The organism is Pedobacter sp. CFBP9032, assembly GCF_034045265.1.
Taxonomy (GTDB): Bacteria; Bacteroidota; Bacteroidia; order Sphingobacteriales; family Sphingobacteriaceae; genus Pedobacter.
Map to the genome: position 1 here is coordinate 1 of NZ_JAXCWE010000007.1, position 230,686 is coordinate 230,686.

The 230,686-nt window shown below is 38.0% G+C and carries 169 protein-coding genes (1 of these 169 cut by a window edge); 93 read left to right on the forward strand and 76 right to left on the reverse strand.

Features of this window, described 5'->3' with window-relative positions; translation table 11 throughout:
* The first annotated feature begins 1,372 nt into the window (after window positions 1–1,372).
* The 13 genes from SOM16_RS14160 (at window position 1,373) to SOM16_RS14220 (ending at window position 28,864) form a co-directional block, all read left to right on the forward strand.
* Entirely contained in the window at window positions 1,373–2,341 is a 969-nt protein-coding gene (locus SOM16_RS14160; RefSeq protein WP_320464647.1) for a hypothetical protein, read from the forward strand.
* Window positions 2,342–2,895: 554 nt separating this feature from the next.
* The gene (locus tag SOM16_RS14165) at window positions 2,896–6,099 is read left to right on the forward strand and encodes a TonB-dependent receptor (protein WP_320464648.1); all 3,204 of its coding nucleotides are present in this window, start codon (window positions 2,896–2,898) and stop codon (window positions 6,097–6,099) included.
* Window positions 6,100–6,109: 10 nt separating this feature from the next.
* Window positions 6,110–8,104, forward strand: coding sequence for a RagB/SusD family nutrient uptake outer membrane protein (locus SOM16_RS14170; RefSeq protein ID WP_320464649.1), 1,995 nt, complete (start codon window positions 6,110–6,112; stop codon window positions 8,102–8,104).
* Between the two features lie 64 nt (window positions 8,105–8,168).
* Window positions 8,169–11,315: a glycoside hydrolase family 2 TIM barrel-domain containing protein gene (locus tag SOM16_RS14175; RefSeq protein ID WP_320464650.1), complete on the forward strand. Its 3,147-nt coding sequence runs from the start codon at window positions 8,169–8,171 to the stop codon at window positions 11,313–11,315.
* Between the two features lies 1 nt (window position 11,316).
* Complete coding sequence (locus tag SOM16_RS14180) at window positions 11,317–12,165, forward strand: glycoside hydrolase family 16 protein (RefSeq protein ID WP_320464651.1); 849 nt, start codon at window positions 11,317–11,319, stop codon at window positions 12,163–12,165.
* A 421-nt stretch (window positions 12,166–12,586) separates the two neighbouring features.
* Complete coding sequence (locus tag SOM16_RS14185; RefSeq protein ID WP_320464652.1) at window positions 12,587–14,932, forward strand: glycoside hydrolase family 127 protein; 2,346 nt, start codon at window positions 12,587–12,589, stop codon at window positions 14,930–14,932.
* A gap of 71 nt (window positions 14,933–15,003) precedes the next feature.
* Entirely contained in the window at window positions 15,004–16,281 is a 1,278-nt protein-coding gene (locus tag SOM16_RS14190; protein WP_320464653.1) for a DUF4861 family protein, read from the forward strand.
* Window positions 16,282–16,435: 154 nt separating this feature from the next.
* Window positions 16,436–16,933, forward strand: coding sequence for a phosphoheptose isomerase (locus SOM16_RS14195; RefSeq protein ID WP_320464654.1), 498 nt, complete (start codon window positions 16,436–16,438; stop codon window positions 16,931–16,933).
* 159 nt (window positions 16,934–17,092) lie between these two features.
* On the forward strand, window positions 17,093–17,821 hold the full coding sequence (locus SOM16_RS14200) for an acyl-CoA desaturase (protein WP_320464655.1): 729 nt from the start codon (window positions 17,093–17,095) through the stop codon (window positions 17,819–17,821).
* Window positions 17,822–19,380: 1,559 nt separating this feature from the next.
* Window positions 19,381–21,837, forward strand: a complete 2,457-nt coding sequence (locus SOM16_RS14205; protein WP_320464656.1) for a TonB-dependent receptor domain-containing protein — start codon at window positions 19,381–19,383, stop codon at window positions 21,835–21,837.
* A gap of 268 nt (window positions 21,838–22,105) precedes the next feature.
* A complete protein-coding gene (locus SOM16_RS14210; RefSeq protein WP_320464657.1) occupies window positions 22,106–25,240 on the forward strand; it encodes a SusC/RagA family TonB-linked outer membrane protein in 3,135 nt (1,044 codons plus the stop codon).
* A gap of 12 nt (window positions 25,241–25,252) precedes the next feature.
* Window positions 25,253–26,686: a SusD/RagB family nutrient-binding outer membrane lipoprotein gene (locus SOM16_RS14215; RefSeq protein WP_320464658.1), complete on the forward strand. Its 1,434-nt coding sequence runs from the start codon at window positions 25,253–25,255 to the stop codon at window positions 26,684–26,686.
* Window positions 26,687–26,785: 99 nt separating this feature from the next.
* The gene (locus SOM16_RS14220) at window positions 26,786–28,864 is read left to right on the forward strand and encodes a S9 family peptidase (RefSeq protein ID WP_320464659.1); all 2,079 of its coding nucleotides are present in this window, start codon (window positions 26,786–26,788) and stop codon (window positions 28,862–28,864) included.
* Here SOM16_RS14220 and SOM16_RS14225 read toward each other — a convergent pair.
* Complete coding sequence (locus SOM16_RS14225) at window positions 28,861–30,522, reverse strand: ABC transporter substrate-binding protein (RefSeq protein WP_320464660.1); 1,662 nt, start codon at window positions 30,520–30,522, stop codon at window positions 28,861–28,863. The genes SOM16_RS14220 and SOM16_RS14225 overlap by 4 nt on opposite strands.
* Before the next feature lie 19 nt (window positions 30,523–30,541).
* On the opposite strand from SOM16_RS14225, the gene SOM16_RS14230 reads away from it, so the two are divergent.
* Both SOM16_RS14230 and SOM16_RS14235 read left to right on the forward strand, forming a co-directional pair.
* The gene (locus tag SOM16_RS14230) at window positions 30,542–30,994 is read left to right on the forward strand and encodes a hypothetical protein (RefSeq protein ID WP_320464661.1); all 453 of its coding nucleotides are present in this window, start codon (window positions 30,542–30,544) and stop codon (window positions 30,992–30,994) included.
* Between the two features lie 119 nt (window positions 30,995–31,113).
* Window positions 31,114–32,187 carry a DUF2891 domain-containing protein gene (locus SOM16_RS14235; protein WP_320464662.1) on the forward strand — a complete coding sequence of 358 codons (1,074 nt, stop codon included), beginning with the start codon at window positions 31,114–31,116 and terminating at the stop codon, window positions 32,185–32,187.
* Window positions 32,188–32,342: 155 nt separating this feature from the next.
* Here the strand turns inward: SOM16_RS14235 and SOM16_RS14240 are convergent, their stop codons facing one another.
* Entirely contained in the window at window positions 32,343–32,930 is a 588-nt protein-coding gene (locus tag SOM16_RS14240) for a hypothetical protein (RefSeq protein ID WP_320464663.1), read from the reverse strand.
* A 200-nt stretch (window positions 32,931–33,130) separates the two neighbouring features.
* Window positions 33,131–33,652: an NAD(P)H-dependent oxidoreductase gene (locus SOM16_RS14245; protein WP_320464664.1), complete on the reverse strand. Its 522-nt coding sequence runs from the start codon at window positions 33,650–33,652 to the stop codon at window positions 33,131–33,133.
* Between the two features lie 183 nt (window positions 33,653–33,835).
* On the opposite strand from SOM16_RS14245, the gene SOM16_RS14250 reads away from it, so the two are divergent.
* The 12 genes from SOM16_RS14250 (at window position 33,836) to SOM16_RS14305 (ending at window position 53,298) form a co-directional block, all read left to right on the forward strand.
* Entirely contained in the window at window positions 33,836–34,639 is an 804-nt protein-coding gene (locus SOM16_RS14250) for an AAA family ATPase (protein ID WP_320464665.1), read from the forward strand.
* Between the two features lie 7 nt (window positions 34,640–34,646).
* Window positions 34,647–35,555 (forward strand): ParB/RepB/Spo0J family partition protein, encoded by a 909-nt coding sequence (locus SOM16_RS14255; RefSeq protein ID WP_320464666.1) that lies wholly within the window; start codon window positions 34,647–34,649, stop codon window positions 35,553–35,555.
* Window positions 35,555–36,289, forward strand: coding sequence for a DUF5683 domain-containing protein (locus tag SOM16_RS14260; RefSeq protein WP_320464667.1), 735 nt, complete (start codon window positions 35,555–35,557; stop codon window positions 36,287–36,289). Before SOM16_RS14255 ends, SOM16_RS14260 begins: the two co-directional genes overlap by 1 nt.
* Window positions 36,290–36,381: 92 nt before the next feature.
* Window positions 36,382–37,116 (forward strand): 4-hydroxy-tetrahydrodipicolinate reductase, encoded by a 735-nt coding sequence (dapB, locus tag SOM16_RS14265; protein ID WP_320464668.1) that lies wholly within the window; start codon window positions 36,382–36,384, stop codon window positions 37,114–37,116.
* A gap of 71 nt (window positions 37,117–37,187) precedes the next feature.
* The gene (gene lepB, locus SOM16_RS14270) at window positions 37,188–38,381 is read left to right on the forward strand and encodes a signal peptidase I (protein WP_320464669.1); all 1,194 of its coding nucleotides are present in this window, start codon (window positions 37,188–37,190) and stop codon (window positions 38,379–38,381) included.
* 469 nt (window positions 38,382–38,850) lie between these two features.
* Complete coding sequence (locus tag SOM16_RS14275; RefSeq protein ID WP_320464670.1) at window positions 38,851–39,090, forward strand: hypothetical protein; 240 nt, start codon at window positions 38,851–38,853, stop codon at window positions 39,088–39,090.
* Between the two features lie 2,060 nt (window positions 39,091–41,150).
* A complete protein-coding gene (gene lepB / locus SOM16_RS14280) occupies window positions 41,151–42,338 on the forward strand; it encodes a signal peptidase I (protein WP_320464671.1) in 1,188 nt (395 codons plus the stop codon).
* A 611-nt stretch (window positions 42,339–42,949) separates the two neighbouring features.
* Window positions 42,950–44,140 carry an ROK family protein gene (locus SOM16_RS14285; protein ID WP_320464672.1) on the forward strand — a complete coding sequence of 397 codons (1,191 nt, stop codon included), beginning with the start codon at window positions 42,950–42,952 and terminating at the stop codon, window positions 44,138–44,140.
* A gap of 77 nt (window positions 44,141–44,217) precedes the next feature.
* A complete protein-coding gene (locus SOM16_RS14290) occupies window positions 44,218–47,484 on the forward strand; it encodes a SusC/RagA family TonB-linked outer membrane protein (protein ID WP_320464673.1) in 3,267 nt (1,088 codons plus the stop codon).
* A gap of 18 nt (window positions 47,485–47,502) precedes the next feature.
* Window positions 47,503–49,098, forward strand: a complete 1,596-nt coding sequence (locus tag SOM16_RS14295) for a SusD/RagB family nutrient-binding outer membrane lipoprotein (RefSeq protein WP_320464674.1) — start codon at window positions 47,503–47,505, stop codon at window positions 49,096–49,098.
* A 56-nt stretch (window positions 49,099–49,154) separates the two neighbouring features.
* Window positions 49,155–50,585: an alpha-L-fucosidase gene (locus SOM16_RS14300; RefSeq protein WP_320464675.1), complete on the forward strand. Its 1,431-nt coding sequence runs from the start codon at window positions 49,155–49,157 to the stop codon at window positions 50,583–50,585.
* 10 nt (window positions 50,586–50,595) lie between these two features.
* On the forward strand, window positions 50,596–53,298 hold the full coding sequence (locus SOM16_RS14305; RefSeq protein WP_320464676.1) for a glycoside hydrolase family 3 protein: 2,703 nt from the start codon (window positions 50,596–50,598) through the stop codon (window positions 53,296–53,298).
* 84 nt (window positions 53,299–53,382) lie between these two features.
* Here SOM16_RS14305 and SOM16_RS14310 read toward each other — a convergent pair whose 3' ends face one another.
* The 7 genes from SOM16_RS14310 to SOM16_RS14340 all read right to left on the reverse strand — a co-directional run bounded on the left by SOM16_RS14310 (window position 53,383) and on the right by SOM16_RS14340 (window position 61,025).
* Window positions 53,383–54,468 carry an Ldh family oxidoreductase gene (locus tag SOM16_RS14310; protein ID WP_320464677.1) on the reverse strand — a complete coding sequence of 362 codons (1,086 nt, stop codon included), beginning with the start codon at window positions 54,466–54,468 and terminating at the stop codon, window positions 53,383–53,385.
* A gap of 87 nt (window positions 54,469–54,555) precedes the next feature.
* Window positions 54,556–56,142, reverse strand: a complete 1,587-nt coding sequence (bshC, locus tag SOM16_RS14315; RefSeq protein ID WP_320464678.1) for a bacillithiol biosynthesis cysteine-adding enzyme BshC — start codon at window positions 56,140–56,142, stop codon at window positions 54,556–54,558.
* A gap of 169 nt (window positions 56,143–56,311) precedes the next feature.
* Window positions 56,312–56,653 (reverse strand): zinc-ribbon domain-containing protein, encoded by a 342-nt coding sequence (locus tag SOM16_RS14320; protein ID WP_320464679.1) that lies wholly within the window; start codon window positions 56,651–56,653, stop codon window positions 56,312–56,314.
* Window positions 56,654–56,808: 155 nt separating this feature from the next.
* Window positions 56,809–58,719, reverse strand: a complete 1,911-nt coding sequence (locus SOM16_RS14325; RefSeq protein ID WP_320464680.1) for a DEAD/DEAH box helicase — start codon at window positions 58,717–58,719, stop codon at window positions 56,809–56,811.
* Between the two features lie 147 nt (window positions 58,720–58,866).
* A complete protein-coding gene (locus SOM16_RS14330; protein WP_320464681.1) occupies window positions 58,867–59,655 on the reverse strand; it encodes a hypothetical protein in 789 nt (262 codons plus the stop codon).
* A 25-nt stretch (window positions 59,656–59,680) separates the two neighbouring features.
* The gene (locus tag SOM16_RS14335; RefSeq protein WP_320464682.1) at window positions 59,681–60,499 is read right to left on the reverse strand and encodes an alpha/beta hydrolase-fold protein; all 819 of its coding nucleotides are present in this window, start codon (window positions 60,497–60,499) and stop codon (window positions 59,681–59,683) included.
* A 58-nt stretch (window positions 60,500–60,557) separates the two neighbouring features.
* Window positions 60,558–61,025 (reverse strand): DUF4293 domain-containing protein, encoded by a 468-nt coding sequence (locus SOM16_RS14340; protein WP_320464683.1) that lies wholly within the window; start codon window positions 61,023–61,025, stop codon window positions 60,558–60,560.
* Window positions 61,026–61,247: 222 nt separating this feature from the next.
* Between SOM16_RS14340 and SOM16_RS14345 the strand changes: the two genes are divergently transcribed.
* The 7 genes from SOM16_RS14345 (at window position 61,248) to rlmF (ending at window position 71,496) form a co-directional block, all read left to right on the forward strand.
* Window positions 61,248–63,737 carry a prolyl oligopeptidase family serine peptidase gene (locus SOM16_RS14345; protein ID WP_320464684.1) on the forward strand — a complete coding sequence of 830 codons (2,490 nt, stop codon included), beginning with the start codon at window positions 61,248–61,250 and terminating at the stop codon, window positions 63,735–63,737.
* A gap of 72 nt (window positions 63,738–63,809) precedes the next feature.
* Window positions 63,810–64,580 (forward strand): tRNA pseudouridine(38-40) synthase TruA, encoded by a 771-nt coding sequence (gene truA, locus SOM16_RS14350; protein WP_320464685.1) that lies wholly within the window; start codon window positions 63,810–63,812, stop codon window positions 64,578–64,580.
* A 574-nt stretch (window positions 64,581–65,154) separates the two neighbouring features.
* Window positions 65,155–66,924, forward strand: a complete 1,770-nt coding sequence (locus SOM16_RS14355) for an ABC transporter ATP-binding protein (RefSeq protein ID WP_320464686.1) — start codon at window positions 65,155–65,157, stop codon at window positions 66,922–66,924.
* Window positions 66,925–66,976: 52 nt separating this feature from the next.
* Window positions 66,977–68,002, forward strand: coding sequence for an isoaspartyl peptidase/L-asparaginase (locus SOM16_RS14360; RefSeq protein WP_320464687.1), 1,026 nt, complete (start codon window positions 66,977–66,979; stop codon window positions 68,000–68,002).
* Complete coding sequence (locus tag SOM16_RS14365) at window positions 67,999–68,835, forward strand: cyanophycinase (RefSeq protein WP_320464688.1); 837 nt, start codon at window positions 67,999–68,001, stop codon at window positions 68,833–68,835. Before SOM16_RS14360 ends, SOM16_RS14365 begins: the two co-directional genes overlap by 4 nt.
* A 21-nt stretch (window positions 68,836–68,856) precedes the next feature.
* The gene (gene dctA / locus SOM16_RS14370; protein ID WP_320464689.1) at window positions 68,857–70,101 is read left to right on the forward strand and encodes a C4-dicarboxylate transporter DctA; all 1,245 of its coding nucleotides are present in this window, start codon (window positions 68,857–68,859) and stop codon (window positions 70,099–70,101) included.
* 399 nt (window positions 70,102–70,500) lie between these two features.
* Window positions 70,501–71,496, forward strand: a complete 996-nt coding sequence (gene rlmF / locus SOM16_RS14375) for a 23S rRNA (adenine(1618)-N(6))-methyltransferase RlmF (protein WP_320464690.1) — start codon at window positions 70,501–70,503, stop codon at window positions 71,494–71,496.
* Between the two features lie 127 nt (window positions 71,497–71,623).
* Here rlmF and SOM16_RS14380 read toward each other — a convergent pair whose 3' ends face one another.
* Entirely contained in the window at window positions 71,624–72,046 is a 423-nt protein-coding gene (locus SOM16_RS14380) for a cupin domain-containing protein (RefSeq protein WP_320464691.1), read from the reverse strand.
* Between the two features lie 254 nt (window positions 72,047–72,300).
* On the opposite strand from SOM16_RS14380, the gene sucD reads away from it, so the two are divergent.
* The 10 genes from sucD to fabG all read left to right on the forward strand — a co-directional run bounded on the left by sucD (window position 72,301) and on the right by fabG (window position 84,389).
* Window positions 72,301–73,173, forward strand: a complete 873-nt coding sequence (sucD, locus tag SOM16_RS14385; RefSeq protein ID WP_320464692.1) for a succinate--CoA ligase subunit alpha — start codon at window positions 72,301–72,303, stop codon at window positions 73,171–73,173.
* Window positions 73,174–73,928: 755 nt separating this feature from the next.
* The gene (locus tag SOM16_RS14390) at window positions 73,929–74,321 is read left to right on the forward strand and encodes a GxxExxY protein (RefSeq protein ID WP_320464693.1); all 393 of its coding nucleotides are present in this window, start codon (window positions 73,929–73,931) and stop codon (window positions 74,319–74,321) included.
* Between the two features lie 1,298 nt (window positions 74,322–75,619).
* Window positions 75,620–76,123 (forward strand): methionine-R-sulfoxide reductase, encoded by a 504-nt coding sequence (locus SOM16_RS14395; RefSeq protein WP_320464694.1) that lies wholly within the window; start codon window positions 75,620–75,622, stop codon window positions 76,121–76,123.
* A gap of 233 nt (window positions 76,124–76,356) precedes the next feature.
* Window positions 76,357–76,737, forward strand: coding sequence for a septal ring lytic transglycosylase RlpA family protein (locus tag SOM16_RS14400; protein WP_320464695.1), 381 nt, complete (start codon window positions 76,357–76,359; stop codon window positions 76,735–76,737).
* A gap of 445 nt (window positions 76,738–77,182) precedes the next feature.
* Window positions 77,183–78,154: a ribonucleoside-diphosphate reductase small subunit gene (locus SOM16_RS14405; protein ID WP_320464696.1), complete on the forward strand. Its 972-nt coding sequence runs from the start codon at window positions 77,183–77,185 to the stop codon at window positions 78,152–78,154.
* A gap of 137 nt (window positions 78,155–78,291) precedes the next feature.
* Entirely contained in the window at window positions 78,292–80,676 is a 2,385-nt protein-coding gene (locus tag SOM16_RS14410) for a ribonucleoside-diphosphate reductase subunit alpha (protein WP_320464697.1), read from the forward strand.
* Window positions 80,677–80,865: 189 nt separating this feature from the next.
* Window positions 80,866–81,087, forward strand: a complete 222-nt coding sequence (locus tag SOM16_RS14415) for a cysteine-rich CWC family protein (RefSeq protein WP_320464836.1) — start codon at window positions 80,866–80,868, stop codon at window positions 81,085–81,087.
* A 370-nt stretch (window positions 81,088–81,457) separates the two neighbouring features.
* Window positions 81,458–82,333: a carbon-nitrogen hydrolase gene (locus tag SOM16_RS14420; RefSeq protein WP_320464698.1), complete on the forward strand. Its 876-nt coding sequence runs from the start codon at window positions 81,458–81,460 to the stop codon at window positions 82,331–82,333.
* A gap of 123 nt (window positions 82,334–82,456) precedes the next feature.
* Window positions 82,457–83,533: an agmatine deiminase family protein gene (locus SOM16_RS14425; RefSeq protein WP_320464699.1), complete on the forward strand. Its 1,077-nt coding sequence runs from the start codon at window positions 82,457–82,459 to the stop codon at window positions 83,531–83,533.
* A gap of 112 nt (window positions 83,534–83,645) precedes the next feature.
* Window positions 83,646–84,389, forward strand: a complete 744-nt coding sequence (gene fabG, locus SOM16_RS14430) for a 3-oxoacyl-[acyl-carrier-protein] reductase (protein WP_320464700.1) — start codon at window positions 83,646–83,648, stop codon at window positions 84,387–84,389.
* 114 nt (window positions 84,390–84,503) lie between these two features.
* Here the strand turns inward: fabG and SOM16_RS14435 are convergent, their stop codons facing one another.
* Window positions 84,504–85,160 (reverse strand): L,D-transpeptidase family protein, encoded by a 657-nt coding sequence (locus tag SOM16_RS14435; protein WP_320464701.1) that lies wholly within the window; start codon window positions 85,158–85,160, stop codon window positions 84,504–84,506.
* 1,066 nt (window positions 85,161–86,226) lie between these two features.
* Between SOM16_RS14435 and SOM16_RS14440 the strand changes: the two genes are divergently transcribed.
* Together SOM16_RS14440 and SOM16_RS14445 are read left to right on the forward strand one after the other, a co-directional pair.
* Window positions 86,227–88,311: a hypothetical protein gene (locus SOM16_RS14440; RefSeq protein ID WP_320464702.1), complete on the forward strand. Its 2,085-nt coding sequence runs from the start codon at window positions 86,227–86,229 to the stop codon at window positions 88,309–88,311.
* Window positions 88,298–88,918: a trimeric intracellular cation channel family protein gene (locus tag SOM16_RS14445; protein ID WP_320464703.1), complete on the forward strand. Its 621-nt coding sequence runs from the start codon at window positions 88,298–88,300 to the stop codon at window positions 88,916–88,918. The genes SOM16_RS14440 and SOM16_RS14445 overlap by 14 nt, the downstream gene beginning before the upstream one ends.
* Before the next feature lie 67 nt (window positions 88,919–88,985).
* Here the strand turns inward: SOM16_RS14445 and SOM16_RS14450 are convergent, their stop codons facing one another.
* The 8 genes from SOM16_RS14450 to SOM16_RS14485 all read right to left on the reverse strand — a co-directional run bounded on the left by SOM16_RS14450 (window position 88,986) and on the right by SOM16_RS14485 (window position 96,781).
* Window positions 88,986–89,285 carry an FtsB family cell division protein gene (locus tag SOM16_RS14450; protein ID WP_320464704.1) on the reverse strand — a complete coding sequence of 100 codons (300 nt, stop codon included), beginning with the start codon at window positions 89,283–89,285 and terminating at the stop codon, window positions 88,986–88,988.
* 166 nt (window positions 89,286–89,451) lie between these two features.
* Complete coding sequence (eno, locus tag SOM16_RS14455) at window positions 89,452–90,747, reverse strand: phosphopyruvate hydratase (RefSeq protein WP_154278738.1); 1,296 nt, start codon at window positions 90,745–90,747, stop codon at window positions 89,452–89,454.
* 400 nt (window positions 90,748–91,147) lie between these two features.
* Window positions 91,148–91,954, reverse strand: coding sequence for an alpha/beta hydrolase (locus SOM16_RS14460; protein WP_320464705.1), 807 nt, complete (start codon window positions 91,952–91,954; stop codon window positions 91,148–91,150).
* Between the two features lie 121 nt (window positions 91,955–92,075).
* Window positions 92,076–92,435, reverse strand: a complete 360-nt coding sequence (locus SOM16_RS14465; protein WP_320464706.1) for a hypothetical protein — start codon at window positions 92,433–92,435, stop codon at window positions 92,076–92,078.
* A 20-nt stretch (window positions 92,436–92,455) separates the two neighbouring features.
* Window positions 92,456–93,862 carry a D-alanyl-D-alanine carboxypeptidase/D-alanyl-D-alanine endopeptidase gene (gene dacB / locus SOM16_RS14470; RefSeq protein WP_320464707.1) on the reverse strand — a complete coding sequence of 469 codons (1,407 nt, stop codon included), beginning with the start codon at window positions 93,860–93,862 and terminating at the stop codon, window positions 92,456–92,458.
* Between the two features lie 7 nt (window positions 93,863–93,869).
* Window positions 93,870–95,003: an ATP-binding protein gene (locus SOM16_RS14475; RefSeq protein WP_320464708.1), complete on the reverse strand. Its 1,134-nt coding sequence runs from the start codon at window positions 95,001–95,003 to the stop codon at window positions 93,870–93,872.
* A 128-nt stretch (window positions 95,004–95,131) separates the two neighbouring features.
* The gene (locus SOM16_RS14480) at window positions 95,132–95,734 is read right to left on the reverse strand and encodes a CDP-alcohol phosphatidyltransferase family protein (protein WP_320464709.1); all 603 of its coding nucleotides are present in this window, start codon (window positions 95,732–95,734) and stop codon (window positions 95,132–95,134) included.
* 54 nt (window positions 95,735–95,788) lie between these two features.
* Window positions 95,789–96,781 (reverse strand): aspartate-semialdehyde dehydrogenase, encoded by a 993-nt coding sequence (locus SOM16_RS14485; RefSeq protein WP_320464710.1) that lies wholly within the window; start codon window positions 96,779–96,781, stop codon window positions 95,789–95,791.
* A gap of 48 nt (window positions 96,782–96,829) precedes the next feature.
* Between SOM16_RS14485 and SOM16_RS14490 the strand changes: the two genes are divergently transcribed.
* Window positions 96,830–99,436: a lamin tail domain-containing protein gene (locus SOM16_RS14490; RefSeq protein ID WP_320464711.1), complete on the forward strand. Its 2,607-nt coding sequence runs from the start codon at window positions 96,830–96,832 to the stop codon at window positions 99,434–99,436.
* Window positions 99,437–99,546: 110 nt separating this feature from the next.
* On the opposite strand, the gene SOM16_RS14495 is transcribed toward SOM16_RS14490, so the two are convergent.
* The 10 genes from SOM16_RS14495 to SOM16_RS14540 all read right to left on the reverse strand — a co-directional run bounded on the left by SOM16_RS14495 (window position 99,547) and on the right by SOM16_RS14540 (window position 110,057).
* Window positions 99,547–100,422 carry a sugar phosphate isomerase/epimerase gene (locus SOM16_RS14495; protein WP_320464712.1) on the reverse strand — a complete coding sequence of 292 codons (876 nt, stop codon included), beginning with the start codon at window positions 100,420–100,422 and terminating at the stop codon, window positions 99,547–99,549.
* A gap of 10 nt (window positions 100,423–100,432) precedes the next feature.
* Window positions 100,433–101,317 (reverse strand): hydroxypyruvate isomerase family protein, encoded by an 885-nt coding sequence (locus SOM16_RS14500; protein WP_320464713.1) that lies wholly within the window; start codon window positions 101,315–101,317, stop codon window positions 100,433–100,435.
* Window positions 101,318–101,320: 3 nt separating this feature from the next.
* Entirely contained in the window at window positions 101,321–102,562 is a 1,242-nt protein-coding gene (locus tag SOM16_RS14505; protein WP_320464714.1) for a nucleoside permease, read from the reverse strand.
* A gap of 180 nt (window positions 102,563–102,742) precedes the next feature.
* Entirely contained in the window at window positions 102,743–103,423 is a 681-nt protein-coding gene (locus SOM16_RS14510; RefSeq protein WP_320464715.1) for a DUF1080 domain-containing protein, read from the reverse strand.
* A 57-nt stretch (window positions 103,424–103,480) separates the two neighbouring features.
* Window positions 103,481–104,938 (reverse strand): Gfo/Idh/MocA family protein, encoded by a 1,458-nt coding sequence (locus SOM16_RS14515; protein ID WP_320464716.1) that lies wholly within the window; start codon window positions 104,936–104,938, stop codon window positions 103,481–103,483.
* A gap of 32 nt (window positions 104,939–104,970) precedes the next feature.
* Window positions 104,971–105,354, reverse strand: coding sequence for a c-type cytochrome (locus SOM16_RS14520; protein WP_320464717.1), 384 nt, complete (start codon window positions 105,352–105,354; stop codon window positions 104,971–104,973).
* An 87-nt stretch (window positions 105,355–105,441) separates the two neighbouring features.
* A complete protein-coding gene (locus SOM16_RS14525; RefSeq protein ID WP_320464718.1) occupies window positions 105,442–106,494 on the reverse strand; it encodes a sugar phosphate isomerase/epimerase family protein in 1,053 nt (350 codons plus the stop codon).
* Between the two features lie 8 nt (window positions 106,495–106,502).
* Window positions 106,503–107,660, reverse strand: coding sequence for a Gfo/Idh/MocA family oxidoreductase (locus SOM16_RS14530; RefSeq protein WP_320464719.1), 1,158 nt, complete (start codon window positions 107,658–107,660; stop codon window positions 106,503–106,505).
* An 85-nt stretch (window positions 107,661–107,745) separates the two neighbouring features.
* Window positions 107,746–109,446, reverse strand: coding sequence for a GMC family oxidoreductase (locus tag SOM16_RS14535; RefSeq protein ID WP_320464720.1), 1,701 nt, complete (start codon window positions 109,444–109,446; stop codon window positions 107,746–107,748).
* Window positions 109,447–109,472: 26 nt separating this feature from the next.
* Entirely contained in the window at window positions 109,473–110,057 is a 585-nt protein-coding gene (locus SOM16_RS14540) for a gluconate 2-dehydrogenase subunit 3 family protein (protein WP_320464721.1), read from the reverse strand.
* Window positions 110,058–110,584: 527 nt separating this feature from the next.
* Here SOM16_RS14540 and SOM16_RS14545 point away from each other — a divergent pair.
* Together SOM16_RS14545 and SOM16_RS14550 are read left to right on the forward strand one after the other, a co-directional pair.
* Window positions 110,585–111,532, forward strand: coding sequence for an NAD-dependent epimerase/dehydratase family protein (locus SOM16_RS14545; RefSeq protein ID WP_320464722.1), 948 nt, complete (start codon window positions 110,585–110,587; stop codon window positions 111,530–111,532).
* A gap of 244 nt (window positions 111,533–111,776) precedes the next feature.
* Window positions 111,777–112,505, forward strand: a complete 729-nt coding sequence (locus SOM16_RS14550) for a YebC/PmpR family DNA-binding transcriptional regulator (RefSeq protein ID WP_154278758.1) — start codon at window positions 111,777–111,779, stop codon at window positions 112,503–112,505.
* 237 nt (window positions 112,506–112,742) lie between these two features.
* Here the strand turns inward: SOM16_RS14550 and SOM16_RS14555 are convergent, their stop codons facing one another.
* The 12 genes from SOM16_RS14555 to SOM16_RS14610 form a co-directional block, all read right to left on the reverse strand.
* Window positions 112,743–113,525, reverse strand: a complete 783-nt coding sequence (locus SOM16_RS14555; RefSeq protein WP_320464723.1) for a prolyl oligopeptidase family serine peptidase — start codon at window positions 113,523–113,525, stop codon at window positions 112,743–112,745.
* A gap of 68 nt (window positions 113,526–113,593) precedes the next feature.
* Window positions 113,594–115,891 carry a beta-glucosidase BglX gene (bglX, locus tag SOM16_RS14560; RefSeq protein WP_320464724.1) on the reverse strand — a complete coding sequence of 766 codons (2,298 nt, stop codon included), beginning with the start codon at window positions 115,889–115,891 and terminating at the stop codon, window positions 113,594–113,596.
* Window positions 115,892–116,221: 330 nt separating this feature from the next.
* Window positions 116,222–117,967, reverse strand: coding sequence for a discoidin domain-containing protein (locus tag SOM16_RS14565; protein WP_320464725.1), 1,746 nt, complete (start codon window positions 117,965–117,967; stop codon window positions 116,222–116,224).
* Window positions 117,968–118,041: 74 nt separating this feature from the next.
* The gene (locus SOM16_RS14570) at window positions 118,042–119,409 is read right to left on the reverse strand and encodes a glucoamylase family protein (protein WP_320464726.1); all 1,368 of its coding nucleotides are present in this window, start codon (window positions 119,407–119,409) and stop codon (window positions 118,042–118,044) included.
* A 60-nt stretch (window positions 119,410–119,469) separates the two neighbouring features.
* Window positions 119,470–120,942, reverse strand: a complete 1,473-nt coding sequence (locus SOM16_RS14575; RefSeq protein WP_320464727.1) for a RagB/SusD family nutrient uptake outer membrane protein — start codon at window positions 120,940–120,942, stop codon at window positions 119,470–119,472.
* 11 nt (window positions 120,943–120,953) lie between these two features.
* Window positions 120,954–123,965: a TonB-dependent receptor gene (locus tag SOM16_RS14580; protein WP_320464728.1), complete on the reverse strand. Its 3,012-nt coding sequence runs from the start codon at window positions 123,963–123,965 to the stop codon at window positions 120,954–120,956.
* A gap of 334 nt (window positions 123,966–124,299) precedes the next feature.
* Window positions 124,300–127,167: a ligand-binding sensor domain-containing protein gene (locus SOM16_RS14585; RefSeq protein WP_320464729.1), complete on the reverse strand. Its 2,868-nt coding sequence runs from the start codon at window positions 127,165–127,167 to the stop codon at window positions 124,300–124,302.
* 168 nt (window positions 127,168–127,335) lie between these two features.
* Window positions 127,336–128,283, reverse strand: coding sequence for a rhodanese-related sulfurtransferase (locus SOM16_RS14590; RefSeq protein WP_320464730.1), 948 nt, complete (start codon window positions 128,281–128,283; stop codon window positions 127,336–127,338).
* A gap of 360 nt (window positions 128,284–128,643) precedes the next feature.
* On the reverse strand, window positions 128,644–130,230 hold the full coding sequence (locus SOM16_RS14595; protein ID WP_320464731.1) for a hypothetical protein: 1,587 nt from the start codon (window positions 130,228–130,230) through the stop codon (window positions 128,644–128,646).
* A gap of 505 nt (window positions 130,231–130,735) precedes the next feature.
* A complete protein-coding gene (locus SOM16_RS14600; protein WP_320464732.1) occupies window positions 130,736–133,195 on the reverse strand; it encodes a DUF5686 and carboxypeptidase regulatory-like domain-containing protein in 2,460 nt (819 codons plus the stop codon).
* Window positions 133,196–133,336: 141 nt separating this feature from the next.
* Window positions 133,337–135,784, reverse strand: a complete 2,448-nt coding sequence (locus SOM16_RS14605) for a DUF5686 and carboxypeptidase regulatory-like domain-containing protein (RefSeq protein WP_320464733.1) — start codon at window positions 135,782–135,784, stop codon at window positions 133,337–133,339.
* A gap of 316 nt (window positions 135,785–136,100) precedes the next feature.
* Window positions 136,101–136,490, reverse strand: a complete 390-nt coding sequence (locus SOM16_RS14610; protein WP_320464734.1) for a hypothetical protein — start codon at window positions 136,488–136,490, stop codon at window positions 136,101–136,103.
* Window positions 136,491–136,765: 275 nt separating this feature from the next.
* On the opposite strand from SOM16_RS14610, the gene kbl reads away from it, so the two are divergent.
* From kbl to SOM16_RS14630, 4 genes are all read left to right on the forward strand, one after another.
* A complete protein-coding gene (gene kbl, locus SOM16_RS14615) occupies window positions 136,766–137,953 on the forward strand; it encodes a glycine C-acetyltransferase (protein WP_320464735.1) in 1,188 nt (395 codons plus the stop codon).
* 321 nt (window positions 137,954–138,274) lie between these two features.
* Entirely contained in the window at window positions 138,275–139,315 is a 1,041-nt protein-coding gene (gene pheS / locus SOM16_RS14620; protein ID WP_320464736.1) for a phenylalanine--tRNA ligase subunit alpha, read from the forward strand.
* The gene (locus tag SOM16_RS14625; protein ID WP_320464737.1) at window positions 139,315–139,725 is read left to right on the forward strand and encodes a hypothetical protein; all 411 of its coding nucleotides are present in this window, start codon (window positions 139,315–139,317) and stop codon (window positions 139,723–139,725) included. Before pheS ends, SOM16_RS14625 begins: the two co-directional genes overlap by 1 nt.
* The gene (locus tag SOM16_RS14630; protein ID WP_154278774.1) at window positions 139,725–140,300 is read left to right on the forward strand and encodes a TetR/AcrR family transcriptional regulator; all 576 of its coding nucleotides are present in this window, start codon (window positions 139,725–139,727) and stop codon (window positions 140,298–140,300) included. Before SOM16_RS14625 ends, SOM16_RS14630 begins: the two co-directional genes overlap by 1 nt.
* 4 nt (window positions 140,301–140,304) lie before the next feature.
* Here SOM16_RS14630 and SOM16_RS14635 read toward each other — a convergent pair whose 3' ends face one another.
* From SOM16_RS14635 to carA, 4 genes are all read right to left on the reverse strand, one after another.
* Window positions 140,305–140,991, reverse strand: coding sequence for an XAC2610-related protein (locus SOM16_RS14635; RefSeq protein ID WP_320464738.1), 687 nt, complete (start codon window positions 140,989–140,991; stop codon window positions 140,305–140,307).
* 126 nt (window positions 140,992–141,117) lie between these two features.
* Window positions 141,118–142,242, reverse strand: coding sequence for an ABC transporter permease (locus tag SOM16_RS14640; RefSeq protein WP_320464739.1), 1,125 nt, complete (start codon window positions 142,240–142,242; stop codon window positions 141,118–141,120).
* 157 nt (window positions 142,243–142,399) lie between these two features.
* Window positions 142,400–143,164 (reverse strand): ABC transporter ATP-binding protein, encoded by a 765-nt coding sequence (locus SOM16_RS14645; protein WP_320464740.1) that lies wholly within the window; start codon window positions 143,162–143,164, stop codon window positions 142,400–142,402.
* Window positions 143,165–143,383: 219 nt separating this feature from the next.
* Window positions 143,384–144,496 (reverse strand): glutamine-hydrolyzing carbamoyl-phosphate synthase small subunit, encoded by a 1,113-nt coding sequence (carA, locus tag SOM16_RS14650; RefSeq protein WP_320464741.1) that lies wholly within the window; start codon window positions 144,494–144,496, stop codon window positions 143,384–143,386.
* A 318-nt stretch (window positions 144,497–144,814) separates the two neighbouring features.
* On the opposite strand from carA, the gene panB reads away from it, so the two are divergent.
* Complete coding sequence (gene panB / locus SOM16_RS14655; RefSeq protein ID WP_320464742.1) at window positions 144,815–145,630, forward strand: 3-methyl-2-oxobutanoate hydroxymethyltransferase; 816 nt, start codon at window positions 144,815–144,817, stop codon at window positions 145,628–145,630.
* 94 nt (window positions 145,631–145,724) lie between these two features.
* Window positions 145,725–146,411: an RluA family pseudouridine synthase gene (locus SOM16_RS14660; RefSeq protein ID WP_320464743.1), complete on the forward strand. Its 687-nt coding sequence runs from the start codon at window positions 145,725–145,727 to the stop codon at window positions 146,409–146,411.
* 27 nt (window positions 146,412–146,438) lie between these two features.
* Here the strand turns inward: SOM16_RS14660 and SOM16_RS14665 are convergent, their stop codons facing one another.
* The 9 genes from SOM16_RS14665 to SOM16_RS14705 form a co-directional block, all read right to left on the reverse strand.
* On the reverse strand, window positions 146,439–146,897 hold the full coding sequence (locus SOM16_RS14665; RefSeq protein WP_320464744.1) for a hypothetical protein: 459 nt from the start codon (window positions 146,895–146,897) through the stop codon (window positions 146,439–146,441).
* 134 nt (window positions 146,898–147,031) lie between these two features.
* A complete protein-coding gene (locus SOM16_RS14670; protein WP_320464745.1) occupies window positions 147,032–148,474 on the reverse strand; it encodes a glycoside hydrolase family 30 protein in 1,443 nt (480 codons plus the stop codon).
* A gap of 170 nt (window positions 148,475–148,644) precedes the next feature.
* Window positions 148,645–150,069 (reverse strand): RagB/SusD family nutrient uptake outer membrane protein, encoded by a 1,425-nt coding sequence (locus tag SOM16_RS14675; RefSeq protein ID WP_320464746.1) that lies wholly within the window; start codon window positions 150,067–150,069, stop codon window positions 148,645–148,647.
* Between the two features lie 11 nt (window positions 150,070–150,080).
* Window positions 150,081–152,993 carry a TonB-dependent receptor gene (locus SOM16_RS14680; RefSeq protein WP_320464747.1) on the reverse strand — a complete coding sequence of 971 codons (2,913 nt, stop codon included), beginning with the start codon at window positions 152,991–152,993 and terminating at the stop codon, window positions 150,081–150,083.
* Between the two features lie 289 nt (window positions 152,994–153,282).
* On the reverse strand, window positions 153,283–155,181 hold the full coding sequence (locus SOM16_RS14685; protein WP_320464748.1) for a 7TM diverse intracellular signaling domain-containing protein: 1,899 nt from the start codon (window positions 155,179–155,181) through the stop codon (window positions 153,283–153,285).
* A 69-nt stretch (window positions 155,182–155,250) separates the two neighbouring features.
* Window positions 155,251–156,555, reverse strand: a complete 1,305-nt coding sequence (locus SOM16_RS14690; protein WP_320464749.1) for a HAMP domain-containing sensor histidine kinase — start codon at window positions 156,553–156,555, stop codon at window positions 155,251–155,253.
* 409 nt (window positions 156,556–156,964) lie between these two features.
* On the reverse strand, window positions 156,965–157,642 hold the full coding sequence (locus SOM16_RS14695; RefSeq protein WP_320464750.1) for a response regulator transcription factor: 678 nt from the start codon (window positions 157,640–157,642) through the stop codon (window positions 156,965–156,967).
* Window positions 157,643–157,872: 230 nt separating this feature from the next.
* Window positions 157,873–159,084, reverse strand: a complete 1,212-nt coding sequence (locus SOM16_RS14700) for an aspartate aminotransferase family protein (protein ID WP_320464751.1) — start codon at window positions 159,082–159,084, stop codon at window positions 157,873–157,875.
* 30 nt (window positions 159,085–159,114) lie between these two features.
* Window positions 159,115–159,822: a LytTR family DNA-binding domain-containing protein gene (locus SOM16_RS14705; protein WP_320464752.1), complete on the reverse strand. Its 708-nt coding sequence runs from the start codon at window positions 159,820–159,822 to the stop codon at window positions 159,115–159,117.
* 241 nt (window positions 159,823–160,063) lie between these two features.
* On the opposite strand from SOM16_RS14705, the gene SOM16_RS14710 reads away from it, so the two are divergent.
* From SOM16_RS14710 to SOM16_RS14725, 4 genes are all read left to right on the forward strand, one after another.
* The gene (locus SOM16_RS14710) at window positions 160,064–160,354 is read left to right on the forward strand and encodes a hypothetical protein (protein WP_320464753.1); all 291 of its coding nucleotides are present in this window, start codon (window positions 160,064–160,066) and stop codon (window positions 160,352–160,354) included.
* A 58-nt stretch (window positions 160,355–160,412) separates the two neighbouring features.
* A complete protein-coding gene (locus tag SOM16_RS14715) occupies window positions 160,413–161,219 on the forward strand; it encodes a GLPGLI family protein (RefSeq protein WP_320464754.1) in 807 nt (268 codons plus the stop codon).
* A 3-nt stretch (window positions 161,220–161,222) separates the two neighbouring features.
* On the forward strand, window positions 161,223–163,889 hold the full coding sequence (locus SOM16_RS14720; RefSeq protein ID WP_320464755.1) for a carboxypeptidase-like regulatory domain-containing protein: 2,667 nt from the start codon (window positions 161,223–161,225) through the stop codon (window positions 163,887–163,889).
* Window positions 163,890–164,165: 276 nt separating this feature from the next.
* A complete protein-coding gene (locus SOM16_RS14725; protein WP_320464756.1) occupies window positions 164,166–164,888 on the forward strand; it encodes a GLPGLI family protein in 723 nt (240 codons plus the stop codon).
* 444 nt (window positions 164,889–165,332) lie between these two features.
* Here the strand turns inward: SOM16_RS14725 and SOM16_RS14730 are convergent, their stop codons facing one another.
* The 9 genes from SOM16_RS14730 to SOM16_RS14770 all read right to left on the reverse strand — a co-directional run bounded on the left by SOM16_RS14730 (window position 165,333) and on the right by SOM16_RS14770 (window position 172,732).
* Entirely contained in the window at window positions 165,333–165,773 is a 441-nt protein-coding gene (locus SOM16_RS14730) for a hypothetical protein (RefSeq protein ID WP_320464757.1), read from the reverse strand.
* A 62-nt stretch (window positions 165,774–165,835) separates the two neighbouring features.
* A complete protein-coding gene (locus tag SOM16_RS14735) occupies window positions 165,836–166,492 on the reverse strand; it encodes a hypothetical protein (RefSeq protein WP_320464758.1) in 657 nt (218 codons plus the stop codon).
* Between the two features lie 33 nt (window positions 166,493–166,525).
* A complete protein-coding gene (locus SOM16_RS14740; protein WP_320464759.1) occupies window positions 166,526–167,086 on the reverse strand; it encodes an RNA polymerase sigma factor in 561 nt (186 codons plus the stop codon).
* A gap of 171 nt (window positions 167,087–167,257) precedes the next feature.
* A complete protein-coding gene (locus SOM16_RS14745) occupies window positions 167,258–168,217 on the reverse strand; it encodes a transketolase family protein (protein WP_320464760.1) in 960 nt (319 codons plus the stop codon).
* Between the two features lie 87 nt (window positions 168,218–168,304).
* Window positions 168,305–169,150, reverse strand: a complete 846-nt coding sequence (locus SOM16_RS14750) for a transketolase (protein ID WP_320464761.1) — start codon at window positions 169,148–169,150, stop codon at window positions 168,305–168,307.
* A 56-nt stretch (window positions 169,151–169,206) separates the two neighbouring features.
* Complete coding sequence (bcp, locus tag SOM16_RS14755; protein ID WP_320464762.1) at window positions 169,207–169,671, reverse strand: thioredoxin-dependent thiol peroxidase; 465 nt, start codon at window positions 169,669–169,671, stop codon at window positions 169,207–169,209.
* A gap of 128 nt (window positions 169,672–169,799) precedes the next feature.
* Window positions 169,800–171,533 carry a M23 family metallopeptidase gene (locus SOM16_RS14760; protein ID WP_320464763.1) on the reverse strand — a complete coding sequence of 578 codons (1,734 nt, stop codon included), beginning with the start codon at window positions 171,531–171,533 and terminating at the stop codon, window positions 169,800–169,802.
* 3 nt (window positions 171,534–171,536) lie between these two features.
* Complete coding sequence (locus tag SOM16_RS14765; protein ID WP_320464764.1) at window positions 171,537–172,148, reverse strand: fumarylacetoacetate hydrolase family protein; 612 nt, start codon at window positions 172,146–172,148, stop codon at window positions 171,537–171,539.
* A 71-nt stretch (window positions 172,149–172,219) separates the two neighbouring features.
* Window positions 172,220–172,732, reverse strand: a complete 513-nt coding sequence (locus SOM16_RS14770; protein ID WP_320464765.1) for a T9SS type A sorting domain-containing protein — start codon at window positions 172,730–172,732, stop codon at window positions 172,220–172,222.
* 199 nt (window positions 172,733–172,931) lie between these two features.
* Here SOM16_RS14770 and SOM16_RS14775 point away from each other — a divergent pair, with 199 nt between their 5' ends.
* Entirely contained in the window at window positions 172,932–174,911 is a 1,980-nt protein-coding gene (locus SOM16_RS14775; protein ID WP_320464766.1) for a KUP/HAK/KT family potassium transporter, read from the forward strand.
* A gap of 661 nt (window positions 174,912–175,572) precedes the next feature.
* Here SOM16_RS14775 and SOM16_RS14780 read toward each other — a convergent pair.
* The gene (locus tag SOM16_RS14780; RefSeq protein ID WP_320464767.1) at window positions 175,573–177,522 is read right to left on the reverse strand and encodes an amino acid permease; all 1,950 of its coding nucleotides are present in this window, start codon (window positions 177,520–177,522) and stop codon (window positions 175,573–175,575) included.
* 264 nt (window positions 177,523–177,786) lie between these two features.
* Between SOM16_RS14780 and SOM16_RS14785 the strand changes: the two genes are divergently transcribed.
* Window positions 177,787–179,007 (forward strand): MFS transporter, encoded by a 1,221-nt coding sequence (locus SOM16_RS14785; RefSeq protein ID WP_320464768.1) that lies wholly within the window; start codon window positions 177,787–177,789, stop codon window positions 179,005–179,007.
* Between the two features lie 33 nt (window positions 179,008–179,040).
* On the opposite strand, the gene SOM16_RS14790 is transcribed toward SOM16_RS14785, so the two are convergent.
* From SOM16_RS14790 to yihA, 5 genes are all read right to left on the reverse strand, one after another.
* Window positions 179,041–181,467, reverse strand: coding sequence for a TonB-dependent receptor (locus tag SOM16_RS14790; protein WP_320464769.1), 2,427 nt, complete (start codon window positions 181,465–181,467; stop codon window positions 179,041–179,043).
* Between the two features lie 220 nt (window positions 181,468–181,687).
* A complete protein-coding gene (locus SOM16_RS14795; RefSeq protein ID WP_320464770.1) occupies window positions 181,688–182,395 on the reverse strand; it encodes a hypothetical protein in 708 nt (235 codons plus the stop codon).
* Between the two features lie 169 nt (window positions 182,396–182,564).
* Entirely contained in the window at window positions 182,565–184,271 is a 1,707-nt protein-coding gene (locus SOM16_RS14800; protein WP_320464771.1) for a M3 family oligoendopeptidase, read from the reverse strand.
* A 98-nt stretch (window positions 184,272–184,369) separates the two neighbouring features.
* Entirely contained in the window at window positions 184,370–185,227 is an 858-nt protein-coding gene (locus SOM16_RS14805; protein WP_320464772.1) for a UbiA-like polyprenyltransferase, read from the reverse strand.
* Between the two features lie 243 nt (window positions 185,228–185,470).
* Window positions 185,471–186,094: a ribosome biogenesis GTP-binding protein YihA/YsxC gene (gene yihA / locus SOM16_RS14810; RefSeq protein WP_320464773.1), complete on the reverse strand. Its 624-nt coding sequence runs from the start codon at window positions 186,092–186,094 to the stop codon at window positions 185,471–185,473.
* Between the two features lie 390 nt (window positions 186,095–186,484).
* Between yihA and ubiE the strand changes: the two genes are divergently transcribed.
* The 13 genes from ubiE (at window position 186,485) to murI (ending at window position 198,900) form a co-directional block, all read left to right on the forward strand.
* Complete coding sequence (gene ubiE, locus SOM16_RS14815) at window positions 186,485–187,216, forward strand: bifunctional demethylmenaquinone methyltransferase/2-methoxy-6-polyprenyl-1,4-benzoquinol methylase UbiE (protein WP_320464774.1); 732 nt, start codon at window positions 186,485–186,487, stop codon at window positions 187,214–187,216.
* Window positions 187,213–188,013 (forward strand): outer membrane beta-barrel protein, encoded by an 801-nt coding sequence (locus tag SOM16_RS14820; RefSeq protein ID WP_320464775.1) that lies wholly within the window; start codon window positions 187,213–187,215, stop codon window positions 188,011–188,013. Before ubiE ends, SOM16_RS14820 begins: the two co-directional genes overlap by 4 nt.
* 96 nt (window positions 188,014–188,109) lie before the next feature.
* Window positions 188,110–188,868 carry an SDR family oxidoreductase gene (locus SOM16_RS14825; RefSeq protein ID WP_320464776.1) on the forward strand — a complete coding sequence of 253 codons (759 nt, stop codon included), beginning with the start codon at window positions 188,110–188,112 and terminating at the stop codon, window positions 188,866–188,868.
* Between the two features lie 77 nt (window positions 188,869–188,945).
* Complete coding sequence (locus SOM16_RS14830) at window positions 188,946–189,392, forward strand: GatB/YqeY domain-containing protein (protein WP_320464777.1); 447 nt, start codon at window positions 188,946–188,948, stop codon at window positions 189,390–189,392.
* Window positions 189,393–189,669: 277 nt separating this feature from the next.
* Entirely contained in the window at window positions 189,670–190,434 is a 765-nt protein-coding gene (locus SOM16_RS14835; protein WP_320464778.1) for an alpha/beta hydrolase, read from the forward strand.
* Complete coding sequence (locus SOM16_RS14840) at window positions 190,434–191,099, forward strand: CBS domain-containing protein (protein WP_320464779.1); 666 nt, start codon at window positions 190,434–190,436, stop codon at window positions 191,097–191,099. Before SOM16_RS14835 ends, SOM16_RS14840 begins: the two co-directional genes overlap by 1 nt.
* Window positions 191,100–191,107: 8 nt before the next feature.
* Window positions 191,108–191,989 carry an NAD kinase gene (locus SOM16_RS14845; protein WP_320464780.1) on the forward strand — a complete coding sequence of 294 codons (882 nt, stop codon included), beginning with the start codon at window positions 191,108–191,110 and terminating at the stop codon, window positions 191,987–191,989.
* A 2-nt stretch (window positions 191,990–191,991) separates the two neighbouring features.
* Entirely contained in the window at window positions 191,992–192,813 is an 822-nt protein-coding gene (locus SOM16_RS14850) for a DUF6089 family protein (protein ID WP_320464781.1), read from the forward strand.
* A 19-nt stretch (window positions 192,814–192,832) separates the two neighbouring features.
* Window positions 192,833–193,573: an isoprenyl transferase gene (locus tag SOM16_RS14855; protein WP_320464782.1), complete on the forward strand. Its 741-nt coding sequence runs from the start codon at window positions 192,833–192,835 to the stop codon at window positions 193,571–193,573.
* A 147-nt stretch (window positions 193,574–193,720) separates the two neighbouring features.
* Window positions 193,721–196,264, forward strand: a complete 2,544-nt coding sequence (bamA, locus tag SOM16_RS14860; RefSeq protein ID WP_320464783.1) for an outer membrane protein assembly factor BamA — start codon at window positions 193,721–193,723, stop codon at window positions 196,262–196,264.
* A 279-nt stretch (window positions 196,265–196,543) separates the two neighbouring features.
* Window positions 196,544–197,074: an OmpH family outer membrane protein gene (locus SOM16_RS14865; protein WP_320464784.1), complete on the forward strand. Its 531-nt coding sequence runs from the start codon at window positions 196,544–196,546 to the stop codon at window positions 197,072–197,074.
* Window positions 197,075–197,136: 62 nt separating this feature from the next.
* A complete protein-coding gene (locus tag SOM16_RS14870) occupies window positions 197,137–197,715 on the forward strand; it encodes an OmpH family outer membrane protein (protein WP_320464785.1) in 579 nt (192 codons plus the stop codon).
* A 366-nt stretch (window positions 197,716–198,081) separates the two neighbouring features.
* Window positions 198,082–198,900 (forward strand): glutamate racemase, encoded by an 819-nt coding sequence (gene murI / locus SOM16_RS14875; protein ID WP_320464786.1) that lies wholly within the window; start codon window positions 198,082–198,084, stop codon window positions 198,898–198,900.
* A 31-nt stretch (window positions 198,901–198,931) separates the two neighbouring features.
* Here the strand turns inward: murI and SOM16_RS14880 are convergent, their stop codons facing one another.
* Complete coding sequence (locus tag SOM16_RS14880; protein ID WP_320464787.1) at window positions 198,932–199,237, reverse strand: hypothetical protein; 306 nt, start codon at window positions 199,235–199,237, stop codon at window positions 198,932–198,934.
* Between the two features lie 424 nt (window positions 199,238–199,661).
* Here SOM16_RS14880 and SOM16_RS14885 point away from each other — a divergent pair, with 424 nt between their 5' ends.
* Entirely contained in the window at window positions 199,662–201,563 is a 1,902-nt protein-coding gene (locus SOM16_RS14885) for an amidophosphoribosyltransferase (RefSeq protein ID WP_320464788.1), read from the forward strand.
* A gap of 2,235 nt (window positions 201,564–203,798) precedes the next feature.
* Here the strand turns inward: SOM16_RS14885 and SOM16_RS14890 are convergent.
* Window positions 203,799–204,425, reverse strand: coding sequence for a LysE family translocator (locus tag SOM16_RS14890; RefSeq protein WP_320464789.1), 627 nt, complete (start codon window positions 204,423–204,425; stop codon window positions 203,799–203,801).
* A gap of 152 nt (window positions 204,426–204,577) precedes the next feature.
* On the opposite strand from SOM16_RS14890, the gene SOM16_RS14895 reads away from it, so the two are divergent.
* From SOM16_RS14895 to SOM16_RS14915, 5 genes are all read left to right on the forward strand, one after another.
* On the forward strand, window positions 204,578–206,185 hold the full coding sequence (locus SOM16_RS14895; RefSeq protein ID WP_320464790.1) for an MFS transporter: 1,608 nt from the start codon (window positions 204,578–204,580) through the stop codon (window positions 206,183–206,185).
* Between the two features lie 63 nt (window positions 206,186–206,248).
* Complete coding sequence (locus tag SOM16_RS14900; RefSeq protein WP_320464791.1) at window positions 206,249–206,710, forward strand: dCMP deaminase family protein; 462 nt, start codon at window positions 206,249–206,251, stop codon at window positions 206,708–206,710.
* Window positions 206,711–206,905: 195 nt separating this feature from the next.
* Window positions 206,906–208,435 (forward strand): glutamine-hydrolyzing GMP synthase, encoded by a 1,530-nt coding sequence (guaA, locus tag SOM16_RS14905; RefSeq protein WP_320464792.1) that lies wholly within the window; start codon window positions 206,906–206,908, stop codon window positions 208,433–208,435.
* A gap of 105 nt (window positions 208,436–208,540) precedes the next feature.
* Complete coding sequence (locus SOM16_RS14910; protein WP_320464793.1) at window positions 208,541–209,752, forward strand: ABC transporter substrate-binding protein; 1,212 nt, start codon at window positions 208,541–208,543, stop codon at window positions 209,750–209,752.
* Window positions 209,753–209,766: 14 nt separating this feature from the next.
* Window positions 209,767–210,930: an RsmB/NOP family class I SAM-dependent RNA methyltransferase gene (locus SOM16_RS14915; RefSeq protein WP_320464794.1), complete on the forward strand. Its 1,164-nt coding sequence runs from the start codon at window positions 209,767–209,769 to the stop codon at window positions 210,928–210,930.
* A 457-nt stretch (window positions 210,931–211,387) separates the two neighbouring features.
* Here SOM16_RS14915 and SOM16_RS14920 read toward each other — a convergent pair whose 3' ends face one another.
* The 4 genes from SOM16_RS14920 to SOM16_RS14935 form a co-directional block, all read right to left on the reverse strand.
* Entirely contained in the window at window positions 211,388–211,969 is a 582-nt protein-coding gene (locus SOM16_RS14920) for a MarC family protein (RefSeq protein WP_320464795.1), read from the reverse strand.
* A gap of 63 nt (window positions 211,970–212,032) precedes the next feature.
* The gene (locus tag SOM16_RS14925; RefSeq protein ID WP_320464796.1) at window positions 212,033–213,364 is read right to left on the reverse strand and encodes a porin; all 1,332 of its coding nucleotides are present in this window, start codon (window positions 213,362–213,364) and stop codon (window positions 212,033–212,035) included.
* Window positions 213,365–213,460: 96 nt separating this feature from the next.
* Window positions 213,461–214,918: an amino acid permease gene (locus SOM16_RS14930; protein WP_320464797.1), complete on the reverse strand. Its 1,458-nt coding sequence runs from the start codon at window positions 214,916–214,918 to the stop codon at window positions 213,461–213,463.
* 136 nt (window positions 214,919–215,054) lie between these two features.
* Window positions 215,055–217,292 (reverse strand): sodium-translocating pyrophosphatase, encoded by a 2,238-nt coding sequence (locus SOM16_RS14935; protein ID WP_320464798.1) that lies wholly within the window; start codon window positions 217,290–217,292, stop codon window positions 215,055–215,057.
* A 245-nt stretch (window positions 217,293–217,537) separates the two neighbouring features.
* On the opposite strand from SOM16_RS14935, the gene SOM16_RS14940 reads away from it, so the two are divergent.
* The 13 genes from SOM16_RS14940 to SOM16_RS15000 form a co-directional block, all read left to right on the forward strand.
* A complete protein-coding gene (locus tag SOM16_RS14940) occupies window positions 217,538–218,974 on the forward strand; it encodes an APC family permease (protein ID WP_320464799.1) in 1,437 nt (478 codons plus the stop codon).
* Between the two features lie 684 nt (window positions 218,975–219,658).
* Window positions 219,659–220,231 carry a hypothetical protein gene (locus tag SOM16_RS14945; protein WP_320464800.1) on the forward strand — a complete coding sequence of 191 codons (573 nt, stop codon included), beginning with the start codon at window positions 219,659–219,661 and terminating at the stop codon, window positions 220,229–220,231.
* 9 nt (window positions 220,232–220,240) lie between these two features.
* Window positions 220,241–220,957 (forward strand): hypothetical protein, encoded by a 717-nt coding sequence (locus SOM16_RS14950; protein ID WP_320464801.1) that lies wholly within the window; start codon window positions 220,241–220,243, stop codon window positions 220,955–220,957.
* Window positions 220,958–220,990: 33 nt separating this feature from the next.
* A complete protein-coding gene (locus tag SOM16_RS14955; RefSeq protein WP_320464802.1) occupies window positions 220,991–222,796 on the forward strand; it encodes a type VI secretion system Vgr family protein in 1,806 nt (601 codons plus the stop codon).
* Between the two features lie 2 nt (window positions 222,797–222,798).
* Entirely contained in the window at window positions 222,799–223,734 is a 936-nt protein-coding gene (locus tag SOM16_RS14960) for a hypothetical protein (RefSeq protein WP_320464803.1), read from the forward strand.
* 135 nt (window positions 223,735–223,869) lie between these two features.
* Window positions 223,870–224,298: a hypothetical protein gene (locus SOM16_RS14965; protein WP_320464804.1), complete on the forward strand. Its 429-nt coding sequence runs from the start codon at window positions 223,870–223,872 to the stop codon at window positions 224,296–224,298.
* 209 nt (window positions 224,299–224,507) lie between these two features.
* Window positions 224,508–224,852, forward strand: a complete 345-nt coding sequence (locus tag SOM16_RS14970; RefSeq protein ID WP_320464805.1) for a hypothetical protein — start codon at window positions 224,508–224,510, stop codon at window positions 224,850–224,852.
* Between the two features lie 36 nt (window positions 224,853–224,888).
* Window positions 224,889–225,437 carry a hypothetical protein gene (locus tag SOM16_RS14975; RefSeq protein WP_320464806.1) on the forward strand — a complete coding sequence of 183 codons (549 nt, stop codon included), beginning with the start codon at window positions 224,889–224,891 and terminating at the stop codon, window positions 225,435–225,437.
* Window positions 225,434–226,723, forward strand: a complete 1,290-nt coding sequence (locus SOM16_RS14980; protein ID WP_320464807.1) for a hypothetical protein — start codon at window positions 225,434–225,436, stop codon at window positions 226,721–226,723. Before SOM16_RS14975 ends, SOM16_RS14980 begins: the two co-directional genes overlap by 4 nt.
* Window positions 226,724–227,072: 349 nt before the next feature.
* The gene (locus SOM16_RS14985; RefSeq protein WP_320464808.1) at window positions 227,073–227,702 is read left to right on the forward strand and encodes a hypothetical protein; all 630 of its coding nucleotides are present in this window, start codon (window positions 227,073–227,075) and stop codon (window positions 227,700–227,702) included.
* Window positions 227,699–228,328 carry a hypothetical protein gene (locus SOM16_RS14990; protein WP_320464809.1) on the forward strand — a complete coding sequence of 210 codons (630 nt, stop codon included), beginning with the start codon at window positions 227,699–227,701 and terminating at the stop codon, window positions 228,326–228,328. Before SOM16_RS14985 ends, SOM16_RS14990 begins: the two co-directional genes overlap by 4 nt.
* 385 nt (window positions 228,329–228,713) lie before the next feature.
* A complete protein-coding gene (locus SOM16_RS14995; RefSeq protein ID WP_320464810.1) occupies window positions 228,714–229,661 on the forward strand; it encodes a TIGR01212 family radical SAM protein in 948 nt (315 codons plus the stop codon).
* A 345-nt stretch (window positions 229,662–230,006) separates the two neighbouring features.
* Window positions 230,007–230,686, forward strand: partial view of an ammonium transporter gene (locus tag SOM16_RS15000; protein ID WP_320464811.1) — the start only. Its footprint extends 727 nt past the window's final position; only the first 680 of its 1,407 coding nucleotides appear in the window; the start codon lies at window positions 230,007–230,009; its stop codon lies off the right edge, out of view.

The window sequence follows — 230,686 nt, forward strand, 5'->3', positions numbered from 1 at the left end:
GGTGTTACCTGGAGGCAGTAGGTTAAAACGCAGGGATTCTTCGTACCTCCGGATGACAATATCGCTATGGCCACCATGCGCTCCGGCCTAGGAAATGATGGAAGGAGAAAACGTTTAAAGCTTCGACCACATTCTTTCAAATTACCACTACCTACGGCAGCGCGTTTTGCCCGATCTTTCATCGGGTGCTTGTGCTGCCGAAATAAAGCTTTAACGATTTTATCCGACATCAGATCCAAGCCTTGAGGTATTTATAAGTTTTATGTTTTTATAGGCATTCATGAGCTCACAGAAAAGCTCGGTTTTGGCTCTTTTTATCAAGAATAAAGCCTTTCGGCGCAGCCGAAACAGCCACTATCCGCCTATTGGCCCCTTTCCCCGGATGGGAAAGGGGTTATAATAAGGACTTTTCACAGCTAGCGATTCAAAAAAATCAATAAAACATAGGTTCTGAATCGAGTTCAGAATGACGACCGCTTTAACCCAGCGTTCATGGAATGACGTAATAAAAAAGGTTCGGTGTTACCTTGAGGCAGTAGGTTAAAACGCAGGGATTCTTCGTACCTCCGGATGACAATATCGCTATGGCCACCATGCGCTCCGGCCTAGGAAATGATGGAAGGAGAAAACGTTTAAGCTTCGACCACAATCTTTCAAATTACCACTACCTAAGGCAGCGCGTTTTGCCCGATCCTTCATCGGGTGCTTGTGCTGCCGAAAAAAGCTTTAACGAATTTATCCGACATCAGATCCAAGCCTTGATTTTTGTTAAACTTTTTATCAAGAAAAAGTTTAGAGCCCTTCGGCGGCCAGCCGAGGCAAGCTAAGCGTGAAAGGTTTCTTCGATAGAAATTGCTTCAGCAGATGAAAAATCAGCTTCGCACTGACGGGTGTTTCGTGGGCATAAATAACAGAATCGTCATGCTGAATTTAATTCAGCAACTTTTTGTGATAAGATCCTGAAACAAGTTCAAGAGAAGGGCACTTTGCGCTCCGGCCTAGGAAATGACAAATATGGGATGTAAAATTTATCAGCGTCTTATGTAATAAAAATATGTTCTTTATGACGTAAAAAACATATCGAATGATAGATAATGTCAAAAAACCTCCCCTTTTGATATAAAAGTAACGATTTAACCCCTAATTAATACGGTATTACCCCTCACGCTAATATCAGTTTTAGCAGTAATTTGTACAAATCAATAATTTATAAATAGACATATATTAATGGTCTTTATTTACGAGTCCGTAGCTTTTAAACTTCATGACGGTGAAATACACTTACCTGTTTACAATGAGAAGAAAATGAGGCTAACTACATGTTAATTTTTTACGCTTAATAAATATATGCTAACCTTTAATCTACCTAAAAATGAAAAAACAATTTAAAATTTACTTCGTATTAAGTTATGCGATTATTGCGATGTTTACCGCATGCAAGAAAAGCGGGAATGCAGAAATGGAGCATCCGGCGAAAACCGAATTGGCGGATAAGCTCGCTACCATCAGCGCAACATCAAGTACTGACAGCATCACATTCAATTTTCCTCCCATGCATATTGTGGGTTCAACAGTGGCAGCGGCAGATATAGAGGTGCTTACTGATGGTGGTAACGCTGTAACCGAAAGAGGGATTGTTTGGGGCCTGGCACCAAATCCTTCGATAACGGATAATAAAGTTAAGCATGGCAATGCTGGTCTGGGCAAATTTAGAGTGATGCTTAAGGGCCTTACGCCAAAAACATCCTATTATGCCAGGGCTTATGCGATTAACGGCAATGGGGTGAGTTACAGCAGTGATGTTATTTTCAAAACCATAGCAAAAGGAAATATTACTTATACCTTTAACAAATCTGCAAATCCTACGGCACAAGAACTTGAAGCTTATGGTAGGTTGCAGGTAGCCATTGATAGTGCGGTTTGGTACCTGGAAAATTATACTTCAGCAACGAAACATCTTTACCTAAATTATGATAGTGGAGTGCCGACTGCAGATGCAAATAATGAGGGTTGGATGAGATTTGGAAGCAATTCTTCCTATCAAAACCTGCGGACTATGCTCCATGAATCTGATCATTCATTAGGCACAGGAACTTCATCCTGGTGGTCAAGTCATATTGTAGGCGGTAAACTTCAGGCACCTAGTGTAACATCACTATTGCAGATCATAACAAATGATAGTACTGCAAAACTTAACGGCGATTCGCAACACTGGTGGCCTTATGGTCTCAATCAAAATTCTGAAGTTTCTTCTAGTTGGGATTATGTATACAATTGCTTAATTCTGGAGGCCATGCGTAAAGATGGTTTAACTCAATTTAGCGGTGCGTATAATCCTTAAAGCGGCTAAATTAATTACTCATGTAGCCACAATCTGCGGGCACATGAGTAATTATTCACGGTAACCATATGCATCTTTTAATTTTTCTTAAAATAAAAGATGATTTATCTTATTAGAAATTTTAATTTCTTCCATCTCAGGAGGGCAGTCTTCCGCAACCTCTATAATATAAGTTCAGGGTTTAGATACCAAAGTATAATGTGATCCCCTTTCCGGTGAGTGCTTAGCTCAAATTTATCTTTTCAATAAATGTCAGTTTGACGGTTAAAAACTGAGGAAATGCCCATTTCGCTTTCATTTGCCTAAAATATCACAATTTACCACCTACATTTTACCATAATACCCCTTCTAAAAGTTTAATTTTTCATGGTTATTTGAATAATCAGATCATCAACATATGGAAACTTTAAAACCAAATATCCCGTTTGTTTCGTCTTTACACACTCAGATGAAATTTTTAAATCGCCACTAACCAGGCAAATTTAAAAACTATTAAAATGCTTTATGCTGCAAATCAGCAGTGAAAATTCATCAACAATCAAAACAAATTTAGAATGGCTAAAAAATTACTAAACATGCGAAAATGCATTTTTATGTTTCTGGCTACTGTAATTCTCGCAGGAATTTACACCGGAAACGTACGCGCTCAAACTCCTAAGGTCTCCTTAACAGGACGGATTTCAGATAACCAGGGAAATCCGATTCCCGGTGCAACCATCAAAGAAAGAGGCACCACTAATGCAACCATGAGCAATTCCGATGGTGGTTACAAAATAAGTGCAAGTAAAGGATCGGTGATCGAATTTGCCTTTATCGGCTATGCGACCAAAAGTATCACCATTGGTGATCAACCACAGGTTAACATCATCCTGGTTGATGATGCTGAACAAGCGCTAGAAGATGTGGTGGTAGTAGGTTTCGGGAAACAGAAAAAAGTAAATCTTACCGGGTCGGTAGGTGTAGTAGATGCAAAAGCGCTTGAAAACAGACCGGTTCAAAATGTGTCTCAGGCATTACAAGGCTTAGTGCCAGGCCTGAATATCTCGCAAAATAATGGCTCATTGGAAAGCAGACCATCTATTAACATCAGGGGAGTAGGCACAATTGGAAGTTCCTCTTCAGATCCACTGATCCTGATTGATGGAATGGAAGGTTCGTTAAATGCTTTGAATCCACAAGATGTAGAAAGTATTTCGGTATTAAAAGATGCCTCTGCATCGTCGATCTATGGTTCGAGAGCTGCATTCGGTGTAATTTTGGTGACTACAAAAAGAGGTAAGGCAGGTAAGGTACAGGTAAATTATAACAATAGTTTCCGTCAAACCAGTCCGGTTTTATTGCCAGAAATGATGGATTCTTATACTTTCGCGTTATACTTTAACGATGCCGGAAGAAACGGTGGCAGTGCACCTCATTTTGATGCAGCAAGTCTAAAGCGGATTAAAGATTTTCAGGACGGAACATTAAAAAGCACCATTATTCCGAGCCCTAACAATAACCTGGTTTGGGCAGATGGTTATGCATTTGGTAACGACAACAACGATTGGTACAAGGTAATGTATCGCGACCATAGCTTTTCGCAAGAGCACAATGTGAGCTTAACCGGTGGTACTGAAGCTACTTCCTATTATCTGTCAGGGAATTTCATGGATCAAACCGGGATGATGCGCTTTAATCAGGATGGATATGCGAGGTATGGTGCTACCGCGAAAATCAATACTAAGATTTCAGAAATCTTAACCGCAAATTACAGCAATCGTTTTCTAAGAGAAACTTATCATCGTCCGGCGGCATTAACTAATGGTTTTTACGAAGGCATTGGGCGCCAGGGTTGGCCAACATTACCACTTTATGACCCGAACGGTTATTTATACAGCTCACCATCTCCTGCTTTAGAAATGGCAGAAGGTGGCGATGATAATGAAGTTAAAGATTGGATGTATCAGCAAATTCAATTGGTTTTTGAGCCGATTAAAGGTTGGAAAACTTTTGGAGAAGCGAATTATCGTACGCAAACGCAATTCCGTCACTGGGATTCGCAGCAAACATTTAACCATGATGTAAATGGAGTTCCGTATCTCTACAGAAGAAGTTCGAATGTAAACGAATATGGTTATAAGGAAAACTATTTCAATACCAATATTTACTCAGAATATGCTAAAAGTTATGGTAAACATAACCTTAAAATCATGGCTGGTTTTCAGTATGAAGACACCAGGTACCGTGATTTAAGCGCCCAAAGAAATGGCATTATCGTAGCTGATATTGCTACATTGAATACCACATCAGGTTTAGATGCCGATGGTAAAGTGCTTGCGCCAACAGTTTCAGGCCAATATCAAAATTGGGCAACCCAAGGCTTATTTAGTCGTTTAAATTATGATTATGACGGGATTTATTTGTTAGAAGCCAACCTTCGGTATGATGGATCATCCCGTTTCCGTGCTGATAAACGCTGGGGCTGGTTTCCATCAGTTTCTGCGGGGTGGAACATGGCCAGAGAAGACTTTTTTAAAGACAGGTTTGCTTTTGTAAATACTTTTAAGTTTCGGGCTTCTTACGGTAGTTTAGGAAATCAAAATACCAATGTCTGGTATCCAACCTATTTAACTATGCCTGTAGGTACTGCAAATGGAGCCTGGCTGATTAACGGTGGTCGACCAAATACCGCAAGTGCACCAGGTATTGTAAGCTCAACCTTAACCTGGGAAACGGTAGAAAGTTATAATGCAGGTTTAGATTTTGGCTTCTTTAAAAACAGGTTAACCGGATCTTTCGATTGGTTTAACCGTAAAACTTTAAACATGGTTGGTCCTGCACCAGAGCTACCGGTAACTTTAGGAACAGCGGTACCACAAACCAACAATACTGATTTAAAATCTATGGGTTTTGAGCTTGAAATTGGCTGGAATGACCGTACGAAAAGCGGCCTGGGTTATGGCGTGAAGTTTTTATTATCAGACTTGAAGACAACGGTAACCCGTTATCCAAACGCAACTATGTCTTTGGATACTTATAGAGCAGGGCAGCAATTAGGCGAAATCTGGGGATATACGACCGTTGGAATTGCCAAAACACAGGAGGAGATGAATGCGCATCTGGCTACGCTAAGCAACGGCCAATCGGCATTTGGATCACAATGGTCTGCCGGAGATATCATGTATGCTGATTATAATAAAGATGGGAAACTGGATTGGGGGAGCTGGCGACAAGGAGATTCTGGCGACGCCCACCTGATTGGCAACAATACACCTCGCTACCGTGTTGGTTTGGATGTAAACCTAGATTATAAAGGCTTTGATTTCAGGGCATTTTTTCAGGGGGTATTGAAAAGAGATTACTGGCAAAGCAGTTACTTTTTCTGGGGCGCCACTTCGGATAAATGGTGGTCTACAGGTTTAGTGCAACATGCAGATTATTTTAGGAATGATCCGAACAGTCCGCTTGGTTTGAATCTCGATTCATATTATCCAAGACCAACTTTCGGAACCGGTAAAAACCAGCAAACCCAAACCGGCTACCTTCAGGATGCCTCTTACATCAGGTTAAAAAATATTCAATTGGGTTATACCATCCCTCAACGATTAACCAAGAAGCTCGGTGCGCAGAAATTAAGATTTTTTGCTTCAGGCGAGAACCTGGTTACCTGGACCAAACTAGCAGAAATGTTTGACCCGGAGACCATTGATGGTGGTTCTAATGGAAGCGTTTACCCACTTTCTAAAGTAATGTCGTTGGGTTTAAGTGTAACTTTTTAATCAAATAGAAATGAATTTTTCAAAGTATAAAAAATATAGTTGCCTGGCAACATTAGCAGTTTTCGCACTCTTATCAGGAGGCTGCCAAAAGGCTTTAGATAAAGCACCACTTTCAAATATTACCCCTGAAAGTTATTTAAAAGAAGAAGGGCAACTTGCCGCTTATGCCATTTCGAGGTATCCCGATGCATTTCCTTCCCACGGAAACTATTCTTTCGGCACTTTTGGGATCGATGGTAATACGGATAATATGATTTTACCTGTTTTGGATAATAAATTTATTCCAGGTTTATGGCGCGTAGAAGCTTCGGGTGGCGAGTGGAGTTTTGGCAACATTTATCAGGCAAATTATTTCCTGAGTACCGTAATTCCAAGATGGAAAGCAGGCGGTATTGTGGGTAATGCAGATAACATCAGGCAATATATTGGTGAAATGTATTTTATCAGGGCCGTAGAATATTTCAAGAAACTGCAATCGTTGGGCGATTTTCCGATTATCAAAACCATTTATCCTGATGAAAAAGAGATTTTAACTCAAGTAAGCAAAAGACAGCCCCGCAACGAAGTAGCCAGGTTTATTCTTTCTGATCTGGATTCTGCCGCTTTATTGTTGAAAACATCACCCGATGCCACTAAAAATAGAATTTCTAAACTTTGTGCACAGCTGATCAAATCTAGAGTGGCATTATATGAAGGAACTTGGCTGAAGTATTTTAAAGGAACCGCATTTGTGCCCAACGGACCAAACTGGCCTGGTAAATCGAAAGATTATAATGCCAGTTATCAATATCCAACGGGAAGCATTGATTCAGAAATCCAGTACTTTTTAGGCGAGGCCATGTCTGCAGCGAAAAGTGTGGCAGATGCCGTTCCACTGGTGGCCAATACCGGAATTATCGAAGCGCCTAACAATGAAAACCCTTATTTTAAAATGTTCGGCGCGGTTGACATGTCTGGCTATAGCGAGGTTCTGTTGTGGAGGCAATATGGCGCTGGTTTAGTTACACACAATATCCCGGTGTATGCCCAGGCTGGAAACTATGCCGTTGGTTTATCAAAAAGTATGGTGGAGAGTTTCTTAATGGAAAACGGACTACCAATTTATGCTGCAGGAAGTAATTATCAAGGCGATGATTATATCGCTGATGTGAGAAAAAACAGAGACGGAAGATTGAACCTGTTTTTAAAGGAGCCCGGTCAAAAAAACGTATTGGTTAACATTGGTCAGGGAACGCATGCCACACAAATAGAGCCTACCCCGAGAATCTGGGAATCTAGCTATGATCAAAAATATACCACTGGTTACGCCATCAGAAAAGGGATTAGTTATGATGGCGCTCAGGCGAATAATGGTCAGGGGTATACAGGAAGTATTACGTACAGGGCAAGTGAAGCTTACTTGAACTATATTGAAGCCAGCTATGAAAGAAACGGAACAATTGATGCGGATGCGACTAAATATTGGCAACAATTAAGGGCAAGAGCCAAAGTAAATACCGATTTTCAACAAACCATTGCGGCAACTGAAATGGCTAAAGAAACGCAGGATTGGGGAGCATATTCTGCCAATACGTTGGTTTCCCCTACACTTTATAATATTCGTCGCGAAAGAAGAAACGAATTGATGGCAGAAGGTTTAAGGTATATGGATTTGAAAAGATGGAGAGCAATGGATCAGATGATTAGTACGCCGTACCATTTTGAAGGATTTAAACTCTGGGGCCCGATGAAGAGCTGGTTCACGGCTTCGCAAATTGTTTACGGTTCTGGAAATTCTGGCGCTGTGGTTTCTGACCCCGCTTTGAGTGTTTATCTCCGTCCGCAGGAAATTCGTTCAAATGCCGATTCTTACAAAGGTGCAAGGTGGACAATGGCTCATTATTTAAGTCCGATTGCGACGCAACATTTTAACATTACTGCGGCCGATGGCAATATAGCGAGTTCACCAATTTATCAAAATCCGGGTTGGCTTACAGCCGGTGGCTCAACGCCAACCGGAATATAATAATACTTCAGTTGCAGTATCTTTGAAAGAGGAATCTGTAACTGAATACATTCAAATTTACTTTATGAGCTTTAAAACAAAAATAGCGGCAGTTGCGCTGGCGATTTTATTTTCGCACCAGGCTAACGCCCAAAACAACGATTGGGAAAATCCCCGGTTAGTAGATCAGGGTAAAGAGAAGGCCCACGTTACTTTCATGCTGTTTGATAACCAGAAAGATGTGATTCAGGATGATTATACGAAATCATCCTACTATAAATCTTTAAACGGAAGCTGGAAATTCAACTATGTAGATAAACACCAGGATCGCCGGATAGATTTTTTCAGCACCAACCTGGATGATAGTGGTTGGGCAAATATTCCCGTTCCATCTAATTGGGAACTGAATGGTTTTGGCATTCCTATTTATACGAATATCACTTATCCTCATCCAAAAAATCCACCTTTTATTGGCGAAAATAATTCGGTAGGTACTTATAGAAAAACTTTCACTGTTCCGGAGAACTGGGAAGGCAAAGAAACCATCATTCATTTTGGTTCCATTTCAGGCTGTGCTTTCATTTACCTGAACGGAAAAAAGGTGGGTATGACCAAAGCTTCTAAAACGCCTGCGGAGTTTGATATTACGCCATTTCTTAAATCAGGAACTAACGTTTTAGCGGTTCAGGTTTTTCGCTGGTCTGACGGAAGTTACCTGGAAGACCAGGATTTCTGGCGTCTGAGCGGAATAGAACGCAATGTTTACCTGTATGCAGTGCCGAAACAAACCATTTGGGATTTTTTCCTGAAAGGCGATTTGGATCAAACTTACACTGACGGATTATTTTCGGCCGATGTTGATGTTCGTAAATTCGCAAAGGAAAACCCCGCTGGCGGGTCGGTTACGGTATCACTTTTAGATAAGACCGGAAAAACCGTTTTTACTAAAAAGCAATCTTTTACTGCTAACACAGATTCTATTCAAACCATTAGTTTCAACGGAACGATTAAGAATCCGTTAAAATGGAATGCAGAGCAGCCAAATTTATACGATTGCGTGATTGAACTGGCAGATGCAAAAGGCAGGCAAACTGCCGTAACTGGTGCTAAAGTAGGTTTCAGAAAAGTAGAAATCAAAAATGCGCAGCTTCTGGTAAACGGCGTTGCTACCTATGTTCACGGGGTTAATCGCCATGAACACGATGATGTAACCGGCCATACCACTACCAAAGAACTGATGTTAAAAGATATTCGTTTGATGAAGGAATTTAACATCAACGCGGTGCGATTATCACACTATCCAAACGATCCGCTTTGGTATAAACTATGCGATGAATATGGTCTTTATCTTGTTGACGAAGCAAATATCGAAACACATGGCATGGGCGCAGAGTGGCAGAGTGCTTTCGATAAGTCAAAACACCCTGCTTATCTGCCAGAATGGGCTGCAGCACATGTAGACCGCACCGTGCGGATGGTGGAACGTGATAAAAATTATGCTTCCATTATTATCTGGTCGCTTGGTAATGAATGTGGTAACGGGCCAGTATTTCATGATAATTATAAATGGATTAAGCAACGCGATAATACCCGCCCGGTTCAATTTGAGCAAGCGGGCGAAGATTGGAATACGGATATTGTTTGTCCGATGTACCCAAGCATTGGTTCCATGAAAAAATACGCTAACGACAATACCAAAACCCGCCCATACATCATGTGCGAGTATGCACACGCCATGGGAAACAGCAACGGGAATTTCAAAGAATACTTTGATATTATCCGCGGTAGCAAACACATGCAGGGTGGTTTCATTTGGGATTGGGTAGATCAGGGATTAAAAACTAAAGATTTAAATGGCAAAACATTCTGGGCTTACGGAGGCGATTTAGGTGGCTTTTACTGGCAGAATGATGAGAACGGGGTAGCTGATGGAATGGTGAGTTCAGATCGGACGCCAGATCCCGGCGCTTACGAGATTAAGAAAATTTATCAGAATATTTTATTTACATCAGCGGATATTGCTAAAGGAAACTTAACGGTTGAGAACCTTTTCGATTTTACCAATCTGGAACAATATGATTTTAAATGGCAATTGATAAGTAATGGTAAAATGGTTAAGGAAGGCACCTTCCAGGTGAGCCTTAATCCGCATACTAAAAAAGACATCAAGCTTAACCTGCCCGTGTTTAAATCCGTTGCCGGAACAGAATATTTCTTAAACGTTTATGCCTATAGCAAAAAAGCCAGCGCTATGTTGCCTGCCGGATTTGAAGTAGCCAACGAGCAATTCTTTTATGGAGGCAATTTCTTCGAGAAGCCAATCCAGACTGCTGGCAAACTTAATGTAACTACAGAAGGCACTAAACTTTCGTTCACCGCTGGTGATGTGAGTGGCGAATTTGACACTAAATATGGCAGGTTTATACGCTACGGTAAAAAAGACGGAAAAAACTTTAATCGTTTTCCAGAGCCTTATTTCTGGAGGGCACCAACAGATAACGATTTTGGAAACAACATGCCTCAGCGTTTAGGTATCTGGCGGTCGGCCCATGAAAGTAAAAAGCTCCTTGCTGTAAACATAGCCAAACAAACAGATAGTGGCTTGCTGATTAATGTAAATTACCTATTGAATAGTATTGCCGTTTCATACGTTGTAAATTACCTGATTCAAAACGACGGATCGGTAAAAGTGACTGCTACGATGGATTTAGGCGATAGAGATTTGCCGGAATTGCCACGATTTGGGATGCGTACCGAGCTGCCGCAAGCTTATCAGAATCTAAAATATTATGGTAGGGGGCCATACGAAAACTACAGCGATCGTAATTTTGCTTCTTTGGTTGGTTTATACCACGACCAGGTAGAAAATCAATACTACAAAGGTTATATCCGTCCGCAGGAAAGCGGCAATAAAACAGATGTTCGCTGGTTAACTTTAACCGATAATGATGGTAGCGGGCTTTTAATTGAGGGTGCACAGCCCATTTCCTTTACAGCTATCAATCATTCAACAGAAGATTTAGATCCGGGTTTAACTAAAAAACAACAACATCCTACAGATTTGCCAAAACGGAACAATGTGTACTTAAATATTGATTTGAAGCAGCGTGGCGTTGGTGGTGATGATAGTTGGGGGGCTTATCCGCATGCGCAATACCGACTAACGGATAAGAAATATTCATACAGTTACACCATAAAACTTTTGGGTAACTTTATTTCTGATGCGAGATAAAATGCAATATATCTTTTGTTCACTACTGGTTTTTATCACAACATTTTGCGCCCTTAAGGAGGCGCAAAATGTTGCTCATTCAAAATATTTTGGTGATGGATATCAGTTGGTATGGGCTGATGAATTTAGTAAAGACGGGCAGCCAAATCCTAAAAACTGGACTTACGAGCAGGGGTTTGTCCGCAATGAAGAACTGCAATGGTACCAACAAGAAAATGCTTTTTGCAAAAATGGCATCTTAATTATCGAAGCCAGAAAAACTGAAAAAACCAATCCTGATTTTGTCTCTGACAGTAAAAACTGGCGTAAAAACCGAAAAACGATTCCTTATACTTCTGCTTGTTTAATTACCAAAGGTTTGAAAAGCTGGAAATATGGTCGCTTCGAAATGCGTGCTAGAATTGATATAAGCGAAGGCCTTTGGCCTGCTTTCTGGACTTTAGGTGTTGATGGCGCATGGCCAGCCAATGGCGAAATTGATATTATGGAATATTACCGTGGTAAGATATTGGCAAACATTGCCAGCACCTCAAAAGACGGCAAGACAAAATGGTTTAGCAAAACAAAGGCTGTTGCTGAACTGGGTGGTAAAGCGTGGGCGAAAAAATTTCATGTATGGCGAATGGATTGGGACGAGCAGGCAATCAGTTTGTTTGTGGATAATGTGCTATTCAATAAAACCTTACTCGCTGATCTTGATAACGATGACCGTAAAGGCCCTCATCCCTTTAAACAAAAACATTATATCTTACTGGATCTGGCTATTGGCGGAATGAATGGGGGAGATCCGAAAGACACTAAATTTCCAAATCGCTTTGAAATAGATTACGTTCGCGTTTATCAAAAATAGATTACGTAACCTGACATCAAAGGCGTCGGTGAGAATAAATAGCCTCTATCTGCCTATTGGCAACTTTCCGCTAAAAGGAGAAGGTTAGGAAAAAGGATTCTTCAAATCCTAAAGGATAAAAAACAGTTCGATGTTGAATGAAGACAGTCGATAGAAACGAAGGGCTTCTTCTCCACGTTAAGAATAACCATGAGGTAAAAAATAGCGAGGTATTTTAAGATAAAGATCCTGCATAAAGTTCAGAAAGGACGACCGATTTAACCTAACCGTTCATGCCAAATCAAAAATCTCTATCGGTATAAAAGAAATTTCATAAATCTAAAATTGCAGCCAGTTTTGTATATTTGAGATTCAACAACCAAGTATTTATCCTAATGCTAAACGCATTATTGTTCCCTTTCCGAGAAGATAACCTATCATCATGAAGCGAATCATTTTTTTCTTATCTATTTTTACATTTTCCGTTCAAGTCATTGCGCAAAATAAACTTCAGGCATTTAAACTGATGGATGTGAGGCTGCTGGAAAGCCCGTTTTTAAAAGCCGAAAAAACAGATCAGGAATACATGCTTTCATTAAATCCTGATCGATTGTTAGCACCATATCTAAAAGAAGCAGGTCTAACGCCCAAAGCAGCATCTTACGGAAACTGGGAAAATACAGGTTTGGATGGGCACATTGGCGGTCATTATGTTTCGGCGCTCTCTTTAATGTACGCTTCAACTGGAGATCAGAAGGTGAAGTCGCGACTTAATTACATGCTCGATGAACTGGAAAAGTGCCAGTTAAAAAATGGAAATGGTTATCTTTCAGGCGTACCAGGTGGTAAAGAAATCTGGGCACAAATCAAATTAGGCCATATTAAATCTTCCAGTTTTTCACTAAATGGAAAATGGGTGCCACTTTATAATATTCATAAAATTTTTGCGGGTTTACACGATGCTTATGCCGTTGCAGGTAGTGATCAGGCAAAACGGATGCTCATTAAATTAACAGACTGGTGTATAAATTTGGTTGATGGTTTATCTGATGATCAAATTCAGGAATTGTTAAAGAGTGAACATGGTGGTCTGAACGAAATTTTTGCAGATGTTTATGCCATCACCGGAGATAAAAAATACCTAAAGTTGGCCAGGCAATTTTCAGACCAATCGATTTTGAAGCCCCTGCTTGCGAAAAAGGATGCGTTGAACGGACTGCATGCCAACACACAAATTCCGAAGGTGATTGGTTTTGAACAAATATCATTAGTGGATCAGGATAAAAATTGGGGGGAAGCCGCAAATTTTTTCTGGGAAACCGTGGTAAACCACAGAACCGTTGCCATTGGTGGAAATAGTGTAAGAGAACATTTTCATCCGGCAAATGACTTTTCTTCCATGCTCGAATCGAGAGAAGGGCCTGAAACCTGTAACTCTTACAACATGCTAAAACTGACTAAACAACTGTTTCTGGATGCACCTTCCATTAAATATTTAGATTATTATGAGCGAACGTTATATAATCATATCCTAACATCCCAAAGGGAGAAAGGCGGTTTTGTGTACTTCACACCGATGCGTCCGGGGCATTACCGCACCTACTCACAACCGCAGGAAAGTTTTTGGTGCTGCGTAGGCTCTGGTCTGGAAAATCATGGCAAATATGGTGAGTTAATTTATGCGCATGATGGCCGGAATGTTTATGTGAATCTGTTTATCCCTTCCATACTGAACTGGAAAGAAAAGGGTATTAGCCTTACACAGGCAACCGACTTCCCTGAGCAAGAGTCTACACAATTAACATTAAAGGTTGCCAAGCAGCAACGTTTTGCCATTAATTTAAGGCAGCCTTCCTGGTTAACCAATGGGCAAATGACGATCTTAATCAATGGGAAAAAAGTGGTCGCAAAAGCTTTAGGAAATGGTTATGTAAGTATTGATCGGATTTGGTCATCTGGTGATGTAATTAAAGTAGCACTGCCAATGCATAACACGGCCGAATTTATGCCTGATGGATCTGATTGGGTAGCCTTTCTTCATGGCCCCATTGTGATGGCGGCAGAATTAGATACCCTGCAGCAGCCTAATTTAACTGCCGACGGAAGCCGGATGGGGCATATTGCGACTGGTGCATTATTTCCATTAAATGAGGCACCACTAATTTCTGGTAACAAAACAGATCTTGCTCAAAATCTTGTCGCTGTAAAAAATGAGTCACTCGCTTTCAGCGTTACAAATGCCATTTATCAGCCTAAATATAAAAACCTTAAACTTGTTCCATTCTATCGATTGGCAGAAAAACGTTATGTAGTGTATTTTCCTTACTCAAATCCCGAAAACCTAGAAGAACGGGCAAAAGCCATAAAACTAGCTGAAATTGAAAAAAGTAAACTTGAGCAAGAAACAGTTGATCTCATTAACACCGGAGAACAACAGCCAGAATCTGATCATGGTTTCAAAGGAGAAAAAACAGATGCTGGAATTTTTCAGGATAGACATTTTAGAAATGGAAATGGATGGTTCAGCTATCATTTAAAAAATGAGAATTTAACAGCTAAAAAAGTTCGGCTTAAACTCTACGGCAAAGAAAAGAATAAAGATTTTTCGATTTCGATTAATAATAAAATCATTGCTAAATTGAATTTAGAGGGGAGTAAAGGAGATGCTTTCTATACACAAGATTTTGAAATTCCCGAACAATTGCTGTCGAAACAAATGGAGCTTAAGCTGGAAGCAAACACAGGCTCTTCCATTGCCAATGTGTATGAAATAAGATTGGTTAAATAATTTTTGATTTACATCTGCGGCATCATTTATGTTGCCCTTTGCTTAATTTTTAACTATTTATCCCATTACTCATGAGAAAAAAAGTCGCCACAACCATTTTATCACTTTTTATAATCCTTCCTGCCTTTGCCCAAAAAGTTTTGGAGCTTTCTAATCCCACAAATCTTCAGCGAAGCGATGAACTTGTAATTATTAAGCGTTCTGATATGAAAATTGCGCTAACAGCAGCAAAGCCTTATCTATCAGTAATAGCTGGCGATAAAAAATTACCAGTACAGTATGATGATTTTAACGGAGATGGTATTTGGGATGAAGCGGTTTTACTGTATACTTTTTCACCAATGGAGAAATTAAGTTTAAAAATCTCTCCTTCGGACAAGAAGCTTCCTGCGGATAAGGTAATGGCTCATATTCGGCACATGCGCAAAAATGTAGATAATTCGTTCGGACCGAACTTAAATACCGATTCTATTCCAACCGGACAACCAAATACTGATTTTAGCAAAGAAAAACTTCCACCATTTTTAACTGAAGGGCCAGCCTGGGAAAACGATAAAGTTGGCTTTCGTTTATATTTCGATGTGCGAAATGGAAAGGATATCTGGGGAAAAACCACCTCTAAAATGATGATGGATACGGTTGGTGTAGACCCTTCGGTAATTTATCATCATCAAGCAGATTGGGGAATGGATATTTATAAAGTTGGTACCTCACTAAGTGCTGGAGCGCTGGCTATCAATATTAAGCTTAAGGATGGAAAGGATTCTTTAATTAGACTGGGTGGCAGAAATATGGGTAAGGTAATTTATCATAAAATCGCCGATGGCCCTTATCGGGCAGTATTTCGTTTAACCTATCCCGAATGGAAATTTGCATCAGGATATGAGCCCATTTCTATTACAGAAAAAATCAGTATTTGGGGTGGTCAATACTTTTACAAAAGTGATATTATGGTTGAGCATGCGCCTGATAAATCTAGCCTGGTTACAGGTTTTGCAGATTTATTTAATATCCCATCAGGAGAAATTAAAGGTAAAAATACGAATGTTGTTTACGCTTATGGCCTGCAGAGCGAAAATCACGATCAGCTTGGATTGGCCATTATGGCCACCAAATCAGATTTTATTTCCTTTGGTAAAACGGCAACCACAGACAAAGATGTAAAGAACAGTTATTTAGTTTCGTTAAAAATGCCTGAAAAGGGAAAACAAACAGGTTTCAAATTTTATTCCGCATGGGAACCTTCTAATCAGCAATTTAAATCGAGAGATTCTTTTGTGAAATACTTAAACAACCAGGTGTTGAATAATGATCAGCCAATTATTTACGAAGTGGAAATAGTGAGGTGATTTACCTTTGCATTTGTTTGCAATGATTATTTTTGGGGCTTTTTGCTTCCGCTGACAGAAGGCTACTGTGAGGATATGGCTTTTAAAAAGGGTCAAAAAAAATTAAAGCCTGAAATGGCTTTTTTAATTTCAAAGCATTATTTTTACGCCAATTATGGAAAACGACAAAAGAGAAATATTCGATAGCGTTGCGCAACGTCTAAAAATTGAAGGTTTTAATGTAGTAAACCGCGATGAAACACGTCCTTGGGGAGGTTTCTTCGTAATTGACGAAGCCCAGGCTCAACAGTTTGCCGATACTTATTTTGACGGATTAGATGTAGAGGGTTTAAAAATAGGTGGTAAATTAAGTCCAAAGATATTAATAGTAGCCCCAAATACACGCTTATCATGGCAATATCACCACCGTAGAGCAGAAATATGGCAAGTGGTAACAGGTACAGTAGGAATTAAAACCAGCGAAACAGACGAAGAAGGTGAAGTGAAAAAATATTCGCCTAAAGATCAGATCAAATTGCAACAAGGTGAGCGTCACCGCTTAATTGGGTTAGCGGATTGGGGTGTAGTAGCAGAAATCTGGCAACACACAGATGCTTCCAATCCATCAGATGAAAGCGATATTGTAAGGGTACAAGACGATTTCGGTAGATAGTAATTCATTCAATAAAATATTTCAAAAGGCACGGTGAGTGATCTATCGTGCCTTTTAAACACATTTCTATAGCTCGTTTAAACAACGAACATTTATTAACGGCGACTTAATAAAAACTAAAAGTCGATAAATACCGTTTATATAGCATACACATTATACATGATTATCCTTATATTCTTTCTTTGCCATTGGTTTCTATCACTTTTTAGCCAAACCTTTTTTCTCCATCGTTATTCATCACATAAAATGTTTAAAATGGAGCTTTTTTGGGAAAGATTTTTTTACCTCATTTTGTTGATTTCTCAAGGTTCATCATTTTTAAATCCGAGGGCTTACGCGATCTTGCACCGGATGCACCATGCTTATAGCGATACAGAGAAAGATCCGCATTCACCTCATTTCTTTAAAGATGTTTTCGGGATGATGATTGCAACGAAGAACATGTATATGGATTATCTTCATTTTAAAATACAACCAGAGCCAGCTTTTCAGGGGAACTACCCGGAATGGCCTTTGATAGATCGCATAGGCAATTCTTGGTTATGGAGAATTGGATGTGGCTTATTTTACATTGGTTTTTATATCGCTTTTGCTAATCATTGGTGGTTGTTTATTTTATTGCCAATCCACTTTTTAATGGGGCCGCTACATGGTGCTATTGTAAACTGGTGTGGGCATAAATATGGCTATTCAAACCACGATAACGATGATCATAGTAAAAATTCATTACCATGGGATTTTCTGCTAATGGGCGAATTATTTCAAAATAATCATCATAAAAAGCCAAATAGTCCAAATTTCGCGACAAAATGGTGGGAATTTGATCCAACTTACCCAGTAATGAAAGTGTTGCATTGGATGAAAATTATTAAAATTAGAAAAGTTTAGTTTACTGATAAGTAAGTTTTTTTTTTGTAGTGTTAGTTTAACCATATAGAAATTGGATCATATAGACAATCTACGTTAACTGCTCTTTATTTCAAAAATTGGAACTTATATGATCTATCTGTCTTAGGTGGTTATTCAACTTTAGTGAATCCATTAAGCAAATTAATTCAACCATATAGAAACTTCGATCATATAGACCATCTGTTAACTGCTTTTTATTTCAAAAAAATTCGAACTTATATGATCTATATGTCTAAGGTGGTTAATTAATAATCGGTCTCTGTATTGGCAAATTAATTTAACCATATAGAAATTGAGATCATATAAACTATCCATGTTAATTGATTTATAATCTAAAATTCGAACTTATATGATCTATATGTCTAAGGTGGTTAATTAATAATCGGTCTCGCTAATGGCAAATTAGTTTAACCATATAGAAATTGAGATCATATAGACTATCCGTGTTAGTTGATTTATAATCTAAAATTCGAACCTATATGATCTATCTGTCTTAGGTGGTTAATTAATAATCGGTCTCGCTATTGGCAAATTAATTTAACCATATAGAAATTGAGATCATATAGGCCATCTATGTTAATTGGTTTCACACTCTAAAATTCGAACTTATATGATCTATCTGTCTTAGGTGGTTAATTAATAATCGGTGACTCTATCAAGCAAATTAATTTAACCATATAGGAATCGAGATCATATAGACAATCTATGTTAATTGATTTTACACTCTAAAATTCGGACTTATATGATCTATTTGTCTTAGGTGGTTAATTAATAATCGGTGACTCTATCAAGCAAATTAATTTAACCATATAGAAATCGAGATCATATAGACTATCGATTTACATTCTAAAATTCGAACTTATATGATCTATATGTCTTAGGTGGTTAATTAATAATCGGTCTCTCTACTGGCAAATTAATTTAACCATATAGAAATTGAGATCATATAGACAATCTATGTTAATTGATTTCACATTCTAGATTTCGAACTTATATGATCTATCTGTCTGAGGTGGTTAATCAATAATCGGTCTCTCAATTAGCAAATTAATTCAACCATATAGAAATTGAGATGACATAGACAATCAATATTAATTTATACTCTAAAATTCGAACTTATATGATCTATCTGTCTTAGGTGGTTAATTAATAATCGGTGACTCTATCAAGCAAATTGATTTAACCATATAGAAAACGAGACCGTATAGACTATCTATGTTAATTGATTTTACTCAAAAATTTAAGCTTAATATGGTTAATCAATAATAACAAGCAGCTCATTCCCATTAAAAATGAATTGGCTCAATGTTAAGCCACCAAGGTTCCCATCAGCTATAGTTTAAGTTGTTTTGCGCTCACAACTATCCAAAAATTTCTCTTTTTAGTACTTAATATTCGTCTTTCTTCCTGCATGTCTGTTTTTTACAGATAAAAATTGCAACTTTGCCGACCAAATAACCAAGTTGCGTAAAAATAATTCTTTCCGATTGTAACAAATTACGACCTGCGCGGACTAACAAACAAATACTAACTAAAAGATGAAACGAATTTTACTCTCAATCCTTATTCTTGGAACATTTATCAGCGCACAGGCACAATTTCCTGCTGGCGGTTTTGGTGGAGGAGCAAAGAAACCTACAGTATTCGGTCGTATTACCGCCACGATTTTAGATTCTGTTACCAAACAACCGATTGATTATGCGACCGTATCATTAATCAATGCCAAAGACAACAAATCAGTAAATGGAGGTGTAACAGATCCGAAAGGTAAATTATCCTTGCAAAATGTTGCTCCTGATTCTTACAAACTGATGATTGGGTTTATGGGATATAAAACCAAGTCTATTACAGTTACAACAACCCCGGCAAAACCAGATCAGAATTTAGGAACTATTTACATCTCTTCTACAGAGAATACATTGGCTGATGTTCAAATCCAGGGGACAAAAGCGATTATTGAAAATAAAATCGATAGAATGGTTTACAATGCAGAAGCAGATGGTACAAATGCCGGAGGTGATGCAACAGACGTGATGCGTAAAGTGCCGATGCTTTCTGTTGATGTTGATGGAAATGTTCAGCTACGCGGGGGTGCAGTACGTGTTTTAATTAATGGTAAACCTTCAGGAACAATGGCCAGCAGTGTATCTGATGCCTTAAAAATGATTCCTGCAGAACAAATTAAAAGTGTAGAAGTCATTACGAGTCCTTCAGCTAAATATGATGCAGAAGGTTCTGGCGGAATTATAAACATCATTACTAAAAAATCAAATGCACAGGGCGTTAGCGGAAGTGTAAATACATCCGTAGGAACCAGACAAAACAATGGCGCTTTTAATTTAACTGCTAAAACCGGCCGTTTAAGTGTAAATACCAGTTTAGGCGCAAATCTTGCCTATGCACAAGATTCCAGGTTATTATTTGAAAACAATACACGTACAGATTCTGCCGGAACAACCAGAATTAATAGCATCATCCAAAACGGAGTTTCCAAATTCAGCCGCAACGGTTACAATGGAAGTTTCGGTGCGGACTATGATTTCAACGCTTATAACAATGTAAGTTCTACATTTAAGTATAACAACTTCTCTAACGGTGGGCCTGGTAGTGCAGACTATATTTTGAATGGCGTTCCGCTAAGGAATGTAAGCAATATGGATGTCGGTTTTAATAACTTTGATTTTAATGTTGATTATAAGCATACCACAAAAAAAGAAGGAGAAGAATTCACTATTTCAGGTCAGCTATCCTCTGGAAAAAACTCAACAGATTTTGAGAATGAAATTATAGGCAGTTCCTTTCCGCCGATAAACAATAGCAACACCGGTAAGAACAAAGAATATACAGCACAAACAGATTATACTTATCCATTTAGTAAATCAACAATATTAGAAGTTGGTGCAAAAGGAATTTTCAGAAACATTAACAGTGAATTTTCTACCAATGCTGCTCAGGATTTTGAATACAATCAGGATGTTGCATCAGCTTATGGCGTAATCAGCTTCAAATTAAGTAAGAAATTAAATTTTAAAGGAGGATTAAGGTCAGAATATACTACGATAGATTTTAATACAGCACAAGGTGGTAATCAGAAAAATGATTATTTCAATTTATTTCCAAGTGCAATCATCTCTCAAACCTTAAAAGGAAATGCAACTTTAAAACTAAGTTATAACCGTAGGGTTCAGCGACCAAGTTTAGCTTATTTAAATCCTTTCCGTAATGAGAGCGATCAGTTTAATATCCGTCAGGGTGAACCCACATTAAACCCCGAGTTAAGTGATAACCTTGAGCTTGGTTATTCCACTTTTATTAAAGGTTCTGTAATTAATGCTTCTGTATTTTATCGTCGTACAGGTGGTGTAATCGAAAGTTCAATTACGCCATTTAGAGAAGGTAATTTAGATAAAACCCTAACTACTTATATCAATGTAGGTACTGCACAAACTTATGGTGCTAATGTATTTGCTTCTTACAACCCAAAACCAAAATGGACTTTAATGACTAATCTTGGTGTTAATACTTATGAAGTAAGCAATACGCAAACCGGAATTAGTACAGGAACATTTTTAAACTATAATATTTTCGGGCGCTCTGCTTATGGTTTTGGTAAAGGCTATAACTTTGAACTATTTGGAGTGGTTAATTCGCCAAGAAGAACTTATCAGGGAAAAACAGATGCGATGATTTTTTACGGAGCATCTTTCAAGAAAGACATCTGGAATAAAAAAGGTTCAATTGGAATCAACACTTTAAATCCTTTTAACCGAGATCTACATATTAAAACAGTGAACAATTCTGTAAATACTGTGGGAAATAAAACGAGTACACTTTTCCAAAGTTCTAATATTTACTATCCACTACGTTCATTCGGAGTAAACTTCAGCTACTCTTTTGGAAAGTTGAAATTCACAGAGAAGAAAAAGATTAAAAACGATGATGTGAAGCAAGATCAACAACAAGGCGGCGGAATGGGCGGCGGCTTACAGCAATAAAAAGCTAGTTTGAATAGTATAATGAAGAGTTTTCGGGTAATCCGGAAACTCTTTTTTTTTGTGTTATGGTTTGAGGGTGTAAAAATTACACTAAGGGGTGATTTTTTTATGTAAAAGGATATCTTTTGCGTGTTTTAGCTGGGTTTTGGTATTATTTTAGCGTGATTTGCGGTATACTGCGGAATTTCATTCTGCTTTTTGCGGTGTTTTTCTACTAAAACGTTATATTGCATCTGCTAACAATCATCAAACCCTAAATTCTTAAAATATGAAAAAAGTTTTTACCTCACTTTTTTTTCTGTTTCTTTTACTCATTGGGCTATCCTCCTTTGCCCAGGTAAAAACGGTAACAGGGAAAATTACCGCCACAGATGATGGCGGGCCCTTGCCTGGGGCAAGTATTAAAATTAAAGGTAGCAACACCGGAACTTCAACAGATGGAAACGGAAACTTTACTATTCAGGTGCCTTCATCTAGCGCTGTACTGATGATCAGTTTGCTGGGCTACAAAATGCAGGAAGTTGCAGTGGGCGACAGAACAACCATTAACCTCACACTTGCCTCAGATTCACAAGAACTTCAGGAAGTAACCATATCAACAGCACTGGGAATCACCAGACAAGCAAAATCACTTGGTTATGCCGCGCAGACAGTAAACGATAAAGATTTAAATTTTAATCATCAGCCTAACCTGCTCAATGCTTTACAAGGTAAGGTTGCAGGCGCAACAATATCAAGCACTGGCGGCGGGCCTGGTCAAGGTGCGAGCATCAGAATCAGAGGTGTAAATTCAATAGACCCAAACATTTCTGGCGACCCACTTTATGTGATCGATGGCGTACAGATTGATAACTCCACTTCTACCCAGGGCGCAAATCCCGGTGGAAATGCTTATGGTTCAAGAGGGGTGACCAACAGGGCTTCCGACGTTAATCCTGATGATATCGAAACCATTAACATTTTAAAAGGTGGGGCCGCAACAGCACTTTATGGCTTAAGAGGTGCAAATGGCGTAGTCGTAATCACCACCAAAAGAGGCAAGCAGAATGGAATCCAGATCAACCTGAATAGCAGTTATGGCTTCGATCAAGTTTTGATAAGTCCGAAGGTACAAACTGAATTTACGCAAGGCGTGTTGGGGGTATATACCAATCCTCCTGGCGGAATTGGGCCAGCCTGGGGACCAACAATTGCAGAAGCTAAGCTGATTGATCCAACTCATCCCGATAAACTTTATAACAATTACGATCAGGCATTTGGTACTGGTCAACAGGTAAAAAACTCACTTTCCTTAACTGGCGGAAGTGATGTGGTTAAATTTTTCTCTTCCATTTCACAGCTTTATCAGAAAGGGATGATGCCGAATACGGATAATAAAAATTTCTCCGGAAGATTAAATACGGATTTTATTATCAGTCCGAAGTTAAAAGCCTCTGTAAATATGAACTTCACCAACTCGGGCGGTTATACCTATAGCGCAGATCGATTTGGCGAGGGTTTGGCGTATTTTTCACCGAGGTATGATGTTGCAGATTATCAGAATCCTGATGGCTCTCAAAAATACCTGGGCACCAACAACCCGATTTGGGGTACCGCGAATAATAAGCTAAAAAGCGATGTGAACCGATACATTGCAGGTGCAAGCTTAACATATGATCCCCTAAAATGGTTAAACTTCTCTTATCGTTTCGGCGTAGATACCTATAATGAAAATAGAGTAAGAACCGCCCGTGGACCAATGTATACCGGAGAAGCGATGTACGATAATGACCAGGGATATTACGGTGAATATAACACTAAATTCAGAACGCTGAACAGCACCTTTGTAGCAACTGCATCAACCAAAATAGGTGAAGATATTACGGGTACGCTGAGATTAGGGCAAGAACTTTATGATCGCAGAATTAAAGAAACAGGAACGTTGGGCAGTATTCTGGGGATTTATAATTTCTTCAATCTCGCCAACGCAGGTGTGCTTACGCCAAGCCAGGCACTTAGAGAGAAACGCCTGATTGGCTATTTTGGTGAAGCAACTTTCGATTATAAAAACTACCTGTTTTTAACTTTAACAGGAAGAAATGATATCACCTCTACGCTTCCTAAAGAAAACAGGTCTTTCTTTTATCCATCTGCCAGTCTAAGTTATGTTTTCTCCGATCAGTTCAAATTGCCGGAAGTGATCAGCCAGGCTAAACTAAGATTGTCTTATGCCCGCATTGGAAAAGATGCATCAGAATATTCCACTTTCACTGGGTACACGCCGTACACCTCTTTACCTACCGGAACAGGTGGTTTAACCATAGGCGCAAATTTGGGAAATCCGGATTTATTGCCTGAATTTACCAATACTTACGAAGCCGGTTTAGAAATGTCGTTCTTTAAAAACCGAATCGGATTTGATTTCACTTACTATTATTCTTTAAGTACAGATCAGATTATCCAAACGCAAATATCATCTGCGGTTGGTTACGTAACCAAGTCGATCAATGCTGGCGATATCCGAAACCGTGGGGTAGAGTTGGTAATTAATGGTAAACCAATTGTTGGAAAGGATTTCAACTGGAGTACCAACCTTAACCTATCAGCAAACAGAAATAAGGTGCTTTCTATGCCGAACGGAATTACCGAAATTGTTTATGGTGCTGCCAGGGGTTATGGTAATGCTGGCGTAACGATGAAACTAATCGAAGGCCAGGCTTATGGTAATATCTACGGTAGTTATTTCAACCGATATTACGGCGGACAAGCAGAAGATCCGATTAACTTAGATAAAAACCTTCCGCTGTTAATTGGCGCAAATGGTTTTCCGAGTATTTCGGGAGGGAAGCAAAAGTTGTTGGGTAACTCACAACCAGACTACATTATTGGTTTCGGGAACAACTTCAGCTATAAAAATTTCAGTCTAAATATATTATTCGATGCCCGTTTAGGTTTTGAAAAATACAACTGGCTCGAAGATTTCTATTCTGCATTCGGCTTGCCAGATTATACAGCAGATCGGAGAACCACAAGGGTTTTTGATGGTGTTTTAGCCAACGGTCAGCCCAATACAAAACCCGTTTACATGGGTCAAAGATTAGGGCCGGATCGTGTAGATTATGGTGAAGGTTACTACCGGATTTTATACCGCAATGTTTCTGAGCCGTTTGTAAGCGACGCTTCCTGGGTACGTTTACGCTCGGCCAGTTTGAGTTACCGCTTACCAGCAGAATGGTTGCCTGCGAAGGCCATTAAAAATGCGTCGTTATCCGTAACCGGAAATAATTTATGGTTATGGACTAAATATTATGGCGTAGATCCCGAATCGAGTTCGTACGATTCTGGTAGCAACAACGACGGGTCAGCAGGATTTACTTATCCTTCGGCACGTACCATTATGTTTTCCCTTAATGTTGGTTTTTAAAAAAGAATGAAGATGCAAAAGATTATAAAATATACTTTGTTTTCGGCTGTAATTGCAACATTAGGTTTGCAAAGCTGTAAGGATAGTTACTTTGATAAACTATCTGATAACCCAAACCAGGTTGCCAACCCGACACTAAATACCCTGCTGGCTACGTCCACTTATAAAGCGGGTTTCAATAATTACAGTGTGGCCAGTATCATATTGCCTTATGTGCAATATACTGCAAACCCGGCGGCAAATGGTGCCGGAGACACCTATCAGGCGATTGATTTTAGCGGCACCTGGGATTTACTTTATTTTGCCATGGCAGATGCGAATGAACTGAAGAAGCTGGCAATCGCACAAAATTCAAGCGAGTACAAAGGCGTGGCAGATGTGCTGATTGCCTATAACTTGATCATGGTGAATGACCTTTGGGGCGGTGCACCATTTTCTGAAGCCTTTAATATCAACAACCTGGTTCCAAAATATGACAAGCAGGAAGAGGTTTATGCCTCAACAATGGCATTGGTAGATGAAGCGATTGTAGAGCTTGCTAAAACAGATGCTACTGTAAAACTTGCTGCAGCCAGCGATTTAATTTACGGAACTACGGCTTCTACTGAAAGGGCAAACTGGTTAAAAATGGCCTATGGCTTAAAAGCAAGGTTGCTTAATAAAGTAAGTAAGCGCAATACTTATAATCCAACAGCGGTGTTAGATGCTCTGAGTAAATCTTTCGTCAGCAATGATGATGATGCCAGAATGCAAACTTTCAGAGAACGCAGTCCCTGGGCAACCGTGGCCTTAAATAATGAACAGCAATCACTTGGGGGCTGGCTTTCAGAGCAGTTGATAGATGCCTTGAACGGTACAAGCTATCCGGTTTTTGATCCACGTTTACCAAAAATTACCGATTTAACAGTAGATGGAAAATATATTGGTACAGTGAACGGTGCTGGAAACCGCGCTCCGGGTGCTAACACCAGAAAGGACGAAAATTATATTTCACGTAATTCTCCTTGGAGCGGCAATACCTCACCAATTTTTATCATTACCTATGCCGAGTTGAAATTTATCGAAGCCGAAGCTGCTTTTGATGTTGACAGAACAAGATCTTACAATGCCTATCTGGCCGCAATTCGAGCCAACATGGATAAGTTTCAGGTGTCTTCAGCAGATAAGGAAGCCTACCTTGCTCAGCCAACAGTTGCTGTGGGGGCTACTGCGCTCACCAAAGACCTGATTTTTAAAGAAAAGTACATTGCCACTTATTTAAATCCCGAGGCCTGGAACGATGCCCGTCGTTTTGATTACAGATATAAAGATTTTACGATGCCAGCAAATGCCGCATTACCTACCTTCATTCGCCGTTTAGATTATCCACAGGGCGAAAGAAGTAAAAATGGAGCAAATGTTCCCGTGGATGTTTTAAGAACGACCAGGCTTTGGTGGGATCAGTAAGCAGTTTAAGATTGATTTTTCTATCGGTTGGTGTCTCACCAACCGATAAATTCATGTTTGTAAATTCAATTCAAAAAGGACCATTTTCAAATCCTAGTTATGAAGCCGTCGCTATTTACTTTACTTCTATTCTGCTTATCACCCTCCATTTTTGCGCAATCGTTTTCTATCCAATCTGTACTTAGTTATCCATTTCCCAGCCAATTGATTGCTGCTCCTAACGGATCAACGATAGCCTGGGCGGCAAATGAGCAGGGGAAAAGAAATATCTACCTGGCCAAAGCACCTGCCTACGAAGCCATAAAGATGACAGCGTTTAATGAAGACGACGGTCAGGAACTAACCAGCCTTTCTATCTCTGCAGATGGAAACTGGATTGTTTTTGTTAGAGGTGGTGATCATGGTGGAAGAGATGGCGGCCCGGTAAATGCTGCTTCATCGCCGATTGCACCTAAAATGCAGGTATTAAGTTTAAACATCAAAGATAAAATGATTAAGGTGTTAGGTGAAGGGGATCACCCTTTGATTTCGCCCGACAGCAAAACGGTTATTTTTGACAATGGCGGACAAATTAAAAGTGTACCCCTTGATGGATCTGCAGCAGCAAGCACCTTATTTTACGCCAAAGGCACAAATAGCAGCTATAAATGGTCGCCAGATGGAAAAAAATTAGTTTTTGTTTGTAACCGGGCCGATCATTCCTACATCGGCATTTTTGTTGATCAAAAAATACCTGTCCAATGGTTATTGCCATCCTTTTCCAGAGATGTGACACCTGCCTGGTCAGCTGATGGAACCGAAATTGCTTTTGTTAGATTGCCCGGTTTAGGAACTGAAGCCGATTCTACTTTAGCCAGAAAACATCAGCCATGGGCGATATGGAAAGTAAATGTCAATACTGGCAAAGGAAAACAACTTTATAAAGCACCTGAAACGATCAGGGGCTCATTTCCGGCAATGGAAGGAGGAGCCAATTTGCTATGGGCTAAGGAGAGAATTGTTTTTACCTCTTATCAGGATGGATGGCCACACTTATATTCAATGAAGACCAATGGTTCTGACCAAAAGAACCTGACTCCCGGAAACTTTACTGTAGAAAATATCAAGCTTAGCAACGATAAAAAGGCACTTGTTTTTGCGGCCAACACCGGTAAAAATGATGACGATTTAGATAGAAGACATATCTATCGTGTGCCTGTTGATCAATCACGTATGGAATTAATCACCTTGGGAAAGGGTATCGAAGCATATCCGGTAATTTCTGGCGACGATAAAAGTATTTTTTGCCTGAGTGCTAATGCCCGGCAGCCGCTATTGCCAGCATTCATAGATCACGGCAAACTCAAATTAATAGGATCGGAGTTAATTCCGAAAGATTTTCCATCAAATGCCATGGTTACCCCCGAACACGTGAGCTTTAAAGCCATGGATGGGAACGATGTATACGGGCAACTTTTTTCTCCGAAGAAGGTGGTAAAAAATCATCCTGCAATTGTGTATGTGCATGGCGGTCCGCAAAGGCAGATGCTGCTCGGTTGGAATCCGATGGATTATTATTCTATAGATTATGCCTTAAACCAGTACCTGGTGAGCATAGGTTTTACAGTGCTGTCAGTAAATTATCGATTAGGTTTAGGCTATGGGTATGATTTTCATAAGCCACTGAATGCAGGTGCGCAAGGTGCTTCAGAATACCAGGATATTAAAGCAGCAGGCGAATGGTTGGCAAAGCAACCAAATATCAATCCCGATAAGATTGGTATCTATGGTGGTTCTTATGGTGGCTACTTAACCGCTTTGGCTTTAGGTAAAGACTCAAAATTATTTGCTGCAGGCGTTGATATTCATGGCGTAAATAACAGGTTTGGAAATAATTCGACAGCAGGAAAGGCGCCTGCACCGGATGCCGATTTAGCAGAAAAAATTGCGATAAAATCTTCGCCAGTAACTTATGTCAATACCTGGACTTCCCCAACATTAATTATTCATGCAGATGACGATCGGAATGTAGCATTTAGCCAAAGTGTAGATTTAGCTAAGCGTTTTGAAGATAAAAAGTTTGAGTTCGAATCGCTTGTTATTCCAGACGATACCCACCATTGGATGAAGTTTTCAAACGGAGTTAAAGTAAGTGAAGCAACGGCTGATTTCCTTAAACGGAAATTGATGAAGAATTAGTTTTTCTTAATGTTTTTCAAGATCATTAAACTTAAGGCATTGAAGGCATAGCCGCTGATGTTATTTTGAAGCATCACGACAGATTGATCGTAAAATAGTGGCACCACTGGCGCATATTCCATTACCATTTGATCCATCTTTCGGTAAAGTTCGAAACGTTTTTGATCATTGGCCTCATAATAACTTTGTTCGAATAGTTTATCGAAATCTTTATTGTAGTAAGCAAAGTAATTTGGTCCGTTAGGTACCTTGTTTTTTGAATAAAACATAGAAAGGAAGTTTTCGCCATCTGCATAATCGGCAAGCCAGGAACCGCGAAAGAAATTAACGTTGTTTTTAGACATCAACTCTCTCAGGCTCGCACTCGGACTCACATCAATTTTCACTTTCATGCCAATGTTGGTAAGCTCACCTTGAATAAACTCGATCAAATCTTTGTAAGTAGTGGTGGTGTTCAGGGTAATTTCTGGTAAACCCTTTCCGCCTGGAAAGCCAGCTTCTTTTAATAATTTGGCAGATAAGACCGGGTTATAAGTATAGCCTTTTACAGCAAGGCTATCAAATCCAGGCATTCCTTTTGGGATAAAACCTGAAGTTGCTGCAATACCAATCCCATTTCTCAGGTATCGGATTAGTTTGTCGCGATCAATCGCGTAGTTAATCGCCTGGCGTATTTTTTTTACTCTTAAAGGCGATTTTTTTACGATTGCCAGGTTCGTGTCTACCAAAATCCCAACATATTCTGTACAGATGTATGGGCTTTTCGTTAGTGTAAATTTCCCTTTGTACTTTGATACCATTTTTCCGCTCTTCGTGAGGATATCATCGCGATAGCTACCATCAACATTGTAGTAAAAATCGAGGTCTTTTTTTAAAAAACTCATAAAGCCGCTCTGTTTATCTGTAATGAAAGTAGCCTTCACAGCATCAAGATAAGGCAGTTGAACTCCGGCCTGATCTTTCTCCCAATAGTTTTCGTTTTTCAACAGTACTAAGATTTCGCCTTCTTTCCAATATTTGAATTTGAAGGGCCCTGTACCAATCGGGTGACTTCTAAAATCTTTCCCATAATGTGCCACTACCTCTTTCGGTACTACAGAACAATATTGTGTGGTCAATAAATTCATGAAAGGAGGAAAAGGCTTAACCAGCTTAATCTGAAAGGTAGAGTCGTTTAGTGCGATAAAATTACCTTGATCTTTTACCTTGTCGCTGAAGATCCATCCGCCAGAAGAGGCAACTTTTGGATCAATTAGTCTGTAAAAGCTGTAGGCAAAATCACTTGCAATAACCTTTCTGCCCTTACCACCTTTAAAAATCGGATCATCGTGAAAATAAACATCATTACGTAATTTAAAGGTATAGGTTAGGGCATCATCAGATACCTGCCAGCTTTTGGCAATGCAGGGAATCGTTTTCAAGCCCGAATCGATTTGAACCAAACCATTAAAAATCTGGTTGGTCATCCATATGGCATTCTGATTGCGGGCAAAAGCAGGATCGATAGAGGTTAATCCCTGATCCAGGTTGATATTGAAAGTCTTTTTATTGCTGTTTACGGTATCCTGATTGCAGGAAGTGAAAAGAATGGCAAAGAAAATCCAAAATATATACTTAAATGAAGCCTGCATGAAATAAGGATTGTTATTTTTGCACAAATTAATAAATTTAATGCAGATGTCTTTTTTAAACGATTTATTTATCGGCCTTGATGCCACAATTCGCGAAGATTTACAAGAGCGATTAGATATTGTGGAACATAAAATTAAATTTATGGATAAAGTTCCCGTTGCATTATTAGATGTCAGCAATACTCCGGGCTATGCACTTAGTGAAGAAATTACTTTTGCCGGCGGTATGCTGGAAACTGATATCCTGAGCGCTGTCTTTATTGTTTATTATCAACCTGGTAAAACATTAACTGATTTAATGCGCGAAGTGCCATCGGCTTTGGGTGAAGATTGGCAAGCTGTAAAAAATAACCGCGTCATCTTACTCAATGATGATACTACCCGCGAACGCTCTGCTGAAAACGCAGTAGCTTTAATTGAAGACCTCGCAGAAATGTTGCACCCGGGATCATTTATTTTTGGCCATGAAGGCGATAAATGGATTAGGTTTGGAGTTTGAGAATAGGGAAATAGACAAGAAGTGGAGATAGGAAATAGAGAGGACAGATCGGGAATGGGAAGCGGGATATGGAAAAAAGAACTGGATTGGAACAATAATTTTTTAAGTTTAATTTAATAATGAGAAAGATTTTTATCATTGGTATGCTGGCATTTTCATTTCTAGTTGCTCATGCACAGACTGTTCCGACATTGACGGCTGATGTTGCAGAAAAACTTTCCAAAATGCCTTTAGGTTGTATCAGTCAGGAGTTTCCTAATAAAACTTCACATGTAGCCAATACAGCGGTTGATGGGCGGTTATTGCCAAGTGAGCTGCATCCGGCATTTTACGGGTGTCTGGATTGGCACAGTTCTGTTCACGGGCATTGGATGTTGCTGCGGTTACTAAAAACGATACCTGATTTAAAAAATAAATCTGAAATTATTGCCCAATTAAATGCCACTTTAACGCCAGAAAAAATGAAGGCAGAGGCAGAATACTTTTCCAAATACCAGGTAGCCAATACCTACGAACGTACGTATGGTTGGGCCTGGTTATTAAAGCTCGATCAGGAATTATATACCTGGGATAATCCGGATGCGAAGAAATGGTACGCCGCATTGCAGCCCCTCACTCAACAGATTTTAAAACTTTGGAAGGCGTATCTGCCTAAACAAACGTATCCAAACCGCACAGGTGTGCACCCTAATACTGCTTTTGGATTAGTTTTTGCGTTAGATTGGGCCAGAACTTTTAAGGATGCTGATTTTGAGAAGCAAATTGATGAGAAAGCAAAAGCATTTTATTTAGATAATACCGCTACTCCTGCATACCTCGAACCTGATGGATCTGATTTCTTTTCACCAAGCCTGGAAATAGCTGATTTGATGAGGCGTGTTCTGCCAAATAAACAATTTGTGAGTTGGCTGAATAAGTTTTACGAAGAAAAAAGTATCAGGCGCATTAGTGATATGCCAGTAATTAGTGATATCAACGATTATCAGGGCGTTCATTTGGTCGGCCTATCTTTTACGCGGGCCTGGTGCATGAAAGGCATAGCAAAAGAATTACCGAAAAACCATAAATTAAAGCAACGTTTCGAAACAACAGCAGATCGTTTTCTGGCCAATGCCTTACCATTGGTGTTTGCCGGTAATTATGGTGGCGACCACTGGTTGGCATCTTTTGCCGTTTACGCTTTGCAAAAATAATTGACGCAGATTAATGCCTTTCTTTTTGACTGAAGTTAACGATTAAATCGTTAAGTGATAATAGCAATGTATTGCACCAATTAAGCGGCTTGCATTGGTTGCAAGCCGCAAACTAAGCGTAATGTTGAGGTTGCGTTTATTGAATTTTTATTTTGCTATTTTCTTCTAAACAGGCCAAAGTTATACCTGAAGCCGGCAACGTAACTGGTATAGCCATTGCCGTTAGATCCTTTGGCAAAAAATTCTATATTATCTCCTTTTTTGAGCGGAATTTGATAGCCTAGTCCGTATGCCTGATAGAAGCTGTTGGTTGCGTAAGTGCCATTATTATAACTTGATCCGGCACCTTTGTATTGGTAGTTTGTCGTTTCATACGCCTCCTGGTAACCGAAGTCGGCTGATAGATAGAAACCACCCAGATAGTATTTTGCACCAGCATAAAGGGCGTTTTGCAGGAGTTTGTAATTTTTCACCTGGGTTAAACCTGCGCTGCTTCCAAAGTCAGAAGCATTGCCGTTTTTTTGCGTATAGGCAATGTTAATGCCCGCCGTGAATCCCCAATGTTTATTTAGTCGGTATTCATAGCCAAGTTCTGCACCATAAACCGGCGCTTTCATTGTAGAATTAAATCCAACAAACGGTGATACATGAATGGAGTGTCTGATCAAAGAATCCTGGGCTTTGATGTGGCAGATGCTGATGGCGAAGAAGAGCATCGTGAGAAGTATGTTTTTAGTTTTCATATTGCTAAAATATAATGACTAAAACCACATTCAGATTTATTAACCTGGTTTAACCTAGCTTACAATTTTTAACTTAAATTATGTTAAAGTGATCGACCAAATCATTCAGTTTTCGATATCCACGAAGTTCTATGGAACCGTGCAAACAAGGCATCAGTACCAAATTTCGCAGCGTTAAGTTGGGCTTTCGATTAAAAAAACTAAAACCTGACAAACTTATCGATCTGTTCATTGGTGAATTTAATGGTATCTTCCTGAATTAGGTTTCCTGATGAATCCAACTCTTGTTTAATGTTTGGAATGTGGATGCGGAGTGGAAGTACATTGAGATGTATATAGTGGCAAACCCCTGTAAAATGATCGATACCGCGGATATTGCCATATTTTCCGGAGGAGATGCCAACTAATGCGGCTTTTTTATCATAAAAACTATTTGGAAAATCGCAGGCATCAATTAATACCTTTAGCACACCCGGGAAACTGCCGTTATATTCTGGTATAATAAAAATAAACTTACTGGTTTTTGCGATTAAATCCTGTATTTCCTGAAAGGCAGAGGAGCGCTTACCAAACATATCTGTATTCAATACATCGGCTGGAAGTTGCTCCAGGCTAAATAGTGTAGCCTCTTCACCACGGAGTTTTAACTGCGCCTGGTAATAATTGGCAATTTTTAAAGTATTGCTGTTGGGTCTGTTGGTGCCTACTATTATGGTAATCATGGATGAATTGTTAATAAGATGTTCAAAACCGGAAAGCCCTTATTGCTAAAATTGCCATATAGTTTGTATCTTAGCTGATTGAGAAAAAGGGCGTAAACAACGCAAAAATAGAACTTTTTGCCGATTAAAAGGCATAAAATATACGCAGCCCAAATAAACGTTAAGTAAATTTCGGATAGATAGATGAGCAAAATTATTGCATTAGCAAATCAAAAAGGTGGTGTTGGTAAAACAACGTCATCTATAAACCTGGCTGCCAGTTTAGCCGTACTAGAATACAAAACTTTATTGGTAGATGCTGATCCTCAGGCAAATTCAACATCAGGTATCGGTTTCGATCCCCGCAATATTAAAGATAGTATCTATGAATGTATCATCAACGATATCGATCCAAGTCAGGCCATTCAAAAGACGGATACCCCGAATTTAGATTTATTACCTGCACATATAGATTTAGTAGGTGCTGAAATTGAGATGATTAACCTGAATAACCGCGAGTATAAAATGAAAGCGGTTTTGGAGAAAATTAAAGATCAGTATGATTTTATCATCATCGATTGCTCTCCATCTTTAGGTTTAATTACCATTAACGCACTTACAGCTGCGGATTCGGTGATTATTCCGGTACAGTGTGAATATTTTGCTTTGGAGGGTTTAGGAAAATTATTAAATACAATTAAGATCGTACAAAATCGTTTAAACCCTGACCTGGAAATAGAAGGAATTTTATTAACGATGTATGATGTACGTTTAAGATTGTCTAACCAGGTAGTAGAAGAAGTAAGAACGCACTTCCATGAATTGGTTTTTGATACCATTATTCAACGGAACACGCGTTTAAGCGAGGCGCCAAGTTATGGCGTTTCGGTAATTATGCACGATGCAAATTGCAAAGGTGCCATCAATTACCTGAACCTTGCTAGGGAAATCGTGAAGAAAAACGGCTTGTTAAAAGAGGAAGAAAACATAGACTCAGCAACTTTATAAATTATAGATGACATCTTTTCAGCGAAAAACAGGTTTAGGAAGAGGGTTAAGTGCGCTTTTAGATGATAGCGAGTCTGCTCATCCGCCAAAGCAGCAGGTAAATGCTGTAAGCGAAACCGAGCAGATTGGCAATATCAGTCACGTAAGTTTAACTGAAGTTGAAACCAATCCCTATCAGCCGCGTACCGAATTTGATCAGGTAGCTTTAAACGAACTGGCAGATTCCATTAAAATACAAGGTTTAATTCAGCCCATCACCGTCAGGAAACTGGGCGCCAATAAATACCAGTTAATTTCCGGTGAACGGAGATTCAGGGCTTCGAAATTAGCAGGGTTAACACAAATTCCAGCTTATATCCGCAGTGCTAACGACCAGCAGATGCTGGAAATGGCACTTATCGAAAACATTCAACGGGAGAATTTAAATGCAATTGAGGTTGCTTTAAGTTTCCAAAGGATGATTGATGAGGTAGGTTTGAAGCAGGAACAACTGGGCGAGCGCGTAGGGAAAAACCGGACTACGGTAACTAATTATCTCCGTTTATTAAAACTTCCGCCAGTCATTCAGGCATCCATTCGCGATCAAAAAATTTCTATGGGCCATGCAAGGGCACTAATTAATGTAGATGGTGTTGATAAACAATTATTTATTCACCAGGAAATTTTAGATAAAGGTCTTTCCGTTCGGAAGGTAGAAGAATTGGTGAGAAACCTTCATCATGCACCTTCTAAAACAGAAGAAAAGCCTAAAGAAAAGGGTGTTTCTTTTCAATATCAGAAATTACAGGATGATCTGGCCTCGAAGTTTGCAACCCGCGTAAAATTAAAAGTAACGCAGAACGGCAAAGGGGCTATAGAAATTCCTTTTATGAGCGACGACGATTTAAATAGAATCTTAGAATTATTAGATTGGTAATGCGTATTCAAAAGGTTTTATTATTGTTTTCTCTGCTTATATTTTTTCTGGCTAACCTGGCATCTGCTCAGGTAGTGGATACAACGGGCAAACAAACAGATACGCTGAAGAGCCGTAACTATAAGCCAATGAAGGTGGATTCGCCCAAGGTGATGTCGAGGCGGGATTCTGCAAAAGCCAAATATGTAAATCCTGGAAAAGTGGCCGGAAGAAAAGCAGTTTTTAGATCGATGATTATTCCGGGATGGGGGCAATTGTACAACATGCAGCTACTCAATGATGGCTATGGTACGCGGGCAGGTAAAAGTCAAACACTTCAGAAAATTTATACTACAGGTAAGATTGCGGCCATTTACGGCGGATTTACAGCACTCACATTATCCTATATTGAGAGTAGAAAGAATTATAAAGTCTTTTTGAAAGAAGGGCAGTCCAGACAATTGCCCATTGCACAAAGAGTTGGTGACTTTGCACCGAATCCAACGCTAACCCGTTATTCAGATCAGGGAGTGCTTGATAATAAGAGTGTTTTTAAGCGAAACAGTCAGATTGTTATTTTTTCTTACGGTTTGCTTTATGCAGCAAATATTGTTGATGCTTATGTTGCAGCACGATTACACTTTTTCAATATAGATGATGACCTGGCTTTTCAGGTTCGACCATCAGTAATTACCACAAATACGATGTATGGATTCAATGCAACGCCATCGTTAAAATTATCGTTAACATTTTAATAAATAGGAGACCATTAGGATCTTTTAAAATTATGCAGTATAATAATTAAGATCCTGATCGCTCTAACAACTTTAACAATAAAATTATAAAGATGAAAATTGCGCTTTTAGGTTATGGCAAAATGGGTCAGATTATAGAAAAATTTGCCCTTGAACGCGGTCACGAAATCGTTTTAAAAATAGCAGTAGATAACCTGGAAGATCTAACCAGACAGCATTTAAAGGCTGCTGATGTAGCGATAGATTTTAGTACGCCAGATGCTGTATTGAGTAATATCGATGCCTGTTTTGATGCTAATGTTCCTGTCGTTGTGGGTACAACGGGTTGGTATGGTAAGCTACAGGATGTTAAAAATGACTGTGATAGCAGTAACAATACCTTGCTTTATGGTTCTAACTTCAGTATTGGGGTAAATTTGTTCTTCAAGCTCAACCAAACGCTGGCAAAGCTGATGAATAATTATCCGGCTTATGAGGTACAGGTGGAAGAAATTCACCATACTCAGAAACTGGATTCACCGAGCGGTACAGCCATCACAATTGCCGAAGGAATTGTGGATAATCTAGAGAGAAAATCAGAGTGGTTAAATGAAGTAGTTGGTAGCGATGTAGAGTTATTTCCGAAAGCAGAACAGCTGTTAATTGAATCACATCGAATTGAGAATATTCCAGGTACACATACCGTTATTTACAGTAGTGAGGTAGATGATATTGAAATTAAGCATACTGCTCACAGTCGGGCGGGCTTTGCATTAGGTGCTGTTGTAGCTGCAGAATGGTTGAAAAATAAAAAAGGATTTTTCAGTATTACTGATATATTTGAGTAAGCTGAAAGTAGAGCGGTGCAAACCGAAAGATGATCAGACCAGAATGAACAACCACAAACGAACATAAAAATATGAATTATAAATTTTGGCAGAAGAAAACTGATGCCACTAAAAAGAAAAAGACAAAAACCCGCGAATGGGTAGATGCGATTGTCTTCGCAGTAGTGGCTGCAACCATTATTCGCGTTTTCTTCATTGAAGCATACACCATTCCATCAGGGTCGATGGAGCGTTCGTTATTAATTGGCGATTTCCTATTCGTAAGTAAGGTGAATTATGGTGCCCGGATACCGATGACACCAGTTGCCTTCCCTTTTGCTCACCACACTATGCCGTTAACCACTTCTACAAAAGCATATTGGGATGGCGTACAATGGAAATATCATCGTTTACCTGGACTGTCAGATATCAAAAGAAATGATGTAGTGGTATTTAACTTTCCTGAAGGTGATACGGTTGCGGTAGAAAACCAGGCAGCAAGCTATTACGATCTGGTTAGAATGAGCGGCAGGGAGCAGGTGAGAAATACTTATACCATTATCGACAGGCCAGTTGATAAAAGAGAAAATTACATTAAAAGATGTATCGGCATTGCCGGAGATGTAGTTTCTATGTCGGCAGGCGTGGTTAGTGTAAATGGAAAACCTGAACCAATTAAAAGTACAGGTATGATGCCTTACCGCATCGAGTTTAAAACAATGGAATTCAATTATGCTGCGCTTGATGAGTATAAGCTTGATTTAGGAAATAGCCCTGCGATTGCTGCAAATACGTATATAGTAAACGCTTCACCAGAAATTGTAGAGAAACTTAAAACACTCGATTTTGTGAAATCAGTAGTAATGAATCCTGATCCCGCAGGTGAAGAACCTGGAGGTACATTTCCACATGATCCTAACCGTAAGTGGAATAGAGACAACTTCGGGCCGATTAAAATCCCTGCCAAAGGCTGGACGGTAAATATCGATAGCAATACCATGCCGCTTTATTATAGGGCCATCAGAACTTACGAAGGCAACAAGGTAGAGCAAAAAGGTGGCGTTTGGTATATCAATGATAAGGTAGCGACTAACTATACCTTCAAAATGAATTATTACTGGATGATGGGTGATAACCGCCACAATTCTGCAGATTCACGTTACTGGGGATTTGTACCGGAAGATCATGTGGTAGGTAAAGCACTATTTATCTGGATGAGTTTCGATGGAGAAGGTTCATTCTTTAGTAAAATCCGGTGGAATAGGTTATTCAGAGGGATACATTAAAAGTCACATTACAATAGGATATATGAAGCGTCTTGATTTAATCAAGGCGCTTTTTTTTGGGACAGTCTCTATCCGCCGATCAGCAGCATTTTCACCGGAGGGAAAGGGCGAGAATACAGATTTTTCGCGGCTAGCGATTTAGAAAACTTCGCGTTAATCAAACGCAGTGAAAAATTCAGGGATTGTTCGCTACACTTAAAATGAGGGGCAACACCTCGCTTATCCATCTTGCTATTATCACCCTGCTCTCAGGCCTAGGAAATGATGGAAGGAGAAGCCGTTGAAATTTTTGCACTAACGTTTCAAATACCTCAAACCCAAGGTAGCGCGAACGGCTCCTAAAATAAATCTTTATGTAAAAGCAAATCGAGCCCTTGCGCTACCGCCATTTAAATTTCGACGCGCTAATCCGACATCAGTTCCAAGCCTTGGGTTTATTCATCAGTTGTATATGTTTTTATAGGTATTCATGAGCTCGCAGAAAAGCTCTGGTTGGCTTCTTTTTGCCAAGAAAAAGAAGAGAGCCCTTCGGCGGCCAGCCGAGGCAAGCCAGTGCAGCGGGAAACAAAAAAATCTTCTTGTCCTGGCCGGACGGGCCTTTTTTCTTTTGACAGCAAAAGAAACAAAACTGCCGGCTCGCAATTTTTTATCCAAGTCAGTAGCTGGGCTAGGTCAGTGCCGTACCAAAAAAATGACCATGCCGATCTAAGAGCATAACGAAGAAACGGTGGTTTGGCCTTGTTAGGTAGTGATAGCGACTGCAATCCTTATTATAAATCTAAGTCCGCCTCCTATTTTCTCGTTTATGCTATTGCCACCCTACTATCCGGCCTAGGAAATGATGGAAGGAGAAAACGTTAAAGCTTCAACCACAATCTTTCAACCCACCACAACCCAAGGCAGCGCGTCCTCTCCCGATTCTTCATCGGGTGCTTGTGCTGCCGAAAAAAAGCTTTAACGAATTTATCCGACATCAGTTCCAAGCCTTGACTTTTGCTTCTTTTTGTTAAGAAAAAGAAGAGGGCCCTTCGGCGGCTAGCCGAGGCAAGCCAGTGCAGTGGGAAAAGTTACTGCAAGTGATGACACCAGCCGATAGATAAATGCTACAAAAAAATGTCTTTTACGCTTCGGGTTAAAAAAATTCTATTTTGTCCTGGCCGGACGGGCCTTTTTTCTTTTGACAGCAAAAGAAACAAAACTGCCGGCTCGCAATTTTTTTATCCAAGTCAGTAGATAGGCTTGGGTAGTGCCATCCCAAAAATTGACCATGCCGGTCTAAGAGCAGAATGAAGAAACGGTGGTTTGGCCTTGTTGGGTAGTGATAGCGATCACAATCCTTATTATAAATCTAAGTCCGCATCCTATTTTCTCATCCCGCTATGGCCACCCTGCTCTCCGGCCTAGGAAATGATGGGAGGAGAAAACGTTTAAAGCTTCAACCACAATCTTTCAACCCACCACAACCCAAGGTAGGGCGTTCTCTCCCGATTTTTCATCGGGTGCTTGTGCTGCCGAAATAAAGCTTCAACGATTTTATCCAACATCAGTTTCAAGCCTTGATTTTTGGCTACCTTTTTATTAAGAAAAAGGTAGAAAGCCCTTCGGCGGCTAGCCGAGGCAAGCCAGTGCAGTGGGAAAAGTTACTGCAAGTGATGACACCAGCCGATAGATAAATGCTACAAAAAAATGTCTTTTACGCTTCGGGTTAAAAAAAATCTTCTTGTCCTTGCCGGACGGGCCTTTTTTCTTTTGACAGCAAAAGAAACAAAACTGCCGGCTCGCAATTTTTTTATCCAAGTCAGTAGCTGGGCTAGTTCAGTGCCATCCCAAAAAATTGACCACGCCGGTCTAAGAGCAGAACGAAGAAACGGTGGTTCGGCCTTCCTGGGTAGTGATAGCGATTGCCATTCTTGTTATAAATCTAAGTCCGCATCTTAATTCTCATCCTGCTATTACCACCCTGCTACCCGGCCTAGGAAATGATGGAAGGAGAAAACGTTTAAAGCTTCGACCACAATCGTTCCAACCACTACCACCCAAGGCAGCGCGTTCTCTCCCGATTTTTCATCGGGTGCTTGTGCTGCCGAAATAAAGCTTTAATGATTTTATCCAACATCAGGTCCAAGCCTTGATTTTTGGCTACCTTTTTATCAAGAAAAAGGTATAAAGCCCTTCGGCGGCCAGCCGAGGCAAGGCTGCGCGGCGGGAAACAAAAAAATCTTCTTGTCCTGGCCGGACGGGCGTTTTTTCTTTTGACAGCAAAAGAAACAAAACTGCCGGCTCGCAATTTTTCTGTTAAAGTTAGTGAGTAGGCTTGGACATTGCCATCCCGAAAAATTGACCATGCCGGTATAAGAGCAGAATGAAGAAATGGTGGTTTGGCCTTGTTGGGTAGTGATAGCGATCACAATCCTTATTATAAATCTAAGTCCGCATCCTATTTTCTCATCCCGCTATGGCCACCCTGCTACCCGGCATAGGAAATGATGGAAGGAGAAAACGTTAAAGTTTCCCCACAATCTTTCAATCTACTACAACCCGAGGCAGCGCGTTCTCTCCCGATTCTTCATCGGGTGCTTGTGCTGCCGAAATAAAGCTTTAACGAATTTATCCGACATCAGGTACAAGCCTTGATTGTTTGGTTCTTTATTATCAAGAATAAAGAACAAGCCCTTCGGCGGCCAGCCGAGGCAAGCCAGCGCAGCGGAAGACCATTCTGTAACAATCAAACCGCCACTTCATCTAAACCCAACGATATCAATCTTCAATATGAACTGGAAAATCTGGCAAAAGAAAAGCGCTCCTAAAAAGAAAAAGACAAAAACCCGCGAATGGGTAGATGCAATTGTTTTCGCCGTGATAGCTGCAACCATTATCCGCGTTTTCTTTATCGAAGCTTATACCATCCCATCAGGTTCGATGGAGAAATCACTTTTAATAGGCGACTTCCTGTTCGTTAGCAAGGTGAATTATGGTGCCCGGATTCCTATGACACCCGTAGCTTTTCCTTTTGCGCACCACACTATGCCACTTACCGGAACAAAATCATATTGGGATGGTATTCAATGGAAATATCATCGTTTGCCAGGATTATCAGAAATTAAGAGAAATGACGTAGTTGTATTTAATCTGCCAATAGGCGATACCGTCGCACTCGAAAATCAAGAACCAAGCTACTATAATTTAATTCGTCAATCTGATTGGAAAACAGTGAATAGCCAATATACGGTTAGCAGCAGACCTGTTGATAAACGGGAAAACATTATTAAAAGGTGTATTGGAATTTCAGGTGATGTAGTGAGCATGCGCGGAGGAGTGGTGAGTATAAATGGGAAAGCGGAACCCTTAAAAAGTACTGGTCAGATGCCATATAAAATTCAGTTGTCCACAACAAATATCAATTTGGAGGTATTCAGTCAACTTGGATTCAAGGTTGGAGAGATGCAGCAACTCGATGCGAATAATTATGTCGGAAATGCTACACCAGAAATGATTCAGAAATTAAAGGCCTTTGATTTTATAAAATCAGTTGAATTATTTGTAAAGCCACCTGCTGTTGATGATGGAGATCTTTTCCCGCTTGATCCTAACCGTAAATGGAATGTAGATAACTTCGGACCAGTTAAGATCCCCGCAAAAGGCTGGACCGTTAAAATAGATAGCAATACGATGCCGCTATACTACCGCGCCATTAGAACATACGAAGGAAACAAAGTAGAGCAGAAAGATGGCATTTGGTATATTAATGATAAGGTGGCTACAAATTATACTTTCAAAATGAATTACTACTGGATGATGGGTGACAACCGACATAATTCTACAGATTCACGTTACTGGGGTTTTGTACCAGAAGATCATGTAGTGGGTAAAGCTTTATTTATCTGGATGAGTTTCGATAGTGAAGGGTCTTTCTTCAATAAAATAAGATGGAATAGGTTATTTAAGGGGATACACTGATGGTAAATATAAGGGTATATGAAGCGCGCTGATCTAATCAAGGCGCTTTTTTGTTGGCTGGTGTAGTGACAAGAACGATCAATCTGTAAGGCCATTGCTAAAAGGGTTAGATACTAGCGAAGTGCTAAAACAGGTGAGCAAAAAATAGCGAATTGTTTTAATATCAAAATCCTGAATCAAGTTCAGGAAGGAAAACCTTTTCAAGCCACCTTTTATGCGAATGCTAAAATCTCTTGCTCAACCTGGTTGTATAGCTAGCTACGATCTAACTAACTGCTTCTTTTTAGCTGCTCCAAACCACCGTGATGGGATAAATTGTTACATCATTTATATTCGCTTTAACGATAAACTTTCTTTTAAATCTAAAAACTGCGCTATTCCGGTTTAACTTCCTTATGAAATCCTGGCAGTTGCAGGTTAACTAGGCATTATCTCATTGTAAACTCAGTTATTTTCCGGAATTAACTCCAAAAATCCTAACAGAACCGAACAAAAAGAGGCGAGTTTATGGCCTTACCTATTTTTGTTTGGAAAAATACTTTTAAAAAAAATTAATAAGTCACTTATTGTTTTAAAAATATTTATTAAGTTTGTTTATAAACCAAATAAAAATGTCTGTAATCATTGAGAAAGGTCAGCGGCTTCGTGCTGATATTATCAAACATCTTTATTATAAAAAGGCTTTATCCCTAACGGATTTAAGCAAACTCACCAAGAAGAGCTTGCCTTTGGTTACTTCAATTGTAAATGGTTTAATTACAGAAGGATATATTATAGAACAAGGTTTAGCACCTTCAACAGGAGGACGGCGCCCATCGATATATCTTTTAAATCCAGATCATCATAAATATATTGTAGCAGTTGCGATGGATCAGCTCATTACCAGGCTCATCATTTACGATTTATCAAGAAAGGTAGTTTTGCCTGTTCAATATCTGGATTTACACATGTCTGATTCATTTGAAGATGTAGACACCCTTGCCAACTTTATTGTAAAAAGCATTACAAAATCTAAAATTAATCGAGATGATATTATAGGTGTTGGAATTGGTATGCCGGGATTTGTTAATGCCGAAATGGGAATCAATTCTTCATTTTTACCCATAAAAAACGGACAAACCTTTCAGCATTATCTTTCTGAGAAAATAAATCTACCCATATCAATAGATAACGATTCGAGTTTAATTGCACTTGCCGAACTCAATTTTGGCGAAGCAATAGATTTGAAGGATGTAATGGTGATCAACATTGGTTGGGGTACCGGATTAGGTATGATTGTAAACGGACAACTTTATCGCGGTAGTCGCGGTTATGCCGGAGAGTTTAGTCATATTCCCTTATCAGATAGTAATAACTTATGTTCTTGCGGCAAAAGAGGTTGTTTAGAAGTGGATACCTCTCTTTTGGTGATGGCCGAAAAAGCAGAACGTGCATTAGAAGAAGGTGCGGAATCCAGTATGAAGCAGCTCTTCAAAGATAAAACCAAACACCCGAGAGATCATTTTCTGGATGCTGTCGAGGCCCAGGATCCACTGGCCATTTCGATTTTATCTAAAGCAGCATTTCAGATTGGTAAGGGGATTTCTACATTAATGCACATATTGAATCCAGAATGTATAGTGTTAAGTGGCAGAGGCGCAAAAGTGGGGAAGATGTTTTTGCCATCCATTCAACAGGCTATTAATCAGTTTTGTATGCCACGTATTGCAGAATTTACAACGATAAAATTGTCAGCCTTAACCGATGAAGCCGAGCTTTTGGCAGCAGCCAGCATCATAGTAGAAAATAGTCAGTTCGAATAATTAAATAGCTAATCGTATAAATAAAACAAAAACCAAGAAGTATCAAGTCAACTATAACCTTAAAAAAAAGCAAAATTATGAAAAAAGTGTACTTAAGGTGCTTAAGTATATTGTTGTTAACCCTATTAACAATAACATCCTACGCACAAAAAAGCATCACCGGAACGGTGAAAGATGCCTCTGGACCGCTTCCAGGAGTGAGTGTTTCCATTAAAGGGACATCAAAAGTTACCCAGACAGATGGGAACGGACAGTTTTCGATTGCCGTAAACGCCAAAGAAACGTTGGTTTTTACCGCGATTGGATACGCCAGACAAGAATTGGTATATGCCGATCAAAGCACAGTAAGTGTAACGCTAAAAGAGAGTTCAAATCAATTGGATGAGGTAAGTGTAGTAACTACGGCCTTAGGGATCAAGAGACAAGAAAAATCACTGGGTTATGCGGTAAGTACGGTAACCGCAAAGCAATTAACCGAAGCAGGTAATACCAATTTTGCATCTGCATTATATGGTAAAGCTGCTGGTGTTAAGGTTACTACTGCACCAGGTGGTGCCAGTAGTGCGGTAAATGTTCAGATTCGTGGTATTAACTCTATCAACTATAATCAACAGCCTTTATACGTTGTGGATGGTGTAATGATTAGAAATGACGGACAAAATGGTGCAGCAGGAGCAAATAACAATAACTATTGGGATGATCAACGTGTTCGTGGTAATGGAATTCTTGATATTAACCCAGCTGATATTGAAAGCCTAACCGTATTAAAAGGTGCAAGTGCATCAGCTTTGTATGGATCAGATGCAGCAAGTGGTGTTGTGGTAATTACGACTAAAAAAGGTTCTAAAAATCGTGGTCTGGGAGTTGATTTCAATTACCAGGGATCGATTGATCAGGTGGCATTTTTACCGAACTTTCAAAATACTTATGGTCCGGGTTACGATAGAGAAACTAACGTAGCCAATGGTGCAAATGAAGAAGGATGGATTGCTGATCCGCTTTCACCAACGGGTTTAAGACCATACTTTAGAGCCTATGCTAACTTTGGTCCGAAAATGGAAGGCCAGCAGGTAAGATGGTGGGATGGATCAATTCGTTCTTATTCTCCACAGCCAAATAACTATAAAGATGTTTATCAGAATGGATACACTTCAAACGCAAACGTGGCTATTTCTAATCAAACAGACGCTTTAAACTATAGATTTTCAGCTTCCCGTTTAGATTATAAAGGAACACAACCTGGTAATACCGGTGCAAAAAATTCATTTAACCTAAACTCCACAATCAAATTAGCCCCTAAATTATCTGCTGATGTAATTGTAAGTTATGTAAATACGAAAACCGTTAACAGACCATATCAATTAGGACAGGTACTAGGATCTTTCAGTGGGTTCTTTAGTCGTGCAGAAGATATGGATTTGATGAAAGAAAAATATCAAACCAGCAATGGTTACAAATATTCGCAATTCAATCAATTAGATAGGCCAGAGCCATTTGTTTATAACATTAGAGCAACTAACTTGTTGGATTTCTACTGGCAACAATTAAAAAACCAATACACTGAAAATGAAAACAGGTTATTATCCAGCTTTACATTAAACTATGATTTTGCGAAGAATTTAAAGTTCAGAGGTCGTATCGGTAACGATTATACCAGTGTTAAAGCAGAGAACAGACAATTTACAGAAATTCCAAGTGCCTTAAATGGTAATACCAGTACAGGATCTTATGCCACAAACCAAGGTCAGTACGCCATTTTATATGGAGATGCATTGGTAACTTATTCTAATAAAATTGGTGAAGATTTTGGCTTATCATTAAGCGGCGGTTACCAAGGTAGAAAAGAGACCTATAAAGATTTAAGATCAAATACCAGAGATGGATTAGTAACTGAAAATTTCTTTGCATTATCTAACTCGTTTAACGTTGCTGAAACTGTTGAGGCAAGAAAAGAACAATTAAAATATGCTTATTTAGGAATTGCAAATTTCAGCTACAAAGATTTCCTTTTTGTAGAGGCTACAGGTAGAAGAGAATATGTTTCTACATTGCCTCCAGGTAATAATCAATATTCATATTTCTCAGTAAATAGTGGTTTCGTATTTAGTGATGTGGTGAAGTTACCATCATTCTGGGATTATGGTAAATTAAGAGCATCATATGGTGTAGTAGGTAATGCACCTCCAATTTATGAAGCTAATATTGCATATACACAGAACTCGCTTCAAACCATTAACGGATCTGTGCCTTCTATACTTGCACCAAGATCATATGGTAATCTTAATCTGTTACCTGAAAAGAAACATGAAGCGGAATTTGGTTTAGAAACCCGTTTCCTTAAAGGAAGATTAGGGTTAGATTTTAGTTACTATGATAACAAAATCAAAAACCAGATATTACCACTTGATATAACTTCAACAAATGGAGCGCAAAGTCAGATTATAAATGTAGGAGAAATTGGCAATAGAGGATTTGAAATCGCTTTAAATGCAACACCTGTAACGGGAAAATTTAGATGGGATACCCGTTTAAATTTCTCAACTAATAAATCTAAGGTAAACTCTTTAAAAGATGCCAACTCAGAAATTAACTTCTATAACTCAGACCAGGCAACTGCTAAAATTGTAGCGAGAGCAGGTGAGGACTTAGGAAACATTTACATCCGTCCAAGAAAAACCGATGCGAATGGAAACTACGTGATTAATGATGACGGCTTTTATGTAATGGATAACTCTGTCTATGTTAAAGTTGGAAACATTATGCCAAAAGCAGTTGGTGGTTTTTCAAACACTTTCAGTTATGGTAACTTCTCTGTAGATTTCACTATTGATTATCGTTTTGGAGGTAAAATGATTGCGCCAAACTTAAAGTTCATGCGTGGAGCAGGGATGTTGGAAAACTCTATGGAGTTTAGAGATGCTGCAAGCGGTGGTTTAGCATATACGGCCAATGGCAAAACTTACAATGATGGTGTTTTACTTCAAGGCATAAACGAAACTACCGGACAACCGAATACAAAGATTCTTTCTGCAGCTGATTATTACATCACTACTTATAACTGGGGTGAAGGATCTTTAACTGAAGCGGAAATCTTTAAAAATAATTTCATCAAAATGAGAGAGATTACTTTGGGATACAAAATTCCTTCAACGTTAACCAAAAAGATTGGTATCAGTAATATGAGATTCGCTTTAATCGGACGTAACTTATTTTACATCCACCGTACATTAAAAGACTTAGATCCTGAGGCACCACTAGGTAATAAATGGTGGTCGCAAGGTGTTGATGTAGGTTCTACAGCCGCATCAAGAAACTTTGGTTTCTCATTAAACGCAAACTTTTAATCAGCTAAGAAAAGAATTATGAAAAAGTTAATCATAAAAGCAAGCTTTCTTTTAATTGCAATCACAACTGTAGTTGGTTGTAAAAAGGAACTTGATGAAAAATTTAATAATCCGGAGAAAGTTCTGGATCCAAGTCTGACCGGACTATTTACCGGAATGCTTAATAATGACCGGGTTGCTGCTAAATACTGGAATGTACGTACATTCTTAACGCAGATGCCTGGTGTATATGCACAAACAAGCTATATTTCTAATGGTAATACCATCTATCAGCAAAATGATGGCTACTCTCAACAATATTGGGATGATTTCTATAGCACTGGTGGCAATGGAAGTGGCATCATAGCACAATACAGAACGATGGAAACCAAATATAATACACTTTCTACAGCAGATCAGGCTAGCCAAAAAGTGATTATGCAGGCAGCTAAAGTTGTATTAATAGAACAGGCTGCTAAAATGGTTGATCTTTGGGGAGACATTCCTTACTCTGCAGCCGGAAGTTTGAATACTACCAGCACCATCACTAATCCAAAATATGACGACCAAAAAGCATTGTATACCTCATTCATTGCAGATTTGGATGCTTTAGGAACGTATTTTAATACTAATGCAACAACATCTGCTTTCTCGAAATCTGATATCTTGTTAAAAGGTAGCATGAACATGTGGGCTCGTTATGCTAATTCATTACGTTTGAGGCTTTTAATGCGCATTTCCAGAACTGATGAAGCAACTGCAAGACCCGCTATTTTAGCGATGTTAGCAAATCAGACTACTTATCCATTAGTAGATGGTGGCAACAGCGGAACTTATAACCCAGGAACTTCCGATATTTTATTACAGCCCTTAACTAACAGCACCAGCGACTTACATGATGCATTTTTTGAGGGAAGCTGGTATGCTACAGATTATGCATTAAATACGGTAATGTTACCTGCTAATGATCCTCGTATTCCTGTTATTTACGATAAATTTGGTCGCACGGTAAATGGTAAATTTGTGCAGAATACTGATTATAAAGCTATGCCGATTACTTTTACAGCAGCGCAACAAGAATCTAGCTTCGCAGATTATGCAGTACTAGACTCTGCAACTTTCGTTTATAACCAAAAACTGCCAGGAATTTTAATTACAGCATCAGAAGTGAACTTTATTAAAGCTGAGGCTTTTGAAAGATGGGGAAGCTCTACAGATGCAAAAACAGCTTATGATAATGCGTTGAGACAATCGGTAACTTTCTATCATTACCTAAATAACTTAAATCAAGGTGGTGGTTTTAAAAATGTAGCCGCACCTAATGCTTCAGTTGTAGATGCTTGGGTTAACGCTTCAACAGCTACATATGCAGGCTCGTCGGCAGCAAAACTTACGCAAATTTACACGCAAAAATGGCTGCATTATGGTGTGCTGCAATCAACAGAAGCTTGGTCAGAATACAGAAGAACAGGTTTCCCGGCTTTAACTTTTTCAACTACAGGAAAGCTATCGGGCTTTGATACACCTCCAACAAGACTAATTTACCCTTCGAAAGAAAAAACACTTAACAGCGAAAATTATCAAGCCGTTGTGTCGAAAGACACCAGGAAAACGAAAATTTTCTGGATGCCATAACTTAAATAACTTACCAATCCCAGCCCCTGAAAAGGCTGGGATTTTTATATTTACATATGAATAGGAAATTACTTATAGCGCTGCTTTTCGCATCTTTCGCCAATATTGTTTATGCCCAGGAACGCAATGATATTGTAAAGGAATCGATTAAATACGAATGGCCTACTGATCCACTCGTTAAAGAAAAATTAGATACCTGGCAAGACAAAAAGTTCGGGATGATCATCCATTGGGGCTTGTATGCTGTGCCGGGAATTATCGAATCATGGTCCATCTGTTCTGAAGACTGGATCGAAAGAGATTCTACCATTTCTTATGATGATTACAAAAAATGGTATTGGGATTTCAGCAAGAAATTTAATCCCACGAAATTCAATCCGGAACAATGGTCGGCGGCAGGGAAAAATGCTGGAATGAAATACCTTGTTTTTACCACGAAACACCATGATGGTTTTGCGATGTTTGATACCAAACAGAGTGATTTTAGTATTGCTAAAGGTCCTTTTGCCAGTAATCCAAAGGCAGATGTAGCCAAGTATGTTTTTGATGCCTTTAGAAAAGATGGCTTTATGATTGGCGCCTACTTTTCTAAACCAGACTGGCACTCGCAATATTATTGGTGGCAGAAATATGCAACAGCAGATCGCAATAATAATTACGACATTAAAAAGTATCCATGGCGCTGGAACATGTTCAAAAACTTTGTGCAAAATCAAATCGGTGAATTAATGACCAACTATGGAAGTGTAGATATTTTATGGCTTGATGGTGGTTGGGTTCGTCCACTGGAAAGCGTAAATGAAGAAGTACTATCATGGGGAGCGCCAATTCCAAAATGGAGTCAGGATATCGATATGCCTAAAATTGCCGCCATGGCGAGGAAAGCACAGCCCGGCTTGTTGATGGTAGATCGTACGGTTCACGGGCCTTATGAAAACTATCAAACGCCAGAACAAAAAATTCCCGATACGCAGTTAGATCATCCCTGGGAAAGCTGTATGACTTTGGGTGGCGCCTGGGGTTTTGTTCCCGGAGATCAGTATAAACCAGCTGCAGAAGTGGTTCATAAACTGGTAGAAATTGTAGCGAAAGGCGGAAGTTTGTTGCTTGGTGTAGGGCCAAAGCCTGATGGAACATTGCCTGATGAAGTGACTCAAAAGTTAAGTGAAATTGGCCAGTGGACATCTAAAAATGGCCAGGCGATTTACAACACCCGCATTACCAAGAACTACCACGACGGTCAAACCTGGTTTACCCAGAGCAAAGATGGCAAAAAGCGATTTGCAATTTATTGCTTAACATCAGCTGAAGGCAATCTAAAAACAATTAAATGGAATAATAATGTTCCAAAAAAAGGGACTGATATCGTATTGATATCTACCGGGAAAAAGGTAAAGTGGCAGAATGTAAATAGTGAAACAACTATAATGCTGCCAGCGGGCATAGATAAAACGGCTGCATTGGCTTTCGCATTTGTCCCTCAATAAAAAAATTAGAATGAGATTTAAAACCCTTATAGTTTGCATTGGAATCAGCTTACAAACCTTTGCTTTCGAAAATACATTTGCTCAAAATAAACCTGCATTAAATTCGAAAAGAATAATTTATAAAGATGCCCGTGCAAAAATTGATGATCGGGTAAAAGATTTACTGGCTAGAATGACACCTGAAGAAAAATTCTGGCAGCTATTTATGATTCCCGGCGACTTAGACGGTGTGGATAAAAATCGCTATCAAAACGGAATCTTTGGGTTACAGGTAAGTGCGGTATCTCAAGGTGGTGGTGGCGCCAACCAGATGATGAGCTATAATACTTCTGAAAATGCGTTCACGCTGGCGAAAAAGATTAATGCCATTCAGAAATACTTTGTTACCGAAACGCGTTTAGGTATTCCAATTATTGCCTTTGATGAAGCACTTCACGGTTTGGTTAGGCAAGGTGCAACAGCTTTTCCACAAGCGATTGGATTGGCTGCAAGTTTCGATACCACCAACATGGCGAAGGTTGCGAATGCCATTGCCAGGGAAACTAAACTTCGTGGGATCAGAGATATTTTAACACCTGTAGTTAATATTGCTGCTGATGTTAGATGGGGAAGAACGGAGGAAACTTATGGAGAAGATCCTTATTTGTCCTCACAAATGGGACTTGCCTTCGTGAGTGCATTTGAACGTCAAAATATCGTAACCACGCCTAAACACTTTATTGCGAACGTTGGTGATGGTGGGCGAGACAGTTACCCTATTCATTATAACCAAAGGTTGATGGAAGAAATTTACTTCCCACCTTTCGAAACCACTATTAAACAAGGTAAAGCACGGTCTTTAATGACTGCCTATAATTCGGTTGATGGCACACCTGCAACGTCAAACTATCAATTATTAACTCAAAAATTAAAAATAGACTGGGGTTTTAAAGGTTTCGTAATCTCTGATGCAGGTGCTGTAGGCGGTGCGAGCGTATTGCATCATACGGCTAACGGTTATGCGCAATCTACAAAACAGGCCGTGGACGGCGGACTTGACGTCATTTTTCAAACGGAATTTGATCATTATAAGTTGTTTATTCCACCGTTTTTAGATGGCTCGATTGCCCAAGAACGTATAGATGATGCAGTTTCTCGAGTATTAAGGGCTAAGTTTGAACTGGGTTTATTTGAAAATCCATATGTATCCGAAAAGGATGCGCAAAAAGCTGTTAATGATAAGGGCAATAAACTGATTGCAAAGGAAGCAGCAGAAAAATCTTTCGTATTACTTAAAAATGCAAACGCTACTTTGCCATTTAATAATGTAAAAAATATTCTTGTTTTAGGAGAAGATGCTATTGATGCCCGCCTGGGTGGCTATAGCGGATCGGGGAATGGAAAGGTGAATATTTTTGATGGCATTAAAAAAAGAGCAGGTTCTGCCGTTAAGGTAACTTATGCTAAAGGTAGCAGGCGCGAATTAAATCTGGTTAAACCAATTGCTAAACAGTTTTTAAAAGCAGATACTGCAAGTGGACTTAAGGCTGAATACTTTGATAACCTGGATCTCTCAGGTGCGCCACTCTTAACAAGAGTGGATGAGCAGATTAATTTTATGTGGACGCTTTACGCGCCGGATCAAAAACTTCATAATGATAATTATTCTGCCCGGTGGACAGGTAAATTAATTGCACCCAAAACAGGAGAATTTCAAATTGGATTGGAGGGAAATGATGGTTTCCGTTTGTTTATAAACGAGAAATTAATCATCGATCAATGGGAAAAAGTTTCTTACCACCAAAGATTGGTTCCTTTCAATTTTGTAAAAGATCAGGCATATTCCATTCGGGTAGAGTTCCATGAAACAAAGGGCAACGCTTACATTAAGCTGGTTTCTAATCTCGATGTTGATGATGACAGTACGAAAGAAATAGAAAATGCAGTGGCGTTGGCAAAACAGGCGGATGTAATTGTTGTTGCTGCAGGTATTAAGGAAGGCGAATTTTTGGATCGGGCCATGTTAACGCTACCTGGTAATCAGGAAAAACTTATTACCGAAGTTTCTAAAACCGGAAAGCCTGTGGTGGTTTTATTGATAGGAGGTAGTGCCATCGTTATGAATAACTGGATTGATCAGGTTCCGGCTGTATTAAATGTTTGGTATCCTGGTGAAGAAGGTGGTAACGCAGTTGCAGAGACACTTTTCGGTGATTATAATCCTGCCGGAAGGCTTCCAATTACTTACCCGGTACACGAATCGCAATTGCCTTTAGTTTATAGCCATAAGCCAACAGGCAGAGGAGATGATTACAATAATTTAAGTGGTGAACCACTGTTTCCATTTGGTTATGGCTTAAGCTACACCAAATTTAATTACAGTAATCTGCAGTTAGGCAAAAAGCAAATTCAAGCTACTGAAAGCATAACGGCTAAGTTTAACTTGAAGAATACGGGCAAAGTTGCAGGTGAGGAAGTCGTGCAATTATACATTAGAGATATGCTGGCAACGGTTGCAAGACCTCTATTGGAATTGAAAAATTTTAAACGCGTTGCACTTAAAGCAGGTGAAACAAAAGAAATCACTTTTGAAATTACGCCTGATATGCTAAAAATGCTAAATGCAGAAATGAAATCGGTCATTGAACCTGGAGATTTCAGAATTATGATTGGCTCATCAAGCAAGGAACTGATCTTAAAAGATACGCTGGAAGTTTTGGGTGAGAAAAAATAAATTTATCCTTTTTATGGTAGGTTAACCATAAGTATTTCATTAGTTACGCCGTGAGTGCTAGTTACATTCACGGCTTTTTATTGCTTAATTTAGGGTATCAATTCCCAGTTTTTCAGCCAGTTCATTTAAGTCTTTTACCACAACATCGATTAACGGGATTCCCGAAATTTTTCTTTCCTGCTCAAATTCATGCTCCGGTTCGCCTGGAATAATTACTTTTTTATCCGGATCAATTGTTTTCGCACTTTTAAATCGCTCTACCCAGTTGTCTAAATGGTCTTTAAAATCTTTTGCCGGGCGAAAGCCATCTACCCGCATCGCACCAAAAAAATGACCCAAACCTTCACCTACAGGATTTGCAGATGGTTCCAAAAATGCAACAAAAGGTGGAACCCAAGGGCCATAATTTGCGCCAGATAACACGGCTGACAAAATATCAACTGTAGCACTTAGTCCGTAGCCTTTATGACTTCCATGATCTTTATCACTTCCTAACGGTAATAAAGAACCACCGTTTTTTAATTCATTTGGGTCGGTGGAATTATTTCCATTTTTATCCTGAACCCAGCCATCTGGAATGCTTTTATTAGCACGTTGTGCGATTTCTAACTTCCCGTTTGCTGCAGCTGCGGTAGCCATATCAATAATTACTGGTGGATATTTTCCGGCAGGGAAAGCGTAGCACATTGGATTAGTACCCAATAGTCTCTCATTAGCATAGGTTGGTGCAACCAGCGGGCTTGCATTGGTCATGCTGATGCCGATCATATCTTTTTCTACCGCCATTAACGCGTGGTAGCCTGCAATACCGAAATGATTGGAGTTTTTTACAGACACCCATCCCGTACCATACTTCTCTGCTTTTTCTATCGCAACTTTCATGGCAAAAGGTGCTACAACTAAGCCCAGCCCGGCATCGCCATCAATGGTTGCCGTAGTAGGCGTTTCATGAACGATTTTGATATTAGGTGTTGCATTAATTCTTTTCTTCTCCCACAAGCGAACATAGCCACTCAATCTTGCCACGCCGTGCGAATCGATTCCCCTCAGATCAGAACGAAGAAGGACATCGGTAGCCAGAGTCGAATGCTCATCTGAACAGCCCATTTTTTTAAAAACGTTGTAAGTAAAAGTTCTGAGTTTGGTTTCGGTAAAGGTGATGAAGTTCATTTTTAGTAGCAAGTATTAAGTAGCAAGTATCAAGATAGTTTTATTGAGTACTTTGGCTTTCGTCTTTCAGCTTTATGCTTTAATTTTTTAAGGTAGCAACAAAGTAAAATCTCCGCCGAGCGGCTCAAAGTTTTCAATGCAGGTAGAAAGGAAATCTTCACCATAATTCACATACATGGGTGCGATGTTCAACGTTCTTTCCTGCATGGTTCCGTTAGGGAAAAGTCTTTTCTTCACGTTTTCAATTTGGATCAGCGCCATTTCATGTTTGCGTTTCTCAGCTCTGAATAATTTCTTTTCGAGGTTAGCTAATAAATGATTTGTTTTTTGCTTTGCAGTGTCTGTAGAAACTGAAAGTGTCTTATCTATTTTATAGGCATTCAGTTTAATTTGATCAAATATGCTGTTTATAGCCCGGGTTTCATCAGCTAAGCTTAACTGAGCAGTTGAATTTTTCCTTACCCAAAGGTTTTTAAGTTCTTCAGTGGGGAGAAAGATATCTTCCAGCGAGAAGCCGAGTTTATAAAGATTTTCGGCACTTCTTTTATCAATCAGCAAAGCGGAGTTACGAAGTAATAATACCGGGAAATCAACTTTATAATAATCAAAGTTCGCTTTCAACTGCATCCAGTAGGCTACCTCCGCACCACCACCAATATAGGCGATGTTGGGCAAAATAACTTCTTCGTACATCGGTCGCATCACCACATTCGGACTAAACCTTTCCGGGTTGGCATTAATCTCTTCTCGAAGTGCTTCTTCTGTAAAATGGATATCCGTATTGTTAACTTTATATTCTCCATTTTCGAAAAGCAAACGTTCGCGCAAATTATCTTTTAGGTAGAAGAAGTTAATGTCGCGACCATTTACCTGCGTTTTGTAACCTAAGTCTTCTAATTCTTTAGAACTATTTTCTATGTTTTTCGCACTGTTGTGCTTGATGATGTCTTCGGTAATTATAGTTTTGAAAAGGTTCTTTAAAGAGGCATCATCCGCATTGACAATCACTAATCCATATTTTTCGAATAATTTATTCACCAAATATCGGGTGGCATCGGCAAGGTTATCATGCTCCAGATAAGCCTTCTCCACAATTTTTGCAATGTGCTTCCCGTTTCTGGAGATGCCTAAATAGCCTTTATAAGCGGTTACCGCTGCCGCAACTGTTTTGGTACTTAATCTACCTGTTGCGCCATTTGTTTTCTGAATCCAGCTGATATTTTTTTCATCGACACTTACATGGTTGATTTCTTCAAAATCATGATCCTCAGTCGCCATCCAATATACAGGAACGAAATTTTTATCCGGGTGTGCAATTTTCAACTCTATTGCAAGGTTGATGGCCGTTACAATCTTATAGATAAAGTAGAGCGGACCCGTAAATAGATTGAGCTGATGCCCGGTGGTTACGGTGAAAGTCTTTGCATCTGCCAGAAGTTCGATATTTTTGGCTACTGATTTATTGGTTTTTAAGTGCTCATATTGAGACTTTAAAACATCAACCAGAATGTTTCGGTCGCCAAGAAAATTTCTACTCTTTATGGCTTCCGATAAGCCCTCCATATCAGGACGATAACTATAAAAAGCATTTAATGCTTCCTCGTTATTGATGTAATCTAGAACCAGCTTCGAGAAAGAGCCGGTTTCCTGATAGGAGATGTATTTTGCCTGCATAATTAAGCGAAAGTAACGCAATTTAAGCAATATTATAAAGCTGTATAACTATTTTACAATTGTTAAATAATTAAAGATTGCTTCAAATAGGCCTTGTTTTTCATGCGAACAAAAAGGGTAATCATCACTTAACGGTTAAACTCCGCCAGATTGGCAAACTGCATTGCTGCTATTTTGCAAAGATGATTGCAATAATTATAAATAGAATTGGAATGGACAGTAAAATTAATCCAATAAACTGCCAGATGGGAACTTTGGCTCTTTGCGCAATTTCTGAAAGGCCATTCTGATAGGTAGCAGGCATCTGATTTCCTGTTAAAGTTTGTTTACAATGCACGCAATGCGAATAATATTTTTTACCTATTGGGAAAGCAGGAATCCAAAAAATGTGAAAATAGCTTGACGTTACTGAGAGATATACAGTATCAGGCTCGTTGCAATAGGCACAGTTGGTGTGATAAAGTTTATCGGTTAATAAAGTCGAACTTCTCGTTCCAAAGAAAAAAATCATATTTTTTAATTATGAGATGATTAGATTAATAGGGAATATGATTTGCAATACAAATGTATCATTATTTTGAAGATAGCCTAATTGTAGTGGAAATAAGGCAAAAAAAAACCGTCCCGAAAAATCGGGACGGTTTGTAAAATATTTGGTTTAGTGATTTACCATTTTTTTCTGCGTTCGCCACTTCCACCTTCACGACTTCCACCTTCTCTGCGTCCGCCAGTGCTTCCACCTTTTTCATCACGACTACGTCCTGAGAAATCTTTAAAACCACCGCCTTCACGACTTCCACCTTCACGTCTGCCGCTACCGCCAGAACTTCTACGCTCACCGCCGCCGCTACCGCCACGGTAACCACCGCCACCGCCGCTTCTGCGTTCGCCGCCACCGAAACCACCGCTACGTCTTTCACCGCCACCGCGTCTTTCGCCACCGCCTTCACGACCACCATCTCCGCTTTTTTCGATACGAACCTGGCGACCATTAAATTCAACAGATTTGAAACCTTCAAAAACAGTATCTGCAACAGCATCTTCTACTTCAAAGAAAGAGAAAACACCCTTTAAATCAATTTTACCAACGCTTTTGCCACCAATTTTACCATTGTTACAGATAAATGATAACATATCGCCACGGGTAAATTCATCTACAGAACCTAAGTTGATAAACAAACGGGTGTAACCTTCGCTACCACGTCCGCGACCAGCACGTTCGCCTCTTTCGCCACGATCATCACCAGCTGCAGCATTTAAATCCGGCGCTTTAGAATAGTAATCCAAGAAACGGTTAAATTCTAATGAAGCAAAACGTTTAATCACATCCTCTTTAGATAAATCTTTAAATTCATCCATAATGCGAGGAATATATTGATCAATTTGCTCTACATTAACTTCTACGTTATGCACTTTATGTACTAAAGAGAATAATTGTTTTTCGCAAACATCAAATCCGGTTGGTAACTCTGCTTTGGTAAATTGTTTACCAATAATGCGTTCCAACTGACGGATTTTTCCAATTTCTTTAGAGTTGATGATACAGATAGAGATACCAGTTTTACCAGCACGACCAGTACGGCCAGAACGGTGGGTATAACTTTCAATTTCATCAGGTAAAGAATAGTTAATTACGTGAGTTACATTGTTTACATCGATACCACGGGCAGCAACATCTGTAGCAATTAATAATTGCATGTTACGCTCACGGAAACGTTGCATTACTTTATCACGTTGTTGCTGCGATAAATCGCCGTGTAAAGCATCAGCATTGTAACCGTCTTTAATTAAATGCTCAGCAACATCTTGTGTATCCAGTTTGGTTTTACAAAATACTACAGCAAAAATTTCAGGGTTGAAATCTACAATACGTTTTAAGGCCGCGTATTTATCACGTGCACGAACAATGTAATATTCGTGTTCGATGTTTACGTTACCAGTGTTTTTGGTGCCCATGGTTAATTCAACAGGCTCGTTCATGTATTTTTTAGCAATACGGCGAACTTCTGCCGGCATGGTAGCCGAGAATAACCAGGTTTTTTTGTCATCAGGAGTAGTTGATAAAATGTCGTTAATGTCATCCTGGAAACCCATGTTTAACATTTCGTCAGCTTCATCAAGCACAACATATTTAACTGAAGAAAAATCAATCGCCTTACGGCCAATGATATCCAACATACGGCCGGGCGTGGCCACTACGATTTGAACGCCTTGGCGTATTTCACGTAGCTGTTGCATAATGTTCGCGCCACCGTAAACGGCAACAACGTGGGCATTAGCAACGTTTTTAGAAAAGTTTTTAAGGTCGTTAGCGATCTGCAAGCATAACTCACGGGTAGGGCATAAAATCAATGCCTGTGGTTTATTAACTTTGAAATCGATTAGTTCTAACAGCGGCAAACCAAATGCGGCTGTTTTTCCTGTTCCTGTTTGGGCCAAACCAACAAAATCATTAGTGCCTTCTAACAGTACAGGAATACTTTGCTCCTGAATAGGCGTTGGAGTTTCAAATCCAAGGTCCTTTACGGCATTAACGACGTCATCACTTATCCCCAATAATTGAAATGGGTTTGTCATTCGTCTTTTATTTTTAATTGAGCCGCAAAGGTAAGCTTAATATTTGGTATTTTAAGGGTAGAAGGTTAAATAGTTTTTAATGGTAATGAATTGAAAATAAGGCGATAAGCATTTTAGTAGGTAGTTAACTTCGATTCGAAGGTTTAATTAGTGTTTTTCGATCTCAATACCCGCTAGGGTATGCCTAAAAATAGGTTCGCATTTTTCTTTACAGCAGGCATAAAAATGACCGTGTTTCCAGAAATTTGACTTTGGTGATTGTCCCCACCAGAATTCTGCCAGTGCAATTGGCTTCATTTTGTGCTGAAAAGCATACTGTAAAAGTTTTGGCGCCGCACATTCGCCTGCGCCAGCAGGAGGTTTTTTGTAGCCAGCATTTGCGAAAATCTCTGTTAAGCTTTTTTCTTCACCCGCCAGATTTAAAAAATGATAATGTTCAAAAATCTGATCTTGCAAAGCAATGGAATGGGCTTTACGCTGTGCTTTCAATCTGTCGATTTCTGGTTTTTGTTCCGGCTGGTCTTGATCTTCCAGTGTGCTGATCAAAAGATTCATCCGGGTAAGTTTTTCCATCCCAATATTAAGAAAGCTATTCTCAGTGAGTAAATCGAAAACGGGGGGTACGAACCGCTGATGTTGGTTACTGCCTGCTAATTTTCCGGAGAAGGCCGAAAGATAGCCAACATCGCCGGTTTGATTTTGAACCACCAATACGCCAAACATTTTACCAATTACTGCACCTTCATTGTGATTGGATAAGCCAAAATTATGAACCCAATCGGTTTGATTAGCTAAATAAGCTTGCAGTTGCCTGGCTGCCAGCAAACACAGTGGATGAGGTTTCGTGACCATTAAACTGAATTTTTTCGAAACAGTTTCCCGGGCGATCACTTCATCGAAAGGTGTGAAATAAGGATCTATAGCGTTTTCAGGCATGAACTGCGGCGTTTAATCATTATTGTTATTTACGACTGTTTTTGAACAACCAGTTTGGGAGTTCTTCCCCTAAAAAAGAAGTAGAAAATACGTTGTTATGGGCCAGGTTATCTAATTCCCAGAAGCGGGTTTTATGTTGATTGCTTACTTCTTTATAAAATTGTTCATCACTGGCGAATGGATTTTCAGTATCTATATTTCCATGGATAATCCAAAGAGGAATGCTTGCTAGTGTAGCGAGCTGGTCAAATTCAGGGATTCCAGAAATACTGATGCCTGCTGCAAATAAATCAGGTTTTAATGCCATTGCATTAATTGCGGTAGAGGCGCCCATCGAAAAGCCGACCACATAAATTCTTTTCTGGTCGATATTAAGTGTTTTTTTTAAGCTGTCAATTAGCTGTAATGCGGAGTTTAGACAGGGTTGAGGCTTTGAGGTCAGCAGATTTCTTTTTTGATCTAATGAATAGTTTGATGACCGGGAGGGAAACTGTGGCGCCAATACGTAAGCCGGGTATTTCACCTGCGTTTCATCCATTGCGAAAAGCTTAGGCAAAATTCCTATCTGATTAACGTTGTCAACTCCAATTGCATTTGAACCATGAAAGAAAACAATTAGCGGAAGTTTTTGTCCACTTAGATTTAAAGGCTTAAACAGCCGGTAGGCAATTGCAGGATTAGAAGTGCCTTTGAATAAGCCTCTCTCAAACTTTTCTAACCGAACACTTTTAATTGCTGATATTCTATTATTTAGCAGAACTGAATCAGAGCGTTGCGCAATTTTGGTTTTTCCAAAATTTGAAATTCTGTTGCTGCACGCAGAGGCCAAAAGCAATACGATCATCAAAAAATGAGTATAACGGTTAGATAGAGAAAGCATCGGTTCGGGCTTAATAGATGAATTACCTCAATCTCTCAGCCGAACGAATTAAACGCTCATCTTTATTAATGCCGAAAATCGCTAAAACAATAAAGAGAATCGCAGCTGCTGGTAAATAGGCACCGACGCCAAAACTTGCACCCTCAATGCCGCCAGGAAGTTCCTTAGCGTATACACTGCACCAGAAAGCAAAACCAATAATGGCCAGGATGGTGAAAACGGCCAGGCGTTTTTGTAGCGTTCTCCTTTTGAAAAAAAAGATGTTTACAAAACACAGTATAATCAATACAATATTGGTAATAAGCAAGGGCAAAAATACTTCGGCCCTTAACCCCGTTCCACTTTTTCCTGTTAAGATATGATGTGATCCGCTGGTATAAATAATCCATTCAGAACCATCAGCCACCTTCGTTACAAGAGGTAAAAACATCATCAGAATGAGAACAAGGGTTGCCAAAAAAAGCCAGATAGATTGTATGCGTTGTATCATGGTTAAAATTAAATTATAATGGGCAATTATAGGGATTCTTATTTAACCTTTAAAAAACATTTTCTTATTTATTAATCATTTCATTCACATTCTCAAAATTAATATCTTTGGTTTTATACGCTTAAGCACACCAGCAAAATTTACCATTAATTATTATTCTTAATTGGATTTGGTTTAAAAAGCCAGAATTGTAATACCTTAATCATCTATATAAAACGTTTTATGTTTAAAACAACTCTTTTGTTATTAGCGCTTTTTATTGCAAGCACCGGATTCGCACAGGATACACTTAAATTTGAGAAAGCCCTTACTGTAGCGAGCGGTAGTCGTTATGGCCGTGAAGCAATCTATACAGACGCTCTTGCCTGGCAAATGGCTAACGGAAAGTTGAAAGTGCCTGAAGAGAATGGTGAGTTTGGATTAGGTACTAATGGTAAAATGGTTTTATGGAAACCTATTATCGCAGATAAGAATGGACGTTTCAGGGCATTTTCAGGAAGAGGTACACAAACAACTAACAATCCATTTTTAAATCCTGGAAGTGTAGATAGAGGCTCAGACTATATTTACATTACTTACACCGCTCCTGAAGCAAGAACTGCAATTTTAAATGTGGTGGGAGGAAATAGTCTTTTTTTCAATGGCATTCCCCACATGGGCGATCCGTATGCTTCGGGTTATATGAACATTCCGGTTCAATTAAAAAAAGGGATGAATCAACTTTTTATAAGGGGTGCCAACGTATTACCGGTGCTCATATTAAATGATAAAAAGGTGTTAATTCATACCGATGATGTTACTGTTCCGAATATGGTAATTAGTCAATCTGATAAAATATTAAAAGGCGCCTTAACTGTTACCAACACATCTTTAAAAGATCTGGAGAATTTAACTTTTAATACCATTCTGAATGGTGCTGTTCGTAAAGTAGCCATTCCCAGAATTCCTAAATTAAGCATGAGAAAGGTGATTTTTGAATTTGATACCCGTGGAATAATTAAACCAGGTAATTATAATTTAGCATTACAACTCCTTATTGGAAAAGATATAGCAGATCAAAAGGGAATCGTTGTTGAAGCAGTTGAGGCTTCCTCAAGCTACAAGCAAACCTTTGTCAGTCAAATTGATGGGAGTTTGCAATATTTCGCAGTAACCCCTCAACTCGGCGGTTGGAAAGCCAATTCAGCATTGTTCCTATCTGTACATGGAGCCGGAGTAGAAGCAATTGGTCAGGCAAAGGCCTATAAATCTAAAGACTGGGGTACCGTGGTTGCTGCCACTAACCGCAGGCCCCGGGGGTTTAACTGGGAAGACTGGGGCAGGCAGGATGCACTGGAAGTTTTGGCGCTGGCTAAAGACCAATTTAAACCAGCAAAACAAAAAATTTATCTTTCAGGACACTCCATGGGCGGACATGGCACGTGGTTTCTGGGAGCAACCTATCCAGATCAATGGGCCGCTATTGCGCCGGCAGCAGGATATGCATCGCTGAAAGATTATGGTTCTGCAGATGGAAAAATTCCTGACAGCAGCAAAAATGTGGTAGAAAAAATGTTGTTGAGGGCAGGTAATCAAAGTGATGTACCCAAATTGGTTAGCAATTATAAACCTTTGGGAGTGTATATCTTGCATGGCGACGCTGATCGCGTGGTTCCGGTTTCTTATGCCAGGCAGATGAGGAAGTTGCTGGGCGATTTTCATCGTGATTTTAGTTACTATGAATATCCAGGTGGTGAGCATTGGTTTGGCGATCAAAGCGTGGATTGGCCCCCGTTGTTCGATTTTTTTAAATGGCATACCATCGCCGCTGATACCGCAGTAAATCATATCGATTTTTTAACTGCCAGTCCTGGGATTTCTGCCACTTACCGTTGGGCAACAATATACCAACAAGAGCAGCCATTAAAATATAGTCGCATAATATTGAATCGGGATAAAAAACAATCATTGATTACAGGCACGACGGAAAACGTTGCCGTTTTGAAGATGGCCTTAAATGATTTTGCATCCAACCAGAAAGTAAAAATAACTTTGGATAGTTTGCCAGCAATAGATTATCTCACGAAAACAGCAATGGATACCATACTGCTTGAAAAAAGAGATCAATCCTGGAAAGTGATATCCAGCATCAGTCAGGAAGATAAAAAACCCGGTCGATCAGGTACTTTCAAAGAAGCTTTCAATCACCACATGGTTTTTGTGGTGGGCACAAAGGGTACGGATGAGGCTAATATGGAAAATTCAGATAAAGCTAAATATGATGCCGAAAGTTGGTACTACCGAGGTAATGGAGCAGTTGATATTATAACAGACAAAGCATATTCTCCAGCGAAATATAAAGGCCGCAACATCATCCTGTTTGGAAATGCAGATAATAATTCGGCCTGGCATAAATTATTAAATGATTGCCCTATCCAGGTAACCAATACACAAATAACGGCTGGCAACAATAGCTGGAAAGGTGATGATCTGGGTGCATACTTTATCTGGCCTCAAAAAAATACGCATCTTTTAATTGGTGTAGTGGCAAGTACAGGCTTGAGCGGTATGAAATCCGCCTACGCAAATCAATATTTTGCTGGTGGAAGCGGATTTTCGGATTATATGATATTTTCATCAGATCTTCCGAAAGAGGGGGCTAACGGTATTAAAATGGCTGGCTTTTACAATAATCAATGGAAGCTTAATGAAACGAATGCAGCGAAGCCCTAATCTTTTTTGTTACGAAGAAATGTACTGCGCTTTAGTCTTAAATCACAAGGAAAAAAGTATTTTTGCAGCGTTTTGATCAGAAAAAGATACTTTATCCAAATCGCTTACGATGGCAGCTTATATCATGGCTGGCAAATTCAACCTAACGCAATTACTGTACAAGAATTGTTAGATAAAGCGATGTCAACAGTTTTTAGGCAGCCAATAGAAACTTTGGGTTGCGGTAGAACCGATGCAGGCGTACATGCAAAAGACTTTTATGCACATTTTGACATTGTTGATGCTGATGAAATGAAGGTTTTGAGTTCCATTGGAGGAATCAATGCACTTTTACCTTATCAAATTGCAGCGAAACAAATTATTCCGGTTCATGAGGATGCGCACGCCCGGTTTGATGCCACCTCCCGGGCTTACGAATATTATGTTCATTATGAAAAAGATCCTTTTAAACTTAACCGATCCTGGTTAGTAAAAGATAAACTGAATGTGGAAGCAATGAATGAGGCAGCAGCTTTGTTGTTAAATTATACCGATTTCTCTTGTTTCAGTAAGTCTAACACGCAAACCTTCACCAATAACTGTAAAATTGTTAAAGCTGTTTTTGAAGAAATTGATGGAGGTTTGGTTTTTACGATCCAGGCAGACCGCTTCCTGCGGAATATGGTAAGGGCCATTATGGGTACTTTGGTTCGCATCGGCAAAAATGAAATTAGTTTAAAGGATTTTGAATCCATTATAGAAAGTAAAAATCGGAGCAACGCCGGTCAGTCAGTGCCTGCCTGTGGGTTGTATTTAGTGAAAATAGAATACGCATATGTTAAAATGAATAGAATTAGAGAATGATAGAATGTATAATAGCGATCTCCCATAACATTCACTCATTCACTCATTCAAAACTCACTCATTAAAAGAATTAGAGAATTAGAGAATGATTGAATTATAGAATGGCAACACTCACTCATTATAAAAATTAGAGAATGATAGAATGTGTAATAGCGATCGCCCATAACATTCACTCATTCAAAACTCACTCATTAAAAGAATTAGAGAATGATTGAATTATAGAATGGCAACACTCACTCATTATAAAAATAGAGAATGATAGAATGTGTAATAGCGATCGCCCATAACATTCACTCATTCAATTATTCAATCATTACAAAAATTAGAGAATGATAGAATGTGTAATAGCGATCGCCCATAACATTCACTCATTAAAAGAATTAGAGAATGATTGAATTATAGAATGGCAACACTCACTCATTATAAAAATTAGAGAATGATAGAATGTGTAATAGCGATCGCCCATAACATTCACTCATTCAATTATTCACTCATTACAAAAATTAGAGAATGATAGAATTATAGAATGGCAACACTCACTCATTCAAAACTCATTCATTCAAAATTAAAAAAAATGGCAGTAACAGGCGACGTATATAACACAGGATTACTGAAACGTATTTTTCAATATGTAAAGCCTTACCGTGCTATTTTTGTTTGGTCAGTAATTTTGACGGTTATGTTGGCGGCGATTTCCCCTGTACGTCCATTTTTAATTAAATATACGCTTGATCATTACATTCTTGAAGGAGAATACGGTGGTTTGGTAAACATGACCATGCTAATGATTTTTATGCTGGTTTTGCAGACGCTGATTCAATATAATCACACGCTTTTGACCAACACCCTCGGGCAATCTGTAATCCGCGATTTAAGAATCAATGTATTTAACCACATCACCAAACTTCGTTTAAAGTTTTTTGATCAGACACCCATCGGGCAATTAATCACCCGAACGGTATCGGATTTAGAAACCATCGCTGATATTTTTTCGGAAGGACTTATTTCCATGATTGGCGATTCCCTGCAAGTGGTGGTAATTGTAGGGGTAATGCTTTATACCGATTGGGAATTAAGCTTAGTGGTACTTTTGCCTATCCCATTATTAATTATCGCGACAAGGAAGTTCCAGAAAGCGATTAAAGTTTCTTTCCAGGAAATTAGAAATGAGGTTTCCAACCTGAACACTTTCTTACAAGAGCATATTACAGGTGTTTCTATCGTACAATATTTTGCCCGGGAAAGACAGGAGTACAAAAATTTTTATGCTATTAATAAACGCTATCGCGATGCGAACATTCGTTCGAACTGGTATTATTCTATCTTTTTTCCAGTAGTAGAATTAATTTCGGCAATGTCTTTAGGCTTGTTAATCTGGTATGGCGCAAAAAGTATTTTGGCTCATCCGCTCGATGTAACGCCAGGCACAATTACACAGTTCATTATTTATCTGGGGATGGTTTTTACACCGATCCGCCAGCTTGCAGATAAATTTAACACCCTGCAAATGGGAATGGTTGGTGCTGAACGCGTTTTTAAAGTGTTAGATACCCAAGAAACCACACCGAATGATGGACATCAAAAACCAGAAAAACTGGCAGGAAATATCGAATTTAAAAATGTTTGGTTCGCTTATAACGAAGATCATTATGTGTTAAAAGATCTCACCTTTGAAGTTAAAGCAGGCGAAACGGTAGCCCTTGTAGGTGCAACTGGTGCAGGAAAATCATCAACTATCAATATTTTAAATCGCTTTTATGAAATAGGGAAAGGGAAGGTTACGGTGGATGGAATCGAAATTCAGGATTTCGATTTAGACTATCTAAGGGGCCATATCGCTACTGTGCTGCAAGATGTCTTCCTTTTTTCAGATACTATATTAAATAACATCACGCTTAATAACCCGGAGATTAGCATAGAGGAAGTAGTTAATGCAGCGAAGAAGGTAGGCGCGCATGAATTTATCGAGCGTTTGCCCGGTGGTTATCAGTATAATGTGATGGAAAGAGGTGCAACGCTATCTGCCGGACAAGCGCAGTTAATTTCCTTTATCCGTGCATTGGTACATAATCCCGCTATCCTGGTGTTAGATGAAGCTACCTCATCAGTAGATACGGAAACGGAGCTACTGATTCAAAAAGCGATTGATAATTTAATGGAAGGCAGAACTTCCATTGTGATCGCCCACCGATTATCTACCATTCAGAAAGCCAATCTAATTATCGTGTTGGATAAAGGCGAGATCAAGGAAAGGGGAACGCATCAGCAGCTGCTAAAATTAAACGGCTACTATAAAAAGCTTTACGACCTGCAATTCTCATCTGGCGGGATTGCAAAGGTTTAATTACATACTATTACGAGGGAATTTCTTAATTTAACATCTTCAAACCTGGAAGATGAAAATACTCAGATTAACAGCCATCGTGCTGATCTCGCTCCTTACCCTAAATGTTGCTGCGCAGCAGAAGAAATACGTGATGGTTATTCACGGTGGCGCCGGAACCATTTTAAAAAAGAACATGACACCGGAGAGGGAAGCTGCATACATTGCTGTTTTAACTCAGGCCTTACAAGCAGGCTACGCAAAAATAAAAGATGGAAAAACCAGTCTGGATGCTGTGGAAGCAACTATTCATATACTGGAAAACGATCCGCATTTTAATGCAGGTAAAGGTGCCGTATTTACTCATGATGGTAAAAACGAGCTCGATGCAGCCATTATGGATGGAAAAACACTTATGGCTGGTGCTGTTGCCGGTATAACTTCCGTAAAAAATCCAATTTCTGCGGCTCGTGCCGTAATGGAAAAATCTGAACATGTGATGATGGTTGGCGCTGGTGCTGATCAGTTTGCTAAAGATGCAGGCCTGGAAATTGTAGATCCAAAGTATTTCTGGACAAAGGAGCGTTGGGATGGTTTGCAACAAGCCATTAAAGATGATTCCACGAAAGCAGTTTTAGATCATGGAAGCAAAAAGTCTGAACTCTTAGGTTCCAAAAATCATGATTATAAGTTTGGTACGGTTGGTTGCGTGGCTTTAGATCAGGCCGGAAACCTTGCTGCCGGAACCTCTACAGGTGGTATGACCAATAAAAAATATGGTCGTGTGGGCGATGCGCCGATTATTGGTTCAGGAACGTATTGCAACAATGAAACTGCTGGAATTTCCTGCACAGGTTGGGGTGAGTTTTACATCAGAAATGTAGTAGCGAAAACCATTTCCGATTTAATGGAATATAAAGGCTTATCGGTAACTGAAGCATCAAAAATTGCATTAGATAAAGTTGGCAAAATGGGTGGCGACGGTGGCCTGATCGCCTTAGATAAAAAAGGAAATATGACCATGCCATTCAACACTGAAGGAATGTACAGAGGCGCAATTACTGCAGATGGCAAGATTGAAGTGAACATTTATAAATGATGAGGAAGCTAAATCTATTCCTCATTTTTCTCTCCTTGCCTTTCTTTCTACAGGCACAAAGCAAAGGCAATCTATTCATCATTGGCGGCGGAAATCGTTCTGACGAACTGATGAAGCAGATGTTAAATACTGCTGGCTTTAATGCTAAGGACTATATTGTTGTTTTGCCAATGGCGAGTGAGATTCCTGATGTTGGATTTAAAATCTTTGCAACACAAATACAGAAGCTGGACAATCGATTAATTAGAAATTTTAATTTTAGTAAGCATGATGTCAATGATCAGGAATGGATTGACTCGCTTGCCTCGGCAAAACTCATCTACATATTGGGTGGTGACCAAAGTAGATTTATGAAATCTGTGTTAAATACTCCTGTTTATGCGGCCATCCATAAAGCTTATAAAAATGGTTCAACCATCGCCGGAACTAGTGCCGGAGCTGCGGTAATGAGTACGTTTATGATCACCGGTACGCAACTGCTCGATACGGTTTATAGAGAAACATTTAATAAGCTTTGGGATAAAAATATAGCGTTTGCCGAGGGCTTGGGTTTGCTCCAAAATACCCTTATCGATCAGCATTTTTTGAAGCGAAACCGCTATAATCGCTTGATATCAGCCTTGGCTGCACATCCGGATTTGGTAGGTGTTGGAATAGATGAAGGTACAGCAATTATTGTGCATGGTAAGAAGGCAACCGTTGCGGGGGATAGTCAGGTGATTAGAATTGCTGCACCAAAAAACCTAAAGAAAACAGACCGCAGACTAATAAAATTTACGCAGGCTGAATTTGGTATTTTTACTTCAGGTGATGTCATCGATATTAAGCCATAATTCCAAATTTAAAACATTACAATGAAATCAATTATATCCAATTTAACCTTCCAGGTGTTAGTCGCCATTACGATTGGGATTCTGGTTGGAGCGTATTTTCCCGGCTTTGCGCCATCAGCAAAGCTAATTAGTCAGGGTTTTATAAATCTGATTAGTATGTTAATTGCGCCAATCATTTTCTTTACCATCGTGTTGGGGATTGCACACATGGGCGATATGAAAAAGGTTGGCCGGGTAGGCGGCAAAGCTTTATTATATTTTGAAATTGTAAGTACAGTTGCCATTGCTGTAGGGTTACTGGTTGCCAATATCCTTAAGCCTGGTGCGGGCGTGGTAGCAAAAACCGGTGATGCTGGAAAGATTACTGGTTATGCTGAACAAGCAAAGGATATGAATTGGGCAGAGTTTTTTCTGCACATTATTCCGCATAACATCATTGCGTCTTTCGCTGAAGGCAACATATTACAGATTTTGCTGTTCGCCATATTATTTGGCTATGGATTAAACAAGCTTGGTAGTGAAGGGGCTTCAGTGTTGAATGCGTTTGATAAAATTTCAAAAGTTCTGTTTAAAATTATGAAAATAATTATGCGGCTGGCACCAATTGGCGCTTTCGGTGGTATGGCTTATAGCATTGGTACGCACGGGTTACAGAGTATTTTCGGAATGGCAAAATTAATGGGATCTGTATATTTAACTTGTATCCTCTTCATCTTTGTAATCCTGAATGGGATTTGCAGATACTATAAATTCAGCCTCTGGCAATACCTGAAATATATCCGCCAGGAAATTTTAATTGTTTTGGGAACTTCCTCTTCAGAATCGGCCTTACCAAGTATGATGCAAAAAATGGAGGCAATTGGCTGTGATAAATCTGTTGTTGGTTTGGTTATCCCTACAGGATATTCTTTTAACCTGGATGGAACGGCTATTTATCTGGCGATGTCGGTCATTTTTCTTTGTCAGGTGTTTCATGTTGATTTATCACTCGGACAGCAAATAACGGTTTTAGGTGTGCTAATGGTAACTTCCAAAGGGGCTGCTGGTGTTACCGGAAGTGGGTTTATCGTTTTGGTTTCTACATTGACAGCATTGAAGATTATGCCGATAGAACACATTTCAATCCTGATTGGCGTTGATCGTTTTATGAGTGAAGCCCGTGCAATTACTAATGTGATCGGGAACGGAATCGCAACCATCGTAATTGCTAAAAGCGAAAATCAGTTTGATGAAGCAAAGTATAAGCAAGCTGTAATGGAGCGCTAGCTTGAGTTTAGCGTTATTACTTGGGCGTTTTAAACGCAGAACCCAGTGCAATAGATTTTAAGATGGTTTTGAAGTTATCAGTTTAATGTGTTGGTGCTCCACAAACTCAACGATTAATACTTTTATTCCGACAAATCCGACAAAAAGTTTAAGATGCTTTGCAACTTCAAGCCCAAAACTTACAGCCCTAAATTCCGAAATCCAGGCATCTTCTTTTATATGCACAATGTCTAAGGCGCTTTGCAACTTTTAGCTTTTAGCTTTTAGCTTTTGACTTTCCGCTTTCTGCTTTTAGCTTTCAACTTTCAACTTTCAACTCCATACCCCAAACTCCCAACTCTTTTACCTACCTTTGCGGCAGAAACATGCACACAGCTTGTTTAATTAATTTAGATCACCTTGGCTCAAGCAGAACAAAATAATCGCAAAGAAAAAAGCGAGTTACACCCACGCAACAAACACCGTTCGCGTTACAATTTCAAACAACTTATCTCTACTTCAAAAGAATTAAAGCGTTTCGTTTTCAAAAATGAACATAACGATGATTCCATTGATTTTGCTGACCAAAATGCAGTAAAAGCGTTAAATCGGGCACTATTAAAGTATTTTTACAATATCGCTCAGTGGGATATTCCTCAGGATTTTCTTTGTCCGCCTATTCCTGGCAGGGCAGATTATATTCATTATGTTGCCGATCTTTTAGGTTCGAGCGCGAAGGGTAAAATTCCAAAAGGAAACAAATTAAATGTACTTGATATTGGAGTAGGGGCAAACTGCATCTATCCGATTATTGGTCATCAGGAATACGGCTGGAACTTTGTTGGTTCTGAAATTGATCCGCTTTCGGTAGATTCAGCGAAACGTATAATTGAAGCGAACAAGGAATTACAAGGTAAAGTAGAAATCCGTCAGCAATCTTCGAAAATGGGGATTTTCAGGGGTATTGTTGGTGCAAAAGAACGTTTTGATGCCGTAGTGTGTAATCCTCCATTTCATTCTTCATTAAAAGAAGCAGAGCAAGGCACACGTCAGAAATGGCGTAACTTGGGTGGAAATGAAAAAGAAGTAAAACACGTTTTAAACTTCGGTGGTAACAAGGCAGAACTTTGGTGTCCGGGTGGTGAGCGTGCATTTGTAGAACAGATGATTATTCAAAGTGCTCAGATTAAAGATCAGGTGCTGTGGTTTACTTCACTGGTTTCGAAAAGTGCAAATTTAAAAAGTATCTATGGTGCGCTGGTAAAAGCCGATGCGTTTGAAGTGCGTACAGTGCAGATGAGCCAGGGTCAAAAAATAAGTCGCTTTGTAGCGTGGACTTTTCAGGATGATGACGCGCAGGCTGAATGGGCAAAGGGATGGAAGAATAAGTCTGAAATAGAAAGTGTGAAGTCTTAAGACGAAAGTCTGAAGTTGACTAATATCTTATAAGTAAGCCGGATTGATTCAAATTAATCCGGCTTTTTTAGTAAAAATGTTGCAGATTGTTCTCAGCCGATCAATAACGTTTTACATCTAAGCCCACTTATTTTCTTTCATAAACAATCATGATCACCAGATCGTTATCCGGGTTTGGAGCGATTCCATGAGAACTTCCGGGCCGGGTTAAAATGGCATCGCCTGGTTTAATAGCAAAGGTTTTGCCATTCATTTGCATCTTTCCATAACCACTGAGGATGTAATAAATTTCATCTTCTTTTTGCAGGTGATAGCCGATGGAAGAGCCAGGTTTCAAAATTCTTTTCTTAAACACGGTTTTGAGGTTTTTAACCTCGCTGAAGAAATTAAAGCCAATCGTTTCGCCTCCACCATTGTGCGTTCCAGCTTCTTTTTTTGCTACATTAATATCATTCTGTAGCATGTACCTGGTGGTATCAGGAGTTTGCGCCTTAGCTCCAATACTCAGCAAGCTGAAAAAGACTATGGTAATGGATATTTTGGATTTCATAAAAATTAATTTTAACAAGGTATTTCTTCTTTGTTGCTTCAGCTTCCGTTCATGTTTTTTAAAGTTACTAAACCCTGAAAAATAAAACACTGGCAGGCTTGGTAACTTTACATAAAAAGATCGAGTAGCAAAGCAAGGTTACAGTGGGTCATAATGCAATTCCTTACATTTTCCTGAAAAAACGCCATAAATAATATGCTTTTAGGTTTGACTTTCCACTCCAAAATATTAGATTTGCACAAAAAAATTGATACATGAGCGTTTTAGTAAATAAAGATTCTAAGGTTATCGTTCAGGGTTTTACCGGAAACGAAGGAACTTACCATGCAGAGCAGATGCTGGCCTATGGTACAAACGTAGTTGGTGGTGTAACCCCTGGCAAAGGTGGGCAATTGCATTTAGAGAAGCCTGTTTTTAATACTGTTAAAGATGCTGTTGATCAAACAGGAGCGAATGTATCTATCATTTTCGTGCCACCAGCTTTTGCTGCTGATGCGATTATGGAAGCTGCCGAAGGTGGTATTAAAGTGATTGTTTGTATTACTGAAGGTATCCCGACTAAGGATATGATTCAGGTAAAAGAATATATTACCGGCCGTGATGTTACTTTGATTGGCCCTAACTGCCCGGGTATCATTACCGCAGATGAAGCTAAAATTGGTATCATGCCAGGTTTCATTTTCAAAAAAGGTAACGTAGGTGTGGTTTCTAAATCAGGAACTTTAACTTACGAAGCAGTGGATCAGGTGGTTAAAGCTGGTTTAGGTATTACAACTGCTATCGGTATCGGTGGTGACCCAATTATTGGTACGCCAACTGTTGAAGCGGTTAAATTATTAATGAACGATCCTGAAACACATGGTATCATCATGATTGGTGAAATTGGCGGTGGAATGGAAGCTGAAGCGGCACTTTGGATTAAAGAACACGGTACTAAGCCTGTTGTTGGATTCATCGCTGGTCAAACTGCACCTGCGGGACGTAGAATGGGTCATGCTGGTGCGATTGTAGGTGGTGCTGATGATACAGCTGCAGCTAAAATGAAGATTATGGCTGAGTGTGGTATTCGTGTGGTAGAAAGTCCAGCAGAAATTGGTGCTGCCATGGCAGAAGAATTAGCAAAATAAGCATTTAAAAATTTCTTTATAGAAAAGCGTTTCGATTAAGTTCGGGACGCTTTTTTTGTTATAGGCCACGGAAACACTAAAAGCACGGAATGAAAAAAGGGAAAACTAAGTTTAATTTTATGAAGTAGCTTGTAATTTATTGCCACGGAAACACTAAAAACACGGAAAGAAAAAAGGAGAACCAAGTTTGAACTTTATGAATAGTTTGTAATCATTTGCCACGGAAGCACTAAAGGCACGGAATGAAAAAAGGGAAACTAAGTTGAATTTTGGTGAAGTAGTTTGTAATTATTGCGACGGAAGCGTTAAAAGTACGGAAAGAAAACAGCTGAAATCAAGTTTGAATTTTATGAAGTAACTTGTAACTAATTGCCACGGAAACACGAAAAACACGGAATGAAAAAAGGGAAAACTAAGTTTGAATTTTATGAAGTAACTTGTAAATAATTGCCACGGAAGCACTAAAGGCACGGAAAGAAAAAAAAGGGAAAACTAAGTTTGAATTTTATGAAGTAACTCGTAAATAATTGCCACGGAAACACGGAATGAAAAAAGGGAAAAATAAGTTAGATTTTTATGAAGTAGTTTGTAGTTATTTGCCACGGAAGCACTAAAGGTACGGAAAGAAAAAAGGGAAACCAAGTTGAATTATTATGAAGTAGCTTGTAATTATTGCCACGGAAGCAATAAGAGCACGTAAAGAAAAAGGGAAAATATTTTAATTTTTTTAATTAGTTTAGGCTAAAATTATCAGTATGAATTATGAAATAAAACAAGATAATTTTCCCTATAAAAATGAAACTGATTTAATTATTAATGCTGCGATTGAAGTTCACAAAGATTTGGGTTGTGGTTTTCTTGAAATTGTTTACAAAGATGCTCTTTGTATTGAATTTGAAAGTCGAGGGCATTATTATGAGCGAGAAAAACTCTATCCTGTTTATTATAAAGATATTATATTGCCGCATAGCTTTTATGCAGATTTTATAGTTTTTGATTCAGTTATATTAGAAATCAAATCTAAAAAAGGAATTGCTGACGAAGATCTTGCTCAAACAATTAATTATTTAAAATGCTCTGACTGTAAAATAGGTTTAGTTTTAAATTTTGGCAAACCAACTTTAGAAATTAGAAGAGTTGTTTTTTAAAATAATTCTTCTCGTAAAATCATACTCCGTGCATTCTGTGTTTCCGCGGCAAACTATTTAATCGCTATTCTTACCATTTAATTATGTTTTCTTTAAATCATTCTCCGTGGATTCTGTGTTTCCGTGGCAAATTCTTTATTCGCTATTCTGCTTTTTGATTACTTTTTTTTAAATCATACTCCGTGGATTCTGTGTTTCCTTGGCAAGCTCTTTATTCGCGATTTTTTCCTTTTGATTAAGTTTTTTCTTTAATTCCTACTCCGTGGATTCTGTGTTTCCGTGGCAAACTATTGATGACTTTGCAGTGTAATTTTTCCTTCAAATCATGTTCCGTGGATTCTGTGTTTCCGTGGCAAGCACTTTAACCGCTATGCTTTCCTGTTGATTAAGTTTTTTCTTTAATTCATTCTCCGTGGCAAACTCTTTATTTGCTATTCTTTCCTTATGATTAAGTTTTCTTTAAATCATGCTCCGTGAATTCTGTGTTTCCGTGGCAAGCTCTTTATAGGCTATTCTTGCCTTACGATTAAGTTTTTCTTTAAATCATACTCCGTGAATTCTGTGTTTCCTTGGCAAACTCTTAACCGCTATTCTTGCCTTACGATTAAGTTTTCTTTAAATCATTCTCCGTGGATTCTGTGTTTCCGTGGCAAACTCTTAACCGCTATTCTTGCCTTACGATTAAGTTTTTCTTTAAATCATTCTCCGTGGATTCTGTGTTTCCGTGGCAAGCTCTTTATAGGCTATTTTTGCTTTTTGATTAGTTTTTTTCTTTAAATCATGCTCCGTGAATTCTGTGTTTCCGTGGCAAACTCTTTATTCGCTATTCTTGCTTTTTGATTAGTTTTTTCTTTAAATCATGCTCCGTGAATTCTATGTTTCCGTGGCAATCTCTTTAACCGCTATGCTTTCCTGTTGATTAGTTTTTTTCTTTAATTCATTCTCCGTGGATTCTGTGTTTCCGTGGCAAACTCTTTGTTCGCTATTCTTGCTTTTTGATTATTTTTTCTTTAAATCATATTCCGTGCATTCTGTGTTTCCGTGGCTAGCTCTTTAATCGCTATTCTTTCCTTTTGATTAAGTTTTTTCTTTAATTCGCACTCCGTGGATTCGGTGTTTCCGTGGCAAACTCTTTAATCACAATTTTTGCCTTTGTGGTTAAGTTTTTCATTGAAATCACCGGTCGTGGATTCTATATCTTCCGTGCAAAAACTTCCTTCTTTATCATTCCTTTGTAAACACTCCTTAGAAACTTCAAACCAACAAACCAAATCAAAATCTATAGCGTATATTGATATATGAAAACGATGTTAAATAAACTATTTTTGATCTCTGCTGTTGTTTTAATAACAGGACTTTCCGCTTGTGCACAGAAGCAGGAGAAGAAAGAAACAAAGCAGGCGCAGCAGTCAGAAAATATCATACCGAAAAAGAAAATGAACTGGAATCCATTAACACCCGAAGAAGAGAGAGTAATTGTAAATAAAGGAACAGAATATCCTGGTACAGGTAAGTACGAACACACCACAGATAAGGGCACATATACTTGTAAAAGATGTAATGCACCCCTTTATCGATCGGAAACTAAATTTGATGCACATTGTGGCTGGCCGGCATTTGATGATGAAATTAAAGGTGCGGTAACGCGGATTCCGGATGCAGATGGATCCCGTACGGAAATTGTTTGTACAAATTGTAAAGCACATCTAGGTCACGTTTTTATAGGCGAAGGATTTACCAATAAAGATACACGTCATTGTGTAAATTCGATCTCTATGAATTTCGTGCCAGATAAAAAATAAGGTGGGTATAGTTGGGTTAGGTAGAGGCGTACAGCGAAAGTTGTACGCCTTTTTTTATCATTTATTTTGTTGATTATTTTTATGGGTTTAAAGGTAAACGAGCGGCGAAAACGAACTTATTAACACGTTATATTTCGGTAGTTTTCACCCCGTAAATCTGTCAAGTTTTCCACAAATTGCTGATTATAAACTAAATGCTTATATTTGCTGGCTCGATAAAGAAATTTTAGCCTATGAAGTATTTTCTGATATTAAGTTTTTGTCTCGTTTTTACACAAGTTAAAGCACAGCAATCTGGCCCCTCAAATCAACCAGATAACATTGAAAAAACAGTTCTCGCTACTTATTATCACAGGAAATTCGAAGGTCGGCGCACCAGCAGCGGTGTAAAATACAGGGCCAAACAATTAACCGCCGCACACCGTACATTACCCATGGGAACCCTGATTACAGTAACCAATCCCGACAATGGGAAATCAGTCATAGTAAAGGTTAATGATCGAGGCCCATTCTCTAAAAAACTAGCTATAGATTTATCAGAAAGTGCTGCTAAACAGATTGGTATCTATCGCAGAGGCATCGCCTCCGTAAACTTAAGTTACACCCTAGAATAAAACGCCGTTTTGCCTCTTTTAGTAGTATAAATTTAAGTTATTAACACTCATTTTTGTTTACTAAACCCTTGAAATTAAACAATTAGCTTTTTTTTCGCCCGAAAATGATATTTAGCTGATACGTTTACTAACGAAAATCGAAGTGATGTTAACAACTTTGATTCACAAAACAAGCCCTCCGTATCTATATTTGTTGCTACAAAGTTCTTTAATTTCTTGCACTTGAAAACAAATATAAAAGCTTAGTTTTTAGTAATTTATAGGTATATCTCTCTGATTACAAATTTAAATTCCCCTAGCTAAAACCTCAGTTGTTTGTCAGGTAAAAGGGTTAACACTTTCACAACAGCGTTTTGATAAAAGACATTACAACCACCATATAAAATTGGCGGATGCAGGTCTCCGTCGACGATGAATAAATGAGTAAAAAAATAAAGTATCAGCTATGGAACAGGAATTATTGCTACAAGAAAATAAAGATAGGTTTGTGCTTTTGCCGATTAAATATCCGGCAATCTGGGAAATGTATAAAAAAACCGAAGCCAGTTTTTGGACTGCAGAAGAGATTGATCTTTCTGACGACCAAAAACACTGGGATAACTTAAATGATGGAGAAAGACATTTTATTTCTCACATTCTTGCTTTCTTTTCTGCTAGTGATGGTATTGTAAATGAAAACCTTGCAGTAAACTTCATGAGTGAGGTTCAATTGCCTGAGGCACGTTGTTTTTATGGTTTCCAGATTATGATGGAAAATATTCACGCTGAAACCTATGCGTTACTAATTGATACATATATTAAAGATCCTGAAGAAAAAGATCGCTTGTTCCATGCTATTGATACTGTTCCTGCAGTAAAGAGAAAAGCAGAATGGGCACTTCGCTGGATTGAAAACGGAACCTTTGCAGAGCGTTTAGTGGCCTTTGCAGCTGTTGAAGGTATTTTCTTTAGTGGAAGTTTTTGTTCTATCTTCTGGTTAAAAAAACGCGGTTTAATGCCAGGATTAACTTTCAGTAATGAGCTGATTTCAAGAGATGAAGGCTCTCACTGTGAATTTGCTTGTTTGCTTTACAGTATGTTAAGCAACAAATTAAGCGAAGAACAAGTTCACGGCATCATCAGCGATGCAGTAGAAATTGAAAAAGAATTTATTACAGAGGCTTTACCAGTTGCATTGATTGGAATGAATGCAAAATTAATGAGTCAGTATATTGAATTCGTAGCCGATAGATGGTTACAGGAATTAGGTTATGCGAAGATTTACAACGCAACAAATCCATTCGATTTTATGGAGATGATCTCCTTGCAGGGAAAAACTAACTTCTTCGAGAAACGCGTGGGCGATTATCAGAAAAGTGGCGTGTTAACTTCAGCTGATAATAATAAACAAGCGTTTTCATTAGATGAAGACTTTTAAGGTTGAAGGCTGAAAGGCTTAAGGTCTTGATACCTGATACCCATACCCGATACTATAAAATAAACAAGAATTATTAAAGCGATAAACAGGTTTTAATACTAAAACCCGCTACCAGATACTAAAAAATCTCATAAAATATGTTCGTACTAAAAAGAGATGGCCGCAAAGAGCCGGTGCAATTTGATAAAATCACAGCTCGTATCCAGAAGTTGTGCTACAGTCTGAATTCAGATCTTGTAGATCCAATTGATGTTGCAAAAAAGGTAATTGAAGGTTTGTATGATGGTGTAACCACATCAGAGTTGGATAACCTTGCTGCTGAAACAGCTGCATCGTTAACTACAAAACATCCTGATTATGCTTTGTTAGCATCCCGCATTGCGGTTTCTAACTTGCACAAAAACACGACGAAATCATTCTCGGGTACAATGAAAATGTTGTACGAGTATTTTGATCCAAAAGCACAAAAAGCAGCGCCACTAATTGCTGACGACGTTTTCGAAATTATTGAGAAAAATAAAGATATTTTAGATAGCTCTATTATTTACGATCGTGATTTTGGTTTCGACTATTTCGGTTTTAAAACTTTAGAAAAATCTTACTTGTTAAAAGTGAACGGACAGATTGTGGAGCGTCCACAGCATTTGTTTATGCGTGTATCTGTTGGTATTCACAAAGAGGATATTGAAAGTGCAATCAAAACCTATAACTTGATGAGTGAACGTTGGTTTACACATGCTACGCCAACATTATTTAATGCAGCAACACCGAAACCACAAATGTCATCATGTTTCTTGTTAAGCATGCAAGATGATAGCATTGATGGAATTTACGACACGTTAAAACAAACTGCAAAAATCTCACAAAGCGCTGGTGGAATTGGTCTAAGCATTCACAACATCCGTGCAACTGGTTCTTACATTGGTGGAACGAATGGTACTAGTAACGGAATTATCCCAATGTTGCGCGTATTTAATGATACTGCGCGTTATGTAGATCAGGGTGGGGGTAAACGTAAAGGTGCTTTCGCAATCTATTTAGAGCCTTGGCATGCAGATGTTTTCGAATTCCTAGATTTACGTAAAAATCACGGTAAAGAAGAAATGCGTGCACGTGATTTATTTTACGCGCTTTGGATAAACGATTTGTTTATGCAACGGGTTAAAGATAATGGCGAATGGACATTATTCTGTCCACATGAAGCTCCAGGTTTAGCGGATTGTTTCGGAGCAGAATTTGAAGCCTTATATGCTAAATACGAAGCCGAAGGCCGTGGTAGAAAGACCATTAAAGCACAAGAACTTTGGTTTGCAATCCTAGATTCGCAAATTGAAACGGGTACACCTTATATGTTGTTCAAAGATGCAGCGAATAGCAAATCTAACCAACAGAACTTAGGAACCATTAAAAGTTCTAACTTGTGTACTGAGATTATTGAATATACCTCTAAGGATGAGGTTGCGGTTTGTAACTTGGCATCATTGGCATTACCTCGTTTCGTAATCAATGGTCAGTTTGACCATGATAAATTATACGACGTAACCTATCAGGCTACTTTAAACCTGAATAAGATTATCGATCATAATTATTATCCAGTTATTGAAGCAGAAAATTCAAACATGCGTCACCGTCCGGTTGGATTAGGGGTGCAAGGTTTAGCTGATGCTTTTATTCTATTGCGTTTACCTTTCGAAAGTGATGAGGCAAAACGTTTAAACAAAGATATTTTCGAAACGATTTATTTCGCATCGATGACTGCTTCTCACGATTTAGCAGTGAAAAATGGTCCTTATCAAACTTTCAAAGGTTCTCCATTATCTAAAGGTCAGTTCCAGTTTGATTTATGGAATGTAACTCCTGATAGTGGAAGATGGAATTGGGACGAATTACGTGAGAAAGTGGTAAAAGATGGTGTTTATAATTCATTATTAGTTGCGCCAATGCCAACTGCATCTACCTCACAGATTTTAGGTAACAATGAATGTTTTGAGCCATACACATCAAATATTTATACCAGACGTGTGCTGAGTGGAGAATTTGTGGTGGTAAATAAACACCTATTGAAAGATTTAGTAGCGTTAGGTTTATGGAATAACGATATGAAAAATCAAATCATATTGGCTAATGGTTCTATCCAGGCCATTCCATCAATTCCAGATTACATCAAAGAATTGTATAAAACGGTTTGGGAAATTAAAATGCGTAATATCATTGATATGGCTGCCGATCGTGGTGCATATATCTGCCAGTCGCAATCTTTAAATCTTTTTGTAAATGCGCCTAACACTTCAAAATTAACTTCAATGCACTTCTATGCATGGGAGAAAGGATTGAAAACAGGTATGTACTATTTACGTACGCAGGCAGCATCGCAAGCGGTTAAATTTACAGTAGAAAACCAGGGTGGTAAAGCCATTGAAGCGGTAATTCCAGCAGAAATGAGTCAGGACCAGGTTGCAGAAGAAATCGTTGACGGACCAGTTTGTTCAATGGAAGAAGGCTGCATTAGCTGTTCAGGTTAAGGTAGAGGGCCAGAAGGCGGAAGGTTTAGGCCTCCGTCGTTTACATATTCAAAATTAAGTAAGGTTTTGGGCAAACGCTCAAAACCTTATTTTTTGTTCATATTTTTGCTTTTAGTTAATCAGTTTATTAGCCAATGGTTCATTCGTTGCCAAGGCGCCAAACAAGATGAACTAATGACCATTGAAGCAATGAACAACACCTTAAAACATAGCAAACACGAGATCATTCCCTGCGAAAGATGTGGAACGGCTATTGAATGCAAGGCGAATTCTTACACTAAGTGCCAATGTAGCGTGGTTCAGCTCAGCATTAACGAAGTTCAATATATCTCAGAATTGTATGATGGTTGCTTGTGTGCCAAGTGTTTATTCGAATTACAGCAAGAATATCGGGAAGAGATCGGGGCATAAACCAGCTTACGAAATGTAGCAGACCTCCAGGGAAGGAAAACTCCATCAATTAGAATTAAATTTTTATGCGACTCTGCAACCACAGATAGCAGCACATATCTTTCCTATCTAAACGGGATAGCAGTGGCAGCCTATTGCGCTCATCTTAGGCCTATCAAGCATAGCAATAGCTATAACGCATAGCCCGGCAAACCTCAACAAGAACCACTGCCTATGCTTTTCTGAAAAACAATTACATTATTATGCCGTTCTACTTTTAAACAAAATAGTAACTTTGACTAAAATTTTGAATGAATGAATTTTGAATGAGTGAATGAAGCATAAGCGAAACATTCTATCATTCTATCATTCACTAACTCATTTTACACACATGAAGAAAGTAAACGTTGGCTTGGTACAGATGAGTTGTACTAAAGATAAGCAGGAAAATTTAGACAAGGCTATTGCTAAAGTTAGAGAAGCAGCTGCAAAAGGTGCGCAAATTGTGTGTTTGCAGGAGCTTTTTACTTCTCTTTATTTTTGCGATGTGGAAGATTACGATAACTTTGATTTAGCAGAAGCTATTCCTGGTCCATCAACAGATGCTTTGCAGGTTGTAGCGAAGGAGCTTGGTGTGGTGATTATTGCATCTCTGTTTGAAAAACGTGCTGAAGGTTTATATCATAATACCACGGCCGTTTTAGATGCTGATGGTTCGTATTTAGGGAAATATCGCAAAATGCATATTCCTGATGATCCTGCGTATTACGAGAAATTCTATTTCACACCTGGCGATTTAGGTTATAAAGTTTTTGAAACCAAATTCGCAAAAATCGGAATTTTAATTTGCTGGGATCAATGGTATCCGGAAGCATCTCGTATCACTGCTCTGATGGGTGCTGATATCATGTTCTATCCAACTGCTATTGGCTGGGATACCACGCAAGATGAAGAAACAAATCAAGATCAATACAATGCCTGGCAAACCATCCAACGTTCTCACGCTGTAGCAAATGGAGTACCTGTAGTAAGTGTAAACAGAGTTGGTTTTGAGCAAGACGGTCGAATGAAATTCTGGGGCGGAAGTTTTGCAACAAATGCACAAGGGAAATTACTTTATTTAGCGTCTCATGATCAGGAGGAAACTCAAGTAGTGGCCTTAGACCTTGATCAAAGCGATTTCATGCGTAAACATTGGCCATTTCTAAGAGACAGAAGAATCGACTCTTATCAGCCAATTACTAAAAGATATATTGACGGGGATTAAGCAAAAAGGTTAAAGAGTAAAGCTTAAAGCGAAACCATAAATAGGTGTCATCCTGAGCCTGTCGAAGAACCTAACATTTCGACAAGATCAATGCGACATCTGTAAATTTAAAGATTACACCAAATGTCAAATTTCCCTCCAAAAAAAAAGTTAAATATCAATCAATTCGATTATTCACCGAAAAAACAAGGTTATTCATTTCCGGCTGAATGGGCAAAACATGAAGCTACCTGGTTAAGTTGGCCGCATAAGGAAGCGAGTTGGCCGGGGAAAATAGCATCAATATATGAGCCTTACTGCCGGTTTATTAAGGTTGTTGCTGAAGGTGAAAAGGTTCGCATTAATGTGAAAGATGAAGAAATGAAAGCTTTTGCTGTTGCTGAACTAACAAAGGTAGGTGCAGACTTAAATCAGATTGAATTCTATTTTAATGAAACCAATGATGCATGGTGTCGCGACCATGGACCTGCATTTTTACTGAAAGGAGCTGAAAAAGCAGTAGTAGATTGGGGTTACAATGCCTGGGGTGGAAAATACCCTCCATTTGATTTGGACGATGTGGTGCCAACAAAAATTGCCAAACATTTTAACTTACCATTATTCAATCCTGATATTGTGATGGAAGGTGGTTCGGTTGAGTTTAATGGTGCCGGAACGGTTCTAACTACAACAGCTTGTTTGCTAAATGAAAATAGAAATCCACATCTCACTAAAGAACAGATTGAAAAATACCTGCTGGAGTATTATGGGCAAGAGCAGGTGTTGTGGCTTGGTGATGGAATCGTTGGTGATGATACCGATGGTCACATTGATGATATTACCCGTTTTGTAAATGAGGATACCGTTTTAACGGTTGTGGAAAGCAATCCATTAGATGAAAACTATATTTTATTGCAGGAGAATTTAGAGGCCCTGAAAGCAATGAAATTGAAAGATGGTCGATCACTGAATATTGTAGAACTGCCAATGCCCTCGCCTGTGATTTTTGAAGATACCCGTTTGCCAGCATCTTATGCAAACTTTTACATTGCGAACGCTGCTGTAATTGTTCCGGTTTTTGATGATGTAAATGATCAGAAAGCTTTAGATATTATCCAAGGCTGTTTTAAGGATAGAAAGGTTATCGGGATCAATTCTGTTGATATTATTTGGGGATTGGGAAGTTTTCATTGTTTAAGTCAGCAGGAACCGGCTCTTTAAGTCATTAGTCTTAAGTCGAAAGTCATTAGTCAGTTTCGTTTTAAGTATTAACTTTACAACAGTTTAAATTTTTATACATTATATAAAAGTCTCCACAGGGGATTTAGGGGTTATGAAATTACTAGAAGGAAAAACAGCATTAATTACCGGTGCATCGAAAGGTATTGGGCGTAAAATAGCTGAAAAATTTGCTGAGCAAGGTGCAAATGTTGCTTTTACATACTTATCATCGGTAGAAAAAGGAGAGGCTTTAGAGCAGGAGTTACAAAGCTTCGGCACAAAGATTAAAGGTTATCGTTCTGATGCCTCGAAGTTCGATCAGGCGGAGCAATTGATCGCTGATATTGTCGCCGAATTTGGAAATATTGATATCGTTGTTAATAATGCCGGAATTACTAAAGACGGTTTATTGATGCGTATGAGTGAAGAAAATTGGGATGATGTAATCAATATTAACCTGAAATCTATCTTCAATGTAACCAAAGCGGCTTCTAAAGTAATGATGAAAGCCCGTAAAGGTGTTTTTATTAATATGAGTTCTGTTGTTGGTGTTACAGGTAATGCCGGACAGGCAAATTATGCGGCCTCTAAGGCTGGCATTATTGGCTTTACCAAATCAGTTGCTAAAGAATTAGGGTCCAGAAATATCCGCGCTAATGTAGTGGCCCCAGGTTTTATTCGTACAGAAATGACTGAAGTTTTAGATCCTGCAGTAGTTGCCGGATGGGAAAAAGATATTCCATTAAAACGTGCTGGTGAAACGGAAGATATTGCTAATGTTTGCGTGTTTTTAGCTTCAGATATGAGTGCTTATGTAACAGGCCAAACCTTGTCGGTTTGCGGCGGAATGCTGTAATTTAAGCTTAAAGAGCAAAGGATAAAGATTAAGGGGTAGGATTTACTTTCTCAAATCTTCGTATTAAAAGGTATAAGATGGGCTTTTTAGCCTAAATCTTATGCCTTTTAATTTTTACTTCAAAATATATTTCCTATTAACTTCATTCATATTCAATTGCTTTTTATTCTTCTCGAAAGCTAAGTACCCTGGTTGTAGTGTTTTCCAGAAAGTAGATTGTGCAGGAAACTGATTAACATACTTCTTCATATTTAATTCAGTCATTTTAAAAGGATAGATGTATACTGGAATTCTTTCCTGACCAGAATTTTTAGCTTCTATAGCTAAAATATATAGCTCTTTAATTTTATCGTCTGTTAATGGAATGCAACCAACGGTTACACAATTTCCATGGATGTAAATATCACTCCCAGGTTTTCGATCGCTTCCTGTTCTTGCCAAATCAACTGTGTTTGGATAGTTCAATCCAAGTGATAAATGAAAACTACTCATTGGGTTAAAAACATTAATGTAATAAAAGCCTTCAGGCGTTTGCTTGTCGCCCTCTATTACCTTTGGACCCAACACTCCCGAATGTGCACAAAAATCGTAAGTTCTAAATAGTGAATAAGCTTTTTCAGTTCTTCGTTTCAACCAAACTTCTAGTTTCCCTTCTGATTTGTAAGCATTAATCAACATTGAAAATTCGTCGCTATAGCCTTGATTCCTTAAAAATTTGTTTAGACCAGTCCACTTTTCACTATAAGCTTGTGCCACTCTTTCGAATGACATCTGAGTTGCCTTGAAATTAGTTTGCGCATTAGCCATTATATTTGACAATAGGAGAAGAGATAAACAGATTGATTTCATAGGATTTGCTTGGGTTAAAGCTAAATATTTAATAGCAGATTTTGCCACGGAAGCCCAGCTTTACACGGAATCAAATTCTTTCTTTTCTGTGTTTCCGTGGCAACCAAATTTTGGACACTGTTTATATTAAATTTGGCACGGAAGCTCGGCTTTACACGGAATCAATTCCCTTTTTTCTGTGTTTTTGGTGTTTCTGTGGCAACCAAATTTTGGACACTGTTTATATTAAATTTGCCACGGAAGCACAGCTTTACACGGAATCAAATTCTTTCTTTTCTATGTTTTTCTTGTTTCCGGCGCACCTAAGTTTTGGACACTGTTTATAGTAATTTTGCCACGGAAGCACAACTTTAAACGGAATCAAGTTCCTCTTTTTCTGTGTTTTTCGTGTTTCCGTGGCAATTAAATTTTGGATACTATTGGTAGTAATTTTGCCACGGAAGCACGGATTTACACGGAATTAAATTCTTTCTTTTCTGTGTTTTTTGTGTTTCCGTGGCAACCAAATTTTGGACATTGTTTATAGTAATTTTCCACGGAAGCACAGCTTTACACGGAATCAGTTTTTTCTATTTCGTGTTTCAGTGGCAGCTAAATTTTGGACACTGTTTATATTAAATTTGCCACGGAAGCACAGCTTTACACGGAATCAAATTCTTTCTTTTCTGTGTTTTTCGTGTTTCCGTGGTAATTAAATTTTGGATACTATTGGTAGTAATTTTGCCACGGAAGCACGGCTTTACACGGAATCAAATTCCTTCTTTTCTGTGTCTTTCGCGTTTCCGTGGCAACTCAATTTTGGATCTGATTATAGTAAATTGGTACGGAAGCACGGCTTTACACGGAATTAAATTCTTTCTTTTCTGTGTTTTTCGTATTTCTGCGGCAACCGAATTGCCTGCAATTTGCTTCCCTTAACTTTTCCTTTCTTTGCGTAAATTCTTTGTGTCCTTTGCGGTTAATAACAAAATTAGCATCTTTATAAAATATGAATGGCTTTTTTGCTGGTACTTCTATTTTATATTTCATGGGTTGCCTTGCGTTGGGTGTTTTATATGCCTGGCTGCTTTATCAAGGAAGTAGAAACCTTAATAAAAAGCTTCAATATGGTTTGACTGCGATAAGGGTAATTGCTGTTGCAGCGATTGCATGGCTATTATTTGCGCCATTAATTAAAACACTGAATTACACCTTAGATAAACCCATTGTTATTATCGGCCAGGATAATTCTCTTTCAGTAGGGCAGGTTAAAGCTGCTGGTTTCAATCAAAAGTTATATGAAGAAAACTTTAAAACTTTACAAGAAAAGTTATCAGATAAGTATGAAGTAAAAGTTTACAATTTCAGCGATTCTATAGCAGAAGGTTTCAACTTTAAAAATCAAGGAAAATTAACTGATGCTTCAAAGTTTTTTCAAAAAGTAAGGGACGAATATACCAATAGAAATGTCGGAGCAATAGTTTTTGCAACTGATGGAATTTTCAATCATGGCGGTAATCCGTTGTATAACATCAATCAAATTAATGCGCCAGTCTACACCATTGCGCTAGGAGATAGTATTCCTAAAAGGGATGTCCTGATTTCTAATGTAAATTATAACAATATCGTTTATCTTGACGACGATTTCACGATAGAATTTCAGGTTCAGGGCTTTCAAAGCGATCGGGAGAACACCACATTAACAGTAAGTCTGAATGGAGGTAAGGTTGCTCAGCAGCCAGTTGCGATTAAGGGAAATTCTTTTGTTAGAACTATTCCAGTTAAGCTGCATGCAGGTAAGATCGGGGTTCAAAAATATACCGTTCAACTTGCTGCTTTAGGGAATGAAATTACCACCCGAAACAATGTTCAGACATTTTATATCGAGGTAATCGATGGAAGGCAAAAAGTATTGTTGGCTGCTGCCTCACCACATCCGGATTTAAGTGTGCTGAAAGAAGCCATATCGGCTAATAAGCATTATGAAGCAAAGCTTGCGATAGCTGATGATTTAAATACTACTGATCCTTCAAAATATGATCTTATAATTTTGTACCAACTGCCAGATGTTCAAAACATATCAGGTACATTCTTGCAAAAATTATCCATTTTGAAGAAACCTGTCTGGTATATTTTAGGCGCACAGAGTGGGATAAATGCTTTTAATAAAATCCAAAATCAAGTAAGCCTAACTTCATCTGATGGTTCAGTTCAGGAGGTTTATCCTGAAATTGTGAGTGATTTTACGAGTTTTAACTTAACAGAAGAAGATCAAAAAATATTTTCTGCATTTGATCCTTTGCTTTCTCCGTTCGGAAGACTAACCGTAAATGCCACTGTGTCTCCTGTTTTTAATCAGCGCATCGGTAAAGTGAGTACGAAGCAACCGTTGTTGTTTTTTACAAATGAGAACGGCTTAAAGGCAGCTTACCTGATGGGTGAAGGACTTTGGCGCTGGAAACTTTCGGAAGCTAAGAATGATGTTAACCAATCCAGCATTGACGATTTGATTTCGAAGACAGTTCAATATCTTTCTGTAAAAGATGATAAACGAAGATTCAAAGTTTTTACATCAAAGTCTGCCTACGATGAAAATGAGGCCATACAATTTAATGCGACAATTTATAACGATAGTTATCAAGCTATAAATGAGCCTGAAGTTAATTTACAGATTAAAAATGAAGCAGGAAAAGTCTTCAATTATACTTTTTCGAAAATAAATAATGCTTATCAGCTTGATGCAGGAACCATGGCTGCTGGTAATTATTCTTACGTTTCCAATGCCTCACTTGGTGGGAAAACGTTTACCGCATCTGGAAGTTTCTATGTGAATAGCCTAATTGCAGAATTTCAACAAACCACTGCCAACCATCAACTGCTCAGTACAATTGCAAAACAGAGCAATGGCAAAGTCTTTATGCCAGCCGATTTACCTAAAATTGCCGACGAGATCCTGAAAAACGAGAATATTAAAACCATCAGTTATGAAGATCGAAAATATGATGAACTGATTAATATGAAGTGGTTATTTGGATTTATCCTGGTGCTATTAAGCATAGAGTGGTTTTTACGAAAACGCAATGGAGAATTATAATATTTCAACCTCAGAAATTATAGAGGTTATAGGAACTATTGCCTTTGCAATATCGGGAACATTTAATGCAATGCAGCGTAAGCTCGATCCATTTGGTGTGTTAATTATTGCATTTGTTACGGCCATTGGAGGAGGTACAGTTCGAGATTTGCTCATTGGTGATACACCAGTTGCCTGGATGAGGGATATGCAAACTTGTCTGATTATCCTATTTACGGCGCTGGCAACCATGTTTTTCAAAACACACGTCCAAAAAATGAAAATCACACTATTTTTATTTGATAGTTTGGGCCTTGGATTATTCACCATGGTGGGAATACTGAAAGGAATTACATTTGGTTTAAATCCGGGGATTTGTATTGCGCTTGGCACAATTACAGGCTGTTTCGGTGGGATTATCAGAGATACCTTACTGAATACTATACCATTGGTATTTCGTAGGGAGATTTATGCTACAGCTTGTATTGCAGGTGGTTTGCTTTACTTTCTATTGATCTATATGAATGTAGAAAGCGTAGTGGCCAAGCTTTCAGTTGTAGCTTTCATCTTTATGCTCCGTATCATAGCTGTCAAGTTTAAACTATCGCTCCCGAAATTCGAATACTGAAGGTGAGATCACTTAATCAACGCCATTTATCTTGAAATCCCAATTCTGAAATGCCTTAATTTTTCGTCTAATCTTTCTTTTCCTCATGAATAATCACAAAAACATCTTCATTGTCTTTTTTCATGAAGTATTTTTCACGGGCAAACTTTTCAGCAGTATTCAGATTGGTATTTAATTCATTTAGATCTTTCTTAACCTGGGCGGTTTCTTTCTCAAAATATTCTTTTTCTTCTTGCAATTTGTTCGCCTGGCTGCGGTATTCGTATTGCGACATCATATCGTTTTTATCGAAAAACAGCATCCACATGGCAAAGGCAACGGCTGCCAGGAAATATTTATTGCGGAAAAGGTCTATTAAACGTTTCATAGTTCGAAATGAGTATGGGAGATTTATGATTGAGGCATTGCACAAATCAACTGAACAAATATAGTATAAAAACAAAAACTTCCGAAGATTTAAATCTCCGGAAGTTTTGCATATTAATTTTTCAATCTCTTAATAATAGTGAAAGGTTTAAACCGATCGCTATTGATTATTTTTTAGCGTATTTGAATTTCGAACCAATGAAACGAGCATTCTCGCCTAACTCTTCTTCAATACGTAATAATTGATTGTATTTCGCAATCCTGTCTGAACGAGATGCTGAACCAGTTTTAATCTGACCACAGTTTAAAGCAACCGCTAAATCTGCAATCGTAACATCTTCAGTTTCGCCAGAACGGTGACTCATTACCGAAGTATAACCACTGTTTTGAGCTAAAGTAACTGCATTAATAGTTTCTGTTAAAGATCCAATTTGGTTAACTTTTACCAAGATAGAGTTAGCAGTATCTTCATCAATACCACGTTGTAAACGCGTAACATTAGTAACAAATAAATCATCACCAACCAATTGAACATGGTCACCAATTTTATCTGTTAGGCTTTTCCAGCCTGTCCAGTCATTTTCATCCATACCATCTTCAATAGAAATGATTGGATATTTTGCAGAAAGGTCAGCTAAATATTGCGCTTGTTCTTCGCTGGAGCGAATCACGCCAGTAGCACCTTCAAATTTCGTGTAATCGTATTTTCCATCTTTGTAGAACTCAGAAGAAGCACAATCTAAAGCTAAACAAATCTGAGAACCTGGTTGGTAACCAGCAGTTTCAATCGCTTTTAACACAGTTTCAATTGCATCCTCTGTACCGTCGAAAGTTGGTGCAAAACCACCTTCATCACCTACGGCAGTAGATAAGCCTCTATCATGAAGAATTTTTTTCAAGCTATGGAAAACTTCAGTTCCCCAACGTAAAGCTTCAGAGAAAGAAGGCGCACCAACTGGCATGATCATAAATTCTTGAAATGCGATTGGCGCATCAGAGTGAGAACCACCATTGATGATATTCATCATTGGAATTGGTAAAGTGTTAGCATTTACACCACCAATATAACGGTATAAAGGTTGACCAATTTCGTCAGCAGCTGCTTTAGCAACAGCCAAAGAAACGCCTAAAATTGCATTAGCACCTAAGTTACCTTTGTTCTCAGTACCATCAAGTGCTAACATTAATTTATCAATTGCATTTTGTTCAAAAACATCAATACCTCTCAATGCATCAGCAATTTTAGTATTTACATTTTCTACCGCTTTCAAAACACCTTTACCCAGGTAGGTAGATTTATCACCATCACGTAATTCAACAGCCTCATATTGCCCGGTAGATGCACCGCTTGGTACAGCTGCACGGCCAAAAGCGCCTGCTTCTGTAACTACTTCAACTTCTACTGTTGGATTGCCTCTCGAATCGAGGATTTGTCTGGCATGGACATTAACGATTATGCTCATTTTTATTTGATTTTTTGTTGATTTTTTAACTGCTTAGTGTATAAAGTACAATTACTAAGCCTAAATCAAAGTTAGTATATTTTTTAAATAAATAAAGTGTTTTCAGGGTTAATGTTACGATCGGATTTTCGATGAATTAGCCGTGTTAAATTTATATTAATACCAGGTTTTGAAAGCAATTCAGCTTGGTATTCTGCAAATCAGTCCTGCTTTACGTTTCAACAAAAACAGAAAAAGCTTTTTGGTGTCTGCATCAATCAGGGTAAGATTAGCTGAAGCTGAAGTGCTTCTGAATAGCGATTTTTTAATCTATTAAATGAGTTGAAACAGAAAGCAATGAGTTAATTCACAGCTATATTTTATTATGATTGATTCCAATTAACCGTAAATGATAATAGAATCATTCAGCTATAAACTTATAAAACGATTCAAATTCCCGATGCCAGAACCATTCTGTATGTTTTCCGTCTTCCCTTTCAATGAAAACAATATTTTCATTCTTGTCATCAGGGTTTAATAGCTTATAAACTTTTGTAACATTATCTATCATTTCATTGCCTTCCTTATCTCCTGCAACAAAAAATACCTTCCTGCTTTTTAATGCAGATAATCGTTTTGCAACGTGATCATATATTTTCGGTGCAAGCCATAACGCCGGACTAAATATCCCTGCTGATCCGAAGATGGCTGGATATTCCGTAAGCATAAAAAGTGTAATTAGACCGCCCATAGAACTTCCGGCTATAGCGGTGTTATCAACATCGGGCAAGGTGCGATAGTGCTGATCTATAAAAGGCTTCAAAGTATCGACTATGAATGATGCGTAGGCTTTCCCTTCGCCTTTGCCATTTTCACTATCATAAGGATTATATTCTGTCAGGCGATCTTCTTCACCGTGATTAATGCCGATGATGATCATTTCTTGCAAACCTTCACGGATCAGGTTATCTACAGTCGTATCAACTGCCCATTCATCGTTTCTGGCAGGCTTTGCATGAAACAAATTCTGACCATCATGCATGTAAAGAACTGGATAACGCTTGTTCGAATCTTTGTAGCGCTTCGGTAGATAAATCCAAACCTGCCTGTATTTGTCAAGCTGTGGCATATAAAATCTTTCATCTACCACATGAACATGGTCACCAAACTGGTAATCAGGTTTTGGTTCTTTAAGATTGTCTTTCCAATTTTCAATTCTTATATCCATATCAAATCAACATCAGAAAAGATTATCCGGTTTTACAGATAGACAGTCATCTGTAATTAACTTGTTTAAAGCTACTAATACCCGTTATTAATGCGGTTGCACTCGTATTTCATTATCAGTTTTAAATTTGGGAAAAAACGAAATTCAGTCTTGTCAGTTCTGTTTTGATTTGTTTCATTCCAATAAGACCGCCAGACATGCCGCTTGATTGCTGAAAAACGTTTACAGTAAGTTCACTTTCTGAGGTTTGAGCCATGGTTACACTAAATTTATAGTAAGATACAAAAGCACCTAATAAAATCCTTTTGATTCTGCTACCTTTTTCCAAAACCAAATTCCCAAATTGCTGGTCAGTAACTTTATAACCTTGTATCTCAAAATAGTGGTTTATTTTTTCAGTCATTTCTGCTATAGAAATGTCTTTATATAAATTGGAGATCAAACCATCAACCGTTTGGATGTTCTTAATAAAATGTGGCATAGGGAAATTTTAGATAGTGGTTATTTCAGTTCATCGAGTACCTTAAACAATTTTTTATTAATTCCACTTCCACTGTAGTTGTTAATGTTGATTACAATAACAAATTTATCACCTGCAGTGTTGGTGTGGTATCCGGCAAATGCCGAAACATCATTTATAGTGCCACTTTTTATTTTCATCCCATTGTAGTTTGGCAAAGCTTTTTCAAAATCAGGGAACCAAGCTTCTTTTTGGATCTGAAATAATATATCTGCCATTGCTGATGTTGTAATTTTATTTCCAGGAGAAAGACCGCTCCCATCGATGATGTTTAATGCTGATTTATCTATGCCTTTACTTGCCCAGAAATTGATTTCTGTTTCTACACCTTTAGCAGTGGTGGCTGGTTTGCCAGACTTTAATGCCATAGTTTTTAATAAAGTTTCGCCATAGAGATTAACACTTTTTTTGAGAAACCAATAGGTAATTTCGCTTAAAGAAGGGGAGGTAATCGTGCTAATTTTCTGTGAAATAGCCGGGACAGATATTTTACTTAGTTCCATCAGCCTTGTAGTTGTAGGCTGTTGATTAGTCTCAATTCCTAATCTTTTCAATGTATCCTGTAAACGAAAGGCACAATCGAAAGCAGGATCTGGTAGCGCTACCGAAATACTGGATTTGCTAATCCCAATGCCCCAGCTGCCTCGCAAATAAGCTACTTTCGAATAGGGTGGGAGGAATGCATAACTTCTATCGCCAGTGCCTGATGCACCAGTTTTTAGTTCATTTTTAATTTGAATATAGGGCGTAATGGGTACTGTTTTAACCAGTGTTACATCTGCTGATGTACTAGATCCAGGACGCAAATGAATGTCGAACTGATTTTCTCTCCAAGCTAATCCGGAAGTTCCGGCGCCATAGTAATTTCCGATATCTTGCCATACCCAACCTTCGGGCGTAGTCTGTGTACCAAAAATACGATCATCACCAATAATTGCACCATCAATCTTTTTAATTCCTGCTGCTTTTATTGCGGCTACCCATTGTGATAGCACTGCATTTTCTTTATTTTGATAACGCCATGAACCTAATGTAGGATCTCCACTGCCTATTATTATGATGTTTCCTTTTAGTGTTCCATCAGCTGTAATATCTCCTGAATAACCTAACGTTGTCTGAAATTGAAAGTCTTTACCTAAAATACTAAATGCAGATGCTGCAGTAATTGTTTTTAGTGTAGATGCAGTCGCTAATCCAACCTGCTCGTTTTTTGCAAATAGTATTTTCCCCGTATTTGCATCTAATACACAAAGTGATGCCAGCGCATGTTTTGCCTGTTCATCTGCCAGAAGATTATTGAAAGCCTTTTCCAGATTTTGGATTTTGTTCTGGCTGAAACAATTAACGCAATAAAGGAGAGAATAAAAAATTAGTAAATACTTTTTCATATAAAGGCTAGTCAGTTTTAATTAAAAAATCGATATAATTTTTTTTATTGATCACGTTTGTTTGTACAGATTGATAAACGTTGGTAAAGGTTGTTGGAAATTTAACTTTCTTGTTTTCATTCCACTTAATTTCATACGCTGTCAAATTTCCATCTGATTCTTCAATCAAATCTATTTCCTGTTGTTGAAAGCTCCTCCAAAAGAAAAGTTTCGCATGTCTAGTTTTGTTATTATTTGATTTTATAAACTCAGAGATAATATAGTTTTCGAAAAGCTGACCTGTATCTTGCCTTAAACTTAGCGGACTAAAATTATGTATAACCGCATTACGTATCCCATTGTCGTAAAAATAAATTTTCTTTCCTTTTTTTACTTCATTTCTTAGGTTTTTGCTGTAGGCTCCTAATCTGAATACTACAAAGCATTGTTCCAATAAGTCAATGTATCTTTCTACCGTTAATTTATCAGCTTCTATCATTTGTCCAAGTTCGCTGTATGATATTTCATTTCCAATTTGCAGTGCTAAAGCTTGTACTAACTTTTCCAATTGAATTGGTTTCCTGATTCCGGAAAGGGCCAAAATATCTTTAAATAAATAGCTATTGCTTAGGTTTAACAAAAGTTCTTGTTCATCTCCGGGATAATTTATCGCATCAGGATAGCTTCCAAATATCAGTCTTTTCTCTAATGATTGTTCTTCGGTTAGAAAATCGGTATGCTGCACAAGCTCTCCAGTAGAAAACGGGAAAAGAAGATATTCAAACTTTCTACCCGTCAAGCTTTCTTTCGTTCCTGCAGCCAAATCTAAAGATGAAGAACCCGTAACTAAAAGCTGTACTTCAGGAAAGTTATCTACAATTAGCTTTAATGTTAAGCCGATATTTAAGACCCTTTGAGCCTCATCAATCAGAATGATTTTATGGGCGCCAATTATAGATTTTAAACGTTCAATGCTGATGTCCTCTAGAGTGGTGCGAACATTTGCTTCATCGCAATTAAGAAGAACAAAAGACTGCTCTATCTTCTTTGCTAGCTTTTTTAACATAGTAGTTTTGCCAACCTGTCTCGCACCAGTTATTATAATTGCTTTTCCCTTAAAGAATTTAGATGCTATGTAGTTTTCCAATAATCGTACAATCATATCTACCCATTTATTCAAAGATAACAATTATATATAATTTAGCTATTGTAATCACTAAATTATATATAAATTAGATATTATAATCACCGAATTATATATAATTCGGTGATTAGATCCTTTTGTATTAATCAGCCATTAAATAATTTGTTGCGTTTGATCTCTTTGCCTTGTCTTAACCTTATCGCATGGTAAATTGTAGGTACATCATTTGTCCATTTTTTTAAGATGAGTATAATTGCTAGAATTTCCAGTCTTGTTAATAGCCCAATCCAAAGGCAAAGTTCAAACAGTACCACAGATTTACAATGAACCATAATTTCAACTAAGGTTGCAAATAATATAAGCGTCCAGATTTTGGCGCCGATGGAATGCGTTGCGATTTCTTTTTTGAACTTGATATAACTTACCAGATAGATTAATGCTTCTGCACTGAATAAAACGATTAGTTTCATTAGATTGAGCTTGAAAAAATTGGGACACTGAATGTAAGTGGAAATGGCAACAGATATGAAAAATACCTGGTCGATACCTGAATCTAAGCGTCTGAGCTTTTCTGAAGAAATGTTTAATTTTCTTGCAATTATTCCATCAAAAACATCAGTTAATAAACCAATAGTTAATAAACTAATGGATAAAAAAGCATAATGATCAATATGTAAAACACTCAGGATAATGATTCCGAAGCCGATGAATAACCTGGAGTAGATTAAGATAAGAGGAATATTTTTCATTTTAGAGCGCGCATAAAAAAGCCCATGCTTTTGGCACGGGCTTAAATTTCATTTTTAAACTAATTCTTTTCGAATCAAATATTCTGCAATCTGAACAGCATTGGTTGCCGCACCTTTACGTAAGTTATCAGCAACAATCCAAAGATTTAAAGCTTTAGGAGCTGATTCATCTCTACGAATACGGCCTACAAAAACTTCGTCTTTTTCATGTGCATCTTTGGGCATAGGGTACTTCAAGTTTGCAACATCATCTACCACAATAATGCCTGGCGATTTTTCTAAAATGCTGCGAACCTCAGCTAGATCGAAATCATTTTCAAACTCAATATTTACAGATTCTGAGTGTCCTCCCATTACCGGGATACGAACAGTAGTTGCCGTAACTTTAATGGTATCATCGCTCATAATCTTATTGGTTTCTTTAACCATTTTCATCTCTTCCTTGGTATATCCATTATCCATGAACACATCTATATGTGGAAGAACGTTTAAATCTATTTCGTATGGATAAGCTTTTGGGCCATCAAGGATACCTTTACGCTCATTCATTAATTGTTCTACCGCTTTAACACCAGTTCCGGTAACGGATTGATAGGTGGAAACAACCACCCGTTTGATTTTATATTTATCGTGCAATGGTTTTAAAACCACTACCATTTGAATGGTAGAACAATTTGGATTAGCGATAATTTTATTATCAATAGAAAGCTCATGGGCATTTACCTCCGGAACGATCAATTTAATGGCAGGATCCATTCTCCAGGCTGAAGAATTATCGATAACAGTAGTGCCCGCTTCTTTAAAACGTGGTGCATGCTCTAATGAAGTATTTCCACCGGCAGAAAACAAAGCAATGTCTGGTCTCATGCCAATTGCAGTGTCCATGCTAACGATTGGAAACTTCTTACCCTTAAAAGTAATTTCCTTACCAACGCTCTTTTCTGATGCTACGGGAATTAACTCTGTTAAAGGGAAATTTCTTTCCTCCAATACTTTTAACATTACGGTTCCAACCAATCCGGTTGCACCTACAACTGCTACTTTCATTTTAAACTTTATTTATTATATTTATAAACATTTGATATAAGTCCAAATATGAAGAAAATTCTGCTTATATCCCTATTGTTATTGTGTAAAATTGCATTTTCTCAGGTTACCGAATCATTTTCAGATGGCGATTTCTCCCAAAATCCTTCCTGGAAAGGTAATGTAAGTGATTTTCAGGTTAATATTCAAAAACACCTTCAATCCAAAGGTCAGCGATTGGCGTCGCAAACAATTGCTTTAGCTACAGCTAATCAGCTCAGTGTAAATGCTAGCTGGGAGTTTTTGATGCAACTTAAATTTAACCCTACCTCAACCAATTTCGTCCGTATTTATTTAACTTCAGACAAAGAGGATTTGAAAGGAGCTCTAAATGGTTATTTTGTACAGATAGGTGAAACCGGTGCTACAGATGGATTTCATTTATATAGGCAAAGCGGAACAACAATCTCAAGAATTATCGCAGGACCCAAAAAAACACGACCAAAGGCTGGCCTAGTTTATGCAAAAGTTAAAGTAACCAGAGATGCTTCAGGCAAGTGGGAATTATTTACTGATATTTCCGGAGGAACGAATTTTAATCAGGAAGGCAGCGTTACTGATCGTACTTTTAATACATCGGCATTTGCTGGTGTTTTTTGTAAGTATGCAACTGCTTCCAGATACAATCAGTACTTTTTTGACGATTTTGTGGTTAAGGATCTTGTGCCTGATACCGTACCACCAGTTTTAAAAAGTATTTCGGTAGTGAATACAAACACATTAGAAGTAGCGTTTTCAGAACCTCTAGAACTGAATACTGCCAATTCTACGGCTAATTACGTACTATCAAATTCTTATGGGAATCCATCATCCATCGCTCCAACCGCACAAGAAAATGTTTATCGACTCACTTTTAAGAAAGATTTCGAATCTGGTTTATATAACCTAAACCTGAACAACATAAGCGATAAAAAAGGGAATGTAATTGCAGCAAATAGTAATCTAAGTTTTACTTATATTAAAAAATATATTGTGAAATATGGAGATGTTGTGATCAATGAAATTTTTGCAAACCCAGGTGGAAGTATTACCCTGCCTCATAAAGAATACGTTGAGATTTGGAATACGACGAATGAATACATTTTGACCGAGGGTTGGAAGTATACTGATCAAACATCTGTATGTACCTTTCCTGTAGATACCATAAAACCGAATCAATATATTATTTTAACTGCAAAAGCAGACGAAGCACTGCTTAAGCTTTATGGAAAAACTATTGGATTATTGCCCTGGCCAAGTCTAAATAATGACCAGGATATAATTACATTAAGCAATAATTCGGGTGAAATTATTGATAGAATAGCTTATGATGATAGTTGGTATAAAGATGAAGTAAAAAAGAAGGGTGGGTTTAGTTTAGAACTCATTGATCCTAAAAACATTTGTATGGGAATACAAAATTGGACAGCATCTGCAGCTGTTGCTGGTGGCACGCCGGGAATGCAGAACTCCGTGTATCAATCACAGTTAAATACTGAAGCGCTTAAAGTAATCAATGCAGAGGTGATTGATAGTGTAACCGTTCAGATTCAGTTTTCGAAAATTGTGGATCGTATTTCTGCAGTTGATGTTGCTAACTATTCGATAAATAATGGGTTTGGGAATCCGAAATTGGTTAGCATTCAGCCTGATTATACTAGTGTAACCCTTCATTTCCAATCTAACTTATCACAGGGTATAGAAAATGCATTAACCGTAAATAATGTTACCGATTGTGCCGGAAAAGTGATCGACGCTACGAAGAACACAGCAAAACTGTTTCTGCCAAAGAAACTAGAGAAAGGCGATATACTAATATCAGAAGTCTTATTTAATCCTAAGCCTGGAGGCGTCGATTTTGTGGAAGTTTTTAACCATAGTAACCAACGTTTAAATTTAAAAGAATTACAAATTGCAACTATAAATGCGGCAGGTGCTATTTCAAATATTACCCCGGTTTCGACCAAAAATATACTGATCTCTCCAAACACCTATTGGGTTTTAAGCACTAATGCTACTCAGGTCAAATTGAATTATTTTGCTCAAAACCCGGAAAATTTTGTGGAGTTAAAGTCAATGCCAGCTTACAATAATGATAAGGGGAGCGTAGTTATTTTAAGCAATAATGTGGTTATTGACAGATTCGATTATGTTCCAAAAATCCATCATCCTCTCATTCAAAATGAAGATGGAGTTTCTCTTGAACGTGTTTCTTTCGACGTGGCTGCAAATGAGCCCGGTAATTTTAAATCGGCAGCAGCCACAGTTGGTTTTGCCACACCTACTTATAAAAACTCTCAAGAATTAAGTGGTGATGAAAATTATGTCCGCGTTCTTTCCAAAACGTTTTCGCCTGATGGAGATAATTTTGAGGATTTAATGATGGTAGAATATCAGGTTGCGGCAAACGAAAGTTTAGCAACGGTTAATATTTATACTGATAAAGGTAGATTAATTAAGAAATTATTAAAAAATCAAACCATCGGAACAAACGGAACTTTAACCTGGGATGGTTTAGATGATAACGGACTAAAAGCCGCAATTGGAATTTATGTGGTCTTATTCGATGCTTTTGATTTAAAAGGAAATACGAAAAGATATAAGAATACCTGTGTATTGGCAGGGAAGTTAAATTAAAAAAGTCATCCTATTAATATAATGCAAGTGCAGATATTTATAGGATGACTTTTACAGGTGGTTGCGTCTCGCTATCACCTTTCATCATCGAGATGATGAATAATAGAAAATTATTTCAGGATATTTGCCTTGATATAAGCACAACTTGCAGCCACTGATTCAATCGGATTAGGCTTATAGTTGGTTTCGTGCTCAACAAAGAAATGTTTCATTCCTGATAATTTAGCATCAGCAAAAATAGGTTTCCAATCAATACTTCCTGTTCCAACTTCTGCATTTAACGCAGGATTTGTTTTGTCCATATCTTTTACGTGCCACATTGTGAAACGACCAGGGTTATCTGTAAATAATTTAATCGGATCATTTCCAGAGCGAACTACCCAGTATAAATCTAATTCAAAATCAACTAATTTTTTATCAGTTTCACTCAATAAAATTTGATAGCCTGTGGTCTCTCCTTGTTTCTGAAATTCAAAATCGTGGTTATGATAAGCTAATCTCAAACCCGCATCCTTGCACATTTTGCCGGCAATATTAATCTTTGCAGCAAGTTTTTTATAATCTTCCGCATTTTTTCTGATGCTGGCATCTAAATAGGGAATAGTAACATACTCGCTGCCTAGAACTTTTGCGGCAGCGATAGCAGCTTTCAGTTCGTCAGTATTTCCATCTACAAGATAAGAACCTAAGCCATAGTGACCACTTACAGCTTTTAATCCATTTGAGCTAAGTAATTTCTTAAATTCAACCGGAGTTAGACCCCAAAATTGATCTTTAATAGAAAAACCATAGGTTTCAACTTCTGTAAAGCCTGCTTTTGCAACCTTTTCAATAGTGCCTTTTAAGTCTTTAGGCAAATCAGTTCTAAGTGAATAGAGTTGTAGGCCAACTGCTTTTTTCTGCGCTACGCAAGCAAATGACGGCGCCAAAAGTAAAGTTGCTATAGCTAAGCAACCGTTGATGATAAAACTTTTTCTTGATAACATAATGGTAGATTTAAATATCGCAAATTTCAACAGCCTTTTTTAACGAGCCAATCTTATCTGCATTTTTTGGTATAAATTCTTGAGCAACGAAACCTTTAAAGCCGGTTTCTAAAATGGCCTTCATAATTGCAGGATAATATAATTCCTGCGTTTCATCAATCTCGTTACGGCCAGGAACTCCGGCTGTATGGTAATGCGCAATGTATTGATGGTTTTCTTTTATGGTACGAATCACATCACCTTCGTCAATCTGCATATGGTAGATATCGTAAAGTAATTTGAAGTTTTCCGATCCCAGGCGTTTGCAAAGTTCGGCACCCCATGCAGTCTTATCACACTGATAATCGGCATGGTTAATTTTACTGTTTAATAACTCCATTACCAATACCACACCATGCTTTTCGGCTAGTGGCATAAGTTGTTTTAATCCCTCCACGCAATTGTTCCAACCGGTTTCGTCGTCCTTTCCACGTCTATTACCACTAAAGCAAATGAGGTTTTTATAACCTGCGGCAGCAACCAGCGGAATCATCGCAGAGTAGTTTTTGATCAACTGCTCGTGAAATTTTTTATCATTAAAACCATCAACAAGGTTAATTTCGGCACCATTGCACATGGTAGATTCCAAGCCATGTTTTTTTAAAATAGGCCAGTCTTTCGGGCCCACCAGGTCAATGCCTTTAATCCCTATTTTTTTTGCTTCTGTACATAATGCATCTACATCAAATGTGCTGAAACACCATCGGCAAACCGAATGATTAATGTTGCCCTTAAGGGCTAAAGACTGTGTGGGTTTATCCATTGCAAAGGATGAAATGCCTGATGATACCCCTATCGCGGCAGTGCCGGCAATGATGTTTTTCAACGCATTTCTTCTATTTAATTTTGAAGACATTTTTTAAAGGGCTTTAGCTTCTATTTCAGACTTTGTTTTATCATTGAAGAGAACAGCGAAGAGTAAGAACACTGCTGCAGCAATACCTGCAGGAATAATCCAAACCATTTTCCAGTCTACTGCGCCATTAGCTGCTTTATACGTGTCGGTAATCATACCAGCAACTTCAAAACCAATTAGCATCCCTACGCCATAAGTGGCTAACGTAATTAAGCCCTGTGCAGAACTTTTATAGCGCTCACCAGCTTTTGAATTGGTATAGATTTGACCTGATACGAAAAAGAAATCGTAGCAAACGCCGTGTAAGGCGATGCCAATAATTAACATAAAGCTTAAGTCGCCAGCGTTACCAAATGCAAACAATACATACCTTAAAGCCCAGGCTAACATTCCCACTAAGATCGTTTTCTTAAAACCATATTTTGAGAAAAATACCGGAATGGCCAATAGGAACAATGCTTCGGAGATTTGACCAATAGCCATTTTTCCAGTTGGATTAGATACCTTAATATCTGCTAAAAACAAACCTGCATTTTGGTAGTAAAAAGCCAATGGAATACAAATTAAAATCGCTGAGATGAAGAAGATCGCAAAATTTTTGTCTTTTAAAAGCTTAAGCGCATCTAAGCCAATTAAATCACCCACTTTAATTTTTTCTGTTGAAGATACTTTAGGTGGTGTTTTAGGAAGGGTAAAACTAAAAAGGCCTAAGGCTAGGGACACAATGCCTGCCATTAAAAATGTACTTCTTAATAATCCGGATTCAATCCCTTCCGGAGAATCCCAATGGAAAACAAAACTGATTAACAAACCAGCGATAATCCAGCCGATAGTTCCCCAAACACGGATTTTAGAAAATTCCTTTTCAGGATCTTGCATTTGATTAAATGAAACAGAGTTTACCAAAGCTAGTGTTGGCATAAACAAGATCATGTAACCAAGAACATATGGGTAAAAAACGCTTACGTCGGTGGCATTGTACATTTGATACATTAATATTGCACCAACAATATGTAAAACGCCTAATATTTTTTCAGCGTTAAAATACCTGTCGGCGATTAAACCAACAATAAACGGGGCAATAATTGCTCCCCAGGATTGTGTGCCAAAAACGGATGCAGATTCTGATCCTGTTGCTTTTAAGTTATTGCCTAAAAAGGTTCCTAGCGTTACAAACCATGATCCCCAAATAAAAAATTCGAGGAACATCATGGTGGAGAGTTTAAAGCGGGTAGTGGTATTCATTTGGTTTATATAAGGTTATTAGGTATAAGGTTTAAGGCGTAAGGTTAAGTAAAGATGTAAAACTTACAATCTATTACCTTACGCCTTTAACCTAATTTTAGTAAAGTTATTAGGTGAGGGTGTATGGGTAATCAGGAGAAAGAAAACTTTCAGCCTTTTACCTCATGCCTTCAAGCACAATTATAATTCTTTTATAGTGATGTTTTTGAACCAAACTTCATCACCATGATCTTGCAATGCAATTTTACCAGATTTGTATGTTCCCCAGTTTTCCCACTTTGCGAACTTGCTTCCAGCAACTAAATTTTTCCAGTTTTCATCCCAAAGGGTAGTTTTCACTACTTCAACACCATTTAAAATTAAAGTTAAATTTCCTTTTTTACTAATAATTTCTGCTTTGTTCCACTCGCCAACTGGCTTTACTGGTTCAGAAGCGCTTTTAATTAGATCATAAAGATCACCGGAACGGTGTTTAGTGATCTTTCCATCCGGATGACCATCATTATCCAGTACTTGCTGCTCTAACCCAGTAGAGTAGGTAGCATGATATTTTGGTTCTTCGTGTACGTAAAAAATTAAGCCACTATTGGCTTTTGGTGCAACTTTCCAATCGTATTTCAAGTGAAAATCTTTATATTCTTTATCAGTTACCAGATCGCCACCACCATCGGTACCTTTGGTTTTCGGATCAAGGTGTAAAGCACCATCCTGTACTTGCCAGGCACTACCCACATTTGTTTTATTATAAGTATGCCAGCCTGTCGTGGTTTTACCATCAAATAAAGGCTTAAAACCTTTTTGCGCTTTAGTTATTTGGGTTACTGCCAATAAGATACAGGCAGAAAGAATAAGTTTTTTCATTGTGTTTTTTATAAATAAACCCCGTAGGTTTTTAAGGCTACGAGGTTCTGTTATTCATTAAAGAATTAAATCATTCCAGCCTTTACGGTATTCGCGTTTTACGAACTGGTTAGCTTCATCGAAATTGGTAATTTTCATATTATCATTATCCCAAAGCATTTTCATGTATCTGCCCGGATAAGTTACTTTTCCATTCACATTTTTCTGAATGTCAAAACTTCTGATGGCCAGGTTTGCCATTAATAAAGCTTCAGTCAATGGGCCAGCAATTTCAAAAGGAGAACTTACTTCCTGTTTGCCGTAACCCGCAATAGAAGCTTCTACCCATTGTGCATAGTGACCATTGGCACCATCTTTTACGCGGGCATATTTTTCTTTTACCTTGATATCTTTATTTCTGCTTAGCGGCAACAATTTTGGGTTTGCACTATAAGTTTCAGACATCATTTTTCCTTTTGTTCCGATGAACAAGGTACCATTTCCACCATCACCAAATGTTTCATTGGCTTCTAATTCTTCAGGGCGTTCTGGCTGAATACCACCATCCATCCAGTGTAAGGTAACATCACCTTTGGTCTTATCTGTTTTAGGGAATTTTAAGGTTACATGACTTGATGGCGGGCAGCTTTCAGGAAAATATCCACGTTTAAATTCGTCTACATAAACCGATCCAACACTGGCTTCAACTTCTTTAGCGTATTTCAAGTTTAATACACTAAAAGGCGCTTCAATTAAGTGGCAGCCCATATCGCCTAATGCACCGGTTCCATAATCCCACCAGCCGCGCCAGTTAAATGGCACCAATTTATCTACATAATCTTTCTCTGGAGCAGTACCTAACCAAAGGTTCCAATCCAATTCTTTTGGAATTTCAGCTTTTTTATCTGGCCATGGAATACCCTGAGGCCAAACCGGACGGTTAGTCCAGGCATAAACGGTATGTACATCACCGATCAGACCTGCTTCGTACCATTCTTTCATTTGGCGAGGACCATCATTCGATGCACCCTGGTTACCCATTTGCGTAACCACTTTATATTTTTTTGCTGCCGCCGTTAAAATTCTGGCTTCGTGAATATCGTGTGTAAGTGGTTTTTGTACATAAACATGTTTTCCCAACTGCATGGCAGCAAGGGCCTGGATGGCATGGTTATGATCCGGTGTTGAAATGGAGACAGCATCAAAATTTTTATGCTCTTTATCCAGCATTTCGCGGTAATCTTTGTAGTATTTCGCTTTTGGAAATGCTTTTACACTACCTGCTGCGCGACGGTCGTCTACATCGCACAAGAAAGCAATATCTGCTTTACCACTTTTCGCGAAGCCGGCAATATCGCTTTGCCCTTTTCCACCAGCACCAATTGCTGCAATAAGTAAACGATCGCTAGGCGCTAAAAAGCCTGGGCCACCCAAAACATGGCGTGGAACGATCATAAATGCAGCTGCGGCAATGGCACTGGTTTTAATAAAGTCACGACGGTTACTCGTGTTTTTATTTTCTTGCTCTGTTTTCATTTGGTTGTTTTGGAGTTTAAATCCGGTTTTGATTACTTCTTTTTAAGCGATAGAATATATTTTACCATCAATTTAGCATCTGCAGGCTTTAAGGTTGCGTGCGCCGACATTGGCATTGTACCCCAAACGCCTGTACCACCTTTAATAATCTTATCAGCTAAGTAATTAATGTTTTTTTCTGTTGCAGGATATTTTTTAGCGATATCCACGTATGATGGGCCAATGATTTTATTCACTTTGTTGTGGCAGCCAATACAATCTGATTTGTTAATTAATTTTTCACCAGCACTCATTTGCATGGCATGGTTCGATAATGTGGCAGTTGCAACAACTGTCTTCTCTTTCTCTAGATCTGCTTTGGTAAAAGAGGCCATAAAAATTACTACAGCGCCTAAACCTAATAATGTTTTTTTCATGTGTGTGTTGTTTTTACTCGCACGCTAACCTGCTATTTCAGCCAATTGGAGCCAAACAAGCAAGATTTCATGTTTGTAGTGTTAGTCCTATAATCCTAATATTTTTTTGTTGAAAGCGCTATCACTACCTGATGCTGCAAAATCATCAAATGCTTTATCAGTTACTTTAATGATGTGATTTTTTATAAATTCAGCACCTTCGCGGGCACCGTCTTCCTGATTTTTAATACAACATTCCCATTCCATCACTGCCCAGCCTTTAAAATCATATTGTGCCAATTTGCTAAAAATGGTTTTAAAATCTACCTGCCCATCACCCGGAGAACGATATCTTCCTGCACGATTTGCCCAACTCTGATAACCTCCAAAAGTACCCTGTTTCCCTGTTGGGTTAAATTCTGCATCCTTTACATGAAAAGCTTTAATTCTTTCATGGTAAATATCGATGTATTGAATATAATCCAATTGTTGTAACACAAAGTGTGATGGATCATACAATAAGCATGCCCTGTTATGATTGTTCACCGCAGCAAGAAACATTTCATAAGTTTCACCGTCAAATAAATCCTCACCAGGGTGGATTTCATAACAAACATCCACACCACAATGATCAAATTCATTTAGAATGGGCATCCAGCGTTTTCCCAGTTCTGCGAAACCTTCTTCAACCAAGCCTGCAGGGCGTTGTGGCCATGGATGAAAATATTGCCAAAGCAATGAGCCACTAAAGGTTGCATGTGCGTTTAACCCCAGGTTTTGTGATGCTCGTGCAGCATATTTCATCTGCTGTACAGCCCATTCCGTTCTGGCTTTTGGGTTTTTATGTACTTCCTTTGGTGCAAACGCATCAAATAAATCATCATAAGCAGGGTGAACAGCTACCAGTTGACCTTGTAAATGCGTAGAAAGTTCAGTGATTTCCAAGCCATAAGAAGCAATAGTGCCTTTTAACTCATCTGCATAAGTTTTACTCTCTGCAGCCTTTTGTAAATCGATAAACCGCTTGTCAAGCGTTGGCATCTGGATTCCTTTAAATCCTAGATCTGCTGCCCATTTACAAATGTTATCTAACGAATTAAATGGTGCCTCATCGCTAATAAATTGCGCTAAAAATACCGCTGGTCCTTGTATTGTTGTCATGCTGATTTTTAAATTTTATAGTCCCACCATTTTTGGTCTGATTGGCTGGAGTTTACTACGTTTTCAATAAAAGCCATTCCACGAACACCATCTTCGGTTGTTGGGAAATCCAGCATTTCAGCAGTAGGTTCTTCGTTATTCAGTTTAGCATTTACTGTAAGGGCGAAGTTTTTATAGATATTAGCAAAAGCTTCTAAATAACCTTCAGGGTGGCCTCCTGGTGTGCGGGTATTGTGTTTTGCAAAACTTCCCATGTAGCCATTTCCAGTTCTATAAATCTGTGCGGGTGAATCAGACCATTTTACTAAAAGCGTGTTTGGCTCCATTTGATGCCATTCTAAACCGCCTTTTTCGCCATAAACTTTAATCTTTAGCGCATTTTCTTCGCCAGCTGCAATTTGCGATGCTATTAATACACCATTAGATCCGTTGTCAAATTTCAATAATACATTTCCATCATCATCAATGGCTCTACCTGGAACAACTATATTTAAATCAGCGCAAATTTTGGAGATTTTTAAGCCCGAAATGTATTCGGCTAAATGTGCTGCATGTGTACCAATATCACCCATGCTACCACTTTTACCGGTTTTAGATGGATCTGTACGCCACGCTGCTTGTGCATTTCCTTCACGTTCTGATAAAGTGCTCAGCCAACCTTGCGGATATTCTACTATAATTTTTCTTACCGCTCCCAGCAGGCCATCACTAACCATTTGTCTGGCTTGTTTTACCATCGGATAACCCGAATAGGTATGCGTTAAGCAGAGTGTTAAACCCGTTTCTTTTACTTTTGCTTGTAACTGTTTAGCCTCATCTAAAGTGAGGGTCATTGGTTTTTCAATTACGACATTAAAACCCAGTTCTAGCGCCATCATTGCCGGAGCGAAGTGGGCAAAATTTGGGGTAACAATGGTAACGAAATCTATTTTTTGATCTGCTGGCAGTTCACTTTCTGCCTGGAGCATCTGTTCGTAATTTTTGTAGATTCTATCATCTGGCAAGAATAATAATTTACCAGATTCGTATCCAACTTCAGGATTTACACTTAAAGCACCCGCAGATAGTTCTATTAAACCATCCATGTTTGCTGCAAGGCGATGTACGGCGCCGATAAAGGCGTCTTTACCGCCTCCTATCATGCCCATTCTTAGTTTTCTTTTCATTTTCAAGGAATAAGGTGTAAGGCATAAGGCTTAAGGGTAAGAAGTTTAAAATCCCTACACCTTAAGCCTTTTACTTCAAACCTTTCTATATATTATTTTTCTTTAATTCTTTAACTGCATAATCAGCAGCACGAGCGGTTAAAGCCATAAATGTTAATGAAGGGTTTTGACATGCGATTGAAGGCATACAAGCACCATCCGTCACAAATACGTTATTTACCTCATGCATCTGATTCCATTTGTTAAGCACGGAAGTTTTAGGATCGTTACCCATTCGTGCTGTACCCATTTCGTGGATAGCCATACCTGGATAGCAACCTGCATCGTAAGTTTGGATGTTTTTCATGCCTGCTTTTTCTAACATTTCAGCAGCATCATTCATCATATCTACACGCATTTTTTTCTCGTTCTCTTTGTATTCGCAATCAATAGCTAATACGGGCTGGCCCCATTTATCTTTTTTGGTTTTATCGATGTAAACGTGGTTTTCATAGTAAGGTAACATTTCGCCGAAGCCTCCTAAACCCATGCTCCATTTACCTGGCTTGGTCATTTTTTCTTTCAAACCTGAACCAAAAGATAACTCAGCTACATCACTTTGCCAATTGGCTCTGCTTGCACCGCCCTGGTAACCAAAACCACGCAGATAATCGCGTTTATCGTTGCCGATGTTTTGATAACGAGGAATATAGATTCCGTTTGCACGGCGACCATAAGTGTATCGATCATCAAAACCTTCTGCTTCGCCAGATGCGCCGCAACGGAAATGGTGATCCATTAAGTTATGTCCTAATTGTCCGCTACCGTTACCTAATCCATTTGGATGAGCTTCTGAAGTAGAGTTTAACAAGATGAATGTCGAACCTAGCGTAGAGCCGTTTACAAAGATGATCTTTGCATAGAATTCCATTGTTTTGTTGGTTTCTGCATCAATCACCATTACCCCTTTAGCTTTTTTAGTATCCTTATCGTAAATGATGTGATTTACTATCGAGTAGGGTCTTAACGTTAAACGCTTAGTTGCCATTGCAGCAGGTAAAGTAGAAGACTGGGTACTGAAATAGGCGCCGAATGGGCAACCTCTGCTACATAAGTTACGGTACTGACAGTTTCCACGACCTTTATGAGGTACCGTTAAATTGGCCACGCGACCAATCATCATGATACGCTCTCTTTTATAGTGTTCTTCTATACGGGCTTTTACTGATTTTTCTACAATATTTAAGTCCATTGGTGGTAAAAATTCACCATCCGGACAGGTTGGCCAGTTTTCTTTCGAACCACTAATGCCTGCAAATCTTTCTGCATAATCGTACCATGGCGAAAGTTCTTTATAACGCACTGGCCAGTCACTCCCGTGACCATCTTTTGCGTTGTCTCCGAAATTCTCGTCACTTAAGCGGTAACTCTGACGGCCCCACATTAATGATTTTCCACCTACATGAAAACCACGATACCAATCAAAACGTTTATCTTCGGTATAAGGACATTCCAAATCATTTACCCACCATTTTTCGTTGGCTTCGCTGTAAGGATAATCCCTTTTTTGTACCGGGTGGGTACGCTTTTGTTCTTCTGTTAACTTACCTGCATGTTCAAATTCCCAAGGGCTTTTCATTGCCGTTTCATAGCCGGTAATGTGCTCAATGTTCATTCCTCTCTCGAGCATCAAAACACGTAGGCCTTTCTCTGTAAGTTCTTTTGCAGCCCAGCCGCCACTAATCCCCGATCCTATTACAATAGCATCGTATGTATTTTCTTCTTTTAAATTTGTATTTAAATTCATGATGTTTTGTCGTTGTAGTTTAGAAATTAGGTAGCCCAGGATTTTTGTCCAGGTTTAAGCTTGGTGTTGCCGTCAAATCTTCCTGGAACAAGAACATATTCACGTGCTTTTGTGCATCCAATTTCTGAAGAGTAATAGCCTAACAAGGTTAAATCTCTTGCGGTGGTAAAAAAGTAAATCAGGTCTTTGTTTTCTTCTGATTTTGCTTCTTTGTCTGCGATAGACATTAACCTTAAATCAACCATTAGTTTGGTTCGTTCAGGAACGGTTAAGGCTACATAACTTTTTTTGAAATCTTGCATCGACTTGTCCTGAAGTTGTTTGAAACCCCTTGCAAAGGAAGTTTGCATTTCTTTCGGGTAGCAATCCTGCATCATCATTGGAATGAATTTGCCTAAGCCTGCGGCTTTAGCGCCAGCTGATGATTTAGTTGTTGGGACAATAATGTCGGCAAATTCTGCGAAAATTTTCTGATCCTGTACCGAAAATGAAACAAAATTCTTTTCGTTTTCAGGAAGTGTAAAACTTTCAAATAGAACGCCCATTGTGCTCGCTGAGATGGCTCCTCCCAGTAAAAATGCAACGTTTTTGAGTGCTTCTCTTCTGTGCATCGTTTTTGTATTTTTATATATTGGTTATTTATGCGTTGAATGAGTAATATTAGAAAAAAAAAGGCATATTAATTAAATATGAAAGCTTTAATTAACAATTCGCAATGCGATTGTTACTAAATAGAATTATTCTAAATAACCATCATATTACCGTCTTAAGTACATTTATTATGAGTTTTTATAGGCTGATTACTTCGTGTACTATTTACATTAACCATATATAAAGGCTGGTTTTGCTAATAAATTTTCATGCCTGAAGCTTTTGAAAGCTTTTTTTTTATTTTGTTTTCTTTTCTTCAAGGCAATTTAATGATTTTCCAGCTTTTAATTGGCGTGATTGTTCAGTTTTTATGATCAATCATCATCGCTTAACAGTAATAAAAGTTATCATTTATTTTTTTGATCTAGAGCAGTTTCCATAAATATTGATTTGTTTATAATCAGACCTATAAATACCTGGTGCTTAGTTCAAATATTTTACAGCCTTTTGTGCCATTTTTTTACCTTTGCACATTCTTAGAAAAAATATGCAGGAAAAAATTATTGTTTTGGGCTCTAATGGGCAGATTGGTACCGAATTGGTTACCATGTTACGTAAAATATATGGTGATGATCATGTGGTTGCCTGTGATATTCGCAGACCCGATTATGATATTAAAAATTCTGCACCCTTTGAATTTGTAAATGTACTTGATAAGGAAATGATCAATGGCATTTTTAAAAAATATAAGCCTACCCAGGTGTATCTTTTAGCTGCTTTATTATCGGCAACAGGAGAACAAAATCCAAAGTTAGCCTGGGATTTAAACATGAATGGTCTTTTGAATGTTCTAGATTTGGCGCTGGAGTATAAGGTTGCAAAGGTTTATTGGCCAAGTTCGATTGCTGTTTTCGGACCAAACTCTCCGAAGGATAATACTTCACAATTTTGTGTAATGGACCCAAACACTGTTTACGGAATTAGCAAGTTGGCTGGCGAACGTTGGTGTGAATATTACCATCAAAAATATGGTTTGGATGTTCGAAGTATCCGTTATCCTGGATTAATTAGCTGGAAGGCTGCCCCAGGTGGTGGAACAACGGATTATGCTATTCATATTTTTCATGAAGCATTGAAAAAAGGAAGTTATCAGAGTTTTTTAAACGCTGAAACTGAACTGCCAATGATGTACATGGATGATGCTATCCGTGGAACCATCGAGCTGATGGATGCGCCTGCAGATCAGATTTCTGTGCGCAGCAGTTACAATTTTGGCGGGATTAGTTTCACGCCTGAAGTACTAGCAGCCGAAATCAGGAAACATATTTCGGATTTTACCTTAACTTACGCCGATAATGATCCACGTCAACAGATTGCAAATAGTTGGCCGCGTTCTATTGATGATGGTTTTGCAACTAAAGATTGGGGTTGGAAACCAGAATTTGATTTAGCGAAAATGACGGAAGATATGTTACATAATCTGAAGAAAAGCTAAAAAAAGACTAAAGCTAAAAGACTAAAGCTGAATGATAAATGCTAAAAGACTAAAGCTGAGGACATAAGTTTTAAAAAAAAATAAATAAATTAGCTTGAGGGTTAAACATGTAGAGCTATGTTCATAGTTTTAATACTAAGTACTAACTTCTAATCACAAGGTTTAGTTCCTCGTCTTGATACTTGATACCAAATACTTGATACTATTAACCCTCAATACCTGATACCAAATACTTGATACTATAATGGGAAGAGCATTCGAATTTAGAAAAGAAAGAAAATTTAAGCGTTGGGCCAAAATGGCGGTTCAATTTACGCGTATTGGAAAAGATATTGTAATGGCAGTTAAGGATGCAGGGCCTCATCCGGAAACCAACTCCCGTTTACGTACGGCGATGCAAAATGCAAAGGCTGTGAATATGCCGAAGGATAGGGTAGAAGCAGCAATCAAACGTGCTTCTGATAAATCTATGGCCAATTACGAAGAAATCGTTTATGAAGGTTACGCCCCTCATGGTGTTGCGGTTTTAATTGAAACGGCTACTGATAATACCAATCGTACCGTTGCCAATGTTCGTAGTTATTTTAACAAAACGGATGGATCGTTAGGTAAAACAGGATCATTAGATTTTGTTTTCAACCGCAAATCTGTTTTCCGTTTCACCCCTGCTGAGGGTTTGGACCTGGAAGAATTAGAGTTCGAACTGATTGATGCCGGATTGGAAGAGCTTTATGTAGAAGCTGATGAAGATGGAAATGATGTGGCCGTTGCTCAAGGTGCTTTCGAGAATTTTGGTCCTCTACAAAAGGCCTTAGAAGAAAAAGGGATTGAACTAAAAAGCTCAAAACTGGAGCGGATAGCTTTATCTCATCATGAAGTGACCGAAGAACAAGCTGCTGATGTATTGAAATTAATTGATAAGCTGGAAGAGGATGATGACGTGCAAGCGGTTTATCATAATATGGCTGAATAGAAACACTCAAACCTCGCAGGTTTTCAAAACCTGCGAGGTTTATAATTGCAATTTTTAATTGCCGGACGGGCTTTTTTTGACAGCAAAAGAAACAAAACTGTCGGCTTAAAATCTTTTTATTGAATTTGGTGGTTTGGTTTGGAAAAGCTATTTCCAAAAATTGGTGAGGCCGATTGAAGTAGAACGGAGATTTAGTGGGAAGGCTTAACTGGGTGTAAATTGCGCTAATACCAACAACTATCTTTTCTTATGACTAAACAACCAGGGTAATAATTCAGGTTCTGCAAATGCACTATCCCAACTGTTGTGGTTGGCATCAGGATAAAGCGTAAACTTCACTTCTCCGCCAACTGTTTTTAACCGTTCAGCAATGGCCATAGAAAATGCCGGATCTACAATATCATCTTTACCCCCGTGAAATATCCATAGTGGTACGGTTTGATATTTTTTAATGTTATTGGTGTTATCACCGCCGCAGATGGCAAAAGCCGCGGCAAATGTTCTTCGCTGTCTCCTTAGCATTTCATAAGTACCCATCCCACCCATAGAAAGGCCGCCAACATACACTTGATTCTTATCAACATAAGGCTTTCTGAGAAAATTTTTCACCATGCCTTTTAATGCATGCATGGCTTTGGTTGGTTTACCATCCTCCACAAAACTAAAATTACGTTTGCCCTTTTCATTCGTGGTAATATTTACATTGGCCCAATAACTCTCCACAGGGCATTGTGGAAATACGATTATGGCAGGAAAGTTTTTGCGTACATCATCTTCCAAAAATAATTTAGCGCCGTGCGTTAATTGTTTTTCATTATCGTTTCCACTTTCGCCGCGGCCATGTAATACAAATACGATGGGATATTTTTGGGTAGGATTAAAATTTTCTGGAAAAAGGATTCTATAATAAATGGAGTCTTTCCCCTTAATAAAGCTTCCGCGATCGTATTTCTTTAAATCCTGAGCATTTAATATTGATCCTATAAGCAGTAAAAGAAGCGTAAGGCATATCTTATTCATATCACAAAAATAAAAAACCCTGACCATTTTGCAATAGATCAGGGTAGGGTTACTGTATGTGTGTTGCGTTATTTCAACGAGAATGATGCTTCTTTCACATCTCTGGAATTTGTTCCGATAAATACCTTAAAATCTCCTGGTTCAGCTGCAAACTTTAAATCTGAGTTGTAAAATTTAAGGTCATTTTCTGAGATACTGAAGCTAATAGTTTTGCTTTCACCAGCTTTTAAACTCACTTTTTGGAAGCCCTTCAATTCTTTAACCGGGCGGGTAATGCTGCCCACCAAATCTCGGGTATACAACTGAACCACTTCTTTACCATCATATTTACCCGTATTGCTTAAGGTAATAGATGCCGTGATGGATTTTCCTTTTGTTAAAGTAGTCGAACTTAATTTGATATCGCTATAATCAAAAGTAGTATAACTCAAACCAAATCCAAATGGATACAATGGATCGTTACTTACATCTAAGTAATTGGAACGGAACTTTTCAAACCATTTTCCTTCTGCGAGCGGGCGACCAGTGTTTTTATGTGCATAGTAAATTGGCACCTGACCAACGTTCTGAGGGAATGTAGTACTCAATTTTCCTGATGGATTAACCTTGCCAAATAAAACATCGGCAATAGAATTTCCTGCTTCACTACCAGGAAACCATACATTTAGAATCGCTGGGATATTTTCCTCTTCCCAGTTCAATGCCAAAGGACGACCAGTAAATAAAACCAACACAACTGGTTTGCCAGTCTTGGCCAATGCTTTCAATAAGTTCTTCTGTGTTTCCGGAATCTGGATGTCTGTAACACTGCTACTCTCGCCAGTAAATTCTGAACCTTCACCAACTGTGGCTACAATTACATCAGATTTTTCGGCAACTTTTAAAGCCTCTTTGATCATTTCGGCTTCAGTACGCGGATCACGTTTGTAAGTTGGATTATGAACATTTACATACCGTTGCTCCATAGTAGAATCTGCCAGGAAGTTAGCGCCACGTGCGGTTAAAATTTTCGCATCGTTTCCTAAAGCATTTTTTAAACCTTGGAGTACAGTAACTGATTTATCAAACAAAGCGGCAACACTCCAGGTGCCGTACATGTTTGCGGTATTATCTGCTAGTGGGCCAATCAAACCAATTGTACCCGTTTTTTTAAGTGGTAAAATGTTGTTTTTGTTTTTTAGCAACACAAAACTTTCTGCAGAAATTTCACGTGCTACCTGACGGTTTTCTGCATTGAAAACTTCTTTTTCAGCACGTTCTGTACTTAAAAATTTATAAGGATCTGTAAAGAGGCCTAATTTATATTTCGCCTGAAGAATTAAACGACAAGCCCTGTTAATTTCATTAATACTTACCTTTTTCTCTGCTAATGATTTTTTCAATGTTCCTAAAAATCCTTCGCCGACCATATCCATGTCTATACCTGCGTTCATAGCTAAAGCAGAAACGGTTTGCAAATCGCCCATTCCATGCGCAATCATTTCAGGAATCCCGGTATAATCTGTTACCACAAAACCTTTAAAACCCCATTGGTTTCGCAAAACGTCTGTCATTAACCACTTACTTCCGGTTGCCGGGATACCATCCACTTCGTTAAATGATGCCATAATACTAGCTGCACCTGCATCTACAGCTGCTTTATATGGGGGGAAGTATTCGTTATACATCCTTACCTTGCTCATATCAGTAGTGTTATAATCTCTACCAGCTTCGGCTGCTCCATACAAGGCATAATGCTTCACGCAAGCTAAAATTTCGTTATTGGCTTGCAATTTACCCTGGTAACCTTTCACCATGGCTGCTGCAATTTTTGAACCCAGGTAGGTATCTTCGCCGCTTCCTTCCGAAATTCTTCCCCAACGAGGATCGCGTGAAATATCAACCATGGGAGAGAAAGTCCAGTTGATGCCGCTAGCGCTGGCTTCTATGGCTGCAACCCTCGCCGTTTTTTGTACCAGGTCCATGTCCCAAATGCAACTTACCCCCAAAGGAATTGGGAATACTGTGTTGTAACCGTGAATAACATCCATTCCGAAAAGCAATGGAATTTTCATTCTGCTCTGCTCCACGGCAACTTTTTGTACGGCTCTTATTTTTTCTACCCCCTTGATGTTGAATAAACCACCAACTTGCCCGGCTTCGATTTTTTTACCAATGTCACTGCTGTTTGCTTGTCCGGTGGTAATATCACCAGAACTTGGCAGGTTTAACTGGCCGATTTTCTCATCGACAGTCATTTTAGCCATCAGCTTATCTATGAAGGTGTTCATCTTTGCCTCTTCCGGGGAGACCGTTTTTTTGTTTTGTGCTGATGCGTTCAGCGCAAAGGATGCTAATAAAATAATCAGGATTTTCGCTCTATTCATTGTATGTGTGTTTTACTCTTTTAAAATTGTTAACTATTATTGTTTGCACGCGTTTCCGACGAGTGCATCATGGTATTACGATTTTATCTATAATCGCCAGAGGCGGTTGGCTATTTCACGCTCGTTAGAAACGAGCGTGAGCGCTAATGTGTGTTTTATTCTTTTAAAATTGTCAACTATTTATTGTTTGCACGCGTTTCCGACGAGTGCATCATGGTAATGCGTTTTTATTGTTAATCGCCAGAGGCGATTGGCTATTTACACGCTCGTTAGAAACGAGCGTGAGCTATGGAACGAGCGGGAGCTATGTGCCAGAGCTATATTTAAAAATTACTCTATTTTTTTTACGGCTGTTTTTGCCGAAACACCATTCTCATTGATGGCTTCAATGGCAAAATAATAAGCTTTTTGACTATCCATTGCTTTAAACCAATGTTCGTTAAAATCATGAATCATGATGCAGTTATATAATTTATCCGGCGCGGTGCCATAATATAAATTGTAAGCGAAAGCATTATCTACAGGTTGCCATTTGATGTAAGCACTTCGCTTGTCTTTTTCTGTTCTTAGTATAATCAGGTTTTTAACTGCTGATGGTTTTTCGCCGTTTCCATTCCCAAAAACCCGTAAGCCACTAATGGCAAACTTCCCGGTAGGCATGTGCAGGTTGACCATTTTAATGAACCTTGTTTTTACCGATTTTTGCAGTTCGATATAATCGTGGGGAACATCCGTTTTGTTTTTGCTTTTATCTACGAGGAGCGTCCACTTCTTTCCATCAGTAGAAGTAAGGATTTGATATTGATGAAAGATTCCAGTTTGTTTACCCAGAAATTCAGCATCCTGATCTGCGTAGTTAATCTGGATGGCATTTACGGTAGCCAAGCTTCCGAGATCGGTCTGAATCCATTCTCCACTGTTTCCAGTCTTCGCGCTCCAATAGGTTTTAATACTTTCATCAACGGCATTGTTGGCATAGAAACCGCCAAGTGTTGAAGAAACGGTGACAGGCTTTTTATAATTAATCAACATCCATCCTGGCCCGGCAGGCCCGTTTTCCTTACGTTCTGAGGGTAAGTAAAGTGGATAATCTCCAAAAGCGGTATTCGTCCACATGACATCATCTTGATCAAAGCCTGTTGGCCAAATGCCCATTCTTCGTTCCCAGGTGTTTTTTACACAAATGATGCTGGTAGAAATATGCCAATAATTTTTGGCATTGTCCTGAAAGGTTGCACCGTGACCTGCACCGCGGGAAAATCCACCCCCCTTATAACTTAGCGGATCGGATTGGGGCGTAAACTGTGTATCATAAAACAGAGGTTTATTGCCCACAACTACACCATCAGAATAGCCACTGAACTCCGTACCAGGTGCGCCGTATTGAAAATAATATTTCCCATTGTGTTTCGTCATCCATGCGCCTTCAGCAAAAGGATCAAGAAAGGTATTGTCCATGTACTCGCCAAAACGTTGCCAGCCATAACGCCAGCTTTCGAGGAGATACATTGGCATGCGGGTTCCCTTTGGCTTGAAAGTTTTGCGGTCAAGCTCCACGCCATACATTGGATAGTTATTGCTGCTGCCATTATACATGTAAAACTTGCCATCGTCATCAGTAAAGAAAGCAGGATCCCAACCCCCAATTTCCAAAGAATCTACCAATGGAAACCATTTGTTTCCTTTCGGATCTGTACTTCCCCAAAGGGTGAAATTTTTAGTATAAGTACTACCGAAAACCACCATGGTATCGCCTACAATGCCAACACCAGGGGCGCATAGATCGTCTTTTGTTTTATTCCAGGGGCGAAGAAATTTACGCTCCTCAAACTTCCAGTTCAGCATGTCTGGACTGTGCCAGTAGCCCGACTGGTTAGTGCTGAAAAGGAAAAAGTCACCTTTATAGTTCACGATCACCGGATCGGCTGTAGCGCGATGTTTGCCCCATTCGGTAAACGATTCATATGGCGTGTATCCATAATCCAAATTGATTGGATTACAATACGTTTTTTGCTTTTGCCCAAATGCAGTCAAAAACGAAGTGAAAAATAAAAGCGTGAGTATGGCTGTTCTCATGTTATTTTAGGGTTGAATGGACTTACGAGGCATTCCCGGCTCGTGTTAAGGTGGACTCCGTCATTCTAACTTTATTACTTTTTTATCTCCGGACTTTCAAATCCTAATTTTGTCAATCCCTTTTGTACATCTCGGTTGCTCATAAACAATTTCCAAAGCAAACCAGAACGGTGATTTTCAATCATGACCACCATCGGGCCCTGATCTATTCCTAAGTAGCGCTGCGGATACCAGTTATCAGTTTCTGAAAAGGCATCGTAAAATCCATATTTGCCCCAGACTTTGTCGCCAAGGTCTTCATAAAGATGACGTATCACTTTCATCGATTCCTTTGGTGTATATGGAATAGATGAAATTGCTGCGGTAGGGGAGATTACTCCGAAATCTTCTTGTGGATTATGGGCTGCATATCCCTTTACCGAATAACTCGCTGTTAATCCCCAGTTATTTTCGCCATATCCTTTAAACTTTTTAGGGTTAGCTACGCAATAATCATGGATGGCTAAAGTATGGTTTACATTATTTTGCCAGTAATCGGCATAACGATCTTTTAATCCTTTAGGATTTAAACCCAGGTAAGAATAGTGTGCCCAGAATAACGGACCTACACCATTTTTTTGACCCTGATATTTTATAGTAAAAGGATGATTATAAACCTCAAAGTTTGCTTTGATAGCGCCCTTGTCTGCCCAGCCTTCATGATAAACTTCAGCAGGAACGGTATGCGTAGGAGAAGAGGCTGCTAAAACATACATAATTAAACATTCGTTATAGCCTTTAACCGGAAAGTTCATTTCCCATTTATATTCTGGCGACCAATGCCAATAAAGTACGTTTTGGTTTCCGTTTCGGTACCAGTTAAAATCAATTCCTCTCCAAAGATTATCTGCTTTTTTAGCCAATGCTTTTTCTGCAGCAGAGCCATTTTTATAGTAGGCATCAATACAAATCAGCGCCTGGGCCACGAATGATGTTTCAACTAAATCTCCGCCATTATCTTTTTGTCCGAAGGGGCGAACCTTACCCGTTTCGCCATAAATCCAATGTGGCCATGCACCATGGAAACGATCCGCTTTAGCAAGGAAATCAAGAATTTTATTTAAGCGGGCCAAACCCTCTTCTTTGGTAACGTAACCCCTGTCGATACCGCTTAATAGGGCCATTAAACCAAAGCCTGTTGCTCCGGTTGCTACAGTACTTTTGTCATTTTCCGGGTAAACATTGTCTACATGGTAACGCTCCCTTCCGGCACCAGATGTTGGTTCTGCACCATCCCAAAAATACTGGAAGGTTTGTTTTTGAACAACATCCAATAATTCATCATCCGATAGGCCTTTCTTAATGGAAAGACTGGTGGTTTCGGCTGGTTTTTCTTTTTGGGCACAAGAAGTAAGTGAAAATAAAAGGAGAGACGAGAATAGTATATGATTAATTTTTAACATAGCTAAGAAAAGAAAAAAGGTTGCCAGATGGACTGGCAACCTTTAGCAAATTAATTATTTTTAGTAACCAGGATTCTGCGTAAGCAAACCTCCACTTAAATCTATTTCTGTTTGTGGAATTGGCCAAACTTCATTTTTATTAGCTCTCCATCCTTTAGGACCAAAAACCTGAGTACCTCTTCCTTGTCTGATCACGTCGAAATAGCGATCATTTTCCATGGCTAACTCTACTTGTCTTTCTCTCCAGATGGCATTTCTCAATGCGGTTTGGTCTGTAGTGGTAACGTCTGGTAAAATAGCATCGTTACCTCCTCTTGCTCTTCTACGTACTCTGTTAAGAGAAGTTAATGCTTGTGATGGGTTGCCCAATTCGTTCGCTGCTTCTGCGTTCATTAACAATACATCAGCAAATCTCAAAACCCTAAAATTCTGTTGTGCACCCTCATTGAAACCGGAAACCCTGGTGTTAAAAGGTACATAAGATTTCTGGTTATAGCGTTCGTTAGGAACAGAAGTAGGAATTAGATCGCCTTGTGGCGTAGTTTCGCCTTTGAATAAGATGGTTGCATCTCTTCTTGGGTCACCAGGCTCGAAAGCTGCTGCCAATTCCGCAGATGGTGTATTAAAACCCCATCCCATTACACCTGCAACACCTTGTACCTGGCTATACTGAGAGTTTGAAGCATCAGCATTGCTTTGTAGCAATTCAGCCTGTACCTCAAATAAAGATTCTACACTATTTTCATTTTGTGTTCTGAAGCCTTTTTCGAAATCAGGAAATAAATCGTAACCTAAACCCATTACCTGGTTGGTAAGCGCTAGCACATCTGCCCATTTACTCTGGTACATGGCAACTTTCGCTCTCATACCCAAAGCTGCACCTCGTGTTGCTCTGCCTAAATCTGCAGCACCATAAGATTGCGGTAGTGCAGCAGCAGCTTCCGTTAAATCCTTTTCAATTTGCGCATACACAGCAGTTCTTTCTGCCTGTGGAACATTGTATTCTGTATTATCTTTAGGAATGTTCAGTCTCAATGGAACTCGTCCATAAGCCCTAACCAACCTAAAGTAAGAATATGCACGAACAAATTTTGCTTCTGCTAAATACCTGGCTTTAAGCGTTGCATCCATATTAATGTTTGGTACATTATCCAATACCTGGTTGCAAAGATTAATATTTTGATATTGACCTGTCCAGAAATCTTGTAGTGTTCCGTGTGTAGATGTTACGGTAAACTGGTCATAAAGATTAAAGAAAGTAGCATCCGTTGGTGTACTGCCTTTATCTGCCTCGTCAGATCCTGTGCTTTCGATAGCAATGGCGTTAAACGCCACATTGTTCCAGCTGCGTAAGTTTGCGTAAATTGCATTTACACCTTTTAACGCATCATCCTGGTTTTGCCAGAAATTTACTGATGGCTGTTGTGCCTGAGGTGGTACATTAAGAAAATCTTTTTTACATGATGCGGTGAAGAGCATTGCGCCTAAAGCAGCTGCAATTACGCAAGATTGTATATTTATATTTTTTTTCATTTTGATCTCGATTAGAAAGTTACGTTAACTCCGAAATTGTAAGTTGCAAATAATGGATAAACGTTGGTATCTATACCTGCATTTGTTGGTGTACCACCAACCTCAGGACTGAAACCTTTGTAACCAAAAATATTGACTGCATTTTGCGCATTTAAGAATACTCTTAAACGTTGCATTTTCATTTTACTGCTGATGGCCTGAGGAAGCGTATATCCTAATTGAATATTTCTCAATCGGATATAGTCACCTTTTTCTACGTAGAATGAGTTAGGAGCATTATTTAATCCACCAGCTAAGTCAGCAGAAGGATAAGTATTGGATGTTCCTGCGCCAGTCCAACGGTTGTTGATAAAGTCTTTTGTGAAGTTTTCATTACCAAAGCGACTGCTCAAATTAGCATTATATACATCAACATCTGCAACGCCCTGGATATCTAAAGTCAGGTCAAAGTTTTTGTAAGCGAAATTGGTGTTTAAGCCGTAAGTAAATTTAGGATTTGGATTTCCTAATACCACTCTGTCTTTTAAGTCAATAACACCATCACCATTAATATCTGCATATTTAAAATCACCTGCTTTAAAGCCTGGCCAAGCTGCTGCTTCTGCTGCAGTTTGGAAAATGCCTTCAACCTGGTAACCGTAAAACTCACCAATCGGGCGATTATTAACAGTTCTGGTAGAAAGGTATCCGCTGGTTAAACCTGCCCCACCTTTATAAATAGGATTTGCTCCAGAGGTTACATTAAGTACTTTATTATTATTAATACCCACGTTACCACTGATGGAATAAGTAAAACCGTTCTCTATTTTATCTGCCCATGTTGCAGAAAACTCAAATCCGCTGTTCTGAATATCTGCCTGATTTGCAATGATTGAACTGTTAACGGTTCCTAAGCTTCCCAGTACAGGGATATCAAAGATTGCTTGTTCAGTTTTTCTGGTGTAATAATCTAATTCAACTGATAATTTATTTTTGAAGAAACCCAATTCTAAACCAACATCAGTACCGGCACTTCTTTCCCAGAATAAAGTTGGTGGAACTAATGATCTGATACTAGCACCTGTATAAGGAATCCCTCCGAAGAATGCGATCAAACCAGCTGTCTGATCTACCGTTTGAGTAGATGGATTGAAAGGAACACCAGCATTACCTACTTTACCCCAGCTACCTCTTAGTTTCAAATTGCTGAAGATTTTTTGATCTTTCATAAAGTCTTCGTTGCTGATTACCCAACCTGCTCCGATAGATGGAAAATTACCCCAAACATTGTCAGAACCAAAGAACTGAGATGCACCGTCTCTTCTGATGGAAGCATTTAATAGATATCTGTTTTTATAACTATAATTTGCTCTGGCAAAGTATGATGAGAATGTAGATAATTCACCTTCATCAATGATATTTCTGGTTGCTGCATCACCTAAGGCCAAATATAGATCGCTTGCTGAAGTAAATGGAACGTTTAAAGCATCAGCCTGGAGCGTATACATTTTGTTTCTTTGCGCAGTTTGACCAACTAATAACGTTAAGCTATGATCTGCCCATTTTTTATCATAAGTTAAAGTGTTTTCAATGATCCAGTTTCTATTTTCAACACGATCTATATCCAACTTACTATTTGTATTTTGTTGGGTATTACTTGCTTTGTAAACCGGAATATATCCCCTCACTTCTTGCTGACCGAAATCACCACCTAAACTGGTTCTGAAGGTGAAGTTTTTTAAGAATTTAAGTTCTGCGAAAACGTTACCCGTGATTTTATAATTTGTAGTTTGCTGATTGAAGAAATCTAATGTAGCCTGAGGATTCATGTTACTTCCGTTACCTAAATTAAATGCATTCGGATCGCCATAACTGCCATCCGCATTAAATATTGGTACTACAGGAGAGGCAGCATACAAAGCCCTGAAGATTCCATTAGCCGGATCTTTAGATTTGCTTGAGGTTGCCGTAACATTATAACCAATTTTTAATGGTTCAAAAACCTGAAAGTCATTTGATAAGCGAGCCGTGTATCTTGTATAATTATTATTCTTCACAATACCATCTTGATTCAAATAACCTAAAGATAAATTGTAAGTAGATTTTTCAGTACCGCCACTAATAGAAAGTTGATGGTTAGTTATTAAAGCCTGTCTAAGGGCTACATCATACCAGTTAGTACCTTCACCTAAATTGGTATTTGCAAACAACGGTGCTACAGGTGGATTTTGAAGTGCATAGGCCTCATTTACCGCTGTTGCATATTCTGTTGCATTGGCCATTTCTACCATATTAGTTACTGTTTGAATACCTACAGTACCATTATAGTTGATTACAGCATCGCCTCTTTTGCCTTTGTTAGTAGTGACTAAAACCACACCATTAGCTGCTCTGATACCATAAATAGATTGACTCGAAGCATCTTTAAGGATACTGATACTCGCGATATCGGCCGGATTTAAAAAGTTAATATCATCATACCAAACCCCATCAACTACATATAACGGACCTGCTTTTCCATAAATGGTTCCGCTACCTCTAATTGTGATTTGTGGTGAGCCCCCTGGGGTACCGGTATTGGTAATCGAAACACCGGCAACTTTACCTTGCAGTGCGCCAACAGGGTTGGTAGAAATTTGTTTTGAAATGTCTTCGCCCTTAACATTAGCTACGGAACCCGTTACATCAATTTTTCTTTGTGTACCGTAACCCACTACTACAACCTGCTCGAGTTGTTGTGTAGAAGATGCTAACGCTACATTAATTGTTGTGCGGTTTGCGATGGCTTGCTCTTGCGGAGCATAGCCAATAAAATTGAAGACTAGCGTCGCATCAGCAGGTGCGCTGATCGAAAAATTTCCATCTGCATCGGTCTGCGTTCCACCTTGTGCACCTTTAATTATAATCGTTACGCCAGGTAAAGATGTTTTATCACCTCCATCAGTTACTTTACCTTTTACAGTAATGTTTTGCGCAAATGCTACGTTAATGGTTAGCAAGCAAAATGCAGCGAGAACAGAAATTCTTGTAAAAATTCTTTTCATGCTTTTATTAATATTTAGTTTAATTGTTATGATAAATGTGAGGTAGTTTATTCGCTTGTGCAAGTGAATTTACCTCAACATCATTACATCATGAGAACCATAATGGTTTACAAAAGTTTAAGACCAAATGTGATTATAGACTAAAAACACAGTTTTTGGCTTTTTAACAATATTTTAACATTAGGCTAAGTGTGAAAAGTACACGAAGGTTTTTGTGGGGTATAATTTCGGCTAATGAGAGGTAATGATGTAGTCGAAAAATAACTTGGAATTTAGATTTGGATAAAAAATGTTGTTCACGCAATCGTTGATGGAACAATTTGTAATACTAAGCTTACAGTTCCATTAAGAATTCGGTGAGGTTTTTATCGTGCGGAACCTCGAGTTTCTTACGTAATCTATACCTGCGGATTTCCACACCTCTTAAGCTGATATTCAGTAGTGACGACATCTCTTTACTGCTCATGTTCATCCGTAAGTAAGCACAAAGTTTTAAATCATTTGGCACCAAATCCGGATGTTGTGCTTTCAATTTTTTAAAGAAACTTTCGTGTGCTTCATTAAAACTATTCTCGAACAAATGCCAGTCTCGCTCATCATTCATTCCGTCATTAATTACCTTTATAATTTTTCGCGTTTGATCATCCGAAAGCTTTTTACCGTTCTCATCTTTAAGTTTTGTAATCTCATCACTTAATTTCTGCAGCAGCTCATTTTTATAAACCAACGTCATGGCAGAATTGGCCAGTTCCCTGTTTTTTGAAGCCAGTTCAGCTTGCAATTTCTCTGTTTGGAGTTTGATGATCTGTTTCTCGTTCGCCTCAGCTTCTTGTCTTAAAATTTCGTCTTGTTCGGCTTGTAAACGGTCGCTTATTTTCTGACTGTCTCTTCTAAGTTTCCTTTCATAAATCTTCTTGCCCATGATTAAAACCACAGCGAAAAAAATAGAATAAATAAGTAAAGACCAATTGTTGAAATACCACGGACGGAGAATAGTAAATTTGAAGATCGTTACATCAGTAATCGACGAGTCATTCAGTTTAGCCCTCAGCTTAAATTTATAGCTTCCGCTGGCCAGATTAGTGAAATCTTTTTCTGCGGCCTCACTCCAGTCTGACCAATCTTTAGAATAACCATCTAAAAAATATTGATATTTTACCTTAGCCTGCCTGTAATACGGTAGGGCGAAAGAAATTCGAATATTATTTCTACTGTAAGGAAGTTCTATATCACTTCCAGTTTCACTAAGCGTATGGTATTTGTCGGTAATATCGTCTATCCGCCGGATGAGTACCGATGGAAGCTTATTGGGAAGTGCTTGGTTTTGCTGGGTATTATAAATCACAAAGCCATCATCCACGCTGATTAAATAAATGGAGTTGCTGATCTTGTTAATATTTTCATAATACTGAACCATTCTTCCATCAAGTAAACTGAACTGGTTAGAATCTATTTCAATTTTACCCGGTGCAGAAAAATTCACAAGTGATGTTTTTCCATGATTAATGAACCAGTATTTCTTATCACCTGCTTTAATAATGTTATTCGAAGTAGCGAAGGAACCTAGTTTCTTATTCAGCACTTCATAGTTAGTGAATTTGTTACTTAGTTCATCGTAAGTAAAAAAACCTTTATCTGATGAGAAGACAATTCTGTTTTCCAGATTGAAAATATTTATGTTGTAGTTTCCCGGTAAGCCATTCTGTTCGTCAAAATACTTGGTACTGATTACCTTACTATAATTTTCATTTAGGGTAAGCTTATAAAGGCCTTTATAAGCATGTCCAACCCAGATATCGCCTTTATTGTCTTGCTCAATAAACCTGGATGGTGCATTGAAACCTGAAATCTGAGCAACAAATTTCAAACCTGATCCAGTAATTTTCTGATAAAGTGACAGGCCAACATAAGTTCCCTGAATTAAATAGTTCGGATTTGAGTTTAATTGCTTGATCGTCCAGCCGCCACTGGTTCTGGAAACCCAGTTAATCTGATCGCCTAAAACTTTGAATGTGCCGCTATTATGGCCACAGATCAACTCATTGTCTATAATCTTAAGTTCCCATACTTGCCCCTGCGAACCTGATATAAGTTTGAAGTTAAAGTTCGGTGCAGAATTTGGCGACCAGTCACTATAAAATAAACCTTGATTGGTACCAAGATATATTTTGTTGTTGAAGATGATGCTGGAGTAAACGGTTCCAAATTGTCCGGTTTTGTCAAAGTAGAAGTAGAGCGGAGAATTCAATTCAATCCGATCGATTCCATTATCTAAACCTGCCCAAAGATTTTGTTCATCATCAGCATATAAACTTAATACGGTATTGTTCTGAAGTCCGCTGGATTTATTGATTTTCTGAACCACATTTCCATTTTCATCTATGATAATTAAACCGTTTAAAATGGTTCCGAAGGCATAATATTTACCAAGTAGCTTTACACCATTATTAAGTTGATAAGTTTTAAGGAAATTATTGGCGGGCGTATTAAATGGACTAAAAGTTTTTCCATCGTAAATAAACAGGCCGTTTTTACTGGTGCCAATCAAAAAGCCACCATTTTTATAAGGAAGAATAGATAGAATCCCTTGTTTGCCAAGCTGATCACTTTGTGGAAGATAAACCAATTTGTTTCCAACCAATTCGTGTAAGCCATGTTCCAAAACTTCTACAAAGAAGCGATTGTTTACTTTATGAAGAAAAAGTAATGATTTTGGCGATGATACGATCGAAATCTTGTTTTGCTGATAAACAAAAATGTTGGAGAACGACTGGAAAATAACACGATCACGATCAACATAAATTTTCCAGACTTCGTCGGTAATTTTTGAACCTTTGGGCAGTAATGAAGTAAGCGAATGATAAATTAGTTTATTATCTTTTATTGCCCAGTAGCCAAATTCACCAAAGCATCCGGTATAAATTTTACCTTTGTTATCTGTAGCAACGGATCTAACAATTTGACCGTTCGGCATTTTGTGTTTTTGCCAGTATTTCCCATCAAAAGTGAGTAAACCTTCGGCATTGCCATAGTACATTACGCCCTGCTGATCTTTAGCAATACTCCAGTTCTGGTTACCGGCACCGTAAACTGCTTTTGAATAGTTTCCTATATAAGGAACACCAATACTTTTTATATCAGTACCAAAGGAATATTGGGATAAAAGGAAAAATAATAAAAACAGGCGAAGTATGCGAAACATATAATGGGATCTGATTAAGCCATTGCTTTACAAAGTAAACAAAATTAGATGAACTTGCAGAATCTCGATGTGGATGGTTCGCTGTTCAATGCTTCGTAATAGAATTAAGAAGCCTTTTGCAATGTCTTTAAAGATTGCAAAAGGCTTATGGGATATTTTAGAATGTTATTATTGTGCAATTTCCACTTTCTTAGCCACCGGCTGCGGAACTTTAACATAATATCCGGTTCCATCATAAGGTCTTTTGCGCGGATTTGTGGTACAAGCCGCTGAGCAGCAACCTTGCAATTCTTCTCCGCAGTCATCGCATTGCGTAATGTGCTCATTACATTCAGGATTGGCACAGTTAATCATTTTTGGAGTGGTTTTGCCGCAATTATAGCAAACCGATACAATGGTTGGGTTTACCTGGTTCACATCAACGGCAATCCGGTTATCAAAAACATAACACTTTCCTTCAAAATCTTTACCGCCAGCTTCTTTACCATATTTTATAATGCCGCCATGGAGCTGATAGACATCATTAAAGCCATGGTGTAAAAGTAATGCCGATGCTTTTTCGCACTTAATGCCGCCTGTACAATACGTTAGAATCTTTTTGTCTTTATATTGGGCAAGCTGGTTGATTTGTTCAGGAAAATCGCGGAAATTTTCAATGTCTAACGTAATGGCATTTTTAAATTTACCTAAATTGTGTTCATAGTTCGAACGCACATCCAAAATCACCACATCTTCATCATCCTTCATGGCCATGAAATCTGCAGGTTCCAAATGTTTGCCTGTTTGTTCGTTCGGGTTAATGATGGATGTATCTCTTAAACCTGAATGCACAATTTCAGATTTATAGCGGCAATGCATTTTTAAAAAGGATGGCTCTTCTACTTCATCAATTTTGAACTCGGTTTTTGCAAAACGCTCATCTGCATGTATGGCTTTCATGTAAGCCTCGCAAGATTCCGGCGTGCCGGAGACGGTGCCATTTAAACCTTCATCGGCCACGATAATACGGCCAACTAAATTTAACGATTTACAAAATTTAAGGTGATCTGTAGCAAATTGTGCTGCATCTGCTATGTAACTATAGCAATAATAAAGTATGGTTTGATATCTTTTCATAACGCTGTTGATACCGCTGCAAACGGCGTTTAAAGCGGTGCAAAGATAAAGAATAATCCTGAAGGTAGAAATAATCTCTTTTAGAAGTTAAATATCATTGCGCTCAATAACAATTCTGCCCGATATATTTTGTTAGCTCAAGCACATGAAAATCTTTACAGGTTTCAAAAACCTACTTCGGATTGTAGTCTAAATGGTATTTGTTTAATAAAAAATGCCCCTCAAAGATTTTAACTTCTTGGGGGGCATTAACTCATTGAATCTTGATTGTATCAGTTATTATATTGAATATAGTGTCCCTATATGTTTATACAATTCTTTCTAGTAGATCTAGCTCAATTAAGATTATAGATTTATAAGTTAAATTACAGCTACATTTGCTTTAAATGTTTTAATTATGGTCTGTTTCGGTGACCCATCTTTAGGAACTACATCAAAAGATACTCGTACACCGAATGCTGATGGTTTCGCTATTGACTTATTAGGAACAAGCGACATAAACCCTATTCCAATACTTAAAGGGTCAGAGGCAACTAATCCATGACTTAAGATATCTTCTTTTTTTGAAGAAGAAACTTCATAGGAATAGGGTAGCTTTGGTATTTCTAAGATTTTTTCAATTTCAAACGCCAAAATTTCATATCTAATATTACTAATTGTAGCATCGGATAAAACTGCAGGATTAAATATTAAATTAAAAGAATTTTTATCAATTGTGTAAGTATCAAATGAATTATATCCTTCTTTTCTTCCATTACGAGGATCGGGTTCTCCAATAGGTGGTACTGGAAGGATAACTCTAGTATCTGTATGCTTTTCGAGCACCTTAGGCTTGCCGTCAATATAAAAAACTCCCATTGGGATATTATAGGCCGGGTAAAAAGTTGCTGCTTGGTTATTGTTTAATGTGCCTGGAATAGCGAAAGTATTATCAAAAATCTGACTGCTCACTTCAGAACTTCCATTTACTAAAATGCTAGTATTAAGTGTCAAAGAAACTTTTTGATTGGTTGTTGTCCTTTTTGTAAAGCCAAATATGCCATTTAAGAATCCACTTATAGTTCCGCCTAAACCATTTGAAACTGCACCTGCTACTGTTGTTTCTTTTTCTTTTAAGAATCCACCGATTCCTCTGGCTACAGAACTACCACCCAATGAAAGAGCAGTGTTGACGAAAGTATTTGTTAATGCCCCAAAAAAATTCGTTTTGGAGGATGGTACAGCGATTGTTCCATTTAATTCACCTCCTTGAGTGCCATTCAGAGTTATTCTAGCTATACTATTAGGGTTTATTTGCCACTGCATAGTTGTAGTCGGATAAGCCGTAGTAGCTGTAGTCCTATCATAAGCGATTTCAAACTCGGCGGCATACCACGAGCCGGTAGCTGAGACTTGATATGGCTGAAGCTGCGTAACCGCTGCTTGATTTGTATTATAATCAGTAATGTCCGATCCTGAAAAATTTAATGCTGGTGACGCCGCAGCACCCGGGCCATTAATAGATAATCCGCAGACAATGTTATTTGCAGGATAGTTTTGCCCAGGTGCAAAATAAAAATAGCTCCTCAAAACACCCCTGTATTTATTGTAAAGCATAAAATATGATGGGTTTAAAACTGCACTAGTAGTGAACGTATTATAAACCAATTCCCAGCCGTCAGATTTTGCGTAGTCGTATATCATATCTTGATCGATTTTAATGCCACCCAAACCGGACTGCCATGGTACTGGTACAATTGCCGCGTTGGGAGGAGATGGCATAAAGGAAATATTTTCCCAATCAAGTGGATAGGAGGGCGTTCCGGATAATAGTAGCGAACTTAAAGATGCATTCATGACTTTCGATCCGCTGTCATAGGATAAAGTCTCATTTGTAGCGATTTTTTTACAGCTAAAGTTTAAGAATGTCAGTCCTATTAACAGGATAATAGTAAAGGATTTTTTCATAGGTAGATTTAAATTTACGTGATTGTAAAGTTATAATTTTAATTAATATATTCAAAATGACGTCCTACCGAATAGGAGAATTCTCCTTTAATAAAAACTTATATAGTTAATGAATATGTAGATATTAATAATTACATTTTCTTAAAAGACAATAGTATTAATAGTGTATTTTTTGTTCTAATGATAGTGTCGTCTAAACCATTAGCATATCGCAATATGACAAATGATTGCTATCCGAATCAGTCGATTATCAAAGTATTTGTCGCATCGGAATGCTTTTAAAATTTGAACTTGTTGTGTCTAAAATCAGCTCCATTTGAGGTGGTGAGGTAAAGGCTGATAAGATATCCTAAGAAATTTTATTAGAAAAGCTAGCGAAATGCTTTGCAACATATTATCGGCATTTAGCGCTCATTTACGATCAAATAATAGTTCAGTATGTTTAATTTGAAGAGTTAGGTTTATCAATCATCGCATTTGTCGAAAAATTAATGTAAAACGATTGTTAAAACCCATATGATAATTTAAAACCCTGTTCTATTCTTTTATTCGAATCGAAGGCATAACCATAGTCAATTCTAAAGTTTAACCTTTTAAAGCCGAAGTAAAATTCGCTGTAATTCCTTTTTTCCGGGGAAGTAAGGTAAGCGCCTCCGATAATTTCCTCCACTTTTAATCTTCTTAGAAGTGGTATTTTACTGATGAAGAAAGAACCAAAATTATGTTGGTAGTGTGCTTCAAAATATTGTTTGGTAGTGCTGAATAAATAAAAATCCAAAAAATGGAAGTTCCGTACATCCGCATCAAAAATTAAGGACTGATTTGCCCTGAAGTGTTTCCAGTCTGGATAATATAATTGTTTCGCATTCAGAAACTTTCCTGCGCCGATTAGTAAAGATGATTTTCCTAAGAGTAAAAAATGTACATCTTTCTGGAAAATCTCTGCAGATAGAAAATCATAATTTACATCAGAGTTAAAGAAATTTGGTATTCCCTTTTTATAGGTAATTTCCAGGCGTGGGTACTTGCTTTCTACATAGAAACGTCCGTCGGGCCGGGTAATGTATTTTTGTGCAATGGTATAAGCCAGTGTTCCACTAATAATAAAGCCCGTGTGTTTTGGAAAGAGCAGGCTTTGGTTGTCCAAAGGTTTAAAAGGATCATTTGCCGTAAATTCGTTTGTTTTACCAAACGTTAGAAAACTTGAATTTAACAGCGCTTCCCGTTCTGCGAAGTCTGCCGTAATTTTGAGTTCGAAGCTAGGCGCAAATTCCCTGCTGGCCTGAAGATTCAGATAACGCCTTTCGTAAAATTTAGAAATGTTTCTCCCAAAAACCAATGCATTAATACTATTACGAAATAGGTTGGTTTGCCTGAGCGAATTCAAATTCGCCACCTCTGTTCCAAAGCCAAAGCTAATTGTTCCATTTTTAATAGGATCGTAAAAATACTTCGCCTGGATATTTCCATTAAAATGCCTGTTACCAAAGCCATAGCGCACTTCTGGCCTTACCGAATAGTAACGGCCATCATCAAAGCCCTGCCTTAACGAAACCGCATACCTTAGAGCAACTCCTTCGATGGTATTGTAGAACACGCTTTTAAAAATAGGATCGTAAGTAATGCTTTTTTTGTTATAACTATGATAATATACGTAGGGGGTAATGAGGATTTGGGTAAGGTTAAATTTGTTTTTTACATTATCAACCGAATCAAGGTATTTTTTAGATGACTTTAACCTGCTTACGCTATCCTTTTTTAAATAATTTGTACTTTCTTCCACAGTTAAGGGCACTGGCCGAGATTTTGCCCAGTATAATGAATCCTTCTTGTTAGAAGAACTGTTTACCCGCAAAATTTCATTGCTAAAGAAATGTTTGTTAAAAGCCGGTTCAACATTATAGTTTTTATAAACACCAACTGCATAGCCTGAAAATTTGAAACCCAAAACCTTACCTTTTATGTCAAATTGAACGGATGATGGAACGGCTATTTTATTAATTAAAACCAGTTGTTGCTTGATATTTAAAGTATCTATAAACTCAATTCCCGATTTTTTGGTGAGAAATAAGTTTACTGAATTTAAGCGCCAGCTACCATTTGTGATGTAGATTTCGCCCGTAAATGCAGGATCGCTGGTTCTTTTGGGTTTAACTTCTATTTTACTGATGGTTTGCCCATCATCGTCTTGATTAGTGCCCAGCAATTTGAAATGATAATAGGAGAAGGCATTGTCTGCAATTGGGGAAATAAAACCCCGAACATTCATCTTATCTTCTAATACTACGTTTTTATAAAAATTAATGTTTAAATCTGATGCTTTGTTAAAACTGAAACCATTGTCATTTCCGGCAACTTTAGACGATACCATCACTTCTTTGATTTTATTTTCCTGTTGAAAATCAAGTTTTGATACTGTTTCAGAAAGATAAATAATTCCCTCACCTTTATCATTAAGGTCTAAAATTTTAGCTACATCACGTCCGAAAAATTTCTTTGGTGAAGAAAGTAGCTTTTGCATGCCTTTTGTATACACTTCACAGGTAAAGGCTTTTACTTCATTGAGATAAATTTCCCTGTTTTTAATGGCTTTTCTGATAATTTCATCGGCAGCATTTTCATGGTGATTATTTCTGCCAATCACTACATCATTTAAAGTAAATACCTTTGAAACCAGTTCTATGTTAAGCGATTTATTGTCGAATAAATTAATACTGAGCAATTTGGATTCAAAGCCTACCGCGGTAAACAATAAATCCGTTTTGCCTGGTGGAAGGTTTAACTTGTAATTCCCTTCTATGTTAGATGATGTACCCTTTGTAGTTGTGTTAACGTAGATAGTTACAAAAGGAACTGGGTTCCCGCCTCCATCTGTAACTCTGCCTGTTAATGTAAATAATTGTTGTGCCTGTGCACCAAATCCCCCTAAAAAAGCTACAATAAATAGCTTCAAAAATAACCTCATTCAGTATGTCAAATCTTTGTCATGAAATATAGTGAGAATATTGCGTTAAAGAAAATTTAATGTTTTAATAATATAGCAGATTAATCAATAGTATTCCTTTTTATTGATCCGTAAAATTATTAAAATGCAGATCAAAAGCACTTAAAACCCATAACTTATTCTAAAGCCCTGGTTTATTTTTTTGTTTCCATCGTAAGAAAAGCCATAACTTGCTCTTAATATTAAGCGTTCTAATCCGAAATAAAACTCTTTATAATTTTTCTTATCCGGCTGGGTTAAATAGTTTCCGCCAATATATTCCTGCAATTTTAACTTTCTTAGCAAAGGAATTTTATTGGTGAAGAACCCAGCGAAATTATGCTCGAGGTGTGCCTCAAAATATTCTTTATCCGTACTGAACTGATAAAAATCAAGGAACTGGAATTTTCTGATATTTGGAGGGAAAATAGTAGAAATGTTACCCGAAAAGTGCTTAAACTCCGGGAAATACATGTTACTGTTGTTTAAAAACATGCCTGCACCTGCCATAAATGAGGTGTAGCCCCATAAACCTAAACTAATGCGGTCCTGTAAAGCCTCTACCTTCACAAAGTCATAATCTACATTGCTTCCTAGTAAGCCATTAAAGCCTTTTTTATATAGCACCGTAATTTTGGGAAAAGATGATTCCATATAAAACTTTCCATCTGGCCTGGTGATGTATTTCTGCCCGATGGTATAGGTTAAGCTGGCGGTTGCACTTACAGAAGTATAGGTAGGGAACAGTGGGGTTTCTACTGTCGGACTAAAGGGATTGTTCGAAGTAAACTCTCGTTCCTTATTATCGAAGAATTTAAAATCAGTGTTATTAGTCAGGTTGTGATTTCTACTATAATCTATTGCTAAGCTTCCCTGTAAACCGCTGGCGAGTTCCCTGCTGGTATTAATATTAACAAAACTTTTTTCATAAAACTTGGCAAAGTTCTTTTCATACAACAGAGAATTGATCATATTACCGATAGTGGTCATGGATCCTAAATTATTCAGGTCGAAAATTCCATTACCCGCAGATCCACCAATGCTAGCTTTTTTTAGGGGATTGTAAAAATAATTTCCCGTTAGGCTCGCCGTTAGTTTTTGATTGGCAAACCCATATCTCGCCTCCGGCCTGATGGTGTAAGAAACATTATTTTCGAATTCCTTTTTGTAGGTAACACCGTATTTTAGCGTCAAACCTTCAACGGTATTGTAGAAAATGGCTCTTAATACCGGATCGAAAGTATAGGATTCTTTATCATAACGATCATTAATGCGGTAATGCTGAAGAAGTAGTTTACCTAAAGTGAAGTTATTATTATCCTTTTCCAAAGAGTCGAGGTACTTTTTAGATTCCTTGAGCTTCGCCAGGCTATCTTTTTTAACGTAGTTAAATTTTTCGTCTGCAGTGAGGGGAATAGGACGGTTATTATTCCAATAAATAGAATCTTTTTTGTTTACCATTTGGGTAACCTTTAAGATTTCGCCATTGAAAAAGTTTTTAGGGAATTGTGGATTAAGGTTATAATTGCTATATACACCGATATAATAGCCTGCAAATTTAAAACCAAAGATATCACCATTGAATTGAAAATTGACACTCGTAGGCATGTAAACATCTTGTACTTTGGTAAACTGCTGATTAATGTTCAACGTATCAATAAAGTTGATGCCCGCATTTTTAGTTAAGTATAAGTCTGTATTATAAATCCGCCAGTTTTCATCAGTAATATAAATAATGCCTCTAAATACCGGATCGTTCTCTCGGCGGGGAATAACCTGGATTTTGTGAATCAACAATCCGTTTTCGGTTGATTCGCCCAGCAATTTGTACCTATAATAAAATAAAGCATTATCTGCTATTGGCGAAATAAACCCTCTTGCGCTCAATTTATTTTCGAGCAGATAATTATCGTAAAAATTGACAATCAGATCTGAAGCCTTATTAAAACTAAAGGCATTATTCCGGCCTGCTATTTTAGAAGAAATCATTTCTTCATGAACATCATTCGGCCTTCTGAAATTGAACTTGCTTTGCGATTCTGAAAGGTAAATAATTCCTCTTCTATTGGTATCTAGTTCCATTACCTTCTGGATATCTCTTCCCATAAACTTTTTAGGTGCAGCTTTTAAGCGCTGTACGCCTTTGATATAAACATCGCAGGCAAATGCTTTAACTTCATTAAGGTGCTCTTTTCTCTTGGCGATGGCCTGCCTGATAAATGCATAAGCAGGATCTTCTGCATTGGCTTTAATGGTTACGTTATCAAGTGTATAGCTTTCTGAGGATAAATTTACATCAAGGGAAACATCAGCAGTTAAATTAATAATATTCTCTTGTTGTTTGTAGCCAACGGCCCTGAAAGTTAGCGTGTATTGACCTTTCTTTAACTTCATGGTATATTTTCCATCTACATTCGCCGAGGTACCTGTAGTTGTATTCTTTAAATAAACTGATGCAAAAGGAACTGGCTGGCCACCCGAATCACGAATTGTGCCCGAAATGATATGTTGCTGAGCCACAGCAAAATTAGTAAAACCGCAAAACAGAAGGAGTGCGTAAATTTTGAACATATTAATAATTTGTAAGCTATAAATATCGAATAAGTTTTAACAGTATACAGATTTGCGGTGTTAAAGTTTGTTAAGAAGAAGAAAAAGTTTATAAATACTATTCAGCATCTAATATTTCGACATAAAATATGGTTGCCTTTTATGCTAGTTAAAAGCGAATCAGTTTGAATTATTTTGAAGGATCGCCCATAGCTGATACGTTAGCAATATATACGTGATTTCAAGTTGATGTAGTTTTTGAATTGGAAACGGGCAGCGGAGATTACTCAGCACGCTATAGAGAAGGAATTTGGGCCCTGCCAATACCTAGTATGAGTCAGTTTTTAAATGTCTGTGATCTTCGGATCATCAAAATTCCAGCGAATGCTGCCGGTATTAGTAAAAAAGCAATCCAACCATCAATAGGGCAGTTTAATAATCGATAGTCGACTGATACTCCTGTTCCGCCAAGACTTAGCAGGCCTATTGGACATGAAGAAGAACCTGTGGTATTCTGTACGAACCTGGTATATTGTGTAGTTGTTGTTGCATTGGCTGGACAAGTTTCCGATAATGGTGATGTCCATCCAAACGCTCCTGTTGGTGGATTTCTGTAAATCATCCCACCACTTCTGCAACCCTTTAAGACCTGAGAAAATGCATCTTCAAAAGAAAAAGTGCTGACTATTAGTACAAAGAACCATTTAAATTTTCCGGACAGGCACATAACGAAACGCTGTTTTGTAAATATTGAATACTATATTATTGTAGTTCTAAATTACAGGTTTATAGCGCTGCATAGTCGGTTCATTGTGTTCATTTTGAGGTGTGGAGCCATCAGGTGCATTCTCAGTCTATTCATTTTATTAAAATAATTCACTATTCATCACTATTAATTACTCATTTATCATATGGCGGTTAAGGCAGAATTAAATATGGCGACGCCGATAAAATACCTTATCGTTTTTTATAACTTTGGAGCCATAATCAACATTAAAAGTCATGTACAAAACATTACAACCTGTTCTTCAGAAAGAGCTTGAAGAAATTGAAAATGCGGGATTGTTTAAACGCGAACGCATCATTATTACGCCTCAGGGTGCTGATATTAAAGTAAGCGGAGGTGCAGAGGTGATCAACTTTTGTGCAAATAATTATTTAGGCCTTTCTTCACATCCAAAAGTGATTGAAGCGGCTAAAAAAGCAATCGATGATCACGGTTATGGCATGTCATCCGTTCGCTTTATTTGTGGTACACAAGATGTTCATAAAGAGTTGGAAGCTAAAATATCTCAATTTCTGGGTACAGAAGATACCATTTTATATGCAGCGGCTTTTGATGCAAATGGAGGCGTTTTTGAACCATTATTTAATGCTGAAGATGCCATTATATCTGATGAATTGAATCATGCATCCATTATAGATGGTGTTCGCTTATGTAAGGCACAGCGTTTTCGCTATAAAAATGCGGATATGGAAGATTTAGAAAAACAGCTGATTGCTGCGAAAGATTGCCGCCATAGAATTATTGTTACTGATGGGGCTTTTTCGATGGATGGGTCAGTGGCGCCGTTAGATAAAATTGCAGATCTGGCAGATAAATATGAAGCATTAATTATGATTGATGAATCTCACTGCTCTGGCTTTATTGGGAAAACCGGGCGTGGAACGCATGAGCATTTTAATGTAATGGATCGGATTGATATTATTACAGGAACTTTAGGTAAGGCACTAGGTGGTGCTTCAGGCGGTTTCACATCAGGTAGAAAGGAAATTATTGATATGCTGCGTCAACGTTCTCGTCCTTATTTGTTTTCCAATACATTAGCTCCGGCTATTGCTGGTGCATCTATTGCGGTTTTAGATATGTTAAGCGAAACCACCTCGCTAAGAGATAAATTAGAGCATAATACCAGGTATTTCCGCGAAAAAATGACTGAAGCAGGATTCGATATCAAGCCCGGTTTCCATCCAATTGTTCCGGTAATGTTATATGATGCAAAGATAGCGCAGAGTTTTGCTGCTAAAATGCTCGATGAAGGCATCTATGTGATTGGGTTCTTCTATCCGGTTGTGCCACAAGGTAAGGCGAGAATCCGTGTTCAGCTCTCTGCGGCACATGAGCAACATCACCTGGATAAAGCTATTGCTGCCTTTACAAAAGTAGGTAAGGAATTAGGTGTGATTTAAATTCACTTGATGTGCATAATAATCAAGAAAGCCACTTCATGTGGCTTTCTTAGTTTAGGTTCATTTTATTTAACCTAACCTAATGGGTAGTGTCTCACCAACCCAAGTAAATTCTCGTTAATACACAAGTTTTTCAGTTGTTGTAATTCAAACCCGCAGATGGAAATTTAAACTCCATTTATCTCTATCATTTTTTAGAAGGCCACTTCATATGACTTTTATAAGTTTTGGGTTCATTTTCATTTGTGACGATATTGTAAACAGAATTTTTGAACCTGTTAAGGTTAAATTTTTAAGATATTTTGCCGTATATTTGAACCCATGTTGCAGGATAAGATCACACAATACACGGAGAAAATTAATGCTTTCGTAACCGAAAAAGCAGATGAATTAGAGCAGTTTCGTATCAAATATTTAGGAAGTAAAGGCGTTATCAAAGAAATTTTCGACGAATTTAAGTCCGTTTCTATTGAAGAAAAAAAATCATTAGGTAAGGTTTTAAATGAGTTTAAACAACTTGCCGAATCAAAATATATCACATTAAAAGAAAGTGCGGAAAGCAGCCAATCTCAAGCTGCGGTAAATGAGCAAGATTTAACGCTACCGGGAGAAGGTTTTGAAATTGGTTCTCGTCATCCTTTAGCATTGGTTCGCCGTGAAATTGTAGAGATTTTTGCCAAGCTTGGTTTTACAGTTGCAGAAGGACCAGAAATTGAAGATGATTGGCACAACTTTTCTGCATTGAACTTCCCGGAAGAGCATCCGGCAAGAGATATGCAAGATACATTCTTCATTAAAAAAGGTGGAGAGAAAGGTGATATCGCGCTCAGAACACATACTTCATCTGTACAGGTACGGATGATGGAGCAAGGTCAGCCACCATTCCGGGCAATTATGCCAGGACGGGTTTACCGTAACGAAGCAATCTCTGCAAGGGCACACTGCTTTTTCCATCAGATAGAAGGATTATATGTGGATGAAAATGTATCATTTGCAGATTTGAAGCAAACCTTATTCTACTTCGTTCAGGAGTTGTATGGCGAGGGTACAAAAGTACGTTTCCGCCCATCATATTTTCCCTTCACAGAACCATCTGCAGAAATGGATATTTCTTGTACCATTTGTAAAGGTGCTGGTTGCCAACTTTGTAAATACAGTGGTTGGGTAGAAATTTTGGGCTGCGGAATGGTAGATCCAAACGTTTTGGAAAACTGTGGGATTGATGCTGAAAAATATAGCGGCTTTGCTTTCGGGATGGGAATGGAAAGAATTGCCAACTTAAAATATGTAATTAAGGATTTACGGTTGTTCTCTGAAAACGATGCGCGTTTCTTAAAACAGTTCAAATCGGCCTTAATTTAATGATGAAGTATTTATACAGTTTGCTTTTTGTTCTGGTTTTAATATCCGGCTGTGGGAAAGAAGAAAACTATGTGCCGGATGTAGTGGTTAATTATAATGTTACCCTTACTCAATTTAGTTTACAGGCAAAAAACGGAATATTATTAGTGCCTAATCAGGGGGTGGCCGGGTTAATGATTGTTAGATTACCGTCAGGTGGTTTTGCCGCTTTTGATCGCTGTAGTACCGTTAATCCTGAAAAAAAATGTGCTATTGTGCCCGATGATGGAGGTATAACTGCTACTGATCCATGTTCTGGCGCAAAATTCTTACTGCTCGATGGTACGCCGCAAAAAGCACCTGCAGAGAAAAATCTTAAAGTTTACAACATTTCCCTTCAAGGAAATACGTTATTAAATGTAACCAATTAATGGAAGCTGAAAAAATAAAAGAAACAGTAAAAAAGGCTGCCAAAGAACTCTTTAGAAAATATGGTTACCATAAAACCAGTGTAAACGAGATTGCTAAAAAAGCCCGGATAGCTAAAGCGACCATATATAAATATTTTGAAAGCAAAGAACAGGTTTTAGATAGCATCCTCATGGATTACCTGGATCAAAATCTGCATGAAATCATCAACAACAAAGTGAGTTATGGTTCTGAAGAAGAACACTTAAAAGCTTTGGTGATGAAAACCAGCCGACTTTCTTTCACCGCTTGTAATGAATTTATCGGATGGGATTTTGTTCGTGAAAACGCCAATTCACAGGAGTTTTTGAAGCATTTATCTGATCAGTTGGAAGCATTGTTGCTTGCGGCCTATCTGGAATTAGATAACTTTAAAAATAATCCTGCCAGAAGAGAAGGACTTGCTTTCTTGTTAAAGGCTAGTAAAAGCATCGTATTCTCATTTGCATTTACTTCGGTAAGTGATTCTGATGTGAGAAAGAATTTTGTAAGTTTCCAGAAAGAGATTCTACCCTTTTTGGTAAAAGCCGCCCTGTAGGTTTTTACTGCTCGGCGTAATAATCTTTGGTTTTAAATCTTTGGATGGTTTTTTGCATTTTGCCGCCAATCAACTTTTGAGTAATTACCGTAACATTATCACCGATGCTGGAATCTTCAATTACTGAGGCCACTTCGGTTAAACCTTTTTTTGTATTAAAAGTGTAACTGGTTGTTTTATGATAGCAACAGCCGCTTTTTTCTTCCACACTAATTTGTTTCTTTTTACGATCGACATCAAACATGCCTAAGTGCTCACTTGCCAGTTTGGTAAAGTTTTTATCCAATACGAATTTTCTGTCTTTGCTTGCCAGATAGACGTCATAAGAGGGACTGGCATAGGCGCCACTATTTCCATTTCTTATCGCCAGGTCTTCAAGGCCATCAAAGTTAAAATCTCCAAAGATGAGTGGACTTTGATATTTACCAAGATCAAGCCAGCCAATTCGGGCATCTTGTTTATTTGTTAGATTAAAACCCAGGTCGTCAGAATGAAAGGTTTGAATTTCATCTCCCGAGATTTTGTCGTAAAGTGCAATTGTCGCTTTTCCTTCACAATGCCCATCTGCACAATCGGCCACATATAGCTTTGCATTATACTCATTAGAAGTATTATTTGATAAAAATTTGAATTGTGCAGAAGCGTTGAGAGAAATAAATAAGGCCGCGCAAATGATCAACAGATTTTTCATTATACAAAAGTACCTGATTCGTTTCAAGTTAAAAGTTAAAAAAAGTTAATGATTTAGAATCCTATTGCAGTTTGTTCGTTAAATGGTCATTCACTTCAACTCTGGTATGATTCATCTTTCCGGCAACTATTCCCATTTAAAAACCTTCACTGCCACTGCATAGATTACAATTCCCCAGATCAGTAAAATCATGATCTGAAATTTCACATCCCATAAGCCCATTCCTTCAAAGGCAACTTTCCGCATTGCATCATTTAAATAAGTTAGTGGTAAAGCCCTGCTGATGGGTTGTAACCAGGTTGGAAAAGCTTCAATAGAGAAAAAGGTTCCAGATAGTAAAAATTGTGGTAAAGTGATGATATTGGAAATAGGAGGGACCATACTTTCGCTTTTGGCAACACCTGATATAATAAAACCAAAGCCCATAAAAACAATAATCCCCATCGTTGCCAATACCAACATGTTAATCACCGTGATGACGCCATGAACGAGTGTAAAACCAAAGAAGAAATGACCAAGAACAATAATAAATAAAGCACCAATGAGCGCGAAACCTATTCTGGCTATGCCTTCACCTATTACAATGCTCGATCGCTTAACTGGGGTAGCGAAGAAACGTTTAATGACCAGCGTTTGGCGTAGGCTTAAAAAAACGAAAGCTGTACCAAAAACACCCGTACTTAATAAGGAAAACCCAAGCTGGCCTGGTAAAATGAAGTCGATTGTTTTATATTCCCTGCCGGTGATGGTACTTTCTTTAATTTCGGCAACAGTCGGTTTCAGGGTTTTATCATAAAATAAATTATTTAGAACTGATTTTAGGATGCCTCCTTTATCCCGGGATGCAGATGTGTAGACTACGTTAACGGAATAAGCTGGCGCATTTACTTTCCTGTGGACATCAATCATGGCATCTACGTTCCCTTTTTCGAGCAACTTAGCAAACTCCTCTTTTGATTTGTCTTTAACCAAACGGATCATTCCTGTCTTTTCCAACATGGCTACCACTGGGTTGTTCACGTCAGATCCGGGAGAAATCCCTACATCAATGCGGGTTCCGCCACCACCCAGAAATCCAAAAACTAAAATGAAAATCAGCGGGAAAGCCAATGTGAAAACCACTGCGGAAGGGCTTCTCATAATGGAACGGAAACTTGCCTTAGCCAGTGCTAAAGTTGCTTTAGTGTTGCTGTAATCCCCCACCGCCCTCAAAGGGGCCTTTTCTGTTCCATTATTAATGTTTCTTTGCATAAATATAGTGCTGAATTCTTTTAAATTTTATATAAACGCTAGTGTTTTTCCATTTCACCACGAGAGGCTATTATGGCACCTACTTTATTTTATCTTACCAAAATACTAGATTTTACGCCTGTATTTCCTCTTGGGTTTTCGTTTCCCTTTTAGAGGGTTATTCCCGCCATTCTTTTCCGGTAAGGCTGATAAATACATCTTCCAGATTGGCTTTTTTAACTTCTTTTTTCCGTTCGAAACCACTGTTTACCAACTGATCAATCAGGTTATCCGGCGTATCAACCGCAATGATTTTCCCGCGTTCTACAAAAGCAACCCGGTCACAAAGTTGTTCTGCCTCATCCATATAGTGAGTAGTGATCACAACAGTTGTCCCGGCATTTCTGATCTGAATAATCAAGTCCCATAAATTTCGCCTGGCCTGTGGATCTAAACCCGTTGTTGGCTCATCAAGAAAGATAATTTTGGGTTGGTTGATGAGCGTGGTAGCGATAGAGAAACGCTGCTTTTGTCCGCCGGAAAGCGCTTTATATTTTGCTTTTGCTTTATCCTGGAGGTTAACTTTCTCCAACATTTCCATCGGTTTGATATCGGCGCCATATAAGCCCGAGAAAAGCTCGATCAACTCAATTAGATTTAAGTTTGGGTAATAGCCTGCGGCCTGCAGTTGCACGCCAATAATTTGTTTAATCGCGTTTGCATGTTGATCAACAGATAAGCCATCTACCATGATTTCCCCCGAAGTTTTCTCCCGCAAGGTTTCAATAATTTCCAACGTAGTGGTTTTGCCAGCACCATTCGGACCTAAAAGGCCAAAAATTTCATTTTCATAAACTTCAAAACTTAAATCCTGAACTGCAATGAAATCATCGTACTTCTTTACCAGGTTTTTAACGCTGATAATGGCTTTATTTGTTTCCATAAGCGAAGATAAGGAGCTTTAAATGAATTGAACGTGAATTTGATCAGTAAATAGAAAAATATGATAAAATAAAAATGCGAATCAGGTTAGATTCGCATTTTTTATTTTAAAGCTGAAGGTTAAAAGTAAAGAGCCTGGGTGCCGAAGCGTGAACCAGAAAATATATGGTGTTATTATAGATCGCAATTTATAACAAATAGACCTATAACCCGCAACCAACTACCAAGCCAGTTTGCCTGTCATTACATCAACGAAATCATCAAATAAATAACGGGAATCATGTGGGCCTGGAGAAGATTCAGGGTGATATTGAACAGAAAATGCTTTTTTACCTTTCACACGGATGCCTTCTATAGATTTATCGTTCAGGTTAATGTGGGTGATTTCCACTTTATCAGAGTTTCTAACCTCATCCGGAACAACGCCAAAACCGTGGTTTTGCGAAGTTACTTCACAATGGTTTTTAATGATGTTTTTTACCGGATGATTTAAGCCGCGGTGACCGTTAAACATTTTCATGGTACCGATGCCATTTGCTTCTGCTAATAACTGGTGACCTAAGCAAATCCCAAACAGTGGTTTATCTTCTTCCATAATCTCCTTAATGGTTTCTACAGCATATGGCATTACCGATGGATCACCAGGGCCGTTTGAAATAAAATAACCATCCGGACTAAACTCTTCCATTTCCGCAAACTTTGTTTTTGCCGGGAAAACTTTTACGTAAATATCGCGGTTTTCAAAGCTGCGTAAGATATTTTTCTTTATGCCCAAATCTAATGCTGCAACCTTTAGATTAGCATCAGGGTTCCCGAAGAAATAAGGTTCGGTGGTACTCACTTTAGAAGAAAGCTCTAACCCTTCCATTGATGGAACTTCAGAAAGCTTTTGTTTCAACTCATCAAGGTCTGTAATTTCTGAAGAAATAATGGCGTTCATGGCACCCTTATCTCTAATGTGGCGCACTAAAGCACGGGTATCAATATCAGAAATGGCAACCAGGTTATCATTCTGGAAATAATCCTGAATAGATTCTGTAGCTTGCTTACGGCTGTAAACAATGTTATAATTTTTACAAACCAGACCGGCAATTTTAATCGAATCAGATTCGATTTCTTCTTTCTGGATGCCATAATTACCAATATGCGAATTGGTTGTAACCATGATCTGTCCGAAATAACTTGGGTCGGTAAAGATTTCCTGGTAACCTGTCATCCCGGTATTAAAACAAATTTCGCCAGTAGTGGTGCCGATTTTTCCGGCCGCTTTGCCGTGAAAAACAGTGCCATCGGCCAGTAATAAAATCGCAGGTAACTTGGTGTAGTTAGTCATGGTAATTACAATATGGATTTTGAGTTGAAAAAGACTTGAAAAAAGGGTTTCTCTCAGCAATTAAGCTGTTTTTGCGGAGTGCAAAAAAAGATGAATAAATCCCTTCCATTTCGGGGTACAAAGATAGGGTTTATGAATTGAAATCTAAAGAAAAAAGTAAAATAAGGTTTAAGGTAGGAGCAGAAATTACTGAAGCTGATAGGCACAGGGCTTGATTTGATTAAAATTGATTTTGACTAAAATGCTTTAGCCTTTTACCTGTAGTCTTTCGGCTTAATTAAAGAAAAAACAATACTTTTGGGCAACAAAATAAAACCCATGTCGGTACATAAAGAAATTAAAAGAATAACCACACACATTTTGCAAGAGATGAAACAACGTGGTGAAAAAATATCCATGTTAACGGCTTACGATTATTCCATGGCAACTATTTTAGATGATGCCGGATTGGATGTTTTACTCGTTGGCGATTCAGCTTCTAATGTGATGGCTGGCCATGAAACTACTTTGCCAATTACCTTAGATCAGATGATTTACCATGCTGCATCCGTAATCAGGGCAGTTAAACGTGCTTTTGTGGTGGTCGATTTACCTTTCGGTTCTTATCAGGGAAATTCTAAAGAAGCACTGAATTCTGCCATCAGGATTATGAAAGAATCTGGTGCGCATGGGGTAAAATTAGAAGGTGGTGAAGAAATTATCGAATCTATTCAACGTATTATTACAGCTGGTATACCTGTAATGGGGCACCTGGGTTTAACGCCACAATCTATTTATAAATTTGGAACCTACACGGTTCGTGCGAAGGAAGAGGAGGAAGCAAATAAGCTTAAAACTGATGTTCTAGCCTTGCAAGCCGCTGGCTGTTTCGCCATTGTATTGGAAAAAATTCCGGCTAAATTAGGAACAGAAGTTACTGAAAGTCTGCATATTCCAACAATTGGCATTGGTGCCGGTAATGGTTGCGATGGTCAGGTTTTAGTAGTGAATGATATGATTGGCCTAACCAAAGGTTTTAAACCTAGGTTTTTACGTCAATACATTAATTTATACGATGATATTTTAGGTGCAGCACAATCTTATATCCGTGATGTAAAAAGCAATGATTTTCCCAGCGAAAAAGAACAGTATTAAGTTTGGAGTTGTGAGTTTGGAGTTTCCAGTCCTGAGTCTTTAGTCAGAAGCTATTAACTCGCTAATCTTCTAATCCAACTAAACCCATAACCCTATGCCCATTACGGATAAAGACATACTTTTTGAAGATAACCATTTAATTGCCATTAATAAAAGGGCAGGGGATATTGTGCAGGTTGATGAAACCGGCGACGAACCTTTGGATGAGCAGGTAAAAAAATATATCGCCAATAAATATAATAAGCCGAATGGTGCATTTTTGGGTGTAGTACATCGTTTGGATCGGCCGGTGAGCGGCGTGATTCTATTTGCCAAAACCAGTAAAGCTTTAGAGCGAATGAATGCCGCTTTTAAGAACCGCGAGGTGAAGAAGACCTATTGGGCCGTGGTTAAAAATAAGCCTGAGGTTGAATCCGGAACTTTAATTCACTGGTTAATTAAGAACCCTCAGAAAAATGTAGTTACCTATTATAAAACAGAAGTTCAGGGATCTCAGCGTGCAGAATTGTCTTACAGGTTATTAGCTAAAGTAGGTGAATATTATTTGATCGAAGTTGATCCGCTTACTGGCCGCTCGCATCAAATCAGGGTTCAGCTTTCTTCTATGGGCTGTCCAATCGTGGGCGATAACAAATACGGCTATCCTCGCGGAAGCAGAAAAGGAAGCATTTGCTTACATGCCAGGAGACTTCAATTTCTGCATCCGGTAAAGAAAGAACCTGTAAATATTTTCGCCAAACTGCCTGTGGATGGCTTCTGGGAAAGATTCGAGAATATTTAAGCTTCTCAATACTCCAATAATTTAATGTTATTTGCAAGTCGTTTCTTCGAAAATCATCGATTTGCCAAAACTAAGCTTGGAGAGATTTTTAAACTTCATTTTTCCGTTTACTTCTTCGATATCGCCGGTAGCTTCTAATAGTTGCCCATTCTTTTTAAGCCACACCACTTGGCGGGTAGAGGTCATTCCTTCTGATTGGAAAGTGTAATCTGCAATAATCGTATCACCTTTAACAACTCCTGCTACCGTTCCGTTATTTTTATCTTTTTCATATAGCCTGTAACTTAGCTGTCCACTAACCTGGTTGTTTTTGGTATCTAAACTTAAAAAAGCAGAATCTTTTTGAGCAATGTGTTGAAAGCATTGCTTCATGCTCAACTGCGTTTTGCCAACCTCAGCATCGGATGAAGTGGTTTTTGTACTGGTGCCTTGGCATGCTGCCAATGTGGATAGTAAGATGGCGAACCCGGGAATAATATTTTTCATAGTGTGATTTTTGTTTTCAGCTGCAAAGCGCCTGCCAGAAAACTTTTCTACAGGTTCGGTTTTTTTATGGTTAAAAGCCACAAATGGAAAAGCCCCGCAGTTGCGGGGCCAGACCTGACAATTAAACTAAGATTTTACCAAACATAAGTGGCTACAGCACCTTTATCCAAGCTTGTGGTTACGATCTTTCCATTGTATTTAATATTGAAAGTGGTTTCAGCATTATTGTTATTGCAAACAATCAGCACCTGTTTGCCCTCAGGAGTTTGGAAGGCCACATTTTGCAGGTTTTCCGGCAAGTTTGATGCAATTCTTACGGAACCCGCTGGAACAAATTTCGAGGCATGACCGATTATATAGTAGGCCACATTGCGGCTAACTGCCGGTGATATGGTAATTGCACCCAGGCATGATGTACACCCACCTTTATCGGTGTGCGGATTGTAGTTCGCATCTGCTGCTAAATTCCATTCTAAAACATTTTTGCTCCAGTTTCTGGTTGCACCAATAATTAAAGTGGATACATGCCATTTCAAATCTTCGGCGAAATTGCTGGGCCCGCCCACCCATTGTTCGGTGAAGTAAACATTTTTATCCGGGTGTGCTTCATGTACTTTTGTAAGTGCCGAAATCGGACCGGCGTATAAGTGAAAAGCAGAACCATCTACATATTTTCTGGCTTCCGGATCGTTTAGAATTGTGATTGGATATTCGGGTTTATCTGCATTATGATCGTAAATGATAATTTTCGTTTTTACGCCGCTACTTTTAAACACAGGGCCTAAAGCCGTTTTAATGAAATTTGCCTGATCTATAGCCGACATATACATACTCGGATTATTGCCCGGATGCAATGGTTCATTTTGGGGTGTAATAGCGTCAATTACAATCCCTTCTGCTTTCATGGCCTGAATGTACTTCACCAGGTACTTGGAATAAGTTTGATAGTATTCTGGCTTCAAACTTCCGCCAATAAAATTATTGTTGGTTTTCATCCAGGTTGGAGCCGTCCACGGTGAGCCAAGGATTTTTATAGAAGGATTAATGGCGATGATTTTTTTAAGTACAGGGATTAAATCAGCCTGCTCTTTTTCTATAGAAAATTTCGCCAGTGTTTCATCAGTTTGTCCACTTGGCAAGTCAAGATAAGTAAAAGGTGTGGCACTGAGATCAGAACCACCAATGCTTATTCTAATATAGTTTACACGAATAGCGTTTTCCTGATTCGCAAAAAGCTCATTCAGTAACTTATCTTTTTCAGCTGCAGGCAAAGCATTAATTAGAGATGCACTTCCACCGGTTAAGGTGTAGCCAAAGCCATCAATAGACTGAAATTTTGTCGATGGATCTACTTCTATAGTAGGATTTGAATTGGTAGTGGCTGAAAAATTTAGCGTGGTATTTTGCTTTTTTAACAGTTGCGACTGGTCGCCTTTGGTGAGCCAGAACTCTACCTCACTTTGTGTGGCAGACTGAGCTAAATTGTCATTTTTAGATTTTATGCCTAGTTGCTTTTTCGAACCACAGGCTGTAAAAAGGACACTAGTAACCAGACATAGATGATAAATAAATTTCATAGGTATTAGATTTAAATCGAAAATCAATCAGTTATTAACACTTCATTGATTTTCGATTTTTGTAAAATACTGGCTTGAGATACTCAAGACAGCGTGTTTTAGAAAGGTGTATTAAAAAGTTGTGGGCCTTTTAAATTATTTAGCAACCCACAATTTATTGCAACCTCATTTTAGCGGATATTTGGATTTCTGTCTAACTCCGCTTGCGGAATTGGGAACAGTAATTTCGCGGGCGTAATATTGTAATTTAGATTGGCACCATTGCCATTTTTTTGCGCATTCATTACTGGTATGGCACGGTTTGTTCTTAATAAATCGAACCAACGATGACCTTCAAATGCCAGCTCCAAACGGCGTTCTTTTTCAATTGCCAAACGCATTGTGGTCTGATCATTCGCTGTAGTAACACCAAGATTTACCCGACGGCGAATCTCATTCACCACCGGAGCTGCAGCAGACCAACCTGAAGTACTTAATTCATTTAATGCTTCCGCTTTTAACAATTTAATATCAGCTAAGCGAAGAATATATGAGTTTGCTAAATCATCATTGCGGTATTTGTTTATGAAAGGATAATTCACTTTAGACCAATAATCATCAGACCATCCTTCATTACTTACATTTTTAAAGCTTACGCTTGAGTTTTTGCGTATGGCATCGCCCTCAGCATCAAATGCGGCAATCAGATCGTTTGTTGGGGTACAAAAACGTTTCCAGCCAGTTCCTACAATTACTCCTGTCATCCAGTTACCACGACCATTCGGGCCACCCCAACCATCGTATTGCATTTCCCAGATCGATTCGCTGTTATTTTTATGTGCACCATCAAATAACTGATCAAAAGAAGCAATCAAGCTGTAACCACCATTAATAGTGGCATCTGCATATTGTTGTACCTTGTTCCAATCAGGATTAGGCTTCGAAGCATATACTTTCGCTAACAAGGCATTTACAATACCTTTGGTAATGATGCCTTTATTTGCTGCTGTAGCACGCACATTTGGTAAGGCAAATTCAAGATCTTTAATAATCTGTGAATAAACTTCTTCGACAGAAGACCGAGATTTCTGCATTTCTTCTAAAGAAGTAGGTGATTTTAACACCAATGGAACGCCACCATACAACCTCACCAGGTGGAAGTAAAAGTAGGCTCTCAAAGTCGAGGCTTCACCTAAAATCTGATTTCTTCTGCCACTAGCATCTAAAGCCGGATCCTGAATGTTCGGAACATTCTCTAAAACTTCGTTTGCATTTTTGATATTGGAATAGAGCCCACTCCAATCGCGACCCACATTTCCGTTAGTGGAGTTGGTCGTGAATAAATCTATCTGGATGTTTGCAGGATTATCACCTCCGGCGTAGGCATTATCTGCCATCACATCGCCGTTAACCATGTAATCCCAAATGTGATAATCGTTATACATGCCGCCATAAGCACCAGCCATTAACTTTTCGGCACCGGCAGCTGTAGTAAATGCTACATCTGCTGTAACCTGGTTAAAAGGCTGTTTTTCCAGGAAATCTTTTTTGCAACCGCTTTGTAACGTGATGGTTAATGCTGCGGCTGCTACTAATGAATATATTTTTAGTTTCATTTTCTTAATTATTAAAATCCAACATTAATTCCAAATAATAAACTTCTGGATTGTGGATAAGTACCATAATCTACACCCATTGATGGTCCATTTGCATTGTTTACGTTAACCTCAGGGTCTAAACCTGAATATTTAGTAAAGGTTAACAGGTTATACCCTGTAGCAAAAATGGTAAGCTTGCTCATTTTCAGTTTTTCTAATACTGATTGACCGAAGCTGTAAGAAAGTGTAGTTGTTTTTAACCTCAGGTAAGAGGCATTTTCAACGAAACGGCTCGAAGTAAGTGAGTTTTCAGAACTGCTTCTTAAGGCTTTTGGAATATTGGTGATCTGTCCTGGCGTAGTCCATCTATCCAACACAGCAGCAGATTGATTTTTCGAATCAAACATCCCTTCAATATCAATTCTCGAAGCATTAAACAATTCGCTACCTTGAACCCCCTGGAAGAAGAAATTCAATCCCCAGTTGCCATAAGTTAAATTATTGGTAATACCATAGATGAATTTTGGTTGTGCCGAACCGATAAAAGTTCTGTCGCCAGGGTCGGCAGAACCCGTAACACCGTTTCCGTTCGTATCTGCATATTGTGCTGCTCCATTAGCTGGGTTCACACCTGTGTACACATAACCATAAAAACTTCCAAGTGGTTTGCCTGCTACCACACGCACGGCATCATCACGCTCATAGATACCAGCAAAGTTAAGTGATTGGGTAGTTGCACCTAAATCGGTAACTTTATTGCGGTTAATAGAGAAGTTCAAGTCAGTAGTCCATTTGAATTTTTCACGATCGTAATTTTTGGTCGATAAAACAAACTCTAAACCTTTGTTCTCCATTGAACCAACATTGTAAGCCTGACTTCCAAAACCTGATGAAGGAGGCAACTGAACGTTGATTAACAGGTCATTAGTTTTCTTCAAATAAGCATCCGCTGTGAAAGTAATGCGGCTGTTAAACATTGATAAATCTAAACCGATATTGGTTTGGGTGGTTTTTTCCCACGAAAGGTTATCGTTAGCTGGGTTTTGAAGATTGTATTCACCCTGTGCATTAACATTATAAAGTTTTAAGTATGCATAATCTCCAATTCCTTCATCGTTACCCACTTTACCCCAGCTACCACGAAGTTTTAAATCATTGATCGTTTTGCTGTCTTTCATAAAGTTCTCACCAGAAATTCTCCAACCTGCAGAAAATGACGGGAAGTAACCGAAGCGGTTTTCTTTCGCAAATCTGGATGATCCATCAGCCCTGAAGTTTGAACTGAATAAATACTTACTGTCGTAGGCATAAGTGATCCGGGCAAGGTAAGATTGTTTGCTCCATTGTGCCCGTTGAGGAATGGTTAACGCAACTGATGGTGCAGTTGGATTTCCGGCTACATCATAGAAACGCGTTAATTCGTTATTTTTATATTGATAATCTGATGATTGAATAGTATAACCACCTGTTGCAGTGAAAGCATTTTTACCTACGTTTTTGGTATAGTTTAAGATGTTTTCGTTCAACCAAACATGATCATTTGTGGTATTATCCCTGTAAACACCTCTTTCCTGGCGACCATATGTGGTTAAGAAATTATCAGTGTAGTACCTGTAAAAGTTCTTGTTCGAATTAGTGCTAATGGTTGATTTAAAGAACAAATCCTTCGTAAAGTTTACCTGTGCACCGAAAGCACCAATAAACCTGAAATTACGGGTTTTGTTATTTGATCCGAATGCCAGTGCCAATGGATTATCCCAGCCACCAGCATTTGGAATGGTGGTGTATTGACCATTCGGTTCAAAAATACCAATAGTTGGAGGCGTAGTTAATGCACCTAAAATAACACCACCGCGAGATACACTGCTATTATCGCCAACATCAATAGAATTGCTAGATGTCAGGACTGCGTTTCCGGTTAATTTTAACCAGGGCGTAATGTTCTGCGATCCGTTAAAGTTTGCGGTTAAACGATCTAACTTTGCTGGTGATACAACACCTTTGTCTTGCTGATAACCTGTAGAAAAGTAATACTGACCACCTTTTACACCACCGGAAATAGAAGCCTGATATTGGTTTTGCGTTCCGGTACCGAAAGTTTCTTTTTGCCAGTCGGTATTGTTATTGCCGCCAAAAGTAGTATAGCCCAATTCTCTCATTAAACCGATGTACTGATCGTTGTTAAGTACTTCTTGTTTTTGCCAGAAATTGGAAAAACCAGTAAAAGCATTAAAGGCAACTTTAAGCTTTCCGGCACTTCCTTTTTTAGTGGTGATCAATACCACACCATTTGCTCCGCTCGAACCGTAGATCGCAGCTGCAGATGCATCTTTCAAAATGGTCATCGATTCAATGTCATTCGCATTTATAAAGCTCGCATCCCGGGAGGTTACCCCATCAATTACATACAAGGGACTGTTAGAGGCCGTAATTGAAGTATTCCCCCTGATACTGATGGATATTCCTGCCCCTGGTTTACCAGATTGAGCACTCACCTGAACACCTGCCGCACGACCCTGAATAGCCTGCAAAGGATTTGTGATAGGCTGATTTTCCAGGTCTTTCGATGATACTGAAACAACTGATGTAGTTAAATCCTTTTTCGTCGTAGTACCATAACCAATTACTACCACCTCGTTAAGTTGTTGATTGTCATCAGACATAGTGATGTTAACCGAGGAACGGTTATTCAGCGTTTCCTCTATCGTTTTGTAGCCGATAAAAGAAAATTCTAAAATAGAATTACTTGGTGCTGAAATGGTAAACGTTCCATTGTCTGCGGTAGATGCGCCCTGGTTAGTACCTTTCACCTTTACTGAAACCCCGGGAAGCGGTAATCCTTTTTGATCTTTTACCTGCCCCGTTACAGTAATGTTTTGCGCCATACTAATTGAGACAGCGCAAAAGAAAAATACCATAAGCAATGTAAATTTTTTTCTCATAATTTTTGCTTTGTTAATATTATATGAAGTAAAGTTAATACTCATTTAATGTTAAAAGCAAGTTTTCTGAACGATAAATTTTAATTAAAGTATTGATAATTAGTGTGTTATAATTATTTTGATACGCTTTAATACCGCTATTAAATCAACACATTCAGACCTGATTATCAGCTGTTAACAAAGGAAATGGGATAGGGGTTCAGGATGATTTTGATACGGTTGAATACCGATTAAATTATTGATACCTGATGAGATAACTAACAAAAATGTGACTAATTAAAATGACTGATTATTCGATTACGAGCAGGCTCCAACCATTTCTGCCACTTTTTTTGATTGTTTTTTTACGGTCTTCCATTACCTTTTTAATTCGAGATCCGAATGTCCAGCAAGTGCTTTGTCTGATAGAAAGCAGTTCTGAAAGTTTATGCGAGGAGATTTTTCCTTTAGATGAATAGATCAGGAAAATCATGTAAAATGCCTTATTAATCGGAATTCGTGTGTTGTGGAAAATAGTAAAGGTTGTTACCGATTCTTCATAGCCACATTTGCTACAGCGGCGGCTATTTAAGATATGTCCATTAAAGTAATGATCATTGCTGCATTTTCTGCAATGGTATCCATTTTTCCATTTAAGCGCAGCTAAAAATGCATAACAAGATTCCTTATCAGGATAGATTTTGCTAAATTCATCAAAATCAACTTCAGTGTTCATCACCCGGTCACGCGTTACTTTCTCAACATTAGTTTGCAGTTCTTCATTATCATGTTCCAGCAACACGTTCATCCTCGAAATTTCCTCCGCCTGTTTTTGCAACAAGATATTGGCTTCTTCCAGCGCCTGATTTTTGCTCTCAATGATCAAAGATTTATGAAAAACATCTCGTGTCCGTTCTTGCACTTTACTTTCCAGTTCACGGTTTACCGTGTCTTTCAATTTGGCATTAACAGCCATCTGGCGGATGATTTTTTGTTGCGCTTTATCCTTATTGAGTTTTAAAATCCTCACCTTATCGCCAATGGCAAAGGATAAGAAAACCATTTCCATAATAAAACAAAAGCTAAGACTGTAATAACTAATTATACCAAAGTTAAGCCAGCTAATGCCCAGCATAATTAAAAATTTAAGCATGAAGCCTGTAAAAAGGAAACTATACCCAAGAACAAAGAAACGGGCAGGTTTATAGCCATTTTTGTAAATATAAATTCCTGTAAAAAATGCTACCGCAAGCGGGATAGCTTCAATAAATTTAAAGCTGAATAAGGTTTGATCAAACCAATAGCAGTAAATAAAGAAGATTATTCTAAAGATGATTACGCCAATAATTAACTTGTTTATTGTTGGTGCTTTAACCTTTACCAAAAGCAGTTCTCTGGTAAAAAGTAAAGCGAAGATACTGGTGGCACATAACGCAAATGCATAAGCGACCTGATTCCAGCCGGGAGCATTTGGCCAAAGGTATTGGTAAGCAATGCCGTCTGTACTCATTTCAAAAAAACCAACACAGAGGTTGTACAACACATAATATAGGTATTGTTTCTGCCTGATGGCGATAAACATGATCAGGTTATAAAAGCTAAAAACCATGATCATTCCGTAAAATATTCCAAAATAGAAATATTCGTCTAAGGCATAAGAAATGAACCATTCGGCTGTACGCAACACAATGATGATATCAGAAATCTGAGATGATTTAATCTTAAAATAATAGGTTTTAACTTCATTCCCGTTATTTTTGAGTGGAATCTCAAAGTTTTTGTGATTAATTAGCCTTTTATTAAAAGCATTTACATCACCAAGCGATTCTGTATGATAAGTTTGATTTTCCTGTGGAATGTAGGCGGTAATGTGATCTATGGTTTGATCAAAAAATTCGAGCAGAAATGGTTTTTCTGCATTTTGATTATGTTTGATTTTGATCCGAAACCAATACGTTTTATGTAGTTTTTTAGTTTGAGGAGTGCTTGATGTACTTGCCTTAAAAGCATGCTCAAAAGCTTTACTATTAATTTGCTCGAAAGAAAATTGATCAGCCGGATCTTCCAGGACCTCTATTTCTTTAAAAGTAAAAATATGCTGAGGAACAGAATCCAAGATCCGTACAATATCTTGGGCACCGCTTTTGACACTGATTAGCAGCAAAAAGAAGGATATAATTAAAAGTATTTTTTTAAAAAACGGTTGCATTGGCATCTGTTTACAAAGATACAAATTTGTGGAAAGGGAGCGATTTTTTAGGTCAGGGAGATTTTTTATTTAAAAGATTAGTGAAACACTCGTCCCTTCCTCTTCAACAGAAGTAATTTCAATTTCTATTTTATGGAAGCTGGCAATACTTTGAACAATGGCTAATCCCAAGCCAAAGCCGTTTTCTTCCGTGTTTCCACGTTTGAAGCGATCAAAAGCATTTTCTAGGAGCGCTTTACTCATGCCTAATCCCGTATCGGTAATCACCAGCGAATACTTTTGCTCTTTCATTTGGCCTTTGATCGTAATTGATCCGCCTTCGCGATTGTACTTGATAGCATTGTTAATCACGTTCATCAGCAGCGTGTGCATCAATGCTTTATTGCCAATAAATTGGTAATCATTACGCAAGTCTATTTGATAATTGATGCTTTTGTCCGAAATTCTATCCTCTAGGTCTTCATAGATATCTGTTAGTTCTTGCCGAAGATCAATCTCTTCCGTTTTGAGGTACTGATTGTTTTCTACCTTAGAAATGAGAAGCAAGCTTTTGATAATCACCTTTAAACGATTCAACGTTTTAATAGAAGCATAAATTTTATTTTCATGTTCCACTGGAATTTCCGGCGTGTTTAACATGTTTTCAAAACGGGTACTAAGAATGGAAATAGGGGTGAGCAGTTCATGAGAAACATTGGCGATAAACTGTTTTTCAAGTGCAAAAAGTGTATTTATTTTTCGCATTAGCGTATTTACACTATTATCCAGAATATTAAAATCATCTGTAGAAGTGGGGATATTTTGATAGTTGTAATGAAGTGGGTCATCAACTTTATTAATTTTTTTATCAATGATCAGGTAGAAGGGTTTCAGCAGAAAATTAGAGAAGGCATAATCTGCCACCAATGTGATCAAAAGTGCAATTACCAGTACGACAAGCATATAAAAGCGAATGGAATTCTTGATTGATTGTAAGGTGGTCATCGTTTCACCTATCTCGAGATTATACCAGTTGGTGTGGTAAGAAAATTTATAGTTTAGAATCCGATAAACCTCAATATCACCTTCAATTTCTCTTCTTTCAGTATAAACAACTGCGGTAGAATCTTTTTGATTATCGGGAATATCAGTTAACACGATAAATTCTTCCTTCAAAATGTTGTAATCCGTAAAAGATTCCTGTTTGTTGAGCAAGCTATCGATTTCACTATTGGTGAGGTTTTTTATAATCTTGTTCTTTTTTTTAATCAGGCGGTTATCCAGTTGATTATAAGCCAGTTTTTCCAAGGAAAACAAAATAGCCGCACCTAAAAGCAAGATAATTGCAATTTTAGTAACCGCATTGTATAAGGAAAACTTAAGCTGGAGTTTCATTTAAGAGGTTAGGGGGTTAGTGTGGGTTAGGGGTTTTATAACTGATCATTGTAAATTGGTTAGGGGGTAGTATGGGTTAGAACTGATAACTGATAATTGTAAACTGGTTAGGGGGTTAGTATAGGTTAGATGGGTTAGAATTGTAAACTGAGAACTGATAACTGGTTAGGGGTTAGTATGGGTTAGGGGTTTAGAACTGATAACTGATAATTGCAAACTGGTTAGGGGTTTAGAACTAATAACTGATAATTGTAAATTGGTTAGGGGGTTATTATGGTTTAGATGGGTTAGAATTGTAAACTGAGAACTGATAACTGTTTTAGAACTGATAACTGATAATTGTAAACTGTTATTTTGCTCTTGGTATGCTAAACTTCTAACCTCTAACCGATTCTTCAACCTCTTAACCTTAGCAGTTAATCCTGTAGCCAATACTTCTAACGGTTTCAAACCAGTCAATTGGAGCGGTGGCGGCCAATTTTTTACGTAGGTTTTTAACATGAACATCCACAAAGTTAGAATCTGAGTTTACCTCCAAAATGTCTCCCCAAACGTGTTCTGTAAGACTCATTCTGGAAACCACGCGGTTTTTATTTAGCACCAGGTAATTGAAGATTTCAAATTCTTTTTTAGTCAGGTTCAGGCGTTCTTCACCAAAAGAAACTGTTCTATTTTGAATGTTCAGCAGAAATTCGTGAATGTTAACTTCGTTTTTTTCGAGTTTGTGCTTCCTCCTGGTAATGGCATGCATACGGGCGAGAAGCTCATTTAGGGAGAATGGCTTTGGTAAATAATCATCCGCACCTTCATCCAAACCTTTAATACGGTCGTCTACGGCACTTCTCGCAGTTAAAATGATAACTGCATCATCACGGTCTTTAATCGCCTTCAGCTGTTTTAAAACTTCAAAACCATCTCCATCCGGCAAGCCTAAGTCAAGTAAAATGAAATCGTAGTTATTTACAAAAATCTTTTCTTCAGCAGATGATTTTTTCCAGGCATGTTCTACTATAAATCCTTCCTTGCTTAGAAATTCATCCATTTCAAGCGCCAGGCTTTTTTCATCTTCAACTATTAAAACGTTCATTTTAGTTTAAAGTATTTGGTGTCAGGTATCAAGACTGCCTGTGTAAATATTATTTTGGTGTTTCATCCCGTTTCGGCTTTTAGTCTTTAGCCTTTAAGCTTTCCGCTTTAGTCCTTTAGCTTTTAGCTTTAGTCTTTCTGCTTTCTGCTTTAGTCTTTCTGCTTTCCGCTTTAGTCTTTTAGCTTTTAGCTTTAAGCTTTCAGCTTTAGTCTTTCAGCTTTAGTCTTTTTTTAGCTTTCCACTTTCCGCTTCCCTTCAACAACTAAGTTAATATTTTTCAAGATGATTGTACAAGCTTCTTCAATTTCGTTTTTTGTAATGATAAGGGGAGGAGCGATGCGCATAGAATTGCTGCAGTGTAAAAACCAGTCAGACAGTACACCATCGAGGATACAAGCATCAATAATATTTTTATTAATCTCGAAGCTTTCAAACTCTACAGCAAGCATTAGTCCTTTACCTCTAATTTCTTTGATGGCAGGGTGTTTCAAAAGTGATTTAAATAATTGTCCTTTTTCTTCCACATCATCTACAATGTGCTGATCTACCAACGTTCTGAGCGTAGCTAAACCTGCGGCACAACAAACCGGGTGGCCACCAAAGGTTGTCATGTGCCCTAAAATAGGTGTGTGTGATAAAACCGACATAATTTCAAGTGAACTAATAAAAGCTCCAATGGGCATTCCCCCGCCAATTCCTTTTGCCAGGAGCAACACATCAGGCACTATATTATAATGTTCAAAGGCGAACATTTTCCCACTCCTACCGAAACCAGATTGTATTTCATCGAAAATCAGAAGCGTTCCGGTTTCATCGCATTTCGAGCGTAAAGCCTGCATATATTCCAGATCAGCCACCCGTATTCCTGCCTCGCCTTGGATAGGCTCAATAAAAACTGCTGCAATTTCTTGAGTTATTCTTTCCAGATCAGCTAGCTTATTATGTTGAATAAAACTAACGTGAGGTAAAAACGGACCATAGCCAGAAGAATAGAAATCACTTTCCATTAAACTTTCTGCACCTTGAGTACTGCCGTGATAAGCATTTTTGCAAGCGATAAAGCCTTTTCTGCCAGTATAACGTTTGGCCAGTTTCATCGCACCTTCTACCGCTTCAGTTCCTGAATTTAAGAAGTAGGTACAGCTTAACGTTTCTGGTAAAATATCAGCCAGTGCTTTTGCAAAGTTTACCTGTGGCGTTTGCACATATTCGCCATAAACCATTAAGTGCATGTAAGTTTCTGCCTGGTCTTGGATAGCCTTAACCACCGCAGGATGACAATGGCCAACATTACTCACGCCGATACCTGCAATCAGATCTAAATGTTTTTTATCTGATGAATCGTAAATGTATACACCTTTTGCCCTTATAAATTCAAGCATTAGCGGTTCTGGAGAAGTCTGTGCGTTGTGTTGTAAAAATAACTGACGTTGGGTAAGCATGGCACAAAAATACGTGAAAAGGCAATGAATCTAATTTTTATTAGTCATCTTATGATAAAAATCTGCATATTTTCTGCCGATGGAAATTTTAAGGTTGTTATGCAACACCACATGAGCACGTTCTAATATCTTTATTTGGTTTTCAGCAATGATAAAAGAGCGATGAATTTTCGAAAATCCTTTCTCATTTGATAAATGAATAGCCATTTCAGACAAACTACAATTGGAGAGTGTAACTTCACTCTTAGTGTAAATTTTAGTGCCCTTTTCTTGAGCCTCTATCGCTATCGTATCTGCTATTTTAAGCTTAATTAATTGATTTCGTTGTCCCCTGCTTTTAATCAGCATAAAATCATTTTCCGGCCTCGGTATTATTTCATTGCTGGCAAACAGCTTTAAGGTAGCTTGTTCAAATTTGGATTGTGATATCGGTTTTAATAAAAAATCATCAGCATTGAGCTCATAAGAGTTAATGGCAAAATTAGCGTGAGCAGTTGTAAAGACCAGTTTTTTGGTTTGATGTTTAATGAGTTCTGCCAATTCTAATCCATTGAGGCCAGGCATTTCAATATCTAAAAAGATGATATCTACAGGTTTAGTCCGCTTAATTATTTCTGATAGGGCCACTATTGGACTGCTATAAGCTTTAATAAGTTTGAGATTGGCTTGTTCAGCAATATAGCTGGTTAATACTTCTAAGGCAGAAAATTCATCATCAATGGCTAGGCAGGTGTACATATTTATTTTTATTTGAGAGGTTAATTTTGAACATGTCAGTTTAATTAGTCACAATATAATATTTTAACTTATGTTTTGCAAAATACCAGTTTCCGCAAAGCATAAATAAACGTCGTTCGGGCAGCCTCGTTTGTTGTTCGTTCCGTTTGCTTGGTTACTGGTGCTAAAATTTTTATTTTGGATTTTTATCGATGAGTTTTGAGGTAATTAATTAAATATTAAACCTTTAAATCATTAAAAGATGAAAAAATTATTATTTATTGCGGTGATGTCTTTCGTTAGTATCGGTGCATTTGCAAATGAATCAAGTGATGGAAATGTTGAGAAAAGTAAGCTTGCACCAAGTATTACTAACGTTAATGAATTAAATAGTAAAGTACAGCAGGATGTAATTACTTTAAAAAGATTTCCCATTACTTTTGAAACTTCATGTGGCACCTGGACTGGGACAGCGAGTTGTGGCTCTTTAAGTGTAACGGAATGTGGAACCTTTTTAAATGATGTAGGTGACTTTCTAGAGTCGCTTTGTTAATAAATCAACCACTACTAACTGGCCAGCGCCAGTTAGTAGTGGTTAAATAGAGAAACTTATGAAAAATAAAATTACTATCCTTTTCCTGCTAAGTGCCCTAACAGCTTTTGGACAAAAAACAGATAAAATAATTGCATCTGTTTATTATACGTTCAAACACATGCCTGACACCTTGCAGAAAGACTTTTTTAGGACTGAAAATATGGTGCTATATGTTGGGAAGGATTTAAATAAGTATATAAGCCGGGATAAGGAGATAAAAGATTCAATCAGAATAAAGCAAATTGAATCTGGCGGAGGCACAGTGATTAACACTGCCGGGCAGAAAACAACCGCTACAGAAATCTATATTGATAAAAATCAAAGGCAAATGATCGTTAGCGAAAGCCTGATCAAACGATACTTTTATGAAGATGCTTTCCCGCTCATCAATTGGAAAATTATGAATGAAGTTAAAGACTTTGAAAACTTAAAATGTACAAAGGCCGTTGGTGAATTTAAAGGGCGTATTTATAATGCCTGGTTTACAACAGATTTGCCAATAAGCGGAGCCCCTTGGAAATTATGTGGCCTTCCTGGTTTGATTATAGAGGCTTACGATAATAAAAAAGAGGTTTTTTTTCAGTTATCTGCCATTAGTAAACAATCAGATTCAAATTCTATAATTTCTCCACCACAAAACGCTATTAAAACTAATAAAAAGGATTATTTCATGATGCTGGATGCTGCGAAAAATGATCCTGTTGCATTCATCAACGCATCAGCTGCAGAGGCCGGTTCCGGGTTAAAAATATCTCCAGGCAGCAGTGGAGGTAATTTTAAACCTAAAAAACAATCCAATCCAATAGAATTGAAAGACAACTAGTACATGAAGTTTGGCTTTAGATTACTATTTCTACTTCTATTAACAAATGTACTTACCACTAAAGGTCAAACAAAGGTAAAAGGAAATGTTAAAGATGCCAACAGTAATAATTTGCAAAATGTAACAGTTTCTTTGATTGATAAGGAAACGAAGGCGATTAAAAGTTTTAGTTATACGGACAAAAATGGCAATTTCGAACTTGATATGCCTTCATCAAGCCCACATGTAATTAGGGTTAGTCATGTTGGTTTTAATGTTGCAGAAAAAGAGCTTAGTCCCAATGGCATCACGTATAATTTTCATTTAACAGCAGGAAATTATAGCCTGAATGAAATTAAAGTAAAAGCGCAAAATCTGATTATACAGAAGGGAGATACATTAAATTATAATGTTAAGCAGTTCAGTAACCTCCAAGATAGAACGATTGGAGATGTGATTAAAAACCTGCCTGGCATCACCGTCAGTGCTACTGGCAATATCAGTTATAATGGCAAGCCTATCAATAAACTCTATATTGATGGCGACGATTTACTTGGAGAAAAATATGTATTAGCAACAACCAGCATTCCAAATGATGCTGTAGAAACGGTTCAGGTTTTAGAAAATCATCAGCCAATGAAAGTATTGGAGGACAAGGTTTTTAGTGATAACGGTGCATTAAATATAAAGTTAAAAGAAAGCGCCAAACTGAAATTATTTGGCTCAGGAAATGCCTCTTTTGGTCTGCCGCTCTTAAGAGCTGATGTTAGGGCCAATTTATTAACATTCAAGAGTAAGTTGAAGGCAATTAATAGTTTTGGTTTTAATAACTTAGGTAATACTTTAAAAAACGAGGTCCTAACTCAAAATATAAATAATTCAACGCAGATGCCATCAAAGGATGCATCAGAACCCTTGCTCGAATTTACCAGTCTGCCAGATCCGCTTATACCATCAAAGTATTATATTAACAACAAGACCAGTCTTATTGCAATAAATAATCTCCTTCCTCTTAATAAAACAGAAAGTATCAGGTTTAATTTATACTTATTAAAAGGTCAGGTGAATAATGATGCCCAAAATATCAACAATTTTTATCTGCCAAATACCACAATTACACAGTTTGAAAACCAGCAAGCTAAACAAAATAAAAGTAATTTATTCTTTTCGTCAAATTATCTTGCTAATTCGAAAAGTGCATACATTCAAAATCAACTTAGTTTTGAAACACTGCTTAATAAAGATTTTTCTGCCCTTGAAACAGAACAATATAGTCTAAACCAGAATCTGAATTCTAAAAGCTATAAAATTACAAATTCATTTTCTTTAATAAAAGAAAATGAAAAACGTCTGCTTTATGAAGGTAAATCTATAATACAATATAATAGACAACCAGAAAATTTGTACATTAATTCTGGTCTTTATCCATCATTGGTTAATAATAATATTCCTTATAAGGGCCTTGAGCAATTCGCTTTGCAAACAACCTTTTCGAGTAATACATCCTTATCTATTTCAAAAGTATATGGAAGAAATACTATAGGTTTTAAAGTAGAACATTTACTGGAAACTAACAATACTAACAGTGCGTTAGAACTGTCTTTAAATGATGATGAAAGGTTGAATGCTCCAGATGATTTTCGAAATGATTTCAAATGGTATAATCACAAAATTTCAATGGCACTTGTAGAAAATTATAAAAGCAGGAAGATTAATTTTTCACTAAACCTACCGCTCTCATCTCAACATATTCAATATAGAGACTTTAAATCGAGAATAGACTCATCTCTCAATAAGTTTATTTTTGAACCTCAAGCAAAATTAAATTATGAGATGGGAACTTATTCGAAAATGTCTATTACAGCCAGGAGAGATAGAAATATTACGGCAACGCAGGATTTACTTCCAGGAATCATATTTAACAATTATCGTTATCTATCGAGGAATGATCAGCAATTAAATTTTGGTAGTTCAAATTCTATATCCCTGGCTTATGGATATAGAAATACAATAAAAGTAACCTTTTTAAATTTAGGTGTTTTCTTAAGCAATAATTATTCACCAGTGATCATCAATAACAGTTTTAGACTTGGGTTCATTGAAAAACAACAACAACTATTTGATAACAATATCAAAAGAGCACTGTTTCTCCTATCCTTTAGCAAATATATCTTTCCACTAAAAACCACAGTAAAAATTAATCTCAATTCCACTCTATCAAATTACAATCAGCTTCAGAATAATGTTGTAAATAAATTGAAAAATGTATCTCACAATATTAGTGGAACAGTATTATTTAAACCAATCTGGTATTTTAACACAGAATTAAATATGAGTTATTTAAATTCATTAACTAAAAATGTTACAACTGATAATTTTCCCCTGGGAAGAAATACATGGATGAATACCACTTTTAAGACCACTGTGAATTTAAAGGAAAATTTTTATGTTCAGGGAGAATTAAGTCACATGCATCAACAAACCACAAATAGTAAAAACTCATTTCTTTTAGTCGATGCCAAAATAAATTACACTTTATCTAAAACCAAAACTGATATTGGCTTACAGCTGATTAATATTTCCAATCAACGAAGATTGATAATTAATGATTTTGATGGTTTAAAAGCATCTATGAATAGCTATTGGATTCGACCATTAACTTTAATGCTAGCTGGCACATACCGCTTCTAAACTATTACGTATAAGCTATGTTAGAAGTATTTAAATGCTTAAATGGTTGTTGAAGCCGCCTCGATTGTTTTTCATACTTTTTGCTTGGTTACTTATTACGAAGTTTTTAATTTAGATTTTCATAATGAGTCTTAAATTAATGATTAGACTTCTAAATACGAAACATATTAAATATTCTTTCGCTGGCTTTGGTGAAGATTTAATTACGAATTAACCTCAGAAACCAATAGTGCAGAGAATCATCAAAATACTCTTTGTTATTTTTATTTCCTTTTTATGAAGAACTACTTTTACGTAATAGCAGTAATGATCGGTTTTAATGCCAATGCTCAATCTCTAACTATTCGTTATGAGGAAAGGGCTAACATAGAAAACCAATTAAAAAATGTAACAGATCCGGAAACTATAAAAAGAGTTTCGGCACATTTATCAAAGCCAACCAATTATTTATTATACTACGATAACGGGGTATCACTTTACATTGCCGAACCCGTATCAGATAAAAATGAAGAGCTTGGTTTAAAAGAAAATGATCAGGCTAAAAAGGTTGAGATTGGAAAGAACAACGGAGGCCTTTATAAAAATCAAAAAACAAATGAATACCTTCATGAAGCAGATATTTTAGGAAAAAAATTCCTGGTAGCTGATCAGCTATCAAAATATGCCTGGACCATTACCGATGAAGGAAAAACCATCGGTACCTATAAAGTGAAAAAAGCCACCGCAAAAATAAATGGTGAAAATATTATTGCCTGGTATACACCGGAGGTATCTATTCAGGATGGGCCAAAAGATTATTACGGGTTGCCAGGGCTGATTATTGAATTAGTGGGCGAGAAAAAAACTTACCATGCTGTAAAAGTGCTAACAAATAAATCCAGGTTAACGATTAACAAACCTTCTAAAGGTGAAAAGGTTAACAAGGAAAAGTATAATAAAATCTTAAACGAAAAAGTTAATGAATTTGAAGAAGGCATAGGTGACGCTTCAGGTAATTAGCTAACAACGTAAAATGTATTTACTTGCATTTTTATTCCAAATTACGCATTTACAACAGAACACTCAACTTTTAAAAGATTAAACAAATAAATCAATTTAATTATGCAGTTGAATTTGAGACTTGCCCATTACTGAATATTAACGGGCGGATTAATCAAAAATTAAGATATTATATTTATAACACTTACGAGATATTTAAAGCCACTGGCTCAAGTAGAAATTTCTACGATCTGGGCTTTAAATTCGTTTACAACAAAGAAGGTTCTAAATTTAAATACTGGGTAGAAGGTATAAATGTTTTGAATATGAATAATCCAGAAATTGTAGAGATTTCGTCTGGTAATAACATGTTTTCAGTTGATGTAATTAGCCGGTTATCCGGATTTACAGGATTTGGTCTTTCTTATCAATTTTAGATAATTTATCTAAAGAACAATTGTTTCCCTAATCCCTTTTTCCACCCCTGAATTTATTCAGCAATTCGCGTTTAAATCCTTCCTGAGCTCTGTAAAACTTTCCAACCACTTTTATGGGTAACTTTGATTTCAATCTACTGTAATATTTTTTATCCAGATTCAGGTCCCGTTGTTTGAAATCAAATTCACTGGTGATTAAACTTTGTACTTGCGCATCAGTAAGGTTATCAATTTCAGTGGTTTTTCTATAAGAAATCATTTTCTGCATGCGCTCTTTGCGTAAGGCATTTTGCTCACTTTGCATATCATTATAAATCGGCCAGAAAATCTTAGCCTCTTCGGGAGAAAGAGCTAATTTTTGGGTAAAGAATGCAATTTTTAAAGATTCTATTTCCTCATTTTTAGGTCTTTGTGCCAATAGTGTGGTAGGCAATAAAAATATTAATGAAGCAAAAAGTAAATTTTTCATTTTAGTTAATTTTCCAGGATGTAAAGACAAGATGAATACTATAATCGTTAATCATCAGGTTTTTATAAATTGTTTAACTCATGAGATAAATCACTCGAAGAGAAATTACTCAAAAGGTAGTTTTCCATTTCTGTATCTGACGCAGAATTATTATTTGATGTAGTAGTATTTTGTGTTTCTAAATGCTCTATGATAGTACTTTCATCAATATCATAAAGAAGCTGTTCGTTTGCCAATTCTTCCGTTTGTGTTTGCATTACGGGAATTGTACTTGAACTGTTTTGATAAAAATAGGCACCAAAAGATGCAATCAAAAGAAAACAAGCTGCACTGGCATATTTAACAATGTTTCTTCTCCATAGTGGAATAATTTTAGCAACATTTTTAGGTTGTTCAGCTGTAATTTTGCTTGTAATTTTATCTTGTAAAGTATCAAAGTAATTTACAGGAACAGCGAAAGTACTTTCTGATTTTGAAAGGGTTTCCAGAAGAATATTAGTTTCAATACGTTCCGATAGATTAACAAAATAGTCATTCGGAACTTCAAAACCACCATTGTTCATTTTTCTATTCAGTCCGCTTACAAAAATGGCAGATGCCACGTGTTCATCCACACTATCAAAATATCCATTTGGAACGGTGAAAGGGTTGCGCTTTTGCATGGCTGCCAGGGCAGGAGCGTCCTTTGTCCAATCGCTATTTTCTATATTCTCATTCATCACAGTTATAGGATACAATTAATACGAAAAGGTTTAATAGTCGATTTCATCATTTGTGATAAAAGCTTCAATTTTTTTTGCAGCAATATGAAATGACGCTTTTAGTGCGCCAACTGAAGTGCCAAGAATCTGCGAAATCTCTTCATATTTTAAGTCATCGTAATATTTCATATTAAAGATTAACCGCTGCTTTTCAGGTAAGGTAAGAATAGCCTTTTGCAGTTTCAATTCCAGTTTATCACCATTAAAATAAGAGGAGGCTACAAGATTTTCAGCCAGTTCTGACGATACTTCATCTAATGGCGTATTATTCCTCAGTTTCTGTTTGTTTAAAAAAGTAATGGATTCATTAGTCGCAATTCGATATATCCAGGTGTAAAGTTGTGAGTCGTTTCTGAATTTATCCAGATTTTTCCAAACCTTAACGAAAACTTCTTGCAAAAGGTCATCACAATCATCGTGGTTGAGCACCATCCGCCTGATATGCCAGTAGATTTTTTGTTGATATTTTTTTAAAAGCAAATTGAAAGCTTCGTTGCGGGTTTTCTCGACAGCAAACATGGCAAGAATTTCAGAATCTTCAACTTGTTTCATTTATTAGAAAAAGGGTATAGATAATAAGGAAATAGATTTTAGAGAGTAGGAAATAGGGGCGCAAAAATGGGAATGGGAGATCGATTTTAGGAAATAGGAAATGGACTATAAATAACAGATGTAATTATTTTCCACTTCCTATTTTTGATTATCCCTATGGCATATTTATGATTAGGATTTTTTTCTGCCAATTACTTTTTGCACTGCTTCAACAATGTTTACTGCATCTAGGCCGTATTTAGACATTAGCTGATCTGGTGTTCCGCTTTCGCCAAAAGTATCATTAGTGGCTACAAATTCTTGAGGTGTAGGCAACTCAGTGGTTAATAAGCGGGCAACACTTTCACCCAAACCACCAAACTTGTTATGTTCTTCGCAGGTTACCACGCAACCGGTTTTTTTAACAGATTTCAGAATTGCTTCTTCATCCAATGGTTTAATCGTATGGATATTGATAATTTCAGCATCGATACCCAATTCTGCCAATTGCTCACCAGCTTCGATTGCTTTCCAAACCATATGGCCTGTTGCGATAATGGTTACATCAGTTCCTTCGTTTACCATCCATGCTTTACCAATCTCAAATTTTTGATCAGGATCTGTAAATACCGGAATAACCGGGCGACCGAAACGTAGGTAAACAGGACCTTCATATTCAGCAATAGCCATAGTCGCCGCTTTGGTTTGGTTATAATCACAAGGATTAATCACCACCATACCTGGCAACATTTTCATTAAGCCTAAATCTTCCAGAATCTGGTGTGTTGCACCATCTTCACCCAAAGTTAAACCTGCATGTGAAGCACAGATTTTAACGTTTTTGTTAGAATAAGCTACAGACTGGCGGATTTGATCGTAAACACGACCTGTAGAAAAGTTAGCGAAAGTCCCGGTGAAAGGAATTTTACCACCAATTGTCATCCCTGCCGCAATACCAATCATATTGGCTTCTGCAATACCAACTTGTGTAAACCGTTCAGGAAAATCTTTAATAAAAGCATCCATTTTAAGCGATCCAACTAAATCGGCACACAAGGCAACCACATTTTCGTTTTTCTTTCCAGCCTCATGTAAGCCAGCTCCAAATCCCGAACGTGTATCTTTTTTCTCTGTATATGTGTATTTTTTCATTATTTCTTAGCTATGAGATATGAGATTTTAGAGGTAAGAATGAGCAAATATTGATCTCAAATCTCGGATCTATTATCATCAATCTATTTAATAATCCCCTAAAGTTTCTGGTAATTGTGCCAACGCTAAAGCTAACTGCTCATCATTTGGTGCTGTACCATGCCATTTATGGCTTCCCATCATATAGTCTACACCAGCACCCATTTGCGTACTCATTAAGTTTAAGATTGGTTTGCCTTTTCCAGTTAAGGTTTTAGCATAATGTAAACCTTCAACAATGGCTTGCATATCATTACCATCAGTATTAATTACGTGCCATCCGAAAGCTTCGAATTTAGCCTGTAAATCATCTAACGCCAATACTTTGCTGGTAGGGCCATCAATTTGTTGCCCATTGTAATCAACTGAAGCAATTAAATGATCAACTTTATTAAACGGAGCGAACATGGCCGCTTCCCAGTTTTGCCCTTCCTGTAATTCTCCATCACCCATTAATACGAAGATGTGAGAATGATCACCATTTAATTTTTTCGCTAAGGCTGCACCAATTGCCACTGATAAGCCCTGGCCTAATGAACCAGATGCAATGCGGATTCCCGGTAAATGCTCATGTGTTGTCGGGTGACCTTGTAACCTGGAATCCAATTTACGGAAGGTTGCCAATTCACTTTTGTCGAAATAGCCGGCATGTGCCAAAGTGCTATACCAAACAGGAGAAATGTGCCCGTTGGATAAGAAAAATAAATCTTCTCCGGCACCTTCCATGGTGAAATCTGTTTTGTGGTTCAATACTTCAAAATATAACGCCGTAAAAAAATCTGTACATCCAAGCGAAGCGCCTGGGTGGCCAGATTGGCATCCGTGAACCATTCTTACGATATCTCGTCTAACTTGCGAGGCAATATCTTCTAGCTCTTTAATTGTATGTTTCATTAAATACGAGGTTGTTGTTATATAGCAAAGTTAATATTTTACTTGCCATATCATAATTAGTTATTGATTAAATCGAGTACTTGTTGTGTGGCATTTTTGGTGTCAACTTTTTTAATGATGTGAGCGATTTTCCCCTCACCATCAATAATGAAAGTGGTACGTGCCGTTCCCATATATTTCTTTCCATACATGTTTTTTTCAGCCCAAACGCCATAGTCATTTACAATCTTCTGATCAGTATCTGCCAGCAAAGTAAAAGGTAAACTGTGCTTGGTTACGAATTTTTGATGAGATTTCTCATCATCTACACTTACACCTAAAACCACAATATCCTTTTCCTGTAAACCTTGATAGTTATCTCTGAAATCGCAAGCTTCTGCTGTGCAACCCGGAGTATCATCCTTAGGGTAAAAATATAAAACCACGGTTTTACCCTTAAAATCGTTTAAGGATATTTCGTTGCCATTTTGATCTTTCGCTATAATTGCAGGTGCCAGATCACCTTCTGTTAACGTTGCCATATATTAAAAATGATTGATTTCGAATCTTTGTTTTTGCAAGTTAAACAGTTTAAGTTATTATCGTGTTTATCTCTAAATAAAATATGACTTTGGTTTGTTTTAGCAAACTTTTATGACAAAACTTCCATTTATCTGGAAAATGAGATATGATAATGCCTGGTATTGTCTTTTAAATCCGTTACTACTAATTCCAGGTCGTGCCTCCCGGCTAATGTTCGCTCATCGAAACTATGCCATAAGGTAGCCGTTTTAGTGTCAAATTCCATTAATACCCATTTACCATCAATATACCCATTAAAACTTTTTATTCCGGATAAGTTATCGCTAATTCTAAAGGTCATTTTTGATAAACCTGCCATACTTTTGCCATTTGCAATATTAACAGGTGTTATCCGGGGTGCAATGGTATCAGTAGCAATATAAAAAGTGCCAAAGTTTCTGGGCGTGGCTTTTACATATCCATTTTCAAAAATACCGCCTTGTGAAGATCCCCCGGTGCTGACAATTAAAGCCTTGCTTCTTAAGTTTTCTGGTAGCGCATCGGCTTTAATCCACAAGTTAAAGCCCACATGAAGCGGAGTATATCTGTTATGTATTTGATGCATTGCGGAATAGGCATTTCCCGCAGGTTGAGGCAATTTCTTATAAATGAAATTTAAATCATTATATAATGTGCCCTGTGGGAAGATGACTTTAATATCTTCAGTGTTAAATTCGTTCACCTTTCCGTAAGGATAAATGGTTCCTGAAGGAATGGAAGTTAATAAAACAGGAGCTGTCCCAGCATTTACCGTGAAAGGTAATATAGACGAATTTCCTTTAGCGTCTGTAATAATATAGCGAAGCTGATGTGCTGCGCCGTCACTAAAATTGATCTTACCACTATTCACTAAATTGCTATATATTTTTAAGGGATTACCCGGATCTACAAAGCTTTTTTGAATACTTCTTTTGGTATTTAGATAGGTTGGATAGTCTATATGAGCATTAATTGCCTTGCTGTTTTCGAAGGCAAAACGCTCCAGAGCGGAGGTGTAAATCAGTTTACCATCTAGCTCTAACTGGATGGAGTAAACGCCATTTGTACCTGATAAACCATTATGGCGATCGGTTACTACCACTCCGAAACCAACTTCCCCGGTTAAACTAATCGGAGAGGTAGTTTTGTAATTTCCACTTGCACCTGTAATGCCAATTGCCTGTTTTGGCGTAAATTCATTAAAGGTTTTTCCATTTAAACGATAAACATATAAGCCATGAATAATTGGCGGAATATTATCTGGAATGTTAATGCCGAAAAACTGCGGATTAATGGTTTCTTCTGTTTTGGTATCTCTGATTTCGAAGTGTAGATGCGGTCCGCCAGAACTGCCCCGGTTGCCCGACCAGGCAATTATCTCACCTTTGCGAACCGGGATTAAAGTAGCATCAGGAAACTCATCAATCTCGAAGGTTTTTTTTTCGTATTCTAAATTTTTTACAATCGTGGCAATTTTTGGAGAAAAGCGTTGAAGGTGTCCATAAACAGTGGTGAATCCGTTAGGATGGTTAATGTAAAGCGCCTGCCCGAAACCGCTGTTCTGAACCCGCAACCTGGAGATATAGCCATCGGCAACTGCGTAAACGGGATAACCTTCGCGCTGATTGGTTCTGAAATCTATTCCAGAGTGGAAATGATTGCCACGAATTTCACCAAATGATCCTGCAAGGGCTGGGGGAGTGATATCCAGCGGCGGCCTGAAGTCTGTAATCGGATATTTGTTTGTGCTAAAAATCTGTTGTGCCTGAACGAAGTAAGTTGTAAGGGAAAAACAAATGAAGAGGGAAATTTGAAATAGGTGCAGGATCGGTTTTTTAATCATTCGTTATTTAACATCAAAATTTAAAAGTTGTTTGCCTTCCAACCAGGCCTCTAATTTGTCTCCCTGATTTACTTGACCGACGCCTGCCGGAGTACCCGTAAAAATTAAGTCGCCTTTTTTCAAAGTGATGTATTGGGAAACGAAGCTGATAATTTTTTCGAAAGAGAATAGCAAATCTTTGGTATTACCTTTTTGACGCAGTTCCTCATTAATCTTCAGCTCAAAATCTAATTGATATAGGTCTTGAAAATCGCTTTTCGGAAAAAATAAACTTACAGGTGCAGAATGATCAAATCCTTTGGCCAACTCCCAGGGCAAACCTTTTTCTTTATGTTTAGTCTGAATATCTCGAGCGGTGAAGTCGATACCGAGTCCAATCTCGTCATAATAATTTGCTGCAAACTTTTCAGCAATGTGTTTTCCTTCCTTGCAGACTTTCAAAACCACTTCAAGTTCGTAGTGCACATCATCAGAAAAATCAGGGAGGTAAAATGGTTTGTTATCTTTCAATAGTGCCGTATCTGGCTTCATGAAGATTACAGGAGATGTTGGAACCGGATTGTTTAACTCTTTTGCGTGTTCAGCATAATTTCTGCCAATTGCTATAATTTTCATTTATTGATATCTAAGTGAATAAAAGTATGAAGACCGCTCATACCTTTCCAAAAATAGAAAAGAAAATGATTTTATAAAACTGAGATCCGTTTTACCTGGCTTTCTGAACCCGCCAATACCCGTAAAAAGTAAATACCGGAATTTAACCGGCTGGGAATGGTGAAGCTTTTAGTTTGCTCCCCGGCATTTAAGCGTTCGTTTGAAAGCGTTACCACCTCGTTACCAAGTAAGTCAATGATTTTAATTGTAGTTTGAGTGCCATCTTTAGCAATTGATAAAATAATGTTCAATTGATCTTCGACAGGATTAGGGTAAATTTTTAAGATGGTAAGTAGCCTTTCTTTGCTTGCGGCAATACTCGGAGTTTTGGTTACCGTAGAATAAGTATGAAACATTCCTGAATATCCTAGTGTACCAAACATGGGTTTGTATGGTTGAATGTTTGCTTTAATTTCCGGAACTTTGATTGTTTTTCTTGCTCTATTTTTTAAGCTAATATGAACACTATCAGCTTCTTGCGCCCAGGAATTTAAGCTGCATGACAAAACAATGCACAATGCGCATAGTAATTTTGTGAGTAGCATTATCCTAGTGTAGAGTTTCATCAAATTGGTAAAGCAAATGTATTAATTTTAAACAAAGAAATTAAACATTTTGTTTAAAAGCCATAATTTAACACAATTTAACAATAATAATTGTTTTTCATAGTGTTAAAAATACACAATAATTTGGTTGTTAATTTGTTATACATAGTTTACTTTTGCCGCACTAAAAAAACATAAAGTGTCAAATCATAAAAATGTTAATGCATTAACCGCCGGTGGGGTACTGATTAGTTTAGGAATCGTGTTTGGAGATATTGGCACGTCGCCACTCTACACGCTAAATGCGATTTTTAAAATTATTTTAGGTGTAAAGAAAGGTTTAATTACCAATCCCGGCGCCATAACACCCGATGTTGTTTTAGGAGTTTTATCCTGTATTATATGGACGCTAACACTCCAAACTACCATTAAATATGTGATCATTACCTTAAGGGCCGACAATAAAGGCGAGGGTGGGATTTTTTCACTGTTCTCCTTAGTGAGAAAAAAGGCCAAATGGTTGGTTGTACCAGCCATTATTGGAGGCTGTGCCCTGCTGGCCGATGGTATTATTACCCCCAGTATTACAGTAACTTCGGCTATTGAAGGGTTAACCAGCAAATTTGATGTCCCTGTTATTCCCATTGTGTTAACCATTTTAACCATGCTGTTTATTATACAGCAGTTTGGAACTAACCTTGTAGGGAAACTTTTTGGCCCGGTGATGTTTGTTTGGTTTGGTATCCTGGGTGTGCTCGGCATCTTATTTATCGTTAAAGATTTAAGCATTTTAAGGGCCTTAAATCCATATTATGCCATTCACTTACTAGTAACCAATCATAATGCATTTTATATTCTTGGCGGTGTTTTTCTTTGTACTACAGGTGCTGAAGCCTTATATTCAGACTTGGGGCATTGCGGAAGAAATAATATCCGCATCAGCTGGATTTTCGTAAAACTGACCTTAATCCTGAATTATTTAGGACAGGGTGTTTGGATTCTTCAAAACTCTGGTAACTTTTTACCGGGCGCCAAAATGAATCCTTTCTTTATGATTGTTCCAGACCAGTTTCAAATTGGGATGGTTATTCTGGCCACAATGGCGGCGATTATCGCCTCACAAGCATTAATTAGCGGTTCATTCACCTTAATCTCTGAAGCCGTAAGATTAAACCTCTGGCCAAAAATCAGAATCGTTTATCCAACGGTTTCTAAGGGCCAATTATATGTTCCATCAATTAACTGGATGCTATGGATAGGTTGCTGCGGTATTGTATTGTTGTTTAAAGAATCGGAAAGGATGGATGCGGCTTATGGTTTATCCATCACAATAGCCATGCTAATGACCACTATCCTAGTGAGTTTCTACCTGCGTAGCCGAAGATTCCCTAAATATTCTATCCTAATTTTCTTTGTTACTTATATCATCATTGAAGGAACCTTTTTAGTGAGTAACTTAACTAAATTTGTTCATGGTGGTTGGGTTACGGTATTAATTGGTTCGGTACTATTTACCATTATGTGGAGCTGGTTTGTGGCCCGGAAGATCAAAAACCGCTTCGTTAAATATGTAGAAATCGAAGATTACTATCAGATTTTAAGCGAACTGAGTAGTGATGAATCTGTTCCGAAATATTCATCGCAATTGGTTTATTTAACCAGTGCGAACTTTAAAACGGAAATAGAATCGAAGATTATCTATTCCATCATACAGAAAGAACCAAAGCGTGCTGATGTATACTGGTTGGTTCACGTAGATGTGATGGATGAACCTTATACGCTTGATTATAAAGTAGAATTTTTGATTCCCGGAAAATTAATCAGAATAGATTTTAGGTTAGGTTTCAGAGTAGAGCAGCGTGTTAATTTACTTTACCGTAAGGTGGTTGAGGAACTGGTGAAAAATGGTGAAATCGATATTACCAGTCAATATACATCGTTGAATAAACATAAAATTGCTGGAGATTTCAGGTTTGTATTATTGGAAAAACACTTGTCTAAGTTTACAAAACTAAGTTTCTACGAGCGCCAGATCATGGATTATTATTTCATTCTGAAAAAATTGAGTTTATCTGAAGAGCGAAGTTTTGGTTTAGATAGCAGCTATGTAGATGTAGAAAAGGTACCATTGATTTTCGTAACACCAGATGACATCGAACTTAACAGATTGGCCGTATAATGTTAAGAAACTTATTAATTGTATTTGCTATCTTATTGTTCATTGCCGGGCCTGCCGCTAAAATTAACGGTTTGGCACATAGTGAATACTATCTGATTCTTTCTGGAATTGGATTGGTTATACTGACTGTTTTTGTGTTTAAAAAACGATAGTGATAAGCAATATAGGTCGTGTGTTCCACCTACCAAAATGTAAAGGAAGAATTGTGTTTTTCGACTGGTGAGACACCAGCCGATAGGGGACTTTCTTATAGGTGACATGTGTCCACTGACTGAAACGTAATCAAAGGTTCGTTTTTTTCTGCTGGTGAGACACCAGCCTATAGGAAAATGGCCTTAGCCTCCCTGCAAGGCCAAACCACTGTTTCTTCGTTCTGCTCTTAGACCGGCATGGTCAATTTTTCGGGATGGCACTTTCCCCGCCTACCGACTAACTTGGATAGAAAAATTGCGAGCCGGCAACTTTGCTTCTTTGGTTGCCCAAAGAAGAGAGCCCGTCCGGCAAGGATAAAAAAAATCGAAAGTGTACAAACCCGGGAAGCCAAGTCATTCAGTACATGATGGTTCAGAATTTTATAGCTTGCAGATGCTTCGTACCTCGCAAAGGACGGAAATGAAGCGAAATACCCAAATTATCGGTTGTGTGTCTTCACCAACCGAAACTAAATTTCCGGATTAGCCAGCTTACTGTGTCTGTAGCCATAAGCGAAGTAAACCACAAGGCCGATCACCAACCAGATTCCAAAACCAATCCAATTCGAAATTCCAAGTTCGCACATCATGTATAAACAGCTGATTAATCCTAGAACGGGAATTAGTGATAAATTTTTACTAACGCAATAATAGGAAATGACTACGCATATGATGAGGAAAATCCACATTGGTATTTTATGTTTAAATAAACTCCAGCCACTTTCGTATTTCTTTTCAAAAGAAATCTTTGAGCCGGAGATGAATTGTTCATAACGATCTCCTGGCAAAGCACTTAAATAAGATTCTGCATCAACTTTGTCGGCGAGCATAATTTGAGGGGTAGCATTTTTAACGATCTCTTCTTTAACTATTTTAAGCTCATCTCCGTTTAACGAAGTCACAAAGTTTACCGTGTTCACTATTCTCGGAGAATTAAAAAAGAATGCTTTTGTTTCTTTTTCATATTGTGTAGAGGCAAATACCAATGCTGCTATAAATGCAATAGGAACGATAAATTTACTATTTACATAAGGGATTTTAAATTTTCCACGTTGTACATCCGGACGGTTTTGCAAGACCAATACGCCTGCACAAACCAGTACAAAGGCAAATAAAGTGCCGATGGAACAAAGGTCGGTTACAATAGTTAAATTCATGAAAAGGGAAGGAATTGCTACGACAAAACCCACAACGATGGTTGCAAAGGATGGTGTTTTATATTTCGGGTGAATTTTTGAAAATGATTTCGGCAATAGACCATCTCTGCTCATACTCATCCAGATGCGGGGCTGTCCCATCTGGAAAACCAGTAATACACTAGCCATAGCGAAAACAGCACTTACCGCAATAATTCCACTCATTAACTTCAAATCAATCTGATCAAAAACGAAGGCCAATGGATCACCAACGGCTAAGGTATCAGATTTTACAATTCCGGTTAAAACTAAGGCAATAGCTACATATAAGACTGTACAAATAATGATTGCCCACATCATTCCGCGGGGCAAATCTCGCTGAGGATTTTTACATTCCTCTGCGGTAGTTGAAATTGCATCAAAGCCAATATAAGCGAAGAATACTGCAGAAACACCTTTTAAAACACCAGATACACCATTTGGTGCAAATGGGTCCCAATTTTTGGTATCTACATAAAAAATACCAACGGCCAAAACCAATAGAATAACAGCCAGTTTAACCACTACCATGGCGTTGCTGGCATTTCTGCTTTCTTTCATTCCCCGGTAAATTAACCAGGTAATTAAGATGATAATACCCAGCGCTGGGATATCTGCTACCACATGAAAACCACCAATTTTTGGGGCAGTAAGCCAGGCATTATTTGCCAGAGCAGTAGCTGGATCAAGTGCATTAAGCGTTTTACCTGCCGCAAGCAAGGCTTCTGCATGTTTATTTCCGTTGTATGCACTTAAATAATCCATGGTAGCCCAATCCGGAACGTGAATTCCGTTAATGCCGAGAAATGGAATTTTTATTGTGGAAAGGAGTCCGGTAAAATAATCAGACCAGGAAATGGCCACGGTAATATTCCCGATAGAATATTCCATAATGAGCGACCAGCCAATAATCCAGGCCACTAACTCGCCAAAGGCAACGTACGAGTAAGTATATGCACTTCCGGAAACCGGAACCATTGATGCAAATTCAGCATAGGCGAAAGCTGCAAAACTACAAGCAACAGCAGTAAATATAAAAAGGAAAATTACAGCAGGTCCGCCATCTGCACTGGCTTTGCCGATTGTGCTGAAAATTCCGGCACCAATAATTGCAGCGATACCAAAGGCGGTTAAATCGCGTACGCCGAGTGTTTTGTGAAGGGTATTTTCATGATCTCCATAGCCGCCTGCCGCATCTTTTAATATCTTTGAAATAGATTTCTTCCTGAATAGCTTTTCGAACATCTTAATTTGCTTGTAGTATTCCTCAAACTTAAAAAAATATCAGTTAAAAACGTTTAAAGCAAGATATAAATTTCAATACGGGGTAGAGTTGACTGCAGATTTTAGGGCTAAATAATAGACGAATTGTCAAAAATATCGAAAAATGTCAGGCCAAAGTGTTTGTTTGGTTAACAAGCTTTTTCGCGAATCTAAAAAGTTTACTTTTGTGGTCCCAGATGATCAGGCTCCATCATAAATCGCTTGTTTCATTTTTAAAATTTTGCAATGAATAACGCTGGTCAAATCACTTACATCAAAGAAAAAAATCAAAAAATTGCTACGATCCTTGCTTTTGCATTGATTCCATTATCAGGCTTCGCTACAGATATTTATATCCCCTCATTACCCACAATGGCTGGCGAAATGAATGTGAGTAGCATTCAGGTTCAACTCACCCTGAGCATTTTCCTCATTAGTTATGGTGTATCTCAATTATTTATCGGGAGTATTTTGGATAGCTTCGGCAGGTATAAAATAGGCCTTTATGCATTATTGATCTTCGCTGCTGCAAGCCTTGTAATTGCAACTACCCATAATATTTACCTGATCTACTTAATGCGGGTAATTCATGGCTTAACGGTTGGGGGCATTGTAGTGGCGAAACGTGCCTACTTCGTCGACTTGTTTGAAGGTGATCAGCTGAAACATTATTTAAGTTTGTTCTCCATTATCTGGTCTACCGGGCCGATTATTGCGCCTTTTGTGGGCGGGTATTTGCAAACGGCCTTTGGCTGGGAATCTAACTTCTATTTCCTTGCTGGTTTCGCAATTGTTTTTGCACTATTGGAATTCATTTTCAGTGGAGAAACCTTGCGGCATTTTACAGATTTCCAGCTGAAAAAAATAGCCAATATCTACCTTACCATGATTAAAACGACCAGTTTCACCTTAGGGATAGTGATGCTGGGATTGGCCTACTGTATGGTGATGGTTTACAACATGACCGGTCCATTTATTATTGAACATGAACTAGCGTTTTCTCCGGTAATAGCAGGTTATAGTTCGCTGGTGCTGGGTTTCGCCTGGATGGTTGGCGGCTTCATTGGCAAAGCCACTATCAATCGTCCTTTCTTTAACCGTCTGGCTATTAATTCAGCCTTGCAACTCGTTTTTGTTATCTTAATGATTGTGAGCCTGAACTTTATTAGTAACCTGTATTCCCTAATCTTCTTTGCCTTCATTATTCATATCGGTGCTGGTTACACCTTCAATAATTACTTTACTTTCTGTTTAAGTAAATTCCCAAAAAATGCAGGTATTGCAGGAGGCTTAACAGGAGGGATCACTTATGTGATTGTTTCGTTTTTGAGTTATGGAATTGTGAGCCTTTTCCCCGCTAAAGATGAGCGCAATTTAAGTTATAGCTATTTAATGATGATTTTACTTTCTGTTTTGGTGATGTTTTTAATAATGAAAACAAGAAAGAAGGATGAGGTAGTTGTTTAAGAGCTAAACAATCTCTGGACTTGAACTTGTTTGTTATTTTATTCTACCTGCTTCATCACTTAAACCGGTGTTTCTATCTCTTGTGGCTTTAATCGCAGTACTGCCAAAGTTATAATTTACGTTTAATCTAAAGATTCTGGTTTCAAGCTTTTGATTTAAATTGTAATTTAAGTTGGGAAGTGCACTACTAATTTGTGCCTTGCGACTATTAAATATGTCATTGAAGGCAAATTTCAGGTTAACTCGCTTCTCCATGAAAGTCTTCTTTATTCCGAAATCTATTCCGTAGTAGGGTTTGATGACATAAGTTCCATTGATCTGGGCAGAAATGAAATCACCGGAAAGTTGGGCTGACAATGTTGGACTTATTGTAAAATCCTGCGTGCTATTGATAGAAAACGTCACTTTTTTTCGGTCATAATCCAGGCCTGCCAGACCCGAAGATTTGGTTTGGTTGTAATTCGTTGTGATGGTATTATCCATCGACCAAAATTTCGAAACGGAGGTGGGATAGGCAATCGTAAAATTGTAAGCTGATTGTTTATCCAGGTTCTGCACGGTTTGATATAATGTTTTCTTTTCATTATCCGGAAGAAAAACATCAAGGATTAAATTATGGGTAATGCTGTAGCCCAAAGTGATATTTAGTGCTTTCTTATAATTGTAACTACCTTCGAAAGCATGGGTGTATTGTGGGTTTAAAAACGGATTTCCCTGTGCAAAAGTATAGAGGTCTACGAAGTAAATGAAAGGATTCAGGGATTTGTAGTCCGGTCGGTCTATCCGCCTGCTATAGGTAAAGCCCAGCGTGTTCAGCTCCGATATTTTTTGATTAACAGCAAAGCTAGGGAAGAAATTAAGGTAGCTCCGGCGCACTATTTTCTGCTCGCTAATGGAATTGCCTTTTGAATTTGTTTGCTCCATTCGCAGCCCCGCTTCAACACTGGTAGATTTAAACTGATGTTTGAAAGTACCATATGCTGCATTGATATTTTTATCGTAGATAAAACGGTTACTTCTGGTTGGGTCATTCTGCCATTGCAAGTTTGCAAAATTCTCAAACTTAAAATCATTATCCGTACTTACCCAACTACTTTTTAATCCGAAATCAACGCTTGTTTTGGTGTTGAAAGGTAAAGAGTAATCAATTTTTGCTGCTTTAATGCTAACAGAAGAGGGTGTCGAATTTCGAAAGATTAAAGGAGGTTTATTTAAACCTTCATATCCGGCTGAAAAATAATTATTGTAGTTTATATTTTCTTGGCTGCGATAGTTGGCGTTGTCTAAATCTATGGTAAGTTCCTGGCCAGTCGTATCGATAACTGATTTATAATTGAGGTTGTAAGTTTGGTTTCTGTATGAATTTGATGATGGGCTATTTGCGATGATGCTTGAATCAATGCTGGTAAAACTGGTGCCAATATTAGTTACACTCGCTGAAAGGTCGTGCCCATTATTAAAATAGCCACTGGTAAGCAATCCTAAAGTATTTTTACCATTCAAAAAATAGTCAACCCCAGCTTTGTAACTGTTATTGTGCGTAGATTTGATTTGCGTACTTGACTGTTTGAAAAAGGTATTTGTTAAGCCATTGCTGACCATTCTTTCGATTGCTAAATCTTCAGGTGCTTTATTATTGCTGTTATTCAGGCTTCCAAAGACATTGAATTTCTTATTTCTGTGATTAAGTGAAACTCCGGTATTGCTTTTAGGTTGCTTTCCATAACCGAATCCTCCGTCAAGACTTCCATTCGTACCGAAATTTGTATTCTTTTTTAATCGGATATCAATTAATCCGGCATTGCCTGCTGCATCATATTTAGCAGATGGATTTGAAATTAAGGAAATCGTTTTTAGTTCATTGCCATTTATCGATTTCAACAATATTGCCAGTTGTGCATTTGAAAGAAAGGTAGATTTTCCATCAATTAACACATTAACCCCGGCTTTACCACGCACACTAATCGTCCCTTCCTGATTTAAAGAAACCCCGGGCATTTTCGCTAATATTTCCAAAGCATTACTACCAGCTGAAGCCAGGCTATTCTCAACATTTAAGACAGTCTTATTGTTAAACCTTTCAATCATCGGTTTTTTAGCAGAAATGTTGATGCTGCCAAGGGTATTTTCAACAGTTTTAAGCGTAATGTTTTTTACCACATTGGAGAATTTATCGCTTATTTGGAATTGCATGTTTGCAGGATGATATCCTAAAGCAGTAATTTCGAGGCTATATTCACCATTTTTTAAATCATTAAAGTAAAATCTTCCAAGCTCATCTGTAGATGTACTCTTTAAAAAGACAGAGTCGATCGCCATAAACAATTTTACCGAAGCTGCTATGGGTTTCTGCTGCTCATTCAGAATTAAGCCAGAAATTCCGCTTGCTTTATTCTGAGCCTTTAACGGTAAAAATTGCGATAAAAGAATACAAGCGGAGAGCGTTAAGAAGCGTTTCATATTAAAAAATTGAGCGATGATTAGTTTATGTATCCAGCAGATACATGGACAAAACTAATCGACCAGTATACTCAAAGTTTTTTTTTAACAGTGTTTAACGCGAATTAACAAATTTTCACAATTAGTGGTAGCTTGAGACACAAAGTGCCGTCAGAAATCAAGAAATCTCTGTTAAGCTCACATAAAAGCTACGCTATCAACCAGCCATCACCTTTGCAATCTATTTCGTTTTGAGGTAAATACCAGCCAGGGTGGCATTGAAGCCGAATTGGCAATCATTTAACTGAGTGGAATTCTCCTCGCTTATGATGAGGAAGCCATTGTAAAACCGGACCACGAATTTACAGGATTTATTAACCTCAATAATGAATTGATTATTCTTTAAAACTGCTGTTCCAGATGCATCTGCAATGTTCCTGCCCGGATCATGGGTAACTGAGCCAATCTCATAAGAAAAGGAATTACCCGTCACTTTGCGAATGGTAATGTCGCCCTGATAGCCTTTTTCTCCATACTGATAAAAATATTCTCCTGCCACTTGATTACGGTCACCTGGTGAAAACGTTTCTGCTTTACTATTTTGAATGTCTTTAATGTTCAGGGAAGCAGCATAACTGGTATCAGACTTTGTGGCCCACCAGTCTCCCTTCAATTGGTTGCCTTTAAGAGTGGCATAAATGCTTCCACTTATATTTCCATTTTTTTCAAACTCATGAATTGAATATTGGTTCTTTTCGTCCACGCGACCAATGATTTTAATTGGCTTCTTTGCTTTGGTATTTAAATAGGTAATGTTCCCAATCACTATGTTATGATGTACAGCAATTTGGAGCTGTACTGGAATTTTTTTATTGATCAATCCTGTTAAAAGGTATTGCTTAGCGATGTTCTTTTCTTGTGCTGAACAAAGGCTAGCAGTAAAACTCAAGAGGATTAATATTATTTTCGGTATACGCATATTATTGTAGGTATGATTGGGAGCAATAATAATTAAATACTGATTATTTCACAAGCCATGCCTGTGATGGGAAGAAAAAAACAGCATCAATTAAAAAGTCGCGGTGATTGCCGCGACTTTTTCGAAATCAGTTATTTAATTAACCGAGCTTCTCTAATTCTTCCTTAACAAATTGTGCCAGTTCTTTCACGTAATCAGCACTGAAATCAAATTTAATCCCAGCTGTTTCGTAAATTTCATTAATTGGTTTGGTGTATCCTAATGATAGGGCCGCCAGGTATTGGTCTAAAGCCTGACCCGGATTTTCTTTGTAGTTTTTCCAAACGGCAATAGCACCTAATTGTGCAATGGCGTATTCAATGTAATAGAATGGAACTTCAAACAAGTGCAATTGCTTCTGCCAGCCGTTTCCAAACTGTTGTTCAAGGTCTTCCCAGTTTGCAAAACCTGCACCAAAACGGTTGTAGATTTGCTTAAAAGTTTCTTCACGGTCTGCTGCGGTATGATCTGGGTTGGTATAAATCCAATGTTGAAATTGATCAATCACGGCAACCCATGGCAATGTTTTTAACACATCAGCCAGTTGTTCCCTTTTCGCGCGAATTAAATCTTCCTCATTATCAAAGTAGACCTCCCAATTATCCATCGAGATCAGCTCCATGCTCATGGAAGCCAGTTCAGCAACTTCAGATGGACAGTGTTTAAAGTCGTTAAGCTCCAGGTTTGCGGTTAAAAAAGTATGAATGGCATGTCCACCTTCATGTACCATGGTGGTTAAATCGCGAAGCGAGTTTGCAGAATTCATAAAAATGAATGGTGCGCCGGTTTCTGCTAAAGGATAATTATAACCGCCCGGTGCTTTGCCTTTTCTGCTTTCCACATCGAAGAGATTGTTGGCTTTCATGCTCGCTAGTTTGCCCCCTAATTTTTCATCGATGGCATTAAAACACGCGATGCTTTTGTCAATTAATTCCGCTCCATTATTAAAAGGCTTTAAGGCCGGTTTTCCGCTTACACTTACTTCCAGGTCCCACGGTTTTAAAACCTCCAGCCCTAAAGCTTCACGGCGTTTTTCTGCCTGCTCTTTTAGTATAGGAACAATCTCCTTTTCAATTGCATTAGCGAAATCATAACAATCCTGAGGGGTATAATCAAAACGACCCAGCGCCTGGAACATATAATCGCGATAGTTTTCAAATCCGGCATTTAACGCTACCTTATTCCGCAATTGTATCAGTTCATCGAACAGGATATTTAAATCATCCTTATCAATTAAGCGACGCTGTTGAATAGTTTTCCAGGCGTTTTCGCGAACTTCGCGGTTCAAGTCTTTAATAAAAATTGAGGCTTGTTCGAGCGTATATTCCTGTCCATTAATTTCCACGCTCATGGCGCCGGTAATACCTTGATATTTTTGTTGCTTTACCTGCAATTGAGTGAATAACTCAATATTTTCTTCGCGGTAAATTTCTAAAGCTTTTTTAATTGCCCTGCTGTAAACAAAGAATTTTTCCTTATCCAAATCATCCATAAAAGGACTTTCCACAAATTTTTTGTTTAATTCATTTGACAGAGGAGAAATCTTCGGCTCAATTTCTTCAGCAAAGTATTGGAAGTTTTTAACCAGTTCCTCATTTGCCGTATCGCAACTCATTTTAATATATCGCCATGCAAAATCTTCCTCTAGCGCAGCTTCCAATTCAGAACGGTCTTTCAGCCATTGCTCCAATTCTTCAACACTAGTAATTTGCCTGTTTTGCAATTCAGTAAAAATAGGTTCAAGGCTTTCCCAGGTAATGGCTAAATCCTGAGGAATATATGTTCTGGTTTTTTTTGTTATTATCATAATATCTAATTAGGGAGTGATTGAATTAGAGAATGAGATTTCAAATTGCCAACCCTTCTTTCATTCAAAATTCACTCATTCAAAACTGTTTCCTTCTATTATTTCGTTCTTATATACGCGTCAATTAAAAAGCAAATGGCAAAGACAACAGATGCATATCCATTTAACGTTTGGAAGGCCCTGTTTACTTTACTAATATCGTTGGGTTTTACCAGCAGGTGTTGATAAACCAACATCGAGCAGAAAAATACAATCCCAACATAATAAACCCAACTGAACTCGGTAAAGAATACGGGTAGAATAACGCAGGTTGCCGAAAGTATGTGCAATAAAACCGATACGTTCAATGCATTTTTTATGCCAAGTGCAGATGGAATGGAATGTAATTTTTCTTCGCGGTCAAAATCTTCGTCCTGCAAAGCATATATAATATCGAATCCACTTACCCAAAAAAGTACCGTGAATGAATATAAAACGGGTACTAATGCAAAATGACCAGTTACGGCAATGTAGGCGCCGATAGGAGCGAGGGCAAGGCCAAGACCAAGTACCAGGTGGCAAAGTGCGGTAAACCTTTTGGTGTAGCTATAGAATAACACTACAAATAGCGCCACAGGGGATAAGTAAAAGCAAAGCGGGTTAATAAAATAAGTGGTAACCGCAAATAGCACGCAATTGGCGATGACGAAAATAAGGGCTTCATTTGCAGAGACTTTACCGGCTGGGATATCTCGCATTTTAGTTCTTGGATTCTTAGCATCGATGTTTCGGTCAAGATACCTGTTAAATGCCATTGCAGAATTGCGGGCAAACACCATGCAAAGCAGTACCAGGATGAGTTTATACCAGGAGAATGGATTCGATGTAGTGGTTACCCCCAGAAAAAAGCCAATCATGGCAAAAGGTAAGGCAAAAACCGAGTGAGCGAACAATACGAGTGAAAAGTATTTTTTCATTTATTTAAAAGATGATTACACAGATTTTAGTGGTTAAATGTCTGATTGCAGGATCGCTGAATTGTGAAGTGCAAATTATTAATAATTTAAAACGGTTAATTGTTCATAGCTTAAATGTTTTAAATAAAAATCAGTCGTTAAATCAATTCAGAAACATGCTATCAATAACCAAACCATGTACCATAAACTATGAACATTTGGCAGTTTCCTACTAAACAAAGGGACGAAAGACTACTTAACCAACTAAAACTTCTTATAATCAGTTGGAACGATAAAGTCTTTATTTACCTCATAAATGAAATCGAGCACTTCATCTTTTCCCGTTCCTTTTTCGGCAGAAGAAATAAATGTGGCAGGAATCTCTTCGAAAAATTCACCTAATTTTTTCTTAAAGGCTGCTACATTTTTTTGCGTAGTGGTCATGCCCTGTTTATCGGCTTTCGTAAAAATTAACGAAAATGGTATTTGTTTTTCACCTAACCAATAACAAAATTCGATATCAATTCCTTGTGGCTCTAAACGGCTGTCTATGAGTACAAACACACACTGTAAACTCTCTCTTTTAGTAATGTATGCACGAATGAATTTTTCCCATTTTTCTCTGCTGGTTTTAGAAACCTTTGCATAACCATAACCAGGTAAATCTACAATATACCACTTTTCATTGATGAGAAAGTGATTAATTAATTGGGTTTTGCCCGGGCGTTGAGAAGTTTTCGCTAATCCGTGTTGATTAACCAACATATTAATTAAAGAAGATTTCCCCACATTAGAGCGACCTATAAATGCGTATTCGGGCATTAATGGGGCCGGTAAAGCCGAAATCTGGGTGTTGCTGCAAACAAATGTTGCCGTTTTGATAACCATAGCTGCAAAGGTAGGGTTTTGAGTCCGAAGTCCGAAGTGCTGAGTATTGAGTTTGGAATTGTGTGTTTAGATTAGAAAATGTAAATACGTTAATGATTAGTCATTATCACTGTTATAATAGTGCCTGCATCATGCAAACATCATGTCTGTAACCCAGTTTCTGCCAATTATAATGGGAAGTGATTAAAAACGTTATTGATCAATCTCCTTGAAATGTAAACTTTAAGTCGTTATAAGAATATTAGGGCTAGAATTTTGATCATTATTGCGCCAAAACTTATCTTCTAATTGCATTCATTTTTTTTTGGCGCCTCAGACTATTGACTCCGAACTTATGACGTTCAACTATCTTAACACTCCCGACTTTTTCCTTACCTTTGCTTCCATATCATGAATCAGAATATCACTCCATATCAAGTAGAAGATGCAACTAAAAAAGAGCAGGTTGCAACCATGTTTAATAACATTTCGGGTACTTACGATTTTTTAAATCATTTTCTTTCTTTAGGAATAGATGTGATTTGGCGTAAAATGGCGATTAAAGAGCTGGTTTCTATTCAGCCGAGAAATATGCTTGATGTAGCCACCGGAACTGGAGATTTTGCTTTTGAGGCCATTAAAAAACTCCATCCTGAAAAAGTAATCGGGGTAGATATCTCTGAAGGAATGTTGGAGGTAGCTAAGAAAAAGATTAATGAGCGCAGCTTAAATGAAGTATTTACGGTTCAGGTAGGAGATTCAGAAGGTTTACATTTTGAAGAACATACTTTCGATGCCATCACTTGTGCTTATGGTGTTCGTAATTTCGAGAACCTGGAAAAGGGATTGGCAGATATGTATCGGGTATTAAAACCAAATGGTAAGATGGTGATTCTGGAGTTCTCAAAACCGAGGGCCTTTCCAATAAAGCAACTTTATAATTTTTACTTTTCGAAGGTTACACCTTTCTTTGGGAAACTATTTTCTAAAGACGCAAGGGCTTATACTTATTTGCCAGAATCAGTTGCAGCCTTTCCAGATGGAAAAGATTTCACTACCTTGATGGAAAAAGTTGGTTTTAAAAGTACCAAACAAAGAATTTTAACGTTCGGAATAAGTTCAATATACGTTGGAACTAAATGATAAAAAAATTAAGCCTCATCCTCTCTTTATTTATTGTGTCAAGCGCCGCATTCGCTCAAAACTGGGGCGGTGGCATTGATGATGAAGATTGGAGTTTTGGGTTTAACTTTCAATACATTTCAGCAGAATATAAAATTTTAAAGAAACAAAACTGGCAAAGTCCTTTTTATGAAATGCCAAACTCCTTTGGTGTAACTTATGATGAAGGTTTGGGTGGGCAGCTTGTTACAAATCGGATTAATGCCATTTCTAGCAAACCCGCTCAAGGTTTTGGATTGGGCTTTGTAATCAATAGAAACATTTCTGATAACTTTGATCTCAGGGCCACACCATCTTTAATTTTTAGTGATCGGGTTGTGAGCTATGAATACGAGCCTTTAGAGTCTGTCGATATTGGCAATGAGGAATTCAGAAACTTTCAAACCCAAATTGATAAGAAAGTACAGGCCACGATGTTTGAATTTCCACTCGGAATAAAAGTAAAATCAAACCGCTTAAATAACTTCCGTGCCTATTGGTTAGGTGGCGCAAAGTATTCTATAGATATTGCATCTAAAAAGAAAACCTTCGATGAAGGTGAAGCTGCAATCAATAAATTATTGAAAAATCAGCGTAATTACCTTTCTTATGAAACTGGAATTGGCTTTGACTTGTATTTCGAATATTTTAAAATGTCGCCAGAAATCAAATTGTCTTATTCTACGGGTGATATTCTTCAACACGATGATACGGCATTTGCCAATCCGATAGATAAGTTGAAATTACGTCAATTAACCTTCAGTTTAATTTTTCAATAGCCTCACCATTCAAAAAAACTTACCTTTGCCAGCACAGGTAAATCATCGGCCTTATTTTTGAAGTCGAGGGTTTATCATGACTTAAAATTTATCTACATGTCTAAAATTGTTTTAATTACAGGCGCAACATCTGGCATTGGCGAGGCTTGCGCACGTACATTCGCACAACAAGGTGATCAGTTAATTTTACTGGCACGTCGCGAAGATCGTCTGGTGAAAGTTGCACAACAACTTAACAATCAATATGGGGTAGAAATTAAGCAGGTTTTAGCTGATGTTCGCAATAAAGAAAGTTTATCGGCTGCGCTGGAAGAATTACCTGCAGACTGGAAAAAAGTTGATATCCTGATTAATAATGCGGGTTTGAGTCAGGGTTTAGATCCGATTGATCAAGGAAATACGGATGATTGGGATACCATGATTGATACCAATGTAAAAGGACTACTGTACGTTACAAAAATTGTATCTAATTGGATGATTCCACAGCAATCTGGTCATATTGTGAATATTGGTTCCATTGCAGGGAAAGAAGTTTATCCAAACGGAAATGTATATTGTGCGACTAAACACGCAGTTGATGCTTTGAGTAAAGCCATGAGAATAGACCTCTTACCGTACAACATCAAGGTGACTGAAATTAATCCGGGAATGGTAGAAACTGAGTTTTCAGTGGTCCGTTTTAAAGGAGACGAAGACCGCGCTAAAAAAGTGTACGAAAATTTAGAGCCCCTTATTGCTGCCGATATTGCAGATGCCATTTCGTATGTAGTGAGTCGGCCAAAACATGTAAATATCAACGATATGTTAATTATGCCAACAGTTCAGGCTACTGCGACGATTATCAAAAGGAATTAATTATATAGTTACAAGTTATAGGTTAAAAGTTGAGTGTCATGACTTATAACCTGTAACTCACAACCCACAACACGAATATGATATCAAATACAATAGATCAGGAAATTAAGAAAGCCATGTTGGCTAAAGACAGTGCTCAATTACGCGGCTTAAGAGCTATTAAAGCAGCACTTTTGATGGCTAAAACAGAAAAAGGATCTTCTGAAGAAATAACAGAAGAAACGGAGTTGAAAATTCTTCAGAAGTTGATTAAACAACGTCGTGAATCGGCTGATATTTATAAATCTCAAAACCGGGAGGATTTATATCAGGTTGAAGAAGAAGAAATTAAGGTAATTAATCAATTTTTGCCACAACAGTTGGATCGTGCAGAAGTAGCGACTATTATTGAAGACGTGATCAAACAATCTGGCGCAACATCGGTTAAAGATATGGGGAAGGTAATGGGTTTGGCGAATAAAGCACTAGCTGGTAAAGCCGATGGAAAATTAATTGCAGAAATTGTTAAAGAGAAGCTTGGTTAAGGGTAAGGAGTCGTGAGTCTAGAGTCAGAAGTTGTGAGTCTTGTGTCTAAAGTTGTGTGTTTAGGCAAAGAGTTAAACATTCAGATACTTGATACTCATTTCTTGATACTAGAATCTTAATACTTAATACTCCTCCTGATACTGCTATAAAACGCGCATTCAATTCCGCAAACAGTGTTTTTGTACCGTTTTGTGTTTTATTTCAGAAAAATGGCATAGAAATGCGAAAATTTAATTTTACTCTACTAACTTAGTGCACAATACCACAAGAATACATATGACATACCAGGTAATAGAAGAAGAAGGATTTAAGTACATCGAAGCTGGAAAAGGCGAAACACTGGTATTGCTACATGGCTTGATGGGAGAATTGAGCAATTGGGAGCAGGTTATTGAGCGTTTTAAAGACCGTTATCATGTGGTTATTCCCATTCTTCCAATTTACGAGTTACCCATTTTAACTTTAGGTGTTAAAGCTTTATCAAGATACCTGCACCGCTTTTTAAAATTCAAATCTCTTAATCAAGTGGTGTTAATAGGGAATTCATTAGGCGGACATGTTGGTTTAGTATTTACCACTGCGCACCAGGAATTTGTTAAGGCATTGGTATTAACTGGAAGTTCTGGCCTATATGAAAATGCTTTCGGTGGTTCTTTTCCACGTCGCGAAAGTTATGATTATATAAAAGAGAAAGTAGAATTTACTTTTTATGATCCTGCAACAGCAACTAAAGAGCTTGTTGATGATGTTTTTAAAACAGTTAATGACAGGTCTCGTGTAATCAGGATTTTAACAATGGCTAAATCTGCAATTCGCCATAATATGGGTAAAGAATTGTCGAAAATTACCATTCCGGTTTCTTTAATCTGGGGTAAAAATGATAAAGTTACACCGCCGGAAGTGGCACAGGAATTCCATGAGTTATTACCTAACTCTGAGCTGAATTGGGTTGATCAATGTGGCCATGCGCCGATGATGGAGCAACCGGAAATATTTAACAATTACCTGGAAAAGTTTTTAGATAGAATATTACTTAAATAATGTTTGCAGAAGAAATCATATCGAACGAAATTCCAACACTGAAAGCTAACGATTCAGTGCAGAAGGCTTTGGATCGCCTGAGCGATTTTAAACTAAAGCATTTGCCAATCGTAAATGAAGGTGTTTTTGTAGGTCTGGTTTCAGAAGATGACTTGTTAAACGTTCACGACCACGATACGCTTTTAAGTGATCACGCATCCGTTCATTTGCTTAGTGTTTTCGTTCCTAATGATGCACATACTTATGATGTAATCAGGCTGTTAAGTCAATTGCAGCTCACGGCTGTACCTGTTGTAGATCAGCAGAAAAATTACCTGGGTTTAATCTCTATTAACGATATGGTTGATGCAGTGGCAGAACAATATGCCGTAAATGAACCAGGAGGAATTATCGTTCTTGAAATTGGTAACCGGGATAACTCACTGGCCCACATTGCACAAATTGTGGAAGCCGATAATGCCCAGATTTTATCTTCTTATGTAAATTCTTTCGAAGATTCTACCCGTTTGGAAGTCACCTTAAAAGTGAATAAAACGGAAATTACTTCTTTGGTAGCCTCCTTCGAACGCTACGATTACCAAGTGAAAGAAGTATACAACAATACGCAGGTTGATGATGGATCGCAGGAACGATACGATTCTTTCATGAACTATTTAAATGTTTAAAACCAATTATGAGGATAGCAATTTACGGGAGAGACTTCAATGATACCGTTTTACCATATGTTCAGGAAGTTTTTAACCATTTAGCCAGCCACAACGTACAGCCGGTTTTATACTCAAAATTTAAAACATCCCTTCATGGTAAAATTAACTTACCAAAAAATACCGTTATTTTTCACAATCATGTTGAGCTTAAAGAACGGGCTGATGTTTTAATTAGTTTAGGTGGTGATGGAACACTTTTAGATACGGTTTCCTTGATCAGAAATTCGGGCATTCCGGTGATTGGAATAAATTTCGGCCGACTGGGGTTTTTGGCCAGCATCAATAAAAATGAAATTGAATCGGCGCTTATGGCGGTGATTAATGGAGAATATAGTTTAGATTGTAGATCGCTTTTGGTTTTAGAATCTGATAATAAATTATTTGGGGAAGAAAACTTTGCCCTTAATGATATCACTATTCATCGTAGAGATAACTCTGCCATGATGATCATTCACGCGAAGATGAATGATGAATATATCAATTCTTATTGGGCTGATGGATTAATTATAGCAACGCCAACAGGCTCTACTGCATATTCCTTAAGTTGTGGTGGCCCGATTATTTATCCGGATTCCAGAAATTTTGTTGTTACGCCAATTGCACCGCATAACCTCAATGTAAGACCTGTGGTATTACCTGATGACCGTAAACTGTCATTTGAAGTAGAAGCAAGGGAAGCTAAGTTTTTAGTGTCCTGCGATAGTAGAACGGTTACCGTAGAAAGATCAGTAAAAATTACCATAAAAAAAGCTGACTTTGGCTTAAATCTTATCCGATTAAATAATGAAACTTATTTAAACACGTTAAGGAATAAATTATTATGGGGAATAGATACCCGTAACTACTAAGTATGACGCCTAACAAACTCCTTTTAATTTTCTTTTTGATCACCTTCGGTTCGCAACTATCACGTGCGCAGGAAGGCGGGAATTGGGAATTGGGCGTAATGGCCGGGGGATCTGGATATATGGGCGATTTAAATCAGAATAACCCCATAAAAATTAGCGGATTCTCTGCAGGTGCCTTTGGTAAGAGAAACTTTAACCAATATTTTGGGGTTCGATTAAACTATACTTATGGACAAGTAGAGGCTAATGACGCTAAGTCTGACAATACGCAGGTCAGAGATAGAAATTTGCGTTTCAAAACCAGTTTGAGTGAATTAAGTGCAATAGTTGATTTCAACTTATTTAATTTTAAGCTGGGCGGAGGCAACAGGGAGTTTAGTCCGTATATATTTGCCGGAGCTGGCGGTGTGATTTTTAAATCTACTGTAAAATATGATGGCGAAAAATATCGTTTAGATCGACTGGCTACAGAAGGACAGGATAATGCCTATAATAATGTGGTGTTAACCATTCCATATGGTATAGGCTTAAGGTACAACTATAAAGATACCTGGAGTGTCTTCTCAGAAATTGGCTACAGAACACCAATGACAGATTATATTGATGATGTGAGTGGTCGTTATCCTCTTGATCCAGATAGACAAGTTAAAGTGGGTAATCCACTCGTAAACCTAACAAATCCGGCAGATCCTAACAATCCAAACTATCCAAATATTGGAGTTCCGGGTACCCAAAGAGGAGATTTTAGAAAAAGGGACACTTATCTATTTGTTAGTGTTGGCATATCTTTTACCTTTGTATCCTCAAAATGCTACTCGTTTTAAGCTGATTTTGACATAATTAATGGGATTTAAAGAACAAATAGACTATAGCCGCCTGCCAAAGCACATTGCCGTTATCATGGATGGTAATGGCCGTTGGGCAAAAGGCCAGGGCAAAGTACGCGTTTTCGGGCACGAACAAGGTGTACTTTCTGTAAAAGATATTGTAGAAGGTTGTGTAGAAGTAGGTATTGAATACCTAACACTTTATGCTTTTTCTACCGAAAACTGGAACAGGCCCAAAGAAGAGGTAGATGCATTGATGCAAATCCTTATTTCTACTATCAACAACGAAACCGAAACGCTTAATAAAAATAATATTAAGTTAAATGCCATCGGTAATATTTCGTCTTTGCCTCAGCAATGTATTAATGATTTGCACGAAGCCATGGCAAAAACGGCGCATAACGAAAAATGTACCCTTACCCTTGCATTAAGTTACAGTGCGAAATGGGAAATTTTAGATGCAGCTAAGCAAATTGCTGCGGCTGTAAAGGATAATACAATTTCTATTGATGATATTGATGAAAATTTATTCTCCTCTAAATTAACTACGGTAAATATGCCAGATCCTGAACTGATGATCAGGACTAGCGGAGAACACCGGATTAGTAATTATTTGCTTTGGCAGATGGCTTATACCGAGTTTTATTTTACTGATGTGCTTTGGCCTGATTTCAGACGTGAAGATCTTTTTGAGGCAATAGTAGACTACCAAAAACGCGAACGCCGTTTCGGAAAAATTAGTGAACAATTAAACTAATTTTTCTTTTAACACTTTTTAACAAGCGTTTAAACTAACTTAGCGCCACTTTATACGATAAATGTAACCATCAACAGGGTAAACTTAATAAAGCATTTTGCGCTAAAAACACGTACCTTCGCGGCCATTACTGAACAAATTATTTTAATGAAAAGAATATTTCAAGTTTTAATCCTATTAGTCTTAGCCGCTCCGGCCTTCGCTCAAATACGTCCACAAGGTCAGGCACCGGTAACTCCATCCTTAAAAGTTGGAGGCTTAGACCTGGATTATTTCAGCCCAAAAGAATATATCATCGGCGGTACTACAGTAACCGGAACACAGTATCTGGATAAGGATGTACTGATTACTTTATCCAAGTTAACCAAAGGAGATAAAATTGTTCTCCCTGGAGAAGCCACTTCTGATGCCATTAAAACCCTTTGGGCACAGGGATTGTTTGATGATGTTCAAATTAATATAGAAAAATTTGTTCAGGATTCCGTTTATTTTGAAATTGAAGTGGTAGAGCGTCCGCGCTTAAGTTCAATTGATCTAAAAGGAATAAGCAAATCCCAAAGAACAGCTATTCAGGAAAAATTAAATGATAAGACCGGTAAAATCGTAAACGATAACTTGTACAATGCCACTTCAGCTATTGTAAAAAAGTATATGTTAGATAAAGGCTATTTCTTTACTAAAATTGCCTACAGTACCCGTAAAGATCCTAATGCAGAAAATAGTGTTGTTTTAGAAGCCAATATCGACAAGGGTAGTCGTGTTAAAGTGCAGCGCATAAATATTACCGGAAACAAAGATTTTAAAGCTGCAAAACTTAGAAAGTTTTTGAAAAGCCCTAAGCAATTCGCCTGGTGGCGTTTCTGGGGTTCTGGAAAATTCTCGAAAGAGAAATATGAAGAGAACAAAGTGAAAATGATTGCTAAGTTGCAGGAGAAAGGTTATCGTGATGCAACGCTTTTAAAAGACAGCATTTATCAACACAACAAAAAGAAAGTAAATATTGATATGAATATTTACGAAGGGAAGAAATATTATTTTGGAAAGATTAGCTGGGCAGGTAATGCCATTTATCCAGACAGTATTTTAAGTAAAGTCTTAACGATTGAAAAAGGTGATGTTTTCAGTGAAGAAAGATTAAACAAAAAATTGAACGGTGGTGGTGAGAATGGTGGAGACATTAACAGTATGTACACTGATAATGGTTACCTGACTTTCAACATAGATCCTGTTCAAACCAAAATTTATGGTGATACAGTAGACGTAGAAATGCGCATGTATGAAGGACCTCAATATGTAAATAACAGGATTACTTTAAAGGGTAACACCATCACTAATGATAAAGTAGTTTTAAGAGAGATTCGTACTAAGCCTGGTCAGAAATTTAATAAGAGTGATTTAATTCGTACCATCCGTGAGATTGGGCAATTGGGTAACTTTGATGAATCTAAAACCGTTCCTACACCACGTCCTAATCCGGCAGATGGTACAGTAGATATTGAATATGCTGTTGAAGAAAAACCTTCAGATCAGATTGAGTTATCAGGTGGTTTTGGTGGTGGCCGTATCATTGGTACCTTAGGTTTAACCTTCAATAACTTTTCATTACGTAATCTATTTAACTTAAAAGCTTACAAACCACTTCCAAAAGGAGATGGTCAGAAATTAAGTTTACGTGGTCAAACAAATGGTAAGTATTATCAATCGTATAGTTTCTCTTTCTCACAGCCTTGGTTTGGTGGTGAGAAACCAGTAAGCTTTGGGGTGAGTGCATTTACTTCATTGCAATCAAACGGCTTAAACTCCGATGATGGAAGACTGCAAAAAATTCGGTTAAATGGCGTAACGGTAAGTTTGGGTAGAAGATTAAACTGGCCGGATAATTATTTCCAGTTAAGCCATGCCGTGAGTATTCAGCAATATGTTTTGAATAATTATGATGGATATTTGTTCAGAAACGGAACATCTTATAATATTAACCTGTCTCAGGAAATTAGCCGTGACTCGAGAGATTCGCCAATCTTCCCTAAATCAGGTTCATTTATCCGTTTTACCATACAAGCAACACCTCCATATTCACTGTTGAACAAAACAAATTATGCTACTGCTTCTGATAAAGAAAAATATCGCTTTACAGAGTATCATAAATGGAAGTTTGATTCTCAATGGTATCAACGTATTGCTGGTAACTTAGTGGTAAAAGCACAGGCACAATTTGGTTTCTTAGGTCAATACAATAAGGCCGTTGGTCAATCAGCATTTGAGCGTTTCAAATTAGGTGGTGATGGTATGCAGGGATTTGATTTCTTGCAAGGTTCTGAATTAATCGCCATGCGTGGTTATGCCAATAATGCAGTGATACCAAATGGTTCAGATCCTCGTATTGCACAGCAATCTGGTAGCCCAATTTATACTAAATACGTTTTAGAGGTTCGTTATCCAGTAATTTCAAGTCAGCAGGCAACAGCTTTCGTTCTTGCGTTTGCAGAGGGTGGTAATACCTGGAACAAGTTTGGTGATTTCAATCCGTTTAACGTAAGAAGATCAGCAGGTATTGGTGCCAGAATTTTCTTACCGATATTTGGTTTACTTGGTATTGATTACGGACATGGTTTTGACACCATACCTGGTGTTAGTGAAGGTGGTAAACAAAACTTTACTTTCAGTATTGCCCAACAACTTGGCGGGTTCTAAAATATAAAGCTTTAGTTAAAAAGGGATGTTCAAGGCGAACATCCCTTTTTTTTATGCGTTAATTTTAATAAAGCATCGTATTTAATAAACAGCGCACATAGTTGTAAGCGGCAAGTGAATCAATTAAAACATCTTATTCTTAATTGTTAAAAAAAGTTAAATGATGAAGTTTGCTTGGGCTTTAGTTATTTGATAGTATCTTTGTATTATTAGGTTTAGTAGGCTGGGAAAATTTAAACAGCTTTAGGTTATTAAAACAAAGTCATAATACACACACAAATGAAAAAGTATCTTTTAATCGCATTTCTAATTTGCACGTCTTTTGGCGCATTTGCGCAAAAGTTTGCTTATGTAGATACAGAGTATATTTTGAAGCAAATGCCAGAGTATAAATCTGCATTGAGTCAGTTGGAAGTTGCTTCAAAACAATGGCAGCAACAAGTTGATCAGAATTTTACGGAGATAGACAGGATGTACAAAGCTTATCAGGCAGACCAGGTTTTGCTTACAGATGATATGCGCAAGCGTAGGGAAAATGAAATTATAGAAAAGGAAAAACAAGCCAAAGAATTTCAACGTCAGAAATTTGGCCCTGATGGCGATCTTTTCCAAAGCAGAACGAAATTAATAAAACCTATTCAGGAAAAAGTTGCAGATGCAATTAAACAAATTGCAAAAGCAAAATATCTTGACTTCATTTTTGATAAAAGTAGTGAAGCTACGATGATGATTTATGCAAGCAGCAGTTATGATCTTAGTAATGATGTGATTGTAAAATTAGGTTACAAACCGGGAACTGCAAATAATTAGTATATTCGCCCGTTGATATTTTGAAAAACAATTAGAAAAAATAAAAAAAGTAAAATAGAAAGATGAGAAAGTTAATTAACGTATTCTTTGTAGCAGCAGGATTAGTGTTTACAGTGAATATGGCAAGTGCGCAACAAAAATTGGGTCACATTAATTCAGAAGAAGTTTTCGCAAACCTTCCTGAAGCTAAAACGGCTCAAACTACTTTAGAAACATTAGGCAAACAAAAACAAGCTGATATTGACGCAATGATCAAAGAATATCAGACTAAAATGACAAGTGCTCAAACTTTGGAAAAAACCCTTAGCGAGGCAAACAAAGAAACTGTAGGTAAGCAATTACAAACTATGGGACAAGAATTGCAGGATTTAGAAAAACGTATCAATGATGCCCGTACAAAAGCTTCACAAGATATAGGTGCTAAACAAGGCGAATTGTTTCAGCCAATCCAGGCTAAAGTTGCAACAGCAATTTCAGCGGTAGCTAAAGAAAAAGGTTTAGCTTATGTTTTCGATATTGCAAACGGTCAGGGTGGTAATAACCTGGTTTTCTGGGAAGGTGGTGATGATATTACTGCTTCAGTTAAAACTAAGTTAGGTATTTCAGCAACTGCTTCAAAACCAGCTGCACCTAAGAAATAGTCTTAAGTCTTAAGTCAGGAGTCGAAAGTCTCTTTACAAAGCCAGTAATACAAGCGGAATTAAGTTTAACTTAGTTCCGCTTTTTTGTTTAAGAAGGGTTTTAATGTTAGAATGTTTAAAGGTTGGAAAGTTGTGTTCAAGATGCGCCAATATATTTCAACTTTTCAACATACAACTTTCCAACTAACATTCAGGCCTATAAATCCTGTACTATTCACACTAGACGAGATAAAACTTTGGCTGGTTAGTGAGACACCAACCAGTAGAATAATGTTAGATGGTTGTGTTCAGAGCGCGCTAATATATTTCAACTTTCCAACATAAAACTTTCCAACTAATATTCCTACATTTAAGCTTTCTAATAGCATGCAAACATCTCCAATAGGCATTTTTGATTCAGGTTATGGTGGGCTAACGGTTTTCAGGTCTATTGCCGATCAATTGCCAGGCTACAATTACATTTATCTTGGTGACAATGCCCGTTCTCCTTACGGCGACCATTCTTTCGAAACGATTTATAAGTATACGCTAGAATGTGTAGAATGGTTGTTTGCTAAGGGTTGTGAGTTGGTTATTTTAGCTTGTAATACTGCATCTGCGAAAGCCCTCAGGACCATTCAGCAGCATGATTTACCTGCTAAATATCCAGATCGGAGGGTGCTTGGTGTAATCCGACCCACTGCAGAAGTGATAGGCGGTTTTACCCGATCCAAACAGGTTGGTGTGATGGGAACAAGGGGGACCATCAATTCTAAATCTTATCTTATAGAAATTAATAAGTTTTTTCCAGATATAGCCGTTCACCAGCAGAGCTGCCCGATGTGGGTTCCTTTGATTGAAAATAATGAGCATTTGCAGCCTGGCGCTGATTTTTTTATCGATGAATATTGCAATCAGTTGATGATGAAATCTGGAGATATTGATTGCGTATTATTGGCTTGTACACATTATCCACTCTTATTACCTAAACTTAAAAATGTATTTCCTGATTCCATTAATATTTTAACACAAGGCGAAATTGTTGCAAATAGTTTAGTTAATTATTTGAAAAGACACCCGGAATTGGAACAAAAACTTGGCAAAAATGGAGAAAAGTCTTTTTATACTAGTGGCGATGCTTTAGCATTTGATGAACATGCTTCAATTTTCTTCGGCGAGGAATTGAGATCAGAGAAGATGGGTTGAAGGGGTTAGGTAGGTTAGGGGTTTAAGGTGGTTATTTGGTAAGCTGGAAATCGGAAACTGCTAATTGGGAACTGACAACTGAAAACCGGCTACTGAGGTAATTTCTAGGCTTTACCCATTGAACAGGCATACCTATATTGTACCTATTCATTACACCGTCTATCTTCGGGAATAAGCCAGTATGAAACCATGGTGCAGTTTTCATCACGTTTCCTAAACCTGCCGTTTTAAATTTGCCTACGTCTTCGGGTTTCTTGGTCAGGTTATATAAGCTAGGGTCTTCGTATTTACGCCAATAATAGGTTAATCCATCGTTGTGAAACTCGTTCAGTGACAATGGCCCGTTATGGCAATTAATGCAGCGAGCCTTGGTACGGAATAAATGTAAGCCCATTAATTGTTGATCAATAAGGGCTTTTTTGGCTTTAGCGAGAAATTTATCAAAGGGGGGCTTCCGCTCACAAAGCTGCCCTGAAAGTTGGCCAAACGCTCGAAAATTCTTGTATTGTTCACATCTTTTGATCTGAAGGCATCTTTAAACAAAGGCTGATAACCTTTTATTTTCTTCAGTTTTTTTGGCAAGGCCGTTGTGTCAGATGCATTTCATTGTGCGCTGCAACGGGGCTACCTCCTTTTAATTCATTCTAAATAATGGTGTTAGCTATTTTGATTTCAAATTAACCTCTCCGTGACAAAAGAAAATACTTTTGTTTAGGTTGTGAGTATATAAAAGGATAACTTTGCGGCTTCAAACCCACACCATGAGTGATCAGATAAAACACGAATGCGGAATCGCTTTTATTCGCCTGTTAAAACCACTTTCTTACTACCAGCAAAAGTACGGTACAGCACTTTACGGCCTTAACAAATTATACCTTTTAATGGAAAAACAGCATAACCGGGGCCAGGACGGCGCAGGTATTGCCACCATTAAACTGGATATGAAACCAGGCAGTAGGTACATCAGCCGATACCGGAGCATGGCTTCGAACGCGGTAGCAGATATCTTCGAATACGTTCAGAATAAGTTCGTAGATATTCAAGAAAACACACCTGAATTAATGCAGGATACAGAATGGCTCAAAGACAACGTAAGCTTTATCGGCGAAGTGCTAATGGGCCATTTGCGTTATGGTACGCACGGTAAAAACAGTATCGAAAATTGCCATCCTTTTTTAAGGCAAAATAACTGGATGACGCGTAACCTGGTCATTGCCGGTAACTTCAACATGACCAATGTTGATGAGTTATTAGAGCAACTATACGAGTTAGGTCAGCATCCAAAGGAAAAAGCAGATACGGTTACCGTTCTGGAAAAAATTGGTCACTTTTTAGATGATGAAAACCAGGAGCTTTTCGATCAGTATAAAAAAGAAGGACACGATAATGTGGCCATCACACACAAAATTTCAGACCATTTAGATATTGCGAATATCCTTCGCCGTTCGGCTAAAACCTGGGATGGTGGTTATTCTATCTGTGGAATGGTTGGTAACGGTGATTCATTTATTATGCGTGATCCGGCGGGAATTCGTCCGGCCTATTACTATTATGATGATGAAATCGTGGTAGCGGCATCAGAAAGACCAGCATTGCAAACTGCATTCAATATTCAGTTTAAAGATGTGAAAGAGATTGATCCTGGTCATGCTTTAATTATTAAGAAAAATGGCGAGGTGAGCATGGAACAATTCCGTGAGCCTACTGAAAGACTTTCTTGTTCTTTTGAACGTATTTATTTTTCTAAAGGCAGCGACGTAGAAATCTACCGTGAACGTAAACAGTTAGGTCGTTTATTAAGCGAGAAAATTCTGCAGTCTGTTAATTATGATTTAAAAAACACTGTATTCTCGTTTATTCCGAACACCGCCGAGGTAGCATTTTTTGGAATGGTAGAAGGCGTGCAGCAGTATGTACGTAAGCATCAAAAAGATACGCTTTTGCATCGCAAAGAGCAGTTAACGGATGAACAATTGGACGACTTACTTTCGATGGCGCCAAGGGTTGAAAAACTGGCTGTTAAGGATGTGAAGCTAAGAACATTTATCACGCAGGATGCAGATCGGAGTGAGATGGTTGCGCATGTTTACGATACCACCTATGGAATCATTAACAATCATAAGGATACTTTAGTGGCACTGGATGATTCTATTGTCCGCGGAACGACGTTGAAGCAAAGTATTATTAAGATCGTTGATCGTTTACATCCAAAGAAAATTATTATTGTTTCTTCTGCCCCTCAAATTCGTTATCCTGATTGTTATGGTATCGATATGAGCAGAATGGGACAGTTTGTGGCCTTCGATGCAGCCATACAGTTACTAACCGAAAGGGGCATGTGGCAGGTAATCGAAGATGTGTATACGAAATGTAAAGCTTCATTGTTTTTGCCGAAGGAGCAAATTGTAAATCACGTAAAAGAGATTTATAAACCTTTTACTCCTGAAGAAATTTCAGCAAAAATTGCGCAGATTATTACACCCAAAGGTACTGTGGCTGAGGTAGAGGTAATTTATCAAAGTTTAGAAAACCTTCATGAGGCTTGTCCGAAGAATAAAGGAGATTGGTATTTCTCTGGTAATTATCCGACTCCAGGTGGTAACAAAGTAGTAAATAAAGCTTTTGTAAACTGGAAAGAAGGAAATAATCAGCGTGCGTATTAAGGCATAACTTCTTTAAATAATATAATAAATGGCTCGTATATGTATGGGCCATTTTTATATATTTTTCATACCCATGGTTGGTGGCTCACCAACCATTTTATCCTTGCCACGGCTAGCCGCCGAAGGGCTCTTACTTTTTTGCTTGATCAAAAAAGTAACAAAAAAATCAAGGCTTGGACCTGATGTTGGATTAGCGCGTCGAAATTTAATGAGCGGTAGCACAAGGGCTCGATTCATATTGAATAAAAGATTTGTCTTAAGAGCCGTTAGCGCTACCTTGTTTTGTAGGGACATTTGAACGGAGGTGTAAAAATTTCAACGGCTTCTCCTTCCATCATTTCCTAGGCCAGATGCAGAGTGGCGATCGCTTAGGTACAAGCCGTCTTCCAACATAGTATAAGTTAGTCCCGCAGATCTAAATGATCACCGCAGATTTTTACCACTAGATTCTGCGTAAATCTTCTTAATCTGCGGGAAATATTTAGGCGAGCAAGGTGTCGATCGCTAGGCTACGTGTCTTTTTTCGCTGCGCTTGGCTTGCCTCGGCTAGCCGCCGAATGGCTCTTACTTTTTTGCTTGATCAAAAAAGTAACAAAAAAATCAAGGCTTGGACCTGATGTTGGATTAGCGCGTCGAAATTTAATGAGCGGTAGCACAAGGGCTCGATTCATATTGAATAAAAGATTTGTCTTAAGAGCCGTTCGCGCTACCTTGTTTTGTGAGGACATTTGAACGGAGGTGCAAAAATTTCAACGGCTCCTCCTTCCATCATTTCCTAGGCCGGATAGCGAGGTGGGAATAGCATGTGGCTATATCGGGGTGGCGATCGCTAAGGTACAAGCCGTCTTCCAACATAGTACAAGTTAGTCTCGCAGATCTAAATGATCACCGCAGATTTTTACCACTAGATTCCGCGTAAATCTTCTTAATCTGCGGGAAATATTTAAGCGAGTAAGGTGTCGATCGCTGGGTGCGATTGTAATTCCCCTCCATTGGAGGGGTGCCCGCAGGGCGGGGTGGTTTTTGAACTGGCTGTCTTTCCGCTGCGCTTGGCTTGCCTCGGCTATCCGCCGAAGGGCTTTCTTCTTTTTCTTGACAAAAAGAAGCAAAACTCAAGGCTTGGATCTGATGTCGGATTAGCCTGTCGAAATTTATATAGCGGTAGCACAAGGGCTCGATTCATATTGAATAAAAGATTTATCTTAAGAGCCGTTCGCGCTACCTTGGCTTTGAGGTATTTGAACGTGGGTGCAAAAATTTCAACGGCTTCTCCTTCCGTCATCTCCTAGGCCGGATGCAGGGCGGCAATAGCATGTGGCTATAGCACAGTGGCGATCGCTAAGGTATGAACCGTCTTCCAACATAGTACAAGTTTAGTCCACAGATCTAAATGATCACCGCAGATTTTTACCACTGGATTCTGCGTAAATCTTCTTAATCTGCGGGAAAACTATTTAAGCGAGCAGGGTGCGATTGTAATTCCCCTCCATTGGAGGGGTGCCCGCAGGGCGGGGTGGTTTTTGAACTGGCTGTCTTTCCGCTGCGCTAGGCTTGCCTCGGCTAGCCGCCGAAGGGCTTTTACTTTTGGCTTGGCCCAAAAGTAACAAAAGTCCAAGGCTTGGATCTGATGTTGGATTAGCGCGTCGAAATTTAATGAGCGGTAGCACAAGGGCTCGATTCCTATTGAATAAAAGATTTGTCTTAAGAGCCGTTCGCGCTACCTTGGGTTTGAGGTATTTGAACGGAGGTGCAAAAATTTCAACGGCTTCTCCTTCCATCATCTCCTAGGCCGGATGCAGGGCGGCAATAGCATGTGGCTATACCAGGGTGGCGATCGCTAACGTACGAGCTGTCTTCCAATATAGTATAAGTTAGTCTCGCAGCTCTAAATGATCACCGCAGATTTTTACCACTAGATTCTGCGTAAATCTTCTTAATCTGCGGGAAATATTTAAGCGAGCAAGGTGTCGATCGCTAGGATGCATCTCCTAGGCCGGATAGCTAGGTGGCGATCGCTTGTGGCCGTTCGCGCTACTTTGGGTTTGGGGTATTTGAACGTTGGTGCAAAAATTCAAACGTTTTCCCCTTCCATCATTTTCTGCGGTCCGGTAGGCAGGTTGGTGATAGCGATATGATCATCCAGTGCGTAGTGAAGCATCCTGCAGTTTATTTACCAGACAGGCAAAAAACTACAAACGATAGACGAACAACGATTTAAAGCATCAGCTATACCTTTTACGCATAGAACTGAATATAAGTTTTGTAGATCAGCCAGAAAGCGAAAAATATGATAATGACTCCGGCGATTTTATTCAGTGTTTTAAGTGCATCTTCCTTAATTTTGTATCGGAGTTTGCTGGAATAGAAGCTTTTAGTAGCATCGATGCTCAACTGCGTAACCATGGCAATGAAAAAGCATACGAGTTTTTCGTTCAGCATGTTGTTGAGCTTTACAGATATAATTCCACTCACAATAATCCAGAACATCAAAGTAGAAGGGGTAAGGATGCACATCAGGAAACCTTTCAATACATAACTTCTTTTACTTACTTTTTGAAGTGTCGAACTATCATAATGAACCTTAATTTTGGAAACAAGATAATAGATCCCAACAGCGAGTAGAAATATACCGCCAATAGCACCCACATATTTATCAAAACTGGCTTTGTAATCAACAAACTGGCTACCAAAAACAACCAGTGCAATTAATATTATATCACTTATTATTACCCCAATAGCTAAAGAAAACCCAGCCATAAAGCCTCTTTCTATACTGGTTTTTATCATTGCAAAGAATACCGGACCTGTTAAAAAAGACGAAATAATCCCTGCCCCAATACCTAATAATATGGCTTCAAACATGTATTGTATTGTTTATAATATGCGAATATGCAATTTTATACCTAAACATGTAACATTTATTTTTGTTAGATCGGGGTTGTAAATATTACGGTTTTTTAATTTTTTTTTATCTATGTTTATCCGCACTAAAACTAAAAACACTAAAAAACGAAATGTCAAAAGAAACTACAAAAAATTATGGTACGGCGTTGTATACGATCATCACCGTATTCTTTTTTTGGGGCTTTGTTGCTGCGTCAAACGGCATATTTATCCCCTTTTGTAAAACTCATTTTAAATTAACGCAATTTGAATCTCAACTTATCGATTTTACCTTTTATGGTGGATATTTTATTGGATCGCTGATCCTATATTTTGCATCTCAGGCTACCAAGGTCGATATTCTGAATAAAATAGGTTACAAAAAAGGTATTATTGCGGGTTTAATTATCTCGGCCGGAGGTGCTTTACTAATGGTTCCTGCTGTTCATTCCGGGTCATTCCTGTTTATATTATTTTCTTTTTTTGTAATTGCACTAGGGTTTTCATTACAACAAACGGCAGCAAATCCTTTTGTAGTAGCACTTGGTGAACCAGAAAGCGGTGCACACCGTTTAAATCTGGCAGGAGGTATCAACAACTTCGGCGGTTTGATGGGCCCGGTTATTGTGAGTGTGGTGCTTTTCGGCACTGCAAATGATGCTGTTGCAAAAGTGGTAGAAATTTCCTCTATTAATAATCTTTATTATATTCTGGCAGGGTTGTTTCTGGCTGTTGCGGTGTTCTTCGCTGTATCGAAGCTTCCAGATGTGACGAGTACCGAAAAAATTGAAGCCAGTAGCAGACCTACCGGACCGCTAGTCGTAATGATTCTTGGTTTTTTAATGGTTGCGGCCGCAAGTCCGTTGGCTAACTTAACAGGAGTAAGCGCTTCTATCTTCGTATATTCCTCTTTGGTGATTATCTTAGCTGCACTGTTATTTGGCTATTTCACGAAAAAAGATAATGCCGCAAGTTGGGGAGCCATGCAATATCCACAACTGGTCTTGGGAATGCTTGCCATCTTCATGTATGTAGGTACTGAAGTAACTATTCAAAGTAATTTGGGCGCTTTGTTAAAACTTCCGGCCTTTGGCGGTCTTAATGATGCCGATATCAAACCTTACATTTCGTTGTATTGGGGAAGTATGATGATTGGAAGGTGGGCTGGCGCTGTAAGTGCATTCAACCTGAGTAAGGCTGTCAAAAATATTTTAACGATCGTTGTTCCTTTCGTGGCATTTGGTATTATTCTGGGCGTAAATCATGCAACAGGAACAGATGTAGGTAACTTATATGTTTACGCAATTTGTGTGGCCATAATGGTTGCAGCCGTGTTTATTGGCCAGGAGAAGCCTGCAAAAACACTGGCCATTTTTGGTACGCTGGGTGCAGTTGCCATGATTATTGGATTAATGACCACCGGACATGTTGCTATCTTTGCCTTTGTAAGTGGTGGATTATGTTGTTCAATTATGTGGCCATCAATTTTTTCTTTATCTATTACTGGTTTAGGAAAATATACTTCACAAGGTTCTTCTTTCTTAATCATGATGATCTTGGGCGGTTCGATTATTCCGCCAATCCAGGGAGAACTTGCTGATAGCGCAGGGATTCACCATTCATATATCATTCCGGTTCTTGGTTTTGCTTACCTGATTTTCTTCGCCTGGAAAGTGAGTGGCGAACTTAAAAAGCAGGGAATTGACGTGGAAAATATTACTGCCGAAGGCGGACATTAACATTAATTAAAGTAATTTTACAGCCACGGTGATCAATTCACGGTGGCTTTTTTATTGATTCACATGACTGATAAATTAAGTTTCGATACCATTTTCATGAATCTGGCTACAGACCTGGCTGCCCGTTCGCATTGCGTTCGTGCTCATGTTGGAGCTGTGCTTACCAAAGACACACGGATTATCTCCATAGGTTATAACGGCCCTCCGGCAGGAACCCATAATTGTGATGAAGAATGGCCCGAACATGGTTGCGCACGGGATAGTAAGGGAAGTTGTTCGCTGGCGCTGCATGCAGAAGAGAATGCGATTCTTTATGCCTCAAAAAACGGATCAAAGATAGAAGGCTGTACTTTGTATACCACATTATCTCCGTGTATTGCCTGCGCCAGGTTAATTTTATCGTCGGGTATTAAACTGGTCTATTATTCTAAATCTTATGCGGCCTATAAAGGTTTGCCTAGCGATGAAGGTGTTGATTTTTTGAAGAAATTTGGGGTAGAGGTGAAGTTGTTTGGGGAGGCGTAGGAGGAGATGGGAAGTTGATTAGTTGGTAAGATGGATTATTGAAACTATAGACAATACTAAATCTTAAATAGTTGTGCTAAACCTCTAAACTGCTAAACAATCCTAAACCTATAAGCACATAAAATCATTTACTAAATTATCTTTAAAATCTTAAATCTCCCTCTCAAATCTCATATCTAATTGGTAGCTTTGCGGATGCAAGAAAAAATCATTATTGTCGATTTTGGTTCGCAGTTTACACAACTCATCGCCCGTCGAGTTCGCGAACTAAATATTTACTGTGAAATATATCCATTCAATAATCTTCCTGAGATTACCGAAGATGTTAAAGGTGTTATTTTTTCAGGTAGCCCATACTCTGTTCGTCAGGATGATGCGCCTCAAATAGACTTATCAAATTACCATACCAAATATCCCTTATTGGCGGTTTGTTATGGTGCCCAATATATTGCCCAACAATCTGGGGGTGCTGTACAACCATCATCTACCCGCGAATATGGACGTGCAAATCTAAGTTTCGTTAACCAGGAGAATAAATTATTTAAAGGAATTAATATCGATTCTCAGGTTTGGATGAGCCACGGGGATACCATTACCAGCATTCCTGAAAATTTTGAATTAATTGCCAGTACAGACAGCGTTAAAGTTGCAGCTTATCATATTAAAGATTCAAATACTTACGCCATTCAGTTTCACCCTGAGGTTACACATAGTATTGATGGAAAAGTTCTTTTAGAAAATTTCCTTGTGGATATCTGTGGTTGTAGTCAGGATTGGACTTCAACAGCTTTTGTTGATACCACCATTGCAGATATTAAAGCGACTGTAGGTAATGATAAAGTTGTTTTGGCACTTTCTGGAGGGGTAGATAGTAGTGTGGCTGCAGTATTATTGCATAAAGCTATTGGAACAAACCTGCACTGTATCTTCGTAGATAACGGTTTATTACGTAAAAATGAATACGAAAGTGTGCTGGAACAATATAAAGATTTCGGGCTGAACATTAAAGGCGTAGATGCTAAAGATAAATTCCTTGGGCAATTGGCTGGAGTAGAAGATCCGGAGCAAAAACGTAAAATTATCGGGCGGGTATTTATAGAAGTTTTTGATGAGGAATCGCATTTAATTCAAGATGTAAAATGGTTGGCTCAGGGAACAATTTATCCTGATATCATCGAGTCTGTATCAGTAAATGGTCCGTCGGCTACCATTAAGTCGCATCATAACGTGGGTGGTTTGCCGGATTTTATGAAACTCAAAGTGGTAGAGCCACTTAAAACTTTGTTTAAGGATGAAGTGAGAAGAGTAGGTAAAGCTTTGGGACTTGAAACATTTATTTTAGGCCGACACCCTTTTCCAGGGCCTGGTTTAGGAATCCGTATTATTGGAGAGGTTACGCCAGAAAAAGTGGCCATATTACAAGATGCCGATAAGATTTATATTGATAATTTAAAGGAAGCAGGCCTTTACGATCAGGTTTGGCAGGCAGGCGCCATCTTTTTACCAGTAAGATCGGTAGGAGTAATGGGCGATGAGCGTACTTACGAAAACGTAATTGCCCTAAGAGCAGTAGAATCGCTCGATGGTATGACTGCAGATTGGTGTCATCTACCTTATCCGGTGTTGGCAAAAATCTCTAATGAGATTATCAACAAGGTGAAAGGAATTAACAGAGTGGTTTATGATATCAGTTCTAAACCACCAGCAACGATTGAATGGGAATAAAATTAGTTCAGAGTCTTGAGTCCTAAGTTGGGGTTCAATTAAAAAATAATAGGATTATGCTGGCGGTTTAAACATTTGCCAGCATATTTTGTTTAAAATACACGTATGAATTTAAAAGGGAATTATTGGATTTTGATGCTGCTGGTAGTGTTTTTAGCTGCCTGTTCACCAAAAGTCAGGACAACAAAAAAAGATACTGCTAAACCGAAAGAAAAAGAAAAACCGGAAGAAAAAAAGCCGACAAAAAAGTTCTCACAGGCGAATGTTTCTCTTTTAGTTCCATTTAAATTAAATGAGTTGCACTTAAAGACGGCAACAAAATCTGATATTGAGAAGTTTGCTATGCCGATTGATTTTTATCAGGGATTTAGAATGGGCCTGGACTCCGCTGCCGCTGCAGGACTTAATTTTAAATTAAATGTTTTTGATACACAAGATGATAATGCTCACATTTCATCATTATTTAAAAATGAGCGCTTTAAACAGAGTAATTTAATTATAGGGCCAGTATTTCCAGATGGCCTGAAGTATATCTCTAATTATTCTAAAGAGAATAATAGCACCATTGTATCACCACTAGCAGCCTCTAATCCTGCTGAATTTAATAATCCGAATCTTATCTCTATCGTAAATAATATTGAAATACATGGCGAAAGAATCGGCGCTTATCTTTCGAAGAATTTTAATCCTACAAATACAATTGTAGTGATCATCAATCCTAAAAAAACAGAAGATGAAGCGTTTGCAGTTCCAATCAGGGCATATCTTCGGGAGAATAGTAAGTTTTTGGTTCAGGAATATGCATCAGCTTTTACTTTTGAAACCAAAATGCAAAAAGGAAAGAAGTATGCTATTGTGGTAACCTCTTCAGACCGTGCTTTTGTTTTGCCGACAATTGAAAAGTTATATAAACTTAAAAATTTGGCTTCAGGCGGTTATAGCATAGATTTGTTTGGTCATCCGAATTGGGTAAAGCAAAATTACCCTACAGATAAAATTCAGGCATTAAATACAATCATTACTTCTTCCTATAAAATAGATTATAAAAATGCTTCGGTAATCAGTTTTATTAAAAAGTATCGTTATAAGCATGGATTTGAACCTGGCGAATATGCCTTCAAAGGTTTCGATGTAGGCTATTATTTTGGTAAACTATTAAGCGATCACGGCGAAGAATACCGCGAATACCTTACTAAAGAAAAATATAAAGGCCTTCATAATACATTTTCTTTTATTCATGACGAAAAATTAGGGTACATTAACACCAGTTTAATGCTGTTGAAATACAAAAACTTTGCATTAGAAATTGTAAACTAAGTTATTCCTCTTTTATGAAAGCCATTCACCAGTTGAACGCCTTTGAGCAAATTTTAAAAAGTTACGATGGAGTTTTGCCGTTACACCGTTTTTTACCGGCGTACTTTAAGCAAAACAAGAAAATGGGTTCATCCGACAGGCGATGGGCAACTCGGCACATTTATAGCTTCTTTAGGCTAGGAAAAGCACTAAATACCCTCAACAATGAGGAGCGATTATGCATCGCTGATTTTCTTTGTCATGAAACTTTGAGCCCGATTGTGGAACAAAAGTTTCCCGATTGGAGCATTCAGGTTACAGCACCTTTAGGAGAAAAGTTGAGTTTGGTAATGGCTGCATATTCAGAATTTAATTTAGAAGATGTTTACCCTTATCATGCGCATTTGTCAGAAGGTATTGATCAAACTGAGTTTTTTACATCATTTTTTAAACAACCGGATTTATTTATCCGTGTAGCTGCTCCGCATCAGCAAGAGATTCTTTCCCAATTACAGAACGAAGACATACCAGTAAAGGCGATTAATGAAACCGCTTTAGCCTTAGCTAATGGAACCAAATTAGAAGCAGTTTTGAAAGAAGGAACTTATCAGGTTCAGGATCTCTCTTCACAACATACGGGTACTTATTTTGAACCGAAAAAATGGGATAAATGGTGGGACTGCTGTGCGGCATCTGGCGGAAAGACACTGCTTTTACATAGTTTAGAGCCTGTTATAGAATTGCTTGTGAGTGATTTACGAGAAAGTATCTTACAAAATCTTGATGAGCGTTTTCGCCTTGCAGGGATTAAAAAATACCATAAAAAAGAACTGGATCTTTTAAAGAATAACGATCAGGTTCTGCATCATTACCAGTTCGACGGGATTATTTTAGATGCTCCCTGTACGGGTTCCGGAACCTGGGGCAGAACGCCTGAAATGCTCAGCTTTTTTTCTGACCAAAAGATCGCTTTTTTCGCTAATATTCAAAAATCTATTGCACAGAATGTTATTAAATATCTCAAACCTGGTAAACCATTAATTTACATCACTTGTTCGGCTTTTGCTGAGGAAAATGAAGAGGTTATTAAGCATCTGGTAGCTAACTTTCCCTTAGCGTTAGAAAAAATGGAATTGATTAAGGGGTACAAAAATCAGGCTGATACGATGTTCGTCGCGAGGTTGATTAAGAAGGGTTAGATTTAAGGGTTTTAGAGGTTAGAGGGTTAAGGAGTTAGAGGTTTAGTAGGTTAGAGGGGTTTAGGGGTTAGTAAGTGCATGTGCCAAATGCTGGTTTTTTGGAGGTTATAGGGGTAGAAGTCTAGGCGGTTAAGGATTGTCAGAAGTCGTTTGTTCTCGTAAAAAATCACTCATTGCACATAGCAATCCTATAGGGAAGATTCTTTTGTAAGGCGCGTGATAAACGAACCAAGCAATCAATGAGAATCTGTTAACCTTGCTCAAAAAATCGTTTCAAATTTCTTTTAAGGTATTTAACAGCCTCAATCAGAATGGCTATTGCGCCTATTGCCAATGTATATTCTTCAAAGCTGTTCATCCCTGGTTAGATTTATTCTTTGACAAAAATTTGTCATCGTTGTTACAGCCTCATCATAGACGGAGCATCGCATCAATTTATGATCTGGTTTCCTGTTAGCTACAAGCCTGTGTTGTTTCTAAATAGCTTAATGGCAATGGCTAGTAAAATTACTCCAAATGCTTTACGAAGAATGTTTAATCCGGTTTTGCCGAAAAGTCTTTCCAGTCTTTCTGTATTTTTTAACACAAAATAAACGAAAAGCATATTCAGGATAATTCCTACTAAAATATTTTGCGTTTGGTATTCAGTTTTAAGCGAAAGTAATGTGGTCATGGTACCTGCTCCAGCTATCAATGGGAAAGCAAGTGGAACAATTGAAACGGTTTCAGGTGCTTCTTCTTTAAAAATAGTTAAACCTAAAACCATTTCCATAGCAATACAAAAAATTACGATCGAACCTGCAATGGCAAAAGATTCCACATCCAGGCCGATTACCTTTAGTAATGATTCTCCTAAAAAAAGAAATAAAATCATTAGTCCGGTAGCTACGATTGAAGCTTTTTCTGACTCAATATGGCCGGCTTTTTTTCTCAACTGAATAACAACAGGGATAGATCCCAGAATATCAATGATGGCAAAAATAACCATCGTTGTAGTGAGGATCTGATTGATATCAAATTTCAAAAAATCAAGTTTCATAGCAGCACCATTTTAGGCAAAGGTAGCGCAATTTGTGCTAATACTTCATTTTAGATTTTTTTATTAGAAGTAAAACTGCGTGCGCAAGGTAAACACATTATCTTTTCTATCCGTTTCATATCCAGAGATTTCAGTAGATTCGTTTTTAATCACATCATAATAAATAACAGCTTTGAAATGTGGATTGAAATGATGTAAAAAACCAAATCCAAAAGTATCAAAACGAACATCTGCAGCTGTTAACCCCTGATTGGCATTCACACCCATTCCGCGTACTTTGGTATTTGGATCGTAACAATCGTACTTTAAAATAAATTGATTATCGGTACTGTTTAATGTTTGTACGAAAGTAACGTAGGCGCCACTAAAATTCCGGGTGTAATAAGGTAGTGGAATCGATTTGCTATCTACGGGGTAGGAGCCTGGAGTAGCAGAGGTTGTAGCTGTAGAGGTTTGAAGGCCGGAAATAACTTCTGCCCTCAACTCTGTTTTCCAGCTTTTAGAGGTAGTGGCAAACTGAACATCTGCACCATAGTATCGTCTTGGCGCTACTGCGTTAATGGTATTCGCTGAAGAATCTTTTACCATTTGCCATACCTGATTCTGCTGTTCCATCTTATAGCTCACTGGCAATCGATGATTTAAACCACCTTGCAATGTACTTATTCCGCCTGCAATGGATAAGGGAATACTTTTGATGATATAGGGTTTGTGGCTTAGTCTGAAAATGAAATCTTTACTGTTATCAAACTCTGCAGGACCCGCTAAACCTTGTCCGTTGTAAACCCCAGCATCGAAAACAAAATTCTTCAACTTAGCATTTTTCCAACGTGGATTAAAGGTAAAGGTAACCCCTAAATCACGTTCTGTTCGCATCAAAATTTGCGACATTCTCCCACGTTCCGGAGCTTCACGTCCAGCCGATGACAACTGGAGTTCATTTCCAAACGGGCGGCCTGAAAGACCCAATGTTACGTATAATAGTTTCCATTTATTTTCATAATAACGTCCCCAGAAATCCCTAACATTTACACCTTGTTCAGTTCCATCAAACTGAAGCACGAAGTAAGTAGATGGATTATTGTTATCATCCATCAACATATAATCGGCACGTAAGCGGCCACGTCTCAAACGGAAACGATTGCTGGTATATTCACCAAAATTCCCACCCTGGTATTCAGCTAGGGTACCATTAGATTGGGCAACCTGGTATTGCGGCTGCAGGTAGCCACTAAAAGATAATGAGCCGTATTTCTTTGAGATAATCAGTAAATGGTTTACAGTAGTAGAATCCATTACATCGTTAATTGTTCTTTGTGCATAAACAGACGTAGTGCAGAACAATAGGAAAGCGATAATAAAAGGCTTGCTTTTTAACGGTAGAATGGACTTCATTTCTGATTTTTTTGCAAAGGTAATTTATTAACAATTATTTAACATAAAAAAAGCCCCGATTTTTGGTCGGGGCTTGAAATATTTAATGTTTTTTAACTATAATTTTGGGTTTGGTGGATCAAGTGGTGGAACAACTTTTCCTTTATTTCTTAGAACTGAATTTTTCTTCCCATAGAAGAAGTAAATCGCAGTTCCTAACGCCATCCAGATTGCTAACCTGATCCAAGCCTCAAGCGGCAGTGACGACATTAAGTAAACGCAAACAATTACACCCATAATTGGTACAAATGGAACCAAAGGAGTTCTGAAAGGACGAGGCCTGTCTGGATCTGTTTTACGTAATAACAATACACCAATACAAACTAATGAGAATGCGAACAATGTACCAATAGATACCATATGACCTAAGTCAGTAACCGGTACAAAACCAGCGAAGATACTTACAAAAACCATAAAGAATAAGTTGGTTTTGAAAGGCGTTCTGAATTTTGAGTGGATGTTACTAAAGAATTTCGGTAACAATCCATCTTTAGACATGGTATAGAATACCCTGGATTGTCCCATCAGCATTACTAATATAACTGAGGTATATCCTGCTAAAATGGCAATGATTAAACCCATTTGTAACCAGCCGTATCCTGTTACTTTAAATGCAGTTGCAGCTGGAGAGGCATCACCTTTGAAGATACTATAAGGTACCAAACCTGTCATTACGTGAGCAAACAAAACATAAAGTATAGTACAAACTACCAAAGAACCTAAGATACCGATTGGCATTCCTTTCTGTGGATTCTTCGCTTCCTGTGCTGCTGTCGAAACAGCATCAAAACCGATGAATGCAAAGAATACAAGTGCGGCACCTGCTGCAATACCAGAAATACCAAATTCACCTTTAACACCTGTGTTTTCAGGAATATAAGGGGTATGATTAGCCGGATTAATGAATTTCCAACCTAGTGCTATAAATACAATTACAACAGTAACCTTTACAATAACTAAAACATTGTTAAGGCTTGCCGATTCTTTAGTACCACGGATTAACATCAGTGATAGTAGGGAAACAATTACTACTGCAGGAAGATTTATACCTCCGCCATCAGCTTCTGCAAATGATTTTGTTAAAAAGAGCGGCATTTCGAGGCCAAATTCGTGGAGGAGTTTATTGAAATATCCAGACCATGAAACACCCACCGTAGCAGCGCCCAACGCATATTCCAATACTAAATCCCATCCTATTACCCAGGCCATAAATTCGCCCATGGTAGCGTAAGAATAAGTGTATGCACTACCTGCTACCGGAATCATCGAAGCAAATTCGGCATAACACAATCCTGCAAATGCACAACCTACCGCAGCAAGTACAAATGATAATGTTACAGCAGGACCAGCGTGGTCTGCTGCTGCGATACCTGTTAAAGAGAATAAACCTGCCCCAATAATGGCTCCGATACCCAGTGCAACGAGACTTGTACTGCTCAGTGTCCGTTTGAGTGTGCCCTCACCACTTTCAGCAGATTCTGCTATAAGCACATCAATAGGCTTTTTTAGATTCATAAGTTGTTTAGTCTTTGTTTGTTGATTTTTATGATAATAAGCGGTAAACCTAAATAAAAATTACCAAAAAGTAAAAGGGATTGTGTTAAAATCCCTTTTACGATGAAATTATATTGATGTTTTTACTATTAATTGGTTAGCGTATCGGCGTATTGGTTAAAGTGTCAGTAATTTTGTTACCAAGGCGGTCAGTTTTTTGCTGAATGCTTATTTCTTTACGAACTTCTACGCTATCTGCCGTAGTTACCGCTTTAACAGCAATGTATGGAGCAATAACCAGAGATACGATGGACATTAATTTGATTAAAATATTCATAGAAGGACCAGAAGTGTCTTTAAAAGGGTCACCTACTGTATCGCCGGTTACGGATGCTTTATGAGGCTCTGATTTCTTATAAAACATTTCTCCATTGATCATCACCCCTTGTTCGAATGATTTTTTGGCATTATCCCAGGCACCGCCGGCATTACTTTGGAAAATTCCCATCAGCACACCGGTTACGGTAACACCTGCCAGTAATCCACCTAAAACTTCAGGCCCGAAGGTAAATCCAACTATAATTGGAGAAATTAATGCAATGGCACCGGGCATCATCATTTCTCGAATGGAGGCTTTGGTAGATATGGCCACACATTTATCATATTCAGGTTTTGCTTTATATTCCATAATTCCAGGGATCTCCCGAAATTGACGTCGAACTTCCTGCACCATATCCATAGCTGCTTTACCCACTGCCTGAATACAAAGTGCTGAAAAGATAAAAGGAATCATTCCGCCCACAAATAATCCCGCTAAGACAGGGGCCTTATAAATATCTATAGCGGTAATTCCGGCTATGCCAACAAAGGCAGCAAATAAAGCCAGTGATGTTAAGGCTGCGGAGGCAATAGCGAAACCCTTGCCTGTTGCAGCAGTTGTGTTACCCACGGCATCGAGATTATCAGTTCGTTCCCGTACCTCTGGAGGAAGCTGACTCATTTCTGCAATTCCACCTGCATTATCTGCAATCGGTCCAAAAGCATCAATGGCCAGTTGCATGGCCGTGGTGGCCATCATACCAGCTGCTGCGATAGCTACCCCGTATAAACCTGCGAAATGATAAGATGCCATAATCCCTCCGGCTAAAACCAAAATCGGTATTACGGTTGATTTCATTCCTACTGATAAACCTGCAATGATATTTGTTGCATGCCCGGTGGAAGATTGCTGAATAATAGAATTTACCGGCCCTTTTCCCATGGCGGTAAAATATTCGGTTACCACGCTCATAATGGTGCCTACAACCAGGCCAACCATGATCGCGTAGAAAACATTAATACTAGTGAACGCATAGCCACGGAGACTCAAAGTTTCTGGTAACATCCATTTCACAATAAAGAAGGATGCGATTGCCGTAATCAGAATTGACGACCAGTTACCCAGGTTTAGTGCCGTTTGCACATTAGATTTGTCATCTTTAATGGTTACAAACCAGGTGCCGATGATGGAAAATATAATACCTAAACCACAGATAACCATTGGAAGCAAAATGGGAGACATACCACCGAAATTGTCACTAACAGTTATTTCCTGTCCTAAAACCATTGTTGCCAAAATAGTAGCCACATAAGATCCAAATAAATCGGCTCCCATACCTGCTACATCACCAACATTATCACCTACGTTATCTGCAATGGTTGCCGGGTTCCGAACATCATCTTCCGGGATTCCTGCTTCCACTTTACCAACTAGATCCGCGCCTACATCTGCTGCTTTAGTATAAATTCCTCCGCCAACGCGGGCAAATAAGGCAATAGATTCTGCGCCAAGGGAGAAACCGGTTAAGACCTCAATCGCGGTCCTCATCTCTACGCTATTTGCATTTGTAACATGAAATATTTGTAAGAATACAATGAAGAGTCCACCGAGGCCTAATACGGCTAAGCCTGCAACTCCCAATCCCATTACTGTTCCACCGGTAAACGAAACTTTGAGGGCTTGTTTTAAACTGGTTCGGGCTGCTTGTGTGGTTCTCACGTTTGCTTTGGTTGCCGATTTCATTCCAATATATCCGGCAGTTGCCGAAAACACGGCGCCAATAATAAAGGAAAGAGAAATGATCCAGCTGGAATGCATCGGAACGCCATTAATTTCGGTTATCGTTCCGGAATAGGCTAAAAGTGCGGCAGTAAAAACAGCAAAGATGCTCAACACACGCCATTCTGCTTTAAGAAAAGCCATTGCACCATCGGCAATGTAACCTGCCAGCTCCTGCATGTTTTTGTCGCCCGCATCCTGTTTGTTTACCCAGGAACTTTTGATTAGCATCACAATTATTCCAACGAGACCCAGCAATGGAATACTGTAAATTAAATTGTCTTGTAAAAAATTCATAGTTAATATTTGGTTATTGGTTCATATTCGTCAGTTTTTTAATTGTAATGCTCATACATCACAGAACACTGACTTTGAAGATTTGGTTATTGATTAGCAATATAATAATTTTATTTCCTAGTGCTTAAACTTTTAACGTTACATAAGCAGAATTAATCCTATTCAAATAATTACAACCGAACAGGATGGTTTATCTTTTTTTATAAATAAATTAGCCACCAACTAAGGTAAACCAAACAAAAAGGATGGAAAAAATACAAGAAGGGAGCACTTCTAAAAGAAAGCTTGGTCTTTTCGATGCAGCAATGCTCGTGATGGGATCAATGATCGGCAGCGGTATTTTTATTGTAAGTGCTGACATTATGAGGAATTTAGGTTCTGGCTATTGGCTGATTGTAGTTTGGGTAATTACCGGCGTAATGACTGTTGCTGCGGCAATTTCTTACGGAGAACTGTCTGCTATGTTTCCGAAAGCCGGGGGGCAATACACTTATCTGAAAGAGATTTTTGGTAAGATGATGGGCTTTTTATACGGTTGGGGGCTATTTACAGTCATCCAAACGGGTACTATTGCGGCTGTTGCAGTGGCCTTTGGTAAATTTACTGCCTATTTAATCCCTGCTTTAAATGATGCAGCTCCGATTTTTCAGAGTGGCGGATATAAAATAACCTGGATCCAGATTTTGGCTATTGGCGTTATTTTACTGTTAACGTATATCAATACCAAAGGTGTTGAAAGTGGAAAAATCCTCCAAAATATTTTTACAGGTTCTAAAATTATCGCCTTGATAGGGTTAATTATCTTAGGCTTCTTGTTGGTTAAAAATAGCTTTTGGGCAGGAAATATGAGTTTTGGATGGGATGCATTCAATAATCTCAAAACAGATTCAGGCGGCAATTTATTAAAGTCTGGTTGGGAATCTATTTCCGGTATGACCATTATGGGCGGAATTGCTGCTGCAATGGTGGGTTCTGTTTTTTCGAGTGTTGCATGGGAAAACGTAACCTTTGTTTCAGGTGAAATCGAAAACCCAAAAAAGAATGTGGTGCGATCTATGGTATTGGGTACATCGGCCGTGATGATTTTATATTTATTGGTTAATTTTGTCTACCTCAATACCTTAAACAGAGATAGCATTGCATTTGCACCGAACGATAGAGTTGCCGTAGTGGCTTCAGCGCAAATATTTGGTAATGGAATAGGTACCATAATAATGGCTGTTTTGGTGATGATTTCTACTTTTGGCTGCGTAAACGGATTGGTAATGGCAGGTGCAAGGGTTTTTCAAACCATGGCTAAAGATGGGATGTTTTTTAAAGCAGCCCTTCAAAATAATAAAAATGGGGTGCCCGAAAAATCACTTTGGATGCAGGGCATTTGGGCCGCAGTTTTATGTTTAAGTGGTCAATATGGGAATCTATTAGATATGATTTCTTTTGTGATTGTGCTTTTTTATATGATTACTGTTTTCGGCGTGATCTATTTGCGGTTGAAGAAACCAAATTTAGAAAGGCCTTACAAAACCTGGCTATATCCAATTACACCTATTGTTTATCTGTTAATTGGTGCTGCATTCTGTATTTTGTTGCTCATTTATAAGCAGCAGTATACCTGGCCTGGTCTTATTATTGTTTTACTGGGCGTACCCGTATATTTCTTTATTAATAAGAGAGAGGTTTAATATTAAATTTCTTTGAAAGTGGATAAGACAGGTAGCTTGAATGGCTACCTGTTTTTTTGTGTCTATTATTCCCGTATGATGAATAAACGTTTTAATGTTAGAAATATATCATTTAGACTACATTTATATTCGATTTTGTCTTGTGTTTGTTTATCTTTTCGCTACCTAACTGTATCTGGTTATTTATAGATTCGATAAGTTTTCCACATGCTTAGGTTTCGGAATATGCATTCTACTGCGGTTTATACAGTGTTTTAATTTTAATAGCTACAATTTTCCAGTTATCATTTTCTTTGCAATAGATTGATAAACATGATTTTGGCCTGATATTTGGATTTAAGCTGACGCGGTAGCCTTTCCTACCTTAACCAAATTTGTTAACCTCCAAACCTAAACCACATGGCTTTCATAGCTAGATTGAAGTTTTTTCGCGATCTTGATGATCGGTTTATTCCTTATAGGAAGCTAACCTGGCATCTAAATAATAACTGGCCATCGTCTATTGATCCAGCTGTTTCTTCCACTCATTCGAAAAGAAACCTCACACCCTATACCTGATTATTACTGGCATCCTATTAATCCACTAAAGCAGAAACTAATTTTATACTGCTGGTTTCGGATAGGTAAAAGTAGTATTCGCGTGAAATTTTCAATATCGTTTCAGGTTAATTAAATCTAGTATAAATGGTTTTTCCAGTTTCAAAATTCAAAATATTTCCTTTAGTTGTTTTAGCAGCTTTGCTTTGCAGTATTTTAAGTTGTAGTGGCGAACATCAGCATCAGGAAAGTAGTCATCAACCTGGGGATGTTACAGAAATTAAAGTGCCACGGCTTTTTCTTGCCTATATTGATTCTGTAACCAGGGTTCCTTTAAAGAAATTTAATGAAACGAATCTTATCGCGTTTAATCATGAATTTTCTAACCGCCTCCCATTAACAATGCATGATCCATCAAAAGTTGATAACGAAAAAAATATCGTGATGCAGGTTTATCATCATGGTAATGCTATTGATTCCATTCAAGCTGGTGCCATTTTTCTGCTTCCTAAAGTTATTTCAGACGCCTTATCTGTAGAAGATTTTACCCGCTATTTCGGAAAGATTAAGCCTGAGAAGCCATTGATAGGGGTAACGGCTCAGCCACTTCCGGTGCAAATTGATGTATTTCCGGGTACCTCACTTAAATTAACCTATAATGATCATGCAAACCTGGCTGAAGCAAAGGTGGTAACAGTAGAAGTTTTGAAATCAAAATAATTAACCAGAATGAAAACGCTTTTAAAACTTAAAGAATTTGATGCACATGGAGGCCCATCTGATGTAAAGATGGGAGGTGACGGACACGCACAAACTTCAACAACCGCAGGAAGGTTTGTAATTAAGAGCGTAGAAAAGCATGTTAGTTATGGCAGATATGCAATTTGGTCTGGCATAGCCTGGGGAACCTACGTTAAAATTGATGGCGGGATCGTGATGGTGAAATTAAATGGTACCTGGAAAAAGTTAACCGATGTAAATGCCAAATGGGCGCAGTATAAGAATGACCAGAAAGGGGTTAGAGATATGGTTTTACAATATCAACGTACACTTTATCCAAATTCTCCTATTCCTACCAAGTGGCTTTTTAACGACTTCGGGCATGTTTCCGTAAAGTATTTCAAAGATATTAACCATGATCGGCGAATGAATGGAAAGGAGCATATCATGGGCGACTTTATCCACACTACCCCCGTGGATGAGGCTTCAACTGCAAGCAGAAAAATATTCCAGCTGACAGAGTCGCATGGCTGCATCCATGTTAAACCAAATGATATCGACACCATGATTGGTAATGGTTACTTGAAGAAAGGAAATACCATTGAAGTTCATCCTTACACTAAAAAGGTTATCGATCCATCGCATAGGAGAGATACGGCAAACATGCCTTTTGAAGTGCATTTTTATCCAGGTATTTACAAAATTGTTATTTATAAATCGATCTAAATCTAGAACTGCTCTTTAGCAATATTATAAACTATGGAAAATAAACTTATTGTAGAAATTAATATAGAGGATGTTCCGATCATGCATTTTGCCTCATTTAATCTGTTGCAGGCATTTAATCAACATCACTATTTTGAGCTCCATTTTAATCATGATCAATTGGGTACTCCCGGATTAATCAACTTAGATGATAGCCGGGATTTTGTTGGTAAAACGCTTTCCGCATCCTTTGGACATTCACCGGAGCGAATGCAACACTTTGCCGGCCTGGTTACCAAAGTAGAACTTTCGCAAAGCCATGGTTACCATGGTGTGTTGATTGTAAGTGGGTATAGTCCGACTATTTTAATTGATCGGGGTGAAGATTTGGGCTCATATCTCGATAAGGATTTGGATGATATTGTAAAACTCGCCACCAATGATACCCCAGCCAATGATTTGAAAATCGTAGCAAACGCTTCCAGACAATCAACTATCGATTACCTGATTCAATATAAGGAAAGCGACTGGGCATTTCTGAACCGCTTATCGGGTGAATATCACGAATGGCTGTATTATGATGGCTTGCAGCTGAATTTCGGAAAACCAGATCAACAAAAAGACGTTGCCTTATTTTACGGACGTGATGTACACAACCTGCAATATGCCATGGAAGTTGCACCGATCAAAAATAAACGTTTTGCTTACAATCCGAAGCAAGATGAAATGTTGCATAGCGAAAGTACTGGTAAAGCAGAGGGCCATCCTGATCTGGCTCATGCGATAAAGGCATCAAACCTGATGTACAGTAAAACTTTCAATCAGCCTTCATTAATCCGGGTAGACAACGGAAGTGATATTAAAAGTCATGTAGAAAATGAGGAAAAGGCGCACATCAGCGAACTGTTAAAAGTAAATGCCAGTGGGGATAATGCTGAACTGGGCATTGGTACCATAGCAGAAATTACCATGAGCATCAGGCAGGAAATTGCATTTGCTACCGAAAGTCTGGGCAAATTCCTGATTACCAACATCAACCATCAAATTGACGGAACGGGTAAGTATAGCAATACTTTCGAAGGTTTGGTAGCTACCACCGAACGCTTGCTGGTAAAAAATTATGATAAGCCGAGTCCGGATATGCAACTGGCAGATGTGCTGGATAATGATGATCCACAAGGGCAGGGCCGGATTAAGGTGCGATTTAAGTGGGAATGCCAAACCAACGACCCTACAGAATGGTTAAGGGTAGTGAGTCCAAACGCCGGAAGTGGCGATACAGGTAAAAACAGGGGCTTTCACGTGATTCCTGAAAAAGGAGACCAGGTGGTGATTGCTTTTGAAGAAGGTAATGTTGCGCGGCCTGTAGTAATTGGCAGTGTTTACCATGGTAAGAGTGGCGATAGCAAGGGATTCAAAAATAGTAACACTAAAGGGTTAACCTCCAGGAAGGGAAGTGCACTAACCTTTGATGATTTAAACCATGCACTGAACCTGGGTACAAACGGTGCTAATTTTGTCAAGGTTGAAAACGGCCCGGGGCAAATTACGGCAGAATCTGCAGAGACAATTGTGATTAGGACAGGCGAGAGCAGCATCACGCTGAAAAAAGACGGAACGATTGATATTGTTGGGAAAGTGATTAACATTCAGGGCACGGATGCGATTAATGCGAATGCGGGTAAAATGCCAGGTACAGCGGTGAATATGGGTACAGTTGGTACAACTGCTGTAAACGTTGGTAGTAAAACTTACAATTTAGAATCGCAGGGAACGATTGTCGTTTGCTCGGATGCCACGATCTCGCAAACTTCAGGAGGTGTACAAACAATAACAGGTAGTCAAGTAGATATTAATTAATTATGAGTAGCAGATTTAAATTTTTTGATGAAGAAGAAATATCTTTTACAAATAATAGCTCAAACTCGGCTATTGAAAATAAAGCGGAAGATTACATTAAGCAAGGAGTTACTTTGGAAGCACGTTACAGATGTGAACAGATGAATATAACCAAGGTTGAAGATAATATTAGTTTTCATTGCACAACAAAGAAACAGTATCATTTAGAATACTATGAAACAAATAAAGCGAAAATAAGCTTAGAGCAATTTCTGTATAAAATAAATCCAGAAGTATTAAAGGATGCAATCATTGCTACCGAGCCTCTCGAATATAGTAAAGAAAATGTTATGTTAACCCTAAATAAGGACAATATAATTGAAAGTATTGTTAATTATACAGATATAAAAGATCAATGGGAAGCTTTTAAGCCGAAACTAATGCAAACAAGTTTCTACAAGGCATTATTACAACATGATTTTAAAGCTGCTGAAGGTTTTATCCTTGGGGGGGATACCGAATTTGGTTCGGAAGCGAACCTGATAAAAACTTATGAAAAAGCTTTTTTCTTTCATATACTATTCAATGACTATGATCCTTGGATTGATAGGCCAGTTAAGCAAAGGTTAAAATTCAATTCTCAGATATTTGTTAATGTTCCAATAGAGTTGGAATTAACCCATGGTATTATTGATGAAAATAACGAAACCGTAGAAATAATGACTGTAGGTAAATTGGTGAAGGACGGATTAGATAACGCTGTTTTGGAAGAACAATATAATAAGTTCTATAAGCCAATGATAGAATACGATTTTACCGAATATAATTATGAATATATCGTAAGGAGGATAATCGATAAAAAAACTACTTTAATCGTAAGTGCAAAAGCAAATTTAAAAGAAGAAGTAAAGTATAACTATCAATTTATCACTCAATTTGATTTGAAAAAAATAGATTAAATGAATTATGACGAGCAAAATCAATTTTAAGAAGGTAATTACTTACAAGCCTTATTTTTCTTATATTTTTATTCTTGTTTTGGCTGTCACTGTGTTCTTTTGTATAATGAATAGTTTTACGTTAAACCTACTGGATTGTTAATCTGTTTAGCTATTGTACTATTAGTCTATATATGGGGAAGTTTTTTAACTAGTAAGACTCTGGAATTGAGTATTGTAGGGGATAATTTAATTATCAGCGATGGAAAAAAAACAATTTCAATTAAACTTAGTGAAGTTAATGGATTTTACTTTCATGATGAGGCAGCCTTTAACCATTCAGACTCAACTAAAAAAAGCCTTGCTTCGTCTATAACAATATATTATAGAAATGGAAAGGTATTCGAGGCAAATGAGTATTCAGCGCTTTTTTTGGCTGAAAAGTATGATAAGGAAAGAAATGTCATGTTCAGGGCTTTTTTAAAAGCTTTAATAACCAAATTAAATTTTAAGCTGATCAGAAAGAGTAAGTTTCGTGCATTCAGTAATGCCCCTTCAAGCTGGTATGCGCAATCAAAAAATTAGAAAGTATGCAAAATTATAAAAATGAAAAATTCATTTTAAGGCCAGTGACGACGCTGCCATATTATGTAAATTATATTTTAGGATTCATTATTGCGGTTCCGTTGTTTTTTATATATAGTGAAATAGGCTTTCGTCATTTCGGAACATTTGGATTAATTTTCACGTTTTTTGTTTTTGGTATAATCATGCTTTTACTGATAAAATTTTTTATGACAAAAACTATAGTAGTTTATTTTGATCAGTGTTTTTTTTACATAGAAGAAAATAAAAAACAACTAAAAAAGTATAAGAAAACGGATATTTCAGGCTTTTACAGTTACGATTATGAACGGGTAGAAAAGTCGTTTATCTCTATCCAAATCAAATTAAGTAATGGGAAAAATATCAATTTAACAGATACGAGTACATCGCAAACTATAGATAAAGAAAAAGCAAAACTCTTAAGAAGATTTTTAATTACGGCAAAAAAGGAGTTAAACTTTTCGTTCGTAAATAAAAATAGTTTAAGGTCAATTCAAAAACTTGGTGCATGCTGGTATTCCAGGTTAGAATAAATTGATCAATTTTAATCCAGATTGATTATCAATACTATGAAACAGGAAATTGTAAATGATTTTGAGTTTAAAGATCTAATAACTTTAAAGCCATTAACCATAAATATAATCGTGCTATTGGTTGTAGCTGGTTCTTTTTGTTTATATTATATTTTGGTGGGAATCAACTTTAAGCTGTTTTTCATGATGATTACCTTCGCACTAATCGTTTTAGGGATTACTTTAATTCTAAAGGCTGCTTCCTCTACGGTTCATATATCTTTTACAAAGAACCCGCTAGCGATTAAAATTGACGATAAAATAAATGTGTACAAAAAAACTGATTTTATCGGTTTATATAGCATTAATTATAATTTATCTAAATCATCAAGAGTTGCTTTTGAAATACTTTTTAATAATAGAAAATCAATTTATGTTTCTGATTTCGAATTTAACGACAAAAAAGACCTGTCAAAAAACAAACAATTAAAGAAGATACTCAACCAATTTATTGAAGAAGTTGATTTGTTTGATTGTAAGATAGTTAAATCATTAAATCTCCACCGCATGGGGCAATATTTTTACTCTAAACCTAATGAATTATGAGCGCATCTTATATTCCTAAAAATGTTTATGCAGTCTGTACATTTCAAACAGACAGCGCAACGCGAAAATTTATTGATACCCGATCAGAAATCAGTGTTTTTTATAGCAAGGGTTCCAGAACTCTGTTGACAATTGAAGATAAAAACATTGATAAAGAGTTTCCGTGCAAAAGCCCCAAAAATGCAATGTGGAGTTTTTTAGCATTTGGAGCAGGATTAATCGTTGGAGCACTATTGCTTTCAAATCCTATAGGTTGGGTTATAGCTGCTGGCATTGGTGTAATGGCTATAGGCTTGTACCATGCTACACAAATTAGTCATAAATGTACAGGCGCATTAGGTAAGGGAAATTGGAAGATCGAACACCAAACCGTAAAGTTTAATAAGCAAAATGCGATTACACAAAATTCTATGTTGATATGTGATGCTGGCGGAATACTTTCGCCAATTTTCAGTCAAGCAGTTGCAGAAAAATATGCTGCAAGAATAGATGCTTTAAATAACAAAGAAATTTGGACTAACGGTATAGCTTCTTTTTTCGGTGGGGCTGGTGCGGTTTTAGCTTTTGGAGAAGCTGCGGGTGCATGGGGAGTAACTAAAGTTGCTTTATGGATGGGTGGAACGATGGGGGCCGTAACTGTTGCGTCTTATGGAGAGCGTGAAGCGATTCGGTCAACCGCATTGAGTGATAATCAGCATTATCAAAACATGAATGAGGTTGATAATAATGAGATCCTTCCTGGATTTATAAAAGACCCGACTGGATCAACTCCAGGAGATTTGGGAAGCCCTGATATAATGGAAGTCGATGGCAAAACAGGTTGGTTTGCTAAAGACCCTTCTGGGAAATTAATAGTTTTTTTTAACGGACGGCAGTATATAAAGGACATCAAAGGAAATTATACGGAATTAAAACAGGGATCTCAACTGGCGGGAGATCTTAAAAAGATCGAAAATGTTGATCCTAGAGAAATGTATAAAAATGCGCAGGCAAAACAAATTGTTGAAAATATAAGGCAGGGTAAATACTCGGAGAGTTTGGTGAAATCATCAATTGACGGAAATAATGTTGTAAGGCCAAGAGATTTGATCAAAGTGTTACCTGATCTAAAAGCGATCAAACTGCAAAACATAAAAAATCTAGGTAAATTAACCGTTAAAGGAGGGGGGCTTATCGCTTTTGTTTTTCCTTTTGTAGCTACCTGGTTTTCAGAACAATCTAGGATGGAACTGGCTAATGCAATGGCGGAAGATATGAATAATGGTATTGCAGTAGTTAGTGGGTAATTATTGTAATTTTTCTAAAAGCATTTAGGAACAGTACTTAACTTACATTATGCCGAAATTATTTGTTTTAAGTTATCAATAATTGCCCAATTTTTCTAATTTACAATGGCCAAGTTTTATGGGGGGGCGTCACAGATATAATGTTACTGAGTATCTCAGGTTTTATAAGGATAAAAAAAAGTATGATTAGGGCTCACTGGAGCGGTAGCTATTTTTTTTATTGAGAATGCTGCTAATGAAAAAGCGGATAAGCTACTTAATAATGTTGTTAAAGAATTGCTAATATTAAGAAAGGGATGACTATGGCATTCAGTGAGTAAATATTGTAGGAGATAATAATTATATAAATATGAGGTGGTTCAAAGGTATGGGAGGTCTTATGGGTTATTTAATTGGTGCAATCATTGTTTTGCCAATTATTATTTTTGTTTGGAATAAATATTTTCTTAAGAAGAATAATGACGCAGATTCATTCACTAAATCCTATATATCTAATGTAGTAGAGGTCAATATTCATATTCCTAAATCAAGAGGGCTGCCAGTTGGTGAGTATCCATATCAGGATGAATTAATTAATACTAAGATAGCTGCAAAAAATATGGCTAAAGACGCAACTAGTCGGTTACACTATGCATTTAGAGATGTGTTTGATAATGTGACGAAAAGGAATATACGCATAGTAATGTTTGATATTAATCGTAGTTTTTGGTATGATATCGGAGACTCTACCGTAATTCTCAAAGTAAACAAAGATGATTTCAATAGCCCAGAATACGGCACCAAAGAAAAGCCCCTAATATGCTTTAGCTTAAGAGGTGCGAATAGACCTTTAACGGCTATAGGTAGCGGTGTAAAGGATAGTGGTAAAATTTATAACATAGATACCTCACCCAAACAGTTCGATTATAATGTGTATATGTACCTTACTTATGTAATGCCGAAAGAGGAATTTGAGGATCGCTTTGAGAAAGGTAAATGAGGTGTTTAAAGAATATAGGTGGGGCTTTAGGCTATATTATTGGTGCTATGTTATTCTTACCATTAATAATCTTTATTTATAACAAATATTTTATCAAAGAAAACGATAATGTAGAGCCATTTATAAAGCCTTATATAGAAAATGTTATAGAGTTGAAGTTTAAAATGCCGAACACTAGTGATATGCCATTTGATAAAAACCCTTTTATAAGCGAACAGATTGAAAATAAATTGGTTAGAAAAAATATGACAGGAAGCAACAGTAAGTTATCCTATTATCGTTATCAAGATATTTATTCGCCATTCTACAAAAGGCACATTAGGATTGGAATGGTAGATTTGACCACGCTTTTTTGGAATGACATAGGTGACTCTACCGTAATGCTCAAAGTAAACAAAGATGATTTCAATAGCCCAGAATACGGCACCAAAGAAAAGCCCCTAATGTGCTTTAGCTTAAGAGGTGCAAATAGACCTTTAACGGCTATAGGTAGCGGTGTTAAGGATAGCGGTAAAATTTATAATATAGATACCTCACCCAAACAGTTCGATTATAATGTGTATATGTACCTTACTTATGTAATGCCGAAAGAGGAATTTGCGGATCGCTGTGAGAAAGGTAAATGAGACTATTTATGGCTGAAAGATATGATCAGCAAAAGAACTTAATGTTCAGGAACTTTCTTAATGCCTTATTAATTAAATTGGATTTCAAACTGATCACGAAGAATAAATTTCGTGCATTCAGTAATGCCCCTTCAAGCTGGTATGCAAATTAAAATAACTGGAAGCTTTCTGTTGTTTAATCATAATCATAAATAAATTGCATTCTGCCCTCCTTGTATGTTTGGATTTTTTAAATCTGGTCTGGTTATGAATTCTATTTTGAATCGCAGACATTAAGCGCGCCTTCTTTCTTGGCAGAAGTTATTTTGAAGCAAAGTGTAATCTCATTATAACTCTTCATTATCCTTAACTGAATGTTAATAAGTATTCTGTATTTTTGCAGGCAATGGGAACACTCGTAGATTTAGGTATAAAAGGATATAAAAATTACGGCACACATTTACGCGAAAAGTATAAAGGCCAACGTGTATTTAAAGTAATTGTAGATGGAGGATTTACTTGTCCTAACCGGGATGGGAGCAAAGGTTTTGGTGGTTGTACTTATTGCAATGTAGATTCTTTTACGCCGGAACCCTCACGCCAAAATCCAAATATCAAAGATCAGTTGTTAGAAGGCATGACCAGGGCAAAAGCTTCTTACCGTGCAGATAAATATATTGTATACTTTCAGCCCAACACCAATACGTATGCACCAGTACATTATTTGAAAATGATGTATGATGAAGCCTTATCAATCAACACAGAAGATATTGTGGGTTTCTCAGTAGGTACGCGGCCAGATTGTATTGATGCTGAAAAGGTTGCGCTGTTAGAAAGCTATACTGATCGGTTCGATGTTGATTTAGAAATGGGTATGGAGTCTATTTACGATGAAACACTAGATCAAATTAATAGAGGTTGTAGTCATGGAGAATTTGTGGCGGCAGTAAAACTTTTAGAAAACAGTAAACTAGAGCTTTGCGTGCATACTATTTTCGGTTTTCCATGGGAGACTAGAGAACAAATGCATGGCTATATTCATGAAATCAATCGGTTTCCACAGATTAAGTTTGTAAAATTCCACCATCTTCATGTAGTAGAAGGATCTATTATGGGTGCTAAGTATAAGAAAGAACCCTTTAAGCTATTCACTTTAGAAGAGTACACTGATTTGTTATGTGAGCTGATTCCTATGTTGCGTCCGGATATCGTTATTCAACGATTGTTTGGTATTTCTGACTGGGATTTACTTATCGCGCCAAACTGGGGCCTGAATAAATCGGCAATTCAAACCTATATGGATAAAGAAATAGAAAAAAGAGGAGTTGTTCAAGGATCTCGATATTTTGCTTAATAATTCATATTTTATTGAAAAAAGTATAAAAACCTATGATTTTTCATGGGTTTTTTGTGTTTATAGGTCTTTTTTGTCATGTATTTCGCTAGATATGCCTGAATTTAGCTGGTTTTGCTAAATCGTTGAATTTTGTTTTTATTAAAAAATGCTATTAAAATCAGTGGTATTTTCTTGAATTTGTATTTAATCGCGTTTTATTTGTTTGGTTTTATAAAAATGTTATGATTTTATTAGAAAATTTTCATTTTATGATGTAAAATTTACAATATGTCGTATTTTTATGAAAATAAATTGATAATAATTTAACTATTTGTATCGGACAAACTAATTAAACTAAAAAAGATGATTAAACTTTCCTTAAAACAGTATGCGCCTTTCGCGATTTTATTAATCGTTGCGATTTTCGCCTTATTTATTCCACTGCTTCCTAATTTTGATGAAGGAAAATATAGTGGTCCGGATATGGCGTTCATTTTAATTGCTGCGGCATTAGTATTTTTAATGACACCAGGCTTAGCTTTTTTCTACGGCGGTATGGTTCACAGGAAAAATGTACTCTCAACCATGATTAAAAGTGTAGTTGCCGCAGGTGTAATTACTGTGCTTTGGGTTGTTGTAGGTTTTAGTTTAGCATTTGGCGACACCATTGGTGGCTTTATAGGAAACCCATCAACCTTCTTGTTTTTTAAGAATGTAAATTCAGGAGCACCACATTTACAAGGCGGATCAGATTTAACCATCCCACTTTCCTTATTTGCTGTTTTCCAACTCATGTTTGCTATCATCACTCCAGGTTTGGTTGTTGGTGCAGTTGCTGAACGTATTCGTTTTACTTCTTATATCTTATTTATCGTATTGTTCGCGGTATTTGTGTATTCTCCATTGGCACATTGGACATGGCATCCAGAAGGTTTCTTGTTAAAGATGGGTGTGTTAGATTTTGCTGGTGGTACTGTTGTGCATATATCTGCCGGTATGGCTGCATTGGCAGGCGCATTGGTTTTGAAGCGTAGAAAATCACA

Coding starts and splice junctions, on each gene's coding strand:
- SOM16_RS14160 (WP_320464647.1), top strand. CDS start 1,373: ATGAAAAAACAATTTAAAATTTACTTCGTATTAAGTTATGCGATTATT.
- SOM16_RS14165 (WP_320464648.1), top strand. CDS start 2,896: ATGGCTAAAAAATTACTAAACATGCGAAAATGCATTTTTATGTTTCTG.
- SOM16_RS14170 (WP_320464649.1), top strand. CDS start 6,110: ATGAATTTTTCAAAGTATAAAAAATATAGTTGCCTGGCAACATTAGCA.
- SOM16_RS14175 (WP_320464650.1), top strand. CDS start 8,169: ATGAGCTTTAAAACAAAAATAGCGGCAGTTGCGCTGGCGATTTTATTT.
- SOM16_RS14180 (WP_320464651.1), top strand. CDS start 11,317: ATGCAATATATCTTTTGTTCACTACTGGTTTTTATCACAACATTTTGC.
- SOM16_RS14185 (WP_320464652.1), top strand. CDS start 12,587: ATGAAGCGAATCATTTTTTTCTTATCTATTTTTACATTTTCCGTTCAA.
- SOM16_RS14190 (WP_320464653.1), top strand. CDS start 15,004: ATGAGAAAAAAAGTCGCCACAACCATTTTATCACTTTTTATAATCCTT.
- SOM16_RS14195 (WP_320464654.1), top strand. CDS start 16,436: ATGGAAAACGACAAAAGAGAAATATTCGATAGCGTTGCGCAACGTCTA.
- SOM16_RS14200 (WP_320464655.1), top strand. CDS start 17,093: ATGATTATCCTTATATTCTTTCTTTGCCATTGGTTTCTATCACTTTTT.
- SOM16_RS14205 (WP_320464656.1), top strand. CDS start 19,381: ATGAAACGAATTTTACTCTCAATCCTTATTCTTGGAACATTTATCAGC.
- SOM16_RS14210 (WP_320464657.1), top strand. CDS start 22,106: ATGAAAAAAGTTTTTACCTCACTTTTTTTTCTGTTTCTTTTACTCATT.
- SOM16_RS14215 (WP_320464658.1), top strand. CDS start 25,253: ATGCAAAAGATTATAAAATATACTTTGTTTTCGGCTGTAATTGCAACA.
- SOM16_RS14220 (WP_320464659.1), top strand. CDS start 26,786: ATGAAGCCGTCGCTATTTACTTTACTTCTATTCTGCTTATCACCCTCC.
- SOM16_RS14230 (WP_320464661.1), top strand. CDS start 30,542: ATGTCTTTTTTAAACGATTTATTTATCGGCCTTGATGCCACAATTCGC.
- SOM16_RS14235 (WP_320464662.1), top strand. CDS start 31,114: ATGAGAAAGATTTTTATCATTGGTATGCTGGCATTTTCATTTCTAGTT.
- SOM16_RS14240 (WP_320464663.1), bottom strand. CDS start 32,930: ATGAAAACTAAAAACATACTTCTCACGATGCTCTTCTTCGCCATCAGC.
- SOM16_RS14245 (WP_320464664.1), bottom strand. CDS start 33,652: ATGATTACCATAATAGTAGGCACCAACAGACCCAACAGCAATACTTTA.
- SOM16_RS14250 (WP_320464665.1), top strand. CDS start 33,836: ATGAGCAAAATTATTGCATTAGCAAATCAAAAAGGTGGTGTTGGTAAA.
- SOM16_RS14255 (WP_320464666.1), top strand. CDS start 34,647: ATGACATCTTTTCAGCGAAAAACAGGTTTAGGAAGAGGGTTAAGTGCG.
- SOM16_RS14260 (WP_320464667.1), top strand. CDS start 35,555: ATGCGTATTCAAAAGGTTTTATTATTGTTTTCTCTGCTTATATTTTTT.
- dapB (WP_320464668.1), top strand. CDS start 36,382: ATGAAAATTGCGCTTTTAGGTTATGGCAAAATGGGTCAGATTATAGAA.
- lepB (WP_320464669.1), top strand. CDS start 37,188: ATGAATTATAAATTTTGGCAGAAGAAAACTGATGCCACTAAAAAGAAA.
- SOM16_RS14275 (WP_320464670.1), top strand. CDS start 38,851: ATGAGCTCGCAGAAAAGCTCTGGTTGGCTTCTTTTTGCCAAGAAAAAG.
- lepB (WP_320464671.1), top strand. CDS start 41,151: ATGAACTGGAAAATCTGGCAAAAGAAAAGCGCTCCTAAAAAGAAAAAG.
- SOM16_RS14285 (WP_320464672.1), top strand. CDS start 42,950: ATGTCTGTAATCATTGAGAAAGGTCAGCGGCTTCGTGCTGATATTATC.
- SOM16_RS14290 (WP_320464673.1), top strand. CDS start 44,218: ATGAAAAAAGTGTACTTAAGGTGCTTAAGTATATTGTTGTTAACCCTA.
- SOM16_RS14295 (WP_320464674.1), top strand. CDS start 47,503: ATGAAAAAGTTAATCATAAAAGCAAGCTTTCTTTTAATTGCAATCACA.
- SOM16_RS14300 (WP_320464675.1), top strand. CDS start 49,155: ATGAATAGGAAATTACTTATAGCGCTGCTTTTCGCATCTTTCGCCAAT.
- SOM16_RS14305 (WP_320464676.1), top strand. CDS start 50,596: ATGAGATTTAAAACCCTTATAGTTTGCATTGGAATCAGCTTACAAACC.
- SOM16_RS14310 (WP_320464677.1), bottom strand. CDS start 54,468: ATGAACTTCATCACCTTTACCGAAACCAAACTCAGAACTTTTACTTAC.
- bshC (WP_320464678.1), bottom strand. CDS start 56,142: ATGCAGGCAAAATACATCTCCTATCAGGAAACCGGCTCTTTCTCGAAG.
- SOM16_RS14320 (WP_320464679.1), bottom strand. CDS start 56,653: ATGATTTTTTTCTTTGGAACGAGAAGTTCGACTTTATTAACCGATAAA.
- SOM16_RS14325 (WP_320464680.1), bottom strand. CDS start 58,719: ATGACAAACCCATTTCAATTATTGGGGATAAGTGATGACGTCGTTAAT.
- SOM16_RS14330 (WP_320464681.1), bottom strand. CDS start 59,655: ATGCCTGAAAACGCTATAGATCCTTATTTCACACCTTTCGATGAAGTG.
- SOM16_RS14335 (WP_320464682.1), bottom strand. CDS start 60,499: ATGATCGTATTGCTTTTGGCCTCTGCGTGCAGCAACAGAATTTCAAAT.
- SOM16_RS14340 (WP_320464683.1), bottom strand. CDS start 61,025: ATGATACAACGCATACAATCTATCTGGCTTTTTTTGGCAACCCTTGTT.
- SOM16_RS14345 (WP_320464684.1), top strand. CDS start 61,248: ATGTTTAAAACAACTCTTTTGTTATTAGCGCTTTTTATTGCAAGCACC.
- SOM16_RS14355 (WP_320464686.1), top strand. CDS start 65,155: ATGGCAGTAACAGGCGACGTATATAACACAGGATTACTGAAACGTATT.
- SOM16_RS14360 (WP_320464687.1), top strand. CDS start 66,977: ATGAAAATACTCAGATTAACAGCCATCGTGCTGATCTCGCTCCTTACC.
- SOM16_RS14365 (WP_320464688.1), top strand. CDS start 67,999: ATGATGAGGAAGCTAAATCTATTCCTCATTTTTCTCTCCTTGCCTTTC.
- dctA (WP_320464689.1), top strand. CDS start 68,857: ATGAAATCAATTATATCCAATTTAACCTTCCAGGTGTTAGTCGCCATT.
- SOM16_RS14380 (WP_320464691.1), bottom strand. CDS start 72,046: ATGAAATCCAAAATATCCATTACCATAGTCTTTTTCAGCTTGCTGAGT.
- sucD (WP_320464692.1), top strand. CDS start 72,301: ATGAGCGTTTTAGTAAATAAAGATTCTAAGGTTATCGTTCAGGGTTTT.
- SOM16_RS14390 (WP_320464693.1), top strand. CDS start 73,929: ATGAATTATGAAATAAAACAAGATAATTTTCCCTATAAAAATGAAACT.
- SOM16_RS14395 (WP_320464694.1), top strand. CDS start 75,620: ATGAAAACGATGTTAAATAAACTATTTTTGATCTCTGCTGTTGTTTTA.
- SOM16_RS14400 (WP_320464695.1), top strand. CDS start 76,357: ATGAAGTATTTTCTGATATTAAGTTTTTGTCTCGTTTTTACACAAGTT.
- SOM16_RS14405 (WP_320464696.1), top strand. CDS start 77,183: ATGGAACAGGAATTATTGCTACAAGAAAATAAAGATAGGTTTGTGCTT.
- SOM16_RS14410 (WP_320464697.1), top strand. CDS start 78,292: ATGTTCGTACTAAAAAGAGATGGCCGCAAAGAGCCGGTGCAATTTGAT.
- SOM16_RS14415 (WP_320464836.1), top strand. CDS start 80,866: ATGAACAACACCTTAAAACATAGCAAACACGAGATCATTCCCTGCGAA.
- SOM16_RS14420 (WP_320464698.1), top strand. CDS start 81,458: ATGAAGAAAGTAAACGTTGGCTTGGTACAGATGAGTTGTACTAAAGAT.
- SOM16_RS14425 (WP_320464699.1), top strand. CDS start 82,457: ATGTCAAATTTCCCTCCAAAAAAAAAGTTAAATATCAATCAATTCGAT.
- fabG (WP_320464700.1), top strand. CDS start 83,646: ATGAAATTACTAGAAGGAAAAACAGCATTAATTACCGGTGCATCGAAA.
- SOM16_RS14435 (WP_320464701.1), bottom strand. CDS start 85,160: ATGTCATTCGAAAGAGTGGCACAAGCTTATAGTGAAAAGTGGACTGGT.
- SOM16_RS14440 (WP_320464702.1), top strand. CDS start 86,227: ATGAATGGCTTTTTTGCTGGTACTTCTATTTTATATTTCATGGGTTGC.
- SOM16_RS14445 (WP_320464703.1), top strand. CDS start 88,298: ATGGAGAATTATAATATTTCAACCTCAGAAATTATAGAGGTTATAGGA.
- SOM16_RS14450 (WP_320464704.1), bottom strand. CDS start 89,285: ATGAAACGTTTAATAGACCTTTTCCGCAATAAATATTTCCTGGCAGCC.
- eno (WP_154278738.1), bottom strand. CDS start 90,747: ATGAGCATAATCGTTAATGTCCATGCCAGACAAATCCTCGATTCGAGA.
- SOM16_RS14460 (WP_320464705.1), bottom strand. CDS start 91,954: ATGGATATAAGAATTGAAAATTGGAAAGACAATCTTAAAGAACCAAAA.
- SOM16_RS14465 (WP_320464706.1), bottom strand. CDS start 92,435: ATGCCACATTTTATTAAGAACATCCAAACGGTTGATGGTTTGATCTCC.
- dacB (WP_320464707.1), bottom strand. CDS start 93,862: ATGAAAAAGTATTTACTAATTTTTTATTCTCTCCTTTATTGCGTTAAT.
- SOM16_RS14475 (WP_320464708.1), bottom strand. CDS start 95,003: ATGATTGTACGATTATTGGAAAACTACATAGCATCTAAATTCTTTAAG.
- SOM16_RS14480 (WP_320464709.1), bottom strand. CDS start 95,734: ATGAAAAATATTCCTCTTATCTTAATCTACTCCAGGTTATTCATCGGC.
- SOM16_RS14485 (WP_320464710.1), bottom strand. CDS start 96,781: ATGAAAGTAGCAGTTGTAGGTGCAACCGGATTGGTTGGAACCGTAATG.
- SOM16_RS14490 (WP_320464711.1), top strand. CDS start 96,830: ATGAAGAAAATTCTGCTTATATCCCTATTGTTATTGTGTAAAATTGCA.
- SOM16_RS14495 (WP_320464712.1), bottom strand. CDS start 100,422: ATGTTATCAAGAAAAAGTTTTATCATCAACGGTTGCTTAGCTATAGCA.
- SOM16_RS14500 (WP_320464713.1), bottom strand. CDS start 101,317: ATGTCTTCAAAATTAAATAGAAGAAATGCGTTGAAAAACATCATTGCC.
- SOM16_RS14505 (WP_320464714.1), bottom strand. CDS start 102,562: ATGAATACCACTACCCGCTTTAAACTCTCCACCATGATGTTCCTCGAA.
- SOM16_RS14510 (WP_320464715.1), bottom strand. CDS start 103,423: ATGAAAAAACTTATTCTTTCTGCCTGTATCTTATTGGCAGTAACCCAA.
- SOM16_RS14515 (WP_320464716.1), bottom strand. CDS start 104,938: ATGAAAACAGAGCAAGAAAATAAAAACACGAGTAACCGTCGTGACTTT.
- SOM16_RS14520 (WP_320464717.1), bottom strand. CDS start 105,354: ATGAAAAAAACATTATTAGGTTTAGGCGCTGTAGTAATTTTTATGGCC.
- SOM16_RS14525 (WP_320464718.1), bottom strand. CDS start 106,494: ATGACAACAATACAAGGACCAGCGGTATTTTTAGCGCAATTTATTAGC.
- SOM16_RS14530 (WP_320464719.1), bottom strand. CDS start 107,660: ATGAAAAGAAAACTAAGAATGGGCATGATAGGAGGCGGTAAAGACGCC.
- SOM16_RS14535 (WP_320464720.1), bottom strand. CDS start 109,446: ATGAATTTAAATACAAATTTAAAAGAAGAAAATACATACGATGCTATT.
- SOM16_RS14540 (WP_320464721.1), bottom strand. CDS start 110,057: ATGCACAGAAGAGAAGCACTCAAAAACGTTGCATTTTTACTGGGAGGA.
- SOM16_RS14545 (WP_320464722.1), top strand. CDS start 110,585: ATGCAGGAAAAAATTATTGTTTTGGGCTCTAATGGGCAGATTGGTACC.
- SOM16_RS14550 (WP_154278758.1), top strand. CDS start 111,777: ATGGGAAGAGCATTCGAATTTAGAAAAGAAAGAAAATTTAAGCGTTGG.
- SOM16_RS14555 (WP_320464723.1), bottom strand. CDS start 113,525: ATGAATAAGATATGCCTTACGCTTCTTTTACTGCTTATAGGATCAATA.
- bglX (WP_320464724.1), bottom strand. CDS start 115,891: ATGAATAGAGCGAAAATCCTGATTATTTTATTAGCATCCTTTGCGCTG.
- SOM16_RS14565 (WP_320464725.1), bottom strand. CDS start 117,967: ATGAGAACAGCCATACTCACGCTTTTATTTTTCACTTCGTTTTTGACT.
- SOM16_RS14570 (WP_320464726.1), bottom strand. CDS start 119,409: ATGTTAAAAATTAATCATATACTATTCTCGTCTCTCCTTTTATTTTCA.
- SOM16_RS14575 (WP_320464727.1), bottom strand. CDS start 120,942: ATGAAAAAAAATATAAATATACAATCTTGCGTAATTGCAGCTGCTTTA.
- SOM16_RS14580 (WP_320464728.1), bottom strand. CDS start 123,965: ATGAAAAGAATTTTTACAAGAATTTCTGTTCTCGCTGCATTTTGCTTG.
- SOM16_RS14585 (WP_320464729.1), bottom strand. CDS start 127,167: ATGTTTCGCATACTTCGCCTGTTTTTATTATTTTTCCTTTTATCCCAA.
- SOM16_RS14590 (WP_320464730.1), bottom strand. CDS start 128,283: ATGAAAAGATATCAAACCATACTTTATTATTGCTATAGTTACATAGCA.
- SOM16_RS14595 (WP_320464731.1), bottom strand. CDS start 130,230: ATGAAAAAATCCTTTACTATTATCCTGTTAATAGGACTGACATTCTTA.
- SOM16_RS14600 (WP_320464732.1), bottom strand. CDS start 133,195: ATGAGGTTATTTTTGAAGCTATTTATTGTAGCTTTTTTAGGGGGATTT.
- SOM16_RS14605 (WP_320464733.1), bottom strand. CDS start 135,784: ATGTTCAAAATTTACGCACTCCTTCTGTTTTGCGGTTTTACTAATTTT.
- SOM16_RS14610 (WP_320464734.1), bottom strand. CDS start 136,490: ATGTGCCTGTCCGGAAAATTTAAATGGTTCTTTGTACTAATAGTCAGC.
- kbl (WP_320464735.1), top strand. CDS start 136,766: ATGTACAAAACATTACAACCTGTTCTTCAGAAAGAGCTTGAAGAAATT.
- pheS (WP_320464736.1), top strand. CDS start 138,275: ATGTTGCAGGATAAGATCACACAATACACGGAGAAAATTAATGCTTTC.
- SOM16_RS14625 (WP_320464737.1), top strand. CDS start 139,315: ATGATGAAGTATTTATACAGTTTGCTTTTTGTTCTGGTTTTAATATCC.
- SOM16_RS14630 (WP_154278774.1), top strand. CDS start 139,725: ATGGAAGCTGAAAAAATAAAAGAAACAGTAAAAAAGGCTGCCAAAGAA.
- SOM16_RS14635 (WP_320464738.1), bottom strand. CDS start 140,991: ATGAAAAATCTGTTGATCATTTGCGCGGCCTTATTTATTTCTCTCAAC.
- SOM16_RS14640 (WP_320464739.1), bottom strand. CDS start 142,242: ATGCAAAGAAACATTAATAATGGAACAGAAAAGGCCCCTTTGAGGGCG.
- SOM16_RS14645 (WP_320464740.1), bottom strand. CDS start 143,164: ATGGAAACAAATAAAGCCATTATCAGCGTTAAAAACCTGGTAAAGAAG.
- carA (WP_320464741.1), bottom strand. CDS start 144,496: ATGACTAACTACACCAAGTTACCTGCGATTTTATTACTGGCCGATGGC.
- panB (WP_320464742.1), top strand. CDS start 144,815: ATGTCGGTACATAAAGAAATTAAAAGAATAACCACACACATTTTGCAA.
- SOM16_RS14660 (WP_320464743.1), top strand. CDS start 145,725: ATGCCCATTACGGATAAAGACATACTTTTTGAAGATAACCATTTAATT.
- SOM16_RS14665 (WP_320464744.1), bottom strand. CDS start 146,897: ATGAAAAATATTATTCCCGGGTTCGCCATCTTACTATCCACATTGGCA.
- SOM16_RS14670 (WP_320464745.1), bottom strand. CDS start 148,474: ATGAAATTTATTTATCATCTATGTCTGGTTACTAGTGTCCTTTTTACA.
- SOM16_RS14675 (WP_320464746.1), bottom strand. CDS start 150,069: ATGAAACTAAAAATATATTCATTAGTAGCAGCCGCAGCATTAACCATC.
- SOM16_RS14680 (WP_320464747.1), bottom strand. CDS start 152,993: ATGAGAAAAAAATTTACATTGCTTATGGTATTTTTCTTTTGCGCTGTC.
- SOM16_RS14685 (WP_320464748.1), bottom strand. CDS start 155,181: ATGCAACCGTTTTTTAAAAAAATACTTTTAATTATATCCTTCTTTTTG.
- SOM16_RS14690 (WP_320464749.1), bottom strand. CDS start 156,555: ATGAAACTCCAGCTTAAGTTTTCCTTATACAATGCGGTTACTAAAATT.
- SOM16_RS14695 (WP_320464750.1), bottom strand. CDS start 157,642: ATGAACGTTTTAATAGTTGAAGATGAAAAAAGCCTGGCGCTTGAAATG.
- SOM16_RS14700 (WP_320464751.1), bottom strand. CDS start 159,084: ATGCTTACCCAACGTCAGTTATTTTTACAACACAACGCACAGACTTCT.
- SOM16_RS14705 (WP_320464752.1), bottom strand. CDS start 159,822: ATGTACACCTGCCTAGCCATTGATGATGAATTTTCTGCCTTAGAAGTA.
- SOM16_RS14710 (WP_320464753.1), top strand. CDS start 160,064: ATGAAAAAATTATTATTTATTGCGGTGATGTCTTTCGTTAGTATCGGT.
- SOM16_RS14715 (WP_320464754.1), top strand. CDS start 160,413: ATGAAAAATAAAATTACTATCCTTTTCCTGCTAAGTGCCCTAACAGCT.
- SOM16_RS14720 (WP_320464755.1), top strand. CDS start 161,223: ATGAAGTTTGGCTTTAGATTACTATTTCTACTTCTATTAACAAATGTA.
- SOM16_RS14725 (WP_320464756.1), top strand. CDS start 164,166: ATGAAGAACTACTTTTACGTAATAGCAGTAATGATCGGTTTTAATGCC.
- SOM16_RS14730 (WP_320464757.1), bottom strand. CDS start 165,773: ATGAAAAATTTACTTTTTGCTTCATTAATATTTTTATTGCCTACCACA.
- SOM16_RS14735 (WP_320464758.1), bottom strand. CDS start 166,492: ATGAATGAGAATATAGAAAATAGCGATTGGACAAAGGACGCTCCTGCC.
- SOM16_RS14740 (WP_320464759.1), bottom strand. CDS start 167,086: ATGAAACAAGTTGAAGATTCTGAAATTCTTGCCATGTTTGCTGTCGAG.
- SOM16_RS14745 (WP_320464760.1), bottom strand. CDS start 168,217: ATGAAAAAATACACATATACAGAGAAAAAAGATACACGTTCGGGATTT.
- SOM16_RS14750 (WP_320464761.1), bottom strand. CDS start 169,150: ATGAAACATACAATTAAAGAGCTAGAAGATATTGCCTCGCAAGTTAGA.
- bcp (WP_320464762.1), bottom strand. CDS start 169,671: ATGGCAACGTTAACAGAAGGTGATCTGGCACCTGCAATTATAGCGAAA.
- SOM16_RS14760 (WP_320464763.1), bottom strand. CDS start 171,533: ATGATTAAAAAACCGATCCTGCACCTATTTCAAATTTCCCTCTTCATT.
- SOM16_RS14765 (WP_320464764.1), bottom strand. CDS start 172,148: ATGAAAATTATAGCAATTGGCAGAAATTATGCTGAACACGCAAAAGAG.
- SOM16_RS14770 (WP_320464765.1), bottom strand. CDS start 172,732: ATGCTACTCACAAAATTACTATGCGCATTGTGCATTGTTTTGTCATGC.
- SOM16_RS14780 (WP_320464767.1), bottom strand. CDS start 177,522: ATGTTCGAAAAGCTATTCAGGAAGAAATCTATTTCAAAGATATTAAAA.
- SOM16_RS14785 (WP_320464768.1), top strand. CDS start 177,787: ATGAATAACGCTGGTCAAATCACTTACATCAAAGAAAAAAATCAAAAA.
- SOM16_RS14790 (WP_320464769.1), bottom strand. CDS start 181,467: ATGAAACGCTTCTTAACGCTCTCCGCTTGTATTCTTTTATCGCAATTT.
- SOM16_RS14800 (WP_320464771.1), bottom strand. CDS start 184,271: ATGATAATAACAAAAAAAACCAGAACATATATTCCTCAGGATTTAGCC.
- SOM16_RS14805 (WP_320464772.1), bottom strand. CDS start 185,227: ATGAAAAAATACTTTTCACTCGTATTGTTCGCTCACTCGGTTTTTGCC.
- yihA (WP_320464773.1), bottom strand. CDS start 186,094: ATGGTTATCAAAACGGCAACATTTGTTTGCAGCAACACCCAGATTTCG.
- ubiE (WP_320464774.1), top strand. CDS start 186,485: ATGAATCAGAATATCACTCCATATCAAGTAGAAGATGCAACTAAAAAA.
- SOM16_RS14820 (WP_320464775.1), top strand. CDS start 187,213: ATGATAAAAAAATTAAGCCTCATCCTCTCTTTATTTATTGTGTCAAGC.
- SOM16_RS14825 (WP_320464776.1), top strand. CDS start 188,110: ATGTCTAAAATTGTTTTAATTACAGGCGCAACATCTGGCATTGGCGAG.
- SOM16_RS14830 (WP_320464777.1), top strand. CDS start 188,946: ATGATATCAAATACAATAGATCAGGAAATTAAGAAAGCCATGTTGGCT.
- SOM16_RS14835 (WP_320464778.1), top strand. CDS start 189,670: ATGACATACCAGGTAATAGAAGAAGAAGGATTTAAGTACATCGAAGCT.
- SOM16_RS14840 (WP_320464779.1), top strand. CDS start 190,434: ATGTTTGCAGAAGAAATCATATCGAACGAAATTCCAACACTGAAAGCT.
- SOM16_RS14845 (WP_320464780.1), top strand. CDS start 191,108: ATGAGGATAGCAATTTACGGGAGAGACTTCAATGATACCGTTTTACCA.
- SOM16_RS14850 (WP_320464781.1), top strand. CDS start 191,992: ATGACGCCTAACAAACTCCTTTTAATTTTCTTTTTGATCACCTTCGGT.
- SOM16_RS14855 (WP_320464782.1), top strand. CDS start 192,833: ATGGGATTTAAAGAACAAATAGACTATAGCCGCCTGCCAAAGCACATT.
- bamA (WP_320464783.1), top strand. CDS start 193,721: ATGAAAAGAATATTTCAAGTTTTAATCCTATTAGTCTTAGCCGCTCCG.
- SOM16_RS14865 (WP_320464784.1), top strand. CDS start 196,544: ATGAAAAAGTATCTTTTAATCGCATTTCTAATTTGCACGTCTTTTGGC.
- SOM16_RS14870 (WP_320464785.1), top strand. CDS start 197,137: ATGAGAAAGTTAATTAACGTATTCTTTGTAGCAGCAGGATTAGTGTTT.
- murI (WP_320464786.1), top strand. CDS start 198,082: ATGCAAACATCTCCAATAGGCATTTTTGATTCAGGTTATGGTGGGCTA.
- SOM16_RS14885 (WP_320464788.1), top strand. CDS start 199,662: ATGAGTGATCAGATAAAACACGAATGCGGAATCGCTTTTATTCGCCTG.
- SOM16_RS14890 (WP_320464789.1), bottom strand. CDS start 204,425: ATGTTTGAAGCCATATTATTAGGTATTGGGGCAGGGATTATTTCGTCT.
- SOM16_RS14895 (WP_320464790.1), top strand. CDS start 204,578: ATGTCAAAAGAAACTACAAAAAATTATGGTACGGCGTTGTATACGATC.
- SOM16_RS14900 (WP_320464791.1), top strand. CDS start 206,249: ATGACTGATAAATTAAGTTTCGATACCATTTTCATGAATCTGGCTACA.
- guaA (WP_320464792.1), top strand. CDS start 206,906: ATGCAAGAAAAAATCATTATTGTCGATTTTGGTTCGCAGTTTACACAA.
- SOM16_RS14910 (WP_320464793.1), top strand. CDS start 208,541: ATGAATTTAAAAGGGAATTATTGGATTTTGATGCTGCTGGTAGTGTTT.
- SOM16_RS14915 (WP_320464794.1), top strand. CDS start 209,767: ATGAAAGCCATTCACCAGTTGAACGCCTTTGAGCAAATTTTAAAAAGT.
- SOM16_RS14920 (WP_320464795.1), bottom strand. CDS start 211,969: ATGAAACTTGATTTTTTGAAATTTGATATCAATCAGATCCTCACTACA.
- SOM16_RS14925 (WP_320464796.1), bottom strand. CDS start 213,364: ATGAAGTCCATTCTACCGTTAAAAAGCAAGCCTTTTATTATCGCTTTC.
- SOM16_RS14930 (WP_320464797.1), bottom strand. CDS start 214,918: ATGAATCTAAAAAAGCCTATTGATGTGCTTATAGCAGAATCTGCTGAA.
- SOM16_RS14935 (WP_320464798.1), bottom strand. CDS start 217,292: ATGAATTTTTTACAAGACAATTTAATTTACAGTATTCCATTGCTGGGT.
- SOM16_RS14940 (WP_320464799.1), top strand. CDS start 217,538: ATGGAAAAAATACAAGAAGGGAGCACTTCTAAAAGAAAGCTTGGTCTT.
- SOM16_RS14945 (WP_320464800.1), top strand. CDS start 219,659: ATGGTTTTTCCAGTTTCAAAATTCAAAATATTTCCTTTAGTTGTTTTA.
- SOM16_RS14950 (WP_320464801.1), top strand. CDS start 220,241: ATGAAAACGCTTTTAAAACTTAAAGAATTTGATGCACATGGAGGCCCA.
- SOM16_RS14955 (WP_320464802.1), top strand. CDS start 220,991: ATGGAAAATAAACTTATTGTAGAAATTAATATAGAGGATGTTCCGATC.
- SOM16_RS14960 (WP_320464803.1), top strand. CDS start 222,799: ATGAGTAGCAGATTTAAATTTTTTGATGAAGAAGAAATATCTTTTACA.
- SOM16_RS14970 (WP_320464805.1), top strand. CDS start 224,508: ATGACAAAAACTATAGTAGTTTATTTTGATCAGTGTTTTTTTTACATA.
- SOM16_RS14975 (WP_320464806.1), top strand. CDS start 224,889: ATGAAACAGGAAATTGTAAATGATTTTGAGTTTAAAGATCTAATAACT.
- SOM16_RS14980 (WP_320464807.1), top strand. CDS start 225,434: ATGAGCGCATCTTATATTCCTAAAAATGTTTATGCAGTCTGTACATTT.
- SOM16_RS14985 (WP_320464808.1), top strand. CDS start 227,073: ATGAGGTGGTTCAAAGGTATGGGAGGTCTTATGGGTTATTTAATTGGT.
- SOM16_RS14990 (WP_320464809.1), top strand. CDS start 227,699: ATGAGGTGTTTAAAGAATATAGGTGGGGCTTTAGGCTATATTATTGGT.
- SOM16_RS14995 (WP_320464810.1), top strand. CDS start 228,714: ATGGGAACACTCGTAGATTTAGGTATAAAAGGATATAAAAATTACGGC.